Source organism: Streptomyces sp. 17_S59 (genome assembly GCF_056930295.1).
This window is the reverse complement of record NZ_JBXOWD010000001.1, coordinates 2,221,370-2,452,055: the sequence shown is the minus strand read 5'-3', so window position 1 is coordinate 2,452,055 and position 230,686 is coordinate 2,221,370. Positions and strand designations below refer to the sequence as shown.

Annotated in this window: 169 protein-coding genes, 1 tRNA gene and 1 pseudogene (2 of these 171 cut by a window edge); 89 read left to right on the top strand and 82 right to left on the bottom strand. The window is 71.8% G+C overall.

What is annotated here, in order from left to right; genetic code table 11:
- The 7 genes from glmS to AC1Z4A_RS10670 all read right to left on the bottom strand — a co-directional run.
- On the bottom strand, positions 1-718 hold the 5' portion of the coding sequence (gene glmS, locus AC1Z4A_RS10700) for a glutamine--fructose-6-phosphate transaminase (isomerizing) (protein WP_483677699.1). The gene continues 1,103 nt to the left of window position 1, outside the view; 718 of the gene's 1,821 nt are visible here — the first part of the coding sequence; the start codon lies at positions 716-718; the stop codon falls past the left edge of the window.
- 96 nt (positions 719-814) lie between these two features.
- On the bottom strand, positions 815-1,090 hold the full coding sequence (locus tag AC1Z4A_RS10695; protein ID WP_190111646.1) for a hypothetical protein: 276 nt from the start codon (positions 1,088-1,090) through the stop codon (positions 815-817).
- 86 nt (positions 1,091-1,176) lie between these two features.
- Positions 1,177-2,094, bottom strand: a complete 918-nt coding sequence (locus tag AC1Z4A_RS10690; RefSeq protein WP_483677697.1) for a DUF4429 domain-containing protein — start codon at positions 2,092-2,094, stop codon at positions 1,177-1,179.
- A gap of 75 nt (positions 2,095-2,169) precedes the next feature.
- Entirely contained in the window at positions 2,170-3,333 is a 1,164-nt protein-coding gene (locus tag AC1Z4A_RS10685) for an acyl-CoA dehydrogenase family protein (RefSeq protein ID WP_483683557.1), read from the bottom strand.
- 9 nt (positions 3,334-3,342) lie between these two features.
- Complete coding sequence (locus AC1Z4A_RS10680; protein WP_483677695.1) at positions 3,343-4,299, bottom strand: hydroxymethylglutaryl-CoA lyase; 957 nt, start codon at positions 4,297-4,299, stop codon at positions 3,343-3,345.
- Positions 4,296-6,800 carry an acetyl/propionyl/methylcrotonyl-CoA carboxylase subunit alpha gene (locus AC1Z4A_RS10675; RefSeq protein ID WP_483677693.1) on the bottom strand — a complete coding sequence of 835 codons (2,505 nt, stop codon included), beginning with the start codon at positions 6,798-6,800 and terminating at the stop codon, positions 4,296-4,298. The genes AC1Z4A_RS10680 and AC1Z4A_RS10675 overlap by 4 nt, the downstream gene beginning before the upstream one ends.
- 8 nt (positions 6,801-6,808) lie before the next feature.
- Positions 6,809-8,440 (bottom strand): carboxyl transferase domain-containing protein, encoded by a 1,632-nt coding sequence (locus tag AC1Z4A_RS10670; protein WP_483677691.1) that lies wholly within the window; start codon positions 8,438-8,440, stop codon positions 6,809-6,811.
- A 90-nt stretch (positions 8,441-8,530) separates the two neighbouring features.
- Between AC1Z4A_RS10670 and AC1Z4A_RS10665 the strand changes: the two genes are divergently transcribed.
- From AC1Z4A_RS10665 to AC1Z4A_RS10655, 3 genes are all read left to right on the top strand, one after another.
- Positions 8,531-9,190, top strand: coding sequence for an SACE_7040 family transcriptional regulator (locus AC1Z4A_RS10665; RefSeq protein WP_483677689.1), 660 nt, complete (start codon positions 8,531-8,533; stop codon positions 9,188-9,190).
- A gap of 59 nt (positions 9,191-9,249) precedes the next feature.
- Positions 9,250-10,146, top strand: a complete 897-nt coding sequence (gene tesB / locus AC1Z4A_RS10660; protein WP_483677687.1) for an acyl-CoA thioesterase II — start codon at positions 9,250-9,252, stop codon at positions 10,144-10,146.
- Between the two features lie 98 nt (positions 10,147-10,244).
- Positions 10,245-10,463, top strand: a complete 219-nt coding sequence (locus AC1Z4A_RS10655) for a hypothetical protein (RefSeq protein WP_483677685.1) — start codon at positions 10,245-10,247, stop codon at positions 10,461-10,463.
- A gap of 25 nt (positions 10,464-10,488) precedes the next feature.
- Here AC1Z4A_RS10655 and kdpB read toward each other — a convergent pair whose 3' ends face one another.
- A complete protein-coding gene (gene kdpB / locus AC1Z4A_RS10650; RefSeq protein ID WP_483677683.1) occupies positions 10,489-12,645 on the bottom strand; it encodes a potassium-transporting ATPase subunit KdpB in 2,157 nt (718 codons plus the stop codon).
- Between the two features lie 187 nt (positions 12,646-12,832).
- The gene (gene speB, locus AC1Z4A_RS10645) at positions 12,833-13,804 is read right to left on the bottom strand and encodes an agmatinase (RefSeq protein ID WP_483677682.1); all 972 of its coding nucleotides are present in this window, start codon (positions 13,802-13,804) and stop codon (positions 12,833-12,835) included.
- A 187-nt stretch (positions 13,805-13,991) separates the two neighbouring features.
- Between speB and AC1Z4A_RS10640 the strand changes: the two genes are divergently transcribed.
- The 4 genes from AC1Z4A_RS10640 (at position 13,992) to AC1Z4A_RS10625 (ending at position 21,022) form a co-directional block, all read left to right on the top strand.
- Positions 13,992-14,777, top strand: coding sequence for a phosphatase (locus AC1Z4A_RS10640; RefSeq protein ID WP_483677680.1), 786 nt, complete (start codon positions 13,992-13,994; stop codon positions 14,775-14,777).
- A 356-nt stretch (positions 14,778-15,133) separates the two neighbouring features.
- Entirely contained in the window at positions 15,134-18,856 is a 3,723-nt protein-coding gene (locus AC1Z4A_RS10635; RefSeq protein ID WP_483677679.1) for an ABC transporter ATP-binding protein, read from the top strand.
- 84 nt (positions 18,857-18,940) lie between these two features.
- Positions 18,941-19,525: a dihydrofolate reductase family protein gene (locus AC1Z4A_RS10630; protein ID WP_483677678.1), complete on the top strand. Its 585-nt coding sequence runs from the start codon at positions 18,941-18,943 to the stop codon at positions 19,523-19,525.
- Positions 19,526-19,591: 66 nt separating this feature from the next.
- Positions 19,592-21,022 carry a S28 family serine protease gene (locus AC1Z4A_RS10625; protein ID WP_483677677.1) on the top strand — a complete coding sequence of 477 codons (1,431 nt, stop codon included), beginning with the start codon at positions 19,592-19,594 and terminating at the stop codon, positions 21,020-21,022.
- A gap of 26 nt (positions 21,023-21,048) precedes the next feature.
- Here AC1Z4A_RS10625 and AC1Z4A_RS10620 read toward each other — a convergent pair whose 3' ends face one another.
- From AC1Z4A_RS10620 to AC1Z4A_RS10605, 4 genes are all read right to left on the bottom strand, one after another.
- On the bottom strand, positions 21,049-21,693 hold the full coding sequence (locus tag AC1Z4A_RS10620; RefSeq protein WP_483677675.1) for a hypothetical protein: 645 nt from the start codon (positions 21,691-21,693) through the stop codon (positions 21,049-21,051).
- Between the two features lie 327 nt (positions 21,694-22,020).
- Entirely contained in the window at positions 22,021-22,662 is a 642-nt protein-coding gene (locus AC1Z4A_RS10615) for a TetR/AcrR family transcriptional regulator (protein WP_483677673.1), read from the bottom strand.
- Between the two features lie 84 nt (positions 22,663-22,746).
- Positions 22,747-23,652, bottom strand: a complete 906-nt coding sequence (locus AC1Z4A_RS10610) for a LysR family transcriptional regulator (RefSeq protein ID WP_483677670.1) — start codon at positions 23,650-23,652, stop codon at positions 22,747-22,749.
- Between the two features lie 110 nt (positions 23,653-23,762).
- Positions 23,763-24,569, bottom strand: coding sequence for a sugar phosphate isomerase/epimerase family protein (locus tag AC1Z4A_RS10605; protein ID WP_483677668.1), 807 nt, complete (start codon positions 24,567-24,569; stop codon positions 23,763-23,765).
- Between the two features lie 164 nt (positions 24,570-24,733).
- Between AC1Z4A_RS10605 and AC1Z4A_RS10600 the strand changes: the two genes are divergently transcribed.
- The 5 genes from AC1Z4A_RS10600 (at position 24,734) to AC1Z4A_RS10580 (ending at position 31,847) form a co-directional block, all read left to right on the top strand.
- A complete protein-coding gene (locus AC1Z4A_RS10600; RefSeq protein ID WP_483683556.1) occupies positions 24,734-25,858 on the top strand; it encodes a Gfo/Idh/MocA family protein in 1,125 nt (374 codons plus the stop codon).
- A complete protein-coding gene (locus AC1Z4A_RS10595; RefSeq protein WP_483677667.1) occupies positions 25,855-27,009 on the top strand; it encodes a DUF993 family protein in 1,155 nt (384 codons plus the stop codon). Before AC1Z4A_RS10600 ends, AC1Z4A_RS10595 begins: the two co-directional genes overlap by 4 nt.
- Complete coding sequence (locus tag AC1Z4A_RS10590; protein ID WP_483677665.1) at positions 27,006-27,848, top strand: sugar phosphate isomerase/epimerase family protein; 843 nt, start codon at positions 27,006-27,008, stop codon at positions 27,846-27,848. Before AC1Z4A_RS10595 ends, AC1Z4A_RS10590 begins: the two co-directional genes overlap by 4 nt.
- Positions 27,849-28,117: 269 nt before the next feature.
- Positions 28,118-30,379, top strand: coding sequence for an SF1B family DNA helicase RecD2 (gene recD2, locus AC1Z4A_RS10585; RefSeq protein ID WP_483677664.1), 2,262 nt, complete (start codon positions 28,118-28,120; stop codon positions 30,377-30,379).
- A 178-nt stretch (positions 30,380-30,557) separates the two neighbouring features.
- On the top strand, positions 30,558-31,847 hold the full coding sequence (locus AC1Z4A_RS10580) for a citrate synthase (protein WP_483677661.1): 1,290 nt from the start codon (positions 30,558-30,560) through the stop codon (positions 31,845-31,847).
- 485 nt (positions 31,848-32,332) lie between these two features.
- Here AC1Z4A_RS10580 and AC1Z4A_RS10575 read toward each other — a convergent pair whose 3' ends face one another.
- From AC1Z4A_RS10575 to AC1Z4A_RS10555, 5 genes are all read right to left on the bottom strand, one after another.
- On the bottom strand, positions 32,333-32,545 hold the full coding sequence (locus AC1Z4A_RS10575; RefSeq protein WP_483677659.1) for a heavy-metal-associated domain-containing protein: 213 nt from the start codon (positions 32,543-32,545) through the stop codon (positions 32,333-32,335).
- 115 nt (positions 32,546-32,660) lie between these two features.
- Positions 32,661-32,861: a helix-turn-helix transcriptional regulator gene (locus AC1Z4A_RS10570; protein WP_483677657.1), complete on the bottom strand. Its 201-nt coding sequence runs from the start codon at positions 32,859-32,861 to the stop codon at positions 32,661-32,663.
- 242 nt (positions 32,862-33,103) lie between these two features.
- A complete protein-coding gene (locus tag AC1Z4A_RS10565) occupies positions 33,104-34,105 on the bottom strand; it encodes a Gfo/Idh/MocA family protein (protein ID WP_483683555.1) in 1,002 nt (333 codons plus the stop codon).
- Between the two features lie 68 nt (positions 34,106-34,173).
- Complete coding sequence (locus AC1Z4A_RS10560) at positions 34,174-35,223, bottom strand: Gfo/Idh/MocA family protein (protein ID WP_483677656.1); 1,050 nt, start codon at positions 35,221-35,223, stop codon at positions 34,174-34,176.
- 214 nt (positions 35,224-35,437) lie between these two features.
- On the bottom strand, positions 35,438-36,370 hold the full coding sequence (locus AC1Z4A_RS10555; RefSeq protein WP_483677654.1) for a sugar phosphate isomerase/epimerase family protein: 933 nt from the start codon (positions 36,368-36,370) through the stop codon (positions 35,438-35,440).
- Between the two features lie 243 nt (positions 36,371-36,613).
- On the opposite strand from AC1Z4A_RS10555, the gene iolC reads away from it, so the two are divergent.
- Genes iolC through AC1Z4A_RS10530 form a run of 5 tightly spaced genes read left to right on the top strand, consistent with a single transcriptional unit; the run spans position 36,614 to position 42,770 of the window.
- On the top strand, positions 36,614-37,576 hold the full coding sequence (iolC, locus tag AC1Z4A_RS10550) for a 5-dehydro-2-deoxygluconokinase (protein WP_483677652.1): 963 nt from the start codon (positions 36,614-36,616) through the stop codon (positions 37,574-37,576).
- The gene (locus tag AC1Z4A_RS10545) at positions 37,573-38,454 is read left to right on the top strand and encodes a Cgl0159 family (beta/alpha)8-fold protein (RefSeq protein WP_483677649.1); all 882 of its coding nucleotides are present in this window, start codon (positions 37,573-37,575) and stop codon (positions 38,452-38,454) included. The genes iolC and AC1Z4A_RS10545 overlap by 4 nt, the downstream gene beginning before the upstream one ends.
- A 52-nt stretch (positions 38,455-38,506) precedes the next feature.
- Positions 38,507-39,355 (top strand): 5-deoxy-glucuronate isomerase, encoded by an 849-nt coding sequence (iolB, locus tag AC1Z4A_RS10540; protein WP_483677647.1) that lies wholly within the window; start codon positions 38,507-38,509, stop codon positions 39,353-39,355.
- Entirely contained in the window at positions 39,352-41,280 is a 1,929-nt protein-coding gene (gene iolD / locus AC1Z4A_RS10535; RefSeq protein WP_483677646.1) for a 3D-(3,5/4)-trihydroxycyclohexane-1,2-dione acylhydrolase (decyclizing), read from the top strand. The genes iolB and iolD overlap by 4 nt, the downstream gene beginning before the upstream one ends.
- Positions 41,277-42,770, top strand: coding sequence for a CoA-acylating methylmalonate-semialdehyde dehydrogenase (locus tag AC1Z4A_RS10530; RefSeq protein WP_483677645.1), 1,494 nt, complete (start codon positions 41,277-41,279; stop codon positions 42,768-42,770). The genes iolD and AC1Z4A_RS10530 overlap by 4 nt, the downstream gene beginning before the upstream one ends.
- 39 nt (positions 42,771-42,809) lie before the next feature.
- On the opposite strand, the gene AC1Z4A_RS10525 is transcribed toward AC1Z4A_RS10530, so the two are convergent.
- Positions 42,810-43,652 carry an SGNH/GDSL hydrolase family protein gene (locus tag AC1Z4A_RS10525; protein WP_483677644.1) on the bottom strand — a complete coding sequence of 281 codons (843 nt, stop codon included), beginning with the start codon at positions 43,650-43,652 and terminating at the stop codon, positions 42,810-42,812.
- A gap of 641 nt (positions 43,653-44,293) precedes the next feature.
- Here AC1Z4A_RS10525 and AC1Z4A_RS10520 point away from each other — a divergent pair.
- A complete protein-coding gene (locus AC1Z4A_RS10520) occupies positions 44,294-46,390 on the top strand; it encodes an FUSC family protein (RefSeq protein ID WP_483677643.1) in 2,097 nt (698 codons plus the stop codon).
- A 37-nt stretch (positions 46,391-46,427) separates the two neighbouring features.
- Here the strand turns inward: AC1Z4A_RS10520 and AC1Z4A_RS10515 are convergent, their stop codons facing one another.
- Positions 46,428-47,027: a TetR/AcrR family transcriptional regulator gene (locus tag AC1Z4A_RS10515; protein ID WP_483677641.1), complete on the bottom strand. Its 600-nt coding sequence runs from the start codon at positions 47,025-47,027 to the stop codon at positions 46,428-46,430.
- Between the two features lie 127 nt (positions 47,028-47,154).
- Between AC1Z4A_RS10515 and AC1Z4A_RS10510 the strand changes: the two genes are divergently transcribed.
- From AC1Z4A_RS10510 to AC1Z4A_RS10475, 8 genes are all read left to right on the top strand, one after another.
- On the top strand, positions 47,155-47,664 hold the full coding sequence (locus AC1Z4A_RS10510) for a PH domain-containing protein (protein ID WP_483677639.1): 510 nt from the start codon (positions 47,155-47,157) through the stop codon (positions 47,662-47,664).
- On the top strand, positions 47,661-48,695 hold the full coding sequence (locus AC1Z4A_RS10505; RefSeq protein ID WP_483677637.1) for a PH domain-containing protein: 1,035 nt from the start codon (positions 47,661-47,663) through the stop codon (positions 48,693-48,695). The genes AC1Z4A_RS10510 and AC1Z4A_RS10505 overlap by 4 nt, the downstream gene beginning before the upstream one ends.
- A 110-nt stretch (positions 48,696-48,805) precedes the next feature.
- A complete protein-coding gene (locus AC1Z4A_RS10500) occupies positions 48,806-50,458 on the top strand; it encodes a sigma-70 family RNA polymerase sigma factor (RefSeq protein ID WP_483677636.1) in 1,653 nt (550 codons plus the stop codon).
- Between the two features lie 389 nt (positions 50,459-50,847).
- Entirely contained in the window at positions 50,848-50,955 is a 108-nt protein-coding gene (locus AC1Z4A_RS10495) for a keywimysin-related RiPP (protein ID WP_483677634.1), read from the top strand.
- Between the two features lie 219 nt (positions 50,956-51,174).
- A complete protein-coding gene (locus tag AC1Z4A_RS10490) occupies positions 51,175-53,019 on the top strand; it encodes a lasso peptide isopeptide bond-forming cyclase (protein ID WP_483677633.1) in 1,845 nt (614 codons plus the stop codon).
- A gap of 70 nt (positions 53,020-53,089) precedes the next feature.
- On the top strand, positions 53,090-53,356 hold the full coding sequence (locus tag AC1Z4A_RS10485) for a lasso peptide biosynthesis PqqD family chaperone (protein ID WP_483677632.1): 267 nt from the start codon (positions 53,090-53,092) through the stop codon (positions 53,354-53,356).
- On the top strand, positions 53,353-53,769 hold the full coding sequence (locus AC1Z4A_RS10480; RefSeq protein WP_483677631.1) for a lasso peptide biosynthesis B2 protein: 417 nt from the start codon (positions 53,353-53,355) through the stop codon (positions 53,767-53,769). The genes AC1Z4A_RS10485 and AC1Z4A_RS10480 overlap by 4 nt, the downstream gene beginning before the upstream one ends.
- Positions 53,770-53,774: 5 nt before the next feature.
- Entirely contained in the window at positions 53,775-55,541 is a 1,767-nt protein-coding gene (locus AC1Z4A_RS10475; protein WP_483677630.1) for an ABC transporter ATP-binding protein, read from the top strand.
- Between the two features lie 13 nt (positions 55,542-55,554).
- Here the strand turns inward: AC1Z4A_RS10475 and AC1Z4A_RS10470 are convergent, their stop codons facing one another.
- Positions 55,555-55,722, bottom strand: coding sequence for a hypothetical protein (locus AC1Z4A_RS10470; protein ID WP_483677629.1), 168 nt, complete (start codon positions 55,720-55,722; stop codon positions 55,555-55,557).
- Between the two features lie 170 nt (positions 55,723-55,892).
- Here AC1Z4A_RS10470 and AC1Z4A_RS10465 point away from each other — a divergent pair, with 170 nt between their 5' ends.
- The gene (locus AC1Z4A_RS10465; protein ID WP_483677628.1) at positions 55,893-56,153 is read left to right on the top strand and encodes a Prokaryotic metallothionein; all 261 of its coding nucleotides are present in this window, start codon (positions 55,893-55,895) and stop codon (positions 56,151-56,153) included.
- Positions 56,154-56,190: 37 nt separating this feature from the next.
- Here the strand turns inward: AC1Z4A_RS10465 and AC1Z4A_RS10460 are convergent, their stop codons facing one another.
- On the bottom strand, positions 56,191-56,808 hold the full coding sequence (locus AC1Z4A_RS10460) for a TMEM175 family protein (protein WP_483677627.1): 618 nt from the start codon (positions 56,806-56,808) through the stop codon (positions 56,191-56,193).
- A 146-nt stretch (positions 56,809-56,954) separates the two neighbouring features.
- Between AC1Z4A_RS10460 and AC1Z4A_RS10455 the strand changes: the two genes are divergently transcribed.
- The 4 genes from AC1Z4A_RS10455 (at position 56,955) to AC1Z4A_RS10440 (ending at position 58,660) form a co-directional block, all read left to right on the top strand.
- A complete protein-coding gene (locus tag AC1Z4A_RS10455) occupies positions 56,955-57,419 on the top strand; it encodes a hypothetical protein (RefSeq protein ID WP_483677626.1) in 465 nt (154 codons plus the stop codon).
- On the top strand, positions 57,416-57,724 hold the full coding sequence (locus AC1Z4A_RS10450) for a transcriptional regulator (RefSeq protein ID WP_483677624.1): 309 nt from the start codon (positions 57,416-57,418) through the stop codon (positions 57,722-57,724). The genes AC1Z4A_RS10455 and AC1Z4A_RS10450 overlap by 4 nt, the downstream gene beginning before the upstream one ends.
- Positions 57,725-57,790: 66 nt before the next feature.
- Positions 57,791-58,234: a hypothetical protein gene (locus tag AC1Z4A_RS10445; protein ID WP_483677623.1), complete on the top strand. Its 444-nt coding sequence runs from the start codon at positions 57,791-57,793 to the stop codon at positions 58,232-58,234.
- A 156-nt stretch (positions 58,235-58,390) separates the two neighbouring features.
- Positions 58,391-58,660: a hypothetical protein gene (locus AC1Z4A_RS10440; RefSeq protein ID WP_483677622.1), complete on the top strand. Its 270-nt coding sequence runs from the start codon at positions 58,391-58,393 to the stop codon at positions 58,658-58,660.
- Here AC1Z4A_RS10440 and AC1Z4A_RS10435 read toward each other — a convergent pair whose 3' ends face one another.
- The 8 genes from AC1Z4A_RS10435 to AC1Z4A_RS10400 all read right to left on the bottom strand — a co-directional run bounded on the left by AC1Z4A_RS10435 (position 58,661) and on the right by AC1Z4A_RS10400 (position 66,328).
- Positions 58,661-59,020 carry a DUF397 domain-containing protein gene (locus AC1Z4A_RS10435; RefSeq protein WP_483677621.1) on the bottom strand — a complete coding sequence of 120 codons (360 nt, stop codon included), beginning with the start codon at positions 59,018-59,020 and terminating at the stop codon, positions 58,661-58,663.
- Complete coding sequence (locus AC1Z4A_RS10430) at positions 59,017-59,841, bottom strand: helix-turn-helix domain-containing protein (protein ID WP_483683554.1); 825 nt, start codon at positions 59,839-59,841, stop codon at positions 59,017-59,019. The genes AC1Z4A_RS10435 and AC1Z4A_RS10430 overlap by 4 nt, the downstream gene beginning before the upstream one ends.
- On the bottom strand, positions 59,790-60,866 hold the full coding sequence (locus AC1Z4A_RS10425; protein WP_483677619.1) for a terpene synthase family protein: 1,077 nt from the start codon (positions 60,864-60,866) through the stop codon (positions 59,790-59,792). Before AC1Z4A_RS10425 ends, AC1Z4A_RS10430 begins: the two co-directional genes overlap by 52 nt.
- A 41-nt stretch (positions 60,867-60,907) precedes the next feature.
- Positions 60,908-61,477 (bottom strand): hypothetical protein, encoded by a 570-nt coding sequence (locus tag AC1Z4A_RS10420; RefSeq protein WP_483677617.1) that lies wholly within the window; start codon positions 61,475-61,477, stop codon positions 60,908-60,910.
- Complete coding sequence (locus AC1Z4A_RS10415; RefSeq protein ID WP_483677616.1) at positions 61,474-62,754, bottom strand: MFS transporter; 1,281 nt, start codon at positions 62,752-62,754, stop codon at positions 61,474-61,476. Before AC1Z4A_RS10415 ends, AC1Z4A_RS10420 begins: the two co-directional genes overlap by 4 nt.
- Positions 62,755-62,905: 151 nt before the next feature.
- The gene (locus tag AC1Z4A_RS10410) at positions 62,906-63,661 is read right to left on the bottom strand and encodes a succinate dehydrogenase/fumarate reductase iron-sulfur subunit (protein WP_483677614.1); all 756 of its coding nucleotides are present in this window, start codon (positions 63,659-63,661) and stop codon (positions 62,906-62,908) included.
- Positions 63,658-65,622, bottom strand: a complete 1,965-nt coding sequence (locus tag AC1Z4A_RS10405) for a fumarate reductase/succinate dehydrogenase flavoprotein subunit (RefSeq protein WP_483677613.1) — start codon at positions 65,620-65,622, stop codon at positions 63,658-63,660. Before AC1Z4A_RS10405 ends, AC1Z4A_RS10410 begins: the two co-directional genes overlap by 4 nt.
- Position 65,623: 1 nt before the next feature.
- Positions 65,624-66,328, bottom strand: a complete 705-nt coding sequence (locus AC1Z4A_RS10400; protein WP_483677612.1) for a succinate dehydrogenase cytochrome b subunit — start codon at positions 66,326-66,328, stop codon at positions 65,624-65,626.
- 107 nt (positions 66,329-66,435) lie between these two features.
- On the opposite strand from AC1Z4A_RS10400, the gene AC1Z4A_RS10395 reads away from it, so the two are divergent.
- Complete coding sequence (locus tag AC1Z4A_RS10395; protein ID WP_483677610.1) at positions 66,436-67,329, top strand: LysR family transcriptional regulator; 894 nt, start codon at positions 66,436-66,438, stop codon at positions 67,327-67,329.
- A 5-nt stretch (positions 67,330-67,334) separates the two neighbouring features.
- Here AC1Z4A_RS10395 and crcB (AC1Z4A_RS10390) read toward each other — a convergent pair whose 3' ends face one another.
- From crcB (AC1Z4A_RS10390) to AC1Z4A_RS10375, 4 genes are read right to left on the bottom strand one after another with little or no spacing between them, the layout of a single operon-like run.
- On the bottom strand, positions 67,335-67,691 hold the full coding sequence (gene crcB / locus AC1Z4A_RS10390; RefSeq protein WP_483677608.1) for a fluoride efflux transporter CrcB: 357 nt from the start codon (positions 67,689-67,691) through the stop codon (positions 67,335-67,337).
- Positions 67,688-68,038 (bottom strand): DUF190 domain-containing protein, encoded by a 351-nt coding sequence (locus AC1Z4A_RS10385; protein WP_483677606.1) that lies wholly within the window; start codon positions 68,036-68,038, stop codon positions 67,688-67,690. The genes crcB (AC1Z4A_RS10390) and AC1Z4A_RS10385 overlap by 4 nt, the downstream gene beginning before the upstream one ends.
- Entirely contained in the window at positions 68,035-68,508 is a 474-nt protein-coding gene (gene crcB / locus AC1Z4A_RS10380) for a fluoride efflux transporter CrcB (RefSeq protein ID WP_483677605.1), read from the bottom strand. The genes AC1Z4A_RS10385 and crcB (AC1Z4A_RS10380) overlap by 4 nt, the downstream gene beginning before the upstream one ends.
- A gap of 9 nt (positions 68,509-68,517) precedes the next feature.
- Entirely contained in the window at positions 68,518-69,768 is a 1,251-nt protein-coding gene (locus AC1Z4A_RS10375) for a styrene monooxygenase/indole monooxygenase family protein (RefSeq protein WP_483677604.1), read from the bottom strand.
- A gap of 371 nt (positions 69,769-70,139) precedes the next feature.
- Between AC1Z4A_RS10375 and AC1Z4A_RS10370 the strand changes: the two genes are divergently transcribed.
- From AC1Z4A_RS10370 to AC1Z4A_RS10350, 5 genes are all read left to right on the top strand, one after another.
- Positions 70,140-71,711, top strand: coding sequence for an acyl-CoA carboxylase subunit beta (locus tag AC1Z4A_RS10370; RefSeq protein ID WP_483683553.1), 1,572 nt, complete (start codon positions 70,140-70,142; stop codon positions 71,709-71,711).
- Positions 71,708-71,917 carry an acyl-CoA carboxylase epsilon subunit gene (locus tag AC1Z4A_RS10365; protein ID WP_483677602.1) on the top strand — a complete coding sequence of 70 codons (210 nt, stop codon included), beginning with the start codon at positions 71,708-71,710 and terminating at the stop codon, positions 71,915-71,917. The genes AC1Z4A_RS10370 and AC1Z4A_RS10365 overlap by 4 nt, the downstream gene beginning before the upstream one ends.
- A 165-nt stretch (positions 71,918-72,082) precedes the next feature.
- Positions 72,083-72,322: a chaplin gene (locus tag AC1Z4A_RS10360; protein WP_483677601.1), complete on the top strand. Its 240-nt coding sequence runs from the start codon at positions 72,083-72,085 to the stop codon at positions 72,320-72,322.
- Positions 72,323-72,470: 148 nt separating this feature from the next.
- Positions 72,471-72,779, top strand: coding sequence for a chaplin (locus AC1Z4A_RS10355; RefSeq protein ID WP_483677600.1), 309 nt, complete (start codon positions 72,471-72,473; stop codon positions 72,777-72,779).
- Positions 72,780-72,956: 177 nt separating this feature from the next.
- Complete coding sequence (locus AC1Z4A_RS10350; protein WP_483677599.1) at positions 72,957-75,128, top strand: NB-ARC domain-containing protein; 2,172 nt, start codon at positions 72,957-72,959, stop codon at positions 75,126-75,128.
- A 366-nt stretch (positions 75,129-75,494) separates the two neighbouring features.
- Here AC1Z4A_RS10350 and AC1Z4A_RS10345 read toward each other — a convergent pair whose 3' ends face one another.
- Positions 75,495-77,315 carry a hypothetical protein gene (locus AC1Z4A_RS10345; protein ID WP_483677598.1) on the bottom strand — a complete coding sequence of 607 codons (1,821 nt, stop codon included), beginning with the start codon at positions 77,313-77,315 and terminating at the stop codon, positions 75,495-75,497.
- Positions 77,316-77,478: 163 nt separating this feature from the next.
- On the opposite strand from AC1Z4A_RS10345, the gene AC1Z4A_RS10340 reads away from it, so the two are divergent.
- The 4 genes from AC1Z4A_RS10340 to AC1Z4A_RS10325 all read left to right on the top strand — a co-directional run bounded on the left by AC1Z4A_RS10340 (position 77,479) and on the right by AC1Z4A_RS10325 (position 83,872).
- Complete coding sequence (locus AC1Z4A_RS10340) at positions 77,479-79,569, top strand: nuclease-related domain-containing DEAD/DEAH box helicase (RefSeq protein ID WP_483677596.1); 2,091 nt, start codon at positions 77,479-77,481, stop codon at positions 79,567-79,569.
- 567 nt (positions 79,570-80,136) lie between these two features.
- On the top strand, positions 80,137-80,958 hold the full coding sequence (locus tag AC1Z4A_RS10335) for a hypothetical protein (RefSeq protein WP_483677595.1): 822 nt from the start codon (positions 80,137-80,139) through the stop codon (positions 80,956-80,958).
- A gap of 274 nt (positions 80,959-81,232) precedes the next feature.
- A complete protein-coding gene (locus tag AC1Z4A_RS10330) occupies positions 81,233-81,868 on the top strand; it encodes a LuxR family transcriptional regulator (RefSeq protein WP_483677594.1) in 636 nt (211 codons plus the stop codon).
- Between the two features lie 114 nt (positions 81,869-81,982).
- The gene (locus AC1Z4A_RS10325; RefSeq protein ID WP_483677593.1) at positions 81,983-83,872 is read left to right on the top strand and encodes an AfsR/SARP family transcriptional regulator; all 1,890 of its coding nucleotides are present in this window, start codon (positions 81,983-81,985) and stop codon (positions 83,870-83,872) included.
- Between the two features lie 17 nt (positions 83,873-83,889).
- On the opposite strand, the gene AC1Z4A_RS10320 is transcribed toward AC1Z4A_RS10325, so the two are convergent.
- Together AC1Z4A_RS10320 and AC1Z4A_RS10315 are read right to left on the bottom strand one after the other, a co-directional pair.
- Complete coding sequence (locus AC1Z4A_RS10320; RefSeq protein WP_483677592.1) at positions 83,890-84,243, bottom strand: hypothetical protein; 354 nt, start codon at positions 84,241-84,243, stop codon at positions 83,890-83,892.
- A gap of 211 nt (positions 84,244-84,454) precedes the next feature.
- Positions 84,455-86,617, bottom strand: a complete 2,163-nt coding sequence (locus AC1Z4A_RS10315) for an MMPL family transporter (RefSeq protein ID WP_483677591.1) — start codon at positions 86,615-86,617, stop codon at positions 84,455-84,457.
- A gap of 391 nt (positions 86,618-87,008) precedes the next feature.
- On the opposite strand from AC1Z4A_RS10315, the gene AC1Z4A_RS10310 reads away from it, so the two are divergent.
- The 9 genes from AC1Z4A_RS10310 (at position 87,009) to AC1Z4A_RS10270 (ending at position 95,086) form a co-directional block, all read left to right on the top strand.
- A complete protein-coding gene (locus AC1Z4A_RS10310; protein ID WP_483677590.1) occupies positions 87,009-88,037 on the top strand; it encodes a polyprenyl synthetase family protein in 1,029 nt (342 codons plus the stop codon).
- A gap of 242 nt (positions 88,038-88,279) precedes the next feature.
- On the top strand, positions 88,280-89,206 hold the full coding sequence (locus AC1Z4A_RS10305; RefSeq protein WP_483677589.1) for an ACP S-malonyltransferase: 927 nt from the start codon (positions 88,280-88,282) through the stop codon (positions 89,204-89,206).
- Positions 89,207-89,236: 30 nt separating this feature from the next.
- A complete protein-coding gene (locus AC1Z4A_RS10300; RefSeq protein ID WP_483677588.1) occupies positions 89,237-89,986 on the top strand; it encodes a thioesterase II family protein in 750 nt (249 codons plus the stop codon).
- Positions 89,983-90,744, top strand: coding sequence for an IclR family transcriptional regulator (locus tag AC1Z4A_RS10295; RefSeq protein WP_483677587.1), 762 nt, complete (start codon positions 89,983-89,985; stop codon positions 90,742-90,744). The genes AC1Z4A_RS10300 and AC1Z4A_RS10295 overlap by 4 nt, the downstream gene beginning before the upstream one ends.
- Positions 90,745-90,873: 129 nt before the next feature.
- Entirely contained in the window at positions 90,874-91,125 is a 252-nt protein-coding gene (locus AC1Z4A_RS10290; protein ID WP_483677586.1) for an acyl carrier protein, read from the top strand.
- 81 nt (positions 91,126-91,206) lie between these two features.
- The gene (gene fabG / locus AC1Z4A_RS10285; protein WP_483677585.1) at positions 91,207-91,953 is read left to right on the top strand and encodes a 3-oxoacyl-[acyl-carrier-protein] reductase; all 747 of its coding nucleotides are present in this window, start codon (positions 91,207-91,209) and stop codon (positions 91,951-91,953) included.
- A 31-nt stretch (positions 91,954-91,984) separates the two neighbouring features.
- The gene (locus tag AC1Z4A_RS10280) at positions 91,985-92,653 is read left to right on the top strand and encodes a DsbA family protein (protein WP_483677584.1); all 669 of its coding nucleotides are present in this window, start codon (positions 91,985-91,987) and stop codon (positions 92,651-92,653) included.
- 49 nt (positions 92,654-92,702) lie between these two features.
- Positions 92,703-92,909: an MbtH family protein gene (locus AC1Z4A_RS10275; RefSeq protein WP_483677583.1), complete on the top strand. Its 207-nt coding sequence runs from the start codon at positions 92,703-92,705 to the stop codon at positions 92,907-92,909.
- A 221-nt stretch (positions 92,910-93,130) separates the two neighbouring features.
- Positions 93,131-95,086, top strand: coding sequence for an ABC1 kinase family protein (locus tag AC1Z4A_RS10270; RefSeq protein WP_483677582.1), 1,956 nt, complete (start codon positions 93,131-93,133; stop codon positions 95,084-95,086).
- Between the two features lie 84 nt (positions 95,087-95,170).
- Here AC1Z4A_RS10270 and AC1Z4A_RS10265 read toward each other — a convergent pair whose 3' ends face one another.
- The 12 genes and pseudogenes from AC1Z4A_RS10265 to hppD all read right to left on the bottom strand — a co-directional run bounded on the left by AC1Z4A_RS10265 (position 95,171) and on the right by hppD (position 108,418).
- Positions 95,171-96,382 carry a cytochrome P450 family protein gene (locus tag AC1Z4A_RS10265; RefSeq protein ID WP_483677581.1) on the bottom strand — a complete coding sequence of 404 codons (1,212 nt, stop codon included), beginning with the start codon at positions 96,380-96,382 and terminating at the stop codon, positions 95,171-95,173.
- A 46-nt stretch (positions 96,383-96,428) separates the two neighbouring features.
- Entirely contained in the window at positions 96,429-97,364 is a 936-nt protein-coding gene (locus AC1Z4A_RS10260; RefSeq protein ID WP_483677580.1) for a 3-hydroxyacyl-ACP dehydratase FabZ family protein, read from the bottom strand.
- Positions 97,361-98,458 carry a beta-ketoacyl synthase N-terminal-like domain-containing protein gene (locus tag AC1Z4A_RS10255; protein WP_483677579.1) on the bottom strand — a complete coding sequence of 366 codons (1,098 nt, stop codon included), beginning with the start codon at positions 98,456-98,458 and terminating at the stop codon, positions 97,361-97,363. The genes AC1Z4A_RS10260 and AC1Z4A_RS10255 overlap by 4 nt, the downstream gene beginning before the upstream one ends.
- Complete coding sequence (locus AC1Z4A_RS10250) at positions 98,455-99,465, bottom strand: hypothetical protein (RefSeq protein ID WP_483677578.1); 1,011 nt, start codon at positions 99,463-99,465, stop codon at positions 98,455-98,457. Before AC1Z4A_RS10250 ends, AC1Z4A_RS10255 begins: the two co-directional genes overlap by 4 nt.
- Before the next feature lie 32 nt (positions 99,466-99,497).
- Positions 99,498-100,253: an alpha/beta fold hydrolase gene (locus AC1Z4A_RS10245; RefSeq protein ID WP_483677577.1), complete on the bottom strand. Its 756-nt coding sequence runs from the start codon at positions 100,251-100,253 to the stop codon at positions 99,498-99,500.
- Positions 100,250-101,161: a beta-ketoacyl synthase N-terminal-like domain-containing protein gene (locus AC1Z4A_RS10240; protein WP_483677576.1), complete on the bottom strand. Its 912-nt coding sequence runs from the start codon at positions 101,159-101,161 to the stop codon at positions 100,250-100,252. Before AC1Z4A_RS10240 ends, AC1Z4A_RS10245 begins: the two co-directional genes overlap by 4 nt.
- A complete protein-coding gene (locus AC1Z4A_RS10235; RefSeq protein ID WP_483677575.1) occupies positions 101,158-102,285 on the bottom strand; it encodes a beta-ketoacyl synthase N-terminal-like domain-containing protein in 1,128 nt (375 codons plus the stop codon). The genes AC1Z4A_RS10240 and AC1Z4A_RS10235 overlap by 4 nt, the downstream gene beginning before the upstream one ends.
- On the bottom strand, positions 102,282-103,532 hold the full coding sequence (locus AC1Z4A_RS10230) for a beta-ketoacyl-[acyl-carrier-protein] synthase family protein (RefSeq protein WP_483677574.1): 1,251 nt from the start codon (positions 103,530-103,532) through the stop codon (positions 102,282-102,284). The genes AC1Z4A_RS10235 and AC1Z4A_RS10230 overlap by 4 nt, the downstream gene beginning before the upstream one ends.
- 247 nt (positions 103,533-103,779) lie before the next feature.
- On the bottom strand, positions 103,780-104,892 hold the full coding sequence (locus AC1Z4A_RS10225; protein WP_483677573.1) for a prephenate dehydrogenase: 1,113 nt from the start codon (positions 104,890-104,892) through the stop codon (positions 103,780-103,782).
- The gene (locus tag AC1Z4A_RS10220; RefSeq protein ID WP_483683552.1) at positions 104,889-106,355 is read right to left on the bottom strand and encodes an aminotransferase-like domain-containing protein; all 1,467 of its coding nucleotides are present in this window, start codon (positions 106,353-106,355) and stop codon (positions 104,889-104,891) included. The genes AC1Z4A_RS10225 and AC1Z4A_RS10220 overlap by 4 nt, the downstream gene beginning before the upstream one ends.
- 12 nt (positions 106,356-106,367) lie before the next feature.
- Positions 106,368-107,306: pseudogene (locus AC1Z4A_RS10215) on the bottom strand (alpha-hydroxy acid oxidase); the annotation flags it as partial.
- Positions 107,307-107,380: 74 nt separating this feature from the next.
- Positions 107,381-108,418, bottom strand: a complete 1,038-nt coding sequence (gene hppD, locus AC1Z4A_RS10210) for a 4-hydroxyphenylpyruvate dioxygenase (protein ID WP_483677572.1) — start codon at positions 108,416-108,418, stop codon at positions 107,381-107,383.
- Positions 108,419-108,849: 431 nt separating this feature from the next.
- Here hppD and AC1Z4A_RS10205 point away from each other — a divergent pair, with 431 nt between their 5' ends.
- From AC1Z4A_RS10205 to AC1Z4A_RS10190, 4 genes are all read left to right on the top strand, one after another.
- A complete protein-coding gene (locus AC1Z4A_RS10205) occupies positions 108,850-109,584 on the top strand; it encodes a thioesterase II family protein (protein ID WP_483677571.1) in 735 nt (244 codons plus the stop codon).
- Between the two features lie 14 nt (positions 109,585-109,598).
- Complete coding sequence (locus AC1Z4A_RS10200) at positions 109,599-110,423, top strand: SDR family oxidoreductase (RefSeq protein ID WP_483677570.1); 825 nt, start codon at positions 109,599-109,601, stop codon at positions 110,421-110,423.
- Between the two features lie 63 nt (positions 110,424-110,486).
- Complete coding sequence (locus AC1Z4A_RS10195) at positions 110,487-113,294, top strand: amino acid adenylation domain-containing protein (RefSeq protein ID WP_483677569.1); 2,808 nt, start codon at positions 110,487-110,489, stop codon at positions 113,292-113,294.
- 89 nt (positions 113,295-113,383) lie between these two features.
- Positions 113,384-122,911, top strand: a complete 9,528-nt coding sequence (locus AC1Z4A_RS10190) for an amino acid adenylation domain-containing protein (protein WP_483677568.1) — start codon at positions 113,384-113,386, stop codon at positions 122,909-122,911.
- A gap of 149 nt (positions 122,912-123,060) precedes the next feature.
- Here AC1Z4A_RS10190 and AC1Z4A_RS10185 read toward each other — a convergent pair whose 3' ends face one another.
- From AC1Z4A_RS10185 to AC1Z4A_RS10160, 6 genes are all read right to left on the bottom strand, one after another.
- Positions 123,061-123,618 (bottom strand): hypothetical protein, encoded by a 558-nt coding sequence (locus AC1Z4A_RS10185; protein ID WP_483677567.1) that lies wholly within the window; start codon positions 123,616-123,618, stop codon positions 123,061-123,063.
- Between the two features lie 116 nt (positions 123,619-123,734).
- On the bottom strand, positions 123,735-124,865 hold the full coding sequence (locus AC1Z4A_RS10180; protein WP_483677566.1) for an acyltransferase family protein: 1,131 nt from the start codon (positions 124,863-124,865) through the stop codon (positions 123,735-123,737).
- A gap of 218 nt (positions 124,866-125,083) precedes the next feature.
- Positions 125,084-125,881, bottom strand: a complete 798-nt coding sequence (locus tag AC1Z4A_RS10175) for an ABC transporter permease (RefSeq protein WP_483677565.1) — start codon at positions 125,879-125,881, stop codon at positions 125,084-125,086.
- Positions 125,878-126,888 (bottom strand): ATP-binding cassette domain-containing protein, encoded by a 1,011-nt coding sequence (locus tag AC1Z4A_RS10170; RefSeq protein ID WP_483677564.1) that lies wholly within the window; start codon positions 126,886-126,888, stop codon positions 125,878-125,880. The genes AC1Z4A_RS10175 and AC1Z4A_RS10170 overlap by 4 nt, the downstream gene beginning before the upstream one ends.
- Before the next feature lie 177 nt (positions 126,889-127,065).
- Complete coding sequence (locus AC1Z4A_RS10165) at positions 127,066-138,738, bottom strand: amino acid adenylation domain-containing protein (RefSeq protein ID WP_483677563.1); 11,673 nt, start codon at positions 138,736-138,738, stop codon at positions 127,066-127,068.
- Between the two features lie 32 nt (positions 138,739-138,770).
- Positions 138,771-154,487 carry an amino acid adenylation domain-containing protein gene (locus AC1Z4A_RS10160; RefSeq protein ID WP_483677562.1) on the bottom strand — a complete coding sequence of 5,239 codons (15,717 nt, stop codon included), beginning with the start codon at positions 154,485-154,487 and terminating at the stop codon, positions 138,771-138,773.
- A 335-nt stretch (positions 154,488-154,822) separates the two neighbouring features.
- On the opposite strand from AC1Z4A_RS10160, the gene AC1Z4A_RS10155 reads away from it, so the two are divergent.
- The 3 genes from AC1Z4A_RS10155 to AC1Z4A_RS10145 are packed head-to-tail and all read left to right on the top strand — an operon-like array spanning position 154,823 to position 157,790.
- Positions 154,823-155,659, top strand: a complete 837-nt coding sequence (locus tag AC1Z4A_RS10155; protein WP_483677561.1) for an alpha/beta fold hydrolase — start codon at positions 154,823-154,825, stop codon at positions 155,657-155,659.
- Positions 155,659-156,225, top strand: a complete 567-nt coding sequence (locus AC1Z4A_RS10150) for a hypothetical protein (RefSeq protein WP_483677560.1) — start codon at positions 155,659-155,661, stop codon at positions 156,223-156,225. The genes AC1Z4A_RS10155 and AC1Z4A_RS10150 overlap by 1 nt, the downstream gene beginning before the upstream one ends.
- Positions 156,222-157,790, top strand: a complete 1,569-nt coding sequence (locus tag AC1Z4A_RS10145; RefSeq protein ID WP_483677559.1) for an acyl-CoA carboxylase subunit beta — start codon at positions 156,222-156,224, stop codon at positions 157,788-157,790. The genes AC1Z4A_RS10150 and AC1Z4A_RS10145 overlap by 4 nt, the downstream gene beginning before the upstream one ends.
- 214 nt (positions 157,791-158,004) lie before the next feature.
- On the opposite strand, the gene AC1Z4A_RS10140 is transcribed toward AC1Z4A_RS10145, so the two are convergent.
- Both AC1Z4A_RS10140 and AC1Z4A_RS10135 read right to left on the bottom strand, forming a co-directional pair.
- Positions 158,005-158,316, bottom strand: a complete 312-nt coding sequence (locus tag AC1Z4A_RS10140) for a hypothetical protein (RefSeq protein WP_483677558.1) — start codon at positions 158,314-158,316, stop codon at positions 158,005-158,007.
- A gap of 287 nt (positions 158,317-158,603) precedes the next feature.
- Positions 158,604-158,676 (bottom strand) — tRNA-Arg (locus AC1Z4A_RS10135).
- Positions 158,677-158,981: 305 nt separating this feature from the next.
- Here AC1Z4A_RS10135 and AC1Z4A_RS10130 point away from each other — a divergent pair.
- From AC1Z4A_RS10130 to AC1Z4A_RS10105, 6 genes are all read left to right on the top strand, one after another.
- Positions 158,982-160,610, top strand: coding sequence for a dynamin family protein (locus AC1Z4A_RS10130; RefSeq protein ID WP_483683551.1), 1,629 nt, complete (start codon positions 158,982-158,984; stop codon positions 160,608-160,610).
- Positions 160,611-160,855: 245 nt separating this feature from the next.
- On the top strand, positions 160,856-162,790 hold the full coding sequence (locus tag AC1Z4A_RS10125) for a GTPase (protein WP_483677557.1): 1,935 nt from the start codon (positions 160,856-160,858) through the stop codon (positions 162,788-162,790).
- A 200-nt stretch (positions 162,791-162,990) separates the two neighbouring features.
- On the top strand, positions 162,991-163,497 hold the full coding sequence (gene ssb, locus AC1Z4A_RS10120; protein WP_483677556.1) for a single-stranded DNA-binding protein: 507 nt from the start codon (positions 162,991-162,993) through the stop codon (positions 163,495-163,497).
- Between the two features lie 241 nt (positions 163,498-163,738).
- Positions 163,739-165,187, top strand: a complete 1,449-nt coding sequence (locus AC1Z4A_RS10115) for a Cys-Gln thioester bond-forming surface protein (protein ID WP_483677555.1) — start codon at positions 163,739-163,741, stop codon at positions 165,185-165,187.
- A 188-nt stretch (positions 165,188-165,375) separates the two neighbouring features.
- Positions 165,376-167,040, top strand: a complete 1,665-nt coding sequence (ettA, locus tag AC1Z4A_RS10110) for an energy-dependent translational throttle protein EttA (protein WP_483677554.1) — start codon at positions 165,376-165,378, stop codon at positions 167,038-167,040.
- 33 nt (positions 167,041-167,073) lie between these two features.
- Positions 167,074-167,823 carry a DUF8010 domain-containing protein gene (locus tag AC1Z4A_RS10105; protein ID WP_483677553.1) on the top strand — a complete coding sequence of 250 codons (750 nt, stop codon included), beginning with the start codon at positions 167,074-167,076 and terminating at the stop codon, positions 167,821-167,823.
- Between the two features lie 30 nt (positions 167,824-167,853).
- On the opposite strand, the gene AC1Z4A_RS10100 is transcribed toward AC1Z4A_RS10105, so the two are convergent.
- The 10 genes from AC1Z4A_RS10100 to AC1Z4A_RS10055 all read right to left on the bottom strand — a co-directional run bounded on the left by AC1Z4A_RS10100 (position 167,854) and on the right by AC1Z4A_RS10055 (position 181,098).
- Positions 167,854-168,258, bottom strand: coding sequence for a globin (locus tag AC1Z4A_RS10100; RefSeq protein ID WP_483677552.1), 405 nt, complete (start codon positions 168,256-168,258; stop codon positions 167,854-167,856).
- Positions 168,259-168,359: 101 nt separating this feature from the next.
- Positions 168,360-169,424, bottom strand: coding sequence for an FHA domain-containing protein (locus tag AC1Z4A_RS10095; RefSeq protein ID WP_483677551.1), 1,065 nt, complete (start codon positions 169,422-169,424; stop codon positions 168,360-168,362).
- An 84-nt stretch (positions 169,425-169,508) separates the two neighbouring features.
- Positions 169,509-170,864 carry a vWA domain-containing protein gene (locus tag AC1Z4A_RS10090; protein WP_483677550.1) on the bottom strand — a complete coding sequence of 452 codons (1,356 nt, stop codon included), beginning with the start codon at positions 170,862-170,864 and terminating at the stop codon, positions 169,509-169,511.
- Positions 170,865-170,977: 113 nt separating this feature from the next.
- Positions 170,978-172,123, bottom strand: a complete 1,146-nt coding sequence (locus AC1Z4A_RS10085; protein WP_483677549.1) for a protein phosphatase 2C domain-containing protein — start codon at positions 172,121-172,123, stop codon at positions 170,978-170,980.
- 3 nt (positions 172,124-172,126) lie between these two features.
- On the bottom strand, positions 172,127-174,715 hold the full coding sequence (locus tag AC1Z4A_RS10080; protein ID WP_483677548.1) for a serine/threonine-protein kinase: 2,589 nt from the start codon (positions 174,713-174,715) through the stop codon (positions 172,127-172,129).
- Complete coding sequence (locus AC1Z4A_RS10075; protein ID WP_483677547.1) at positions 174,712-176,016, bottom strand: hypothetical protein; 1,305 nt, start codon at positions 176,014-176,016, stop codon at positions 174,712-174,714. The genes AC1Z4A_RS10080 and AC1Z4A_RS10075 overlap by 4 nt, the downstream gene beginning before the upstream one ends.
- Before the next feature lie 124 nt (positions 176,017-176,140).
- Entirely contained in the window at positions 176,141-177,118 is a 978-nt protein-coding gene (locus AC1Z4A_RS10070; protein WP_483677546.1) for a glutamate ABC transporter substrate-binding protein, read from the bottom strand.
- Positions 177,119-177,135: 17 nt separating this feature from the next.
- Entirely contained in the window at positions 177,136-178,521 is a 1,386-nt protein-coding gene (locus AC1Z4A_RS10065) for a hypothetical protein (protein ID WP_483677545.1), read from the bottom strand.
- 277 nt (positions 178,522-178,798) lie between these two features.
- Positions 178,799-179,854 carry an N-acetylglucosamine kinase gene (locus tag AC1Z4A_RS10060; protein ID WP_483677544.1) on the bottom strand — a complete coding sequence of 352 codons (1,056 nt, stop codon included), beginning with the start codon at positions 179,852-179,854 and terminating at the stop codon, positions 178,799-178,801.
- Entirely contained in the window at positions 179,845-181,098 is a 1,254-nt protein-coding gene (locus tag AC1Z4A_RS10055; RefSeq protein WP_483677543.1) for a 6-phospho-beta-glucosidase, read from the bottom strand. The genes AC1Z4A_RS10060 and AC1Z4A_RS10055 overlap by 10 nt, the downstream gene beginning before the upstream one ends.
- Positions 181,099-181,275: 177 nt before the next feature.
- Between AC1Z4A_RS10055 and AC1Z4A_RS10050 the strand changes: the two genes are divergently transcribed.
- Complete coding sequence (locus AC1Z4A_RS10050; protein WP_483677542.1) at positions 181,276-181,776, top strand: FBP domain-containing protein; 501 nt, start codon at positions 181,276-181,278, stop codon at positions 181,774-181,776.
- 34 nt (positions 181,777-181,810) lie between these two features.
- On the opposite strand, the gene AC1Z4A_RS10045 is transcribed toward AC1Z4A_RS10050, so the two are convergent.
- On the bottom strand, positions 181,811-182,902 hold the full coding sequence (locus AC1Z4A_RS10045) for a mechanosensitive ion channel family protein (RefSeq protein ID WP_483677541.1): 1,092 nt from the start codon (positions 182,900-182,902) through the stop codon (positions 181,811-181,813).
- Between the two features lie 269 nt (positions 182,903-183,171).
- On the opposite strand from AC1Z4A_RS10045, the gene AC1Z4A_RS10040 reads away from it, so the two are divergent.
- On the top strand, positions 183,172-183,708 hold the full coding sequence (locus AC1Z4A_RS10040; protein ID WP_483677540.1) for an HNH endonuclease: 537 nt from the start codon (positions 183,172-183,174) through the stop codon (positions 183,706-183,708).
- An 86-nt stretch (positions 183,709-183,794) separates the two neighbouring features.
- Here the strand turns inward: AC1Z4A_RS10040 and AC1Z4A_RS10035 are convergent, their stop codons facing one another.
- Entirely contained in the window at positions 183,795-186,890 is a 3,096-nt protein-coding gene (locus AC1Z4A_RS10035; RefSeq protein ID WP_483677539.1) for a glycoside hydrolase family 84 protein, read from the bottom strand.
- A 311-nt stretch (positions 186,891-187,201) separates the two neighbouring features.
- On the opposite strand from AC1Z4A_RS10035, the gene malQ reads away from it, so the two are divergent.
- The 3 genes from malQ (at position 187,202) to AC1Z4A_RS10020 (ending at position 190,721) form a co-directional block, all read left to right on the top strand.
- Positions 187,202-189,256 (top strand): 4-alpha-glucanotransferase, encoded by a 2,055-nt coding sequence (gene malQ, locus AC1Z4A_RS10030; RefSeq protein WP_483677538.1) that lies wholly within the window; start codon positions 187,202-187,204, stop codon positions 189,254-189,256.
- Positions 189,257-189,303: 47 nt separating this feature from the next.
- Entirely contained in the window at positions 189,304-189,576 is a 273-nt protein-coding gene (locus tag AC1Z4A_RS10025; protein ID WP_483677537.1) for a hypothetical protein, read from the top strand.
- Between the two features lie 173 nt (positions 189,577-189,749).
- A complete protein-coding gene (locus AC1Z4A_RS10020; protein WP_483677536.1) occupies positions 189,750-190,721 on the top strand; it encodes an acyl-ACP desaturase in 972 nt (323 codons plus the stop codon).
- Positions 190,722-190,785: 64 nt separating this feature from the next.
- Here the strand turns inward: AC1Z4A_RS10020 and pepN (AC1Z4A_RS10015) are convergent, their stop codons facing one another.
- The 3 genes from pepN (AC1Z4A_RS10015) to AC1Z4A_RS10005 form a co-directional block, all read right to left on the bottom strand.
- Entirely contained in the window at positions 190,786-193,356 is a 2,571-nt protein-coding gene (gene pepN / locus AC1Z4A_RS10015; protein ID WP_483677535.1) for an aminopeptidase N, read from the bottom strand.
- 166 nt (positions 193,357-193,522) lie between these two features.
- Entirely contained in the window at positions 193,523-194,551 is a 1,029-nt protein-coding gene (locus AC1Z4A_RS10010; RefSeq protein ID WP_483677534.1) for an aspartate-semialdehyde dehydrogenase, read from the bottom strand.
- 169 nt (positions 194,552-194,720) lie between these two features.
- On the bottom strand, positions 194,721-198,047 hold the full coding sequence (locus AC1Z4A_RS10005) for a S8 family serine peptidase (RefSeq protein ID WP_483677533.1): 3,327 nt from the start codon (positions 198,045-198,047) through the stop codon (positions 194,721-194,723).
- 485 nt (positions 198,048-198,532) lie between these two features.
- Here AC1Z4A_RS10005 and AC1Z4A_RS10000 point away from each other — a divergent pair, with 485 nt between their 5' ends.
- Positions 198,533-200,275: a TIGR03767 family metallophosphoesterase gene (locus tag AC1Z4A_RS10000; protein WP_483677532.1), complete on the top strand. Its 1,743-nt coding sequence runs from the start codon at positions 198,533-198,535 to the stop codon at positions 200,273-200,275.
- Between the two features lie 7 nt (positions 200,276-200,282).
- Here the strand turns inward: AC1Z4A_RS10000 and AC1Z4A_RS09995 are convergent, their stop codons facing one another.
- A complete protein-coding gene (locus tag AC1Z4A_RS09995; RefSeq protein WP_483677531.1) occupies positions 200,283-201,329 on the bottom strand; it encodes a hypothetical protein in 1,047 nt (348 codons plus the stop codon).
- A gap of 193 nt (positions 201,330-201,522) precedes the next feature.
- Positions 201,523-204,135, bottom strand: coding sequence for an aminopeptidase N (gene pepN / locus AC1Z4A_RS09990; protein ID WP_483677530.1), 2,613 nt, complete (start codon positions 204,133-204,135; stop codon positions 201,523-201,525).
- 117 nt (positions 204,136-204,252) lie between these two features.
- Between pepN (AC1Z4A_RS09990) and AC1Z4A_RS09985 the strand changes: the two genes are divergently transcribed.
- Both AC1Z4A_RS09985 and AC1Z4A_RS09980 read left to right on the top strand, forming a co-directional pair.
- Positions 204,253-204,894 (top strand): mycothiol-dependent nitroreductase Rv2466c family protein, encoded by a 642-nt coding sequence (locus AC1Z4A_RS09985; protein ID WP_483677529.1) that lies wholly within the window; start codon positions 204,253-204,255, stop codon positions 204,892-204,894.
- A gap of 288 nt (positions 204,895-205,182) precedes the next feature.
- Complete coding sequence (locus AC1Z4A_RS09980; protein ID WP_483677528.1) at positions 205,183-205,815, top strand: hypothetical protein; 633 nt, start codon at positions 205,183-205,185, stop codon at positions 205,813-205,815.
- Between the two features lie 131 nt (positions 205,816-205,946).
- Here AC1Z4A_RS09980 and AC1Z4A_RS09975 read toward each other — a convergent pair whose 3' ends face one another.
- From AC1Z4A_RS09975 to AC1Z4A_RS09965, 3 genes are all read right to left on the bottom strand, one after another.
- Positions 205,947-206,588: a superoxide dismutase gene (locus AC1Z4A_RS09975; RefSeq protein ID WP_483677527.1), complete on the bottom strand. Its 642-nt coding sequence runs from the start codon at positions 206,586-206,588 to the stop codon at positions 205,947-205,949.
- A 188-nt stretch (positions 206,589-206,776) separates the two neighbouring features.
- A complete protein-coding gene (locus AC1Z4A_RS09970) occupies positions 206,777-208,201 on the bottom strand; it encodes an amino acid permease (protein ID WP_483677526.1) in 1,425 nt (474 codons plus the stop codon).
- 279 nt (positions 208,202-208,480) lie between these two features.
- Positions 208,481-209,884 carry an amino acid permease gene (locus tag AC1Z4A_RS09965; RefSeq protein WP_483677525.1) on the bottom strand — a complete coding sequence of 468 codons (1,404 nt, stop codon included), beginning with the start codon at positions 209,882-209,884 and terminating at the stop codon, positions 208,481-208,483.
- A gap of 293 nt (positions 209,885-210,177) precedes the next feature.
- Between AC1Z4A_RS09965 and AC1Z4A_RS09960 the strand changes: the two genes are divergently transcribed.
- Positions 210,178-210,786, top strand: coding sequence for a biotin transporter BioY (locus AC1Z4A_RS09960; RefSeq protein WP_483677524.1), 609 nt, complete (start codon positions 210,178-210,180; stop codon positions 210,784-210,786).
- A gap of 258 nt (positions 210,787-211,044) precedes the next feature.
- On the opposite strand, the gene AC1Z4A_RS09955 is transcribed toward AC1Z4A_RS09960, so the two are convergent.
- Positions 211,045-211,902: a hypothetical protein gene (locus AC1Z4A_RS09955; protein ID WP_483677523.1), complete on the bottom strand. Its 858-nt coding sequence runs from the start codon at positions 211,900-211,902 to the stop codon at positions 211,045-211,047.
- A 138-nt stretch (positions 211,903-212,040) separates the two neighbouring features.
- On the opposite strand from AC1Z4A_RS09955, the gene AC1Z4A_RS09950 reads away from it, so the two are divergent.
- Positions 212,041-213,696, top strand: a complete 1,656-nt coding sequence (locus AC1Z4A_RS09950) for a serine/threonine-protein kinase (protein ID WP_483677522.1) — start codon at positions 212,041-212,043, stop codon at positions 213,694-213,696.
- A 50-nt stretch (positions 213,697-213,746) separates the two neighbouring features.
- Here the strand turns inward: AC1Z4A_RS09950 and AC1Z4A_RS09945 are convergent, their stop codons facing one another.
- A complete protein-coding gene (locus AC1Z4A_RS09945; protein WP_483677521.1) occupies positions 213,747-215,189 on the bottom strand; it encodes an amino acid permease in 1,443 nt (480 codons plus the stop codon).
- Between the two features lie 166 nt (positions 215,190-215,355).
- Here AC1Z4A_RS09945 and AC1Z4A_RS09940 point away from each other — a divergent pair, with 166 nt between their 5' ends.
- The 14 genes from AC1Z4A_RS09940 (at position 215,356) to AC1Z4A_RS09875 (ending at position 227,323) form a co-directional block, all read left to right on the top strand.
- A complete protein-coding gene (locus tag AC1Z4A_RS09940) occupies positions 215,356-215,844 on the top strand; it encodes a ribose-5-phosphate isomerase (protein WP_483677520.1) in 489 nt (162 codons plus the stop codon).
- A 201-nt stretch (positions 215,845-216,045) separates the two neighbouring features.
- Entirely contained in the window at positions 216,046-216,861 is an 816-nt protein-coding gene (locus AC1Z4A_RS09935; RefSeq protein ID WP_483677519.1) for an Fpg/Nei family DNA glycosylase, read from the top strand.
- 353 nt (positions 216,862-217,214) lie between these two features.
- Positions 217,215-218,354 (top strand): PP2C family protein-serine/threonine phosphatase, encoded by a 1,140-nt coding sequence (locus AC1Z4A_RS09930; RefSeq protein ID WP_483677518.1) that lies wholly within the window; start codon positions 217,215-217,217, stop codon positions 218,352-218,354.
- Between the two features lie 174 nt (positions 218,355-218,528).
- On the top strand, positions 218,529-218,780 hold the full coding sequence (locus AC1Z4A_RS09925; RefSeq protein ID WP_483677517.1) for an antitoxin MazE7: 252 nt from the start codon (positions 218,529-218,531) through the stop codon (positions 218,778-218,780).
- A gap of 3 nt (positions 218,781-218,783) precedes the next feature.
- Positions 218,784-219,173 carry a toxin Doc gene (locus tag AC1Z4A_RS09920; protein WP_483677516.1) on the top strand — a complete coding sequence of 130 codons (390 nt, stop codon included), beginning with the start codon at positions 218,784-218,786 and terminating at the stop codon, positions 219,171-219,173.
- Between the two features lie 398 nt (positions 219,174-219,571).
- Positions 219,572-219,904 carry a hypothetical protein gene (locus tag AC1Z4A_RS09915; RefSeq protein ID WP_483677515.1) on the top strand — a complete coding sequence of 111 codons (333 nt, stop codon included), beginning with the start codon at positions 219,572-219,574 and terminating at the stop codon, positions 219,902-219,904.
- 19 nt (positions 219,905-219,923) lie between these two features.
- Complete coding sequence (locus tag AC1Z4A_RS09910; protein ID WP_483677514.1) at positions 219,924-220,235, top strand: pore-forming ESAT-6 family protein; 312 nt, start codon at positions 219,924-219,926, stop codon at positions 220,233-220,235.
- A 47-nt stretch (positions 220,236-220,282) separates the two neighbouring features.
- A complete protein-coding gene (locus AC1Z4A_RS09905) occupies positions 220,283-220,681 on the top strand; it encodes a DUF6507 family protein (protein WP_483677513.1) in 399 nt (132 codons plus the stop codon).
- Complete coding sequence (locus tag AC1Z4A_RS09900; protein WP_483677512.1) at positions 220,678-223,458, top strand: YwqJ-related putative deaminase; 2,781 nt, start codon at positions 220,678-220,680, stop codon at positions 223,456-223,458. The genes AC1Z4A_RS09905 and AC1Z4A_RS09900 overlap by 4 nt, the downstream gene beginning before the upstream one ends.
- A 25-nt stretch (positions 223,459-223,483) precedes the next feature.
- A complete protein-coding gene (locus AC1Z4A_RS09895; RefSeq protein ID WP_483677511.1) occupies positions 223,484-223,963 on the top strand; it encodes an SUKH-3 domain-containing protein in 480 nt (159 codons plus the stop codon).
- Entirely contained in the window at positions 223,956-224,345 is a 390-nt protein-coding gene (locus AC1Z4A_RS09890; protein ID WP_483677510.1) for a YwqJ-related putative deaminase, read from the top strand. The genes AC1Z4A_RS09895 and AC1Z4A_RS09890 overlap by 8 nt, the downstream gene beginning before the upstream one ends.
- Before the next feature lie 55 nt (positions 224,346-224,400).
- On the top strand, positions 224,401-225,066 hold the full coding sequence (locus tag AC1Z4A_RS09885; protein WP_483677509.1) for a pentapeptide repeat-containing protein: 666 nt from the start codon (positions 224,401-224,403) through the stop codon (positions 225,064-225,066).
- A gap of 35 nt (positions 225,067-225,101) precedes the next feature.
- Positions 225,102-225,896: a hypothetical protein gene (locus AC1Z4A_RS09880; protein WP_483677508.1), complete on the top strand. Its 795-nt coding sequence runs from the start codon at positions 225,102-225,104 to the stop codon at positions 225,894-225,896.
- A complete protein-coding gene (locus AC1Z4A_RS09875) occupies positions 225,893-227,323 on the top strand; it encodes a DUF6177 family protein (RefSeq protein ID WP_483677507.1) in 1,431 nt (476 codons plus the stop codon). The genes AC1Z4A_RS09880 and AC1Z4A_RS09875 overlap by 4 nt, the downstream gene beginning before the upstream one ends.
- Positions 227,324-227,350: 27 nt before the next feature.
- Here the strand turns inward: AC1Z4A_RS09875 and AC1Z4A_RS09870 are convergent, their stop codons facing one another.
- Complete coding sequence (locus tag AC1Z4A_RS09870; RefSeq protein WP_483677506.1) at positions 227,351-227,635, bottom strand: cupin domain-containing protein; 285 nt, start codon at positions 227,633-227,635, stop codon at positions 227,351-227,353.
- A 59-nt stretch (positions 227,636-227,694) separates the two neighbouring features.
- Between AC1Z4A_RS09870 and AC1Z4A_RS09865 the strand changes: the two genes are divergently transcribed.
- Both AC1Z4A_RS09865 and AC1Z4A_RS09860 read left to right on the top strand, forming a co-directional pair.
- Positions 227,695-228,285: an SMI1/KNR4 family protein gene (locus AC1Z4A_RS09865; RefSeq protein WP_483677505.1), complete on the top strand. Its 591-nt coding sequence runs from the start codon at positions 227,695-227,697 to the stop codon at positions 228,283-228,285.
- Positions 228,286-228,743: 458 nt separating this feature from the next.
- Positions 228,744-229,310: a hypothetical protein gene (locus tag AC1Z4A_RS09860; RefSeq protein ID WP_483677504.1), complete on the top strand. Its 567-nt coding sequence runs from the start codon at positions 228,744-228,746 to the stop codon at positions 229,308-229,310.
- 23 nt (positions 229,311-229,333) lie between these two features.
- Here the strand turns inward: AC1Z4A_RS09860 and AC1Z4A_RS09855 are convergent, their stop codons facing one another.
- Positions 229,334-229,756, bottom strand: a complete 423-nt coding sequence (locus AC1Z4A_RS09855) for a carboxymuconolactone decarboxylase family protein (protein WP_483677503.1) — start codon at positions 229,754-229,756, stop codon at positions 229,334-229,336.
- Between the two features lie 235 nt (positions 229,757-229,991).
- Positions 229,992-230,686: the 3' portion of a zinc-dependent alcohol dehydrogenase family protein gene (locus tag AC1Z4A_RS09850; RefSeq protein ID WP_483677502.1), read on the bottom strand. It continues 295 nt past the right edge of the window; the window shows 695 of its 990 coding nt (coding positions 296-990); its start codon lies beyond the right edge, outside the window; the stop codon is at positions 229,992-229,994.

Sequence of the window (230,686 nt, the reverse complement as noted above, 5' to 3'; positions counted from 1 at the left end):
ACTCCACGGTGGTCGGCTGGGCCGAGGTGCGGGAGCCCTCGGTGGTGTACGTGCGGTAGTCGTCGGCCTTGAGGGTGGCCATCTCGCCGTCGTCGAGGGTGACGACCTGGCGGGTGTGGGAGACCAGGGCCGCGACGTCGGAGGAGACGAACATCTCCTTCTCGCCTATGCCCAGGACCACGGGGGAGCCGTTGCGGGCGACGACGATGCGGTCCGGGAAGTCGGCGTGCAGGACGGCGATGCCGTAGGTGCCCTCGATGTGCTTGACGGCCTCGCGGACCTTCTCCTCCAGCGTGCTGGCCTCGGAGCGGGCGATGAGGTGGGCCAGGACCTCGGTGTCGGTGTCGGAGACGAAGACGAAGCCCTCGGCCGTCAGCTTGGTGCGCAGCTCGGAGGCGTTGTCGATGATGCCGTTGTGGACGACGGCCACCTTCTCCTCGGCGTCGAGGTGCGGGTGGGCGTTGACGTCGTTCGGCGCGCCGTGGGTGGCCCAGCGGGTGTGGGCGATGCCGGTGGAGCCGTTGAAGCGCTTGGGGAGGCGGGCCTCCAGCTCGCGGACGCGGCCCTTGGCCTTGGCGGACTTCAGGCCGCCGGCCTTGCCGCTGGCGTGCAGGGCGATGCCCGCGGAGTCGTAACCGCGGTACTCCAGGCGCTGCAGCCCCTCCAGCAGCAGCGGCGCGACATCACGCTTGCCGATGTAGCCGACGATTCCGCACATGAATGACCCTCCCAGGTGAGCGTTCGAAGATGACGGGACGACGAGGTGGCGGCGTGCGGCGGCCGTGCGGGGCCGCCGGATGCCGTCCCGGCCGGATCAGCCGTAGACGATGCGGCGCAACTGCCGCAGCGAGAGTTCGGGCGGTGCCACCGCGCGGTGCGGCAGCTCGGCCGCGATCCGCTCGAAGATCTCCGCGTTGTTCAGCCCGCCGGACTGAAGCTCGCGGTGGCGGCGGCGGACGAACTCCTCTGCCGTCTCGTCGAAGTACGCGAGCACGTCCAGCACCACCCGGGCGGCCTCGCCGCGCTGAAGCGGCGTGCTGCGCACCAGGTGGTCGACCAGGTCGTCGTGGGACATGCGGCGTTCGAGCACCCGTCGATACTGAGGGGTGCGAGACGGTTTCGCAAGAATCCTGCCCGATTTCGGGCAGGAGTGCCAGTGAATGTGGGGTGAATCGGCTAGAAACGCCGCAGGATGGCCTGTTTTGCCGCGCCGAACTCCTCGTCGGTGAGGATTCCGGCGTGATGCAGCTCACCCAGCTCGCGCAGGCGGCGCAGCAGGGTGTCGTGATCGTCGCCGCCGGAGGGCTCCTCCGGTGCGCCCTGGGGCGCGGCTGCGGGCAGGGCGGCCGGGGCGGCGTGCGGCAGGGCGAGGGCGGTGGGGGAGGCGGGGGCGGCGGAGGGGTGCGGCAGCCGGGCCGTCACGGCGGCGGCCACCAGCGCCATCAGGGGGTCCCTCTTGAAGCCGTGCAGCTCGACGGCGTGCGGATCGTGCTTGGCCTTGACCTTGGCCGGTGCGCCCGGGACCACGAAGCGGAGGTAGCCGTTCTCGAAGCCCGCCGAGGGGAGCCACTCCACGGCGGCGATCCGCCCCAGGGGCAGCTCCTGCGGACCGGCGGACCTCTTCGACTCGTCGGCCATCCAGTTCCACTCCAGCCGGACGCGCCCGCCGTCGAAGGAGGCGGTTCCCTCGCCCGAGATCACCGAAAGAGGGACGGCCGGGCCGGGCAGCAGATAGCGGTCGGCGGGGCCGTCCGGCACCTGCTCCAGCAGCAGGGCGTTGCGCACCTCGTCCACGAAGTACTCCGCGACGCCCCAGCGGTCCTGCGCGACGCCCAGCTGGTACGGGTCCGCTCCCTCCGGCAGCCGGCCGCGGACGACCTGGGACAGCGGGTCGGCGCCGTCGCGCAGCCGCAGCCGGAGCCGTCCGCTCTTGCGGCCGGGCTCGAAGGAGAGACCGGCCACCGCCGCCAGCGGCACGGCCAGCTCGCCCAGCGACTGCCGGAGGGGGTGCACCCCCCGCTCCCGGCCCGGCACGATGCGTATCGTGCCGCCGTCGAACGTCCAGGTGCCGTCCTTCTGCAAGATCTCAGCCATGATCGAATTCTCGCAGGCCGGGCCGGAGGCTGGGAGTGCGTATTCCGTGCGTATGCAGAGCGAGGGAGCGTGCATTTACGCGGCGGGCAGCCCCAGTTCGCGGGCGATCAGCATCCGCTGCACCTCGCTGGTGCCCTCGCCGATCTCCAGGATCTTGGAGTCCCGCCACATCCGGGCCACCGGGTACTCGTTCATGAAGCCGTACCCGCCGTGGATCTGGGTGGCCTCGCGGGCATTGGTGACCGCGATCTCCGAGGAGTAGAGCTTGGCCAGCGCCGCCTGCTTCTTGAACGGCTCGCCGTGCACCAGGCGGGAGGCGGCGTCGCGCCAGGCGATCCGGGCCGTGTGCGCCCGCATCTCCATGTCGGCGATCTTGAACTGGATGGCCTGGTTGGCGCCGATCGGCCTGCCGAACGCCTCGCGCGTCCCGGCGTACGAGACGGACTCGTCGACACAGCCCTGGGCCAGGCCCGTGGCCAGGGCGGAGATCGCGATGCGGCCCTCGTCCAGTATCCGCAGGAACTGGGCGTAGCCCCGCCCCTCCTCGCCCAGCAGGTTGGCCGCGGGCACCCGCACGTCGGCGAAGGACAGCTCGCGGGTGTCCGAGGCGTTCCAGCCGACCTTGGAGTAGGGGGCCGCGACCGTGAAGCCCGGAGTGCCGGAGGGCACGATGATCGAGGAGATCAGCGGCCTGCCGTCCGCCTGGTGGCCGGTGACGGCCGTGACCGTGACCAGGCCGGTGATGTCCGTGCCGGAGTTGGTGATGAAGCACTTGGTGCCGTTGATCACCCACTCGCCGGTGGCCGGGTCGATGCGGGCGGTGGTGCGGGTGGCGCCCGCGTCCGAGCCGCCGTCGGGCTCCGTCAGGCCGAAGGCGCCCAGCATCTCGCCGGAGCAGAGCTTCGGCAGCCAGGTGCGCTTCTGCTCCTCCGTGCCGAAGCGGTGGATCGGCATCGCGCCGAGGGAGACGCCCGCTTCGAGGGTGATCGCCACGGAGGAGTCGACGCGGGCCAGCTCCTCCAGGGCGAGGCAGAGCGCCAGGTAGTCGCCGCCCATACCGCCGTACTCCTCGGGGAAGGGCAGCCCGAACAGGCCCATGCGGCCCATCTCCCGCACGATCTCGTACGGGAACTCGTGGCGCTCGTAGAAGTCGCCGATCTTCGGGGCGACGACGTCGTGTGCGAACTCCTCCACGGTGCGGCGGAGTTCCTCGTGTTCCGGTGACAGGCGGTGGTCCAGCGACATGACTTACGGCTCCTGGTGGGAGGGCTCCTGGTGGGAGAGAGCGCGAACGGTGCGGGAGGGGCTGGGTCGGCCCAGGTGACCGGCCATCCACACGCTGGTGGCGGTGAGACGGCCGAGGTCGACCCCGGTGGAGATACCGAGGCCGTGGAGCATCCAGACGAGGTCCTCGGTGGCGAGGTTGCCGGTGGCGCTCTTGGCGTACGGGCAGCCGCCGAGGCCGCCCGCGGAGGCGTCGACGGTGGTCACGCCGTGCCGCAGGGCGGCGAGGGTGTTGGCGAGGGCCTGGCCGTAGGTGTCGTGGAAGTGCACGGCCAGCCGGTCGGTGGGCACGCCCGCCTCGCCGAGCGCGGTCAGCAGGGCCGTGACGTGGCCCGGGGTGGCGACGCCGATGGTGTCGCCCAGGCTCAGCTCGGTGCAGCCGAGGTCCAGGAGGCGGCGGCCGACGCGGACCGTCTGCGCGATGGGCACGGCGCCCTCCCAGGGGTCGCCGAAGCACATCGACAGATAGCCGCGCACGCCGACGCCCGCGCTCCGGGCGGCGTCGATCACCGGGGCGAACATCTCCAGCGACTCGTCGACCGTGCGGTTGAGGTTGGCCTTGGCGAACGACTCGGTGGCGCTGCCGAACACGGCGATCTCGCGCACGCCGAGCGCGAGGGCGCGGTCGAGGCCGCGCCGGTTGGGTACCAGCACGGGCAGGCGGGCCGGCACGCCCTCCAGCAGGGGCATCAGCTGCTCGGCGTCGGCCAGTTGGGGCACCCACTCGGGGCGCACGAAGCTCGTCGCCTCGACGGTGGCCAGGCCCGCGGCGGCCAGGCGGCGGATGAACTCCGCCTTGACCTCCGTCGGCACGACCGCCTTCTCGTTCTGCAGGCCGTCGCGGGGGCCGACCTCGTGGATGCGGACGCGGGCGGGGAGGGCGGGGTCGGGGACGACCATGGGGAGGGCGGAGTGGGTCATGACTCCTCCTGGGGCGCGGCGGGCGCGGCGGGCGCGGCGGGGGTGACCACGGCCAGGACCTGGTCCATGGCGACCGTGCTGCCGGGGGTCACGTCCAGCTCCGTGACGGTGCCGGCGTGGGGGGCGGCGATGACGTGCTCCATCTTCATCGCCTCGACGACGAGGAGGCTCTGGCCCGCGGCGACCTCGTCCCCCACGGCCGCCTTGACGACGGTGACCGTGCCGGGCATGGGGGCGGCGAGGGTGCCGGCGTGGGCGCCGGCGGCGCCGCCGCGGAGGCTGGCTTCGACGGGGTCGTACGGCACGAGGTGCCAGGTGTCGCCGTCGCGGGCGAGCCAGGTGCCGCCGTCGGGGGCGGGGGTGACGGTGAAGGTGTGGGTGCGGCCGTGGAGTTGGAGGGTGAGTCTTTCCCCAACCCCGCCCCTTCCCGAAACTGGGGGCAAGCCCCCAGACCCCCGGCAGGGGAAGGACACCGGGGGCAAGCCCCCGGGCCCGAGGGCGGGCAGCAGCTTCGCGCTGCGGGCTCCCTGCTCCTGGGCGGGCGGCTGCTGCGCGCCGCCGACAGGCCCCCCGGTCCCCGGGGCGGGCAGCAGCTTCGCGCTGCGGGGGGTGGACGGTCGGTCCAGGGCTCCGGGCTCTGTGGGCTGCTGCGCGCCGCCGACGGTCCCGGGAAGCAGGCCCCCGGCCCCCCGGGAAGGCAGCAGCTTCGCGCTGCGGGGGGTGGCCGCTCCCGGCTCCGCGGGCGGCTGCTGCGCGCCGCTGGGGGCGGCCGAAGTGGCTTGTTGGGGCAGGCCCTCGCGCTCGTGGGCGGACGGCGCAGTGACTGGTGGGGTCCCCGTGGGGGCGTTCAGGAGGAACTGGGCGTCCGATACCTGGCCGCGTACGCGGATCGTTGCCGGGGCGTGGCCCGGGACGCGGAAGTGGTGGGCGGTCCAGGCGGGTTCGCCGCCCAGGCGCCAGCCGTTCGGCACCGAGAACGGGTCCGTCCAACCGGCAGCGCGAAGCTGCTGCCCACCTGGGGGCCTGGGGGCTTGTCCCCAGTCTCGGGAAGGGGCGGGATTGGGGAACAGCTCCGCCTGAAGCAGCAACCCACCCGCCACGTACACCTCCTCCGGTACCTCGCCCGGCACCAGCGTCGCCGCCTCCCGGTCCACCAGCCCCGTGTCGAGCGCGCCCGACTTCACATCGGGGTGCGCCAGCAGGCGGCGCAGGAAGCCGATGTTCGTGTCGACGCCCAGCACGACCGTCTCCGCCAGCGCGGCCCTCAGCCGCCGCAGTGCGGTCTCCCGGTCCGGGCCGTGCGCGATCACCTTTGCGAGCATCGGGTCGTACGACGTCCCCACCTCGCTGCCGGGGGCGAGCCCGGAGTCCACCCGGATCCCCTCGCCCGCCGGCTCCGACAGCGCCAGCACCGTGCCCGCCGAGGGCAGGAAGTCGACCCGGTCACCGCCCGGGCTCACCCGCGCCGTCTCGGCGCAGATGCGCGCCTCCACCGCGTGCCCGGTGAGCGTCACGTCCTCCTGGGCGATGCCCAGCTCCTCGCCCGCGGCGATGCGGAGCTGCCACTCCACCAGGTCCAGGCCGGTGATCAGCTCCGTCACGGGGTGCTCGACCTGGAGGCGGGTGTTCATCTCCATGAAGTAGTACGAGGACGGATCGCCGCCCGGCACGATGAACTCCACCGTGCCCGCCCCCGCGTATCCACAGGAGCGCGCGGCCTGTGCCGCGGCCTCGCCCATGGCGGCGCGCGTGGCGGCGTCCAGCAGGGGGGAGGGGGCCTCCTCGACGATCTTCTGGTGGCGGCGCTGGAGCGAGCACTCGCGCTCGCCGAGGTGGATCACCCGGCCGTGGCCGTCCGCCAGCACCTGGATCTCGATGTGCCGGGGCCGGTCGACCCAGCGCTCGACGAGCAGCGTGTCGTCGCCGAAGGAGCCGCGGGCCTCGCGCCGGGCGGCGGCGATCTCCTCGCCGAGCCGTGCCTCCTCGCGCACGAGCCGCATGCCCTTGCCGCCTCCGCCCGCGGAGGGCTTGAGCAGCACCGGCATGCCGATCTCCCGCGCGGCCGCGGCCAGCTCCGCGTCCGAGAGGCCGCTGCCGGAGGAGCCCGGCACCACCGGCACGCCCGCCGCCCGGACCGTCTCCTTGGCGCGGATCTTGTCGCCCATCAGCTCGATGGCCGAGGGCGGCGGGCCGATGAAGACGAGCCCGGCGTCCGCGCAGGCGCGGGCGAAGGCGGCGTTCTCGGCGAGGAAGCCGTAGCCGGGGTGGACGGCCTCGGCGCCGGACCGGGCGGCGGCCTCCAGGAGGCGCGGTATCGACAGATAGCTCTCCGCGGCGGCCGCAGGGCCGATCCGCACCGCGGTGTCGGCCTCCAGGACGTGCCGGGCACCGGCGTCCGCGTCGCTGAACACGGCCACCGAGCGGATGCCGAGGGCCCGCAGGGTGCGGATGACCCGCACGGCGATCTCGCCTCGGTTGGCGACAAGGACAGTCTCGAACATGCTCCGCCTCACATCCGGAAGACGCCGTAGCCGGGCGCCGCCCCGTCCCTCGCGGGAAGCGGCGCATTGGCACACGCGGTCAGGGCCAGACCCAGCACCTGCCGGGTCTCCAGGGGGTCGATGACCCCGTCGTCCCACAGCCGGGCGGTCGCGTAGTAGGCGTTGCCCTGCGTTTCGTACTGCTCGCGGATCGGGGCCCGGAAGGCGGCCTCCTCCTCCGCGCTCCACTCCTCGCCGCGCGCCTCCAGCTGGTCGCGCTTGACGGTCGCGAGCACGGAGGCCGCCTGTTCGCCGCCCATCACCGAGATCTTGGCGTTGGGCCACATCCACAGGAAGCGGGGCGAGTAGGCGCGGCCGCACATCGAGTAGTTGCCCGCGCCGTACGAGCCGCCTATGACGACCGTCAGCTTGGGGACCCGCGTGCACGCCACGGCCGTCACCATCTTGGCGCCGTGCTTGGCGATGCCGCCCGCCTCGTACTGCCGGCCGACCATGAAGCCGGAGATGTTCTGGAGGAAGACCAGCGGGATCCCGCGCTGGTCGCACAGCTCGATGAAGTGGGCGCCCTTCTGGGCGGACTCGGAAAAGAGGATGCCGTTGTTGGCGACGATGCCCACCGGGTGGCCGTGGATGCGGGCGAAGCCCGTCACCAGCGTCTGCCCGAACTCGGCCTTGAACTCGGCGAATCGGGAGCCGTCGACGATGCGGGCGATGACCTCGCGCACGTCGTACGGCGTCCGGGAGTCCACCGGCACCGCGCCGTAGAGCCCCGCGGGGTCGGCCGCGGGCTCCTCCACCGGCTCGACTCCCCAGGGCAGGGGCCCGCGCTCGGGGAGCGTGGAGACGATGGTGCGGACGATCCGCAGGGCGTGGGCGTCGTCCTCGGCGAGGTGGTCCGTGACGCCCGAGACCTTGGAGTGGACCTCGCCGCCGCCCAGCTCCTCCGCCGTGACGACCTCGCCCGTCGCGGCCTTCACCAGCGGCGGGCCGCCCAGGAAGATCGTGCCCTGGCCGCGCACGATCACGGCCTCGTCGCTCATCGCCGGGACGTAGGCGCCGCCGGCCGTGCAGGAGCCGAGGACCGCCGCGATCTGCGGGATACCCGCGCCCGACATGCGGGCCTGGTTGTAGAAGATCCGGCCGAAGTGCTCGCGGTCGGGGAAGACCTCGTCCTGCATGGGCAGGAAGGCGCCGCCGGAGTCCACCAGGTACAGGCAGGGCAGCCTGTTCTCCAGGGCGATCTCCTGGGCGCGCAGGTGCTTCTTCACCGTCATCGGGTAGTACGTGCCGCCCTTGACCGTGGCGTCGTTGGCGACGATCACCGCCTCGCGGCCCGAGACCCGCCCGATCCCGGCGATCACGCCCGCGGCCGGGGCGGCCCCGCCGTACATCCCCTCCGCCGCCAGGGGCGCGATCTCCAGGAACGGCGATCCGGGATCCAGCAGGGCGTCCACTCGGTCGCGCGGCAGCAGCTTGCCGCGCGACGTGTGCCGCGCCCGGGCCCGCTCGCCCCCGCCCAGCCGCGCGGCGGCCAGCCTCTCGCGCAGCTGCGCCGCCAGCTCCCGGTGTGCGGCCTCGTTGGCCCGCCAGGCCTCGGCGACCGGATCCGCGGCGCTCCTGAGCACCGGTGCCTGCTGCATGTCCTCGAGCTCCCTTGCTCGGTTAATGAGCGTTAACACATCCGCCTTCAGGTTAGCGACCACTAACGCCGCTGTCTAGAATTGATTTTCGTGAAGGAAACAGCGCCCCGGACCCAGGCAGGCCCCGCCGCCCCCACCCGCCGCGAGCAGATCCTGCGGGAGGCCGCCCGGCTCTTCGCCGAGCGCGGCTTCCACGGCGTCGGCGTGGACGAGATAGGGGCGGCGGTCGGCATCAGCGGCCCCGGCCTCTACCGCCACTTCGCGGGCAAGGACGCGATGCTCGCCGAGCTGCTGGTGGGCATCAGCGGGCGGCTCTTCGCGGGCGGCCGCAAGCGGGTCGCCGAGGCCGCCGGGGCGGGCGGCGGGCCGGCCGCCGTGCTCGACTCGCTCATCGACGGCCACATCGACTTCGCCCTCGACGACCGCGCGCTGATCACCCTCCACGACCGCGAGCTGGGTCAGCTCCGGGACAGCGACCGCAAGCTGGTCCGGTCCCTCCAGCGCCAGTACGTGGAGCTGTGGGTCGACGTCGTCCGGCAGCTGCACCCCTGCGCCGCCGAGGCCGAGGCGCGCGCCGCCGTCCACGCCGTCTTCGGCCTGCTCAACTCCACCCCGCACCTCGGGCGCACCGGCACCCTGCCGGCCAGGGCCGCCACTGCCGCCCTGCTGCGGCGCCTCGCCATGGGTGCGCTGGGTGCGCTGTCGGACGGCGGCCGTTCCGGTCTGGACAGCCCGGTGACTGGCCGGTAACTTTCGCTGAGCAAGCGCTTATTAACGATGGAACGGACGTCGCGTAAGGACCGCAGGCCATGAGCGAGCCCCTCACCCCCCTGGACACCCTGCTCGGGCTGCTCGACCTGGAGCAGATCGAGCGCGACATCTTCCGGGGCACCACCGACCGCCAGATCCTGGTGCCGCGCGTCTTCGGCGGCCAGGTCGCCGCCCAGGCCCTGGTCGCCGCCGGGCGCACGGTCCCCGCCGACCGGCTCGCCCACTCGCTGCACTCCTACTTCCTGCGCCCCGGCGACCCCGCCGTGCCCATCGTCTACACCGTCGACCGCATCCGGGACGGCCTCTCCTTCACCACCCGCCGCGTCGTCGCCGTCCAGCACGGCCAGCCGATCTTCCACCTCTCGGCGTCCTTCCAGACGTACGAGGAGGGGCTGGAGCACCAGGAGCCGATGCCGTCCGCGCCGGACCCGCTCTCCCTCCCCACGGCCGCGGAGATGCTCCCCGCCCACGCCGGGCTGCTCGGCGGCGAGGACGTCGTGCAGCGGATCCTGGAGGCGCGCGAGTCGGTGGACCTGCGGTACGTCGACGGGCCGCCGTTCGCCAGCGTGGGGGAGCCCCGCGAGCCGAAGTCGCAGGTTTGGTTCCGGACGAACGGCAAACTGGCGGACGACCCGCTGCTGCACGTCTGCCTGGCCACCTACGTCTCCGACATGACGCTCCTGGACTCGGTGCTGCTCGCCCACGGCCGCGGCGGATGGGCCGTCGGGGACGTCGTCGGCGCGAGCCTCGACCACGCCATGTGGTTCCACCGGCCGTTCCGGGCGGACGAGTGGCTGCTCTACGACCAGGAGAGCCCCACGTCGCAGGGCGGCCGGGGGCTCGCCAGGGGGCGGATCTTCACCCAGGACGGTCAGCTCGCGGTCTCCGTCATCCAGGAGGGCCTGATCCGCGTCCCGCGCCGCCGCCGCGGCTGAACGGCGTGCGGCCGGCCGCCCGCCCCCGGTTTACCCTCGTGTAGTTGACGAACGGTCACTTCCGGGAGGGGAACGAAGTGCCACGTGCGGAAGCACCCATGGGGAACGCCCTGCGAGCGCTCCTGATGGCCGGCGGGCTGGCCGTCATCGGCCTCGGCATCGTGCTGCTGTTCTTCTGGCACGCCGAGGTCCTCGAACTCACCGGCGCGCCCCGCGTGGCCGCGGGCCTGGCCCTGCGGGCGGCCGAGGCGGCCGTGCTCTACGGGGGCTCGTGGCTGGCCGTCCGCGGCTGGAACGGGCGCTGGGGGAGCGCCTGAGGCTCCCCGCGTCCCCGCCGGGCGCTCACATGCCCGGCATGAACTGCAGCACCAGGTCGATGAGTTTGATGCCCACGAAGGGCGCGACGAGCCCGCCCAGCCCGTACAGGCCGAGGTTGCGGCGCAGCAGGTCGTGGGCGGAGGAGGGCACGTAGCGGACGCCGCGCAGGGCGAGCGGGATCAGGGCGACGATCACCAGCGCGTTGAAGACGATCGCGGAGGCGATGGCCGAGGTCGGGCTGTGCAGGCCCATGACGTTGAGCTTCTCCAGCCCCTCGTAGCCCGCCGCGCTGCCGAACATCGCGGGGACGATCGCGAAGTACTTGGCGACGTCGTTGCAGATGGAGAACGTGGTGAGCGCGCCGCGCGTGATCAGCAGCTGCTTGCCCACCTCGACGATCTCGATGAGCTTGGTGGGGTTGGAGTCCAGGTCCACCATGTTCCCGGCCTCCTTGGCGGCCGAGGTGCCGGTGTTCATGGCCACCCCGACGTCCGCCTGGGCCAGCGCGGGCGCGTCGTTGGTGCCGTCGCCGGTCATGGCCACGAGATTGCCGCCCGCCTGCTCCTCGCGGATGCGGGCCAGCTTGTGCTCGGGGGTGGCCTCGGCGATGTAGTCGTCGACACCGGCCTCGGCGGCGATCGCCCTGGCGGTGACCGGGTTGTCCCCGGTGACCATGACCGTCTTGATGCCCATGGCCCGCAGCTCGGCGAAGCGCTGGGCGATGCCCGGCTTGACGACGTCCTTGAGGTGGACGGCGCCCAGCACCCGGGCGCCCTCGGGGTCCTCGACCGCGACGAGCAGCGGGGTGCCGCCGCTCGCCGCGATGGAGTCGACGATCCAGGCGGCGTCGTCGGGCACGTGGCCGCCGCGCCGGGCGACCCACTGGACGACCGCGGTGCCCGCGCCCTTGCGGATGCGGCAGAAGTCGTCCTCGAAGGAGAAGTCGACGCCGCTCATCCGGGTCTGCGCGGAGAAGGGCACGAAGCGGCCGTGCGTGAAGTCCCCGCTGTTGTGCTGGATTCCGTACTGCGTGGCGAGCGCGACGATGGAGCGGCCCTCGGGCGTCTCGTCGGACAGCGAGGACAACTGGGCCGCGTCCGCGAGCAGTTCGTGCGTGATGCCCTTGACGGGCACGAAGGCGGTCGCCTGCCGGTTGCCGTGCGTGATGGTGCCGGTCTTGTCCAGGAGCAGGGTGCTGACGTCGCCCGCGGCCTCGACGGCCCGGCCCGAGAGGGCGATGACGTTGCGCTGCACGAGCCGGTCCATGCCGGCGATGCCGATGGCGGAGAGCAGGGCGCCGATGGTGGTCGGGATGAGGGTGACCAGCAGGGCGACGAGCACGGTGATGGACTGCGGGGCGCCGGCCCAGTCCGCCATGGGCTGGAGCGAGACCACGGCCAGGATGAAGATCACGGTGAGCGAGGCGAGCAGGATGTTGAGCGCCAGCTCGTTGGGGGTCTTCTGCCGGCTGGTGCCCTCGACCAGGTCGATCATGCGGTCGAGGAAGGTGTTGCCGGGCCGGGAGGTGATCCGCACGACGATTCGGTCGGAGAGCACCTTGGTGCCTCCGGTGACGCTCGAACGATCGCCTCCGGACTCCCGGATGACGGGTGCGGACTCGCCCGTGACGGCCGATTCGTCGACCGCGGCCACGCCGTCGACGACCTCGCCGTCGCCCGGGATCGTCTCGCCCGCCTCGACGACCACGAAGTCGTAAGGACGGAGATCGGCCGCCGGAACGCGCTCCTCCGCCCACTCGCGGCGGTCCATGCTCACCCGCCAGCTGCGCAGCCGCCGGGCGGTGGTGGTGCTGCGGGTGCGGCGCAGCGACTCGGCCTGGGCCCGGCCGCGGCCCTCGGCGACGGCCTCGGCGAGGTTGGCGAAGACGACCGTGAGCCAGAGCCAGACGCTGATCAGCCAGGTGAAGACGGAGGGGTCGAGGACCGCGGAGAGCGTGGTGAGGGCGGAGCCGACCTCGACCACGAACAGGACCGGGTGCCTGACCATGACCCGCGGGTGCAGCTTGCGGACGGCCTCCGGGAAGGAGGCGATCAACTGCTTGGGGTCGACGAGCCCGCCGCCGACGCGGCGGTGGCGGTGCCGCCGCCCGGAACCGCCCGGGGCCGGGGGCGGGACGGGGACGACCTTGTCGGGGTGCTGTTCGGGAGCCAGGTGCAGCATCGCGGGGGTGGCCTTCGACGGTCGGCTGAGGTGGAACGATCACCTCAGCCAACCGTCCCCGCACGTTGCGTTACGGCTTCCTGACGGTCCCTTGTCGCGGGGCGGGCCCGGTCTTACGTGGTCTTTACGCCACGGGCCGCGGTTGCCCGCCCCGATGCCCCGGTCCGAGCCCCCTAGGGGGGCGGCCTCAGCCGCGCGCGGCCGCGATCTGCCGCGACATGATCGTCGTCAGCTCGTAGGCGGTGTGCGAGGCCGCCACGCAGGTGATCTCGGCGTGGTCGTAGGCCGGGGCCACCTCGACGACGTCGGCGGAGACCAGGTTGCAGGAGGACAGCCCGCGGATGATCTCCAGCAGCTCGCGGGAGGTCAGGCCGCCCGCCTCGGGCGTGCCGGTGCCGGGTGCGTGCGCCGGGTCCAGGACGTCGATGTCGATGGAGATGTACAGCGGGCGGTCGCCGACGCGCTGGCGCAGCTGGTCGGCGATCTCGTCGACGCCGCGGCGCATGACGTCGGCCGAGGTGACGATGCCGAAGCCCATCTTCTCGTCGTCGGTCAGGTCCTTCTTGCCGTACAGCGGGCCGCGCGTGCCGACGTGGGAGAGCGCGGAGGTGTCGAGGATGCCCTCCTCGACGGCACGGCGGAACGGCGTGCCGTGGGTGTACTCGGCGCCGAAGTAGGTGTCCCAGGTGTCCAGGTGGGCGTCGAAGTGCAGCAGGGCGACGGGGCCGTGCTTCTTGGCGACCGAGCGCAGCAGCGGCAGCGCGATCGTGTGGTCGCCGCCCAGCGTCATCATGCGGGCGCCGGTGCCCAGGAGGTCGTCGGCCGCGGCCTCGATGGTCTCCACGGCCTCGTCGATGTTGAACGGGTTCGCGGCGATGTCGCCCGCGTCCGCGACCTGCGCCAGGGCGAACGGCGAGGCGTCCTGCGCCGGGTTGTACGGGCGCAGGAGGCGGGAGGCCTCGCGGATGGCGTTGCCGCCGAAGCGGGCGCCCGGACGGTAGGAGACGCCGGTGTCGAAGGGCACGCCCACGACGGCGACGTCGGCGGTGCCGACCTCGTCGAGCCGGGGCAGCCGGGCGAAGGTCGCCGGGCCGGCGTAGCGGGGGATGCGCGAGGAGTCGACGGGGCCGCGCGGTTCACGGGGGGCGGGGGTGCTCATGCTTCTCGGGCCTCTCGGATCACGGACGGGGCGCCGACGGGTCACGGTCGCGTCAACGTCGGAGCGGATGTGGCGGACGTACCCGAGGGTAGGCAGGGAGGCGGATTCCGCACATGTACGAACTGCAGGGTGCGACTGCGTCTTATGGACAGGACGTCCATCGCGCACCCCGGGGGAGAATGAGGGCATGCCGATAGCACCCAGCCGTACCGAACTGATCGATCATCTCGTCCGTACGCGCATCGCGGGGAACGTGGCCACTCCCCGGGAGAACAACCTCGACCACTACCGCAGGCTCTCCCAGGGCGACCGGCTGTACTGGCTGGGCGTGGAGCTGGGCAGCCGCTGGACCGACGAGCAGGACGTGCTGGCCGTCATGGCCGAGCGCTGCGGCGTCAGCGACGACCTGGCGCACCGGGCGGGCCAGGACACGATCGATCCGGAGCTGACGGTGGCCGCGCTGGAGCGGATGGCCGCGTTCCTGCGGAAGGCGGCGGAGGGCGGGCAGCGGGTGCTGCTCGCCACGGGGCATCCGGGCGGGCTGCTGGACGTGCACCGCTCGACGGCGGCGGCGCTGCGGGCGGCGGGCTGCGAGATCGTCTCCGTGCCGAGCGGGCTGCGGGCGGATGACGGCTCGGTCTACCAGGTGGCCGACGTGGCGGTGTACGAGCGCGGGGCCACGCTCTGGCACACCCACTCGCCGGCCCCGATGGCCGCGATCCTCGACGGCCTGGCCGCGCTGGGGCGGCCGCTCCCGGATCTCGTCGTGGCGGACCACGGCTGGGCGGGGTGTGCGGCGCAGTGGGGCATCGACACGGTGGGGTATGCGGACTCGAACGATCCGGCGCTGTTCCTGGCGGAGTCGGAGGGGACGCTCCAGGTGGCGGTGCCCCTGGACGACCACGTCCTGGACCCGCGCTTCTACGAGCCGATGACGGCGTACCTGCTGGGGGAGGCGGGGCTGCTGGGGTAGGGGCCCTGCGGGGCTTTCCCCACCCCGCCCCTTCCCGAAACTGGGGCCGCGCCCCAGACCCCGGACAGCGCTTCGCGCTGTGTCCTCAAACGCCGGACGGGCTGGAAATCCAGCCGTCCGGTGTTTTTGAGGAGCGGGGGGCAAATTCAGCCCCTCCGGCGTTTGAGGAGCGGGGGTCCGGGGGCGGAGCCCCCGAGCCTTGCTCCCGCGCGGAGCGCGAGGGGCCCCGGGGGTCCGGGGGCTTGCCCCCGGTTACGGGAAGGGGCGGGGTGGGGGAAAGCCCCCCGGGATGAAATCCGCACTCCGCGGCGTTGGGCCCTCCGTCAGCACATCAGCGCGGAGACAGCGGAGGTCTCGTGGCCGGGACGGACACAGTCGGTCAGGGGTGGGCCAGGCGGCTCGCCGTGTACTGCTGGCGGTACCGGAGCACGGTCCTGCTCGCCCTCGGGTCGTCGCTCGCCGGGATGGCCGTCATGGCCCTCGTCCCGCTCATACCCAAGCTGATCATTGACGACGTCATAGGCACCCACCGACGCCCCCTCGCCCCCTGGGCAGCGCTCCTGATCGCCGCCGCGATCGTCGTCTACGCCCTCACCTACGTCCGCCGCTACTACGGCGGACGGCTCGCGCTCGACGTCCAGCACGACATGCGGACCGAGATGTACGCCGCCATCGCCCGCCTCGACGGCAAGCGGCAGGACGAGCTGTCCACGGGCCAGGTCGTCGGGCGGGCCACCAGCGACCTCCAGCTGATCCAGAGCCTGCTGTTCATGTTGCCGATGATGATCGGCAACATCCTCCTCTTCGTCATCTCGCTCGTCGTGATGGCGGCCCTCTCCCCGCTGCTCACCGTTGTCGCCCTCGCCGTCGCACCCGCCATCTGGTTCCTCGCCAAGCGCAGCCGCACCAAGCTGTTCCCGGCCACCTGGTACGCCCAGGCCCAGGCGGCCGCCGTGGCGGGCGTCGTGGACGGCGCCGTCACGGGCGTCCGCGTCGTCAAGGGCTTCGGCCAGGAGGCGCAGGAGGCCGGGAAGCTCCGCGAGGCCGGGCGGCGGCTCTTCGCCGGTCGGCTGCGGACGGTCCGGCTCAACGCCCGCTACACGCCCGCGCTCCAGGCCGTGCCCGCCCTGGGCCAGGTCGCCATGCTGGCGCTCGGCGGCTGGATGGCCACGCGCGGACAGGTCACCCTGGGCACGTTCGTGGCCTTCTCGACCTATCTCGCGCAGCTCGTGGGCCCGGTGCGGATGCTGACGATGGTGCTGACGGTCGGTCAGCAGGCCCGGGCGGGCGTCGAGCGCGTCCTGGAACTCATCGACACCGAGCCGGTGGTGAAGGAGCGCCCGGACGCGCGCGAGCTGCCCGCGGACGCCCCCGCCGCCGTCGAGTTCGACGACGTCACCTTCGGCTACGACGCCCGCTACCCGGTCCTGGAGGGCCTCTCCCTGCGCATCGAGCCCGGGGAGACCGTGGCCGTCGTCGGCGCGTCCGGCAGCGGCAAGTCCACGCTCGCCCTGCTGCTGCCGCGCTTCTACGACGTCACCTCCGGCGCCGTCCGTGTGGGCGGCCACGACGTGCGCGAGCTGACGCTCCCCTCGCTGCGGGCGGCGATCGGGCTCGTGCCCGAGGACAGCTTCCTGTTCTCCGACAGCATCCGCGACAACATCGCCTACGGCGTGCCGGGCGCGACCGACGAGCAGATCCGGGCGGCGGCCCGGGCCGCGCAGGCGGACGGCTTCATCTCCATGCTGCCCGACGGCTACGACACCGAGGTCGGCGAGCAGGGCCTCACCCTCTCCGGCGGCCAGCGCCAGCGCATCGCCCTCGCCCGGGCGATCCTGACCGACCCCCGGCTGCTGCTCCTCGACGACGCGACCTCGGCGGTCGACGCGCGCGTGGAGCACGAGATCCACGAGGCGCTGCGCGGCGTCATGGCGGGCCGCACCACGCTGCTCATCGCCCACCGGGCCTCGACGCTGGCCCTGGCCGACCGCATCGCCGTCCTGGAAGGCGGCCGCCTGGTCGACGTCGGCACGGCGGAGGAGCTGGAGCTGCGCTGCGCGCGCTACCGCGAGCTGCTGACGGACCCGGAGGAGCTGGCGGGCGTCGCCAAGGACCCGGCGGGCCTGGCCGCCGTCGAGCCGTACGACGTCCCCCGCGGGCGCCGCGCCGTCGACGGTGTCACCCCCCGCCTCTGGGTGCGCAAGGACACCGGCGACACCCCCGAGGCGCACGGCATCCCGGCCGGGACGCCCGCCGCCCCCGGGCTGCTGGCCGAGGTGGCGGCCCTGCCGCCCGCGACCGACACCCCCGACGTCGACGAGGAGCGCGCCGCGCGCCCCGAGGAGTCCTACGGACTGCGGCAGTTGCTGCACGGCTTCACCAGGCCGCTCCTGCTCGGCCTCGCGCTCGTCGCCGCCGACGCCGTCGCCGGTCTGCTGCTGCCGGTCCTGATCCGGTACGGCATCGACCAGGGCGTCGAGCGCCTGGCCCTCAACGCCGTGTGGGCGGCCTCGGCGCTCGCGCTGCTCGTCGTGCTCGGGCAGTGGGCGGCGCAGGTCGGCGAGACCCGGCTGACCGGGCGCACGGGCGAGCGCGTGCTGTACGCGCTCCGTGTGAAGATCTTCGCCCAGCTCCAGCGGCTCGGCCTCGACCACTACGAGCGCGAGCTGACCGGGAAGATCATGACCCGGATGACCACGGACGTCGACGCCATGTCGACATTCCTCCAGACCGGCCTGGTCACCGCGGTCGTCTCCGTGCTCACCTTCTTCGGCATACTCGTCGCGCTCCTCGTCATCGACGTCCAGCTGGCCCTCGTCGTCTTCGCCACGCTGCCGCCGCTCGTCCTCGGCACGGTCGTCTTCCGGCGGCTGAGCGTCAAGGCGTACGAACTCGCCCGGGAGCGCGTGGGCGTGGTCAACGCCGACCTCCAGGAGAGCGTCGCGGGGCTGCGCATCGTGCAGGCGTTCCGCCGCGAGGCGGCCGGGGAGCGGCGGTTCGCGGAGCGGAGCAGCACCTACCGCGAGGCGCGGGTGCGCGGCCAGTTGCTGATCTCGGTGTACTTCCCCTTCGTCCAGCTGCTGTCGTCCGTCGCGGCGGCCGGCGTGCTGATCGTGGGCGCGGGCCGGGTGGACGACGGCACGCTGACGACGGGCGCGCTGGTGGCCTACCTGCTCTACATCGACCTGTTCTTCGCCCCCGTGCAGCAGCTCTCGCAGGTCTTCGACGGCTACCAGCAGGCGACGGTCTCGCTCGGCCGCGTCCAGGCGCTGCTGCGGGAGCCGACGAGCACGCCCGTGGCGGAGCGGCCGCGCGCGGTCCGGGAGCCGATCGGCGAGATCGTCTTCGACGACGTGTCGTTCCGCTACGCGGGCGCCGACGGCGAGGCGCCCGCCCTCTCCGGGATCCGGCTGACGGTCCCGGCCGGGCAGACCGTGGCGTTCGTCGGCGAGACGGGCGCGGGCAAGTCCACGCTGGTGAAGCTGGTCGCGCGGTTCTACGACCCCACCTCCGGGGCGGTCCTGGCCGACGGCCGGGACCTGCGCGAGCTGGACCCGGTCTCCTACCGGCACCGGCTGGGCGTCGTCCCCCAGGAGCCGTACCTCTTCCCCGGCACCGTGCGCGACTCCATCGCCTACGGCCGCCCCGACGCGACCGACGCCGAGGTGGAGGCCGCCGCGCGGGCGGTCGGCGCGCACGACATGATCGCCACGCTGGACGGCGGCTATCTGCACGCGGTCGCCGAGCGCGGCCGCAACCTGTCCGCGGGGCAGCGGCAGTTGATCGCCCTGGCCCGCGCGGAGCTGGTCGACCCGGACGTCCTGCTGCTGGACGAGGCCACCGCGGCGCTGGACCTGGCGACCGAGGCGCTGGTCAACCGGGCCACCGAGCAGCTGGCCGGGCGGCGCACGACCCTGGTGGTCGCACACCGCCTGACGACCGCCGCGCGCGCGGACCGTGTGGTGGTCCTCGACCACGGCCGGGTCGTCGAGGACGGCACCCACGCGGAGCTGCTGGCGCGGGACGGGCGGTACGCGGAGCTGTGGCGTACGTTCACGGGCGAGGCGGTACACGTCTGAGGGCGACAGCCGGTATTTTGGCCGCACCGGAATGATCTTGGCTGATCCTGAGCGGTCCGCCGAACGGGCAAACAGGGGGGACTCATGCGCAAACTGACCTATTTCATCGGCATGACCATCGACGGCTGCATCGCCGGGCCGGACGACGAGTTCGAGTTCATGATGTCCGACATGGACGTGGAGTACTCCGCCGCGATGCAGGCGAGCTACCCCGACACCATCCCCTCGCACGTCCGCCGCCTGGTCGGGCTGGGGCACGACAACCGGGACTTCGACACGGTCCTCATGGGCCGGGGCACCTACGACCCGGGCCTGAAGGAGGGCGTCACCAGCCCGTACGCCCACCTGAAGCAGTACGTGGTGTCGAAGTCCCTCACCACCGCGCCCGACCCCGACGTCACCGTCTTCTCCGGCGACCCGGTGGAGCTGGTGCGGGAGCTGAAGGCGCAGGAGGGCAAGGGGATCTACCTGTGCGGCGGGGGCAACCTCGCCGGGCAGCTGCGCTCGGAGATCGACGAACTGGTGGTGAAGATCTACCCGTTCGTGGCCGGGACGGGAATCCGGCTGTTCGACGCCGAGTTCTCCCCCGAGCTGTACCGGCTGATCGAGTCGCGCACCTTCAAGAACGGTGCCGTCGTGGTCCGTTACGCGAAGATCACATCGGGCTGAGTCTGGCGTTGCGGTTGTCACCCCCTGTACGTTCGCGGCGACCTTTGCGAACCCAGGGGAGGGCGTATGCGCAAGGCGCTCAGATGGCTGCTGGCGCTGACGGTGTGCATGGGCACCGTCGGTGCCGGCGGCGCGACGGCCACGGCGGCGACCACCGCCACCGAGCCGGACATCAAGGACCGCATCCTGCAGATTCCGGGGATGCACCTCGTCGAGGAGAAGCCCTACGAGGGCTACCGCTACCTCGTCATGACCTACACCCAGCCGGTCGACCACCGGCATCCGTCCCAGGGCACGTTCGAGCAGCGCTTCACGCTGCTGCACAAGTCCGCGGACCGGCCGACCGTCTTCTACACGTCCGGCTACAACGTCAACACCAACCCGTCGCGCAGCGAGCCGACCCGCATCGTCGACGGCAACCAGGTGTCGATGGAGTACCGCTTCTTCACTCCGTCCCGCCCGCAGCTGGCCGACTGGTCCAAGCTCGACATCTGGCAGGCGGCCAGCGACCAGCACCGCCTCTACGCGGCCCTCAAGCCGGTCTACGGCAAGAACTGGCTGGCCACGGGCGGCAGCAAGGGCGGTATGACGGCCACCTATTACCGCCGCTTCTACCCGAACGACATGAACGGCACCGTGGCCTACGTCGCGCCCAACGACGTGGTCGACGACGAGGACTCGGCGTACGACCGGTTCTTCGCCGGCGTGGGCGACAAGGCCTGCCGCACCCAGCTCAACTCGGTGCAGCGCGAGGCGCTCGTCCGCCGCGACGAGATCGTCGCCCGCTACCAGAAGTGGGCCGACGAGAACGGCAAGACCTTCAAGGTCGTCGGCAGCGCCGACAAGGCCTACGAGAACGTGGTGATGGACCTGGTCTGGGCGTTCTGGCAGTACCACCTGCAGAGCGACTGCAAGACCGTGCCCGCGACCAAGGCGTCGACGGACGACCTCTACAAGTTCATCGACGACATCTCCGGCTTCGACGGCTACACCGACCAGGGCCTGGAGCGGTTCACGCCGTACTACTACCAGGCCGGCACCCAGCTGGGCTCGCCGACCTTCAAGACCCCGCACCTCAAGGGGCTGCTGCGGTACCCGGGGATCTACACGCCGCGCTCGTACGTGCCGCGTGACATACCGATGACGTTCCGGCCGGGCGCGATGGCGGACGTCGACCGCTGGGTGCGCGAGGACAGCACGCGCATGCTCTTCGTCTACGGCCAGAACGACCCGTGGGGCGCCGAGCCGTTCCGCCTCGGCAGGAACGCCGCGGCCCGGCACGACTACCGCTTCTACGCGCCCGGCGGCAACCACGGCTCGAACATCTCCCAGCTCGTCGCCGACGAGCGGGCCGTGGCCACGGCCGAGGTCCTGCGCTGGGCGGGCGTGGCGCCGGCGGCCGTGCAGAAGGACGAGCACCACGCCAAGCCGCTCGCGCCGTTCAACGCGAAGCTCGACCGCCAGGACAACGACCGGCGGACGACCCTGCGGCCGTAACCGCGCGACCGGAGTCCGGCCGGAGTTCAGGACAGGCGGCGGGCGCACCCGACGGGGGCCCCGCCGCCCACCTGTACGTACAGGTCCGTGGACGGCGGGCAGTCCTCGCGGCGGCGGACCAGCTCGGTCACCCGGAACTCCGGGGCGTGCGGCTGCGAGCCGTCGCAGGCCGTCTCCTTCACCACGCCGTGCCGCTCGGTGTACACGCAGTCGCCCGCCACCGTCAGCGGGCCGCCGCCCATGCCCGGGTCGCCCGGGTGCGGCGGGCGGAGGTTGCGCATGCAGGCGTACCCCTCCGGGACGCTCCCGCGTTCCGACGTGCCGTCGTCGACGGCGGTGATGTGCAGGACGAAGTCGGTGATGTCGGGGCAGCGCGGGCCCTTGTCCTGGGGGCCGTAGTAGCGGGCCAGGACGCTCGCCACCGCCTGCTCGCTCGCGCAGTCCACCTCGGTGAAGGCGGACGCTTTCCCGGTGCCGATGCCCGCGCAGCTGCCCGGGGCCAGGAAGGCGCCCGCCGTGCTCCGGCCCGCCCCGGCCGGGGCCCTGATCGCCGTGCCCTGGGCGACGGCCTCCGCACCGCCGCGGCCCGGCGCCTGGCAGCCGGTGAGCAGGCACGATCCGTACAGCACGGCGAACGCGAACAGCGCCTCCGGCAGCGTCCGATGCCGCATGGTCTCCCCCAACTCCCCGAACGATCGCCCACAGTTACCCGATGGCGACCGGCGCACGCCAGGCGTGCGGGGGGCTTTGCGGAGGGTGATCGCACGCCCCCTGCCGATCCGGCCGCGGACCGCCACCGGTGCGCAAGGAGGGGGTGCACCGGCGGCGGCGCACTGCCGGCCGCAGGCGGCGGAGAGGGTGGTCGGCAACGCGGTCAGCGGCGGCACCGACACCGCTCTGCGGAGACCCACCGGCAGCACGGCCCTTGGACGGATCGCGCGCCGGAGCGGTTCCGCGCGGGCGTCCGGGGGCCCGCGCTCCCGGCCCGGCGGCCCGGCCTACCCGGCCGCGCGGCGCGCCCTGCCGAACCCCCGCGCCCTGCCGAAGCGGGCGGGCCCGCGCAGGGTCAGCAGCTTCGCGCGGGGCGCGAGCCGCCGCACCATCGCGAAGACCGACTCCGTGCGGGAGCGGTCGGCGTCCAGCACCGTGAAGAGGTTGACCCCGAGGTAGAAGGTGACGGCGGCGTTGGCCAGGTCGCGGGGCGGAGTGAGCCGGGCGAGCGCGGTGCCCCCGATGACCCGCTCCAGGGTCTCCTCCATGAACGCCATCCACGGCTCGACCCGCACCCGGATCTCCTCGCGCAGCTCGGGCTTGGCGACGGCCGCGGCCACCAGCTCGGAGAGCAGGGCGATGTGACCGCCCTCGAAGTCGTCGCGGTAGATGCGGGTGGCGGCCGCGGCCAGCTCCTCCAGGGTGCGCGCCTCCGCCACGGTGGCGGCGTGCATCTCCATCCGCTCGGCGGACGAGCGGTCCAGCGCGGCGAACAGCAGCCGGTCGACGCTGCCGAAGTGGTAGAAGATCAGCGCCGAGTTGACCCCGGCCTCCCTGGCGATCGTCCGCGCGCTGGCCTTGCCGTACCCCAGGGTGCGCAGCACCGAACCCGCCGCGGTGATCAGCCGTTCCTTGGTCTCCACCGACATGTGCCGCCCCCTCGAAGAGCATTCATCATACGTTTTAAGCGAACGGTCAAACGAACGGTCAGCGGCTTCGGTCTGCGGCTTCCGTCAGGGGCTTCGGTCCGCCCACTGCTCGTGCAGCAGCCGCAGGGCTTCGGTGATCGCGGGGCGGCGGGCGGCACCCGTGCGCCAGTAGGCGTACAGCCGGCGTACGGGGACGGGCTCCAGGGGGACCGCCACCACCTCGTCCGGCAGGGTGCCGCGCCCCATCCGGGGCATGAGGGCGACGCCCAGTCCCGCGGCGACGAGGGCGATCTGCGTGTCGTGCTCGGCCGCCTGGTAGGCGAGGTCCGGCTCGCTGCCGAGGGCCCGCAGCGTCCGGACGAGCCAGTCGTGGCAGGCGGTGCCCGGCGGCTGGCATATCCAGCGCCGCCCCACCAGGTCGCCGTGGGCCAGCCGGTCGCGTCCGGCCAGCGGGTGGCCCGCCGGTACGAGCATGTCGCACAGGTCGTCGCCGATCTTCACCCGCTCCAGCCGCTCCGGCGTGCTGTGCGGCACGGTGTCCCAGTCGTGCCAGACGGCGAGGTCGAGGGCGCCCTGGGCCACCAGGCCGACCGACAGGTGCGGTTCGACCTCGACCAGCCGGGTGTCCAGCGCGGGGTGCTCCCGGGCGAGGGCGGCCAGCACGCCGGGCAGCAGGCCGCGCGCGGCCGTGGGGAACGCCCCGGCGGTCAGCCGCCCGGTGGGCTGCCCGCGCCGCTCCTCCAGGTCCGTCTCCGCCCGCTCGACCATGGCCAGCAGTTCCCGTGCGGTCTCCGCCAGTCCGACGGCCGCGTCCGTGAGGACGACGCCCCGCCCCTGCCGCTCCAGCAGGGTGGTGCGCGTCTCCCGCTCCAGCTTGGCGATCGACTGCGAGACGGCCGACGGGGTGTATCCCAGGGCCAGGGCCGCGGCGCTGACCGAGCCGTGCACGGAGACCGCGTGCAGCGCACGCAGCCGCGAGAGGTCCAGCACTGGCGATCCCGCCCCCCGATGTCGACTGTTGCCGGACCCCATCATGGAGAAGCGCGTGCCGGTGCCCACGGCCGGGGGCCTGGGGGTGCCCGTCGGGATGCCGGACGGGCTCACCTCCCCGGCGGGGCGGCGGCGAGCAGTCCTCGCAGGTACTCCCGGCCCGGACCGGCCAATTGTGCGAAGTCCGCGGCCTGCGGGTGCCAGCGCTTCTCGTACTCCCAGCTCAGCCAGCCGTCCCAGCCCGCCTGCCGCAGCGTCCCCACACAGGCCCCCAGCGGCAGCACCCCCGTGCCGAGCGGCAGCGGCGCCAGGTCCTCCGCCGAGGCCACGTCCTTCACCTGCACATAGCCCAGGTGCGGGGCCAGCGGCGGGAAGCTGACGGCCGGCTCCTCGCCGCCCAGCCAGGTGTGCAGCACATCCCAGAGCGCCCCCACGCTGCCGTGCCCCACCGGGCCCAGGATCCGCACCGCGTCCCGCGCCCGGGGGTGCGAGTCGTGGGTCTCCAGCAGGACGCGCACGCCCGCGTCGGCGGCCTGCGGCGCGACCGCCCCGAGCCGCCGCGCCGCGACCGCGTCGGCCTCCTCGGCCGGCAGCTCGCCACCGCCGGGGAACACCCGCACGAACGGTGCGCCCAGGTCCCCCGCGAGCCCCACCAGTCCGGCCAGCTCCGCCAGCACCGGCTCGTCCGGCCCCGCCGCGGCCACCCGCACGTACCCGGCCACGGCCAGGACCGCCACCCCCGCCCCGGCGAACTCGACCGCCACGGCGGCCCGCTGCGCCGGAGTGAGGCCGGGGTGCACGGGCTCCTCCGGGTGCGCCCGCAGCTCGACGCCGTCGAATCCGCGGTCCGCGGCCAGGCGCACCACGTCGCGCACGGGCAGACCGGGCACTCCCAGCGTGGAAAAGGCCAGCTTCATGCTCTTCGGTTTCCCCGCCCGGCGGCGGGAAATGCCCTCTGTGCCGAAGTCGGGGAGGGGCACCGCGGATGAAGGCAGGGGAAACCAGGGGCGGGGAGGCCGCAGCCGGGCATGTCGAGCCCGGCCACGGCGAGGCCGGGCCCGTCAAAGAACTGCGCATAGCCATGAACGGCGTGACCGGCCGTATGGGGCACCGGCAGCACCTCGTGCGCTCCGTCCTGGCCCTCCGCGAGCAGGGCGGCCTGGACCTCGGCGACGGCACGGTGCTGCGGCCCGAACCCGTCCTCGTCGGGCGCGACGGGCGGAAGCTGGCGGCCCTGGCGGAGCGGTACGGGCTCGAGCACTGGTCCACCGACCTCGACGCCGTCCTCGCCGACCCGGGCATCGCCGTCTACTTCGACGCCCAGGCCACCACCGCCCGCGAGCGCGCCCTGCGCAAGGCCATCGCGGCGGGCAAGCACGTGTACTGCGAGAAGCCGACCGCCACCAGCTACGCCGCGGCCCTGGGCCTGGCCCGGCTCGCCCGGTCCGCGGGCGTCCGGCACGGGGTCGTCCAGGACAAGCTGTTCCTGCCCGGCATCCGCAAGCTGCGGCGGCTGGTCGACGGCGGCTTCTTCGGCCGGGTGCTGTCGGTCCGGGGGGAGTTCGGCTACTGGGTCTTCGAGGGCGACTGGCAGAGCGCCCAGCGGCCGTCGTGGAACTACCGCGCCCGGGACGGCGGCGGCATCACCGCCGACATGTTCCCCCACTGGGAGTACGTCCTGCGGGAGCTGTTCGGGCCCGTACGGGCCGTCCAGGCACGGCTCGTCACCCACATACCGCGCCGCTGGGACGAGCAGGACAGGCCCTACGAGGCCACCGCCGACGACGCCGTCTACGGCATCTTCGAACTGGAGGGCGGAGCCGTGGCGCAGTTCAACTCCTCCTGGGCGGTGCGGGTGCACCGCGACGAGCTGCTGGAGATCCAGGTGGACGGCACCGAGGGCTCCGCCGTCGCCGGGCTGCGGCACTGCCGCGCACAGCACCGCTCGGCCACGCCCAGGCCCGTGTGGGACCCCGACGGGGCCGGCGCGGAGGACTTCCGCGCCCAGTGGCACGAGGTGCCCGACAACGGGGAGCCGGTCAACGCGTTCAGGGCCCAGTGGGAGCTGTTCCTGCGCCATGTGGCCCTCGGCTCGCCCTGGCGGTTCGACCTGCTGTCGGGCGCGCGCGGGGTGCAGCTCGCGGAGCTGGGCCGCCGGTCCTCCGCCGAGGGCCGCCGGATCGCCGTGCCGGAGCCCGCGCCGTGATCCTGCTGCCGGACGCCTCCGGGGCGCTGCGCCGCTACGTGCCCCGGGCTGCGGCGGAGCCCGTGCCGCAGGGGCCGCCGCCCGGTTCCCGGGCGGTGCTCGCCGCCGCCCACGTCGTCGCCGACCCCTTCGGCGACACCACCCCGGGCGGCTCCGCCCGCCTCGACTGGGACGCCACGCTCGCCTTCCGCCGCCACCTGTGGGCGCACGGCCTGGGGGTGGCCGAGGCCATGGACACCGCCCAGCGCGGCGCGGGCCTGGACTGGCCGACCGCCGCCAGGCTCATCCGCCGCTCGGCCGCCGAGGCGAAGGCCGCCGGCGGCCGCATCGTGTGCGGGGCGGGCACGGACCAGCTGGAGCCGCCGTACGGCCCGCTGCCGGACGTCGTGGCCGCCTACGAGGAGCAGCTGGCCGCCGTCGAGGCGGCGGGGGCGCAGGCCGTCGTCCTGGCCTCCCGGGCCCTGGCGGCCGTCGCCGCCGGACCTGCCGACTACGAAGAGGTTTACGGGCGCCTGCTGCGGCAAACGGCCGAACCGGTCGTCCTGCACTGGCTCGGCCCCATGTTCGACCCGGCCCTTGCGGGCTACTGGGGCAGCACCGACCTCGACACCGCAGCCGACACCCTCGTGGGCATCGTGGCCACCCACGCCGCCAAGGTCGACGGGGTGAAGATCTCGCTGCTGGACGCCGGCCGGGAGCGGGCCCTGCGGCGTCGGCTGCCCGCGGGCGTGCGCTGCTACACGGGCGACGACCTGCACTACCCCGCGCTCCTGGAGGGCGACGCGCACGGCCACAGCGACGCCCTGCTGGGCGTGTTCGATCCGCTGGGCCCTCTCGCGGCCCACGCCGCGCGGCGGCTCGACGCGGGCGACCGCCGGGGCTTCCGGGCCGCGCTGGACCCGACCGTCCCGCTGGCCCGGCACCTCTTCGAGCCGCCGGCCCACTGCTACAAGACGGGCGTGGTCCTCCTCGCCTGGCTGGCCGGGCACCAGCGGCACTTCGCGATGCCCGGTGGCCTGCACGCCGCCCGCTCGCTGCCGCACCTGGCCCGGGCCTACGAACTCGCCGACGGCCTCGGCCTGTTCCCGGACCCGGAGCAGGCCCGCTCCCGGATGGCGGGCCTGCTGGCGGTGTACGGGGTGGAGCAGTGAACGGCGCGGCGGAGGGACTCGGCAGGTTCAGCCTCAACCAGGCCACCGTCCGGCAGTGGTCCCTCCCCCAGCTGGTGGCCGGCTGCGCGGCGGCCGGGGTGCGCCACGCGGGGCTGTGGCGGGAGCCCGTGCGGGAGTACGGGCTCGGTGCCGCGGCCCGGCTCGTGCGCTCCGCCGGGCTGGCGGTGAGCAGCCTGTGCCGGGGCGGCTTCCTGACCGCGGCCGACCCGGCCGGCCGGGCGGCGGCGCTCGCCGACAACCGGGCGGCGGTCGAGGAGGCCGCCGCCCTGGGCACGGACACCCTGGTGCTGGTGGCCGGCGGGCTGCCGCCCGGCAGCCGGGACCTGGCTGGCGCGCGCGAGCGCGTGGCCGACGCCCTCGCCGAACTGGCCCCGTACGCGGCCGGGCACGGGGTGCGGCTGGCCGTCGAGCCGCTGCACCCGATGTTCGCCGCCGACCGCTGTGTGGTCTCCACCCTGGGGCAGGCCCTCGACCTGGCGGAGCGCTTCCCCGCCGAGCGGGTCGGCGTGGTCGTGGACACCTATCACCTGTGGTGGGACGACACGGTGGCCGGGCAGCTGGCGAGGGCGGGGGAGGGCGGCCGGATCGCCGCCTTCCAGCTTGCCGACTGGGTGACGCCCCTGCCGGAGGGGGTGCTGCTGGGCCGGGGGCAGCTGGGGGACGGCTCGGTGGACCTGCGTCGGTTCCGCGAGCTGGTGGACGCGGCGGGCTATGCCGGGCCCGTCGAGGTCGAGATCTTCAACCCGGGGCTGTGGAGGCGGAACGGCACGGATGTGCTTGCCGAGACGCTGGAGCGCTTCCGTAAACATGTGCTGTGAACTGGGGTTCTCACTCAAGGTAACGGATGGATAACAGCTTGAATCCGGTGCAACCGCCCGGCGCCCGGATGAGTCGTATTCGGCGTCGGGCTTCCCGGGGAGGGATCCGGGGGGATTCGGAGGAGGCCTGATCGAGGGGGGAACACGAGGGGCCCGGTCGTCGGACCGGGCCCCTCGAGCGTTCCCGCTCCGGATCTTCGGCTCTTCGTGCTCCGGAGGTTTTCCACAGGCCCGAACGCCCTGTCGGACCCCGGCGGTACCGTCGGGGCATGGTGCAACTGGCTGTGGTCGAGGGAGTCCTGGAGCGGATCACCTACGCCAACGAGGAGAGCGGCTATACGGTCGCCCGCGTCGACACCGGGCGCGGCGGGGGCGATCTCCTCACGGTGGTCGGCTCGCTGCTCGGCGCGCAGCCGGGCGAGTCGCTGCGGATGGAGGGCCGCTGGGGCTCCCACCCGCAGTACGGACGCCAGTTCACCGTGGAGAACTACACCACCGTGCTGCCCGCGACGATCCAGGGCATCCGCCGCTATCTGGGCTCCGGCCTCATCAAGGGCGTCGGCCCGCGCATCGCCGACCGCATCGTCACCCACTTCGGCACCGACACCCTCGACGTCATCGAGAAGGAGCCCGGCCGCCTGATCGAGGTTCCCGGGCTGGGCCCCAAGCGCACCAAGGCGATCGGGGCCGCCTGGGAGGAGCAGAAGGCCATCAAGGAGGTGATGCTCTTCCTCCAGGGCGTCGGCGTCTCCACCTCCATCGCCGTGCGCATCTACAAGAAGTACGGCGACGCCTCGATCTCCGTCACCCGCAACCAGCCCTACCGGCTCGCCGCCGACGTCTGGGGCATCGGCTTCCTCACCGCCGACCGCATCGCCCAGTCCGTGGGAATCCCGCACGACAGCCCCGAGCGTGTCAAGGCCGGGCTCCAGTACGCCCTGTCCCAGTCCACCGACCAGGGCCACTGCTTCCTGCCGGAGGAGCAGCTGATCGCGGACGCGGTGAAGCTGCTCCAGGTGGACACCGGGCTCGTCATCGACTGCCTCGCCGAACTGGCCGCCGACGAGGAGGGCGTGGTCCGCGAGACCGTCCCCGGGCCGGACGGCGGGGAGCCCGTCACGGCCGTCTACCTCGTGCCCTTCCACCGCGCCGAGCTGTCCCTGGCCGGCCGGCTGACCCGGCTGCTGCGCGCCGGGGAGGACCGGCTGGCGGCCTTTCAGGACGTCGACTGGGACAGGGCTCTGGCCTGGCTCGCCGGGCGGACGGGCGCGGAGCTGGCGGCGGAGCAGCGGGAGGCGGTCCGGCTCGCGCTCACCAGCAGGGTCGCGGTGCTCACCGGCGGGCCGGGCTGCGGCAAGTCCTTCACCGTGCGGTCCGTGGTCGAGCTGGCCCGCGCCAGGAAGGCGAAGGTGGTGCTCGCCGCGCCCACCGGGCGCGCCGCCAAGCGGCTCTCCGAGCTGACCGGGGCCGACGCCTCCACCGTCCACCGGCTGCTGGAGCTGAAGCCGGGGGGTGACGCCGCCTACGACGCGGACCGGCCGCTGGATGCCGACCTGGTCGTGGTCGACGAGGCGTCGATGCTGGACCTGCTGCTGGCCAACAAGCTGGTCAAGGCCGTGGCTCCGGGCGCCCATCTGCTGCTCGTGGGGGACGTGGACCAGCTGCCCTCGGTCGGCGCGGGCGAGGTGCTGCGCGACCTGCTGGCCCCGGGCAGCCCCGTCCCCGCGGTCCGGCTCACCCGGATCTTCCGGCAGGCACAGCAGTCCGGCGTGGTGACGAATGCACACCGCATCAACTCCGGTGTGCAGCCCATCACCCAGGGGCTGGCGGACTTCTTCCTCTTCGTGGAGGAGGACACCGAGGAGGCCGGGCGGCTCACCGTGGACGTGGCGGCCCGGCGCATCCCCGCGAAGTTCGGGCTGGACCCGCGGCGCGACGTCCAGGTGCTGGCCCCCATGCACCGCGGCCCGGCGGGCGCCGGGACCCTCAACGGCCTGCTCCAGCAGGCGATCACGCCCGCCCGCCCCGACCTGCCCGAGCGCCGCTTCGGCGGGCGCGTCTTCCGCGTCGGCGACAAAGTCACTCAAATTCGCAACAACTATGAAAAGGGGCAGAACGGCGTCTTCAATGGCACGGTGGGAGTGGTGACCGCGCTCGACTCCGTCGAGCAGCGGCTGACCGTCCGTACCGACGAGGACGAAGAGGTCGGCTACGACTTCGACGAGCTGGACGAGCTGGCCCACGCCTATGCGGTGACCATTCACCGCTCGCAGGGCAGCGAATACCCGGCAGTGGTGATCCCGGTCACCACCGGGGCCTGGATGATGTTGCAGCGCAATCTGCTCTACACGGCGGTGACCAGGGCGAAGAAGCTGGTGGTGCTGGTCGGCTCACGGCGGGCGCTGGGGCAGGCGGTGCGCACGGTCTCGGCGGGGCGGCGCTGCACGGCGCTCGACCACCGGCTGCGCGCGGGCGCGGGGGGTGGCGCGGGGGGCGTGCAAGGAGGTGTCAAAGGTGGTGTTCGTCTCTGACGCGACCGAATGGTTTACCAATCAGGGCGAAGGGGGCAGGATGGCGAGGTTGAGCGGCACTGAGTGCCGTTTGTAGGCCCTATGGCCGACCCCGAGTGCACGTACATCGTCCAAATGGGGGAAGGTAGGGGTAGTCAGGGCACCTCGAAGAAGAGGCACAACGTCGGTGAGGGATGACGTGAGCGACAACTCTGTAGTAGTGCGGTACGGGGACGGCGAGTACAGCTACCCGTTGATCGACAGCACCGTTGGCGACAAGGGCTTCGACATCGGCAAGCTGCGTGCCCAGACCGGTCTGGTGACCCTGGACTCCGGCTATGGCAACACCGCCGCCTATAAATCCGCCATCACCTACCTCGACGGTGAGCAGGGCATCCTGCGCTACCGCGGGTACCCGATCGAGCAGCTCGCCGAGCGCAGCTCGTTCCTCGAGACCGCCTTCCTGCTGATCAACGGCGAGCTGCCGACCGTCGACGAGCTGGCCACCTTCCGTGGCGAGATCACGCAGCACACGCTGCTGCACGAGGACGTCAAGCGGTTCTTCGACGGCTTCCCGCGCGACGCCCACCCGATGGCCATGCTGTCCTCCGTGGTCAGCGCGCTGTCGACCTTCTACCAGGACAGCCACAACCCGTTCGACGAGAAGCAGCGCCACCTCTCCACGATCCGGCTGCTCGCCAAGCTGCCGACGATCGCGGCGTACGCGTACAAGAAGTCGATCGGCCACCCGATCGTCTACCCGCGCAACGACCTCGGCTACGTCGAGAACTTCCTGCGCATGACCTTCTCGGTGCCCGCCGCCGAGTTCGAGCTGGACCCGGTCGTCGTCAGCGCCCTGGACAAGCTGCTGATCCTGCACGCCGACCACGAGCAGAACTGCTCGACCTCGACCGTGCGCCTGGTGGGCTCCTCGCAGGCCAACCTGTTCGCCTCGATCTCGGCGGGCATCAACGCCCTCTGGGGCCCCCTGCACGGTGGCGCCAACCAGGCCGTGCTGGAGATGCTGGAGTCCATCGCCGCCTCCGGCGGTGACGTCGACACCTTCATCCGCAAGGTGAAGAACAAGGAGGACGGCGTCCGCCTGATGGGCTTCGGGCACCGGGTCTACAAGAGCTTCGACCCCCGCGCGAAGATCATCAAGGCCGCGGCGCACGACGTCCTCTCCGCCCTCGGCAAGTCCGACGAGCTGCTGGACATCGCCCTCAAGCTCGAGGAGCACGCGCTCAGCGACGACTACTTCGTCTCGCGCAACCTCTACCCGAACGTGGACTTCTACACCGGTCTGATCTACCGGGCCATGGGCTTCCCGAGCGAGATGTTCACCGTGCTCTTCGCGCTCGGCCGGCTCCCCGGCTGGATCGCCCAGTGGCACGAGATGATCAAGGAGCCGGGCTCCCGCATCGGCCGCCCGCGCCAGATCTACACGGGCGTCGTCGAGCGCGACTTCGTCCCGGTGGAGCAGCGCTGACCCGGCCGGACCACACGTGAGCCGGAGCCGCGCGAGCGGCACCGGCGCGCGTGAAGGCGCATGAAGGCGCCCCGCACCGAGCAGGTGCGGGGCGCCTTTGCATGTGCCGGTCTTCGCTGCCCACCGTTATAGGTGTAGACACCAAATGGAAAGCGCCCCGGCTTCCGATCCCCCCACGGGTCGGAGCGAGGCGCTTTCCCTCCCGGTCCGGATTCCCCCCACGGGATCCGGCCGGGCGCCGACGGACGCGATCTGCCGGGACGCGTACGTACGGGAGGGCCGCTCAAAGCTCCCCGGGTACGTGCCCCGGCCACGCGTGGCCGGTACCGTCCCCCAAGACGACTCCAGCACTGCCCGGTTAGACCCGCGACCCCCCGTGATGGTTACCTCCCAATCGCTGTGATCTAGGTCTCCTGCCATAAACGGACGTACGGGGCAAGGGGTACTTGTAGCGATTGTGTGAAGGTATCGGCGGGTGTCCGGATTCAGGCGCGTCCGGCCAGTTCGTAACCGGCTTCGTCCACGGCGGCGCGGACGGCCTCCTCGTCCAGCGGGGCGCTCGCCTCCACGGTGACCAGCCCGGTGGCGGCGACGGCCTGCACCGAGGTCACGCCGGCCAGGGTGGACAGCTCGGCGGTGACCGCGGACTCGCAGTGGCCGCAGGTCATGCCGGTCACCTTGTAGACGGTGGTGCTCATGGGCGTACTCCTCGGTGGACTCGTGTGGTGTGCGGGTGCGCCGCCGTCCGGCGCTCGACCGGGCCAACAGCTTACCCCCTGGGGGTATTCCCAGGGGGTAGCGCCGTACTTGGTCTCAGCCTCTCGTGCGCCGCCCGTTGCCCGGGCGCTGGGCCACCCAGGTCCGGATGGTGTCCGCGAACCAGTACGGTTTGCCGCCCTCGGTGAGATCGGGGGCGGGCAGCATCCCGTGCTTGCGGTACGAGCGCACGGTGTCGGCCTGCACGCCGATGTGCGCCGCGATCTCCCGGTAGGACCAGAGCCGACGGTCGGTCATCTCTCGCGCCTCTCCGCTGCGCCGCGGCCACGGAGGGGGATCCGTCGAGGAAGCCGCGGCGCCGCCGTTCTCGAGCAGCCAGCCTGTGCCCGCGGAACGACGGAGAGTGACCAGGCGTCAGGCGCTGTCGGGGCCCTGTGACGGAAGGCTTGCGTCGCCGTGACGCTCGTGACGGAAGGATGACTCGGTAACAGCACCCCGACAACACAGCACTCCGACAACAGCGCCCCGGCCCGGGGTGCTCAGCCCACGTGGGCCAGCCGCACCGGCCGGTTCTCCCGCCGCGAGACCTCGCACGCCTCGGCGATGTGCAGGGCCCGCAGCCCCTCCGCCCCCGGGCACGGATTGCCGCTCTCGCCCCGCACCGCCCGCACGAAGGCCGCCAGCTCGGCCCGGTAGGCGTCCTCGAACCGCTCCAGGAAGCCGCTCCAGGGCCGCGCGGGGACGCCGGGGCCGTCCGGCTCGGCCGAGGTCGCCGGCGTCCGCCCGGACAGCCCCACGACCCACTGGTCGCGCTCCCCGGACAGCTCCGTCCGCACGTCGTACCCGGCGCCGTTGTAGCGGGTGGCGGTCGCCGTCACGAGCGTCCCGTCGTCCAGGGTGAGCAGGGCGGCGGCGGTGTCCACGTCGCCCGCCTCGCGGAAGAACGGAGCGCCGCCGTTCGTCCCCCGCGCATACACCTCCACCACCTCTCGTCCCGTCAGCCACCGCACGGTGTCGAAGTCGTGGACCATGCAGTCCCGGATCAGCCCGCCCGACAGCGGCAGGAAGTCGGCCGGCGGGGGAGCGGGGTCCGAGGTGATGCAGCGGATCGTGTGCACCCGGCCCAGCGCCCCGGACCGCAGGGCCTCCCGCGCCGCCAGGAACCCGGCGTCGAAGCGCCGCTGGAACCCGATCTGGAGCAGCGTGCCCGCCGCCTCCACCTCCCGCAGGGCCCGGACGGTGCCCGCCAGGTCCATCGCGATCGGCTTCTCGCAGAAGGCGGGCAGGCCCGCGCGGGCCGCGCGGGTGATCAGGGTCGAGTGGGCGGCGGTCGCGGTGGCGATGACCACGGCGTCCACGCCCGCCGACGTGAAGACCTCGCCCACCGAACCGGCCGCCCGGGCGCCGACGGCGCGGGCGAGCGCCGCCGCCCGGCCGGTGTCGGCGTCCGCGACCACCAGCTCGCCGACGCCCGCCATGCGGGTCAGGGCGGCGGCGTGGAAGGCGCCGATGCGGCCCGCGCCGAGCAGGGCGACCCGCAGGCCGTCGCCCATCGGTCGGCTGCTCATAGGCCGGCTGCTCATCGGTCGGCTGTTCATCGGTCGGCTGTTCATCGGGCGGCCACCCGGCCGTGGCCGTCACCGCCGTAGAGGGCGGGCCGGTCGACGAGCGCGACGGCCACGCGCTCGCCCGTGGCCTGGGCCGTCACCCCCGCCTCGCAGACGGCCGCGGCCGCATAGCCGTCCCAGACGCTCGGCCCCACGGTCGTGCCGCGCCGGGCGGCGTCCACCCACGCCTGCACCTCCCGGTCGTAGGCCTCCCGGAAGCGCTCCACGAAGTCCTGTGCGATCGGGCCGCCCCACCGGCCGTCCGCGTCGACGATCAGCCCGTGGGCATCGCCGATCCGCGCGGTGCCGCGCTCGCCGACCGCCTCGCAGCGGACCTGGTAGCCGAAGCCGCAGTTGACGAAGATCTCGACGTCGACGACCGCGCCGCCGGAGGTCTCGAAGAGCACGAGCTGGGGGTCGCCCAGACCCTCGGGGGCGGCGGCCGAGGGCGCGGGCCGGAGCACGGTCACGGCCGCGATCTCCTGGCCGAGCAGCCAGCGGGTGGCGTCGATCTCGTGCACCACCGAGTCGTTGATCATCATCGGGGTGGTGTAGCCGGAGGGCGTCGAGGCGTTGCGGTGGGTGCAGTGCAGCATCAGGGGCCGCCCGAGCGAGCCCGCGTCCAGCAGGGACTTCAGCTGCCGGTACTCCGCGTCGTACCGGCGCATGAACCCGACCTGGACCCGGCGCCGGCCCAGCCGCTCCTCCGCCTCGAGCACGCGCAGGGCGGACTCGGAGTCCGGGGTGAGCGGCTTCTCGCACAGGACGGGCAGGTCGCGGGCGAGCGCTTGGAGCAGCGTGGCCTCGTGGGCGGGGCCGGGGGAGGCGATGAGCACGGCGTCGACGCCGTCGGCCGCGAGGGCGGCGGAGGGGTCGGTCCAGGCCGTGCAGCCGTCGATGCGGGCGGCGGTGGCGGCGGCGCGGTCCCGGTCGATGTCGACGACGGCGGCGACGTGGGCTCCGCTGATGACTTCGTCGATGCGGCGGGCGTGGTCGGAGCCCATGCGGCCGGTGCCGATCACGGCTACGCCGAGGGATTGTGCGGGGGGCATGGCTGTTCCTTGGGGGTTGCGGAGGGGTGCTGGGGGTTGGTGATCTTTCCCCACCCCGCCCCTTCCCGTAACCGGGGGCTCCGCCCCCGGACCCCCGCTCCTCAAACGCCGGAGGGGCTGGATTCGGGGTCCGGGCGGAGCCCCCTACGCGGCGGAGCCGCAAATCGACACAGCCGGGAAGGGGCGGGATCGGGGAAAAACCACCGCCCACCCACTACGCGCCGCAGGAGCGCAGAAACGCTCGCGTGCGGCGGGCGATGGGGAGGGGGCGGTCCGGGGGGCACGGGTACATGTCCTGCTCGACGATGGCGAAGAGGTCGACCCCCAGCCCCTGCGCCGCCGCAAGCACCGGCTCCAGCGCCGGCACCCCCCGCGGGGGCTCGCACATCACGCCCTGCCGGACCGCCGGCCCGAACGGCGTGCCCCGCTCGATCACGCCCGCCAGCACCGCCGGGTCCACCTGCTTGAGGTGGAGGTAGCCGATCCGCTCGCCGTAGGTCTCGATGAGCTTGACGCTGTCCCCGCCGCAGTAGGCGTAGTGCCCGGTGTCCAGGCAGAGACCGACCAGCCCGGGATCGGTCGCGTCCAGGAAGCGCTCGACGTGCGCCTCGGTGTCGATGTGGGTGTCGGCGTGCGGATGGACGGCGAGGGCGAGCCCGTAGGCGTCGCGCACCTCGCGGGCCAGGCGCTCCATGCCGGAGGCGAGGTGCCGCCACTGCTCGGCGGTGAGTTCGGGCGCCTCCAGGGGCTCGGCGGTCCGGTCGTCGCGCCAGAAGGCGGGGATGACGACGAGATGGCGCGCGCCCACCGCCCGGGCCAGCCCGGCGACCCGGGCGACCTGCTCCCAGGTCTCCTCCCAGACCGCGGGCCCCCGGTGCAGGGCGGTGAAGACCGTGCCGGCCGAGACCTTGAGCCCGCGCCGGTCCGTCTCCGCGCGCAGCAGTCCGGGATCGGTCGGGAGATAGCCGTACGGGCCCAGTTCGATCCACTCGTAGCCCGCCTCGGCGACCTCGTCGAGGAAGCGTCGCCAGGGGACCTGGGCCGGGTCGTCGGCGAACCAGACGCCCCACGAGTCCGGCGCGGAGCCCACGCGGATGCGGTCCAGGACGGGCGGCTGCTGGGGGGAGGAACGGGCGGCGGCGTCCATGCGGCGGCTCTCCTCTCGCCGGTCGGTGTCGACCGGGCAAGGGCTGGGGTTGCCGGTAGCTTCACGGCTGGCCGGAAAGGTGTCAAGGTTTCGTCAGGACATATGGACGTAACGTCATGGCTGACCACGGGCGGCGTGGGACGTCCGTATGTAAGGACAAATCCTTGACATGGCGCCGGGCCCCCGGCTAGACCTTGCCCCATCGGTCCACGTCCACGACCGGACCGGAGGGGAGCAACTGCCATGACCGGGGCCACCGGCCCGTACGACCTCATCACCATGGGCAGGCTCGGAGTGGACCTCTATCCGCTCCAGACCGGGGTGCCGCTGGCCCGCGTCGAGACGTTCGGGAAGTTCCTCGGCGGCTCCGCCGCCAACGTGGCGGTCGCCGCCGCCCGCCTCGGCCGCCGCACCGCGCTGATCAGTCGTACCGGCGACGACCCCTTCGGCGGCTATCTCCACGACGCGCTGCGCGACTTCGGCGTGGACGACCGCTGGGTGACGCCCGTGGCCGCCTACCCCACGCCCCTCACCTTCTGCGAGATCCACCCGCCGGACGACTTCCCGCTCTACTTCTACCGCCGCCCCAAGGCGCCCGACCTGGAGATCCACCCCGGCGAACTCGACCTGGACGCCGTCCGCGCCGCCCGGATCTTCTGGATGACCGGCACCGGCCTGAGCGAGGAGCCCAGCCGCACGGCGACGCTCGCCGCGCTCGGGGCCCGGGACCGGAGCGGGATCACCGTCTTCGACCTCGACTGGCGGCCCGTGTTCTGGTCCGGCGGCCCGGAGAGCGCCCGCCCGCACTACGCCGCCGCCCTCGCCCACGCCACCGTGGCCGTGGGCAACGCCGACGAGTGCGAGGTCGCCACGGGCGAGCGCGAACCGCACGCCGCCGCACGGGCCCTGCTGGCCGCCGGGGTCGAGCTGGCCGTCGTCAAGCAGGGCCCCGAGGGCGTCCTCGCCGTCCACCGCGACGGCACCACCGCCGCCGTGCCGCCCGTGCGGGTGGAGGTCGTCAACGGGCTCGGCGCGGGCGACGCGTTCGGCGGCGCGCTCTGCCACGGTCTGCTCGCGGGCTGGGACCTGGAGCGCGCCGTGCGCTTCGCCAACGCCGCCGGGGCCGTCGTCGCCTCCCGGCTCGCCTGCTCCTCCGCCATGCCGACCCGCGACGAGGTCGCCGAACTGCTGAAGGGCTCCGCGTGACCATCCGTATCCCCGACCTGGTGACGGTGCGGACCAGGCACCCCGAGGCCGTCGCCGAGGCCGCCGCCCGGCGCACCCGCCGCCCCCTCCTCGGCGACAGCGGCCGGCTGATGATCGTCGCCGCCGACCACACCGCGCGCGGCGCACTGGACGCCGGCGGCCGCCCGCTGGCCATGGCCAACCGGGCCGAGCTGCTGGAGCGGCTCTGCATCGCCCTCTCCCGCCCCGGCGTCGACGGGGTGCTCGCCACCGCCGACATCCTCGACGACCTGCTGCTCCTCGGCGCCCTGGAGAACAAGGTCGTCATGGGCTCCATGAACCGCGGCGGCCTCTTCGGCGCCTCGTTCGAGATGGACGACCGCTTCACCGGGCCACGCGCGGAGGACCTGGTCCGGCGGGGCTTCGACGCCGGGAAGCTGCTGCTGCGCATCGACTACGACGACCCCGGCTCCCTCACCACGATGGAGGCCGCCGCGCGGGCGGTCGACGAGATGGCCGCCCACCGGCTGCCGGTCTTCGTGGAGCCCTTCCTGTCCCGGCGGGTCATGGCGGGCACGGTCCGCAACGACCTCTCCGCGGAGGCCGTCACCACCTCCCTCGCCATCGCCTCCGGGCTGGGCGCGACCTCGGCGTACACCTGGCTGAAGGTGCCGGTCACGGACGACGTCCGGGACATGGCACAGGTACTGGGGACCACCACCCTGCCCGTGGTGCTGCTCGGGGGCGACGTCGGGGCCGACCAGGACGCGATGTACGAGCGGTGGCGGGTGGCGCTGAGCCTGCCGACGGTGCAGGGGCTGGTGGTGGGGAGGACGCTGCTCTATCCCCCGGACGGGGACGTGGCGGCGGCCGTGGACACGGCGGTGGGTCTGCTGTGACGGGCCGATGCGCCCTGCGGTGCCGAACTCACGTCACCAGGCAAGGAACCCCATGACCTGCACCCTCGACCTCGACATCACCCCCGAGTCCGCCCGCTGGTCCCACTCCTCCCTGCGCGTCCTCACCCTGCCCCCCGCCGGCACCCACACCCTCACCGCCGGCGACAGCGAATGGATCGTCCTGCCGCTCAGCGGCGGCTGTACCGTCCGCACAGAAGGCCGGACCTTTGAACTCCACGGCCGGGAGAGCGTCTTCACGGGCGTCACCGACTTCGCCTACGTCCCGCGCGACGCGCACGCCACCCTCACCTCCCCCGGCGGCGGCCGCTTCGCCCTCGCCGGAGCCCGCTGCACCCGCCGCCTCCCCGCCCGTTACGGCCCCGCCGAGACCGTACCCGTCGAGCTGCGCGGCACCGGCACCTGCTCGCGTCAGGTCAACAACTTCGCCGCCGCCGACACCTTCGCATGTGACAAGCTCATCGCCGTCGAAGTCCTCACCCCGGGCGGCAATTGGTCGTCCTACCCGCCCCACAAGCACGACGAGCACCACCCGGGCCGGGAGTCACAGCTCGAAGAGATCTACTACTTCGAGATCGCCGAAGGACCGGGCGGCACCCCCGGCCTCGGCTACCAGCGCGTGTCCCCCTCGCGCGAGCACGGCACCGACGTCCTCGCCGAAGTCCGCACCGGCGACACCGTGCTGATCCCCGACGGCTGGCACGGCCCCTCCATCGCCGCGCCCGGCCACGACATGTACTACCTCAACGTCATGGCGGGCCCCGGCGCCGAGCGGGAGTGGCTCATCCGCGACCACCCCGACCACGCCTGGATCCGCACCACCTGGCCCGATCAGCCCGTCGACGCCAGGCTGCCGTTCTACCGACCGGGAGGGGACCGATGACCCGCCGTCTCACCGTCGCCCAGGCACTGGTGGAGTTCCTCGCCCACCAGTACACCGAGCGGGACGGCCGCCGGCAGCGGCTGATCGCCGCCTGCTGGGGCATCTTCGGGCACGGCAACGTGGCGGGCGTCGGCCAGGCCCTGCTGGAGACCGGGGACGCCCTGCCCTACCTCCAGGGCCGCAACGAGCAGGCCATGGTGCACGCCGCCGTCGGCTACGCCCGCCAGTGCGACCGGCTCTCCGCGCACGCCGTCACCACCTCCATCGGCCCCGGCGCCACCAACCTCGTCACGGGCGCCGCCCTCGCCACGGTCAACCGGCTCCCGGTCCTGCTCCTCCCCGGCGACACCTTCGCCACCCGCCCCGCCGACCCCGTCCTCCAGCAGCTCGAACACCCCGGCGCGGGCGACGTCTCCGTCAACGACTGCCTCCGCCCGGTCTCCCGGTACTTCGACCGGATCGTCCGGCCCGAGGCGCTGATCCCCGCCGCCCTGCAGGCCGTACGCGTGCTGGCCGACCCCGTCGAGACGGGGGCCGTCACCCTCGCCCTGCCGCAGGACGTCCAGGCCGAGGCGTACGACTGGCCCGAGGAGTTCTTCGCCGACCGCATCTGGCACGTCCGCCGCCCGGCCCCCGACCCCGCCGAACTCGCCGCCGCAGTACGGGCGGTACGGGCCGCCCGGCGCCCGCTGCTGATCGCGGGCGGCGGCGTCCACCACAGCGAGGCCGAGGACGCGCTGCGCGAACTCGCCGACGCCACCGGCATCCCCGTGGCCTCCACCCAGGCGGGCAAGGGCTCGCTGCGCCACGATCACCCCGCCGACGTGGGCGGCATCGGCCACACCGGCACCGCCGTCGCGGACGCCCTCGCCCGCAGCGCCGACCTCGTCATCGGCGTCGGCACCCGCTACAGCGACTTCACCACCGCCTCCTCGACCCTCTTCGCCGCGCCGGACGTCCGCTTCGTCAACCTCAACATCGCCGCGTACGACGCGCACAAGATGGCCGGGCTGCCCCTGGTGGCCGACGCCCGCACGGGCCTCGCGGCGCTCACCGAGGGGCTGCGCGGGCACCGGGTGGCCGAGGAGTACGTGCGCGCGTACACCGCCGGGAAGGCCGAGTGGGAGGCGGCGGTCGACTACGCCTACTCCTGGCGGGACGACGGCGACGGGCGGCGGCCCACCCAGGCGCAGGTCATCGGCGCGCTGGACGCCGTCGTCGGCGACGAGGACGTGGTGATCAACGCGGCCGGTTCGCTCCCCGGCGACCTGCACAAGCTCTGGCGGGCCCGCTCCCGCCGCCAGTACCACCTGGAGTACGGCTACTCCTGCATGGGCTACGAGATCCCGGCCGCCATCGGCGTGCGCCTGGCCGCCCCCGACCGCCCGGTGTGGGCGCTCGTCGGCGACGGTACGTATCTGATGATGCCGACCGAGCTGGTCACCGCCGTGCAGGAGGGGATCGCCATCAAGGTGGTGCTGGTGCAGAACCACGGCTACGCCTCCATCGGCGGCCTCTCGGAGTCCGTCGGCGCCGAGCGCTTCGGCACCGCGTACCGCTTCCGGGCGCCCGACGGCACGTACACCGGCGAGCCGCTGCCCGTCGACCTGGCGGCCAACGCGGCCTCGCTGGGGATGACGGTGCTGCGCGCCCGTACGGTCCTCGAACTGCGGGACGCGCTGGCCGAGGCGCGCGCCTCCGACCGGCCCACATGTGTCTATGTGGAGACCGAAACAGCCGACACTGTGTCCGGGGCGCCCCCCGCGCAGGCGTGGTGGGATGTGCCTGTCGCCGAGGCCGCGACCCGTCCGGCGGCCGTCACGGCCCGGGAGGAGTACGAGCGCAACGCCACCGCCCGCCGCCGCCACCTGGGGGGTGTCCCGGGGGTCGGACGTAGCATCGAACCAGAGAGGCGCGACGCATGAAGACCGTCAACCACTGGATCGACGGCAAGACCGTCGAGGGCACCTCCGGGCGGTACGGCGAGGTCACCGACCCGGCCACCGGTGCCGTCACCACCCGGGTCGCCTTCGCCTCCGCCGAGGAGGTCGACGCCGCCGTCGCGGCCGCCCGCGGCGCGTACGCGACGTGGAGCCGCTCCTCGCTGGCCGCGCGCACCGCCGTGCTGTTCCGCTACCGCGCCCTGCTGGACGCCCACCGCGAGGAGCTGGCCAGGCTGATCACCGCCGAGCACGGCAAGGTCCACGCCGACGCGCTCGGCGAGGTCGCCCGCGGCCTGGAGATCGTCGAGCTGGCGTGCGGGATCACCACCCAGCTCAAGGGCGAGCTGTCGACCGAGGTGTCGAGCCGCGTGGACGTCGCGTCGATCCGCCAGCCGCTGGGCGTCGTCGCGGGCATCACACCCTTCAACTTCCCGGCCATGGTGCCGATGTGGATGTTCCCGCTGGCCGTCGCCTGCGGCAACACCTTCGTGCTCAAGCCGAGCGAGAAGGACCCCTCGCCCGCGATCCTGCTCGCCGAGCTGGCCGCGGAGGCGGGCCTGCCGGAGGGTGTGCTCAACGTCGTCAACGGCGACAAGGAGGCCGTCGACCGGCTGCTGGAGCACCCGGACGTCGCCGCGGTCTCCTTCGTCGGCTCCACCCCGATCGCCCGCCACATCCACACCACGGCCACCGCCAACGGCAAGCGCGTCCAGGCGCTCGGCGGCGCCAAGAACCACATGCTGGTCCTGCCCGACGCCGACCTCGACGCCGCCGCCGACGCCGCCGTCTCCGCCGCGTACGGCTCGGCGGGGGAGCGCTGCATGGCGATCTCGGCGGTCGTCGCGGTGGGCGGCATCGGGGACGAGCTGGTGGCGCGGATCCGCGAGCGCGCCGAGAAGATCAAGATCGGCCCGGGCGACGACCCGGCCTCGGAGATGGGCCCGCTGATCACCCGGGCCCACCGCGACAAGGTCGCCTCGTACGTGCACGGGGCCGCGGCCCAGGGCGCGGAGGTCGTGCTGGACGGCACCGGCTTCACGGTGGACGGCTACGAGAACGGCCACTGGATCGGCCTGTCCCTGCTCGACAAGGTGCCCACCACCGCGGACGCCTACCGCGACGAGATCTTCGGCCCGGTGCTGTGCGTGCTGCGCGCGGAGACGTACGAGGAGGGGGTGGCCCTCATCAACGCCTCGCCGTGGGGCAACGGGACCGCCGTCTTCACCCGCGACGGCGGTGCCGCGCGCCGCTTCCAACTGGAGGTGGAGGCCGGGATGGTGGGCGTCAACGTGCCCATCCCGGTGCCGGTCGGCTACCACTCCTTCGGTGGCTGGAAGCACTCGCTCTTCGGCGACCACCACGTGTACGGCAACGACGGCGTGCGCTTCTACACGCGCGGCAAGGTGATCACAACGCGCTGGCCGGACCCGGAGGACGGCGGAGTGGACCTGGGCTTCCCGAGCCACCGCTGACGGAGGGCGGGGCCCGGTGCGGCCCCGCCTCCCTGGCCGCTACCAGTCGAACCCGGCCTCATAGGTCACGTCGGCCAGCGTCTTCTGCCCTGCGGCGCTGGGGTGGAAGTAGTCGATGTCGCTCACGTCGGCGGTGGTGAAGCGGTGGTCGAAGACCGCGTCGTCGTCGTAGCGGCAGCCGGAGTCCTCGGCGCACACCCGGGCGAGGGCCGCGTTGTAGTCCATGATCCGCTCGCGCACCCGCTCCCGGCGCGTCTCGTCCTGCGGCGCCCGGGACTCGGGGTTGGCGAACATGGTGGGACAGGTGGTCGAGACGCTCCAGGACCGGCGCGCGTTCGGGTTGTCCTTGCCCAGCTCCCACAGCTGCTTGACGTCCGGGATGCTGGCGACGAACACGGAGGCCTCGGGGGCGCCCGCGCGCAGGGTGCGCAGGGCCGAGCGGAAGCGGGCCTCGAAGTCGGCGGCAGAGGTCATCCAGGACTCGGTGCCGGCGCAGGCGTCGTGGGTGCCGATCATGATCGTCACGTAGTCGATGCCGCCATGGGCGAGGGCGGTGCGCACCTGGGCGTCCAGGTTGCCCACCCTGGCCCCGGGCTTGGCGTCGTTGTAGGCCATGACGTCGGGGTTGAGGGCGTGGATCCTGGACCAGTGGCTGTTCACGGCCGGGTCGGACCCGGTGGACCAGGACTTCCAGCCGCAGCGAAGGCCTGCGGAGCAGGAGTTGACGCCCCGGCTGAGGGAGTCGCCGAGGGCGACCATGCGGGTGGGTATGGGCGGGGTGGGTCGGGGTGTGGGCTTCGGCGAGGCGACGGCGGTGCCGGCGGGCACGGCGAGGGCGAGCGCCACGGTGGCGGCCAGGGCGGCGAGGCGCGTCTTGGGCATGACTCCTCCAGGGGTGCGGGTGCGTGACGGTCACGCACGGCGCGCTCGGTGGGGGAGCACGGGGTGATTCTTCCCCCACCCCGCCCCTCCCCGAAACCGGGGCTCCGCCCCGGACCCCGGGTGGGGAACGGGGGCTGCGCCCCCTGCCCCCCGGGCCCTCGCGCTGCGCGCGGGGCCAGAACCCGGGGGCTCCGCCCCCGGATCCCCGCTCCTCAAACGCCGGAGGGGCTGAAATTGCCCCCGGGACGGAGGCAGGGGGCGTAGCCCCCGCTCCTTGCCCCGGGGGCCCGGGACTTGCCCCGGAACGGGGGCCTGGGGGGCGAAGCCCCGAACGTCGCCCCCGCGCGCAGCGCGAGGGGCTCTGGGGGCGAAGCCCCCGGTTACCGCCCGCGCGCAGCGCGGTCCCGGGGTCTGGGCCTGCAGCCCCGAACCTTGCCCCCGCGCGCAGCGCGAGGGGCCCGGGGGGCAGGGGGCGCAGCCCCCGTTCCCCACCCGGGGTCCGGGGCGAAGCCCCCCACGCGGCGGAGCCGCAAATCGATACAGCCGGGAAGGGGCGGGGTGGGGAAAGAAAACCGCCCCCCGCCCCACACAACCGGAACGTCAGACTCCACCCCACCCCGTCCACCCCGTACGCTCACCCCATGACCTGGGCGAGCGCGCTGAAAAAGACCGCCCGCGCCGGCCTGACCGTAGAACGCACCAGACTCGAACCCCTCCTCGCCGCCCGCGCCGCCTGCGCCGTAGCCATCGTCATCGGCGTCATCCTCACCCTCGGCACGCCCACCCTCGCCGTCTCCTCCGCCTTCGGCGCCTTCGCCTCCGGCCTCGCCACCTTCCAGCGGACCTGGCGCCCCCGCCCCACCCTCGCCCTCGCCGTGGCGGTCGGGCTCGGCTTCAGCACCTTCCTCGGCTATCTCGCCGCCTCCCACCACGTCCTCTTCATCACGCTGCTGGCCGTCTGGACCCTTCAGGCGGGCATGGCCTGGGCGGTCGGGCCCGTCTCGGGGCTGGTCGCCACCCAGACCATCGCGGTCATGCTCGTCACCGTCACCCTCCCCACCTCCGTCGCCGGCGCCGCCCAGCACGCCGCGCTCATCGTCTTCGGCGGCGTCGTGCAGGCGCTGCTCATCGTGTTCGTCCCCATCCGGCCCTGGGGCCGCCAGCGCGATGCGCTCGCCGACGCGCTGGCCGCCGAGGCCGACTACGCGCGCCGCCTGCGCCACGACCCGGTCGCCCGCTTCGACCCCGTGCCGCTGATGGAGGCCCGCAGCGCCGCCGAACTGACGCCCCGCCAGGCCCGCAACCGGCCCCGCCAGCTCGGCGGCCCCCGCGGCGTCGCCGAGCGCCTGCGCCCCGTGCTGGCCTCCCTCGCCGACCCCGTGGTCGGCGCCCCCGCCGAGGGGCCCGAGCGCGACCACGCCCGTGAGCTGCTGGGTGCCGCCGCCTCCGTGCTCGACGCCGTCGCCCGCGCGATCCGCCGGGGCGAGCCCGTGCGGCTGTCCCCCGAGACCATGGCCGCCCTGGAGGTCCCCGAGACCGGGCCCCGGCTCACCGGCCCCGCCCGCCGCGCCGCGCTCCGGCTGATCGCCCTGCTCGCCGACGCCGTGGAGGCCAGCGACGCGCCGGTGCGCGCCACCCGGCCCACCACCGAGCAGGAGCGCCGCCACCTGCTGCGCCCCACCGTGCCCCGGCTCGTGCCGGAGAGCCTGCGGGCGGTGCGCCGGGAGGCGCGCTGGTCCTCGCCCGTCGCCCGGCACGCCGTCCGTGTCTCGATCGTGTGCTGCGCGGGCTACGCCCTGGGCACCGTCCTGCCGCTCGGCCACGGCTACTGGGCGCCGATGACCTCGGTGATGGTGATGCGGCCCGACTTCGCCCAGACCTACCAGCGCGGCATCGCACGCTTCACCGGCACGCTGATCGGCGTCGGGATCGGCGGCGGGCTCACCGCGCTCCTCCATCCCGGCATCCGGGCCTCGGCCGCGCTGGCGGTGGTCTGCATCGGGCTGATGTACCTGCTGATGCGCACCGGTTACATCGTGGCGTCGGCGTGCATCGCCGCGTACGTCGTCTTCCTGCTCGGCATCGCGGGCGAGGGCTGGTCGCAGACCGTCCAGGACCGGCTGGCGCTGACCCTGCTCGGCGGGCTGCTGGCGATGGCCGCGTACGCGGTCTTCCCGGCCTGGGAGACGCCCCGGCTGCGCGACCGCCTCGCCGACTGGCTGAGCACCACCGGCGCCTACGCCCTCGCCGTCCTCGACGTGTACGCCCGCCCGGCCGAGCGCAGGCCGCGCCGGGTGCGCGAGGCGCTGCTGGACTCGCGGGCGGCGAGGGTGGCGTGGGAGGACACGGCCGCGCGCGCCCAGAAGGAGCCGGTGCGGCACCGGGGCATCTCGCGCACCTCGGAGCGGGCGGCGGAGTCGGCGCTCGCGACCACGGGGCGGGTCACCATGCTGATGGAGGCCCACCTCCCGGGCCGGGACGCCGAACCCGACGAGGGCGCCGGGGAGTTCGCGGCCGCCCTGCGGGCCGCGCTGCCGGACGCCGTGGCGGCCGTGCGCGAGCGGCGGCGGCCGGACTGGTCCGGGCCGCACCGGGCGCTGGCGGCCTGGCGGGAGCGGGCGGGGGACGAGGGCGTGCCGGTGCGGGGCACGGAGCTGCTGATGGACGCGCTGGACGAGCTGGCGGACGCGCTGTCACCGGGCCGGGGCGGCCGGAACCGCGCTGCGCGGCGGCCGTGACCTCCCCGTAGCGCTGCTTCTTCCGGGCTGTCAGGGCCTAGGGCGTGAACAGCCGGTCCAGCTGCGCGTCCAGCAGCCGCAGCGAGTCGGCGGGGGAGATCACCTCGAGGAGGACGTGCCCGGCGAGCCCGTCGGTCATGGCCAGCAGCAGCCCGGCCTCCGTCTCGGGGTCGCGGCCGGGAGCGGCCTCGCCGCGCTCGACGGCCTGCCGGATCTGGTCGGCGAGGATCCCCCGGAGCACCGGAATGCCCTCCTGGGCGCGGCGGCGCAGGCGTTCGTCGTGCACCGCCCGGATGGCATAGGCGAGCTGGACCAGCTGTCCGGTGCGGCTCTTGTCGTCCAGCGGCAGCAGCTCGGAGATGATCTCGCGCACCACCGCGCGGGGGCCGGGGGTGCCGGGCAGGGCCTCGATGCGCGCCTGGATGCGGCGGCCGGCGAGTTCGCCGATGTGGTCGAGGGCGAAGACGAGCATGTCGTCCTTGGTGCGGAAGTAGTGCTGAAGCCGCCCGAGCGAGATGTCCGCCTCGGCCGCGACCTCGCGCAGGCTCACGCCATCCAGGCCCCGGGTGCAGGCGATCCGCCACAGCGCCTCGGCGATGGTGCGGCGGCGTTCCTCGTGGTCGACGCGCTTGGGCACGGGATGGCGCCTTTCCCCGGGCCGTCGGGACCGGACCGGTGTTTACAGGTCAAACGTATTGCTATAGCTTAGCGCCCGTCGGGTTTCGCAATACGAATGACTTGCGAAGCGAGATGGGGGAGGGGAAGTGGTGGGAGTGACGGCGGTGCTGCGGGCGCCCGCCCATCGCGTCGACCCGCGCGCCCGGCGCTGGTGGACGGCCCAGGCGCTGGTCACGGTGACCGGGCCGCTGCTGCTGACCGCCGCCGCGCTGCTCGTGACGTCCTTCCTCTTCTTTTCCGGCGCCCTGCCGTGGCTGGCCCCGCTGACGGCGGTCGCCCTGGTGGCCCCGGCGCTCGGCTATCTCCTGGCGATGCCCGCGCGGCGGTGCCGGGTGCACGGCTGGGAGGTGGGGAGCGCGGCGGTCTACGCCTCCGGCGGCTGGCTCCGGCGGCAGCGCCGCATCGTGCCGCTCGCCCGCGTCACGGCCGTCGCCACCCGCCGCGGACCGCTGCAACGGCGGTACGGGCTGGCGACGGTGACCGTCGCGACGGGACCGGAGACGCCCGGTCTGCGGATCACGGGCGTGTCCGCAGACCAGGCCCGCCGCCTGGCCGAGCAACTGGCCGAGCGACTGGGGGATGGGGAAGCCGCATGACCGTCCTGGCCGAGGCCGACCCGCGCCGGCTGCGGTACGCACCGCTCACCTTCTGGGTGTGGGGCGGCGTCCTGACGGTGGCCGGCACGGCCTGGCGCATCGTCAGCGCGACGGGTACGAAGCCCTGGCGCACCGGCCCCGTCCGGCACTTGTGGGCCGGGCTCGGCGGGAACGGCCCGCTGTGGGTCTCGATCCCGTCGGCCCTGCTCGCCGCCACCGCGCTGGGGGTCGCGGGCGCGCTGGCGCACTACGCCGGGAGCTGGTGGGGCTACCGGCTGGAGCGCACCGCCGGGGGCGGCCTCGTCGTCCGGCGCGGCCTGCTGGGCGGGCAGACCGTCGCCATCGAGCCCGACCGCCTGTGCGGAGTGGCGCTGCGGGAGCCGCTGCTCCTGCGCGCGGGGGGCGGCGCCTCCGTACGGGCGGTCGCGGGCGGCCTGGGGGACCGGGACCGGAACCGCAAGCGCAGCATCGTGCTGCCGCCCGCGCGGCGGGCGGAGGCGGTGCGCGTGTGCACGGCGGTGCTGGGGGAGGCCCCGGGAGTGCGGGCGCTGCAGCCGGGGGGACTGCGCCCGCACCCCCGGGTCGCGCTGCGGCGGCGGGTGGTGGCCGCCCTGGGGTGGGGGGTGCTGCCCGCGGCCGTGGTGCTCGCGGTGCTGGGGTGGCTGCTGTCGCTGCCGGTGCTGCTGTACTGCGCGCTGGGCTGGGTGCTCGTCGCGGCACCCGTGGCGTACGGGCTCGCCCGGGACGCGTACCGGGCGCTGGGGCACGGGCTGCGCGGGCGTCATCTGCTGATGCGGTCCGGGACGTTCTGGCGGGAGACCGTGGCGCTCGACCGGAGTTCCGTACAGGGATGGACATTTACCGATACGCCCTTTGCGCACCGGGCAGGTGTGGTCACTCTCACTGCGGACGTCGCCGCCGGGGAGGGCGGATACCGCATACGGGACATGTCGGCGGAGGAGGCCGTCCAGTTTGCGGAATATGCGGCTCCGGGGATCGTTCGTGAGTTCTTGATCCAGACATCCGCCTGAGCCACCTGTCGTACATTCGCACCCAACTTTTTGTTATCTGCCGATCGGCGCCCGGTCTCCTTGGTGTCGGATCGAACGCCAATGTGGCGGGTGCGGAGAGAGGTGCGGGCGTGAATGGTGTGAGCGTGGCCGTGATCGAGGCGGCGCGGGCCGGGAACACGGCGGCACAGGACGAACTCGTCGCCACCCACCTGCCGCTGGTCTACAACATCGTCGGCCGGGCCCTGAACGGGCACGCGGACGTCGACGACGTCGTCCAGGAGACCATGCTCCGCGTGATCAACGGCCTCGACGGCCTGCGCGACCCGGCGAGCTTCCGCTCGTGGCTCGTGGCGATCACCATGAACCAGATACGCAGCCACTGCCGGGAGGAGCGCCCCGAGTCTCCCGTCAGTGGCCTGCAGGAAGTGGTCGGCGAGGTCGCCGACCCGAAGGCCGACTTCGTCGACCTGACGATCGTCCGGCTGGGGCTGGAGGGCCAGCGCAAGGAGGCCGCCGAGGCCACGCGCTGGCTGGACGAGGGGGAGCAGGAGGTCCTGTCCCTGTGGTGGCTGGAGGCCGCGGGCGAGCTGACCCGCGCCGAGGTCGCCGCCGCGCTGGAGCTGACCCCGCAGCACACGGCCGTACGAATACAGCGGACCAAGGCCCAGCTGGACATCGCCCGGGGCGTGGTCCAGGCCCTGGCCGCGCAGCCCCGCTGCCCGGGGCTGGCCGAGGTGGTCGCGCACTGGGACGGCGTCCCCTCCGCGCTGTGGCGCAAGCGCGTCGCCCGGCACGTCCGGGGCTGCGGCCGCTGCACGGGCGCCCTGTCGGCGCTCGTCCCGGCCGAGGGGCTGCTGGTCGGCCTGGGCCTGGTGCCGGTCGGCGCCGCGCTGCTCGCATGGTGGGGCAGCGGCTCGGCCGCACCGGCCACCGCACCGGTCGCGTACGCCACGCAGGCCCCGGCGGCGCACGGGCACCGGGCCGGCGGGCACCGGGCGGGCGGCGGCCGCCGCCGCGCGGGCGGCACCAAGTCCCGTACGGCCAGGCGGGCGGTGATCGGTGCGAGCGTGCTGGCCGTGCTCGCGGGGGGTGCGCTCGGCGGCGGCTTCCTCCTCCAGGACGACTCCGGCACCCCCACCAAGACCCAGGCCGCCGGCGACCCGGGCAACCTGCGGCAGCTCGCCGCCCAGGAGCCCGCCCCGCTGGCCACCCCGTCGCAGTCGGCCTCGCCCAGCGCATCCGCCTCGGCGAGCCCCTCGCCCAGCGCGACCCCCAGCGCCAAGCCCTCGACCAAGTCCCCGGAGCCCGAGGCGACGACCGACTCCCCCGAGCGCACCGCGGCCCCCGCCCCCACCGCGCAGCGCAAGACCCAGCCCAAGCCGCCCGCCAACCCCGGCGGCGGCACGATGGCCCAGCAGGTCGTGGCCCTGGTCAACGCCGAGCGCGCGAAGTCGGGTTGCTCGCCGGTCACCTCCAACAGCCTCCTGGACGCCGCCGCCCAGGGCCACTCCGACGACATGGCCGCCCGCAACTTCTTCAACCACACCAACCCCGACGGCAAGGGCCCGGGCGACCGCATCACGGCCGCCGGTTACCAGTGGAGCACGTACGGCGAGAACATCGCCTACGGGCAGCAGGACGCGGCGGCGGTCATGGACTCCTGGATGCACAGCGACGGCCACCGCAAGAACATCCTCAACTGCTCGTTCAAGGAGATCGGCATCGGCATCAACACGGCCCCGGGCGGGCCGCGCTGGACGCAGGTGTTCGGGGCGCAGTGATTCCCTTCCGCTCAATCCCCTGTTGATGGTTGAACTGTATGGGTGATTGACCGCCGATTTTCACGTCACGACATATGGTGGAGCGCGCCCGGGAATTCCCGGGCGCGCTTTTTAATGGAGCGCCCGGCCCGCGCAACTGATGCTCAGGCCATAGCGTTGTGATGATGTGTTCTTCATATTTATTCTCGACGTGCGGCCAGGGGGATCGAAAGATCCGGTAACCGGCCCTCCCCGTATGGGTAGTGGTGTGCGCATGCGTGAGGGCTGTGGAGGGACCGTCATCCGCTCGGTACATCCGACGGTTTCTTCGCGTGGACCGGTTGCCGGTTCCCGTGTCCGTAGCAGGTGACCTGCGGTTCAACGTCCCCATCGCAGAGAAGGAGAACGCCATGACGTACGAGCGTCCCACCATCGCCAAGGCCGGCAGCTTCCGCAAGGTGACGGGCCTGGCCGGCAAGACCGCGAAGGACTTCCTCGGCGCCCACCAGCTCGTCTGAGGCAGTCCGGCAGGGGCCCGCTTTTTTCACAGGTCGAGTCCTTTGACGTATGACGTGTGACGAGCGGGGAGCCCCCGGGATCGGGGGGTGATGGCCATGCGCCATTCACCCCCCGATTTCTGTCCGTTGGCAATGCGTCGCCGAGTCTTCCCGAGTCTTCCCGGACCTTTACGGGCTTTGCCGAGCCCGGCCGGCCGGGCTGCCGACCGGAGGTGCGTCATGGATCGCTCTTCGTCCCTGTCCGCCCTGTCCACCTGGTTTCTCGCCCTGCCCGACACCGCCGCCGAAGCGGTCGCGGAGCTGGCGGCCAGGGCCCGCCCCCACGCGCACCGGGCCGTGCCGCACCCCTCCGGCCGGCCGTGGCTGCTGGGCCGCTGGGCGCAGGACGCGCTCACGCTGGGCGGGGCCGGGGACGTCCGGGTGGCGGTCCTGGGCGAGCACGTGGTGACCCCGACCCAGGCGGCGCGGGCCGCCGAGGCCGTGCGGGTCGCCGGAACCCCGGATGCGGTCTGCCGGTTCGGCTCCGCCTGGCCGGGCAGCTTCCACCTGCTGGCACGCGCCGCCGACGGACGCTTCCGCATCCAGTGCGGCGCCGTCGGCATACGGCGCGTCTTCCACGCCCGCGTCGGCTCCGCGACCGTGGCCGCCGACCGGGCCGACGTGCTCGCGGACCTGCTCGGCGCCGACCTCGACGAGGACCGCCTCGCCCTCCAGCTGCTCGCCATGGGCCTGCTGTACCCGCTGTCCTCCCGCCCCGTCTGGCACGGCGTGGAGGCCCTGCCCGCGGGCGGCCGCCACCTGACCGTCGGACCCGACGGCCCCGCCCGCACGGGGCGCTGGTGGACGCCGCCCGAGCCGGACGTCCCGCTGCACGAGGGCGCCGTCCGGCTCGCGGACGCGCTCACCGCGGCCGTGGGGGTCCGTACCCGGGGCCGCTCCCTGATCACGTGCGACCTCGGCGGCCTCGACTCCACCGCGGTCTGCTGCACGGCCGCGCAGGGCGACGCGAAGGTCGTCGCCTACACCGCCTGCGCCCGCGACCCGCTCGGCGACGACGCCCACTGGGCGCGCCGGACCATCGAGGCCCTGGGCACGGTGGAGCACCACGAAATCCCCGCCGACCGCGTGCCGTTGACCTTCGACGGCCTCGACGCCTTCGACGACCTCCTCGACGCGCCCTCGCCCATGGCCGTCGACCACGACCGCCGCATGAGCGTCGTGCGCCTGGCCGCCGAGCGCGGCTCCGACCTCCACCTGACCGGCATCGGCGGCGACGAGGTGCTGAGCGGGGCCTCCGCCCGCCTCCACGGCCTCGCCCGTACGCACCCGCGCGCCGCGCTGCGCCAACTGCGCGGCTACCGGGCCAAGTACAGCTGGCCGCGGCGGCAGGTGCTGCGCCAGCTCCTCGACCGCCGGTCCTACCCGCACTGGCTGGAGCGGGTCGCCGCGCACCTCACCGCACCGCCGTCGGCCGTGAACGCGCCGCTGCTGGAGTGGACCGAGTCGCCGCGGATGCCCCCGTGGGCCACGCCCGAGGCGGTGGCCACCGTACGCCGGCAAATCCGCGCCGCCGCCCGGGACGCGGAGCCGCTGGCCCGGGACCACGGCGGCCACCGCGAGCTGGCCACCCTGGAGTACACCTCCCGCTTCGTCCGGCACATGGGCCAGCTGTCCGGGGCGCTGGGCATCGCCTGCTCGGCGCCGTTCTACGACGACCGCGTGATCGAGGCGGGCCTCGCGGTACGGCCGGAGGAGCGCATCACGCCCTGGCGGTACAAGCCGCTGATCGTCGAGGCCATGCACGGCATCGTGCCGGACGCCAGCCGCACCCGGGCCACCAAGGCCAATGCCTCGCTGGAGGAGGAGGCGGGCCTGCGCGAGCACCGGCCCCGGCTGCTGGCTCTGTGCGAGGACTCCCGCCTCGCCCGGCTGGGCCTGATCGACGTGCGCGTGCTGCGGGACTGGTGCCTGCGCCCGCTCTCGGTGGAGGAGGAGAGCGCCCTGCTGCACACCACCGTGGCCTGCGAGGTGTGGCTGCGCTCGCGCGAGACCGGTACGCGCTGAAGCGCACCGAACGGAACGCATCGAACGGAACGAACAGCCCCGAGGGGCCCCGAACCGAAAGGCGTGGAAGATGTCGCTCCGACTCCGCTCCGGAGTGGTGATGACCGAGACCGACTACGGCATCGCCCTGCTCGACCAGACCACCGGCGAGTACTGGACCCTCAATCCCACCGCCGCGCTCGTCCTGCGCACCCTGCTCGACGGCGGCTCCAAGGGGGCGGTCGCCCACGTGCTGACCGCGCAGTACGACGTGCCTTTCGACGAGGCGGCACGCGACGTCGACCGCATCTACGGCGAGCTGCGGACGGCCAGGCTCCTGTCCGGGACGCGGCCGTGAGCACACCGGAGGCGGTGCCCTACCGCCCGGACACCGTGCCCCTCGCCACCCGCTGGGCGGCCCGCTCGGCGGTCGCCCTCGCCCACCTGCTCGCCACCCAGCCGCCCGGGCGCATCCGCACCGTCTTGCGGTGGCTCCGCCGCGGGGCCCGGCCCGCGAGCCTCGCCGAGGCGACGGACGCCAGGCAGACGATCCTGGCCGTCAGCCTCTCCAGCGGAGGACAGAAGGGCTGCCTGCCCCGGTCCCTGGGGACCGTCCTGCTGTGCCGCATGCGCGGCCAGTGGGCCGTGTGGTGCGTGGGGGCCCGGACGCAGCCGCCCTTCGCGGCACACGCATGGGTCGAGGCGGAGTCCGTCCTGGTGGGCGAGGGCGCCCCGGCCGACTACTTCCAGCGCTTCTTCACAGTGGAGTGAGACCCATGAGCGTGGCACCGGAACCACCGGAGCGGCAGCGGCACGCGGGGCGCCGGGCCCTGGCCCGGTACCTCCGGCCGCAGCGCCGGGCCATCCTCGGCGGCGCGCTGCTCGGACTCCTCGGCGGCGCGCTGGGCCTGGCCCAGCCCCTGGCCGCACAGCGCCTGCTGATCGACCTCGACCAGGGCCGCTCGGTCACTCAGGAGATGCTCATCCTCGGCGGGCTCGTGCTTGCCGGGGCGGTGCTCGTCGCACTCAGCCACCTCGTCCTGGAGCGCACCGCGGAGAAGCTCGTGTGCACCGCCCGGCGGGGTCTGACCACGAGGCTGCTCCTGCTGCGCGTGCCGGTGGCCGAGCGCCACGACCCGGGCGACCTGATAGCCCGGCTCACCGCCGACACCACGCTGCTGCGCCAGGTCGCCACCCAGGCGATGGCCGCGGCCCTCACGGGCACCGTGATCACTGTCGTCACGGTGCTCATGATGGGCGTGCTGGACCCGGTGCTGCTCGCGGTCACCCTCGCGGTGATCGTGTTCATCAGCACCGTCAGCGGCGTCGTGGTTCCCCGCATCGGCCGGGCCACCCGGCAGACCCAGGAGGCCGTCGGCGGCATGGGCGCCGCCCTGGAGCGTGCCTTCGGTGCCTTCCGCACCGTCAAGGCATCCGGGGCCGAGCAGCGCGAGATCGCCCGCCTGCACGAGGCCGCCGAGCGGGCCCGCCGGTCGGGAACGCGCGCCGCGTCCTGGGAGGCCGTCTCGGACACCGTCTGCCAAGTGGCCGTGCAGGTCTCCTTCCTGGTGGTCCTCGGCGTGGGCGGAGTACGCGTGGCCTCCGGCGCACTCGCCGTCTCCACGCTCGTGGCTTTCCTCCTCTACCTCTTCTCCCTGGCGCCCCGCATCAGCCAACTTGCGAGTGCGGCCGGGCAGTTCCAGGTGGGTGCCGCGGCGGCCCTGCGGATCCGGGAGGCCGAGCAGATGGCCGTCGAGGACACCGGCGGCGCCCCGGCCCCGGCTGCGGACCCCGGCTGCGGCCCCCGCCCCGCGTCCGTCGCCTTCGACCGCGTGCGCTTCGGCTACCGGCCCGAGCTGCCGGCCGTGCACCGCCGCATCTCGTTCACCGTGCCCGCCCGGGGGCTGACGGCCTTCGTCGGCCCGTCCGGCGCGGGCAAGACCACGGTCTTCTCCCTCATCGAGCGCTTCTACGAGCCGGACGGCGGCCGCGTCCTGCTGGACGGCCGGGACATCCGGCACTGGCCCCTGGCCACGCTGCGCGCCGCCATCGGCTACGTCGAGCAGGACGCGCCCGTCCTCGCCGGAACCCTGCGGGAGAACCTCCTCCTCGGCGTCCCCCACGCCACGGACGGCCAGCTCCACGAGGTACTGCGCCGCGCCCGCCTGGAGGACCTGACCGCCCGCCTGCCGGAGGGCCTCGACACGGCCGTGGGCCACCGCGGCAGCATGCTCTCGGGCGGGGAGCGCCAACGCGTCGCGATAGCCCGCGCGTTGCTGCGCAGCCCCCGCCTGCTGCTCCTGGACGAGGCGACTTCGCAACTGGACGCGGCCAACGAGGCGGCCCTGCGCAGCACGGTCGCGGACGCGGCCCGGACGACGACGGTCCTGGTCGTCGCCCACCGCCTGTCCACGGTGACCAGCGCCGACCGCATCGTGGTCATGGAAGCCGGCCGCATCCGCGCCGTGGGCACGCACGCGAAGCTCATGGCGAGCGACGAGCTGTACGGGGAGCTGGCGGCGACGCAGCTGCTGTCGGGGTGAGGGGGCTTCCGGTTCAGGTGACGGGGCCGGTGAACTCGTGGCGTTCGTCCGCGGCCCGTACTGCCTCCAGTGCGGCTTCCCACTGGCCGGGGTTCTTGTCCTTCGCGCGTGAGACCAGCCAGTCCACGGCCCGCCGTGCCGGGTCGGTCTGCTCGGGTTCGGTGCCGTGCTCCTTCGTCATGCGGGCACCGTAGCCGGGGCATGCCGCTCGGGTGGGCCAGTGTCCGACGGACGTGCACTCAGCGGCACCCCGGCCCACCTTCGAGTGAAGGTTGTTGATGTGTTGACACTGGTCGGCGGTCCCCGCGGGGATCATGCGAGGCGTACCCTCGTATCGAGACGGAGCACGCCATGGCCAAGTGCGACACCTGCGGCAACGACTACTGGCTGGCCTTCGAGGTCAAGACCATCACCGGCGACACCTACACCTTCGACAGCTTCGAGTGTGCGATCGGCAAGCTCGCGCCCACCTGCGAGCACTGCAAGAACCGCATCATCGGCCACGGCGTCGAGGTCGCGGGCCGCTTCTTCTGCGGGGCGCACTGTGCGCGCGAGGGCGACACGGGGCTCGGCCAGGAGATCCGCGACACGGTGGGGGCGCACCCGGGGTGACCGCTGCGGTGGACGGGGGCGCCTCGACGGGGGCGCCTTACACCCTCGCCCGCAGCCACGGCCAGACGCGCGGCAGCCTGCGCACCGGCCAGATCAGCAGCCACGACCAGCTCGCCGCGATGGCGGAGCCCAGGGCGATCAGGACGGACATGAGGGCGACGGCGGCGATCGAGGCGTTGTTGAACACCTCGCGTACGACCTGCTGGTGAGTGACCTCCGGCGCGCGCAGCGTGCCGGAGGAGCGCAGCCGCAGGGCCATGACGGTCATCAGCAGGGCGGCGAGCCCGATGGTGGCGGCGTAGGTGGTCGTGGCCTCGGCCGTCCCGCCGTACTCGCTCATCAGCCGAGTGGGAAAAGGTAGTACGGCGATGACGGCCAGCAGCGCGAACTCCAGGCGCACCATGGCGCGGTCGAGCGCGCCGATCAGGCTGAACAGCCTGTGGTGGCCGAGCCATATCGCCCCGACGATCACAAAACTGAGCAGGTAGGCGTAGAGCTTCGTCAGCGCATGGGTGAGCGCGTGGCCCAGCTCCGCGTGGGTGAGCCCCTCCGGCACTTGGATCTCCAGGGCCAGCAGCGTGATCGCGATGGCGGTCACGGCGTCGGCGAAGGCCAGCAGTCGGTCCACTCCTATGACGTAGGAATCGCGTGCCACGGCGGACAGCGTATGGGGCGAGTCGGCAGGTTACGGAAAATCTGCGCTAAACCGCACGATCGGATGAAGTGCTCACCTTCGGGGTTGTTTCCATAGCGGAAAGTCTCGTGTTGCCGACCCGGAAACTCTGTGCTTCACTTTCCGTCATGGCAACTGATGAGAACTCGCGGCCGTCACGGCCGTCCATGCCGTCCCGGGAGAGCGCGGCTCAGGCCCTGGCCTTGGCGGAGCAGGCGCAGGAAGCGGTCGAATCCATCACGCCCGGGTTCGGGTACAGCGCGAAGCTCGCCGTGTGCCTGGCCGGGGTGTATCTGTCCCACCTGCTGCCCGAGCCCTGGGACTTCGTGGGGATCGTCCTCATGTACGTGGGGATCCTGACCGTCATCGTGCTGCAGTTCCGCGACAGCGGCGTGCGGCACCGGATGACCCCGACCGCGAAGCGCGACATGCTCGTCGCCGGTGTCTTCACCTTCGCGCTCTACATGGGTGCGCTGTACCTGGGCAACCACCAGGGCATGCCGTGGATATGGGTACCGGCGGGCCTGGCGGCCTCAGGGGGCATCCTGGTCCTGGACAGGAACTCCCGTAAGAAGGGCATACCCGCACAGTGACCACCCCCGAAGACGGCTTCAACGAGACGATCCACGCGCCGAACCGCCTCCGGATCTGCGCCGCGCTCGACGCCGTCGAGGAGATCGAGTTCGCGACGATGCGCGAGACGCTGGGGGTGAGCCCGTCGGTGCTCAGCAAGCATGTGACGGTGCTGTCGGACGCGGGGTACGTGGAGCAGCGCCGAGCAGTGCGGGACACGCGCCAGCGTGTGTGGTTGCGGCTGACGAAGATGGGGCGTGCGGCTTACCGGGCGCACCTGGCGGCGCTTCGGGCGATCGTCAATGCGGATTTGGGGGACGGGTGAGCCGAGGCCGGTGGGTCGGGCCCGGGGCGGGTTTGGCATGGTAAGCGGGTGTTTATCGCTTTGTTCATGCTCATGGTTGTGCTCGCGGTGCCGGTGGTCGCCTTGGGGCTGCTCGTCAAGGTTGTACAGGTGGCGAAGGCTCGGCGGCTGTTCCGGGTGGAGGGTGCCCGGGCATGGGTGCACGGTGCGGGTTGGCTGCTGGCGCTCGGGGTCATGACGTACGGGCTGGGGATCTGCGGCATGTTCCTCGCCGACGAGCCCGATTGGTGCCCGGTGATTGTCTTTTCGGGGGACCCCGACCCCTCCGCGGAGCCGCCTCACGCACGACTGGAGTCCCACTGGCTGCCGCTTTCGGCACGGTGCGTGTCGGACGTCGACAAGCCGGTGGAGCTGGTGCCGGGGTTCGTCGAACCGGCGCTGGCGACCTGCCTGGCCGGGGCGGTGGTGTGCGCTGCGGTGGCGGGCGGAGCGGCGTACACCGCCAGGCGGCGGGTGGCGGTCCACGGGTGAACGTCAGGCCGTTTTCTGCGTTGCCCGCGTTGGCGGCGGTAGCGTGACTGGATCACCCGCTCCGCGATGGAGGACTCCGTGAGTGTGCAACTCGGTGGCCCGTGCGAGCCACTGATCCCTATGCCGGAACTTACGCCCAAGGCTCTGAGGGATGCCGTGGCAGAGATCGCGCCGAGTGAGCTGCCCGAACTCGCTCAGCATCTCTTCGGGGCGGCGACGAATTCACTGCAGAGGCAGAGCCTCGCCCCGCTGCGAGCATTCGTCCACTCGTGGGCGGTGTTCGTCGCGATCCAGCGCCACCCCGAGCGGGCCGCTCGCAAGCGTGAACTCGAGCGAATCATCGACAACGGCGAGCCAGGTTCAAGGGAAGCCGTCTCGGAGATCAGGGAGATTTTGGAGACGGCACAGGCCGAAGCTGGCCTGTGATCACGGCCGGAGCTTCGCCTCGCTGACGGCGGTGACGAAGGTTTGCCAGGCGGGGGTTGGGAAGAGGAGGGCGGGGCCGTGGGGGTTCTTGCTGTCGCGGACGGGGACGGTGCCAGTGGTGGCGTGAGTGGGGGCCCATTCGAGGCATTGGCCGCCGTTGGGGCCGCTGTGGCTGGACTTGACCCACGCCCTGCCCATCGCCAGGCAATTGCCGCCGTTGCTGCTGCTATAGCTGGACCTCACCCACTCGGTGCGTATGAGGCCGTCGATCGGCTCGCCAACTTCTATGCAGTCCCCACCGTTGCAGCTGCTGTAGCTGCTCTTCCGCCACGTGACCTTCGACTGACTTGCGCGGGTCATGAGCCAAGCTCCTTCATGTGCGTGCGGATCAGGTCGGCCGACGCTTTCGGCGACAGGGCTGCGGCCCTGATCAGGTCATACGAGTACGACGCAGCGCTTGTCTCGGCCTCGTCTACTGCCATCCGGCCTTGCGGGAATCCGTCGACGTGCAGCACGTCTGCCCCCGTCTGGAATCCCATGATCGTGAATGAGCCGTTCAACCCCGGGTGCGGTGGGGCGTTGAGAGGGACCACCTGAATCACCGTACGGGGCTGCTCACCTGCCGCCAACAAATATTCGAGCTGCCGCGCCATCGCCTGCCGCTCGACGACACAACGAAGCAACGCAGACTCGTCCATGACGAACCAGGTGCGGGGCGGGTCGTCCCGCTCGAAGAGACTCTGCCGGGTCATACGGGCGGCTACCAGATCGTCGAGGCTGTCCGGCCGCCCACCGGCAAGTACTGACCGCGCGTACTCCTCCGTCTGCAGGAGTCCTGGAATCAGCTGGCTGTCAAAGACCCTGAGCCAAGCGGCATCCCGCTCCATCTCGATGTACGGCAGGAACCAGCTCGGGTAAGCGAACTTGATCACCAGCGGATACAGCCGCCCGAAGTGCCCGCCCGTGCCGAACGCCGCGTCCAGGTCCTCCGCCAGCTCCTCCGCAGGCACCCGCTTCGCGGACTCCACGTAGCTGATCAACGCCTGCGTCGAGTGGGCCAGCTTCGCGGTCTCCGTCTGTGACTTGCCCGCCTCCGTGCGGACCCGGCGCAGCTCGGACGCTTCGCCGCCTACGGCGGGCTCTGGCGGGACGTGCCGCCGAGCGACAGCCCCTCGTCCCACCACCACCGGAACGACGCGACCGGCAGCGGGCCCCGCCCGGACGCGGACGGGCGCTCGGCCAGCAGGGCAACCGCCGGCGGGCGGTCCATACCGTAGCGCGGGGCACGGGCCGACCAGTCGAAGACGCCCCGCACGAAGTGGCCGAGGCTCACAAGGAACCCGCGCAGCGCGGGACTTGCGGAGATCATGACCCCCTCGCGGAGCTGCAGGAAGCGGAGCATCACCGCGTCGTGGATCGCTGCCGCTCGGGCAAGGGCCTGGCCGAGCGTGCAGCCGTCCTGCCGCATCAGCGTGTCGACGACGTTCTGGTCGGCCTCGTCCTCCCGGCGCTCCTTGGCGTAGGAGTAGAGGTCGTTGATCAGAATGGCGCAGACGACGGCCATGTCGGTGAGGGCCTGCACCGCCGGGGAGTCCAGCTCGCGCTCGGGCAGCGGGCAGCCGCCCGCGATCTCCAGGTACGTGGTCAGGAGCCGCCCGCCGAACGTGCCCAGCCGCATGGCGAAGTAGGACTCCAGGTCGTCGGCGGCGATACCCGATTCCTCTCGCGCGATCTGCCAGGACACGCCCCAGAACCACGCCCGGTGGGCCTCCTGGCAGCGCCGCCACTGCGCGGGCGTGGCGTGGTCGCGGGCGCGTCGGGCGAGGTCGAGGAGCGGGGGCGCGCACGGGTCGTCGGTGAGGGGCGGGGAGTGCGGGTACTGGAGCTGGTGCAGCAGCGCGGCGGCCAGCCGGGCGAAGTCGCCGGGGCGGGTGCTCCACGGCTTGGTGTCGCACCGCAGGTCGTCGAAGGCCAGCATGAAGTAGCAGAAGTCCGCGTAGAGCTGGAGGCGTTCGGAGGGGCCGCGGGGCACGAGCCGGGCGACGAGTTCGGCGCAGCGGGTGTCGGCCTGCCGTCGGAGCGTCGCCTCCTCCGTAAAGAAGGGGAACGCTCGCATCCAGTCCATCGAGCGCTGCTCGATAGCCCCGGCCCCGGGGTGGAGCGCGGGGGCGATGGGGATGTAGAGGGGCGGAAGGTCGACGTCCATGGGTCCGGTTCCCTATTCCGTATCTGGCCGCGCGGCGTGGTCTACACCGCCGGGGTGATGACGACGGTGGCGACGACGCTGATGGACTTCAGCCCGGTGGGGCCCGTACAGCCCGTGAGGTCGATCTTGGACTTGGTGGGGTCGATCGCCAGGGTCCAGGTGCCGTTCTTGTAGCGGCCGTCCGAGAAGCCGCCGCTGAGCGGGTTCTGGACCTTGAGCAGGTCGCCGACGGGGTGCATGCCCCAGGTGTAGGTGCTGCTGGGCTGGGTGTCCTTGGCGTCCCAGTCGACGTGGTTGGCCGGGTCGCTGCCGCCGTAACTGCCCGCGGTGCAGGTCACCTTGGAGCCGGTGCCCGTGGTGACGAAGTCGCCCATGGTCATGGCGGGGTCCCCGGTGCACTTGCGCAGGGTGCCCTTGGGGGCGTCGATGGTGGCCTTGACGTCCTGCGGGGCGATGGTCAGGCCCGGCTCGAACTTCATGGTCCAGGTGTTCTCGCAGGTGATGGTCGCGGGTGCCTCGGCGGCGGAGACGTCGTACACGTCGTAGGCGAAGAGCCCCGCGCACAGGGCGCAGGCCGCTATGAGGGCGGTGGTGGGGGAGGCGAGCTTCATGCGAGCGCTCCTCGGGTGCGGTGGTGGGGTACGGAGAGCAGGGCGCCGCCGCTGACGGCGAGGGCGGCGAGGATGTAGACGGGGACCACGGCGGGGGTGCCGAACCATTCCGTCGCCCGCGCCGTCAGGACCGCGGCGAGCGTGCCGCCGAGGAGCCCGGCCAGCTGGTAGCCGGTCGCGGCCCCGCTGAGCCGTACGCGGCCGGGGAACAGCTCGGCGACGAGGGCGGCCTGCGGTGCGTACATGGCCGCGAAGGCCACCAGGGCGAGCAGATAGGCGCCCACCAGGACCGGCAGCGAGCCGCTGTGGAAGAGCGGAAGGAAGGCGGCCGTCCACACTGCGGTGCCCAGGGTGCCGGACAGGCAGACGCGCCGGGCGCCGTGGCGGTCGGCGAGGGCGCCGAAGAGCGGTATCAGCGCGATGAGGGCGAGCGGTGCGAGGACCGCGAGCGCCAGCAGCGCGGGGAAGGGGAGTCCGGCGACGTTGAGGAAGGCCAGGACGTAGCTGAAGGAGAACGTGAACAGCACGACGTCCGCGCCGGCCGTCATGGCCACGGCGGTGATCAGCCTGCCGCGGTGCTGCCGGAACAGTTCGGCGAGCGGGCGCGGGGAGCGGGTGCCGGTCGCGTACAGGGCATGGAAGGCGGGCGTCTCCGCGATCCGCATCCGTGCCCACAGCCCGGCCACGACCAGGGCGGCGGAGAGCAGGAAGGGCAGCCGCCAGCCCCAGTCGACGAACTGGGCGGGGGTCGTCAGGGCCGACACGGCCGTGACCACGCCGAAGGCCAGCAGGTTTCCGGCCGGGGCCCCGATCTGCGCCCAACTGCCCACCTTCGCCCGGGACCCCGGGGCCGCGCACTCCAGGGAGACGACGGCCGCGGCTCCCCAGGCGCCGCCGAGCCCGAGCCCCTGGAGCAGGCGCAGGGCGACGAGCAGGAGCGGGGCGGCGAGGCCGATCCGGTGGTAGCCGGGCAGCAGGCCGATGAGGCCGGTGGCGGCTCCGGTGAGGAGCAGGGTCGCCGCCAGGACGGGGCGCCGGCCGCAGCGGTCGCCGAGGTGGCCGAAGAGCGCTCCGCCGACCGGCCGGGCCACCAGCCCGGCCCCGTAGAGCCCCGCGGCCGTGAGCGTCTCGGCGAAGGGCGTCAGGTAGGGGAAGAACTGGTGCTTGAAGACCACCGCGGAGGCGTCGACGTACAGGAAGAAGTCGTACCAGACCAGCGTGGTGCCGATGAGGCTGATGACGATCAGCCGGCGGACGTCACCGGTACTGGCGGGCATATCGACTTCACCGACTTCACCGACTCAACTGTGGGCACACGTGGGCAATAAAGCGACTTATGCCCGAAAAACTATGTCGAGTCGGCAATGCCTGCACCGCGGACGGTGCGATGGGGTGATGAGGCGATCACGAGGGGCGCCGCCCCCGGGGCTACCGCCGCCGGGCCCCGCCCTTGATCGTGGCGCGCAGGTACTCGCGGTTCATCGTGCTGATGGCCGTGAGCGGGATGCCCTTGGGGCAGGCGGTGGCGCACTCGCCGGTGTTGGTGCAGCCGCCGAAGCCCTGCTCGTCCATCGCGCCGACCATGTCCAGCACCCGCGACTCCCGCTCCGGGGCGCCCTGCGGCAGGACGTTGAGGTGCACCACCTTCGCGGATGTGAAGAGCATGGCCGAGCCGTTGGGGCAGGCGGCCACGCACGCGCCGCAGCCGATGCACTCGGCGTGCTCGAAGGCGAGGTCCGCGACGGGCTTGGGCACGGGCGTGGCGTGGGCCTCGGGGGCGGAGCCGGTGGGTACGGAGACGTAGCCGCCGGAGCCGATGACGCGGTCGAAGGCCGAGCGGTCCACGACCAGGTCCTTCACCACCGGGAAGGCCGCGGCGCGCCACGGCTCGACGTCGATGGTGTCGCCGTCGCGGAAGTGGCGCATGTGGAGCTGGCAGGTGGTGGTCCGCTCGGGGCCGTGGGCCTGCCCGTTGATGACCATGCCGCAGGCGCCGCAGATGCCCTCGCGGCAGTCGTGGTCGAAGGCGACGGGCTCGTCCCCGGCGAGGATCAGCTCCTCGTTGAGGTGGTCCAGCATTTCGAGGAAGGACATGTCCTCGCTGATACCGGTGACCTTGTACGTGGTCATGGCCCCGGCGTCCTCGGGGGTGCGCTGGCGCCAGATGCGCAGGGTGAGGTTCACGCGTAGCTCCGCTTGGTGGGGTGGACGTACTCGAAACGCAGGTCTTCCCTGTGGAGGACGGGCGCGCTGCCGGTGCCGGTGAACTCCCAGGCGGCGGCGTAGGAGAACTCCTCGTCCTTGCGCTCCGCCTCGCCCTCGGGCGTCTGGCTCTCCTCGCGGAAGTGGCCGCCGCAGGACTCCGAGCGGTGGAGGGCGTCGAGGCACATCAGCTCGGCGAGTTCGAGGTAGTCGACGATGCGGTTGGCCTTCTCCAGCGACTGGTTCAGCTCCTCGCCCGTACCCGGCACCTTGATTCGTCGCCAGAACTCCTCGCGCAGGGCCGGGATGCGGTCCAGGGCCTTGCGCAGGCCGGTCTCGGTGCGGGCCATGCCGCACTCGTCCCAGAGCAGCTCGCCCAGCTCGCGGTGGAAGGAGTCGGGGGTGCGGTCGCCGTCGTTGGCGAGCAGGCGGCGCAGCCGCTCGGTCACGCCGTCCACGGCCTCGGTGACCGCCGGGTGGTCCGGGGGCACCTCGTCGTGGGAGTGGCGGGCCAGGTAGTCGTTGATGGTGGAGGGCAGCACGAAGTAGCCGTCGGCCAGGCCCTGCATCAGCGCGGAGGCGCCGAGGCGGTTGGCGCCGTGGTCGGAGAAGTTGGCCTCGCCGATGGCGAAGAGGCCGGGCACGGTGGTCTGGAGGTCGTAGTCCACCCACAGGCCGCCCATGGTGTAGTGGATGGCGGGGTAGATCCGCATCGGAACCTCGTACGGGTCCTCCGCGGTGATCCGCTCGTACATCTCGAAGAGGTTGCCGTACTTGGCCTCGACGGCCTTGCGGCCCATGCGCCTGATGGCGTCGGCGAAGTCGAGGTAGACGCCCTGGCCGCCGGGGCCGACGCCGCGGCCCTCGTCGCAGACGTTCTTGGCGGCGCGGGAGGCGATGTCGCGGGGGACGAGATTGCCGAAGGCGGGGTAGATGCGCTCCAGGTAGTAGTCGCGCTCGTCCTCGGGGATCCCGGCCGGGGGCCGGGTGTCGCCCTTCGCCTTGGGGACCCAGATGCGGCCGTCGTTGCGCAGCGACTCGCTCATCAGCGTGAGCTTCGACTGGTGGTCGCCGGAGCGCGGGATGCAGGTCGGGTGGATCTGGGTGAAGCAGGGGTTGGCGAAGTACGCGCCGCGGCGGTGGGCGCGCCAGGCGGCGGTGGCGTTGGAGTTCTTGGCGTTGGTGGAGAGGTAGAAGACGTTGCCGTAGCCGCCGCTGGCGAGGACCACGGCGTCGGCGAAGTGGGTGTCGATCCGGCCGGTGATCAGGTCGCGGGCGACGATGCCGCGGGCCCGGCCGTCGACGACGATCAGATCGAGCATCTCGGTGCGGGCGTGCATCTCGACGCTGCCCGCGGCGATCTGCCGGCTGAGCGCCTGGTACGCGCCGAGGAGCAGCTGCTGGCCCGTCTGGCCGCGGGCGTAGAAGGTGCGGGAGACCTGGACGCCGCCGAAGGAGCGGGTGTCGAGGAGGCCGCCGTACTCGCGGGCGAAGGGGACGCCCTGGGCCACGCACTGGTCGATGATCTCGACGGATATCTGCGCGAGGCGGTGGACGTTGGACTCGCGGGCGCGGAAGTCGCCGCCCTTGACGGTGTCGTAGAAGAGGCGGTGGATGGAGTCGCCGTCGTTGCGGTAGTTCTTGGCGGCGTTGATGCCGCCCTGCGCGGCGATGGAGTGGGCGCGGCGCGGGGAGTCCTGGTAGCAGAACTGCACCACGTGGTAGCCCTGTTCGGCGAGGGTGGCGCCCGCGGCGCCGCCCGCCAGGCCGGTGCCGACGACGATGACCGTGTGCTTGCGGCGGTTGGCGGGGTTGACCAGCTTGGCGTCGAAGCGGCGGCGGTCCCAGCGCTCGGCTACGGGCCCGTCCGGGGCCTTGGTGTCGGCGACGGGCTCGCCGGTGGTGTAGGCGCTGTATTCGGTGCACCCGGTGTTCTCGGTCATGTCAGCTCACGACTCCCGTCATGACACCGATGGGGACGGCTGTGAAGCCGCAGGTCAGAAGGGCCGCCAGGCCGTTGGCCAGCAGCTTGAGCACCCGGTCGCGGCGCGGGGAGTTGGCGCCCAGCGTGTGGGCGGCGCTCCAGAAGCCGTGCCGGATGTGCAGGCCGAGGGCGAGCATGGCGAGGATGTAGAAGACGGCGACGTACCAGCGGTCGAAGGACGCGACGACGTTCTCGTACGTCTTGCCCTGCTCGGCGTTGGGGTTCACGGTGAGCGTGGTCAGGTCCAGGATGTGCCAGACGATGAACAGGCCCAGGATCACCCCGCCCCAGCGCATGGTGCGTGTGGCGTAGCTGGTCCGCTGCCGCTTGCCGACGTACTTCGCCGGGCGGGCGGCGAGGTCGCGGCGGCTGAGTTGGTACGCGGACACGCCGTGCAGCACCACCGACACCGACAGGCCCACCCGCGCCAGCCACAGGAACCACTCGCGGTGCAGGAACGGCTCGCCGATGGTGCGGATCCAGTGCGCGTAGTGGTTGAACTCCCCGGCCCCGAAGAAGATCTTCAGGTTGCCCATCATGTGGGCCACCAGGTACGCGAGCATGATCAGGCCGGTGACGGCCATGACCGCCTTCTTGCCGACGGTCGAACGCCACACGGAGCCGATGAGGGACGGGGGTTTGGCCGTCCGGGTCGCCAGTGCCATGACACCCGACGCTAGGACGCGGCCGCACGATGCGTCCAAGACATGATGACGCTGGTTTCCATAGGCAATTCCTATGCATGTCCCTTCTCCGTGTCTAGCATGGCGGGGTGCAACTCCAGCAGCTCCGCTACTTCGCCACCGTCGCCGAACTGCGGCACTTCACCCGCGCCGCCGACGCCCTGCATGTCGCCCAGCCCTCGCTCTCCCAGCAGATCCGGGCGCTGGAGCGGGAGTTGGGGGCCGAGCTGTTCCACCGGGCGCGGGGGAACATCACCCTCACCGACGCGGGCGAGGCGCTGCTGCCGCTGGCCCGGCGGATCCTCGCCGACTCGGAGACCGCACACCGCGAAGTGCAGGAGGTGGCGCAGCTGCGCCGGGGTCGGGTGCGGCTCGGGGCGCCGCCGAGCCTGTGCGCGAGCCTCGTGCCGGACGTACTGCGCACGTACCACGCGCGGTTCCCGGGGATCGAGCTGTACGTCGACGAGGGCGGCTCGCAGGACCTCGTCCGCCGCCTCGCCGACGGCGGGCTCGACCTCGCCCTGATCGTCACCCCGCTCGGCGTCGGCACCCCGGCGCTGGCGACGACGGAACTGCTGCGCGAGGACCTGGTCGTGGTCTCGGCCCCCGGCGGCCCCGCCCCCACGCGGCGCCGGCGGATCCGGGTGGCGGAGCTGCGGGACCTCCCGATGGTGATGTTCCGGCGCGGCTACGACCTCCGCGAGATCACCACGGCGGCCTGCCGCGCGGCCGGCTTCGAGCCCTCCTTCACGGTGGAGGGCGGCGAGATGGACGCGGTCCTGGGCTTCGTCCGGGCGGGCCTGGGCCTGGCGGTCGTCCCGGGCATGGTCGCGGCCCGGTCAGGGCTGCGGGTCACGCCGTTCGAAGGGGAGCGGATGCGGCGGACGGTGGCGGTGGCCCACCGCAAGGACGCACCGCCGCCGAGGGCGGCACGGGAGCTGCGGCGGGTGCTGCTGGAGCATCTGGGGGTGGAGGAGAAGTGACGGGCTCAGAGCCCGCTGCCCACCCACACCCCGGCGAACGCCGCCCCCATCCCCGCCACCAGACTCCCCGTCACATTCGCCACCGCATACCCCCGAGCCCCGTCCTGCGCCAGCCGCAGCGTCTCGTACGAGAACGTCGAGTACGTGGTCAGCGCACCGCAGAAGCCCGTGCCCAGCAGCAGGCGCAGCCGGTCGTCCGCCGCCGCGCCCGTCAGGACGCCCAGGATCAGGCAGCCCACCACGTTCACCGTGAACGTCCCCCACGGGAACACGGAGTCGTGCCGGGACTGGACCGCGCGGTCCGTGAGATAGCGGAGCGGGGCGCCGACCATGGCACCGGCCACCACGAGCAGCCAGTTCACCCGTCCGTCCCCCCTGTGCGGCCGGCGTAGTGGACGACCTCCACCTCGTCGAGGGTGATCAGACCCTCGCCGACCAGCTCCTTCACGACGGGCAGAAAGGCCCGCACGCGCTCCTCCGTGTCCACGATCACCACCGCCACCGGCAGGTCCTCGCTCAGGGACAGCAGCCGCGACGTGTGGACGACGGAGGACGCGCCGAAGCCCTCGATGCCCCGGAAGACGCTGGCCCCGGCCAGCCCCGCAGCATGGGCGCGGTGGACGATCTCGGAGTAGAGGGGACGCCCGCCCGCCGTGTCGGACTCGCCGACGTACGCCGTCACCCGCAGCGCATTGCCGTGCAGCCTCATCGTGCCGCCCTCCGTGCGATCAGGAACCGGGTGGCCGTGGCCGCCGCCCAGACCGCGGCCAGCGCGGCGACCAGGGTCGTCGCCGTGTAGGCGAGGGCCGTCACGACGCGGCCCTTCCGCACCAGCTGCTCGGCGTCCACCGCGTAGGTCGAGAAGGTCGTGAAGCCGCCCAGCACCCCCGTGCCGAGGAAGGGGCGGGCGAGGCGGTGCGGGGTGCCCAGCTCCGTGATCGTCACCAGGAGGATGCCGATCAGCGCACAGCCCACCGCGTTCACGAGCAGGGTCGTCCAGGGGAAGGCGCCGGACGGCGTCGGCCACAGCAGGGACGAGCCGTAGCGGGCCGCCGCGCCCACGGCGCCGCCCACCGACACGGCGCAGACCACGGGCCCCTGCCCGGCGGCGGCGCGGCGCGCCGCGGGAGCCGGTCCGGGGGGATCCGTTACCGCTGCTCCCTGCTGTGTCGTGCCCATCGGCCCAGGCTAGCCCAGGCCCCCCGGCGGGCGGCCCGCCACCGCCGCCAGGCAGGCCTGGGCGCGGTCGGCGTCCATCAGCCAGTCCTGGTAGTCGGCCGGGTCGGCGTAGCCGTTGACGTAGCGGTGCGCGATCGACGGGTGCTCGGCGGCCGCCGCCAGGACCTGCTGGAAGTGCTCGGGCAGCGGGCCCAGCACCAGATTGGTGAAGGCCGTCGTGTGCCGGGCATGCTCCCACCAGGCGGCGAACGTCTCGTGCATCCACGCCCGGTCGAAGGGGCGCTCCCCGCGCTCCGTGATGGAGGCCAGGTAGCGGGCGGCGCAGCGGGCGGCGTTGTTCGACCCCTGCCCGGTGATCGGGTCGTTGAGGACGACCGCGTCGGCCATGCCCAGGACGTACGAGCCCGGGGCGACCTCCGCGACGGGGTGCCGGACCACAGGGGTGAGGCTGCCGGACAGGAGCGCGCCCGCGTCCGTCGGCCGGGCCCCGGCACACATCTCGTACTCCCAGGGGGCGTACGCGCGCAGCAGCTCCAGGGAGCGCGCCAGGGCGGCGCCGGGGTCGGCGATGCCGCCCCAGCAGTCGAGCGGGCTGCCGGGGCGCCCTTCCCAGAGCATGATGTCGCAGGGGCCCGAGGTGGTCAGCGCGGGCAGCAGGAAGTACTCGCCGGTCTGCGCGAAGGAGCACATGCGCGCCCAGCCCGGCGGCAGCTGCGGGTCCGGGGCCACGCCGTTCAGGTAGAGGCAGGCGAGGACGCGCCGGGGGCTGTCGTAGGGGCTGTGGCGCTCGTCGCGGCCGAAGACCTCGGCCAGCGGGCCGTGCCCGGAGGCGACGAGGGTGAGGTCGTGCGAGGAGGCGAGGGCGGGCAGTCCGGCGGCGTCCACCGTCCGGTACTCCACGCGGCCGCCCCAGTGCTCCAGCAGCTCGAGCCAGTGGGCCACCTTCAGGCGCTGGTCGACGGACTGGGCGGGCTGCTCCAGCGCGGCGGAGATGCCGCCCGTCGGGACGCCGGGCGGGTCGACGAAGTTCAGCCGGATGCCGCCGATCGGGGGCGTGGCCGCCTCCCAGAAGTTCAGGCCCGACTGCCGCTCCAGGGCGAGCGCCGGACCGTACATCAGCTGGGTGGACAGCACCCGGCCGGTGCGGATCTGTTCGGGCCGGCGGGCGGAGAACACCGTCACCTCGTAGCCCGCGGAGCGCAGCCCCAGGGCCAGCTGGAGCCCCGCCTGGCCCGCGCCGACGATCGCGATCCTGCGCATTGGTTGCCTCCGAAAGCTGGTTTCCGGGCCCACCCGTTGTAGCCGTCCGCGCCGCGCGCTGTACAGACGGCGCGCGCGCCCCGGGCCCGGCATCACCCTCGCCCTCGGGAACGGGAATCAATCGGCTGTTTCCGGCCAAATGTGGTCCGGTGGCGAGCGCGTATCCAACTATTCAGACTATTTGCGGCATTTTCGGACCCTGTGAGAAGACTGTCCAACTCCTGTCGCGATCCTGCGGCACGCTTGTGCGGGGTGTTCCCGCTCCGGGCCGGCGACGGACTGCCGAGGGACGCCGGAGGCGAACACCCGGAACCGCGGATGGGTGACACATGACCACGACAGAGGACACCACCAGGCTCGCCCCGCCTCCCATGCCCGCACCGCCGCCGCCCGGCGACACCCGGGCCCGGGTCGCGCTGCTCAGGCTCGTCAAGCAGACCGCCAAGGACGGCCCCGACGCCCGGGCCACCGAGGCGCAGTGGGCCAAGGGGAAGCTCACCGTCCATGAGCGGCTGGCGCTGCTCTTCGACGAGGGCTCGTTCCAGGAGACCGAGCAGCTGCGCCGGCACCGGGCCACCGGCTTCGGGCTGGAGGACCGGCGCCCGTACACCGACGGCGTCGTCACCGGCTGGGGCACGGTCCACGGCCGCACGGTCTTCGCCTACGCGCACGACTTCCGCATCTTCGGCGGCTCGCTCGGCGAGGCCCACGCCCAGAAGATCCACAAGCTGATGGACCTGGCGCGGGCGGCCGGGGCGCCGCTGGTCGGGCTCTGCGACGGGGCGGGCGCCCGGATCCAGGAGGGCGTCACGGCCCTGGCCGGCTACGGCGGCATCTTCCGCAGAAACGTTGCGGCGTCGGGGGTCATCCCGCAGCTCAGCGTGATGCTGGGACCCTGCGCGGGCGGCGCCACCTACTCGCCCGCGCTCACCGACTTCGTCTTCATGGTGCGCGGCACCGCGCAGATGTACATCACCGGCCCGGAGGTCGTGCAGGCCGTCACCGGAGAGCGGATCAGCCACGAGCGCCTCGGCGGCGCCGACGCCCACGCCGCGGTCTCCGGCGCCGCACACTTCTCCTGCGAGGACGAGGCCGAGTGCCTGGCCGAGGTGCGCTACCTGCTGTCGATGCTGCCGCAGAACAACCGCGAACTGCCGCCGTCGGCCCCCTGCCACGACCCCGCCGACCGCCGCTGCGAGGCGCTGCTGGACCTGGTCCCGGCCGACGCCAACCGCTCGTACGACGTGCGGCCGGTGATCGAGGAGATCGTCGACGACGGCGAGTGCCTGGAGGTGCACGCGGGCTGGGCGACCAACATCGTCTGCGCGCTGGCCCGGCTGGACGGCCATGTGGTGGGCGTCGTGGCCAACCAGCCCTCGTCCCTCGCGGGCGTGCTCGACATCGACGCCAGCGACAAGGCCGCCCGCTTCGTCCAGATGTGCGATGCCTTCAGTATTCCGCTCGTCACGCTCGTCGACGTCCCCGGCTTCCTGCCCGGGCGGGACCAGGAGCACGGCGGCATCATCCGGCACGGCGCCAAGCTGCTGTACGCGTACTGCAATGCGACGGTGCCCCGGATCTCCGTCGTCCTGCGCAAGGCGTACGGCGGCGCGTACATCGTCATGGACTCCCGGTCCATCGGCGCCGACCTCACCTTCGCCTGGCCGGCCAACGAGATCGCGGTCATGGGCGCGGAAGGCGCGGCCAACGTCGTCTTCCGGCGCGAGATCGCGGCCGCGGCCGACCCCGACGCCGTGCGCGCCGAGCGCATCGCGCAGTACCGGGAGGAGCTGATGCACCCCTACTACGCGGCCGAACGGGGCCTGGTGGACGACGTCATCGACCCGGCGGAGACCCGGACCGTGCTCATCCGCTCCCTGGCCGTGCTCCGGGCCAAGCGGGCCGACCTGCCGGCCCGCAAGCACGGGAACCAGCCGGTGTGAGCGCCGTGCGGGAGCGGGAGACGGAGGAAGAGGTGGTGGTCCTCCGCGTGCTGCGCGGGGACCCGGACCGGAGCCGGCTCGCGGCGGTCACGGTCGTGCTGCTCGCGCTGGCGCGGGGGCAGAGGGACGGAGGCGAGGCCGGTCCGGAGGAGGTGCCGTGGCAGCCGCCCGGCCCCTACCGGCCGCCCGGAGCGTGGTCGGTCTGAACGCTCTTCCGACTGTCATGACGGCGTGTCGGTGATTGACCTGACGGCGGGTCACCCGGACGCTTCACGGACGAAACTTTTGCACATTTCGGACGTTGATCCGGGCTCCCGGCCGTGAAAGCGGCCGGGAGTTCGTCCCGTACGACCAAGCAAAGGTGTCCTCCCATGTCACGAATCGCCAGGGCCGCAGTCGTCACCGCCGCCGTGGGCGCCACTCTTGCCGGTGTCGCCGGCGCAGCGGTCGCCGACGCCGGAGCCAAGGGTGCGGCTGTCGGCTCCCCGGGTGTTGTCTCGGGCAACGTCATCCAGATCCCGATCCACATCCCGATCAACCTCTGCGGCAACACGATCGACATCGTCGGTCTGCTGAACAACGCGACCGGCAACGTCTGCATCAACGGCTGACGCCCGTTCCGCGCAGTTGATCCACGGCTCCGGGACCTCCCCGGACCGGAGCCATAGGGGTGTTGATCCGGGCCCCGGCCGCAACCGGCCGGGGCCCGACCTGCACGACCTGAACCACCTGTACGAAAAGCAAAGGTGCTGTCTCCCCATGTCACGAATCATCAAGACCGCTGCCGTCACCGCCGTCGCGGGTGCCGCTCTCGCCGGCGTCGTCGGCGGAGCGGTCGCCGACTCCGGAGCCAAGGGCGTTGCCGCCGAGTCGCCGGGTGTCATCTCGGGCAACGTCATCCAGATCCCGATCCACGTCCCGATCAACCTCTGCGGCAACACGATCGACATCGTCGGTCTGCTGAACCCGACGTTCGGCAACACGTGCATCAACGGGGGCGTGAGCCGGGGGCACGGGCTCGCGATCCAGAACCTGACGCATGAGGGCCACCACCACGGCGAGGAATGACCCACGGCCCCGAGGCCCCCTCCGCCCCGGATCCGTAGTCGTGCGCCTGGCGCCCCCGGCCGTCGGCCGGGGGCGCCAGGCGCATTTTGCCCGCTTCGCCGCCCTGTCCCGCGCGGCATCCGAACGTAGGATCACTCCCTGACGATTGCGGCAGGCCAGGGGGCGGGGCGGGAACGCATGAACGGCGACGACATCCACAACAACGTCGAAATGGCCGTCAACTACGGCCTGGTGCTGCAGGGCAGGGACCAGCACTTCAACGGTCCGGTCCACTTCCACGGACCCGTGCACGGCGGCGCCGCGGTGAAGTCTTCGACGCCACGGCTGCTTTCACCGGAGCCGGACGTCTTCGTCGACCGGGACCCCGTGTTCGCTCGGCTGAGGAAGGCCGCGGCCGAGCGGAACGGGCGCAGCACACCGCTGATAGTGCTGCTGACCGGACTGGCCGGGATGGGGAAGACGGCCATCGCCCTGCGCTGGCTGCACCAGCTGAGACGGCACTTCCCCGACGGTCAGCTGCAGGCGCACATGAGCCCGCACGGTCATCTGGAGCCGCTGGACACCTACCCCGTGCTCCAGGGCTTCGTCCAGGAGCTGGGGACGCGCGCGGACGAGCGGCCCGCCGAGCGGGGCGCCCTGGAGGCCCACTACCGGTCGCTGACGGCGAGCCGCCCGCTCCTGGTCCTGCTCGACGACGTGGTGAACGCGGGCCAGGTGCGGCCGCTGCTGCCCGCACACCCCGGCAGCGTGGTCGTCGTCACCAGCCGCCAGCCGCTGACCGCCCTGAAGGTGCGGTACCCGAGCATGCTCAGCCTGACCCTGGGCAGCCTCGACGACGATGCAAGCGCCCGGCTGTTCCACGCCGTGGCCGGGGAGGACGCCACCCTGGCCGGGGCGGCCCTGGCGAGCGTGCTGACCGCGTGCGGCGGCTATCCGCTCGCCGTGCGCATCGCCGGGGCCCGCGCGAGCGAGCTGTACGAGCTGGGGGAGGACCCGGCCGGGCTGGTCCGCGAGCTGGGCGACCACCGAACCCGCCTGGAGGCGCTCGACATGGACGACCTCTCCGTCCCCCAGGTGCTGGGGGCCGTCTACCAGTCCCTGGCCGAGGGCCCGGCAGCGCTCTACCGGGCCCTGGGCGCGCACCCGACACCGGAGTTCTCCCGTGACCTGGCCAAGTGGCTGGCCGGGAACGACGCCGACGTGCGCACGCTCGTCCGCGAACGGGTCCTGGAACCGGCCGGGGAGGGGCGCGTGCGGATGCACCGGCTCGTCCACGACCACGCGCGGACGGTGGGGGTGCCGCTCGATGGGGCGCAGCCCGACGGGGCCGTGGTGGACCTGCTGATCGAGTGGTACCTGAGGCGTGCGGCGGTCGTGGAGCGGCTGGTCTCCGACCGCTGGCGGCACGCCCCGGTGTTCGCCGAGCCCTGGGACGCCGGCGCCGGCAGCGGCTTCGCGGATGCCGACGAGGCCCTCGACGACTTCGAGCCCGACCGCGCCAATGCGGTGGCCGTGGTGAAGCTGGCCGCCGCCCTCGGCCGGTACGCCGTGACCTGGCAACTGGCCGAGGCCCTGCGGGGGTTCTTCTTCCGGCGCAAGTACCACCGGGACTGGATCGAGGTGTGCCGGCTGGGCCTGGAGGCGGCGCTGCGGTGCGAGGGGGACCCGCTCGCGGCCGCCCGCATGCACTACGAGCTGGCCTTCGCCCTCGCCGACCGCGGCGCCGGGGCGGATGCGGATACTGATGCGGGTACGGATGCGGAGGAGGCAGGGCAGCACTACCGGCGGGCCCTGCACCTGGCGTCCCGTGCCGGGCACGCGCGCACGGAGTCCACCGCTCTGGAGGGTCTGGGCCTGCTCGCACTCCGCAAGGGCGACCCGGAGGCGGCCGCGGAGCACTTCCGGCAGGCGGTGCGGGCGCTGGACGGCGTCGACCACCCGCGCGGCCGGGCCCTTCTCACCTTCCACCTGGGGCGTGCGCGCAGCGCGCAGCGGCGCCACCAGGAGGCGGCGGAGCTGCTGCTGCGGGCCCGCCGGATGTTCGCGGACCTGCCGGGCCGCCCCGACCGCTTCAACGAGGCCAAGTCCCTCTGGCACTACGCCCGGGCCCGCCTGCGGGCCGACCGCCCGGACGAGGCCCTGCCGCGCTTGGACGAGGCCATCGCCTTGATGCCGGGCTGCGGTGCGCCGAAGGAGCACGCGGACATGCTGCTGGAGCGCGGTGATGTGCGGGTGGCGCTGGGGGAGCGCGAGGCGGGGGAGGGGGACTGGCGTGCGGCGCTGGCCCTGTACGTGAAGGCGGGGAGCGGGCTGGCGGGGAGGGCGCGGGAGCGGTTGGGGGAGGGGTGAGGGGTTCTTTCCCCGATCCCGCCCCTTCCCGGCTGTATCGATTTGCGGCTCCGCCGCGTGGGGGCTGCGCCCCAGACCCCGGACCGCGCTTCGCGCGCCACGCGGCGGAGCCGCAAATAGAGCGCAGCCTCAAACGCCGGACGGGCTGAATTTTCAGCCCGTCTGGGGGCACCTCCTGGGGGCACCCCCAGCGGTAGCTGGGGGAGGTAGCTGGGGGAGTTTGAGGACCGGGGGTCCGGGGGCAGAGCCCCCGAGCTACGCCCCCGCGCGCAGCGCGAGGGGCCCGGGGTCTGGGGCGCAGCCCCCCACGCGGCGGAGCCGCAAATCGATACAGCCGGGAAGGGACGGGATCGGGGAAAGCCCCCCTCAGACAACCCGCAGCACCCCCGCATCCTCACCCCCCACCCTCACCGAAACGCTCACCCCCGGCCCTCCCCCCTCCCCCGCCACCGCGTAAAGCACTGACGCCGCCACCGCCACCGCCAAACCCCCGTCCCAGCGCCCCCTCAACACCACCCCGTCCCGCGTGACCGCGACACAGTCGGCCTCCCCCGCCTCCCCCGGAAACGCCACCAGCCAACAGCCCCCGTACGCCGCGAACACCCGCTCCGCCGCCGCGCGGTACGACTCGCGCGCCCCCGGTGCCCTGGCCAGGACCACGTCCGCCGCCCCGGCCCACCGGCCGTCCGGCTCGCCCTCCGCCACCACCAGATGGGGATCGGTCAAGTGACCCGTCACCGTCCCCTGAAGCTCCGCGGGATACCGCCGCACCACCATGGCGCCGTCCGCCGCCGCCCCGACGCGGCAGGCGTCGACGAACGCGGGCTGCGGAGCCGGCCCGTACCCCTCGAAGGAAAGAGGCAGCGGCAGGGCGACGGGCCGCGTCACGGCGGGAGCCTCCGGCTCGTCCAGCTCCATACGCTCGTAGTAGAGGCGGCGCAGCAACCCCGCCGCCCGCATGGGCCGCGAGGTGACCAGCCCGCCGATCCCGGCCAGCCGCCCGTCCCCGGCCTGGCGGCCGGCCGCACGGCGCAGCTGGAGCCCGAGCGGCACGTCCGGCGCGACGCGGGGCAGCGCCGACCCCAGCCGGTCCATCGGCGAACCGGCCGCCACCACCTCCGCCCCGAACGCCCCGAGCAGCCCGGGCACGCCGAGCGCGGTGGCGTACAGACTGAGCGAGCCGTGGTCGCCGACGAACGCGTCGGCGGCCACGAGCGCGGCCCGCCAGGCGTCGGTGTCCGGCGCGGGCAGCAGCAGCCCCGCGCGGACGCAGGGGGCGAGCCAGGAGCGGACCTGCCAACCGCCGTGCCCGTACCAGACGTTGGGGTGCACGGCGGCGAGGACGCGGTACTCGTCGCGGGGCAGCTCGGCCAGCGCGCGGCGGACGAGGTCCATGTTCGCGCCGAGGAGGGAGTACGGGCCCCAGGTGGAGGTGAGGACGAGCAGCTTCTGGCCGGGGCGCAGGCCGAGGGCGGCGCGGTACTCGGCGCGGAAGGGGAGGGAGGCGCGGAGCCGGTCCATGCAGGGATCGCCGGCGACGACGGAGATCGGTACGGCTTCGGGGCAGCCGCGGCGGAGGCGCTCGCGCTGCTCGTCGTGGGAGAGGACGATGGCGGAGGGGATCAACTCGCCGTCATGGGTGAGCCATTCGGCATCCAGTCCAAAGGCTTCCGGCTTCCGGCTTCCGGCTCCCGGCTCCCGGCTCCCGGCTCCCGGCTCCCGGCTCCCGGCTCCCGGCTCCCGGCTCCCGGCTCCCGGCTCCCGGCTCCCGGCTCCCGGCTCCCGGCGCAAGTATTTATTGTACCCAGCGCCGTGCGGGGCGCCCACAAGAGGTGCGTTGATCTCCTGCAGCTCGCCGCCCCGGCTGCTGCTCACCGCGAGGTCGAACTTCCCCGCCTTGGCCTCCGCCCAGGATATGCAAGGCAGTTCGCGCGAGGTCACGAACTCCCGTATGCCGGCCTCGAACGCCGACGAGCCCGTGCACGTGAACACGACGTGCACCCGCCGGTCGCCCTCGAAGGGCGCGAGCAGGTCCAACAGCCGTGTGGCGGAAGTGACGTTGTGGATGACGCCCAGAACGGTGCGGGAGGCCGGGTCCGTACGGGGCACGGGCGCGGTGGACCACCGTTCGGCATCGTCCCGCAGCAGGATGTGCGACGGACACGACGACCCTGCGTGCTGCTGCACCGAACTCCCCCTCCTCTGCTCCACCGGCAGACGATACCTGCGGTGCCGGGGCGCCCCGAAGACTGGGCGGCGACTCCGCCACGCAGTACGATCATTACGCTGCGTGCAATATTGCATGTTGGTTGGGCACGAGGGGGAGCGCAGCCAAGGGGGGCGGTCAGACATGGCGGCTGGGGGTTCGGCATCCGAGAGGGCCCAGGAGGCGCGGCGGCACGAGCGCGAGTTGCGCGAGCAGCTGCGGGCCGCGCAGCGGGAGGCCCGGCGGTGGGAAGCGGCGAGCGAGGGCGAGCGCAAGGTGGCCGCGCAGCTGCTGATGTTCACGCGGCGCGGCTGGCGCCTGCTGGTGGACCGGCGCTGGCCGGGCACGCGGGCGGCCAATGTCGACATGCTGCTGGTGGGGCCGGGTGGTGTGTTCGTCATCGACGTCAAGAACTGGCGGTCGGCCCCGGCGGCGGCCGACGGCCACCTCACGGTGGGCAGGCAGCGGCGCGACGGAGAGATAGGGAAGCTGCTGGCGATGACGCGGGTGGCGGAAGGGGCCGTGGCGTCGCTCGGGATGTCGCCCGTGGCCGTCCAGCCGCTGATGGTCTTCGCGGGCCGCTCGGTCGACGAGCGCCTGGGCCGGGTGCGGCTGCTGGGGGAGCGGGAGGTGGGCCCGGCGCTGATGACCGAGCGCACCAGGCTGACGTCGGCCGCGGTCCGGGCGATCGCCGACCACTTGGAGCAGGTGTTCCCGGCGTACGAGGGCTCGTGCGTCGGCACGGCGGGTGAGGGCGGCACCCGGCGTGATCCCGTCTCCGCGACCGAGGAGGAAGCGGCCCTCCCCGACGCAGCCCTCTTCGACGTCGCCGGGCTGCGGGACGCGGCCCTGGAAGCCGCCCGCCGGGCACCGATCGAGCAGTGGATGACCTTCCTGCACCCGGACCAGGTGGCCCTGGTGCGGCGCAACTGGTCGGGCCCGGCACGGGTCAGCGGCCCGGCGGGCACCGGCAAGACCGTCGTGGCCCTGCACCGCGCGGCGCACCTGGCGCAGCGGACGCCGGGCCGGATCCTCTACGTGACCTTCGCCAGCAATCTGCCCCGGGTGCAGAGCACCTTCCTGCGGGCGATGTCCCCGGCGGTCGCGGGCCGGGTCGAGTTCAGGAGCCTGCACTCCTGGGCCCAGCGGTTCCTCGACGAACGGGGCGTCGCCCACCGCCTGCACGGCACCCGCGCGGAGGACGCCTTCAGCCGCGCCTGGGTGCGCCGCGGCCGGCAGAGCATCCTCACCGCGCTCGACCCGTCACCGCGCTACTGGCGCGAGGAGATCGACTGCGTCATCAAGGGCCGGGGCATCACCCGCTTCGAGGAATACGCGACGCTGCGCCGCCACCGCCGCCGCACCAACCTGCGGCGCCCGCAGCGGGAGGCGGTCTGGGCGCTGTACGAGGAGTACGAGCGGGTCCGCACCGAACGCGGGGTGCACGACTTCAACGACATCCTCAGCCTCGCCCTGACCGAGGCCCGCGCCCGCCCGGGCAGCAATCCGTACGCGGCGGTCATAGCGGACGAGGTCCAGGACCTCACCCTCGTGGGTGTGCGCCTGCTGCACGCCCTGGTCGGCGACGCCCCCAACGGCCTGCTGCTGGTCGGCGACGGCCAGCAGGCCGTCTACCCGGGCGGCTTCCGCCTCTCCGACGCCGGGATCGACGTGCGCGGCGACCGCGGCCAGGTGCTCCGGACCAACTACCGCAACGCCAGGCAGATCCTCGACGCGGCGCTGGCGGTGGTGGCGGAGGACGCCTTCGACGACATCGACGGCACGCGCACGGCGGGCCTGCGCGAGGTGGACCTCACCTACCACGACGGCCAGGTCACCCGCTCGGTCTCCCGCACCCCGGCCGAACACGACGCCGCCCTCCTCGCGGCGGTCCGCGCCCGCGGCCCGGCCGGCTGGCCGGACTCGGCGGTCCTGTGCCGCTCCAAGCGCGAGATCGGCCACTACCGCAGACTCCTGACCCGGGCCGGCATACCGCTGTGCTCGCTGGAGCGCTACGACGGCCGGCCGGTCGAGGCGGTCAAAGTGGGCAGCTACCGCCGCGCGAAGGGCCTGGAGTTCAAGCACGTCTACCTCCCCGACCACACCCCGCCGACCCGCCCGTCCGCCGCCGCCGAGGACATCGAGCACGAACGCGCGGAACTGGCCCGCACCCAGCTGTTCGTGGCGATGACGCGGGCGCGGGATTCGTTGTGGCTGGGGGTGGTGGGGGAGTAGGAGACGGTTTCCGGCCATATCGGTGGACAGTGAACACAGTTGATTTTCGGTCAGTGTGTGGCTGGATTTACCCCCGGTGAGACGGGGGCTCTAGGGGTTGGTGTGGCAAGAAGGGGACAGGGTGGCGTCAACCCTTGGCTCGGCGTAGTTGCGCGGATGCTCTCTGCGATCTGACGACCGGAATGTTCAAGTTGTCGCTTTTGGTTCCGGGCAGCTTCCTGACGTCACCCCGGGGTCCGTCGGCGACTTGCCGGATCCTCTTATCGGGGGTGATGCCGGAGGTGTGGTCGGGCAAGCGCTTTTAACGTCCCTTTGCCATTCAACTGACGTTGACGATCACCTCTGCTCAAACTAACCTCAGTTGGGCGTTGATCGGTGGCCCATTTAGAGGTCTTGCCGAGTTCATCGGATGGCGGGGGGCGCCGGGAGGCTGATCGGAGGGGGTCAGAAGAATCCTCCGGGCGTGCGTCATCCGCTCCGAGTGTATGGATCAATCATCTTGTGGTTGCGGCGTGGCTGGGGTGCGCCCGCTCAACCGCAACGGGGGTGTGAGTGGTTGATATGTCCATGGTGCCTGAATATACGGAACGTCGGGTTCTGGAGCGCGGGAGGATACGCCGGCCCGAGGCGGACACCATTGCCGATGCGGCAGAAGAAAATGTGGAACGCGCGCTTCTGCGTGCTCGCGAGCTGATCGAGTCCACGGTTTCCCTGCACCGCCGGACGTCGGGGCGCGACTCGTTGGTCATGATGGCCGAGGACGAGGTCGCCATCGGCAATGCCGTCGACATGCTGCTCGACCGCGCGCGGCACAGCGTGAGCCTCGCCCTGCCGAGCGGCGCCGAGAGTGCGAGGGCCGGCGCTCTGGCGCTCGACAGGCTGGGATCCGCCGGGCGGGACGGCATCGCCGTCCGCCTGCTGTGCACCGCGCAGGTGCTCGGCACGCCGACCGTCCATGCCGCCGAAGGGCGCATACCGAACCTCGAAATCCGCCTGACAGAAGGCGAGATGCAGGAAGTCCTGATCGCCGACGGCAGGGTTGTCCTGGTCCGTTCGAAGCAGGGGTCGACCGACGACTGCGTGCTGATCATCGAGGATCCCGCTGCCGCCCGCGCCCTCGACCTGCTGTTCGCGGGCGTCTGGGCCGGCGCGGTGCGCCCTGCGGAGCATGCCCGCCTCAACGGCCGGCTGCGCTCGGACATGGTGCGGCGCATACTGGAGCGCCTGCGCGACGGCTGTACCGACGATGTGGCGGCCCGGGAAATCCAGGTGTCGCTGCGCACGTACCGTCGCCATGTCGCGGAAATTATGCGGGAACTGGGAGCGAAATCCCGGTTCCAAGCCGGAGTGCGGGCCGTGGAGCTGGGCCTGCTCTCGGCCGGCGACTGATCAGCAGCCGTAGGTCGCCCTGATGCGACCGGCGTGCGCGTAACTTTCCTAATTCTTGCTATGACGTCACGGGGTGAGTTTTTTGCTGCAGTCGACATATGTTGGTGTAGGTCCCGACGGTGTCGACCCTGACAGAGGGGGAAGATCGTTCGACTATGCCATCGATGAGTTTGAGCAGGAGCTTCTCGAGGTCAGCGCACTCATCGAGTCCACGGTTGTCAAACACCGTGATCGTCTGCATGGAAACTCGCTCGTCTCATTGGTGCGGGCCGACATGGAAGCGGCCCATCTTTCCTGCCAGTTGATCTCCTCGGCGACGGAGACCCTCGATGTGGTGCTCGCCTCGGAAGCGTCTTACGCCCGTCCGGTGATCTCTGCTACGGCCGAGCTGCTGGAGGCCCGCCAAGGCGGGCTCAAGGTGCGCGTCCTGTGCACACCGTCCATGGTCGACTGGCGGTTCGTCCGGACGTACGCGATGGAGCGCCAGTGGATGGAAGTGCGCATCGCCAGGATTCCCCAGCTCGCCGGAGTCGTGGTGGACAGCCGTGAGGCATTGGTGTGTGCCGATTCCGCGGTCGGCCGCCGCGCCTCGGCCATACGGGCCTCCGGTGTCGTCAGGCCCCTGCTCACGCTCTTCGACGGCGTGTGGCGGAACTCCGTGGCGGTGACGGACCGGATCGACTTCGGGGACCATGCCCGTACGGAGACCGCCCGCCGCATCCTCGACCAGCTCCGCGCCGGGGCGACCGACGAGGTGTCTGCGCGAGAGCTTTCGATGTCCGTACGCACCTACCGCCGCTATGTCGCGGAAATCATGTCACTCGTCGGCGCAACGTCGCGTTTCCAGGCCGGAGTTCGGGCCGCCGAACTGGGCCTGTTCCCGGCGGCGCCGCGGCGGACCAAGGGCTAGGGGCCGTAGTCCGCGGGGCAGCGAAGCCCAGGTTCCGGCATGTGGCCTCCCGGTCGCTCCGTCCACCGGGTGGGTTCCCCGCGGAATGCCGGCCGGCCGAGTGAGGTTATGAATATGGAGTTCCGGATCCTGGGGCCGATGGAGGTGCTGGTCGAAGGAGCGCCGGTACCGTTGATCGGCGCCAAGACGAGGACCGTTCTCGGGGCCCTTCTGCTGTCCCGAGGACGGGTCCTCCCCGACACGCGGCTCAGTGAGTTCCTCTGGGGGTGGGACCCTCCGGTGACGATGGCCGCGCAGATCTACACCCACATCTCACGCCTGCGCAAGGGCCTCGGTCCCGGGCTGCGCATCGTGCGTCGCAGCCGCGGATACCACATGGAGCGCTCCGGAACGGTCGACTGGGACACCTTCCGGACACTGGCGGAACAGGGGCGCTGCAATCTGGCCAACGGCCTGTACGCCTCGGCTTCCAGGACCTTGGACTCGGCTCTGGCGCTGTGGCGGGGCACTCCCCTCTCGGACGTGACCACGTTCCTCGCCGATGCCGAACTCCCGCATCTGGAGGAGAGCCGGCTCAGCGCGCTGGAGAGCCGTATCGAAGCCGATCTCGCGCTGGGGCGGCACGTGCAGTCGATCCCCGAACTGACCAGGCTTGTGGCCGAGTACCCCGCCCGGGAGACACTCCGCGGCCAGCTCATGACGGCTCTCTACCGATGTGACCGCCAGGCCGATGCGCTGCGCGTGTACGAGCAGGGCCGCCATGTGCTGAAGGAAGAGCTGGGCGTCGACCCCGGCGCCGCCTTGCGCAGGATCCATCGGGCCGTGCTGACGGACAGGCTTCCGGGCCCGACCGCGCCCGAGGCCGTGAGAATGATCGTCCCGCCGGGTGCTTCTGCCGCCCCGGACGGACCCCCGCGGGGCGGCGGCGGAACCGTCAGCCCGTGGGCGCGCCTGGTACCGGCCATGCTTCCCATGGACACCCCGGACTTCACGGGCCGTGACCATCAGCTGGCCGAGACGCTGGGGGTGCTGTGCGGGCGTCGGCAGGCTCCACGGGGCGTGGTGCTCACCGGCAGTGCCGGCATGGGGAAGTCGGCGCTCGCCGTGCACGCGGCCTACGTGTGCCGTGAGCATTTTCCGGACGGTCAGTTGTACATCGACCTCAGAGCCGAGGACGGCAAGCCCAAGGATCCCCGGCACGTCCTCGCCTGTTTCCTGAGAGCCCTCCTCCCGGACCGCTACGAGCTGCCGCCGACGCTCGACGAACGCGTACAGCTCTACCGCAGCCGCCTTGCGGGGCGCAGCGTGCTCATCGTGCTCGACAACGGCGTGGACGAGCGGCAGCTGCGCCCGCTGCTGCCCGGCGGCGACACCTGCCGTGCCGTCATCACCAGTCGCCGCCCCCTCACCAGCCTTGAGGGGATGCGTGTCGTGCGGATCGGCGCGCTCGACCGGGCGGAGTCGCTGCGCCTGTTGTCGACCATGGCCGGTCCCGCGCTGGTCGATGCCGAGCCCGAGGCGGCCGCACGCGTCGTGGACCTGTGCGACGGCCTGCCACTGGCCCTCCGCATCGGTGCGGCATGGCTGATGGCACATCCGCGTCGGCGGATGCGCCACTTGGCGGACCGGCTGGCTCCCGAGCACAGGCGGCTGGACGAGCTGCGGGTGGGAAGCCTGGACGTACGGGCCGCACTGGGCGCCGCGCTGGCGGAGCTGGATCCCTCCGCACGCATGGCATTGCGGGTCCTGTCCTTCAAGAACTCCGCGACCCTCTCCGGGGCGGAGGCGGCGGAGAAGCTGCGCTGGCCGGAGGAACGGGCCGAGGGAGTCCTGGAGGCGCTCGAAGAGGCGATGCTGGTCGAGGTCGCCTACGGCGCCGACGGCACTCGTCCCCAGTACCGGCTTCCCTCGCTGGTACGGCTGTTCGCGAGCGAGCGGCCGCTCGTGCCGGCCGGCTGCGGAGGATGCGGCTGCGGAGGATGTGTTTTCGGGCTCGGCGCCTGAGCCCTCGCGGACACCCCCTAGGGGCGGCGGTCCTCGGCATCGGCCGGTGATCCGTTGAATCCGCCTGCCTTGAGGCTGCCGTCCTCGGGCACGTCGAAGGTCAGGCCGTGCACCGCATCGATGAACGCGGCCAGCAGATTTGCCCAGCGCAGGCCCGAGTCACCGGTCAGCGTGGCGCCCACCGCGCTCGCTGCCGGCGCTCCCCAGCCCGGCTCCAGCGCCAGCTCGTGGACAACGTCGGCGATCACCCTCGGGTCGGTGAGGTCACGGCCGTCCGACTGTGCCATCCGGCTGAGACCGCCCCCCTCCAGCCAGGCGATGTAGTCCTGCTCCAGCTCCGCGAGCACGTCCGCCCCAGCGTCATCGTTCATTTCCCCATCCTTTGGAAGGCGGATACCCATAGTGGGCCCGGGGGTTCAGCATGTGCCGAAGGGCTATGCATTCCCTATCGGTTCACTGGAAACGTGACCGGAATGCACGTCAAATCGTCCCCAGAACGTCGTGTTTCGACCGTAGGACGACGATCGGCCTCCGCGACCGCTGCGGGTCGCGAAGGCCGATGCCGGATACGGGGAAGCTACGTCACACCGAGGCGGACCCCGCGGTCACCTCGGGCTCGTGCGCCGTGGCCGGCGCGCCGGAGGACGGCCCCTCGGCGCTCTGGCGGCTGGGCCACCACGCCTTGCGCCCGAGCAGGGTGGTCACCGTCGGCACCAGCAGGATGGCCATGACGAAGGCGGTCAGCAGGATGCCGAACGCCACCGCGAAGCCCATCTGCTGGAGCATCGAGTTGTCCGCGAGCATCAGCACGCCGAAGGTGCCGGCGAGGATGATGGCTGCGGCGCTGATGGTCGGTGCCGACCGGGAGACGGCGAGGCGTGCGGCCTCCCGCGGAGGCGTGCCGCGCTCGACCTCCTCGCGCAGCCGGGCGACCATGAGGATGTTGTAGTCGGTGCCGATCGCCACCACGAAGAGGTACACGATGATCGGCAGCATGAACAGCATGCCGCTCTCGCCCTTGACATCCTGGAACAGCCACACCGTGGCGCCCAGCGTGGCGGCGAAGCCCAGGCCGACCGCCAGCAGCAGGTACAGCGGGGCGACGACGCTGCGCAGGAGCAGGCCGAGGATGATCAGGATGGCCAGGCCGGCGACCGGGAAGACGACCTTGTAGTCGTGGGTGACGGCGGTCTCGATGTCCGCGAGGACGGCCGTCGTGCCTCCCACGAGCGCCTTCGTGCCGCTGGGCGCGGCCTCGTGGGCCGAGTCCCGGAGCGTGCCGGAGACGAGTGAGAGTGCCTTCTCCTCCGCGGGGCGGTACTTCAGCACGACGCTGTACTGGGCGGCGTTCCCGTCGGGGTTGAGCACCGCATCGGCGACCTGCCCGACGCCCTCCGTCTTGGCCAGGCTGTCGTGGAAGGACACCAGCGCGCCCTTGTCGAGCTTGGCCCCGTCGACGGACTTCAGGTACACGATGGTCGGGTCGGTCTCGCCTGCGGCGAAGCCCTTCTGCAGGGTCTCCGAGGCCTGGACCGATTCCAGGTCCTTCGGCATCGAACTCTGCATGTCGAACTCGGCCTTGAAGCCGAAGATCCCGATCGCGAGCACCGCCAGGATCGCGGTCGACGCGCCGGCCACGATGCCCGTCCGGCCGGCGACCAGCCTTCCCACGCCGTTGGCGACGGCGTTCTTCGGCTGGCGCTTCCACGCCTTCGAGGGCCAGAACGCCTTGGTGCCCAGCAGCGAGAAGACGGCCGGTACCAGGGTGAGCGCGGAGACGAGGGTCACGGCCACGGAGATGGCCAGCGACGGACCCATGGCACGCATGCTCCCCATGGTGGACAGCAACAGCGCCAGGAAGGCGGCGATGACGGCCCCGGCGGCCGAGGCGATCGTCTCGCCCACCCGGCCGACGGCCTCGATCAGGGCCTGCTTGGGCTGCTGGCCGGTCCTGAGCTGTTCCCGGTAGCGGAACAGGAGGAACAGGATGTAGTCGGTGCCGACGCCGAAGAGCACGACGATCAGGATCGCCATGGTGCCGGGGTCGGCCTGGAGGCCGCCGAGGTCGCTGGCGATGGAGATCAGCGAGTTGGCCACCATGAAGACCAGCAGGATGATCAGCACCGGCAGGAACGCGATGAGGGGGCTCCGGAAGATGACGCCCAGCAGCACGATGATCAGAAGCAGGGTGGCCATCATGATCATGCTGTCGGTGTCGCCCGACGACTCACGGGAGTCCAGGGCGGTCGCCGCAGAACCCGTGATGCCCATCTTCACCGAGGTGCCGGAGAGCAGGGACTTGCCCTCCTGGCGCATGTCCTTGACCGCGTCGATGACCGCGTCGTCGTAGACGTTCTTGTCGTCGGCCAGGACGTTCGCCATGGCTATGCGGCCGTCGGGAGAGACCGCGGAGGGGTCCGCCGTGATCTCCTTGACCTTGTCGTACTTCTTGTCCTTCAGACCCTTCGCGACCTTGGCCACCGCGGCCTTGTCGTCGTCCGTCAGCTTCCCGTCGTCGGTTCGCTGGAAGACGATGATGGCTGCCGGCTGTTCACGCTGCGGGAAGGAGCTTTCCTGCAACTTCCCCGCTTGCACGGATTCGTAGTGCGACGGCAGGAAGTCGGCTTGGTCGTCGGTCGGCTTGAGCGAGGGAGCGATTGCCACCAAGGCCACCGCCGCGACGATCCAAGCCACGATCGTCAGCCACGGGCGGTTCACCGAGAACCGCCCGATTCGTCCGAACATGAGGCTCCTTACAACGTGACTTTCGTGCACCGCCCGGATGGTGGCGGCCAGACGATCTTGTCCGGCGCATGACATAACCCGCAGTGCCGTGTATGGTTTTCAGCCATATGCAGAGAATGGGCCGATTCCTATGAAAATTGGCTGTCTCCACCAAAATCGGCACTCCATCCTTGCATCCAGCAAGCAACTTGGCTGCCTGGGTCCCGGGAAGTTGTCCGCTTGCTGCCATTCGATGCAATGAACCGCGAGTTGCCCGCCCTGCCGTCCTTCCCCTTGGCCGCTTGCGGACATCCTTCAGTCGTCCCACTCCCACGGCAGGGAGCCGCGGATACGTTCGTCAGAACGTGAAGATGGCCGGAGCGCGGCCCTCGGGAACCGCAGGAGGGGCGCAATGTCCGTCGCCGCCGCGAAGGCACAGGGACTCGCGATGATTTCCCGGCTCGCCGCCGACGAGCCGGAGCTGGTGGAATTCCTGGGTTCCCGCCTCGACGAGGTGGAAAGGCGCCTGCGCAAGTGCGTGAGCGAGGCGCAGGACCCGTTCGTCGCAGAGGCCGTCGGGCACCTCATAGCCGCCGGCGGCAAGCGAATGCGCCCGCTGCTGGCACTGGTTGCCGCACAATACGGCGAACTGCCGGACCAGGACGGTGTCGAGGCCGCCGTCGTCACGGAACTCATCCATGTCGCCTCGCTCTACCACGACGACGTGATGGACAGCGCGCTCCTGCGGCACGGAGTGCCCAGCGCCAACGTCAAGTGGGGCAATACGACCGCTGTGCGCTGCGGCAACTGGCTGCTGAGCCGGGCCGCACACCTCGTGGCGGACCTCGGGCCCGAGGCGGTGCGGCTGCAGGCGCACGCGTCGGACCGGCTCGTCGAGGGACAGATGCGCGAACTCGTGGGCCCTGCGCCGGGAGAGGACCGGCTCGCGCACTACTTCCGGGTGATTTCCGACAAGTCGGCCTCGCTGCTGTCCCTCGCCCTGCGCATCGGAGGCATACAGGGCGGCGCGAGCGCGGAGACCATGGAGATCCTGGCCGCCTACGGGGAACACCTCGGCGTCGCCTTCCAGATTTCCGACGACCTCCTGGACATCACCTCCCCGGCGGAGAACCTCGGCAAGGAGCAAGGCAAGGACCTTGCCGTGGGCGTCGCGAGCCTGCCGATTCTCATCGCCCTGGCCGACGACAGCCCGAACGGCCGGGAGTTGCACGAACTGCTGTCTGCCGGACCGCTGGCCGACGAGGCGGAGCGCCGGCGCGTTCTGGCGATGCTGCGTTGTTCCCCGGCCATGACCGAGGCCCGGTCGATCATGGACAACCGGCTGACGCAGGCGCTGTCCCTGGTGCGAGAGCTTCCCCCGCGTAGGGTCGCCCGGGTGCTCGAGCGCTTCGGCGACTTCGTCGCTTCGCGCACGGAATGACGGCGCCGGTCGGCAACGGCCCGGAATAGCGGCATGGCAGCTTCCTGAAAGACCGATTGCTGCCCACTCGCCGGGCCACTTGTATGGGCGTCAGTCACGGCGTTTCCCCTCTCCGGAAATGCCGCTGCCCGGCGGCCGACTTCCTCTTCGCGCGCCGTCGGTACACGGGGGCCGGGGCCCTCCCGGTGCCCGGGTGCCGGTCCACCGTGCCGTCCGGTGAGCGCTGCGCAGAAGGTGGAGCAATGAATCCTTTGCCGATCGGCCTGGTATTTCCCGGGCAGGGAACCCAGCGCCAGGGAATGGGTGAGCCCTGGCGGGAGACGCCGTCCTGGGACGCCATCACGACCGAGGTCTCCCGGGCGACCGGAGAGGATCTCCCCGACCTGCTGCTGCACGCCTCGGCCGAAGCCCTGCGCCGCACCGATCTGGCGCAGCTCACCGTCTTCACGGTCGCGGTCCTGGCACACGCGGAAGCCGTGCGCAGCGGGGCCCTGAACGGTGATGTCGTGGCCTACGCGGGGCACAGCCTCGGCGAGTACGCCGCGCTCACCGCCGCCGGAGCCCTGTCCCTGCCGGACGCCGCCGCGCTGGTCGCCGCCCGCGGGCGGGCCATGCGCGACGTGGCCCTGGAGCGCGAGGGGACCATGGGCGTCCTCGTGGCCGCCCCGCTGGCAGACGTCGAGAACCTGGTCCGGACGATCCGGGAATCCGGTTCGGACGTGTGGGTCGCCAACATCAACGCACCGGGGCAGACGGTGGTCTCCGGCTCCCCCGAGGCCATCGAGCGGATCGGTGAAGAGGCGCGTTCCATCGGCGCCAGAATGATCCGTCTCCAGGTGAGCGGCGCCTTCCACAGCCCGTACATGGAGCCTGCCGCCGAGGCGCTTCGCGTCGCTTTCAAGAACACGGCCTTCGCGCCTTCGCACGCGCCGGTGGTGGCCAATGTGGACGCCGAGCCGTACACCGGCGACTGCGACTGGGCCGAGTCCGGAATCCGCCAGCTGACCTCCCCGGTGCTGTGGGAGCAGAGCGTACGCACGCTCACCGGACGACTCGGCTGCCGCCGCCTCGTCGAACTCGGCCCCGGACGCACCCTCGCCGGACTCGTCCGCCGGATCGTCCCGGACACCGAGATGGTTTCCGTGGACAGCCCCAAAGCCCTGGCCTGAGCACCACCCGATCGAGGAGACCGACGCACGATGGCAGTAGGCACCGAAAGCATCTGGCTGCGCCGATACACCACGCCCGTCCCGCCCCGGCTACGCCTGCTCTGCCTCCCGCATGCCGGCGGCTCCGCCGGCTTCTTCCACTCCTGGGGGCAGGCCTTCGGCGGAGATGTGGAAGTGATGGCCGCGCGCTATCCGGGAAGGCAGGAGCGGATCGCCGACCCGTTCATCACGGAGCTGGAGCCGCTGGCCGACGCGCTGGCCGATGAATTGCCGCCCTTCCTGGACACGCCGTTGGCGATCTTCGGACACAGCATGGGCGCCTCGCTCGCCTACGAGATCACCCTCAGGCTGTGGGAGCGGCACGGAGTCGCCCCGGCTGCCCTCCTGGTGTCCGGCCGCAAGCCCCCGCACCTGCTCACGCCGCGCCCGGTGCTCGCGGGAGACGACGACGTCGTCGCCGAGGTCCGGCGGCTGGGCGGGACCGATGCTGCCGTTCTCGACGATCCGGACCTCCGGGAACTGGTCCTGCCGGCGATTCGCAACGACTTCGCGATCGTCTCCCGGTACCCGGCCCGGCCCGGCGTCCCGCTGCCGTGTCCGGTCACCGCCTACGTCGGCGACCGGGACGCCGACGTGGCCGTCGAGTCCGTACGGGGCTGGGGCGACCTCGCGCCCGGGGGCTTCGACCTGAAGGTGCTGCCCGGCGACCACTTCTACCTGATCGACCGGAAGGCCGAGCTGCTGCACGACATCCGCACACGACTGGCGGGGCTGCGGTGAGCGTCTCCAGCCCGCCGGCACCTTCCAGCGGCGTCCGCGTGCTGGACAAGGCGTCGCTGCTGCTGAGCGCGGTCGAGCGGGGACCCGCCTCCCTGGCGGAGATGGTCAGCCGCACCGGCCTCGCCCGGCCCACGGTGCACCGCATCGCCATGGCGATGGAGCGGTTGGGGCTGCTGACCCGGGATCCCAACGGACGTTTCGTCCTGGGCGCGAGACTGGGCACCCTCGTGGTGGAGGCGCACCGCGACCGGTTGATGTGGACCGCGGGACCCGCTCTCGACGAGCTGTCCGGACTCACGGGCCTGGACGCCCGGCTCTACCGGCGGCGAAGGGGAATGCAGATCTGTGTGGCCGGTGCGGAGGGCCCGGCCGTCGGAGGCGGAGCCGTCCCCCTCGGCTCGGCGCAGCCGGCCACGGCGGGCCCGGTTGCTCAGGTGCTGCTCGCCTGGGAGGGGCCCGAGGAGATCTACGAAGGGCTGCACCGGGCCCGCTTCACCGCCCGGCACCTCTCCGAAGTCCGGCGCAGGGGCTGGGCCTACGGGCCGGATGTCATGGCGCCGGACACGTGCACGGTCGCCGCCCCCGTACGGGCCCGGGACCACCGCGTGGTGGCGGCCCTCGCGGTGTCGGGGCCGGCCTCGCAGATGCCGGTCGGTATCGGCCGGAGGCTGAGCGCCGCCGTCATCGACTCCGCGACGCAGATCGGGGACGCGCTGCTGCATTCCTATGCAGAAGCCCCGTTCCACCGGGGCGTATAGCCGTAATTGGGCATTGGCAGCTTCATGTAAGTCCCCTTGCTGGCGTGTCCGGGGGTGCCATAGAAAGTACCCCGGCAAGAGTTTGTGAATTCTGGCCCAATCGGCCGGAAAACGAAGGGACTAAATCTCGTGAGCGGCGTTTACGAAGAGCGCTTGGCGAAAATCAGCGAAATCATCTGCGACATTCTCGAGATCGAGGAGGGCGAGGTCACCGAGACCAGCCTCTTCAAGGAGGACCACGGCGCGGACTCGCTGCGGGCCATCGAGATCCTGGCGGCTCTCGAGAAGGAGTTCGGCATCGTCATCGACCAGAGCGAGCTGTCCCGCATGGTTCACCTCAAGGGTGTCTACGAGGTGGTCGCAGAGTCCGCCGGCTGGTAGTCGGAATCCTCCGCGCCCTGCACCTGGTCCGGCGCAGCAGTTCCGGCCCGTGACGGGCCGGCTGACATGCTTGGGAGAGCAATGACGAGCAAGAACACCCGGGTCGCCCTGGTCACGGGAGGTTCCCGCGGGATAGGCCGGGCCACGGTGCTGCGGCTGGCGCAGGACGGCTACGACGTCGCCTTCTGCTACCAGTCCAACGAAGAGGCCGCGCGGCAACTGGAGAAGGAAGTCACCGAGATCGGGGTGCGTGTCCTGGCCCGCAAGGCGGACGTCAGCGACATGGAGTCCGTGAAGGCTCTGGTGGCCGAGACCGAGCAACTGCTCGGTCCCGTCGATGCGGCCGTGACGGCGGCGGGGATCACGCGTGACAACCCGCTGCTCATGATGAAGGACGAAGAGTGGCATCAGGTGCTCGACGTCAACCTCGACGGCGTCTACAACCTGTGCCGCTCGGTGGTGTTCTCGATGATGAAGCGCCGGTCGGGCGCGATCGTCAACATCTCCTCGGTGGCCGGGGTGTACGGAAACCCGAGCCAGACGAACTACTCCGCTTCGAAGGCCGGGATCATCGGCTTCTCGCGCGCGCTCGCCAAGGAGGTCGGCCGGTACAACATCCGCGCCAATGCGGTTGCGCCGGGATTCATCGACACGGACATGACCTCCGTGCTCAGCGACTCCGTGAAGGAGAAGGCGCTGGAGACGATCCCCCTCAAGCGGCTGGGGCGGTCCGAGGAGGTCGCCGACCTGGTCTCGTACCTCGTCTCGGACCGCGCAGCCTATGTCACCGGATCGGTCATGCAGATCGACGGCGGCATCACCATCTAGCACCCGATCGCCCGGTTCCCAGGAGGCTCCGTTGGCCGTCAAGCCACCGCGCTGGTACTTCTCCCTGCGCAGCCCTTACTCATGGCTCGCCTTTCGCGACCTGACCGAAAACTACCCGGACGTCGCGGAAGCCATCGAGTGGCGCCCCTACTGGGAGCCCGACGACATCGGCCAGAAGATGCTCGCCGAGGAGAACATCCGGCTGCCGTACGTCCCGATGTCCAAGGAGAAGCACTTCTACATCCTCCAGGACGTACGGCGCCTCGCCAACGAGCGTGGCATCACGGTCGCCTGGCCCGTCGACAGGGACCCCAACTGGGATGTCTCCCACCTCGCCTATCTGGTCGCCGAGGACGAGGGGCGGGGACGTGACTTCATCGGTGCGGCGTACCGGGCCCGCTGGGAGCACGGTCTCGACCTCTCGGACCGGGACGTCGTCGCCGCCATCGGTACGGAACTGGGGCTCGACCCGCAGCGCCTGGCGAATGCGACGGACGATGCCGACATCCGGCAGCGCGGTCTCGCGGCGCTGCGCAACGTCTACCGGGACGGGGTGTTCGGGGCGCCCTACTTCATCCACCGGCACGACAAATTCTGGGGTTCGGACCGGCTGACCGGCTTCGTGGCCGCCGTCCGGGCCGGGATGCACGTCTCCATGGCGCCCGCGGGAGACCTGGGCCATGCCGGAGGCTGTGGCTGAGCCGGTCTCCCGACGCTTTCCCTCACCTCTGCTTGGAAGGAACCAAATCGTGAGCAACCCCTTCGAGGACGAGAACGGCACGTACTACGTCCTGGTCAACGACGAGGCACAGCACTCCCTGTGGCCGGCGTTTGCCGAGATTCCGGCGGGCTGGACCGTGGTTTTCGGCCAGGAAAGCCGTAAGGCATGCCTGGAGTACGTCGAGGAGAACTGGACCGACATGCGTCCGAAGAGCCTTGTCGAGGCCATGGGCTGATACGCCCCTTCGAACGCGGGGCCTGGAGTCTTACCCCCGGGACACCAGGCCCCGCTGCGCTTTTGTGGCAACTTGTTGCAGAGCACCTTGTACCGACCGCCGGAGCACCATAGCTTGCCGTGTTCCGCCTTCGAATGAGGAATGCTCATGATGTTCGCCAGAAATGACTGTGTTTCACGGACGGACTTCCCGGGCTGTCCCGTGACAACGGGAACCGGCGCATGACCGTAGTGGCCGTCGTTGTCACCACAGTCACGGTCGTCCTGCTCCTGGTCGCCTTTCCGGTGGTTGCGCGGCGGCTGCTCGGGGTCCGCGTGGGCATCATCCGGGCTCTGCTGACCGGCGCGGTGGCCGTCGGCGGTGTCCTGCTGTTCAGCACGCTGATGCAGACGCCGGACCAGGACGGCCTGCTCATGGGGTTGCAGATGGGGTGCGCCCTGCTGCTGGCCATGGGATTTCTGGCGGTATCGGAAATGGTGGTACCGGGGGATTCGGCCGGTTCGCCCGTCGGGTGGCCGCGCGCGCTGCGTTCCCGGATCGCACGGGCCCGGCGCTACTCCCAGATCAGCGCCATCGTCGTGCGTTACGGACTGCGCCCGTACCTGCGCGGCCGGGGCGGGGCCCGGGAGGAGTCGCAGGGCGATGCCGGGACGGGGCCCGCCCGGCTCGCCGGACCGCTGCGTCAGGCCCTCGAGGAGGCCGGCCCGACCTTCATCAAGCTGGGCCAGGTGCTTTCCACTCGCCCCGATCTGCTGCCGCCGGAATTCATCCGGGAGCTGAGCCGACTTCAGTACCAGGTGCCGCCGGAGCCGCCCGCCGGCATTGCCGAGCAGCTGCGCGAGCATTTCGGGAGGCCTCCGGAGGAGGTCTTCGCGAAATTCGATCACGAGCCGCTGGGTGCGGCGTCGATCGCGCAGGTCCACCTGGCCGAGCTGCACTCCGGCGAGAAGGTGGTGGTCAAGGTGCAACGTCCCGGTGTGGGCGTGGCCATCGCCCGGGACCTCGACATCGTGTGCCGGATCGCCACGGTCCTGGAAGCCCGTGCGCGCTGGGCCCGGAGCCTCGGCCTCGTCGACCTGGCCGAAGGGTTCGCGACCTCGGTGCGGGAAGAACTGGACTTCCGGGTCGAGGCCCGGAACCTGGCAACCGTCAGAACTGCCTGGCAGCGCCGCGAGGACGACTCCGTCGTCATCCCGGACACACATGCGGGGCTCAGCGGCGAACTCGTGCTCGTGCTGGAACAGCTGCCCGGGCAGCCCATCAGCGCCGTCGGCGGCCTTGCCTCGTCGTCGCAGCGCGAGCAGGCCGCGCGGGCCCTGCTGGGCAGCCTCCTCGCGCAAATCATGATCGACGGCACCTTCCACGCCGATCCGCATCCGGGCAACATCCTGCTGCTGGAGGACGGCCGCGCCGGACTCATCGACTTCGGCTCGGTGGGCCGGCTGGACGGCCGGGTCAGGGCCGGTCTGAGACGCTTCCTCATCGCCGTGCACCACGCCGACTCGGCGGCTCTGTGCGACGCCCTGCTGGACCTGGTGGCCAGACCGGAGGAGATCGACGAACAGGGCCTGGAGCGGTCGCTGGGCCGGTTCATGGCCCGGCACTTCACTCTCGGGGCCACTCCCGACGCCAAGGTCTTCGCCGACCTCTTCAGACTGATATCACTGCACGGTCTGGGGATACCGCCCGAGGTGGCCGCGGTGTTCCGTGCGCTGGCCACGCTCGAGGGGACCCTGACCCAGCTCTCGCCCGGCTTCGACATCATGACGGAGTCGCTGGAGTGGGCCGAGGGCCACCGCTCGGGAAAGGTCGACTACTCGTCCGCCGGCTCTTCGCTGGAGAGCGAGCTGCTCTCCGCCGTGTCCGTGCTGCGTCGGCTGCCCCGCCGCCTGGACCGGGTCACCAGTGCGCTCGAGGAGGGGCGACTCGGCGTCAACGTGCGGGTGTTCGCCGACAGCCGGGACCGTCACTACATACGCACCCTCGTCCACGAGGTGCTGCTGACGGCCCTCGCTGCGACGGCCGGCCTGATGGCGGTCATTCTGCTGCACACCGACGGCGGGCCGATGGTGACCCGCTCGCTCTCCCTGTTCAAGGCCATCGGCTACCACTTGCTGGTCTTCAGCGGTGTGCTGTGCCTGCGGATGCTCTTCGTCATCTTCCGGGCCCAGCGCTGAGCGCGTACTGCCGGGCCGTGGCCGCCGCCCCGAGCCGCCGGGCGGCGGAGGACGGCGGCCACGGCCCGGAGCGGGCACGGCCCCTCACCACAGCACGGGCAGGGACTCCAGAGGGCGTACCACCAGGCCCTGGACGTAGCGGAGTTCGGAGGGTGCGACGGCCGGCCGGACCCCGGGGAACCGCTCGAACAGCCGGCGTGCGGCGACCTCGGTCATCAGCTTGGCCAGATGCGCTCCCGAGCAGAAGTGGATGCCGTGGCCGAAGCTGAGGTGCGAGGGCTTGGGCCGGTCCAGGTCGAGCTTGTCGGGGTGATCGGGGAACTGGTCCTCGTCACGGTTGGTCGAGATCGCGGAGATGATCACGATCTCGTCGGCCGGAATGGTGACCCCGCCGATCTCCACCGGTTCCACCGTGACTCTCTGCAGGGTGCTGGTGATGGGGCTGACGTAGCGGACCATCTCATCCATCTGCGAGACCCAGCGGCCGGGGTCGGCAAGCAGTTCCGCCCGCTCCTCGGGGTGGGTGAGGAGGGTGGCCAGCGTCCCGCCGATCAGACTGGCGGTGGTGTCGTTGCCGCCCGTCATCAGGGCGAAGCTGGTGGAAAGGATCTCGGTGTCGGTCAGCCGCCGGTCCGGCTCGGCGTGGATCAGAGCCGAAACCAGGTCGTCGCCGGGCTCGGTCTTCTTCTGGTCGATGAGCTGGGCCATGTACGCGGAGAGTTCCTTGACGGTGCGCTCCGCGGCGGGGTCGGTGGGGTCGGTCTGGCGCAGCTCGCCCGACCACCGCAGGAAGTCGGGCCAGGCGGTGGTGGGCACGCCCATGAGCGCGGCGATGACGATCACCGGGAGCGGGTCGGCGTATCCGGCGATCAGGTCGGCCTGTGGCTGCCCCGCCAGCTTGTCCAGCAGCTCGTCCGCCACCTCCTCGATGCGCGGTCGCAGCGCTTCCGCCCTACGGGGGGTGAAGGCCGCGCTGATCGCCCTGCGCAGCGGCGTGTGCCGCGGGGGCTCGAGGTTCGCCAGGTGGTTGGCGTGCTCCGGCGGAGGCGTCAGAGTCGTCCCGGTGAGCTTGGAGATCAGCTCGTAGTGCACGTGGATGTCACGGCTCAGCCGCGGGTCGGAGAGCGCGGCCCTGGCCTCCTCGTACCGGGTCACCACCCAGGCACGGCCGCCTCCGGGTATCGAGAGCTCGGCGACCGGCCCCTGCGCCCGGGCACGCTCCAGAAGCGGGTAGGGGTTCTGGGTGAAATCATCGGTGAACATCCAGTATTTGGACAGTTTCGGCTGGTCCGTCATCTCTACCTTCTCAACAAAGAAATTCGCGAAGCACCCGTGCGCCCGGTCAGGCCGGACGCAGATGGCCGGCCGGCCGGAAGGCCATCACCATGCGCTCGACGGACATCACCAGTTCCGGACCGATCCGGCTCTCCCCCTCGAAGATCACCGAATCGCCGAGCGACCGGGAGACCGTGACGTGGTGCTCCAGCACCTCGCCCGGCCGCACCGCACGGTGGAAATCGGCGTGGGACACCGAGCCGAAGAGCATGACCTGGTCGCGGGATTCCGGCGTCGCCGCCGAGGCCAGCAGGCCCGCCGACTGTCCCCAGGACTCCACGAGCAGGGAGGCCGGATAGGCGGTGTCCTGCCCGGGGGCGAGACGGGCGTACCACGGCTCGTTGTGGGTGACGGTCTTGACCGTGCTGATCCGTGTGCCGGGCTCGAGGGAGGTGACCCGGTCCACCAGGAGCATCGGATAGCGGTGCGGCAGCAGGCTCAGCACCTCGGGCAGGTCCGCCTCCGCAGCCGCCGGCCCGGGCACCGGGCGGTCCGCCGTGGCGGCAGTGCCGTCGGTGCCGCCGACGGGCCCGCCGAGCGCGCGGTACCGCAGCCGCATGGAGGCGGCACCGCCGCGCGCCGTGGCGGCGGTGCCGGAGACCAGCCAGGCGCCGTCCTTCTGCCGCCACTTGAGCTCGATCTCCAGCGCGTCGCCCGGGAACGCCGGTCCGGTGAACCGGGCCGACTCCACGGCCGCCAGCTCCAGCGGTTCCGGCGCCGTGGCCAGGGCACTGCGGTGCACGCACTCCACCACGCACACGCCGGGGAAGATCGGGAAGTCCGGGTAGTGACCCGCGAACACCGGCTCGTCCGGAGAGATCGCGAGCCGGGTCGCGGACCGGCCGTCCTCGCCCAGCGGGGACACCACGTGGATGTCCCCGGAGACCGGGCTGACGAGGGAAGCCGTCATGGTGCCGCCCTTCTCGGAGATCACGTCGGTCATCGGGCAGCCAGCCGCAGAACCGCGCAGGACAGGGAACCGTCCCGGTCGACCGACGTCGCCAGGACGAGCCGGCCGGAGGCCTCGGGGTCCTCGGCGGCAGCAGCCAGGACGAGGGCGATCTGGAACGCGCCCGAGGCGGCGGAGACGTCGCCCAGCGCGCCGACGCCCGGCACGCGCTCCAGCGCCCGCTCGCCGACGATCGAGGCGAGCACCTCGCGCTCCGCCACTCCTGCGGGCCCCGGCGCCTCGCTGAGGCTGGCCGCCCACACGTCCTCGGCCGCGACGCCCGCCGCGTCGAGTGCGGAGCGGACACAGGCCTCCAGGGTCGCCCGCAGGCCCGGACCCGTGGCCACCCGGGACTTGACCGCCAGGATCTCGGCGAGGGCGGGCCGCTGCGGGCTGCAGGCGTCGGCGGGCTGGATCAGCAGCATCGCGCAGCCTTCGCCGAGCGCCGGCTCCTCCGCCCCGTGCTCCCTGCTGTGGTGCTCCAGCCAGTACCGCGCCGAGGAGAACTCCTCGGCCGCACCGCACAGCACGGACTCGGCGCGCCCGGAGGCCAGCAGCCGCGTGGCATAGCTCATCGCGGACAGGCTGGCCGTGCGGCCGCCGGCGATGGTGGTGTTCGGACCGCGGATTCCGTACCAGATCGCGCACTGGCCGGCCGCGCAGTTCATCACCGCGTTGGGCATCTGTGCGGGATCGACGTCGAACGGCCGCGCTCCCACCAGAGAGCTGCGGGTGAAGTCCATCATGCTGGCGACGCTGCCCGTGGTGGTGCCCAGGACGAGGGCCGCCCGGTCCCCGGTCTCGCGGTCACGGTCGGCGTCGGGCTGCTCCAGCAGGCCGCCGACGGTGGCGACGGCGAGGCCGGTGACCCGGTCCATGGACCGGGTCCCCTTCTTCCCCAGCACCTCGCGCACCTCGAAGCCGGGCACCAGGTGCGCTGCGCCCTCCGGCACCCGCCAGCGCTCGGTGTCCACCGGCGCCGAGGTCGTCCGGCCCGAGCGCAGGCCGTCCTTGAAGGCATCCGCGCCGATGCCGTACGGGGAGACCGCCGACCACGCCGAGATCACCGGTCGGGCCATGACACTCATGCGTCCACCTTCTTGGGGGTGCTCAGCGCGGCGATCGTCGCCTCGTCGAGGGTGGCCATGGACCACTCGTTGGGGGCGTGCTCGGTCAGGTAGCCGTGCGTGATCGTTCCGGTGGCGGTCCGCACCAGCTCGCCGTCGCGGATGACGTAGCAGTCCATGCGCGCCGTGTAGAGCAGGCTCTTGAAGATGTTCTCGATGGTGTAGACGGTGTAGAGCTCCTCCTCCATCACCGTCTCGTCGAGGAGGCGGATCTCGGACTGGGTGACGACGGGAATCCAGTTCCTCGTGTCCAGTACCTCCTTGATCGCCAGCCCGCGCTCGGCCAGGAAGAGGTCCTCGGCCTCCTCCATCACCCGCAGGAAGCCCGACATCTGCACGCGCTCGTTGAAGTGGCAGTAGAAGTAGGGCATCCGCCAGCGCCAGCCGAACGCGTTCTCCTCGCCGATGAGTTCGGCCAGCACCGGGTCCGGCCCGACGGTCCCGCGACCCTCGGAGAGGCTGCCGTACGGCCGCGGGGTCGCGGCCAGCTCCCGCCGGTCGCCGTTGCCCAGCCGGGCGACGGCGAACTGCTCCAGGCCGGCCGGGTAGGGCTCGGCGGCGGCGATGTGGCCGTCGATCCGCAGGGCGACCCGCACGGTGGAGTCGGCGCACTTGACCCGCTCGCCGTCCCGCTGCACGAACTGGGCGACCTTGAAGGTGAATTCCGCGGCCCCGTCCTTCGTGGCCGGGGTGACCTCCGCCTCCACCTCGTCGTCGACGTCCAGCAGGGCGCCGAGCCGCGAGCGCAGGCCCACGATTTCGAAGTCCAGGCCGAAGCGCTTGTACATGGATCCGGCGGAGAGGCCGGCCTCACGGAAGTGGTTCAGCACGGCGGCTTCGGCGACATAGTTGATGTGCTTGAAGCCGATCGCGTAGCTGATGTTGTTGCCCTCGAACACGGGGCGCAGCCGGGCCACGCTCGGCGCCTCCAGCAGTGCCGCCACGGCGGGATCACGCCTCGGGTCCATCGGTGTCTCCTTCATATCGGTTTCGTCCGTGTTCAGATGCCGGCCGCCGGGCTGAGCCCGGCCGGGACGCGGTCAAGGAATTCGTGCACTGTGTCGGCGAACCAGCGGGGCCGTTCGAGCATCGGGAAGTGACCGCCGTCGTCCACGATCAGCTCTTCACCCGCAGGAAGGTCGGCCGCGAGCAGCCGTGCCTCCCCGACCGGAGCGGTGGGATCCGCACCGCCGCCGATCACCAGGCAGGGAACGGTGATCAGGTCGGTGCGCAGGCGCGGCGTGTTCAGGTAGGCGTCGAAGAAGCGCAGCCAGCCGTAGGGCCCCACCCATTCGCAGAGCCTGCGGGCCATGTCGCCCCGCAGGTCGGGCGCGATCCGGCGGTTGCCGGACTGCAGCCGGATGCTCTCCGACATCGTCTCGGGGAAGCTGGTCAGCAGCGGGGCGATCATGTTCCAGTGGAAGTCGTCGGCCGACCGCCGGTAGAACGGGGTCACCAGGACGACGCCCGCCAGGTCGACCCGCTCGCCGGCCAGCGCCTTGCGGCTGAGCAGCTCCAGGAGCGGCAGCGCGCTGAAGGAGTGCGCGACCACCAGGTCCGCACCGCCCGGGACGGCGGCCAGGGCCTCCTCGAGCCGCGTGGCGGAGTCGGTCTCGAACCGCCATGTGCCGATGCCGTCGACCCGCCAGGGCAGGTCGGGGGTGTGGACCTGCACATCCTTCCGCCAGTACGGCTCCGTGGCGGCCCAGATGGCACCGTTGTTGCCGAGTCCGTGCAACAACAGGATGCGCTTCATGAAGGCTGCCCGTAAGGCGTGAGGACGAGGCCGGCGGCGGGTTCCGCCGTTGTGCCGCCGAGCAGCGCGTACAACGGCTCGGTACGGCCCGAGTCCGCCCAGCCGACGGCCGCGGCGCACTGCATGACCCCCAGGGCGCCGGAGCACTCGCCCCACCCGCGCAGGTCGAGGTGGGCCGCCTCCGCCGGCACGAGCGCGGGGTCGTCGGTCAGCCAGCCCACGGCGCCGGGCGCGGTCTGCGACAGGCGCTCGGCGCAGGTTGCGCCACCGGCCGCCCGGACCGCCGGGCCGAGCAGGACGCGCGGCCGGGCGCACTCCCCGTCCCGGCTGAGCACGAGACCCGCGCCGCCGTCCACGACGGGACCGCCCATGAGAGCGCGCGCCACCGGGTTGTCGGGCTCCACGCCCAGCACCAGCATGTGATCGGCACGGCCGGTGCGCAGGGCGAGCGAGGCCCAGCGCACCGCGTCCAGACCGGAGGTGATGCCGTTGCACACCGTCAGGTTCGGACCGCGCAGGTCGAAGCGGATCGCGGTCTCGGACGCGGCGATGTTGCTGGAGGCGTTGGGGGTGTCCATCGGGCTCAGCCCGGCGGTGCCCTCCTTGGCGATGGTCTCCACCGCACGGCAGACGGTGTCGGCGTTGCCGAGGTTGGAGCTGACGACGATGCCCACCCGGTCACCGGGCACGGTGAGCCCGGAGTCGTCGAGCAACCCGGCGTCGGTCAGCGCGGCCTTCGCCATGCACAGTCCGAGCTGGGTGGCACGGTCCTTGTAGCGCAGCCCCTTCTTGCCGATCAGGGCGGCGGGGTCGACCGGATCGGCGCCCGCTACGGCGGGGCCGAGCAGCCCTCGGGGATCGGTGAGTCCCGGCAGCAGCAGGCCGGTTCCGCTGATCACGACGCTCATGCCGCACCTGCCACGATGGCCACGGCGTTGACGCCGCCGAACCCGAAGCCGTTCACCTGGGCGATCCTCACCGGTTCCGTCAGTGGTGTGTCCCGTACCAGCCGGAGCCCCTCGGCCTCCGGCAGCGGGTCCGTCAGCCCGGCGATCGGCGGTATGCGCTCGGCCGTGATGCAGGAGAGGGCCACCAGCAGGCTCATCAGCCCGGCCGAGCCCGACGTGTGGCCGGTCTGCGACTTGATGCCGGTCAGGGCGGGCCGCGCCGCGCCGAAGACGGCCGCGGTCACCTCGGCCTCCATGAGGTCGTTCACGGGCGTCCCCGTGCCGTGCAGCAGGACCAGGTCGATGTCCTCCGGCGCCAGGCCCGCGCGGTCGTGCGCCTGGCGGACGGAGGCCGTGATCCCCTCGCGGTCGGGAGCGGTGGGATGGCGGGCGTCACAGTTGACCGCCACGGAACGCAGCCAGCCGCGGACCGGCCGGTCGGTGCCGGCCTCGCGGCGCAGCACGACGGCGGCGGCCCCCTCGCCGAGGATGGTGCCCTGCCGCTCCCGGTCGAACGGGCGCACGCCGGGCGGGGGAGAGAACTGGACCCGGTCGGCCTGGCCGAACATGCTCTCCGTCACCGCGTCGCAGCCGGCCACGATGACCGTCTCGGCTTCGCCCTGCTCCAGCAGGTCCCAGCCCAGGGCGAGCGCGTAGAGCGAGGCGGAGCAGGCGTTGGCGAAGGTGTGGGTGTCCAGGGCCCCGAAGCGGCGCTGCAGGGCGGGGCCGAAGTCCAGGTCCGCCGCGTCGAAGGGGATGCCGTCCCGCCACCACAGCTCCAGCGAGCGCAGCTCGCGGAGGCCGGTGCCGACCAGGATCGGGATGCCGCCGAGGTCCTCGCCGAGACCGGCGTCCGCGGCGGCCTGCCTGATGGCCTCGACCAGGAAGCGGGTCGCCCGGCCCGGCTCGTCGCCGTCGCCGGTCCTGTCGTCGATCTCGAAGAGCTGCTGCGCGTTGAACCGCTCCCGGTCGAATCCGCGCAGCGGGCCGAGCCCGCTGCGGCCCTCGCAGAGCCCGGTGAAGATCTCGTCGGGGGTCCCCCCGATGCTCGCCACCGCGCCGACCCCGGTGATGGGGAAGCTCATGCGACCTTCTCCTCGTACTTGCCGAGAATGACGATCGCGTTGTTGCCGCCGAACGCCAGACCGTTGTTCTGGACGATCCGCAGGTCCGCCTCGACGGCGTGGTTGGGCACGCAGTCGATCTCGCACTCGGGATCGGTCTCGGTGTGGTTGATGGTCGGCGGAATGAAGCCGTGGGCGATCGCGAGCCCGCTGGCGATCGCGCCGAGGGCGCTCGCCGCGCCCATGGTGTGGCCGAGCATGGACTTCAGGGAGATGGTGCGCGGCGGGGCGTCGTCGAAGACCTCCCGGATGGCGCGGGCCTCGGTGATGTCGTTGGCCTTGGTGCCGGTGCCGTGCGCGGAGATCAGGTCGACCTCCTCGGGCTTCACGCCGGCGTTCTCCAGGGCGATCCTCATGCAGCTGGCGACGCTGTCCCCGTTCGGTGCGACCTGGTGGTAGGCGTCGCAGTTGAGCCCGTAGCCGAGGACCTCGGCATAGATGGTGGCGCCCCGCGCCAGCGCCGACTCCAGGCTCTCCAGGACCAGTACGCCCGCACCCTCGCCGGTGAGGATGCCCTTGCGGTTGACGTCGAACGGCTGGCAGTACTCCGGCGCGATGGTGCCCAGCCGGTAGAAGCCCGTGAACGTTTTGCGGCACATCGCGTCGGCGCCGCCGCACAGTGCGAAGTCCACCTCGCCGGCGCTCACCGCGTCGAAGCCGTAGCCGATCGCGTAGTTGCCGGCCGAGCAGGCGGTCGCGATGGTCTGGGCCTCGACGTCGGTCAGGTCCAGCTCCTGGGCGATGGCGGTCGACAGCCGGACCGGCGACACCCGGCGCACCACCGCCGGGTCCATCTCCTCGGGACCGTCGGCGAGTTCCACCGACACCAGCTGGTCGAGTTCGTAGGACTCGCCGTCGGTGGTGCCCATCGAGATGAGCCCGCGGCGCTCGGCGAGCCACGCGGGGTCCAGCCCGGCATCCTGCAGCGCCATCCTGGCCGCGCCGACGGCGAAGCGGCTGGCACGGCCGAGGCTCTCGATGGGGGTGTGGGTGATCCACTGCTCCGGGTCGAACGACGAGACCTCGCAGCCGTTGCTGTGCGCGAAGCCGTCGACGTCGAAAATCGAGATCGGCTTGGCTCCGTTCCGGCCCGCCTTGAGGCTTTCCGCGAACTCGGCAGCACCGATACCGATACTGGACACCACGCCGAATCCGGTGAGCACCACGCGGTGTCTTGCCGACGCACCGCCAGGAAGCGCTGGGGACATAACTATCCTTCGGTCGGGCCGCCTCGGCGGGAGAGATTTCCGGTCAGCGGAATGGCGCTGCTGCGGATCGGTCCCGGCAAGGTGGACGTCCTTCTTCGTGAACTTGTCCGGGTCACTGCGTCCACCCTGTCCGCGGCCCACAAACCGCTCAAGTCAGCCTGCAACAAGCTGCCATGGGGCGGGTTGGGGGCACGTTCCGGCATTCCTCCTCGCCGACCCGGGGCGAGGGGTGGGGTGGATCCGCTCCTCAGCGGCAGTCCGCGGTCAGTGGCTGCCTGTCCGGCAGGATCCAGCCGCGGGCGGCCAGCAACCGCGAGAGGTCGGGGGCGGAATTCCGTTCCACGAGCAGCTCCACCAGGCCGCGCGACTGGGCCGGCGCGTGCTCGATGCGGATGTCCTCGATATTGACACCGGTATCGCCTACAGCGGCGAACAGCCGTGCCAGCTCGCCGGGTTGGTCGGAGATCGTCACGGGGACCGGCGCCAGGTCCGCCGGTGGCACACCCGGCTTGTGCGCCACGCGTGCGTGGCCTCGGTTGCCGCGTCCGAGCAGTTCGTCCAGGGCGGCTCCACCCTGCTTGCGCTCTGCAGGATCCGCACTGCCCAGAGTGCGCAGTGCGGTGATGGCGTCCTGCAGGTCGGCGGCGAAGGCGTCGAGGACGTCGGCCACGGCCTCGGCGTTGGCGTCGAGGATGTCCCTCCAGAGCCCCGGGTCCCCCGCCGCGATGCGGGTGACGTCGCGCAGCCCCTGTCCGGAGACGCGGACGCTTTCGTCCGGCGCGTGTTCCAGACGAGCCGCCATCAGCGAGGAGACCAGATGCGGAGCGTGCGAGGTGAGTGCGACGGCATGGTCGTGCGAAACCGTGTCCATGACGACCGGCACCCCCTCGCACAAGGACACCAGTTCCAGAGCGCGATTGAGCGCGGACTGCTCGGTACGGGCCGACGGGGTGAGCACCCACAGGCGGTCCGTGAAGAGGTCGGGACGGCCGGCCAGCGGGCCCGAACGCTCGCCCCCGGCGAGCGGGTGCCCGCCGATATAGCTGGACGGATCCGCTCCGGCGGCCTGGATCTCGTGGTGGGGCCGTGCCTTGACGCTGGCCACATCCGTGTAGGCGCGGGCCAGTCCGCGGCGCTGGGAGTCGGCGAGGACCCTGCCCACATGTGCGGGCGGCACGGCGAGCACGGCGAGGTCCACCGGCCCGTCCGGCGCCCGCAGCGAGCCGGCGCCCATGGCTTCGGCCGTTCTGGCGGCGGTCGGGTCCGCGTCGTCCAGGTGCACGGTCACACCGCGCCGGGTCAGGGCGAGCGCGACGGACGTACCGATCAGACCGGTCCCGATGACCGCCGCCGTCCTCATCGGTCCCGGCCCCCCGACCGGGGCGCACCGGTCGGGTCGCTGCTGCGCGACTCGGCCTCGGACCGCGTCTCCGCCTCGATGAAGCCGGCCAGCCTGGCGATGCCCTCCTCGATCTGCCGGTGGGAGAGGTAGCTGATCGAGAGCCGCAGAGTGTGCTCGCCTCCGCCATCGGGATAGAAGTAGGACATGGGCGTCCAGATGACCCCGTGCTCCTGGGCGGAGCGCAGCAGGGCGGCGTTGTCGGCGGCGAACGGAACGCGGACGGTGAGGAAGAACCCGCCGCTCGGCTCGTTCCACCCCACGCCCAGCTCGTGACGGCGGGCTTCGGGGAAGTGCCGTTCGAGCTGTTCCAGCGTCACCCGCAGGATGTCGCCGTAGTGTGCGGCGGGACCGGAGTTGAGCCGGGAGATGTGCCCGTCCGAGGCCAGCAGCATGCCGGCGACCGCGGCCTGGCTCAGCGGCGGCGTGTTGACGGTCACCATGCTCTTGATCTTCGCCAGTTCGTCCGCGAGCAGGCTGACGGCTCCCGAGGAGTCGCGGACCTCCTGGTCGGCGACGGCGAAGCCGATGCGGGCGCCCGGGAAGACGGTCTTGGAGTACGACCCGAGGTGCACGACGCGCCGCTCGCGGTCCAGCGACTTCAGCGTGGGGAGCTGCCGGCCGGGGCTGACCAGCCGGTACGGGCTGTCCTCGAGAATGATCAGGTCATGGCGCGCCGCCAGGTCCAGAAGGTCCGTGCGGGCCTGCCGGGACATGGTGTTCCCGGACGGGTTGGAGTGGTCCGGGACGACGTAGAAGGCGCGGGGGCGCCGTCCCCGTTCCCGTTCGGCCAGGATGGCGGCCTCGAGGTCGGCGCAGGAGATGCCGCCGTCCCGCTCCTCGACGGCCCGCACCGGGATGTCGAGCAGCCGCGCGGCTCCGGTGATGCCCACGTAGCAGGGGCTGGCCGCCAGCAGGACGTCCCGTGGACCGGAGAACAGGGCGCGCAGCGCGAGGAGCATGGCTTCCTGGCAGCCGACGGTGACCACGATCGACTCGGGCGGTACGTCGATGCCCTCGTCCTTGCGCAGTGAGTCCGCGATCAGTTCGCGGATGTGGCCCGCCGTGGGGCCGTACTGGTAGACCGTCGTGCGGATGGCGTCGGCGGAAGCGCCCTGCTCGGCCAAGTGGTCCAGGTAGCGGCGGATGTGCGTGAAGATCTCTTCGGTTTCGAAGAACCCCTCGTAGGGGCGGCCGGGGGCGAAGGAGATCGCTTCCGGGTAGTGCCCGGTGATCTCGTTGAGGAAGTTCATGGTGTCCAGCACCGGGTCGGACACGCTGCCGTGCAGTTCCTCCTTGCGGAGCCCGGCAGCGGCCGTCGGGGCCGGTACGGGTGCCACCGGCCGGCTGTGGCGGGCGGCCGTCGGCACCGGCTGCTCCAGCAGGCGGGAATCGGCGTCGGCCGGTGACCCCGTGCCCGTCAGCACCAATGCGTCCGCCAGCTCGTCGACCACCGTGCCGAGCACGTGGGCGACGCCCTGCTGCCCCGCGACGGCCAGGCCGTGGAGCACCGGTCGACCGAGGAGCACGGCATCGGCGCCCAGGGCGAGGGCCGCCAGGACGTCCGTACCGCGGCGTACTCCTCCGTCGAGGAGGACGGGGCACTCGCCGCCCACTGCGGCGGCGACCTCGGGCAGGGCTGCGAGAGTGCTGCGCCCCCCGTCCAGCTGCCGTCCTCCGTGGTTGGAGACGATGACGCCGTCCACGCCGGTCTCGACCGCCCGCGCGGCGTCCTCCGCGGTCATGATGCCCTTGAGCAGCAGCGGAAGCCGGCTGACGGAACGGATCCAGGACACCACGGACCAGTCGAGGGACGGGTCCAGTTCGGTGCGGCCGTGGTCCATGGGCGACGAGTAGCCGACCTCGGAGGAAGGCAGGTTGGCCGGCTCGATCCCCTCGGGCAGGCGGAAGCCGTTGCGCAGGTCGCGCAGGCGCCGGCCGAGCCGTGGTGTGTCCACGGTGAGCACCAGGGCCTCGAAGCCCGCCTTTTCCGCCCGCTCGATGAGCTGTTGTGTCGTCGAACGGTCACGGAAGCAGTAGACCTGGAGCCACAGGGGAGCGGTCGCGACCGCGGACAGCTCCTCGAAGGACTGTCCCGCGAATGTACTGACGACGACGGGGAGGCCCGCCGAGCCGGCTGCCCGCACCGTGGCGGACTCGCCCTCGGAGTGAACGAGCGTGTGATAGGCCATGGGAGCCACGGCCAGGGGGGCCGACCAGCGGCGTCCGAGAAGGGTGGTGGAGGTGTCGGCCTCGCCCACACCGGACAGCACGCGGGTGCGCAGCCGCACGTCGTCGAAGGACCGGGAGTTCGCGGCCAGCGTCCGCTCGTCGCCCGCACCGCCTTCGATGAAGTCCCAGTGAGCGGGTTCCATGCGCGCCTGCGCCAGTGCCGCGTAGTCGTCGAGGGTCAGCGCCTGCTTCGCCGTGATCCGGCTGCCGGTGGTGGTCACGAGTTGGCCGCCCGGGCACGCTCCACGGCCTCATACAGGGCGCGGATGTTGGCGCTGCCGAAGCCCTGGGCGCCGCGGCGCTGGATGAGCTCGAAGAACAGCGTACGGCGCTCGAAGGGGGACCGGGTGAACAGCTGGAGCAGGTGTCCCCACTCGTCCAGGTCCGCGAGCACGTTGGCCTTGCGCAGCTCGGCGATCTGGGAGGAAAGGCCCGGTATGCGCTGGGCGAGGGCGTCGTAGTACGTGCTGGGCGTCTGCAGGAACTCGATGCCCCGGTGCTCGAACTCCAGCACCGACGGCACGATCTCGTCGACGAGGAAGGCCAGGTGCTGCACGCCCGCGCCGCCGTTGCGCGACAGGAACTCGTCGATCTGGCCCGGCTTCTTCGTGGTGTCCGGCTCGATGATGGTGAAGGTGATCCCGTCCGAGGGGCTGCGGACGACGATCGAGTCCATCGCCTGTTCCCCCACGGCAACGTACTCGCTGTAGTACTGGTTGAAGCCGAAGCCGTCGATGTAGAAGCGGACGACGTCGTGGAGCGTGCCGGCCTCGAGGCACACCGCGATGTGGTCGAGCTTGCGGAGGGCGGGGGTGGCGTCGCCGACGCTCACGGGCGTCTCGGACACGGTCCACGAACGGTCGCCGGGGAGCTTCCGGGCGCTGCCGGCCGGGCGCTGGACGAGAGTGTGGCGGACCCCGCCGAACCCCGACACGGCCGGAGCCTCCGGGGCGCCGGAGTCCAGGAGCCGGGCCCCGGCCGCAACCGCACTGTCCCTGACCGCCGCGGCGTCGTCGCAGGCGAAGGCGATGTCCGCGACCCCCTCGCCGTGCGCGGCGAGGAAGTCCTCGGTGGCCGGCCCCGAGGTGACCATGAGCCGTACGCCGTCCTGCTGCAGAAGCACCGAGTCCTTGGCGCCGCCCTCGTCCGCCGTACGGGCCGCCTCGGCGAACCCGAACGACGACACGAAGTAGTCCACCGTGGTCTTCTTGTCGCCGGTATAAATCTCTATGTATTCGACGTCGTGCGCGGTCATGATGCTCCCTGTCCAGCGTTTTGGGTGGCCGATTGAATTCAACCCGGCCAGCAGTCCGTAATGCACCGGATCCACTGTTGTTGGCCGCTTGCTGACATCTCGTCGAGAGGCTGACGTCTGCCCAGGGGCGCATTTCTGAGGCGGTCTTGGTATGCCGAAGAATTCGTGGTGCGGTATCGGGGATCGGCGCCCGACGACCGGTGGGCGGGCAGGGCTAGCGGCATCCTCGTCACCATGGGGGAGGACGGGCATTCGCCTCAAGTCGCCCTGCAACAACCTGCCATTGAGGCGTGCGGCGAGGCGAGCGGCTGCTGGCAGCTTGCTGCAGTCCGGATTGCCGAGGAAATCCGGGCGACCGCAGGATGGTACAGGCCGGGCTCCGGCCGACCCGTAGACCACGTACTTTTCGTCGGAAAAGGATGACATTGACGATGGCGACCAATCCCTTTGATGACGACATCGAGGTCGGCGCGGAATGCGCTTTGATATGCCTGCCGTTCGCCGGCGGCGGTGCCGGGTTCTACCGGGCGTGGAAGGACCTGCCGGAGGGGAGCCCGGTCGTCGTTCCGGTCCAGCTGCCGGGGCGGGAGGAACTCTTCATCGACGAGCCGTTCCGCGACGCGGTGCAGGCCGGTGAGCAGCTCGCTGCGAAGGTCGCCGAACTGGCCCGTGGCTACCGTCGGTTCGCGCTGTTCGGGCACAGCCTCGGCGCCGTGCTCGCCTACGAGATCGCCCGGAACCTCGACGAGTCGGACGGGCCCCGTCCCGGCCATCTGTTCGTCAGCGGCTCCCCCGGCCCGTGGAGCGGCCGCGACGAGCGGGCCACCGGCCTCGACGACACCGAGTTCCTCGCCCAGGTCGAGGCGTTCGCCGGGTACAAGCACGAGGCGCTGGAAGACCCGGACATGCGCGAGCTGCTCCTTCCGCTCCTGCGCGCCGATGTCGAGATGCACGAGAACTACAAGCCCGTCTCCGACCGCCCGCTGCGGGTTCCCGTCACCTCGCTGCGCGGCAGCGACGACGAGCTGGTCTCCCGTGCGGAGGCCGAGCAGTGGCGCGCGGCGACCGCGGCGGGCTTCGAGCTGCTGGAGATCCCGGGCGAGCACATGTACCTGGCCGACGACCCGCGGCCGGTGCTGGAAGCCGTCATCCGGACGCTGGGCTGAGAGCGGGGCGTCAGATGCTGCTGAGCGGAAAGACGGCCATCATCACCGGCGCGGCACGCGGCCTCGGGCGCGCCTGCGCCACGCGCTTCGCCCGCGAGGGCGCCGACCTGGTCCTGCTGGACATCGGGCAGGACCTCGACGGCGTGCCCTATCCGCTGGGCTCGGCCGGTCAGCTCGAACACACCGCCGACCTCTGCCGCAAGCACGGCGTCAGCGTCGTCACGGCGATCGCCGACGTCCGGAGCCGCGACGAGTGCGAGGCGGCGGTCGCCCGGGCGCTCGACCGCTTCGGCTCGGTCCAGGTGCTCGTCAACGGTGCAGGGATCGCGGCCCCTTCGGGCAAGGCGGTCCACGAGGTCACCGAGGACGAGTGGGACCTGATGATCGACACCGATCTCTCGGGGGCCTGGCGCATGACCAAGGCCGTCGTCCCTTCGATGGTCGCCCGGAACGAGGGCAGCGTCATCAACGTCGCCTCGACCGCCGGGCTCGTCGGCTACCGGAACTTCGCCGGTTACGTGGCGGCCAAGCACGGCCTGATCGGCCTCACCAAGGCGGCGGCGCTGGACTACGCCCCGCACCGGGTGCGGGTCAACGCGCTGTGCCCCGGGTCCGTCCGGGACGACCTGCTGGTCGAGGGGCGCATGCTCGCCGAGATCGCCCGGTCCCTCGAGGTGTCGGTCGAGGAGCACGAGCAGATCTTCGTCCAGGCGCAGCCGACGAACGCGCTCATCGAGCCCGACGACATCGCGGGCGCGGCCGTGTGGCTGGCAGGGGACGACTCCCGCCAGGTGACCGGCACCACCCTCACGGTCGACGGCGGCTTCACCGCTCGCTGAGCGGCACCCACCCCGTCCCGTCCTTCCCGCTATCGATCACCTTCGCTCTGCAGGAGTCAGCAAATGGCGACAGCTGTCCGCTACCGCGTGGCCGTCCCAGTCGGCCCGGGCCGACTGCCGGCAGCCCAGGCCAGGTCCTGCCACAGCCTGACCGTCAGGGTCGGCGGGCCGGTCAACGAGAGGACGCCGGACGGCCTCCACCTCTGGCGCGAGCCCGTGCCGGCCGAATCCGACGCGCCGGACGCCCGTGCGCGACTGCGGACGGAGGCGGAGAGGCCGCTGTCGCCTTCCGGCCCGCCGGTCCGCGCCGTGCTGCTGGAGTACACCGACGGGCAGGCCGATCTGGTGCTGGTGGCCCGCCGCGCCGCCGTGGGCGAGCAGGGGCTGCGGGAGCTGGCCGCCTTCCTGCTGGAGGGAACCGGGCCCGAGCCGCGGTTCACCGCTGCCGCGCGCCCGGCGGTCACCGGTGCGCGCCCCGTGGCGGAGTGGGGCCTCGGTGCCCTTTCCCGGGCCGGCCGGACCGGAACGGTGCCGGTGGAACTCAAGGAGACGGAGCCGTCCGACGCAACGCTCGTCGCGGCCGTGGGACTCGTGCTCGCGCGGTACACCGCGGGGGAGGACACCGCCGTGGCGGTGTTCGGCGCGGAGAGCACCGACGACCGGGTTCTCGTCCGGTCCGTGCCCCTGGACGAGCAGCAGGCGGTCGACCCGTACCTGGCGGCCTGGGAGGGGCAGGACGGCGACGAGGCCGCGAACCCCGGGCCCGTGCCGTCCGTGGGCGTCCTCCTCGGCGACCACCGGCCGGGCACCGACTACCTGCCGTTCCTCGCGCCCGCCCTCCCCGTGGTCGTTTACTGGCGCCGGGCCGCGGACGGCTCCGTGACCGGGACGCTCGCCTACGACGAGGGCGAGGTCGCACCGGAGATCGCCCGCAACTTCGCCGCACATGTCGCCCACACCGCCGACCAGTTCACGGCCGGAGCGAGCGGCACGCTCGCGGGCGTCGACCTCATGACCCGCGCCGAGGCCCTGGCCGTCGTCGACCGCGGGGTCAGCCGATCCGTCGCCGATGCCCGCACCACGGACCGCACCATCCACGGCCTGTTCGCGGACGTTGCCCGCAGGCAGCCGGACGCCACCGCCGTCGTGGACGGCGACACCAGGCTCAGCTATGCCCGGCTCGACGAGCGCGCGGACCGGCTGGCGAGGGGGCTGCGGGCGCTCGGAGCCCGGCCCGGGGACCTGATCGGCGTGGCCCTGGACCGCACGGCGGAACTCGTCACGACCCTCCTGGGCGTACTGAAGGCCGGCTGCGTCTACGTGCCCATGGACCTCAAGTACCCCGAGGAGCGGCTGCGCTACACGGTGGACAACGCGGGGATGGGCATCGTCCTCGCCGCCGATTCCTTCCCGCGCATCGACGGCGTGCGGGTGGTGGCCCCCGCGGAGCTGGCCGGACTCGCGGAGCAGCAGCCGGACGGCCCGGTCCCGGCGCCCGAGGACGGTGCGTCCGCCGCGTACGTCATCTACACCTCGGGTTCCACCGGCCGCCCCAAGGGCGTGGTGGTCCCGCACCGCAACGTCGCCGCACTGATCGCCGGCACGCGCGAGGACTTCTCGCTGGGCAACGGCGACGTGTGGACGTTCTTCCACTCCGGCGCCTTCGACTTCTCCGTCTGGGAGATCTGGGGCTGCCTGCTCACCGGCGGCGAACTCGTGGTCGTGCCCTACTGGGTGACGCGTGACACCGACCTCTTCTACGACCTGCTCGTCGAGCGGAAGGTGACCGTCCTCAACCAGACCCCGTCGGCGTTCGCCCAGCTCATCGAGGCCGACAGCCGGATGAACGGCGAACTCTCGCTGCGGCTCGTCGTCTTCGGCGGCGAACCGCTGGACGTCGGGATGCTGACGCCGTGGTTCGCACGCCACTCCCATACCCGCTGCCGGCTGTCCAACATGTTCGGCATCACCGAGACCACCGTGCACGTCACCGAGCAGACGGTGACGCCCGCGGACGTCGTCGCCCGGACCCGCTCCGTCGGCCGCGCCATGCCGGGCTGGTCCCTGTCGGTCCGCGACCCGCAGGGCCGGATCCTGCCGCCGGGAGCGCCGGGCGAGATCTACGTCGGAGGCGCCGGAGTCGCCCTGGGCTACCTGAACCAGCCCGAGCTGACCGCTCAGCGCTTCATCGACGACCCCTACGGGCACGGCCGCGTCTACCGCAGCGGCGACCGCGGCCGGCTGCGCCCCGACGGCCGCCTCGACCACCTGGGCAGGCTGGACAGCCAGGTCAAGGTGCGGGGACACCGCATCGAGCTGGACGAGATCCGCAACGTGCTGCTGAGCCACCCGGCGGTGACCGGCGCGGCCGTCGTGCTCCGGTACGAGACGCCGGGGGATGCCGCGACGGCCCGGATCGACGCATACGTCGTGATCAACGGCACCGGAGTCCCCACCACGGACGTGCTCGCCCACGCCGGTGGCGTGCTGCCGGACTACATGATGCCGTCGACCGTCACGGCGGTGGAGTCCATCCCGCTGACCATCAACGGCAAGGTGGACACCGCGGCACTGCCGGAGCCGGCGAGCCGGGAGACGGCCTCCGCTCCCGCGCCCGCACCGGCGGGGCAGCCGGACGCGGGCCATTCCGACCCGGTCGCGGCCGAGATCCTCGCCCTGTGGAGCCAGGTGCTCAACACCGAGGTGGGCATGGGTGACAACTTCTTCGAACTCGGCGGCAACTCCCTGCTGGTGATCCGGCTCCTGCGGGAGATGCGGGACCGCGGACTGCCCCGGGTCTCCACCCAGGACTTCTACCGCAACTCCGTGGCGGCGCAGTTCATTCAGGTTGTCAGCGGCGCGAAGAGCTGAACACCGGCCCGGCACGCATCGCCGGAACGACCGCATTGGCACGCCGGGGCGACGACCCGGGACATCGACTCCGCTGGAGGTAACTAGTCGTGTCCGAACTCAAGGACAGCTCACTGCCGTTGACCGCCGCCCAGGCAGGCGTCTGGTACTCACAGCAGCTGAACCCGCAGAACACGATCTTCCATCTGGGTGAGTACCTGGACATCGAAGGTCCCGTGGACGTGGAGCTGCTCGAGCAGGCCCTGCACCGGGTGGTCGACGAAGCGGATACGCTGCGCGTCCGCTTCGACCAGGTCGACGGCGAGCCCGTCCAGCGGGTGGTGCCCGCAGCGGACTTCGACTGGTCGCCGGAGCACCTGGACTTCAGCGCCGAGGCCGATCCCCGGGCGGCCGCCCGCGCCTGGATGGCCGGGCAGCTGGAGCAGCCGGTCGACCCGCTGCGCGATCGGCTGTTCCTCTTCGCCCTGCTCAAGGTCGCCGAGGACCGCCACTTCTGGTTCTACCGCTACCACCACCTGCTGGCGGACGGCTACACCGTCGTACTGATCGCCCAGCGCGTCCCGCAGATCTACACGGCGCTGGCAGCCGGACAGCCCGTCGGCGAGAACCCCTTCGGCCCCCTGCGCGAGCTGCTCGACGAGCACGCGGCCTACCGGGAGTCCGAGCGGTGCGCGACGGACCGCCGGTACTGGACGGACCACATGGCGGGCGCCCCGGAGCCCGCCGGCCTGGCCGGGCGGCCGGACGCGGCGGTCCAGCGCCTCATCCACCGCACGACGCACACGGACGAGCAGGACACCGCCGCCCTGCGGGACCTGGGCCGTGCCGCGGGCGTCTCCTGGCCGCCGGTGCTGTTCGCGGCGGTCGCGGCCTACCTGCAGCGGCTGACCGGCGAGCGGGAGGTGGTCCTGGGCCTGCCGGTCTCCAACCGGCTGGGCCGCATCCCCCTCAGGACGCCCTCCATGGTCTCCAACGTCCTGCCCCTGCGGATCGCCTTCGGCCCCGGCACGACGGTCGCGGACCTCATGGCCCAGGTGTCGGCTGAACTGCGCGGCGCCACAAGGCACCAGCGCTACCCGTACGAGGACATCCGCCAGGACCTCGGCATGCTCGCCGACGAGCGCAGACTGGTCGGCCCGCACGTCAACCTGATGCTCTTCGACCACAAGCTCTCGTTCGGCGAGCACCCCTCCCGCCCGCACACGCTGGCCACCGGGCCGACCGACGACCTGTCCTTCCTCATCTACGACCGGACCACCGCGGCAGGTCTGCAGATCGACTGCGACGCCAACGCCGACCTCTACGACGAGGACGACCTCGCCGCCTACCAGGACGGGTTCGCGGAATTCCTCCGGGAACTCGCGGCAGCGGGCCCGGACCGGGCCGTCGAGGACCTCGCCGTCGCCCGGCCGGCGCGGGACGCCCGGGCCCGGGCCGTCGCCGCCCTCGACAGCGCCGCTGCCGCCGCGGAGACTCCGGCGGAGGAGCCGACCGCCCCGGCCGGCGAAGCCCGTGCGCGCACGGTGCAGGAGGACGTCCTCTGCGGCGTCGCGGCCGAGATCCTCGACGTCGACCGGGTCGGCGTCGACGACAACTTCTTCCTGCTGGGCGGGCGGTCCCTGCAGATCACCAAGCTGGTCAGCCGGATTCGCGCGATCTTCAAGGCCGAGCTGTCGCTGCGCCGCGTCTTCGAGAACCCGACCGTGGCCGGCCTGGCCGAGCAGCTGAGCAGCGCCCACGGCGCCAGGCAGCCGCTGAAGCCCGCCGACCGCCCGGAGCGCATCCCCCTCTCCCCGGCCCAGAACCGGCTGTGGTTCCTCAACACCCTCGGCAGCCAGGACGCGGTCTACAACGAGGCCGTCTCCATCCGCCTGCACGGCCGCCCGGACACCGCCGCCCTCCACGCGGCCCTCAACGACGTCGTGTCCCGGCACGAGAGCCTGCGCACGGTGTACCCCGAGTTCGGCGGGGAGGCGGTCCAGCTGGTCCTCAGCCCCTCGGCCGCGGCCGTCGCGCTGCCGGTGCTGACGGTCACCGCCGGCACCCTGGAGGCCGAACTCACCGGCTTCGCCCGCCGGGGCTTCGACCTGGGCACCGAGATCCCGGTGCGGGCCCGGCTGCTCACCCTGTCGGCGGACGAGCACGTCCTGCAGCTTGTGGTGCACCACATCGCATGCGACGGCTGGTCGGTCACCCCGTTCACCCGCGACCTGTCGGCCGCGTACGCCGCGCGCTGCGCGGGCGAGGCGCCCGAGTGGGAGCCGCTGCCGGTGCAGTACGCCGACTACGTGCTGTGGCAGCGCGACCTTCTGGGCGACGCCGACGCCGTGGACAGCGAGCTGGCCCGGCAGTTGCGCTACTGGCGGGAGGCGCTCGACGGCCTCCCCGAGGAGATCCCCCTGCCCACCGACCGCCAGCGGCCCGCGGTGGCGACGTACGAGGGCGGACGGGTCCCCTTCCGGCTGTCCCCCGGGGCGCACGAGAAGCTCCGGGCCCTCGCGGTCGAGAGCCGCGCCAGCATGTTCATGCTGGCGCAGGCCGGTGTGGCGGCCCTGCTCACCCGCTACGGCGCCGGCACGGACGTTCCGCTCGGCTCGCTGATCGCGGGCCGTACGGATGCGGCGCTGGACGACCTGGTCGGCTTTTTCGTCAACACCCTGGTGCTGCGCACGGACACCTCCGGCGACCCGACGTTCCGGGAGCTGCTGGGCCGGGTCCGGGAGACCGACCTGGCGGCCTACGCCCACCAGGACCTGGCCTTCGAACGCCTCGTGGAGGCCCTCAACCCCGTCCGCTCCCTGGCCCGTCACCCGCTGTTCCAGACGGCGCTCGACGTCCAGGTGGATGCCGGCGAGCAGCTCGACCTCGTGGGGATGATCGCGGAGTCGGAGCTGATGGACACCGGCAGCTCCCGGTTCGACCTGTTCTTCGGGCTGGTCGAGCACAACGCGCCGGACGGCTCCGCCGGCGGTGTCACGGGCTCCCTGCAGTTCTCCCGGGACCTGTTCGACGAGGAGTCGGCGCAGCGGCTGGCCGACGGTCTGGCGCGGCTGCTGGAGGCGGTCGCGGACGATCCGGACGCGACGATCGGCGATCTGGAGCTGTTGTCGGCCGAGGAGCGGGAGCGCGTCCTCGTCACCTGGAACGACAGGCCGTACGAGGTGCCCGCGGCGACGCTGCCGGAACTGTTCGAGGCCCGGGCCGCGGAGACGCCCGACGCCGAGGCCGTGGTCTGCGGCGACGCCCGTCTGTCGTACGCGGAGCTGAACGAGCGGGCGAACCGCCTGGCACGGCTGCTGCTCACCCGCGGCATCGGCCCGGAAAGCTATGTGGGAGTGGTCCTCTCCCGGTCCGTGGACCTGCCGGTCGCCCTGCTCGCGGTGGCCAAGACGGGTGCGGCCTACGTCCCGGTCGACCCGGGATACCCCGCCGACCGCATCGCGTACATCTTCGAGAACACCCGGCCCGTCTGCGTGCTCGCCGACGCCGGCACGGTGTCGGTGCTGCCCGGGGACGCGACGTCCGCGGTGGTCGTCGACGACCCGGCCACGCGGGAGGCGGTCGCGGCCCTGCCCGGTGCGGACCTGACGGACGCGGACCGGACGGCGCCCATCGCGCCGGCCCACCCGGTGTACGTCATCTACACCTCGGGGTCGACCGGCCGCCCCAAGGGCGTGGTGATCGAGCAGCGGTCGCTCAACCTGTACCTGGCGTGGACCCGCCACGCCTTCCCGGCCGTCTCCGGCCGTGCCCTGGTCCACTCTCCCGTCTCCTTCGACCTGACCGTCACCGGCCTGCTGGGCACCCTCACCGCGGGGGGCTGCGTCCACCTGACGGAGCTGGACGAGGACAGCGCCCGGCAGCTCGTCGAGCGGCCCGCCTTCGTCAAGGCCACCCCCGCCCACCTCGGCCTGCTCATGGCGCTGCCGGATCGGTTCTCCCCCTCCGGGCAGCTCGTGCTGGGCGGCGAGGCACTGCTGGGCGAGGTCCTGGACGAGTGGCGGCGACGCCACCCCGGCGTGACCGTCATCAACGAGTACGGCCCCACCGAGGCCACCGTCGGCTGCGCCGAGTACCGCATCGAACCCGGCGACAGCAGCCCCGCGGGCGCCGTCTCCATGGGGCGCCCCATCTGGAACACCGCGCTGTACGTCCTGGACGCCCGGCTCCGCCCCGTCCCGGTGGGCGTCCCGGGCGAGCTGTACATCGGCGGCGACCTCCTGGCCCGTGGCTATCTGGGCCGGCCCGGCCTGACCGCCGAGCGGTTCGTCGCCTGCCCCTTCGGGGGCGCGGGCGCGCGCATGTACCGCACCGGAGACATCGTCAAGCGGCGCGCCGACGGGCAGCTGGACTTCATCGGCCGCGTCGACGACCAGGTGAAGGTGCGGGGCTTCCGGATCGAGCTGGGCGAGATCGAGGCCGCCGCGGCCGCGCACCCGGCGGTGGGCCAGGTCCTGGCCGTGGTCCGCGAGGACCGGCCGGGCGACAAGCGGATCGTGGCCTATGTGATCCCCGCCGAGGACGGCGGCGGCCTGGACACCGCCGGGCTGCAGGAGCACCTCGCGGGCGCTCTGCCGGGATATATGGTGCCGTCCGCGTTCGTGGCGCTGGACTCCTTCCCGCTCACACCCAACGGCAAGGTGGACCGCAAGGCCCTGCCCGCACCCGACTACGGCGCCCGGATCACCGGCCGGGCCCCTCGCGACGCCCGCGAAGAGGCCCTGTGCGCGCTCTTCGCCGACATCCTCGGCCTCGACCGCGTCGGCATCGACGACGGCTTCTTCGACCTCGGCGGCCACTCCCTCCTGGCCACCCGCCTCGTCAGCCGCATCCGCACCGCCTTCGGAGCGGAAATCGGGGTGCGCGCGGTCTTCGAGGCCCCCACCGTCGCCGGCCTGGCCCTGCGGCTCGCCGACGCGGCGAGCGCCCGCCGGGCACTGACCGCCGTGGACCGACCGGAACACGTCCCGCTGTCACCGGCCCAGCAGCGGCTGTGGTTCATCAACCGGCTCGAGGAATCGGGCGGCAACTACAACACCGGCCTGTCGCTCCGCCTGTCCGGCAAGGTGAACGCCGAGGCGCTCGAGGCGGCGCTGGGCGATGTGGTGAGCCGCCACGAGAGCCTGCGCACCGTCTTCCCCGACATCGACGGGCAGCCCCGTCAGCGGATCCTCGCCCCCGAGCAGGCGGCTCCGGAGCTGACGGTGACCTGGGTCGCCGAGGCCGGCCTGGACGCGGCACTCTCGCGGGCCGCGTCCGCCGATTACGACCTCGCGGTCGAACCGCCCCTGCGCGCCGGGCTGTTCGTGCTGAGCCCCACCGATGCGGTGCTCCTGCTCGTGGTGCACCACATCGCCAGCGACGGCTGGTCGATGGCTCCGCTGTCCCGTGACCTGTCCACCGCCTACGCGGCCCGCTGCGCCGGTGCGGCGCCCGAGTGGGAGCCGCTGCCGGTCCAGTACGCCGACTACACCCTCTGGCAGCGCGAGGTGCTCGGCGACGAGGGCGACCCGGACAGCGCCATGACCCGGCAGCTGAACCACTGGCGCTCGGCGCTGGCCGACCTGCCCGAGGAGCTGGCTCTCCCCACCGACCGGCCGCGGCCCGCGAAGATGAGCTATCGCGGTGAGACCGTGCCGGTTCGCTTCGACTCCGGCCTGCACCGCTCCCTCGCCGCGCTGGCCCAGGAGTCGGGCGGCACGGTCTTCATGGCCGTGCAGGCCGCCGTCGCGGCCCTGCTGGGCAAGCTGGGGGCGGGTGAGGACATCCCGATCGGCAGCGCGATCGCCGGCCGCACCGACGAAGCCCTCGACGACCTCGTCGGCTTCTTCGTCAACACCCTGGTCCTGCGCACCGACGTCTCCGGGCAGCCGACCTTCCGTGAGCTTCTCGAGCGCGTCAAGGAGACCGACCTCGCGGCCTTCGCCAACCAGGACGTCCCCTTCGAACGCCTCGTGGACGACCTCAACCCCGTCCGCTCCCTGGCTCGCCACCCCCTGTTCCAGGTCATGCTGTCGATGCAGAACACCCCGGCCGCCCGGCTGGAGCTGGGGTCCGTCTCGGCCTCACCCCTGCCGGTGGACATCGACACCGCCAAGTTCGACCTGTCGTTCCAGCTCGGTGAGCAGTTCTCCGCCGAGGGGGAGCCCGCCGGCATCGAGGGCGGCATCGAATACGCCGTCGACCTCTTCGACCGGGCCACGGTCGAGCGCATGGCCGAGCGGCTGGAGCGGCTGCTGACCGCCGTGTGCGCAGATCCGGATCGCGTGGTCGGATCCGTGGACGTGCTGGCACCGGGTGAGCGCGACCGCATTCTGACGGAGTGGAACCCGGCGGAGTACCGGGCGTCGCCCGAGGGGCTGCCGGCGCTGTTCGAGGCCCGGGCGGCACGCACGCCGGACACGGTTGCGGTGGTGTCCGAGCAGGGCGAACTCACCTACGCGGAGCTGAATGCGAGGGCCAACCGACTGGCGCGGCGGCTGATCGCGCAGGGTGTGGGCCCGGAGCAGCTGGTCGCCCTGGCCCTGCCGCGCTCCGAGCACGCGATCGTCGCGCTGCTGGGCGTGCTGAAGGCCGGTGCCGGGTACCTCCCGGTGGACCCGGACTACCCGGCCGACCGGATCGCGTACATGCTCCAGGACGCCCGGCCGCGTCTGCTGCTGACCACGGCGGAGAACGTCGCCGCCCTGGAGCCGCTGCTCGCGGACGACCAGCGGATGCTGGTGTGGGGCGAGCCCCGGCTGGAGCGCGAGCTGACCGAGTCGGCGGGCGCCGACCTCTCCGACGCCGAGCGCGGCGGTGCCCTGACGCCCGACTCCGCCGCGTATGTGATGTACACCTCCGGGTCGACCGGCCGACCGAAGGGCGTGCTGGTCACCCATGGCGCCGTCGTCGCGCTGGCCGGGGACAGCCGTTACGCCACGGGACACGAGGCGGTGCTGGTGCACTCGCCGCAGGCATTCGACGCGTCCACCTACGAGGTGTGGGCGCCGCTGCTCGCGGGCGGCCGGGTCGTGGTCGCACCGCCGGGCGACCTCTCTCCGGCACGGCTGCGTGACGTCATCGGCCGCCACCGGGTCACTGCGGTGTGGCTGACCGCGGCACTGTTCCACCTGTTCGCCGAGGAGGACCCGGGCTGCCTGGGCGGCCTGAGCGAGGTGTGGACCGGCGGCGACGTGGTCCAGGCCGATGCGGTCCGCAGGGTCCGCGAGGCGTGCCCGGGACTGGTCGTGGTGGACGGCTACGGCCCCACCGAGACCACCACTTTCGCGGCCTCCTACCGCGTCGAGCGGAATGCGGAGGTGCCCAGGTCGCTGCCGATCGGCCGTCCGCTGGACTCCATGCGGGTCCGTCTCCTCGACAGCGCCCTGCGGCTGGTGCCGGCGGGCGTACCGGGCGAGCTGTACATCGCGGGCACCGGCCTGGCCCGGGGATACCTGGGCCGTTCCGGACCGACGGCCGAGCGCTTCGTCGCCGACCCCTACGGCGCACCCGGGGAGCGGATGTACCGCACCGGCGACGTGGCCCGCTGGACCGAGGACGGGCAGATCCAGTTCATCGGCCGGGCGGACAGCCAGGTCAAGATCCGCGGCTTCCGCATCGAGCCCGGCGAGATCGAGGCGGCGCTCGCCGGACACGAGGCCGTCGCGGCCGGCACGGTCGTCGTGCGTGAGGACCAGCCGGGAGTCAAGCGTCTGGTGGCCTACGTCGTGCCTCTCGGCGCCACCGTGGACACGGACGCGCTGCGTGATCACCTGGCGGGCATGCTGCCGGAGTACATGGTCCCGGCCGCTTTCGTCACCCTGGACGCGCTGCCGCTGACGGCGAACGGCAAGGTGGACCGCAAGACCCTGCCCGCTCCCGACTTCGCAGCCCTGGTCGGCGGTCGGGACGCCCGCAACGCACGTGAGGAAACCCTGTGTTCGCTCTTCGCCGAGCTGCTGGGCCTGGACCGCGTCGGCATCGACGACAACTTCTTCGAGCTGGGCGGCGACAGCATCATCTCGATCCAGCTGGTCAGCCGGGCCCACCGGGCCGGTCTCCTGCTCAGGACGAGGGACATCTTCGACCACCAGACCCCGGCCGCGCTCGCGGAGGTGGCCGGGGCGGTCGGCGGAGCGGTGGAGGAGTCGCCGGAAGCGGGCATCGGCCCCGTTCCGCTGACCCCGGTCATGCACTGGCTGCGTGAACTGGGCGGCCCGGTCGACGGCTTCAACCAGGCCATGCTGGTGCAGACACCCGCGGGATGCGTGGGCGACGCCCTGTCGGCGGCGCTGCAGAACCTGCTGGACCGGCACGACGTCCTGCGGGCGCGGCTGATCCGGCCGGGCGACGGCGACTGGGAACTCGAGGTGCAGCAGCCGGGCAGCGTCCCGGTGGCGGAGGTCTTCCGCCGGATGGATGCGGCCGGTGCCGACATCGCCCGGGAGGTCCGGGCCGCCCAGCGGCGGCTGGACCCCGGCGCGGGTGTGATGCTCCAGGCCGTGTGGTTCGACGCCGGGGCCGAGGCCCCGGGGCAACTGCTGCTGGTGGCCCATCACCTGGTCGTGGACGGCATCTCGTGGCGAATCCTGCTCCCGGAGCTTCCCGAGCTGTACCGGGCGGCGGCCGAGGGACGTGACGCGGAGCCGTACTCCGTCGGCACCTCCTTCCGGAGCTGGGCGGAGTTCCTGGTGAAGGAGGCCCGGGAGCCCCGGCGGATCGCCGAACTCCCCCTGTGGGCCGGTGCCCTGGGAACCCCCGAGCCCACGCTGGGCGCCCGTGCCCTGGATCCTGCGAGGGACCACTCCGCGGCGTCGAGCAGGCTCACGCTCACGCTCTCCGCCGAGGACACCGAGCCGCTGCTGACCCGGCTGCCGGCCATCTATCACGCGGGCATCAACGACGTTCTGCTCACGGCCTTCGCGCTCGCGGTCGTCGACTGGAAGCGCGACCGGGCCGCGGGTTCGTCCGTACTGCTCGACCTCGAAGGGCACGGGCGTGAGGAGATTGCGGACGGGGTCGACATCTCGCGCACGGTCGGCTGGTTCACCAGCATCTACCCGGTGCGGCTGGACCCGCAGATCCACGACTCCGAGTGGTCCGAGGTCCGGGCCGGCGGCCCCGCGCTGGGCCGGGCGCTGAAGGAGGTCAAGGAGCAGCTGCGGGCGATTCAGGACAACGGCCTGGGCTACGGCCTGCTCCGGTACCTGAACGAGGACACCGCCGCCACGCTCGCCGCCCTCCCGGCGCCGCAGATCAGCTTCAACTACCTGGGCCGCATCGACATGACCGACGGCACCCGCGCCGAGCCGGTCGCGGACTGGGCCGTACGCTCCGACGTCGACCTCGGGGACGGGCGCGACCCGGAGATGCCGCTCGGCCATGCGCTGGAGCTGAACGCGGTCACCCAGGACCAGCCCGACGGCCCGCGTCTGATGGCCACGTGGACCTGGCCGCAGGAGCTGTTCCGGGAGGACGAGGTCCGGACGCTCGCCGAGGGGTGGTTCACGGCGCTCCGCGCCCTGGTCGCCCATTCCGAGGCGCCCGAAGCCGGCGGTTTCACTCCGTCCGACGTCCCCCTGGTGAATCTGAGCCAGAACGACCTCGACCTGCTGCAGGAGGAGTGGGGGTTCTGAGCCGGATCCGGCCCTGAGCGGAAGCCGGGCCGGTGGCGGAGTGCCACCGGCCCGGCTCTTTCGTTGCCGCGTCACGACGGTCCGGGCAGCGAAAAGTTCCCTGCCGACGGCCTGGCACCGTCGGCAGGGAACTACGGGGGGTTCGCCGATCAGTCGTTCATGGCTTTCCTGGGCCGCAGAGCTGCGACACGGGCCACGGAGAGGGAGGTGCGCCGGTAGTAGGACCAGCAGGCCACCATCAGGCCGATGCTCCAGATCAGGAACTGCGGGATCCCGTAGTAGATGATCCATCCGTCGAAGATGTCCTCGGACGGATCGGTCTCCACGACGAAGGACGCGTAGGCCGCCCAGAGCGTGTAGAGGAACAGGAACACGGACAGGAAGCCCGCCAGCCCGATGACGGGCCATCGGGGCACGCGCTTGCCCGCCAGCAGGGGCACCCATCTCGGGAAGACGATGCCCCAGGGGCGGATCAGGCTCAGCGCGAAGATCGCGGCGAGCAGGGCCAGCCCGCTGAGGATGAGCAGATAGGTTCCGCCACCGCCGTCGTACCACTCCTGGAACTTGTCCTCACGCGTCCAGATCGTCGATCCGAGTCCCCAGGCGAGATGCATGGGGATGAACCCGATCGACGCGGAGAGGCAGGCGGCGTACCCGGCTGCCGCCTCCCGTCGCGTGGGGGGAGGGCATGCGATGACATCGGACATGGCGGGGGATTCCTTACGCTGTGTCAGCTCCGCTTCTCTTCCACTGTCCCAGCGTTCGGTCGGCGGAACGTCGATCAAGTGGATGAAAGCGGGAGTTGGGGCGTCGTTCGCTGGTATTAGAGGGCGCTAGCCCGTGCGGGGGAAGGAGCCGACGGGTCTTCGCCGGTGGCGGCCGCGCGCTGTCGCGGCCTGGCCAGCAGTCGCACCAACGGTTTTTCCACAGTGATGGTGAGCAGCCAGGCGAGGGCGATGCTGACGACCAGGTCGAGCGCACCGACGCCGATGGCGAACGGAACCGAGTAGAGGCGGGTCTCCCCGAATGTGTTCAGGAAGAAGTTCATCACCGGCCAGTGGATGAGGATGAAGGCATAGGAGATGTCCCCCAGCCATTGGACCGGCCGACTGGCGAGAGGGGTCCTCCGGCCCTCGAGGTCCGCTGCGGCGAGGGACGAGACGAACAGGGCCAACGGAATGATCATCGTGGCCACCAGTCGGTACTCCCTGGGAGCTGCCAGAGAAGCGCAATAGGCGACGACCAGCAGGCCGGTGAGCGGCAGGGGACGGATGCCGATCCAGCGGCCGGTCCGCACGATACGGGCCATCACGATGCCGAGGGTGAAGTCCAGCAGCCGTGTCGCAGGCAGCAGATCGATGATCCAGAAGGCGTCGATGGAAGAGGCGGGCGCCATGGGCGCCATGCGGGGATCGGCGGCGACCACGGCCCGCACCACGACCGGTATCGCCACCACCACTGCCACGATCGCACCGGCGCACCACCACAGATACCGCGGTGCGATGCGCGCGATGCCCCGGTTGAGCAGGGGGAACAGCAAGTAGAAGAAGACGAGGCAGGTGAGGGACCAACTCGGGGCGTTGACGCTGCCGAAGACGTCCGGGTCGGACGACCACGCCTGCACCATCAGGAAGTTCATGATCCCGGACTTGACGGTGACGGTGGAGCTTGCGAACACCACGATCGCGATGGCGTAGGTCAGCCAGTGCAGCGGGACGAGCTTGACGAGCCTGCGGCGCCAGAAGAGCACCGGGGAGTCGTTTTCGCGTGAGGCCCAACTGAGAATGAAACCACTCAGGAGAAAGAAGAAGGACAAACCGACCTTGCCGATGCCTCCTAAGTAGTCGTGGTACTTCTCGGCTGCCTCCGGGTCGGCGAAGGGGATGATGAGGGAGAGGTGCGCCAGGAAAACCATGAGCAGCGCCGGGAATCTGATCCCGGTGAGAGACGGCATCCGAGGTCTGGACTGCCGGACCGGTACTTCACTCATTCGCTGTACCACTGCAATCTCGATATGAGGGATATCGCCTCAAGGTATCCGCGCCGAACCATCCCTACCGGTTTGCTGGCAGCAAAGTGCCAGTCCCCTGCGTCGCACGGAAAACAGAAATGGGCTTCCCCTCCGTCCGGGAACGGAGGGGAAGCCCGGGTGCCGCAGCAGGCTGCGGGCGACTACTTCTGCGATGCAGCCTTCTCATAGGCGCGAAGGGCCAGCGGAACCACGACGGCCAGCAGCGCCAGCGTCAGCACCACCGCCATGGGGATCGGGTGGCGCATGGGGAAGGCGTCGCCCGCGGAGGCCGCCGGAGCGTTCCCGAAGAGTTCCCGGCACGCCTGGACCACGGCGCTCACGGGGTTCCAGCCGGCCACGGCCTGCATCCAGCCCGGCAGCCCGTTCAGCGGGATGAAGGCGTTGGAGAGGAACGCCAGGGGCATCACGGCGATCGCCACGACGGAGTTCACCGCCTCGGCCACGCGGAGCACCAGGCCCATCAGCGCGCCCAGCCAGGCAATGGCGAGGCTCAGGAGCAGCAGCAGTCCGAAGCCGCCGAGCATCGACAGGATGCCGTTGTGCACCCGCCAGCCGATGAGCAGGCCGATGACGGACATCAGCACGAAGCTCCAGGCCACCAGGATCACGTCATTGACGGTACGGCCGATGAGCACGGCCGACCGGGAGATCGGCAGTGAACGGAAGCGGTCCATCAGGCCGTTTTCGAGGTCGCCCACGACGCCGAGCGCAGTCTGTCCCAGATTGCTGAGCACGACCTGCACGAAGATGCCGGCCATGATGTATTCCTGGTAGCTCTGGTCGCCCGGGACCTTCATTGCGCTGCCGAAGAGGTAGCCGAAGACCAGGACGAAGACCACCGGAATGAGCGTGAAGCTCAGCAGCTGTTCCGGGGTGCGCTTCAGGTGCCGTATATGACGGCCTATGAGTGCGCGGCAGTGAATGATGGTGTCGGTCATGCCGCTTCCTCTCCGTGCGGCTTCTGCCGCTCGTCGTGCGTCTGGTCCGTGTCGCCGGTCTCCTCACCGGACGTCGTCTGGCCGGTGAGGGCGAGGAAGACGTCGTCCATGGAGGCGCGGCGGATGGCGAAGTCCACCGGTTCCACCCCCGCGGTCTTGAGCTGGGCCGTGACCTCGGCGATGGTGCCCACCCCGCCGATCAGCGGGATCGAGGCGCGCCTGGCCTTCTCGTCCACGGTCGGCGATTCCGCCGAGGCCCTGGTGAGGGCGCTGACGAGGGCGGGCAGCTCCTCCGCCTTGGCGACGGACGCCTCCAGGTGCTCGCCCCCGACCTTGCGCTTGAGGTCCTCCGGAGTGCCCTCGGCGATGATCCCGCCCTTGTCGATGACCACGACGCGGTCGGCCAACTGGTCGGCCTCTTCGAGGTACTGCGTGGTCAGCAGCACGCTGACCCCGCTGTCGACCTGCTGGCGGACCATGCGCCACAGCAGCTGCCGGCTGGTCACGTCCAGGCCGGTGGTCGGCTCGTCGAGGAACAGGACCGACGGGGTCGAGACCAGGCTCGCAGCGAGGTCGAGCCGGCGCCGCATGCCACCCGAGTAGGTCTTGGCCTGACGGTCCGCGGCATGGGTCAGATCGAACTGCTCCAGCAGCTCGTCGGCACGCTCGTACGCCTTGCGGCGCCCGAGGCCGAGGAGCACGCCGATCAGCCGGAGGTTCTCCCGTCCGGTGAGTATCTCGTCGACGGCCGCGTACTGCCCGGTCAGGCCGATGCGACGGCGGATCTCCTTCACGTCCCGCGACAGGTCGTAGCCCGCCACGGTCACCTTGCCGGCGTCGGGCTGCAGCAGGGTGGCGAGGATGCGCACGGTGGTCGTCTTGCCGGCGCCGTTCGGGCCGAGGAGCCCCAGCACCTCGCCCGGCGAGACGGACAGATCGATGCCGCGCAGCACCTCGTGATCACCGTAGCTCTTGCGGAGCCCCTCCGCGGAGACCGCTGTTTCCATGTCCATTCACTCCCCAAGTGGTGACTGGTCGCGGGGGATCGGGTACTCCCGCAACCTGTCCGCCCCGCACTCCACCTCATCCAAGGGCGGCCCGTCAGGCGGCCACAAGGCGTGAGGCAGCAAGCTGTCATGCCCTGAGACATGACCTCCGGTGCGGGGCGGACCTCATTCCCGCCGTCAGCCCCAGGACTTGAGCTTCTCGTAGACCAGGCGGCCGATCTCCGGGGCGGCCTCGGGGGACAGCAGCGCGTCGTGGGACGCCGCCAAGGTGTGCGTCTCGATCAGACCGGACACATGGGGGCGCCACTGGTCGACGAGGTACGGCACCGCCGCCTCACCCCGCCGGGCCGTGGAGACGAAGAGCATCAGATCGCCCTTGAGCACGTCGGGCCGGTAGGAGGTCACGATCTGGTAGTTGTTCTCCATGACCTTGGCGAACGCCGTGATGTGGTGAGGCTCGAGGTTCGCCAGCGCGCTGTCCCGGCTGCTGATCATTTCCATGACCGCACCGTGTTCGAGCACGACGTCGTCACCGATGGACTCGATGTCGAATCCGGCCACCAGCAGCAGGGCCCGGAAGACCACCTGCTCGGTGTACTCCTGGTGGATGTCGTTCCAGTACTCCTCGAACGGGCCCTGGTCGAGGTTGACCAGAAGACCGATCTCCTCTCCCTCGGCCTGCAGCTGAGTGGCGATCTCGTGGCAGACCAGTGCCCCCATCGACCAGCCGAGGAGGTGGTACGGACCGTGCGGCCGGACCTTGCGCATCTGCTCGATGTAGTCGGCCGCCATGGCCGGCACGCTGTCCGCGACCGGCTCACCCTCGTTGAATCCGCGTGCCTGCAGCCCGTAGACGGGGTACTCGGAACGGATCTGCTTGAGGAACTCGCCGTATCCCCAGGCCAGGCCGCCCGTGGCGTGCACCACGAACAGCGGCGGCTTCTCGCCTCCGGCCCGCAGCGGCAGCAGCACCTCGAAGCCGTCGCGGTTGGCGTCGGCGCCGATCAGCTCGACGAGTTGCGCGACGGTCGGCGCCTCGAAGATGGCGCGGTTGCCGACCTTGATGCCCAGGACCGAGCGGATGCGGCTGACGAGCTGGAGGGAGACGATGCTGTCACCGCCCAGTTCGAAGAAGTTGCCGTCGATGCCGACCCGCTCCAGACCCAGGACCTCGGCGAACAGGCCGCAGAGCATCTCCTCCTGCGGGTTTCGCGGACCGCGGGTACCCAGCAGCGCCCCGAAGTCGGGGGCCGGCAGGGACGCCCGGTCCAGCTTGCCGTGGGTCGTCACCGGAAGCGCGGCGAGCTGAACGAACGCGGACGGGACCATGTAGGAGGGCAGGGCGGCCGCCACGTGCCGGCGCAGTTCCGCCTGGTCGGCCTGTCCGCCGTCCTCCGGGACCACGTAGGCCACCAGTGCGGGCGCACCCGACTGGTCCTCCCGGATCACCACGGCGGCCTGGGCCAGCCGGGTGTGGGAGGCCAGTACGGACTCGATCTCACCCAGCTCGATCCGGAAGCCACGGATCTTCACCTGGTTGTCCACGCGGCCCAGGTATTCGAGCCGGCCGTCGGCGGACCAGCGCGCCAGGTCGCCGGTCCGGTACATCCGTGCGCCGTCGCCGCCGAACGGGCAGGCCACGAACCGCTCGGACGTGAGTCCCGCCCGGCCGAGGTAGCCGCGGGCCAGGCCGGGGCCGGCGATGTACAGCTCGCCCGCGACTCCGGCCGGGACCGGTCGCAGACCCGAGTCGAGCACGAACACCCGGGTGTTGTGGATCGGGCGCCCGATCGGCGGTGTGCCGCTGCCGGCCGCCAGCGGAGCGCTGGTGGTGGCCATCACGGTGGCCTCGGTGGGACCGTAGGCGTTCACCATCCGGCGGCCATCGGCCCAGCGGTCCACCAGCTCGGCCGGTGTGGCGTCGCCGCCGACGATCAGGGAGCGGAACGCGGGCAGATCGTCGGGCCGGACGGTCGCGAGGGCGGCCGGCGGGATCAGCGCGTGGGTGATCCCGCCGTCACGCAGCACCTGGGTCAGGACCTCGTCGGCCAGCGGGCCGGGAGGCGGAACCACCAGGGTGGCCCCCGCCGCGTACGTCATGCAGATCTCCAGGACCGACGCGTCGAAGCTGGGCGATGCGTACTGCAGCACCCGGCTGTCCGCCGAGACGTCGAACCGCTCCACCTCGGTGGCGGCGAAGTCGGCGATGCCGCGATGGCTGACGACGACGCCCTTGGGCCGGCCCGTGGAGCCCGAGGTGTAGATGACGTAGGCGGGGTGATCCGTGTGCAGGGCCACCGCGGGATTGTCCTGCGACTGTTCCGCCACGTCGGTCCGGTCGAGCAGCAGGTGCGGCACAGTCGCGTCCCCGGGCAGTCGCCCGGCGTGCTCGGAATCGGTGATCAGCAGGGTGGGCTGCGCGTCGCGGAGGATGTAGCCGATCCGCTCGGCCGGGTAGTCGGGGTCGACGGGGAGGTACGCAGCACCGGCCTTCAGAACTGCCAGCTGTGCGACGACGATGTCCACCGAGCGCGGCAGGGCGAGGGCCACGATCCGCTCCGGCCCGATTCCGCGCCGGACGAGCGCGTGGGCCAGCTGATTGGCACGGGCGTTCAGTTCCGCGTAGGTGAGATCCAGGTCCGCGGAGGTCACCGCCGTGGCCGAGGGCGTGCGTGCCGCCTGGTCCTCGAACAGCTGCGGGAACGTCAGCGGTGTGACGGCGTGCTCGGTGTCGTTCCAGTCGGCCAGCACCCGGTGCCGCTCGTCGGCGGTGAGGACGTCCACCGTGGCGACGGTCCGGTCCGGATCCCCCGTCAGGGCGTCCAGCAGGTGCTCGAGACGAGTCGCCAGCGTCTCGACGGTGGCCTGGTCGAAGAGTTCCGTGGCGAACTCGATGGACGCCTCGAGGCCCGCGGGCTCCCCGGCTGCGGAGAACCGCTCGCCGAACTGGAAGGTGAGGTCGAACTTCGCCACCTCCATCCCCACCGGGTGCGGGACCATCCGGGTGCCGGACATCTCCGATCGCCCGGTCGCGTTGTTCTGGAAGACCAGCATCACCTGGAAGAGCGGGTGCCGGGCCATGGACCGGGTCGGGTTGAGGTCCTCGACCAGACGCTCGAAGGGAACGTCCTGGTTCGCGTATGCCGCCAGGTCGGTCTCCTTCACGCGCTGGACGAGTTCGCGGAAGGTCGGGCTGCCGGAGAGGTCCGTACGCAGGACGAGGGTGTTGATGAAGAAGCCGACGAGGTCGTCGAGGGCTTCGTCGGTACGGCCGGCGATCACGCTGCCGATCGGGATGTCCTCGCCGGCCCCCAGCTTGCCCAGCAGAGCCGCCACCGCCGCCTGCGCGACCATGAACACGCTCGCGCCCGAGGCGTGCGCCAGGTCCACCAGCTGCCGGTGGACGCGGGCGGGGATCTCCAGCGGAATGGACCGGCCGCGGTAGTCCACGACCGCGGGGCGCGGCCGGTCCAGGGGGAGCGGCAGTTCCTCGGGTATGCCGGCCAGCGCGCTGCGCCAGTACTCCAGCTGTCCGGCCATGGCGCTACCGGGGTCGCTCTCGTCGCCCAGCACCTGCCGCTGCCACAGGGTGAAGTCGGCGTACTGGACGGGCAGGGGCTGCCAGTCGGGTGCTTTCCCCTCGAGACGCGCTGCGTAGGCGCTGGACAGGTCGTGCGAGAGCGGTGCCATGGACCAGCCGTCGCCTGCTATGTGGTGCACCACGATCAGCAGTACGTGGTCATCCTCCGACACCCGGAACAGGGACGCCTTCAGAGGGGGCTCGTGCGCGAGATCGAACCCCTGGTGTGCTGCGGCGCCGACCTCCCGGTCCAGGTCGGCTGCGGTGACGTCGACCACCTTCAGCTGCGGTGTCGCCTCCTCCACCGGGAGGACGACCTGCCGCGGCCGGCCGTCCGAGTCGGGGAACACCGTCCGCAGGCTCTCGTGCCGGGACACCACGTCACCCAGGGCCGCCTCGAGGGCCGTGGCGTTCACCTCGCCGAGCATGCGCATGCTCAGCGGGATGTTGTAGGCCGGGCTCGGCCCTTCGAAGCGGTTGAGGAACCACAGGCGGCGCTGGGCCAGTGACAGGGGCACCTCGTCCGGGCGCTCCATCACGGTCAGTGCCTGGCGTGAGCCGTCGGCCGAGTCCAGGACGACCGCCAGCTCCGCGACCGTGGGTTCCTCGAAGACCGTGCGGACCGCCAGCTCCACTCCGAGTTCGGTACGGATCCGGCTGACCAGACGGGTAGCCGTCAGCGAGTGCCCGCCCAGATCGAAGAATCCGTCGTCGATGCCGACCTGCTCCAGGCCGAGTACGTCGGCGAAGAGCCGGCACAGCAGCTCCTCGCGCTCGTTGCGCGGACGTCGGCCACCGGCGGCACTGCCGAACTCGGGAGCAGGCAGGGCCTTGCGGTCCAGCTTTCCGTTGGTGGTCACGGGCAGCGTGTCCAGGGCGACGAAGGCCGAAGGCACCATGAACTCGGGCAGCACACCGCCCACATGGGCACGCAGCTCGGCCACATTCGGATCCGCACCGGGGACGGCCGGCACCACATAGGCCACCAGGCGTTTGTCGCCCGGCCGGTGCTCGTGGGCCACCACGGCGACGTGGTTCACCGCCGGATGTGTGACGAGGACCTTCTGGATCTCCTCCAGCTCGATCCGGAAGCCGCGGATCTTGACCTGGTCGTCGACCCGGCCCACGAAGTCCAGCTCCCCGTCGGGCCGCCAGCTCACCAGGTCCCCGGTGCGGTACATCCGCTCCCCGGGGGCGCCGAACGGGCAGGCGACGAAGCGTTCGGCGGTCAGCCCCGCGCGGCCGAGGTAGCCGCGGGCCAGGCCGGCACCGGTGACGTACAGCTCGCCCGGCACACCCACCGGGACGGGCCGCAGCCGGCTGTCGAGGACGTAGACCCGGGTATTGATCACGGGTCGGCCCATGGTGGGCGATCCGCTGCCCACCGCCAGCGGCCGGCTGATGGTGGTGCCGATGGTCGACTCGGTGGGGCCGTATCCGTTGACCATCCGGCGGCCCGCGGCCCAGCGGTCCACCAGCTCGGGGGACGTGGCCTCACCGGCGACCCCCAGCGACCGGAAGGCCGGGAAGTCGCCCGGCTCCACCGTCGCCAGTGCCGCGGGCGGGATGACGGCATGCGTCACCTGCTGATCGGTGAGGACCCTGGCCAGCACGTCGTCGCCCAGAGGCCCCGGCGGCGGCACCACCAGCGTGGCACCGGCCGTGTACGTCATCAGGTACTCGACCACGGACGAGTCGAAGCTGGGGGAGGCGAACTGCAGCACCCGGCTGTCGGCGGTCACGTCGAAGCGCTCGCGCGTCGTGACGGAGAAGCTCGCCAGACCGTGGTGGGTGACGACGACGCCCTTCGGGCGGCCGGTGGAACCGGAGGTGTAGATGACGTACGCGGCATGGACGGGCTTCACCACGACGCCCGGGTTGTCCTGCGGCAGGCCGGAGAGGTCCAGGCGATCGAGCAGCACCTGCTCGACGCGGACGTCCCCGGGCAGCCGGGCCGCGTGCTCGGAGTCGGTCACCAGCAGCGCGGGCGCCGAGTCCCCGAGGATGTAGCTGATGCGGTCGGCCGGGTAGTCCGGGTCGATCGGGACGTAGGCCGCCCCGGTCTTGGTCACCGCAAGCTGCGCGATGGCGTTGTCCACCGACCGCGGCAGCGCCAGGGCCACCACCTGCTCGGGGCGTGCACCCCGCTCGATGAGAACGTGCGCCAGCTGGTTGGCACGGGAGTTCAGCTCCTCGTACGTCAGCGTGACGTCGGCGGACGCCAGGGCGGGAGCGGTGGGGGTCAGGGCCGCCTGGTTCTCGAAGAGCTGCGCGAAGGGCACCGGGGTGATGTCCCGCGCGCTGTCGTTCCAGTCCTCGAGGATCTGCCGCCGATCGGCCTCGGACAGCAGCTCCAGCTGCCCGAGCGGCGTGCTGCTCCGTTCAGCCAGCTCTCCCAGCACCCGCACCAGGGTGCCGACGATCCGCTCGGCCGTGGCCCGGTCGAAGACGTCGCCCCGGTAGTCGGCCCTGACGAGCAGTCCGTCACCTTCCGGGATCGCCGCCACGCCCATCGGGTAGTGCGTGGAGTCCTCGGGCTCACCACTGCGCACGAGGAGGTCGCCGACCTTCTCCTGGAGTTCGTCGTTGTCGAAGGGGAAGCTCTCCAGCACGACGGCCGTGTCGAACAGCTCGCGCAGACCGGCGATTTCCTGGATGTCGGCGAGTCCCAGGTGCTGGTGCGGCATGAGTTCGGTCTGCTCGTCCTGGAGCCGGGCCAGCAGACTGCTCAGCGGCTGGGAGACGTCGAGACGCACACGGACCGGCAGGGTGTTGATGAACAGGCCCACCATGGACTCGATGCCCGGGACCTCCGGCGGCCGCCCCGACACCGTGATGCCGAACACGACGTCGTCCTTGCCGGTGAGCTGGCCCAGTGTGACGGCCCAGGCGAGCCCCAGCATGTTGCTCAGGGTGACGCCCAGCTCTCGTGCCGTGGCGCGGAGCTTCGTCACCGTCGCCCCGGGAAGCATCCGGGAGATCCGCTCCGGTGCCACCGGCCTGCGGCGGGGGTCCACCGGCGCCAGCAGCGTCGGCTCGGTGATGCCGCTGAGCGCCCGGGCCCAGGCGGCCTCGGCCGCGGCGCGGTCCTGCCGGGTCAGCCAGACCAGGTAGTCGCGGTAAGGGGTCACCCGGGGAAGGCCCGAGTCGTCCCCCCGCCGGTTGTACAGCTCGAACAGCTCGCCCAGGAGGATGGGCGACGACCAACCGTCCAGCAGGATGTGGTGATTGGTGATCGCAAAGATGTGCCAGTCGGGTGCCAGCGTGATCAGTGTGAACCGGATCAGCGGGGGAGTGCCGATGGTGAAACGACGGTTGCGGTCCTCGTCGAGGATGCGGGCCCGCTCGGCATCCCGGCGCCCCTCCGGCAGGTCGCTGAGGTCGGTCTCGTACCACGGCAGCTCGACCTCGGCCGGAATCACCTGCACGGCTTCGCCGCTGTCCAGGGTGCGGAAGGCGGACCGCAGGTTGGCGTGACGGCTCAGCAGGGCGGCGGCGGCGAGCCGCAGCGCCTCACGGTCCAGCGGCCCGCGGATGTCCATCGCCGACTGGAAGGTGTAGACGTCGTGGCCCTGCTGGTCGTACACGGCGTGGAAGAGCAGGCCCTGCTGGAGCGGGGCCAGCGGCAGTACGTCGTCGAAGCGCGGCTGGTCCGCCTCCAGCCGGTCGATCTCGCTCTGGGCCAGTGTGACCAGGGCGAGATCGGACGGAGTGTGACCACCGGCGTCCGGATGCTCGGCATGGGTGACGATGGCCTCCAGCGCCCGGAACCAGGTCTCGGCCAGGTCCCGCACGTCGTCCTCGCCGAACAGCTCCAGCGGCCAGGTCCAGTTGGCGAGCAGAGAAGGCCCGTCGGCCGTCTCCTGCGCCACCGAGTTCACTTCGAGCACGTGGTGCAGCGGCATCTGCGGGTCGGCGCCGCCCCCGATGCCCGAGTCGTCGCCCTCGTCCGCCGAATCGCCCAGCCGGCCGAGGTAGTTGAAGCCGAGCTGCGGGGACGGGAAGGCCGCCAGCACCTCCGCGGTGCGCGGGTTGAGGTGGCGCAGCAGACCGTAGCCCGCCCCGTTGTCCGGCAGTGCCCGGAGCTGCTCCTTCACCGCCTTGACGGCCCGGCCGACGACCGGTCCGCCGGACCAGACCCCGGACCACTCGTCGGCCGCCACGGCCGGGTCCAGGTTCACCGGGAACAGACTGGTGAACCAGCCTACGGTGCGGGAGACGTCGGCGCCCGGCACCAGTTCCTCCCGGCCGTGTCCCTCGAGGTCGATCAGGACGCCGGGCGCGTCCAGGCCGCGGCGTCGCCGCCAGTCCGACACCGCCAGGGCGAAGCCGGTCAGAAGGACGTCGTTGACGCCCGCATGGAACGCTGCGGGGACGCGGGACAGCAGTGCGCCCGTGGTCGCCGCCGGCAGCGACAGGGAAATGCCCCCGGACGTCGCGATCACATCGCGGGCCGGGTCGAGGGGCCGGGCGCCGAGCCGGGGGTCCTCGGTGCGCAGCATGGACGTCCAGATGTCCAGCTCGGCCGTACGCGCCTCGGAGGACGCGGCCTCCGCCAGCCCCTGGGCCCAGCTGCGGAAGGACGTGCCCACGGGCTCCAGGTCGGGCGTGCGGCCGGCGGCAACGGCCTGGTAGGCCGCGTCGAGGTCCGGCAGCAGGATGCGCCAGGACACTCCGTCCACCACCAGGTGGTGCACGGTCAGCAGCAGCCGACCGGCGGTATCGGGGCCCGAGTCGAACCACACGGCCTGAAGCATCACCCCCGCGTCGGGAGCCAGGCGCTCCTGAGCCTGGCGTGCCTCGTCGGCCATGGACACGGCGGTCGCGTCGACCCGTCGGATCAGCTCCGCCGCGCGGACGGAGCCCTTGGGCGTGACTTCCAGTGCCCACTCGCCGTTCGCCGGCCGGGCCAGTCGCAGCCGCAGCGCGTCGTGGTGGTCCAGCACCGCCTGCAGCGCAGTGGTCAGGTGGCCGAGGTCGTAGTCGCCCGGAACCTGCATCACCATGGCTTGGTTGAAGCCGTCCACCGGTCCGCCGCTCTCCCGCAGATGGTGGATGATCGGCGTCAGGGGAACCGCGCCGATGCCGCTGTCCGCAGACACGTCGGTGCGCTTCGCATCGTCGACGTCCTGTGCGATTGCAGCGATCGCCTCGACGGTGCGCTTCCGGAAGACGTCACGCGGCGTGAACACCAGCCCGGCGCGGCGGGCACGGCTGACGAGCTGGATCGAGATGATGCTGTCGCCGCCGAGCTCGAAGAAGCTGTCGTCGATGCCGACCCGCTGCAGGCCCAGGACCTCCGCGAACAGTGCGCACAGGGTCTCCTCGCGCGGGTTGCGCGGACCCCGGCCGGAGGTCTCACCGCTGAAGTCGGGGGCGGGGAGGGCCCTGCGGTCGAGCTTGCCGTTGGCGGTCACGGGCAGCGTCTCGAGAACGACGAACGCGGACGGGACCATGTAGTCCGGCAGCAGGCCCGTCACATGTGCGCGCAGTGCGTCGGTGTCCGTGGCCGTGCCCGCCGCTGGGACGACGTAGGCGACCAGACGCTTGACACCGGGCTTGTCCTCGCGGACCACCACCGCACTCTGTGCGACCGACTCGTGCCCGGCGACCACTGCGTCGACCTCGCCCAGTTCGATCCGGAAGCCCCGGATCTTCACCTGGTCGTCCGCGCGCCCCAGGTACTCGAGCAGACCGTCCGCGGTGCGGCGGACCACGTCGCCCGAGCGGTACATCCGCTCGCCGGACGGGCCGAACGGGTCGGCCACGAACCGCTCGGCGGTCAGGTCGGGGCGGCCGCGGTAGCCGCGGGTCACGTTGGGTCCCGCGATGTAGAGCTCGCCCGCCACGCCCGGCGGCAGCTGCCGCAGCTGTCCGTCGAGGACGTACGCCCGGGTGTTGCTCATCGGGGAGCCGATGAGCGGCTTCGTGCTGTCCTCGAACGGGCAGCACAGCGTGACCACCGTGCACTCGGTCGGGCCGTAGTAGTTGTACGCGGCCACGTCGGGCAGATCGCGCATCTCCTGCCACAGCGCCTCATCGGTCGCCTCGGCACCGATCTCCAGCAGGCGCGGCCGGTGCGCAGCGGCATCCATCAGCCCGGCGGCGAGCAGCTGTCGCAGCAGGGTGGGGGTGGAGAAGATGAAGTCGAGACGCTGGTCCCGTACGTAGCCGACCATCTGGTCCGGGTCGCGCCGCACCTCGTCGTCGATCACGTGCAGCTCATGGCCGTCCAGCATCCAGATCAGCCCGTTCACCGACGCGTCGAAGGTGAACGCCGCGGTCAGTCCGGCCCGCACCGGCCGTCCGCCGAGGGCCTGCGATCCGGGCCGGAAGAGCTGTTCGCGCTGGCTGTGGAAGAGGCTCACGGCGTTGGCGTGGGACACCACGACGCCCTTGGGCCTGCCCGTCGACCCCGAGGTGTAGATGATGTACGCGAGGTTGCCGGCCGCCACCGGAGCAATGCGCTCGGCCTGCTCCAGGTCCGTATCGGGCAGGGCGGTCAGCCGTGCCTCGGCGTCGGGGGCGTCGAGCAGGATGCGCGGAACCCCGGACGTCGTCCCGGGAAGCCCCTCGGCAATGCCGGCGAGAGTGATCACGCTCGCCGGAGCGGCGTCCTCGAAGAGGTAGGTCATGCGCTCGGCCGGGTACTCCGGGTCCAGCGGCAGATAGGCGGCGCCGGACTTGAGCACGGCGAAGAGGGCCACGACCAGGTCGGCCGAGCGGGGCAGCGCCAGGGCGACGAGCCGCTCCGGGCCCGCGCCCTGCTCGACCAGCAGCCGGGCGATCCGGTTGGCGCGGCTGTTGAGCTGCGCGAACGTCAGCCGCTCGGCACCGCACACCAGTGCCGTCTCGTCCGGGGTGCGAGCGGCCTGCAGTTCCAGCAGGCCGTGCAGCGTCTGGCCTTCGGGCAAGGGCAGCGGGGCTCCGGTGCCCTCGGCGAGCAGCCTTGCGCTCTGCTCCGGCGACAGCAGCCGACGGCTGCCCACGGGGCGGTCGGCGTCGTGGTCGACCGTGGTCAGCAAGCGCACCAGGCTGTCGGCAAGGGACGTCACCAGCGCCGGATCCAGTACCTCCGGCTGGTAGTCCATCCGGAGTTCCATGGTCTCGCCGACGAGAACGGCGATCGTGAGCGGGTAGTGGGTGGCGTCGTCGGTCTCGCCGGCCACGATCCCGAGTGCACCCGACGACTTCTGCAGGCTCTGCTCGTCGACCGGGAAGTTCTCGAAGACAACGATCGTGTCGAAGAGTTCGCCGTGTCCGCCCAGCCGCTGGACCTCGTTCAAGCCCATGTGCTGGTGCTGCATGAGTTCGGACTGCTCGTCCTGCACCCGGCTCAGCAGGCCGTTCAGCGTCTCGGTGGGGTCGAGCCTGACGCGTACGGGCAGGGTGTTGATGAACAGGCCGACCATGGACTCGATGCCCGGGATGTCGGCGGGGCGTCCGGAGACGGTGGCGCCGAACACCACGTCGTCCCGCCCGATCAGCTGGCCCAGCACCGTTGCCCAGGCGACCTGGACCACGGTGTTGACGGTCACCCCCGTCTGACGGGCCGCCCGGGCGAGCGCGGCGGTCTGCTCCGCCGAAAGCTCCACCCGGTGCCGTGCGCGGCTGCGCGACGACTGCTGACCGGCAGCGATCAGCGAGGGCTCGTCGAGCCCGGCGAGCGACTGCCGCCAGGCGGCCTCCGCGGCCGTGCGGTCCTGACGGCCCAGCCAGGAGAGGTACTCGCGGTACGGGGTCACCCGGGGCAGGCCCGAGTCGTCGCCCTTCGTGCCGTACAGCTCGAACAGCTCGCCCAGCACCCGGGCGAAGGACCACCCGTCCAGCAGGATGTGGTGATGGGTGACCAGGAACTGGTGCCGGTTGCGGCCCGTGGCGATGAGGGTGAAGCGCACCAGCGGGGGCCGGGCCAGGTCGAAGCGCCGGGCCCGGTCCTCGGCGACCAGCCTGGCCAGCTCCTGCTCGCGCTCCTCCTCGGGCAGCGCGAGGAGGTCCACCTCGGTCCACGGCACCTCTACCTGGCGAGGGATCACCTGGACCGGCTCTCCGCTCTTGCGCGACCGGAACCCGGCTCGCAGGTTGGAGTGCCGGCGGAGCACGCCTTCGGCGGCAGTCCGGAGAGCCTCGGTGTCCAGCTCGCCCTCGATGGTGAAGTTGAGCTGGATGGCGTAGACGTCGGATCCGTCCTCGTCGTACATCGAGTGGAACAGCAGTCCCTGCTGCATCGGCGACAGCGGGAGGACGTCCTCGAGCCCTGACTTCTTCATCGCGTTTTCCTTCGTCATCGTGTGATCTCTGCTCAGAGCTCGAAGTCGTCTTCGAATTCGTCGATCTCGTCCTGCGACAGACCCGCGAGGGACAGGTCGGACGGAGTGAGGCCGCCGGCACCCGGTCCTCCGGCGTGGGTGACGATGGCTTCGAGGGCGCGGAACCAGGTCTCGGCCAGGTCCCGGACCTCGTCCTCGCCGAACAGCTCCCGCGGCCAGGACCAGTCCGCCGTCAGCGAAGGACCGTCCGGGCCGTCCACAGCCGCCGCGCTCAGCACGAAGGCGTACCTGAGCCGCATCCCCGCGTCACTGCCGCCGCTCACTCCGCTGTCCGCCTCCGGCGCAGGTGACCAAGCGGTCGCCGGGCCGTTGCCACGCTCCTGCTCCGCCCCGTCGAATCGGCCGAGGTAGTTGAAGCTGATTTGGGGGGTGGGGAGTTGGTTGAGGGTGGTGGCGGTGGTGGGGTTGAGGTGGCGGAGGAGGCCGTAGCCGGCTCCGTTGTCGGGGAGGGTGCGGAGTTGTTCCTTGATGGTTTTGATGGCGTTGCCGATGGTGGGTCCGCCGGCCCAGATGTCGCTCCAGTCGTGGTGGGTGATGTCGGGGTTGAGGTTGACGGGGAAGATGCTGGTGAACCAGCCGATGGTGCGGGAGATGTCGGTGTTGGGGACGAGTTCTTCGCGGCCGTGGCCTTCGAGGTCGATGAGGGTGGTGGTGTGGTGGTGGCCTCGGTGGTGGCGCCAGTGGGCGACGGCGAGGGAGAAGGCGGTGAGGAGGATGTCGTTGACGCCGGCGTGGAAGGCGGCGGGGATGGTGGTCAGGAGTGGTTCGGTGATGTGGGTGGGGAGTTCGAGGCTGAGGCTGCGGGAGGTGTCGGCGGTGTCGCGTGTGGGGTCGAGGGGTCGGTTGCCGAGGAGGGGGTCTTCGGTGTCGAGCATGGTGGTCCATGCGTCGAGTTCGTTGGTGCGGGCGGGGGAGGCCGCGGCCTCGGTCAGGCCCTTCGCCCACGCACGGAACGACGTGCCCGGTGCTCCGAAGTCAGCCTCCCGGCCGGCCTTCGCCGCCTCGTAGGCAGTGGCGAAGTCGGGCACGAGGATGCGCCAGGAGACGCCGTCGACGACCAGGTGATGGGCCATCAGCAGGAGCCGCCCGTTGGTCCCCTGGCCCGCGTCGAACCAGACGGCCTGGAGCATGACTCCGTTGTCCGGGTCGAGCGCCGTCTGCGCCGGCGGGGTCTCCCCGGCCATGAGGGTGCGCAGGTCGTCGCCGTGGATGCCGGCGGTGTCGACGCGGCGCAGGATGCCGGCCGCCTTGACGGATCCCTTCGGCTGGATGGTGAGTGACCAGGGCTTGCCCTCGGTCCGGGTGGTCCGCAGCCGCAGGACGTCGTGGTGGTCGAGGATGGTCTGCAGGGCCGTGGTCAGGGTCTCCAGGGTGGCGTCGGCCGGAGCCTGGACGACCATGGCCTGGTTGAACCCGTCGATCGGACCACCGGTTTCGGCGAGCCAGTGCATGATCGGCGTCGCCGGCAGGTCGCCGACGCCGGCATCCGGGTCCTGCGGAGCCGTCTCGGAACGGTCCTCGGACACCTGCGCGACGACGGCCAGTGCCTCGACCGTGCGGTGCCGGAAGACATCGCGCGGGGTGAAGAGGAGACCGGCTGCCCGAGCGCGGCTGACGAGCTGGATGGAGACGATGCTGTCGCCGCCGAGTTCGAAGAAGTTGTCGTCGATGCCGATGGTGTCGAGGCCGAGGACGTCGGCGAAGAGCTTGCAGAGGGTTTCTTCGCGCTGGTTGCGGGGTTCGCGTCCGGTGACCTGGGTGGTGAAGTCGGGTGCGGGCAGGGCCTTGCGGTCGAGCTTGCCGTTGGCGGTCAGGGGCAGCTCGCCGAGAGTGACGAAGGCTGCGGGGACCATGTAGTCCGGCAGGACGGCCGCAGCGTGCTGCCGTGCCGCTTCGGTGTCCACAGTCTTGCCGGTCGTGGGCACGAGGTAGGCGACGAGTCGCTGGTTGCCCGGCTGGTCCTCGCGCACGATGACGGTTGCCTGCGCCACCGTTTCCGCGGAGACGAGGACGTTCTCGATTTCGCCGAGTTCGATGCGGAGGCCGCGGAGTTTGATCTGGTCGTCGGCGCGGCCTTGGTATTCGAGGGTGCCGTGGGGGGTCCAGCGGGCGATGTCGCCGGTGCGGTACATGCGTTCGCCGGTGGTGCTGTAGGGGTCGGCGGTGAAGCGTTCGGCGGTCAGTGCGGGGCGGCCGGTGTAGGCGTGGGCGAGCTGGATGCCGGCGAGGTAGAGCTCGCCGGGGACGCCGATGGGTGTGGGGCGCAGGGCGTGGTCGAGGATGTAGGTGCGGGTGTTCCAGACGGGGGCACCGATGGGGATGGTGGTCTCCGTGCCGGTGGTGGTGTAGGCGGTGACGTCGACGGATGCTTCGGTGGGTCCGTAGAGGTTGTGCAGGGTGGTGGCGGGCAGGAGCTGGTGGAAGCGGTGGACGGCGTCGGCGGGCAGGGCTTCACCGGAGCAGATGACGGTGCGCAGGGTGGTGCAGGCTGCTGCGGTGGGCTCGGCGAGGAATGCCTGGAGCATCGAGGGCACGAAGTGTGCGGTGGTGATGCGCTCGTCCTGGATGAGCCGGGCGAGGTAGGCGGGGTCCTTGTGGCCCTCGGGACGTGCCAGGACCATGGTGGCGCCGGTGCGCAGCGGCCAGAAGAACTCCCAGACAGAGACATCGAACCCGGAAGGCGTCTTCTGCAGCACCCGGTCACTCGCGCCGAGCCGGTAGGTGTCCTGCATCCATTCGAGGCGGTTGTGGATGCCTTCGTGTCCGAGGACGACGCCCTTGGGGCGGCCGGTGGAGCCGGAGGTGAAGATGACGTAGGCGGGGGCGTTGGCGGGCAGGTTCCGCTCGGGTGCGGTTTCCGGCCGGTCGCCGGCCTGGCCCTCGACGGTGTCCAGCAGCAGCTGATCGATTCCGGCGTCGGGCAGACGGTCGGTGACAGTGGTGGTGGTCAGCACCAGTGCCGGCTTGGCGTCCTCGAGGATCCAGCCGATCCGCTCGGCCGGGTAGTCCGGGTCCACCGGGACGTAGGCGGCGCCTGCCTTGAGCACCGCGTAGAGGGCGGTGACCAGCTCCAGTGAGCGGGGTGCGGCCACGGCGACGAAGTCACCGGGCTTCACACCACGTGCGATCAGCTCGTGAGCGAGGCGGTTGGCACGGGCATCCAGCTGGGCGTAGGTGAGCTGCCGGCCCTCGAAGACCACCGCGACCGCGTCCGGCGTCCGGGCCACCTGCGCCTCGAACATCCCCGGCAGCGTCCCGCCGGCCACCTTACGCACCGTGTCGTTCCAACCCGCAACCAACCCACGCTCACCAGCCGGGAGAAGCTCCGCACGGCCCGCAGGCAGTTCGGTCTCCTGAGCCAAGGTGCCGAGCAGCAGGCGGAGCTGCTCCCCGATGGCGGCAACCCGCTCGGCGTCGAGGACGTCGGGACGGTAGTCCAGGCGCAGGTTGAACGCGGTGTTGTCCTGGGAGGCGATGAGGCTGAGCGGATAGTGCGTGGCGTCGCGGCTGGTGCCGGAGACGATGTTCAGCCCCTTGTTGTCCTGCTCCAGAGCATCGTTGTCGATCGGATAGTTCTCGAAGACGACCAGCGTGTCGAAGAGTTCGCTGTGCCCGGTGAGCCGCTGCACATCGTTGAGGCCGATGTGGTGGTGGGGCAGCAGATCGGTCTGGCGGGCCTGAACGCGCCGGACCAGTGCCCCCAGCGTCTCGGCGGGGTCGAGCTTGACGCGTACGGGCAGGGTGTTGATGAACAGGCCGACCATGGACTCGATGCCCGGGATGTCGGCGGGGCGTCCGGAGACCGTGGCGCCGAACACCACGTCCTCGCGTCCCGTCATATGGCCGAGCAGCAGCGCCCATGCCGCCTGCACGATGGTGTTCGTCGTGACGCCGAGTCGACGGGCCTGCGCGAGCAGCTCGGCTGTTTCGTCCGCATCGAGTTCGAGCACCAACCGCTCCGGGAGCACGGACTCCTGTCCGTCCCTGTGGCCGGCGAGCAGCGTCGGCTCCTCCAGGCCCTCGAACTCGCGGGTCCAGGCGGCCTCGGCCTCCGAACGGTCCTGCCGGGTCAGCCATGCGAGGTAGTCGCGGTACGGGGTCACCCGGGCCAGGCCCGACTCGTCGCCGTTCGTGCGGTAGAGCGCGAACAGCTCGTCCACCAGGATCGGGGTCGACCATCCGTCGAGCAGGATGTGGTGGTTGGTCACCAGGAGCCGGTGACGGTTCGATCCCACGGTGAACAGGGTGAAACGCATGAGCGGCGGCCGGCTGAGGTCGAAGCGGAGCACCCGGTCCTCCTCCGCCAACCGGATCAGCTCACCCTGACGGTCCTCCTCCGGAAGCCCGCTCAAGTCGATCTCGGTCCAGGGCAGTTCGACCCGACGCGAAACCACCTGGACCGGGTCGCCCTTTTCCCGCGAGTGGAATCCGGTGCGCAGGTTGGCATGCCGGGCGAGCAGCTTGGCGGCAGCCTGCTTCATCGCCTCGGCGTCCAGATCGCCCTCGAAGTCGAAGGCCATCTGCACGGAGTAGACGTCGGAGCCCTCGTCGTCGTACACGGCGTGGAAGAGCAGACCCTGCTGCAGCGGCGCGAGCGGCAGGATGTCCTCCAGCTGCGGCTGCTGCGCCTCCAGCGTGTCGATCTCGTCCTGTGCCAGCTCCACGAGCGTGAAGTCGGAGGGCGTGTGGCCGCCGGCACCCGGTCCTCCGGCGTGGGTGACGATGGCTTCGAGGGCGCGGAACCAGGTCTCGGCCAGGTCCCGGACCTCGTCCTCGCCGAACAGCTCCCGCGGCCAGGTCCAGCCTGCGACCAGGGTGGGGCCGCCGTCGGCAGTGTCGGCCGTCAGCGCACTCACCTCGAGCGCATGGGTCAGCCGGCCCTTCGGGTCGCGGCCGTTGCCCGCGTCCGTGTTGGCGGACAGCTCCCAGTCCGAAGCCTCCGCGCTCTCGTCGACGATGTCGAATCGGCCGAGGTAGTTGAAGCTGATTTGGGGGGTGGGGAGTTGGTTGAGGGTGGTGGCGGTGGTGGGGTTGAGGTGGCGGAGGAGGCCGTAGCCGGCTCCGTTGTCGGGGAGGGTGCGGAGTTGTTCCTTGATGGTTTTGATGGCGTTGCCGATGGTGGGTCCGCCGGCCCAGATGTCGCTCCAGTCGTGGTGGGTGATGTCGGGGTTGAGGTTGACGGGGAAGATGCTGGTGAACCAGCCGATGGTGCGGGAGATGTCGGTGTTGGGGACGAGTTCTTCGCGGCCGTGGCCTTCGAGGTCGATGAGGGTGGTGGTGTGGTGGTGGCCTCGGTGGTGGCGCCAGTGGGCGACGGCGAGGGAGAAGGCGGTGAGGAGGATGTCGTTGACGCCGGCGTGGAAGGCGGCGGGGATGGTGGTCAGGAGTGGTTCGGTGATGTGGGTGGGGAGTTCGAGGCTGAGGCTGCGGGAGGTGTCGGCGGTGTCGCGTGTGGGGTCGAGGGGTCGGTTGCCGAGGAGGGGGTCTTCGGTGTCGAGCATGGTGGTCCATGCGTCGAGTTCGTTGGTGCGGGCGGGGGAGGCCGCGGCCTCGGTCAGGCCCTTCGCCCACGCACGGAACGACGTGCCGACAGGGGGCAGCGTGACCTTCTCACCCTTGCCGACGGCCTCGTAGGCAGTGGCGAGATCGGGCAGCAGGATGCGCCAGGAGACGCCGTCGATGACCAGGTGGTGGGCCATCAGCAGGAGGCGTCCGGTGGTTCCGTGCCCCGCGTCGAACCAGACGGCCTGGAGCATGACTCCGTTGTCCGGGTCGAGCCCCTCCTGAGCGGGCCGTGCTTCCTCGGCCATGAGGGTGCGGAGGTCGTCGCCGTGGATGCCGGCGGTGTCGACGCGGCGCAGGATGCCGGCCGCCTTGACGGATCCCTTCGGCTGGATGGTGAGTGACCAGGGCTTGCCCTCGGTCCGGGTGGTCCGCAGCCGCAGGATGTCGTGGTGGTCGAGGGCGGCCTGCAGGGTGGCGGCGAGGGATTCCAGGGTGGCGTCGCCCGGAGCCTGGACGATCATCGCTTGGTTGTAACCGTCGACTGCCCCGCCCTTTTCGGCGAGCCAGTGGATGATCGGCGTCGCCGGCAGGTCGCCGATGCCGGCATCCGGGTCCTGCGGACCGGAGTCGGCCTCTTCGCCGGTGCTCTGCGCGACGACGGCCAGTGCCTCGACCGTGCGGTGCTGGAAGACATCGCGCGGGGTGAGGAGGAGACCGGCTGCCCGAGCGCGGCTGACGAGCTGGATGGAGACGATGCTGTCGCCGCCCAGTTCGAAGAAGCTGTCGTCGATGCCGACCTGCTCGAGCCCGAGGACATCGGCGAAGAGGGCACAGAGCAGCTCTTCCCGTTCACTGCGCGGTCCGCGCCCGGTCACCTGTGCATTGAAGTCGGGTGCGGGCAGGGCCTTGCGGTCGAGCTTGCCGTTGGCGGTCAGGGGCAGTTCGCCGAGGGCGACGAAGGCTGCGGGGACCATGTAGTCCGGCAGTACTTCGGCCACGTGGTCGCGGAGCAGATCCGTGTCGATCCGGTGGCCCGCGGTCGGCACCGCGTAGGCGACGAGCCGCTTGTTGCCGGGCTGGTCCTCACGGACGACGACGGTGGCCTGGGCCACCGCGTCGTAGGAGGACACGGCGGCCTCGATCTCGCCCAGCTCGATGCGGAAGCCGCGGATCTTCACCTGGTCGTCGGCGCGGCCGTGGTACTCGAGTTCGCCGTCGGCCGTCCAGCGCACGACGTCACCGGTGCGGTACATGCGCTCACCGGGGGCGCCGAAGGGGCAGGCCACGAAGCGCTCGGCGGACAGACCGGGACGGCCCAGGTAACCCCGGGCGAGACCGGCGCCCGCGACGTACAGCTCGCCGGGGACGCCCGGCGGCACCGGGCGCAGTCCCGCGTCGAGGACGTACACCCGGAGGTCCGGGATCGCCTCGCCGATGACGCTGCCGCTGAGGGTGGCGGCGCCCTGCCGGTCCAGGGACCGGTAGGTGACGTGCACGGTGGTTTCGGTGATGCCGTACATGTTGACCAGCGTGGGAGCGTCGTCCGGGTGGATCCGGTACCAGTCCTCGAGACGGCGCAGATCCAGGGCCTCGCCGCCGAAGACGACCGTGCGCAGAGCCAGCTGACCTGCCGAACCCGGGTTCTCGCTCTCTTCCTGGATGAGCCGGTAGAACGCGGACGGCGTCTGGTTGAGAACGGTCACACCGCTCTCCGCGAGCAGGGCGCGGAACTCCTGGGTGGAGCGGCTGGTCGCGTACGGGACCATGACGAGCCGGCCGCCGTACAGCAGCGGGCCCCAGATCTCCCAGACGGAGAAATCGAAGGCGTAGGAGTGGAACATGGTCCAGACGTCTTCGGAGCCGAATCCGAACCAGTGCTCGGTCGAGGCGAAGAGGCGCGTGACGTTCTGGTGCGGGATCATCACGCCCTTGGGCCGGCCGGTGGAGCCGGAGGTGTAGATGACGTACGCAGGGTGCCACGGGGACAGCGGGGTGGTGCGCTCCTCGTCGGCGACCGGATCACCGGACTGCTCGGCCAGGGCCTCGGCCTCGGCCGGGTCGTCGATGACCAGGCGTGCGCTGGTGTCGGCTTCGAGGGAGTCGAGGACGGCAGCCGTGTCGGCGCACGACAGCACGAGCACGGGCGCGGCGTCCTGGAGCATGTACGCGATCCGGTCGGCCGGGTAGTCGGGGTCCACCGGAAGGTACCCGGCACCGGCCTTCAGCACGGCCAGCAGCGCAATGATCATCTGCTCGGTGCGCGGCAGGGCCAGGGCCACCAGCTGCTCCGGGCCCACGCCCTGTGCGATCAGGCGACGGGCCAGCCGGTTGGACCGGGTGTCCAGCTCCCGGTACGAGAGCGTGGTCGCGCCGCTCGTGACCGCGATCGCCTCGGGCGTGCGCGCTGCCTGGGCCTCGAACAGGGACACCAGAGTCGCCTCGGGCACTGTCCGTGCCTCGGGGTTCCACTCCACGAGAATGCGCTCGCGCTCGTCGGCCGACAGCACGTCCACCGTGCTCACCGGTGCGTCCGGGTCGCTCAGCACGCCGTCCAGCAGCCGGCCCAGCCGGGACAGGACGGTCTCGGCCGTGGACGTGTCGAACAGGTCCGTGGCGAATTCGAGGCCACCGACGATCCCGGCCGGAGCCCCGTCGGCGTCGAAGCGCTCGACGAGCTGGAAGGAGAGATCGAACTTCGCGATGTCCAGGTCGACGCCGTAGGGCGTCGCTTCCGTACCGGCGATCGTGGCCTGTCCGGCGGCGTTGTTCTCGAACGACAGCATGACCTGGAACAGGGGGTGCCGGGCCAGGGAGCGCTCGGGGCTGAGGTCGTCCACGAGGCGTTCGAAGGGGACGTCCTGGTTGGCGAAGGCCGCGAGGTCGGTCTCCTTCACGCGCTCGAGGAGTTCGCGGAAGGTCGGGTTGCCGGAGAGGTCCGTACGCAGGACCAGGGTGTTGACGAAGAAGCCGACGAGGTCGTCGAGGGCTTCGTCGGTACGGCCGGCGATCACGCTGCCGATCGGGATGTCCTCGCCGGCGCCGAGCTTGCCCAGCAGGGCCGCGATCGCGGCCTGCATCACCATGAACACGCTCGCGCCATGGGCGTGGGCGACGTCCGCGACTCCCCGGTGGACCGTGGCGGGCAGCGCCAGGGGCAGCGTCCGGCCCTTGTTGGTGGCGACGGCGGCCCGCGGCCGGTCGGTGGGGAGCTGAAGCTCCTCGGGGATGCCGGACAGGGTGGTGCGCCAGTAGTCCAGCTGGGCGGACATGACGCTCTGCGGATCGCTCTCGTCGCCGAGCACGTGGCGCTGCCAGAGGGTGTAGTCGGCGTACTGCACCGGCAGCGGCTCCCACTCGGGCGCCGTGCCCGCGCAGCGCGCGGCGTACGCGGCCGACAGGTCGCGGGAGAGCGGGGCCATCGACCAGCCGTCGCCCGCAATGTGGTGCACGACCAGCAGAAGGACGTGATCGTCGGCTGCGACCCGGAACAGGTGGGCCCGCAGCGGCAGATCGCGCGCCAGGTCGAAACCGTGCTGGGACGCGGCTTCGACGTGTTCGGCGAGCGTGTCGTCCGTGACCTCGACGACGACGAATTCGGGCGTCGCTTCGCCACCGGACAGGACGTGCTGGCGGGGGCGGCCGTCCGTTTCGGGGAAGACGGTCCGCAGGCTCTCGTGCCGGGCGACGACGTCGACGACTGCGGCCTGCAGCGCGTCCGCGTCCAGCTTGCCCCGCAGCCGGACCGAGAGAGGAAGGTTGTAGGTGGCGTTGGGGCCTTCGAGGCGGTTGAGGAACCACAGGCGTTGCTGGGCGGCGGAGAGGGGAATCTCCTCGGGCCGCTGCTGGACGGTCAGCGCCTGGCGCGAGGTGCCGGCCGTGTCGATGCGGGTGGCCAGTCCTGCGACTGTGGGCTCTTCGAACACCGCGCGCACGGCCAGCTCCACGCCGAGTTCGGTGCGGATGCGGCTGATGACACGCGTGGCGAGCAGGGAGTGGCCGCCGAGTTCGAAGAAGTTGTCGTCGATGCCGATGGTGTCGATGCCGAGGACGTCGGCGAAGAGCTTGCAGAGGGTTTCTTCGCGCTGGTTGCGGGGTTCGCGTCCGGTGACCTGGGTGGTGAAGTCGGGTGTGGGCAGGGCCTTGCGGTCGAGCTTGCCGTTGGCGGTCAGGGGCAGCTCGCCGAGGGTGATGAACACCGTGGGGACCATGTACTCGGGCAGCACGGCTGCAACACGGGCACGCAGGGCGCCGGTGTCCACCGTCTCACCGGCCTCGGGCACGAGGTAGGCGACCAGGTGTTCGTCGCGGACCGCGACAGCGGCCTGGGCGACGTGCTCGAGGGCGGTGAGAGCGTTCTCGATTTCGCCGAGTTCGATGCGGAGGCCGCGGAGTTTGATCTGGTCGTCGGCGCGGCCTTGGTATTCGAGGGTGCCGTGGGGGGTCCAGCGGGCGATGTCGCCGGTGCGGTACATGCGTTCGCCGGTGGTGCTGTAGGGGTCGGCGGTGAAGCGTTCGGCGGTCAGTGCGGGGCGGCCGGTGTAGGCGTGGGCGAGCTGGATGCCGGCGAGGTAGAGCTCGCCGGGGACGCCGATGGGTGTGGGGCGCAGGGCGTGGTCGAGGATGTAGGTGCGGGTGTTCCAGACGGGGGCACCGATGGGGACGGTGGTCTCCGTGCCGGTGGTGGTGTAGGCGGTGACCTCGACGGACGCTTCGGTGGGTCCGTAGAGGTTGTGCAGGGCGGTGGCGGGCAGGAGCTGGTGGAAGCGGTGGACGGCGTCGGCGGGCAGGGCTTCACCGGAGCAGATGACGGTGCGCAGGGTGGTGCAGGCTGCTGCGGTGGGCTCGGCGAGGAATGCCTGGAGCATCGAGGGCACGAAGTGTGCGGTGGTGATGCGCTCGTCCTGGATGAGCCGGGCGAGGTAGGCAGGGTCCTTGTGGCCCTCGGGACGTGCCAGGACCATGGTGGCGCCGGTGCGCAGCGGCCAGAAGAACTCCCAGACAGAGACATCGAACCCGGAAGGCGTCTTCTGCAGGGTCCGGTCGGAGGAGTCCAGGGCGTACTGGGCCTGGCCCCATTCGAGGCGGTTGTGGATGCCTTCGTGTCCGAGGACGACGCCCTTGGGGCGGCCGGTGGAGCCGGAGGTGAAGATGACGTAGGCGGGGGCGTTGGCGGGCAGGTTCCGCTCGGGTGCGGTTTCCGGCCGGTCGCCGGCCTGGCCCTCGACGGTGTCCAGCAGCAGCTGATCGATTCCGGCGTCGGGCAGACGGTCGGTGACAGTGGTAGTGGTCAGCACCAGTGCCGGCTTGGCGTCCTCGAGGATCCAGCCGATCCGCTCGGCCGGGTAGTCCGGGTCCACCGGGACGTAGGCGGCGCCTGCCTTGAGCACCGCGTAGAGGGCGGTGACCAGCTCCAGTGAGCGGGGTGCGGCCACGGCGACGAAGTCACCGGGCTTCACACCACGTGCGATCAGCTCGTGAGCGAGGCGGTTGGCACGGGCATCCAGCTGGGCGTAGGTGAGCTGCCGGCCCTCGAAGACCACCGCGACCGCGTCCGGCGTCCGGGCCACCTGCGCCTCGAACATCCCCGGCAGCGTCCCGCCGGCCACCTCACGCACCGTGTCGTTCCAACCCGCAACCAACCCACGCTCACCAGCGGAGACAATCTCCACTGCACCGATGGGCGTGTCGGGGTTCACTGCGACGGCCTCCAGCAGCCGCATCAGACCGTCCGCCAGGCGCTGGGCCGAACCCTCGTCGAACAGATCCTGCGCGAACTCGAGGCGGCCCTCGATACCGGCGGCATCGCCCTTGGCGTCCAGGGTCTCGACGAGTTCGAAGGTGAGGTCGAACTTCGCCTCGCCGAGCGCCGTGGGGTACTCGGTCGCACGGATTCCCCCGATTTCGACTGCAGTCTCGGGGTTGTTGTGCAAGGACAGGAAGACCTGGAACAGCGGGTGCCGGGTCAAGGACCGGGCCGGGTTGAGGATCTCGACCAGGCGTTCGAAGGCCAGGTCCTGGTGGGCGTAGGCCGCCAGGTCGGTCTCCCGGACCCGGCCCAGCAGCTGCCGGAACGTCGGGTCGCCGGAGGTGTCCGTGCGCAGCACCAGGGTGTTGACGAAGAAGCCGACCAGGTCGTCCAGCGCCGCATCCGTACGGCCCGCGATGGGCGAGCCCAGGGGGATGTCGGTGCCGGCGCCGTGACGGGTCAGGAGCGCCGCCACACCGGCCTGGAGCACCATGAAGAGGCTGCTCCCGCTGGTCTGGGACAGGGCGAGCAGACTCCGGTGGGTGGCCGCGTCCAGCCGTACGGGAACGTCGGCGCCGCGATGGGTCGGCCGGGCCGGACGGGGACGGTCCGTCGGCAGTCCGAGTTCCTCGGGAGAGCCGGCAAGTTCGGCCCGCCAGTAGGCGATCTGCTGTGCCAGCGCGCTGCCGGGGTCGGACTCGTCGCCCAGCACTTCTCGCTGCCAGAGGGTGTAGTCGGCGTACTGCACCGGCAGCGGCTTCCACTCGGGCGCGGTGCCCGCACAGCGTGCCGCGTAGGCGACGGACAGGTCACGTGCCAGCGGGGTCATGGACCAGGCGTCGCCCGCGATGTGGTGCATCGTCACCAGCAGGACATGGGCCTCGGGCGCGAGCCGGTAGAGATGCGCACGGATCGGGATCTGCGCGGCGAGGTCGAACCGGGCGGCGGTGGCTTCCGCGATCGCCTGCCCGAGCTCTTCCTCAGTGGTGCTGCTGGTGTGCAGCTCGAGCTGCACGGCGGACTCGGGGAGGATCTCCTGGCGCGGGAGGCCGTCCGTCTCCGGGAAGACCGTGCGCAGGCTTTCGTGGCGCGCCACCACGTCGGTGAGGGCGAGCTTCAGGGCGTCGGCGTCCAGTACCCCTGCGAGGCGGAGCGCGACCGGCATGTTGTAGTTGCCGCCGACGTCCTCCAGCCGGTTGAGGAACCACAGCCGGGTCTGGGCAGGTGACAGGGGGATCTCGGCGGGGCGCTCCATGGCCACCAGGGGCTGGCGGGCATCGTCGGCGGAGCCGATCAGCTTGGCGATGCCCGCAACCGTGGGCGACTGGAACAGGCTGCGCACCGACAGTTCGACCTTGAATTCGGCACGGATGCGGCTCACGAGCCGGGTGGCGTTGAGCGAGTGGCCGCCCAGGTTGAAGAAGCTGTCGTCGATGCCGATGGCGTCGATGCCGAGGACGTCGGCGAAGAGCTTGCAGAGGGTCTCTTCGCGCTCGTTGCGCGGGCCGCGACCGGTGACCTGGTCGCTGAAGTCGGGTGCGGGCAGCGCCTTGCGGTCCAGCTTGCCGTTGGCGGTGAGCGGAAGAACGTCGACGCTCATGAAGGCGGCCGGGACCATGAATTCGGGCAGCGCGGCTGCCAGGTGCTCGCGCAGCGCGCCGGATTCGACAGCCGTGCCCTGCGCGGGGATGGTGTAGGCGACGAGAAGCTGGTTGCCCGGCTGGTCCTCGCGGACGATGACGGCGGCCTGAGCGACGGCCGGATGGGCGGTGAGCACCTTCTCGATCTCGCCCAGCTCGATGCGGAAGCCGCGGATCTTCACCTGGTCGTCGACACGCCCCACGTACTCGAGCTGTCCGTCCACCGCCCAGCGAACGACGTCGCCCGACCGGTACATCCGGTCACCGGGCGCGCCGAACGGGTCGGCCACGAACCGCTCCGACGTCAGGCCGTAGCGGTTCAGGTAGCCGCGGGCCAGGCTGGGGCCGGCGATGTAGAGTTCGCCGGTCACACCCGGAGGGAGCAGGCGGAGCTGCGTGTCCAGGACGTACACCCGGGTGCGCTGCAGGGGCCGGCCGATGACCGGCCGCTCGCTGTCGGCGATGCGGCCCTGGACGGCGTCCACGGACGTCTCGGTCGGACCGTACTGGTTGTAGGAGGTGGTGTCCGGGAGCGCCCGCAGCTCCTGCCACAGTGCTTCACCGGTTGCCTCGCCGCCGACCTGCATGGCCCGGGGCCGGTGCCCGGTGTTCTGCATCATCCCCGCAGCGAGCAGATGCTGCAGGTAGGAAGGGGTGACGTCGAGGATGTCGATGCGCTCTTCCGCGATGTAGCGAACCGTCTGCTCGGCATCGCGTCGTACGTCGTTGCTGATGATGTGCACCTGGTGGCCGGCCATCATCCACAGCAGGTCGTCGACCGAGGCGTCGAAGGAGAACGAGGCGGTCCACGCCATCTTCAGCTGTCGCCCGCCGGCCGCCAGCCGCTCCGGCTCGAAGAGGTCGTCCATGTGGGTGTCATAGAGCTGCACCGCATTGCGGTGGGGGATGACGACGCCCTTGGGACGGCCGGTGGATCCCGACGTGTAGATGACGTATGCAGGGTTCCACGGCGAGAGCGGGCTCCTGCGGTCTTCGTCCGTGACCGGCTCGGCGGACTGGCGGGACAGGTCGTCCAGGACCGCCGGCGAGTCGAGCACCAGACGGGATTCTCCCTGCGGTGCCACACCGTCGAATGCCACCGTCGTCTCGACGGTGGACAGAGCGAGTACCGGCTTCGCATCCTGAAGCAGGTAGGCAATGCGGTCGGCAGGGTACTCCGGGTCCACCGGAAGGTACCCGGCACCGGTCTTCAGGACGGCGACCTGCGCCACGACCATCTGCTCGGTGCGCGGCAGTGCCAGGGCAACCAGCTGTTCCGGGCCCGCGCCTTGTGCGATCAGATACCGGGCGAGCCGGTTCGAGTGCTGGTCCAGCTCGGCATACGTGAGAGAGGTGTCGCCGGACTTCACGGCGACGGCGTCCGGCGTCCGGGCGGCCTGGGCCTCGAAAACGTCCGCCAGCGTCGCCTCGCGGACCGGCGGCGTCACCGGGCTCCACTCGGTGAGGACTCGGTCGCGTTCCTGGGCCGACAGCAGCTCGAGCCGGCCGATCGGCGTGGTGTCGCCCTCGGCGATCTGCTCCAGAAGCAACAGAACGCGGCCGAGGAGGGATTCGGCGGTGGACTTGTCGAAAATGTCCGTCCGATATTCGAGCTGCAGGTGCATGCGCTGACCGGGTATCGCGGTGAGGACCGCCGCGTAGTGCGTGGCGTCCTTACCGTCGAAGCCGGTGATGCGAATCCCGTCGTCCGGCATCTTCAGGGCCGTCGTGTCGACGGGGTAGTTCTCCACCACTACGCAGGTGTCGAACAGGTCGCCCAGCCCGGCGAGTTGCTGAAGCTCGGTAAGGCTGACGTGGTGGTAGGGGGTGAGAGCGGCCTGCTCGGTCTGGAGCCGGTCGACGAGGGCGCCGAAGGTCTCGGCGGGGTCGACGGTGACGCGTGCGGGAAGCGTGTTGATGAAGAGGCCGACCATCGACTCGATGCCGGAGATGTGCGGAGGGCGGCCGGACACCACCGAGCCGAGCACGACGTCGTCATGGCCGGTCAGCTGGGCGATCACGATGGCCCATGCGGCCTGGAGCAGAGTGTTGAGGGTGCGCCCCCCTGAACGGGCCTGCTTGGCCAGCCCCTCGGTGAGGGCGGCCGACAGTTCGACCGACACCGTCTCCGGAAGTCCGTGGCTCTGGCCGCGCGTGGCAGGGGCGATCAGGCTCGGCTCCTGCAGACCGCTGAGCGCCTTCTCCCAGGCGGACCTGGCGGCCGCCCGGTCCTGCTTGGCGAGCCAGGAAAGGTACTCGCGGTACGGGGTGACCCGAGGCAGTGCCGACGCGTCACCCCTGGTGCCGTACAGCTCCAGCAGCTCGCGGAGCAGGACGGGCATGGACCAGCCGTCGAGAAGGATGTGGTGGTTGGAGATCACCAGCCGGTACTGGCCGGGCGCCATGGTGACGAGGGTGAACCGGATGAGCGGCGGCTTGGTGAGGTCGAAACGGCGCACGCGGTCCGCGGCCCGCCAGCGGTCCCACTCGTTCTGGCGCTCCTCCTCGGGGAGTGCGCTGAAGTCCACTTCGGACCAGGGGAGTTCCACGGCCCGGGGTATCAGCTGGACCGGCTCGTCGAACTTCTCGTGGAGGAATGCCGCGCGCAGGTTGGCGTGCCGACGCAGCAGGGCATCAGCAGCCAAGCGCAGCGAATCGGCATTCAGCGGTCCTTCGATTTCGAGAACCAGCTGAACGGCGTAGATGTCGGCCGATTCCTCGTCGTAAACCGCGTGGAACAGCAGGCCCTGCTGCAACGGCGACAGTGGAAGAACGTCCTCGATCCCACGGCTCTTCACGTGAATTACTCCCACTCCATATTCGCGCAGGGTGTCTGCGCCCAGATGGATCTCAGCGCATCTCAGCGGTCACTCAACAGTTGGCGCCAGTTGGGCTGCAACCACGGCTGCAACAACCTGCCAGATCCCGGGGACCGGGCCTCCATGCCCTGGTGGGCCCAGCAGTTGGCTGTCAGGGGCGTCGCCGGTAGGGTGCTCGTTCGTTAAGGTCCCCGGGTGTGGCTGCCCCGCGCAAGAGCCGACTGACGCCTTCCGGGGCAACGGGCGGGCCCTCCGGAAAAAACCCGTTGCAAACGCGTGTGGCTTTCCGTAATGAATAGCGAAAAGGGATAAGCATGCAGGTGCCGGTTGGTGAGCTGGTATTCGATGTCGAGGTATCGGGGCCGGACGGCGGGGACCCGGTCCTCCTGCTGCACGGATTCCCCCAGAGCCGGCATGCCTGGGACCGGGTCGTACCGGCTCTGCACGCTGCCGGCCTCCGTACCATCGCGCCCGACCAGCGTGGCTACTCGGACGGTGCCCGGCCGCTGGGCGCGGACTCGTACGCGCTCCCGCTGCTGGCCGGTGACGCCCTGGGGATCCTGGACGCCCTCGGTGTGGAGTCCGCCCATGTGGTCGGACACGACTGGGGATCCGTCGTCGCCTGGTTCCTTGCCGCGCACCACTCCGACCGGGTCCGCTCGCTGACCGCGGTCTCCTTCCCGCACCTGGAGGCGTACTGGTACGCGCTGCGCAACGACCCTCAGCAGCGCCGGCTTTCCCAGTACATAGCCTGGTTCGTGTCGCCGGAGAGCACCGCGGGACTCCTCGCCGACGATGCGGAACCCCTTCGGTCACTGTTCGGCGACGTGATCGAACCCGCCCAGGTCGATCACTACCTCGATCTGCACACCCGCCCCGGCGTCCTGGACGCGACCTTGAACTGGTACCGCTCCGGCAGCCTCCTCGCCGAGCACGAGGGCCTCGGCCCCGTTCCGGTCCCCACGACGTACATCTCGAGCGACGGCGACATGGCAGCGAGCGCGGTCGCCGTCGAGCGGACGGCGGAGCACGTGACCGGGCCGTACCGTTTCGTCCGACTGGAAGGCGTCACACACTGGCAGCCGGAGCAGGCACCGGAGAGAGTCGCCGAGGAGATCCTGCACCGGGTGAAGTCGGGCCGGGAGAGCTGATGTCCGGTCGGCGGGGCGGCGTACGGGCGGTGACCAGGGCGACCGCGCTGCCCGTACCCAGCTGGGCCGAACGGGTTGCCCAGCTGATTCCCCTGCTCGGCCTGCCCGTCTGTCTCTGGCGACTGCCCTTCGGTTTCGGGTTCCAGATGGGGATGGAACTTCCCCGCACGAAGCAGGGCTTGTGGGTGACCGTGCCCTACGTCCTGACGCTCAGCATCCTCTCGGAGGCGTTCGCCCTGCTGTGCTTCGGGCTGGTGCGCTGGTGGGGCGAGACCGTGCCCGACCGGGTGCCGGTGATCGGCGGCAGGCGCATCCCGCCGTCCGCGGTGATCGCGCCCGCGGCACTTGCCGGACTCGCCTTCACTGCGCTGCTGGTCGACTGGGTGTGCACCACGTTCGGCCTGGCCGGTCGCTCGGACGTCGAGTACGAGAACGGGTGGTGGCACGCCCTGGCCACGGCGGTCACTGGTTTGTTCGTGCTGTGGGGGCCCTTGGTGCTGGCGCTGACGTACGGCTACTACCGGCGCCGCTGCCGGCCGGGTGACCAGAACGGGAGTTGGCTATGACCCAGGAAACCGCTTCCGCGGACACGCGGGACCGGCTCGCCGAACTGTCCAGAATCCGGGACGAGGTGTTCCAAGGCTCGCCCAAGGCCACCGCCGCTCAGCACGCCAAGGGGAAGCTGACGGCTCGCGAGCGTATAGATCTGCTGCTCGACGAGGGCTCTTTTACCGAGGTGGAGCCGCTGCGGCGGCATCGTGCCACGGGGTTCGGGCTGGAGGAGAAGCGCCCGTACACCGATGGTGTGATCACCGGGTGGGGGACCGTGCACGGGCGGACGGTGTTCGTCTACGCACACGACTTCCGGATCTTCGGTGGTGCGCTGGGCGAGGCCCATGCCACGAAGATCCACAAGATCATGGACAAGGCGATCGCCGCCGGGGCGCCGCTGGTGTCCCTGAACGACGGTGCGGGCGCCCGCATCCAGGAGGGCGTCTCGGCGCTCGCCGGGTACGGCGGGATCTTCCAGCGCAACACGAAGGCCTCGGGTGTGATCCCGCAGATCAGTGTGATGCTGGGCCCGTGTGCGGGTGGTGCGGCCTACTCCCCGGCCCTGACGGACTTCGTGTTCATGGTCCGGGAGACCTCGCAGATGTTCATCACCGGTCCGGACGTGGTCCGTGCGGTGACGGGTGAGGAGATCACCCAGAACGGTCTGGGCGGTGCGGACGTGCACGCGGAGACCTCCGGCGTGGCCCACTTCGCCTACGACGACGAGGAGACCTGCCTCGAGGAGGTCCGGTACCTCCTCTCCCTCCTGCCCCAGAACAACCGGGAAATGCCGCCGCGTTCGGCCGAGTCGCCCTCTGCCGATTCCCGCCGCGAAGGGTTGCCCGGCCTCGTGCCGCCGGACGGAAACCGTCCGTACGACATGCGCAAGGTCATCGAGGAGATCGTCGACGACGGTGAGCACATGGAGGTGCACGAGCGCTGGGCCACCAGTGTCATCTGCACGCTCGCCAGAATCGACGGTGAAGTGGTCGGCATCGTCGCCAACCAGCCGCAGTCCCTGGCCGGCGTTCTCGACATCCACTCCTCGGAGAAAGCGGCACGCTTTGTGCAGCTGTGCGATGCCTTCAGCATTCCGCTCGTCACGCTCGTCGATGTGCCCGGGTTCCTCCCCGGCGTGGACCAGGAGCACGGTGGAATCATCCGGCACGGTGCAAAGCTGCTGTACGCGTACTGCAACGCCACGGTGCCCCGGATCTCGGTGATCCTGCGCAAGGCCTACGGCGGTGCCTACATCGTCATGGACTCGCAGTCCATCGGCGCCGACCTCACCTTCGCCTGGCCGACCAACGAGATCGCGGTCATGGGCGCGGAAGGTGCGGCCAATGTCGTCTTCCGGCGGCAGATCGCGGCCTCCGACACCCCCGAGGCGACGCGCGCCCAGCTGGTCAAGGAGTACAAGGCCGAGCTGATGCACCCGTACTACGCGGCCGAGCGGGGCCTCGTGGACGATGTCATCGACCCCGCGGACACCCGCTCCGTGCTGATCGGCGCCCTGGCCATGCTGCGCTCGAAGCACGCTTCGCTTCCTGCCCGCAAGCACGGCAATCCCCCGGCGTGAGCGTGTGGTGATCACCGCCGTTCCTACCGCGTCCGCCGCGGTAGGAACGGCGAGTTTTACCGGCAGACGATTTCATCGGTGGCCGGAAACTGGGTATTTCCGCGGAGCGCATCAAGAGTGCCCGGCGCCACTGGGATTCCCATGGTGTGGCGTCGGGCACTCTTGGCCAATATTTATTGGCTCACGCCTGATGTAATGCCCAAGTGGTGAGTACTCAGCAGGCGATCAGACGGTCGAAGTGCGAGGTGTTGAACGGCAGGGCGCTCGTCGCGCTCTGGCCGGGCTGGATCGAGTAGCACGTGGGGTCGGTGCGGTCCGTGTACTTGACCTGGATGTGCTGCACGGTGCTGCAGTTGTTGGTCACCTTGACGGAAACGGTGCCGAAGAGTATCTCCTGCGCCGAGACGCAGCTGGGGACGGAGCCGGCGGTGGCCGTCGTGGTGGCGGCCGACGCCATTCCCTGCGTGGCTGCCACGAGGGCCGCCCCGCCCAGCGTCACGGCTGCGGCATTCAGCAACTTGCGCATATTGTTGACTCCTTGAATCAATTCCCGCAGCCCGTCGGCTGCCGGTGTGATCCAATTAGAGTTCACTGCGGTTCGCTTCAGCGTGCGAAATTGAGAGATTGGCACCTTCCTGCATTGGGCAGGCCGGGGTGGTGCCGCGGTCCCGCCAGTGCGCGGGATCCCCTGCGGGCGGTGCGGTCGGGTGCCGTCGTCGTCCGAGTGCCGGGCCGGGCGGCCGGGCCGGCACGCTGTTCCGGGGCGGCCTCGTCGCGCCCTCCCGGTGGGAGGGGGGCGACGGCTGTGAAGGGCGCCCCCGGCAGGACTCGAACCTGCGGCCAAGCGCTTAGAAGGCGCCTGCTCTATCCACTGAGCTACGGGGGCCGGTGTGTGCGGCGGTCGCGGACGGCTGAAGCCCCGGGCTCGGTGGTGCCGTGACCTTGCCGGGGACAAGGATAGGGCTCCGCGTACCTCGTCCCGGTTGCTTCACCTCCGTGACACGATGTGGAGGTTCGGTGAAGCGGTCCTGATAATCGCAGGCAGGTGCGATTTTCGCATCGTTTTTGACGTCCCAGTCGTCGGGTGTTGTGTACTCGTTATGCCGGGGCCCCTTGCGCCACGCCTCGCGCGCCAGGGGCTATACGCTTCAAAAACACACCAGAATTGGGCATTCTGCACGTGTGGCGACCTTGGACGTACGGCCCCGACTGCTCGATGCGCTGTCCGCACTGCGTGACCGCGTGGACGCCGCACGCTTCCCGCTCCCCCTCCCGGGCGCCGACCTCGCCCGCCGAAACCGGGCCGAGCTCCTGGCGCAGCTCGACGACTACTTGGTGCCCCGGCTGTGCGCCCCCGAAGCGCCGTTGCTGGCCGTTGTCGGAGGGTCCACGGGGGCCGGGAAGTCCACCCTGGTCAACTCGCTGGTGGGGCGCAGGGTCACTGAGGCGGGGGTGCTGCGGCCGACAACTCGTACGCCAGTCCTGGTGTGTCATCCCGACGATCACCACTGGTTCGCGGGACCCCGGGTGCTGCCCGGCCTCCAGCGGGCCTGGCTGGCCCCCCAGGAGGGTGCCCCCTTCGAGCCGGAGGCGCTCGACGCGGCGGCAGGGGGCGCGGAGGCGCACGAAGAGGTGGAGAGTGAGCTGCTCACGCTGTGCATCGAGACCGATCGCGCGCTCCCACGCGGTCTCGCGCTCCTCGATGCGCCCGACATCGACTCCCTCGTCGCGCACAACCGCGAGGTCGCGGCCGCGCTGATCTGCGCTGCCGACATCTGGGTGCTCGTCACCACCGCGACCCGGTACGCCGATGCCGTGCCCTGGCACCTGCTGCGGACGGCCAAGGAGTACGACGTCACCCTCGTCACCGTCCTGGACCGGGTGCCGCACCAGGTGGCCGTCGAGGTCTCCCGGCAGTACGACGCGCTGCTCGAGCACGCGGGCCTCGGCGACGTCCCCCGGTTCACCATTCCCGAGCTGCCCGAGTCCGCCGGCGGCAGCGGGCTGCTGCCCGCCACCGCCGTGGCGGGGCTGCGGGCGTGGCTCGCCCAGCGCGCCGAGGACCCGGCGGCCCGCACGGTGGCGGTCGCCCGTACCGCGCGCGGAGTGCTCTCCTCGCTCGGATCGCGGCTGCCGGGCCTCGCCGGGGCCGCGGCCGTCCAGCACGCGGCGGCCGTCCGGCTGATGGGGCGCGTCGAGGACGCGTACGGCCGCGCCGCCCGGCGCGTCCGGCGAGAGGTCGAGGCGGGCGAGGCGCTGGCCGGCGACGCCCTGACCCACTGGCGCGGGTACCCGGGCGACAGCAACCCCGACGAGCTGCTCACCGCCCTCACCGCCTCCCTCATCGCCCTGCTCACCTGCGCCGCCGACGCCGCCGACGAGGAGATCGCCGCCTCCTGCGCCGGCGACCCGGCCGCCGGGGCCGCGCTCGCGCCCCGCGACCCGGACGGCGCGGGCGACCGCATCGGCGTGGCCGTGCGGCGCTGGCGGCGCTGCCTGGAGGAGATCGCCCAGGAGGAGGTGCGGGCCGCCGAGCGCGACCGCGGCACGGAGGCCGAGCGGACCGCCGCCCTGCTGGCGGCGGCCCTGCTCGGCGGCCGCAAGGCGGACACGGCGGGGGAGACGCTGGCCGAGACCTTCGGGGCCGCGGTCGCGCTGCGGCTGCGGGACCGCGGCGGACAGCTGCTGTCCGACTGCCTCGAGCAGACCCTCGAGGCCGAGCGGGAGCGCCGGGCCGCCCCCCTCGAGGCCCTGGAGATGACCCCCGACCACCAGGTCGAACTCATCGCGGCGCTGTCCGTATTGCAGAAGGAGAGATGACTGCCGTGCCGCCGTCAGCAGAATCAGCAGAATCAGCAGGGGGAGCAGGGGCAGCAGCCGGGGGTGCGGAGCCCGCCGCCATGGATCCGTTCGCTCCTGCGGTCGCGTCGGGTGCTCCGTCCGTTCCCTTCGCCCCGTCCGCTCCGCCCGCTTCGTCTGCTTCGGGGGAGAGGGCGGAGATCGCCGGGACGGCGGATTTCGCCGCGGATTTCGCCACGGCAGCGGAAGCGAGCGGTCCGGCGGGCATGTCGTCCCCGGTGATCCCGCCCGGCCCCGCCGCTCCCGCGCGCGAGCCCGCCGAGCGCGTCTGGAACGACGGCTTCATCGCCCGTCGCGGGCGCCCCGTACGCGACACCCGCACCATGCCGCTCCCCGAACTCGCCCTCTCCCCGCCCCCCGCTCCCCCCGCCGCGCGGCACAGCATGACCTCCCCGGCCGGGCAGGCGCTGCGGCCGCGGCTGGACGCCCTGCGCGAGCTGGTCGGGCTGTCGCGGGCCCGGCTGGACCGGCGCACGCTCGCCGAGGCCGGGCGGGTGCTGGAGGAGACGGCGGCCCGGCAGCAGCACTCGCTGGACCTGACGGTCGTGGCCATCGCCGGGGCGACGGGCAGCGGCAAGTCGACGCTGTTCAACGCCCTCGCGCGGGCCCAGCTCTCGGAGGCCGGGGTACGCCGCCCGACCACGGCCCTGCCCGTCTCCTGCGCCTGGAGCGACCAGGCCGAGGGTCTGCTGGACCGGCTCGGCATCCCGGCCCGGGCCCGTCGGCAGCCGGTGCGCCCGTACGACCCGGCGCTGAACGGGCTCGTCCTGCTCGACCTGCCCGACCACGACTCCGCGGCGGCCGGCCACCGGGAGCAGGTGGACCGGCTGCTGGGGCTGGTGGACGCGGTGATCTGGGTGGTGGACCCCGAGAAGTACGCCGACGCCGTGCTGCACGAGCGCTACCTGCGGCCCCTGGCGGGCTATGCGGAGGTGACGTTCGTCGTGCTCAACCAGGTGGACCGGCTGACGGGCGACGCCGCGGACCAGGTGCTGGACGATCTGCGGAGGCTGCTGGACGAGGACGGGCTGGCGCTGGGCGAGCACGGCGAGCCGGGTGCGGCGGTGATGGCGCTGTCCGCCCTGACCGGCGCGGGCGTCGCCGAACTGCGCGAGGCGCTGGGGCTGTTCTCGGCGCGGCGCAGCGCGGCGGAGCTGCGGCTGACGGCCGACGTGGACGGGGTGTCGGGGCGGCTGCGGTCGGCCTATGTGGCCGAGGGTCGGCCGGGGCTGACGGAGCGGGCGCGGCAGGAGTTCGAGGACCGGCTGGCGGAGGCCGTGGGCGCCCAGGCGGCCGGGCTGGCCGCCGAGCGGGCCTGGGCGCGGGCGGCGGAGCGGTCCTGCGGCTCGTCGTGGGTGCGGTTCCGGGTGTGGTGCGAGCAGCGCGGGCGCGGCCGGGGCAGGGGTGCGCTCGGCGGTGAAGCGGACGACGACCTTCTGGTGCCGCGCCGGACGGCGTCCCGGCCGCTGGTCGAACGGGCCGTACGGGCCCTCGCGTACGAGGCGTCCGCCGGGCTCCCGGGGCCGTGGGCGCAGGCGGTGCGCGAGGCGGCCGGGCGCGGTGCGGAGGGGCTGGCGGAGGCGCTGGACGAGCTGGCGGCGGTGACGGCCGCGGACACGGCGGCGGGCGCCGCGGCGGGCGCGCCGCGGCCGGGCGGCGGGGAGCCCTTCGGCGGTCCGGGGCGGTCCGGGGGCACCTGGCGCACGGGCGCCGGGCACGTGGAGCCGGCGCAGGAGAACCCGGGCCGGACGGGGCTGTGGCGGACGCGCGGGGGCGGGTCCGCCTCCTCGGTGCGGCCCCGGTGGTGGCGGGCCCTCGCGGCCGGGCAGCGGACGCTGCTGACGGTGCAACTGCTGGGCACGGCTTGGCTCGTGGGGACGTGCGCGAAGGAGCTGGGCGGGCCGTGGTGGGGTCCCGCGGTGCTGATGACGGGGGGTGCGGCGGCGGCTCCGGTGCTGGCGTGGTGCGGGCGGCTGGCGGCGCGGGGGCCCGCGCGGGGGTACGGGCTGGAGACCGAGCGGCGGCTGCGGAGCGCGGCGGCGGGCTGCGGGCGGGAGCGGGTGCTGGAGCCGGTCGCGGCCGAGCTGCTGAGGTACCGGGAGGTGCGGGCGCAGTTCGTGATCGCGGCCGGTGAGATGTAGCCGGTGAGATGTAGGTGAGATGTAGGTGAGATGTAGCGGGCGGAATACGGCCCGGGAGGGGCGGGGTGGACCCGGGTGAACTCCTGAGGGTGACCGGGATTTCCACAACCGCGGGGCTGTCCACAGCCCTCAGCGAGCCTTGACGATCACGGGCAGCATGGGCTCACGAACCGGGTCACGCAGCGGGGGAGGCGTTCCGAATGAACGAGACATTGGTGACGGTCGTGGGCAATGTGGCCACGCAGCCCGACTTCAGGGAGGCGGCCAACGGCTCGGCCGTCTCCCGGTTCCGGCTGGCGGCGACGGTGCGCCGGTGGGACCGGCAGCGGGGGGAGTGGGCCGACTCCTCCACCAGCTTCTACACGGTGTGGGCCTGGCGTGCGCTCGCGGCGAATGTCGTCGCCTCCTTGTCCATCGGCGAACCGGTCGTCGTCCAGGGGAAATTGAGAATTCAGGATCAGGAGCGCGAGGGAAAACGATGGCTTTCGGCCGACATTGACGCCGTGTCGATCGGCCATGACCTCGCGCGCGGTACGTCGGCTTTCCGCCGAGTGGTTCCGGCCAGACGGCTGCCGGTCGAGCCCGTGCGGATGGCGGGGCCGGGTCAGGCCCTGTCGGCCGGGTCCGCCGCTGGTGGCGAGGGGTCCCCGGCCGGCGCCGAGCCCGCTCCGGGGGAGCGGACCGCGGCCGCCGTGACCGCGCGGTGAATTTGGGTGGGTTTGCCCCGGCGATTTATCGATAATGCCAGGTCAGAGCCTTGTGGGCGATAACGATTCCGATTCGGATCGGCCGCTCGAAGGTATGTGCGGTCGTCGGGTTGTGGCCGCTCCTTAAGATCCCCTCCATAGCAACAACGGGGGCTACTGCGTTTTGAGTTGCCCGGTGAGGCGCGTCCGCCATGGTCGGTACCCGATCTCGCGTGATACGCGCCCGCCCGAAAGGAAATCCATGAACTCTGTGAAGAGGCGGGGCGCCGCTCGCCTCGCCGCCGCCCTTCTGGTGCCGGGCCTGGTCGCCGCCGGGGCGGTCGTCGGCACCGCGGGCAGCGCGGCGGCGGACGGCGCACCGCAGAACCAGGGCGGCGTCACCGCCGCGCTCGGCCGCATCACGGCCGGTGGCGGCGCCATGGTGCACGACAGCCGCAAGACCGGGCCCGTCCCGGCCGGCCTGTTCGAGATGAAGGTCGACGGCGGCGGCACGCTCCAGACGTACTGCATCGACATCCTCACCAACACCGTCGACGGCGCCAAGTACCGGGAAGCGGGCTGGAACGAGTCGTCCCTGCACGACAACAAGAACGCGGGCAGGATCCGCTGGATCCTCCAGCACTCGTACCCGCAGGTCAACGACCTGGCCGCGCTCGCCAAGGACTCCGGCGCGGGCACCCTCGACGCCAACACGGCCGCCGCCGGCACCCAGGTCGCCATCTGGCGCTACTCGGACAACGTCAAGGTCGACGCCAGGGACCCCGCCGCCGAGAAGCTCGCGGACTACCTCACCAAGAGCGCCGAGAACGACGAGGAGCCCAAGGCGTCCCTGTCGCTCACCCCGCCCGCCGTCTCCGGCAAGCCGGGGCAGCGCATCGGCCCGGTCACCGTGCACACCAACGCGAACAGCGTCGCCGTCGCCCCCTCCGGCGACGCTGCCGCGAAGAACGTGAAGATCGTCGACAAGGCCGGGAAGCCGGTCACCTCCACGGGCAACGGCGGCGAGCTGTACTTCGACGTGCCCGCGGACGCGCCCGACGGCTCCACCTCCCTGAAGGCCACGGCCGCCACCAAGGTCCCGGTCGGCCGCGCCTTCATCGGCGACCACACCAAGACCCAGACGCTGATCCTGGCCGGCTCCAGCGAGAGCACCGTCTCCGCCGACGCCACCGCCAACTGGGCCGCCAAGGGCGCGATACCGGCGGTGACGGCCAGGAAGGACTGCGCCAAGGGCGGCGTGGAGATCACCGCCGACAACAAGGGCGACCAGCCGTTCGCCTACGAGCTGGAGGGCGGCAAGCACACCGTCAAGCCCGGAGGCTCCGAGACCACCCTGGTGAAGGTCGGCGAGGACGAGGCGTACAGGATCACGGTGACCGGGCCCAACGGCTTCTCCCGGACCTTCACCGGCATCCTCGACTGCATGACGGCCGAGAACGGCTCCGTCGGCACCACCAGCAGCAGCGGCGCCCCCTTCGCCTCCCCGAGCCCGACCTCGGGCAATACCGCCACGGGCAGCACCGCCACCGGCGGCTCCACCACGGGCGGCTCCGGCACGGGCGGTGACCTCGCCAGCACCGGCGGCAGCACCACCACCCCGGTCATCGCCGGGCTGGCGATAGCCCTGATCGTCGCAGGGGGTGGGTCGGTGTTCCTGCTGCGCCGCAAGCAGACCGTCATGGGCGAGTGAGACCGGCCGGGTGAGAGCGGCCGAGTGAGCCCTGCTCACAGTCGGTGACCGGCGCGCCGCGCCCGGTCACCGGCCCGTCGGCCGCAATGCGTTTCCGCCGAGGGGTTCCCGTACGGCAAGATGGGGTGTATCTGCCCTCACGCGGCGGAGCCGCAAATTGGCCCTTCTCGATTGCCGGACGGTTTCTCTTGGCTGAGTACATCTACACCATGCGCAAGACGCGCAAGGCGCACGGCGACAAGGTCATCCTCGATGACGTGACGCTGAGCTTCCTGCCCGGTGCGAAGATCGGTGTGGTCGGCCCCAACGGTGCCGGTAAGTCCACCGTCCTCAAGATCATGGCCGGTCTGGAGCAGCCGTCCAACGGCGACGCCTTCCTGTCGCCGGGCTACAGCGTCGGCATCCTCATGCAGGAGCCGGAGCTGGACGAGAACAAGACGGTGCTGGAGAACGTCCAGGACGGCGTCGCCGAGACCAAGGGCAAGCTCGACCGGTTCAACGAGATCGCCGAGCTGATGGCGACCGACTACTCGGACGCGCTGCTCGAGGAGATGGGCAAGCTCCAGGAGGAGCTGGACCACGCCAACGCCTGGGACCTCGACGCCCAGCTGGAGCAGGCCATGGACGCGCTGGGCTGCCCGCCCGCCGACTGGCCGGTCGTCAACCTCTCCGGTGGTGAGAAGCGCCGCGTCGCGCTCTGCCGCCTGCTGCTCGAGGCGCCCGACCTGCTGCTCCTCGACGAGCCCACCAACCACCTCGACGCCGAGTCCGTGAACTGGCTGGAGCAGCACCTGGCCAAGTACGCGGGCACCGTCGTGGCGATCACCCACGACCGCTACTTCCTCGACAACGTCGCCGAGTGGATCCTCGAGCTGGACCGCGGCCGCGCCCACCCCTACGAGGGCAACTACTCCACCTACCTGGAGAACAAGGCCTCCCGCCTCAAGGTCGAGGGCCAGAAGGACGCCAAGCGCCAGAAGCGCCTCAAGGAAGAGCTGGAGTGGGTCCGCTCCAACGCCAAGGGCCGCCAGGCCAAGTCCAAGGCGCGTCTCGCCCGCTACGAGGAGATGGCGGCCGAGGCCGAGAAGATGCGGAAGCTGGACTTCGAGGAGATCCAGATCCCGCCGGGCCCGCGCCTGGGCAACGTCGTCATCGAGGTCAACAACCTCTCCAAGGCCTTCGGTGACAAGGTCCTCATCGACGACCTGTCCTTCACCCTGCCGCGCAACGGCATCGTCGGCGTCATCGGCCCGAACGGCGCCGGCAAGACCACCCTGTTCAAGATGCTCCAGGGCCTGGAGAAGCCGGACTCCGGCGACATCAAGGTCGGCGAGACCGTCAAGATCTCGTACGTCGACCAGAGCCGCGCCAACATCGACCCCAAGAAGACGCTGTGGGCCGTCGTCTCCGACGAGCTGGACTACATCAACGTCGGCCAGGTCGAGATGCCCTCGCGCGCCTATGTGTCCGCGTTCGGCTTCAAGGGCCCGGACCAGCAGAAGCCGGCGGGTGTGCTCTCCGGTGGTGAGCGCAACCGCCTCAACCTGGCGCTGACCCTCAAGCAGGGCGGCAACCTGCTCCTCCTCGACGAGCCGACCAACGACCTCGACGTCGAGACCCTGTCCTCCCTGGAGAACGCCCTGCTGGACTTCCCGGGCTGCGCCGTGGTCGTCTCCCACGACCGCTGGTTCCTGGACCGGGTCGCCACGCACATCCTCGCCTACGAGGGCAACTCCAAGTGGTTCTGGTTCGAGGGCAACTTCGAGTCCTACGAGAAGAACAAGATCGAGCGCCTGGGTGCGGACGCGGCCCGTCCGCACCGTGCCACCTACAAGAAGCTCACCCGGGGCTGACCGGGTGCGTCACCACGAGGAGGCCGTCGCCGCATGACGCAGCGACTGTCCTTCGCCGACGCCGGGGAGGCGGCCGATCTGGCCGCCTTCCTGGCCCGGCTCATCCACTACGACCGTGCCGCCGCGGTCCGGCTGCAGGCCGCCGGAGGGGTGCTCGGCGTCTTCGGCCGCCCGCCGTCCTTCGAGGTCCTCGCGATCCGCACGGCCCGGCTGGCCGGTGACCCGGAGACTGTCCCGGCGCTGGACGTCACCGTCTCGGCGGGCCGGTTCGCCGACGCCCTCGACGAGGGGGCGCGGCTGCCCGGCGGCGGAGTGGAGGTCACCGTCCCCGAGACCGTCACCGGTCCGCCCTGGGCCGGTGTCCTGCCGCCCCGCGGCGGCTGGCAGCGGGTGGCCGGAATGCCTGGTGCGGAGGCCGTGCGCGGCGCGGTCACCGCGGCCGTGGCGGAGTTCCGCTCCCGGGACGAGGCGCTGCCCGAGCAGCGCCGCACCCGCGCCGAGCGCGACCGTATCGGCCGGGAGATCTGGTCCCGCACCCTCGGCGACACCGGGCTGCCCCTGCGGGCGGTCCACGCCGCCCAGTCGCTGGGCTTCCTGCGGCCCGTGCCGGTGGCGAGCCGCCGGCCCGCCGCCGGGTCCGGCGCGGGCGGGGCGGTCGCCCTGGCCCCCGAGCCGCTCGTCCTCTTCGCCGCGCGCGGCTGGCTGCGCCTGCGCACGCCCTACGGCTCCATCGCCGTCAGCACCGGCGGTGGCCTGCGCGACCTGTCCGTCAGCCCCCTCTGACGGCCGCCGGGGCAGGCGCGGGGCGGCGGCTCAGCCCGCCGCGTTGACCATGGACGCGGCGGCGTAGGTGAGGTAGTTCCACAACTGCCGCTCGAGCTCCGGGGCGAGCCCCAGCTCGTCCACCGCGTCCCGCATGTGCCGCAGCCAGGCGTCGTGCGCGGCGCGGTCGACCGTGAAGGGCGCGTGGCGCATCCGCAGCCGGGGGTGGCCCCGGTTCTCGCTGTAGGTGCGGGGGCCGCCCCAGTACTGCATCAGGAAGAGGGCCAGCCGCTCCTCGGCCGGCCCCAGGTCCTCCTCCGGGTACATCGGCCGCAGCAGCGGGTCGTCGGCCACCCCCCGGTAGAAGCTGTGGACCAGGCGACGGAAGGTCTTCTCGCCGCCGACCTGCTCGTAGAAGGTCTGCTCCGGAAGCGTGCCGCGCGGAATCTCTCTCACGCCTCCATGGTCTCAGACCGCCCGGCCGAGGACCGGCGGCTTAGGACCGGCCCCCTCGCCCCCTGGTCCCGCGCACCGGCCCCCGTGCCCTCGGTCCCGCCTCAGCCGCGCCGCACCGTGATCGTCGTCCACGCCCCGACGTGGACCCGGTCGCCGTCCTGGAGCGGCACCGGCACATAGGGCTGGATCGGGTCCTCGGAACCGTTGATCGTGGTGCCGTTGGTGGAGTCCTGGTCGACGACCGCCCAGCCGCCGTCCGGCTGCTGGACGAGCATCGCGTGCTGGTGCGAGACGCCCGGGTCCTCCGGCGGGCGCGACAGGTCGATGTCGGGGGACTCGCCGGTGCTGTGCCGGCGGCGGCCGATGGTCACCTGCTGCCCGGCGAGCGGGAACTGCAGCTCGGGGGAGTAGGCGGGCAGGTTGAGCCCCGCCGCCTCCGGGCCGCTGCGGTTCATCATCGCCAGGAAGTACTCCCGGTCGGGCGCCACGACCGCCACCCAGCCCGCGGGCTGCGCGGGCACCGCGGGCGACGGCGGGACGGGTGACGGCGCCACGGGCTGCGGCACGCCCTCGCCGGCGGGCCGCTCGCCCTGGTGCTCGTACGACCCGTAGGGCTCGTACGGGTACGCCGGAGGAGCGGCGGGGGCGGCGGGCGGCGCGGACGGGGCCGGCGGTGCGGACGGGACCGAGGGGGCGGAGTGCGGCGGGGACAGCATCCAGTCGTCCTCACCGCCGCCCTCGTACGGGCCCTGCGGCTCCAGCGGCTCGGCCGGGCGGTTGATCCGGGACGGGCGGGAGCCGTGGTACTCGAAGCTCTGCGGCTGGTTGTGCTGCGGCGGGGGCGGCGGCGCCGACTCGAAGGAGTGGACGGGCGGCGGCGGGGGCGCGTAGGGCGAGGCCGACCGCGTGAGGAAGTTGTAGCGGCACTCCTCGCAGAACGGGGCCTGTGCCTCGCGGGGCGTACGGCACTGCGGACACAGCTCCGCCTGGACGGTGGCGTCGCCTCCGCCGCCGGGATAGCCGTAGCCGCCGCTGCCGGCCGCGGGCGGCGCCGGCGGGGGCGGCGGGACGGCACCCGGGGGCACGGCCGCCCCCGTCATCCGGTGGCCGCACACCTCGCACCAGTCCTCCGCCTCCGACTGGTGGCCGTTCGGGCAGGTCGGCATGTCCGTCGATTCCCCCTCTGACGCCGTGTTGAAAGCTGTCTGCTCTGTCCGTGCCGTTGTGCGCGCGCCGCCCCGGGCAGCGCGCTACTTCTTCACGCGAACGGTCTTCGTGGAGCGCGTCTCCAGCGTCATCTCCGCCTCCTCCGAGACCTTCGCCTTGAGCCGCACAGTACCGTTCGCCGCGTCGACGACGTCCACCACCTTCGCCAGCAGCCGCGCGGTGTCCGCGTGGCCGGAGCGGGTGGCCAGCTGCACGGCCCGGCCGAGCTTGGCGGTGGCCCCGCCGATGTCCCCCGACTTGCGCAGGTCCAGGCCCTGCTGGATGGCGTGGGCCAGCTCGGCCTGGCCCGTGTAGTGGGCGACCTGCGGGTTGATGGCCGTGGACGCCACCAGGTCGTCCGTCCACACCGCCCGCACCAGGCCCTGGGCGAGCACCTGCGGCGAGGAGTTGTCGGGCGCGGGTACGACGAGGGAGACCCGGGCGGCGAGCATCTCCTGCCCCAGCTGGGCGGCGGGGACCCGGACGCCCACGTGGTAGTCCCGGGACTCGTCGCCCCAGGAGCCGGTCGGGTAGTCGCCCGCCCGCGGCCCGGCCTCCCGGCGCCGGTCGCTCAGGTCCTCGACGGTGGGCGCGACCTGTTTGACGAACCGCACCTCGGCGCCCTGCGGGGTCCACAGCCGCAAGGAGACGTCGCCGACCTCCTTGCCCATCACCGCCTCCATCATCTGCGTGAAGTCCGCCGCCAGCCCGGCCGGGTCCGCGACGATGTCGGCGCTGCCCAGCAGGGCGGAGGCGATGCCGGTGACCTCCTTGACCTTCCAGTCCGTGCCCACGCCCCGCGCGTCACAGGTGAACCGGCCCGCGCAGGCGTCCAGCGCGGCCCGCAGGGCGTCCGGCTCCTCGTGCTCGTTGCGGCCGTCGGTGAGCAGGATGCCGTGGCGTATGGAGGCGTCGGACGAGGACAGCAGCCGGTCGGCCAGCCGCAGCCAGGTGCCGATGGCCGTGCCGCCGCCCGGACTCAGCTTGCGCAGCGCCTCCTTGGCCTGCCCCCGGGTCGTCCCGGAGGCCACCGCGAGCCGCCCGCCCGCCGGGTAGACCTCCCGCGCCTGGTGGGTGCCGGCGACGACGGCGAAGGCGACGCCGTCGCGCAGCGCGTCGATCGCCGCGGCCGTCGCCTCCCGCGCGCTGCGCATCTTGGCGGGCGGGTAGTCCATCGAGCCGGAGCAGTCGACCATCAGCACGACGGCCGCATCGGGGGCGGGGGCGGCGAGCGGCACGGCGGAGGGCGACGAGGCGGGCCGGGGCACCTCCGCGGCGAGGCCCCCCGAGGCGGTGACCGTGACGATCGCGTCGACGTCGCGGCCGCCTTCCGGAAGGTTGACGTTCTGGTACACCTCGACCGAGAACCGCGGCTCCGCCGGCCGGGAGAGGTTCGCCATCTGCTCCGCCTCCTTCGTGCTCCACGTGGTCACATGGGCGTGCGACGGGCGGACAGCCGTGCGGTGCCCAGGGCATGACACCGCGTTGATTCCCCCCGTGGACGCTCGGGCCGTCAGGCCGATCCTGCCCCTTCCGGCCGCGCCGGGAACGGCAGTACCGCCACTGTTACGTTGTCGTGGCCCCCTCCGTCCAGGGCATGGGCGAGCAGATGCCGTGCGCAGTCCAGCGGCCGCGCGCGGGCGTCGTCCGGCACCACCGCCGCCATGTGCTCGGCCGACTCGGCGTAGTTCCACAGCCCGTCGGTGCAGACGATCACCACGCCCGGCCGGTCCGGGTGGTACGAGGCGGTGTGCGGCTCGACCTCGTAGGCGTCCGCGCCCAGCCAGCCGGTGATCGCGTGGGCGCGCTCGTCGGCGTACGCCTCGGCCTCCGACATCAGGCCCGCCGCCACCATCTGGGCGGCCCACGAGTCGTCCTCGGTGAGCCGGGCGGGCTGGGTGCTCCGGTCGTCGGGCACCCAGTAGGCGCGGCTGTCGCCGACCCAGCCGACGGTCAGCAGGTCGCCGGTGACGACCGCGCTGACGATCGTGCAGGCGGGCGCGTTCTCATGGCGGTGCAGGTCGTGCCCGCGCGCCCCCTCCCCGGGCAGGGCCAGCGCGGCCACGGCCTCCGCGGCCCGGAGGATGGCCTGCCGGGTGGCCTCCCGCGGGGGAGCGCCCTCCGCCAGTGCCCCCGCCAGCAGCTCGTGCCCGCTCGCACAGGCGGCGGCCGAGGCCTCGTCGGGGCGGGCCGCCGACGACACGCCGTCGCTGACGACGGCGACGACGGCCTGCCCGCCGGGGAGGTCCAGGGTGGACACGGCGTACGCGTCCTCGTTCCGGTGGTGACGCAGGCCGCGGTCGCTGACTGCCGCGACGCCTGCCGACTCGTGCTCCATGTGATCCCGTTCGTGCGGCTGTGCATGCCCGCAGTGTTCGCAGTACCCGTCGTTGTCGATCATGCCCGACCGGCAGGCCGCGCAGCCCCGCCCGGCGCCCGCGCAGGGCGCCGACTGGGCCGGCACCCCGCCGCCGGGCGGGGCGGGACGGTGGTCGTCACCACCCCGCACCACCGGCGTGTCCGGCCACCGCCCCGGGCCGCCGGGCCCGGGCGGCACCGCCGAGAGGTCGGTGCCGCAGCCGCCGCAGAAGTTGTCGGCGGGCTCCAGCGGCTCGTGACAGGCGGGGCACGCCGTCAGCTGTGGGGGCAGTTGCGACATCGATCACACCCATGTCCTGGGGCGGTAACGGTTGGCCCGCTCCACCAGTTCGATCCGTTCCTCGCCGCGCTGGGCGAGCCGTGCGAGCACGCGGTACGAGCGCTCCAGCCCGAACCGCAGGCCCCGCTCGTCCAGGGCGTGGCCGAGCAGTTCCTCCCGGCCCGGCGGCGCGGCACCGCCCGGCGCCGCGCCCGCGCCGCCGGCCAGCACCCAGTCCAGCGCGGAACCGAGCACTTCCGTGGCCAGCCGTTCGCGCCGCACCGCGTCCAGCCCGAAGTCCGCGAGCCGCTCCACCTGGCCGGCGGCGGCCCCCAGATCGGGCAGCAGCGCCTCCTGCGGGGCCCGCTCCCGCAGCCGGGCCCGCACCGCCGCGACACGCGCCGCCGTGTAGTGGATGGAGGACTCCGGCACCGACTCCAGCGCCCGCACCCCGCCCGCCCGGTCGCCGCCCGCGAGCCGCACCCGGGCCAGCGCGAAGGCGGCGCTGACGAAGCCCGGGTCGGTGGCCCACACCAGCCGGTAGTACTCGGCGGCGTTGTCGAGCTGCCCGAGCAGCTCCGCACACACCCCCAGCGCCAGCTTCGGCGCGGGCTCGCCGGGGAACGCGTCGTAGACGGCGTCGAAGGCCAGCGCCGCGGTGCCGTGGTCGGCGGTGGCCAGCGCGTGGACGCCGCGGTGCCAGACGACACGCCAGTCGTCGGGCCGCACGGCCTCCAGGGCGGCGAGCGCCTGGCCCGCCGGGCCGTCCTCGCCCAGCTCCAGCCGGGCCCGCACCCGGCGCAGCCGCAGCTCCGGCGAGTCCACGGGGGCCGCGCGCAGGGCCGCGTGCAGCTCGGCGGGCCGGGAGGCCAGCAGGCCCGCGAGGAAACCGGCGTTGGGGTCGTCCGGGTCGACGCGGGGGAGCGGCAGCGCGAGCGCCGCGGCCCGCGCGTCGAGCGGGGCGAGCCGGATCGCGGCCGTCCCCGGCGCGGGCCCGGCCGCCGGGGACGCGCCCGGCAGCGACCGGGCGCGGCGGCCCGTCGTCGCCCGGGGGCCCAGCAGCGAGACGTCCCCGGCCGGCTCCGCGAAGAGCAGCGAGTCCACCACCCGGGTCTCCGGCCCGAACAGGGTGGACACCGCGGGCCGGGGCGTGTCCGTCTGGAGCGCCACGATCTCCCGCAGCACCCCGGTCAGCTGCTCCGCCATCTCGTCGGCGGATGCGAACCGGCGTGCCGGGTCGGGGTCGGTGGCCCGGACCAGCAGCCGGTAGAAGGACTCGTAGCGGCGGAAGACGTCGATGTTGTCGGGGTCGGGCAGGCTGTCCGCGAAGACGTTCGTGTAGCCCTGGAAGTCGAAGGTGAGCACGGCCAGGGTGCGCGCCACGGTGTGGAGGTCGGAGGCCACCGACGGGCCCACCTCCGCCACTTCGGGGGCCTGGTAGCCCACCGTGCCGTAGATGGGGCTGTCGTGGTCGTCCATCCGCCGGACCGCGCCCATGTCGATGAGCTTGAGCTGGTCCTGCTGCTGAATGGCGTTGTCCACCTTGAAGTCGCAGTAGAGCAGGTTCCGGCTGTGCAGGTGGGCGAGCGCCTCCAGCGCCTCGATGCCGTACGCGCACGCCTGTTCCACCGGCAGCGGGTCCCGCCTGCCGTCGGGGGTGCGCCGCTCGTTGGCGATCTCCTTGAGCGACTTGCCGCCGACGTACTCCATGACGATGTAGCCGTCGAGGCTGCCGGTGCGCTGGTCGAGGTGCTCGACGAAGTTGTAGATGCGGACGATGTTGGAGTGCTCGATCTCCGCGAGGAAGCGCCGCTCGGAGACGGCGGCCGCCAGCGCGTCCTCGTCCCCCGTGTCCAGCAGGCCCTTGAGCACCACCCAGCGGTCGGAGACGGCGCGGTCGACGGCCAGGTAGATCCAGCCCAGCCCGCCGTGCGCGAGGCAGCCCGCCACCTCGTACTGACCGTGCACCACATCGCCCGGGTGCAGCTTGGGGACGAACGAGTAGGGGTGGCCGCACTTGGTGCAGAAGCCCTCCACCCGGCCCGGCCGGTTGTCGCCGCGCGAACGCCCCACCGGGGCCCCGCAGTCGCCCTTGCTGCAGAACCGCTTCCGCTCCGGCACCTCCGGGTTGGCCAGCACGGCCGCGCGCGGCTCGGGGCGGGGCATCCCCGGCATGCTGACCAGCCCCGCGCCGAGCTTGTTGCGGCCGGGCGTACCGCCCGCGGACGGCCGGCCGCTGCGCACCGACACCGAGGGCGGGCCGGTGGCCTCCGTGTTCGCGGACAGCGACCGGGACAGCCGGCCCGGCACGGACCGTCTGGAGGTCGAGGACCGGGAGGACTTGGACGACGACCCGGACGAGGACTTGGACGACGACCCGGACCCTGCGGACCCCGAGGATCCGGAGGACGGCCGGCCCGAACCGCTGCCCGCGCCCTCCGACCCGGAACCGCTCCGTCCGCCCGCGTGCGTGACCCCGGTCGCGGGCGAGGAGACCAGCCCGCCCGGCGACACCACCGGGGCGAGCCCGCAGGTGTCGCAGTACAGCTCGCCGCCCCCGACGTCCTCGTACGTGCCCGCGCAGTCCGGCCGCTGGCAGTCGGTCCCGGTCATCCGTCCCCCCTGTGGTCGGCCGGTCCCACCGGCTCGGCCGGTGTCCCCGCCACGGCCTGCTGATAGCGCAGCACGGCGTTCTCGGCGGCGACCAGATCGCACGGCGCGCTCCACAGCATGCGGCGCGCCGTGTCGTACCGCTCGCAGACGATCGCGTCCTCCGCCAGTCCGAGCCGCGCCGCCTTCGCCTTGTACGCGTCGAGCCGGCCGCGCAGCTCGGCGCGTACGGCCAGCGGCGCCGTCACCGCGGTCAGCGACTCGCGGGCGCGCAGCAGTTCCTCCTCGGCACGCTGCTCCAGGCCCTCCAGGAGCGGGGAGAGCCGGTGCCACCGGGCGTGTCTGCGGTGCTCGGCGGCGGCCGACAACTGCTCGTACAGCGCGGTGGGCGGGCCGGAGACGGCCGGCACCTCGTACGCGGCGATCTTCGACAGGACCTCGGTGCGGGCCTGGCGGGCCTCGCCGAGCGTGCGGTCGGCGCGCGAGAGCACGTCGCGTACGCGCATCAGCCGGTGCTCGGCGTCCTGGCGGACGTCCAGGACGGCCTCCACGTCACGGCGCACGTCGTCCAGGGCGCGGGCGGCGCGGTCGTAACGGGCCGTGTCGGGGCGGCCGCCGGGGGCCTCGCTGGGCGAGGGACCGGTCCAGAAGACGAGCGGATCGGATATCACCTCGGACCGCAGCGCGGCCAGTTCCATGGTGATCCGCTCGAGGTCGTCGCCGGAGGGGTGCTCGCCCGGCCGCACGCCCACGGAGTGCGCCAGGGAGCGGGTGCGCCGCAGCTCGGCGGCGAGCAGGTCGATCCGGGCGGGCAGCGCGGACCAGACCGCGTCGGCGCTGACGACCACGTCCAGAGCCTGGGCGTACCAGCCGTTCATCCGGTCGACCAGGTCCGCGAGGCTCAGCCGCTCGCTGAGCCGCGCGGTGGTGCCCAGGGCCGCGGCCCTGGCCGCCGGGGGGCCGCCGGGCAGGGTGACGGCGGCGCCGCGCAGCAGGTCGGTCAGCTCGGACAGTTCGCCCTGGGTGGGCCAGCGGCGGCGGCCGCGCAGCTCACGCGCCGCCTCCAGGGCGTCGGTGTAGGCGTCGAAGTACACCCACAGCTGGGTGATCAGCTCTTCGGTGACCGCCCACCTGCTCCGGGTGGTCCCGCTCAGCTCCGCGCCCTCGAGCAGGCGCCGGCCGGCGTGGTCCTGGAGGGCGAGCAGCGAGGACTCGACGGCCTCGTGCTCCGCGCCGAGCCGCGCCAGCGCACGGTCCACCTCCTCGCGGCTCAAGGCCGGCCCGGTGGGCCCCGCGACCGCCATCGATCCCCTTTCCTGTCCGCGGCCCGCGCCGCGCACGAACGGTATGAACGATACGCACGGAAAGTCTTGTCAGTCCCTGTACCTCGGTCCTTGTGCCCGGTTCTGGTGTCCCGGTTCCTGTGCCTCAGTCCTTGTACTTCGGTTCCGGCGGTGCGGTGATCCCCTTGAGGTCGGCCGCCAGCCACTTGCGGTAGGCCTGCATCCAGGGGCTCTCCTCACCGCCCCGCCGGTAGTCCTCCAGTACTGCGTTGACCCGGCGTACCAGGTCTTCGTCGCCGAGGTTCATCGCCACGCCGTAGGACTCGGTGGTGAACGGTTTGCCGACGAGTCGCACGGACGGGTCCTGGGCCGCCTGTCCGGCGGCCAGGGCGCTGTCCGTGACCACCGCGTCGACCTGCCCGAGCTGGAGCCGCACCAGGCAGTCGAGCTGGTTGGGCACGGTCAGCACGGAGGCGCCGTGCGACTCGTTGCGCAGCTCGCTCTCGCCCGTGGAGCCCTTGGCCGTACAGACCTTCTTCCCCCTCAAGGTGTCGTCGAACGCCTTGACCGGCGAGCCCACCGGGGCCAGCACCTGCTGCCCGGCCTCGAAGTAGGCCGTGGAGAAGGCGACTTGCCTGATCCGGTCGCAGTTGACGGTCATGGTGCGCGCGATGATGTCCACCTTGCCCTTCTGGAGGGCGGGTATGCGCTGGTTGGTGGGGATGGCCAGGAAGACGACCTTGTCGGGGTCGCCGAGGACGGCCTTGGCGATGGCGCGCACGAGGTCGATGTCGAAGCCGCTCAGCTCGCGGGTCGCGGGGTCGCGGTAGCCCCAGCGGTAGCTGTTCTGGTCGACACCCGCGATGAGCCGGCCGCGGCTCTTGATGCGCTGCACGGCCGGTCCGTCGGCGGTGCTCGGCCGCAGACTGGCCTCCGGGTCCGTGCACTGTGCGGACGCCTGGCCGGCCTCCGCCGCGGCCCGGTCCGGGGGCCGCTCCGCGGGCCGCCCGGTGCCGTCGGCGTCCGCGGGGGACGGCCACAGCAGCCCGGCGGTCGCCGCCAGTGCGCACAGGACCGCCGCCACCGCCGCCGGAACCCTGCGTACCGCGCGCCGCCCGTCCATGCCTCCGCCTCCCCCTGTCACCGGTACTCCGACAGCCTGCGCCCGATGCCCAGCACCGCGCCCGCCGCCCCCAGCACGGCCAGCGCGGCGGCCCCGGCCGTCAGCCCGGCGAGCGCCCCGCGCCCGTCGTCGGCCGCCTGCCGGAAGACGTCCTGCTCATGGGCCAGGGCCCGGCGCAGGACGGTGTCCACGCGGTCGAACGACTCGCCGGTGCTGCCCCCGGCGCCGTCCTTCCCGCCGATCACCCCGGCCAGCGCGCGGTCGTAGTACCCGCCGACGTCGGCCGTGCGGGCGTCGGTGTGCCGCCGCTGCCACTCCCGGGCGCTCGAGACGGCCTCGGCCACCGGTTCGCGCCCCTCGGTGCCGTCCGCCAGCAACCGGGCCCGGTCCAGGAGGCTGCCCGGCTCGGGGGAGCCGTCGGCCCGTGCGCCCGTCCCGACGAGTTGGCGCATGCCCGTGAGATAGCCGGCCTCGTACGCGTCGTCGCCGCCGGAGGTGAGCACCGCGCCGCGCGCCACGAGGGTGAGGTTCTCGTCGCCCCGGGCCTGGAGCGAGGCGATCCGGGCCTCGTTGAGCACCTGGAGGGACTTCGCCCCGTGCTCGTACGAGTCGGTCAGCTCCGCGCGGGCCACGCCGTGCCCGACGGCCAGCCACAGCAGCACCGCGCCGGCTGCCCCCGTCGCGGCCAGCAGGCCGTGGTTGAAGACCCGGTTGGTGCGGCGGTAGTTGCGGCGCTGCGCCCAGCCGAGCGCGCCGAGGGCCAGCACCCCGGTGCCGAGCGCGGCCCAGGGCCACTTCTCGGCGTCGTCGTAGTCGGCGACCAGCCGGAGCGTCTCGGCCACGTACAGGGCGCGGGCGGCGGGCAGCAGCTCCTCGCGCATCCGGTCGCTGGCGTAGCGCAGATAGGCGCCGCCGAGCGGGAGGCCCTGCCGGTTGTCGGTGCGGGCGGTCTCCACGAGGCCGGTGTAGACGGGGAGTTGGGCGTTGAGCCGGGATATCTGGCGGCGGGCCTCCGCCGAGCCGCTGGTGTTGGCCGAGGCCTTGACCAGCAGCTCGGACGCGAGGGCGATGTCCTTCTCGTACCGCTGCCGGACGGCCGGCGGCTCCTGGCCGCCCGCCAGGAAGCCGGCGGCGGCCGTGGTGTCCGCGTCGGCGAGCGAGCGGTAGATGTCGGCGGCGTCGGCGCTCAGCGGCTGGCTGTGGCCGACCACGTCGTCCGCGGCGGCGGCGCGGTCGGCGACCTGCCAGGCGGTGAGCGCGCCGAAGAGGAGCAGCAGTGCGGCCAGGGCGGCGCCGATGATGCGCAGTCTGCCCGGTTCGGTCGTGGCCGCGGCTCTCAGGCGGTCCAGGCCCTCGCGCCATGCGGTGCGCGGCGGGCCGGGATCCGGCTGTGGTGGTGACACGTGACCTCCCCCTCGGTCGCCGGCGGTGCCCGGCCAGCAGTATGGCTGCAGGCACGGACAAATACACCGGTCGTGCACCGATCTTGAACGGACCGAGATTTTCGGTGGGGGCCGTGCCCGGCGTCCACCCGTGTACACGTGGGGGGCGCGTGTGCGGTTCCGATTTGGGGGGTTCTTTTCCCCACCCCGCCCCTTCCCGAAACTGGGGCTGCGCCCCAGACCCCAGGTGAAGAACTGGGGGGCTTCGCCCCCCAGGCCCCCCGTTCCGGGGGCAATTTCAGCCCCTCCGACATTTGAGGAGCGGGGGTCCGGGGGCGGAGCCCCCGGTTTCGGGAAGGGGCGGGATCGGGGAAAAACTCCCCCGCAACCGCGCGTACGCCTCCGCCCCCGCCTCCGCCTCGTCCAGCGCCAGCAGCGCCGCGCCCAGCACCGGAGGTGCCGTCACCAGGCGAGGAGTCGCCCTGGGGGCGCGCGTGGCCAGGAGAGCGACGATGCGGTCGTGGAGCAGCGCGTGGCGCGCCGTCAGCACCCCACCCCCCAGCACCACCGGAACCTCCGCCTCCAGCAGGCCCAGCCGGGTCAGCGCGGCCGTCGCCATGGCGACCACCTCGTCCGCCTGCCGGGCCACGATCGCCCGCGCGACCGCGTCCCCCGCCGCCGCCACCTCGAAGAGCACCGGAGTCAGTTCGTGGCGCCGCGCCGCGGGGACGTGCCCCAGGTGCAGGGCCTCGATCAAGGCGGCCATGCCGGTCAGCCCGAAGCGGGCGGGCAGTGCTTCCGCGAGGGCCGTGGGCCCTCCCCGGCCGTCCGCCGCCCGCGCCGCCCACCACAGCGCCTCCTCGGCCAGGTGGCCACCGCCGCCCCAGTCGCCGGAGATCCGGCCCAGGGCGGCGAAGCGGGCGATCCGCCCGTCGGGCGCCACGCCCGCGCAGTTGATGCCCGCGCCGCACACCACGGCCACCCCCGCTGCCGCGCCCCCGTCGGGCAGCCCGGCCCGCAGCAGGGCGAACGTGTCGTTGCCGACCGTCACCGAATCGGCCCACCCCCACGCGCGGATCTCCGCCGTCAGCCGCTCCTCCTCCACCGGCAGATCGGCATTGGCCAGGCACGCCCGGACGTGCGCCACCCGCAGCGGTTCCGGCAGCCCGGCCCGCCGCGCCGCCTCCGCCACCGTCCCGGCCAGCTCCGCCACGGCCCGCGCGGGCCCCGTACGGGGTGGCTGGAAGCCGCCGCCGCGCGCGGTGCCGAGCAGCGTGCCGCGGGTGTCCAGCAGCGCCACGTCGGTCTTGCTGTTGCCTGCGTCGACGGCCAGCAGCGCGGCGGTCACGCCCACGCCAGGTGCTCCCGGTTGTGGGCGATCAGATCGTCGGTCAGCTTGTCGGCGTGCTCGATCTGGCCCACCAGGGGGTGCGCCAGCAGGGCCTCGAACACCCGGTTCCGGCCGCCCTTCAGCGCGGCTTCCAGCGCCAGGTGCTCGTAGGCCGTGACATGGGCGATCAGCCCGGCGTACAGCGGCTCCAGGGGGCGCACCGGCAGGGCGTGCGCGCCGTGGGCGTCCACCTTCGCGGGGACCTCGATCACGGCGTCGTCGGGGAGGAAGGGCAGGGTGCCGCCGTTGAACGCATTGACCACCTGGACCTCGCCCGTGCCGGCCAGCAGCGCGGAGGTGAGCGCCACGGCCGCCTCGGAGTAGAACGCCCCGCCCCGCTTCGCCAGCAGCTCCGGCTTCTCGTCCAGCGCCGGGTCCGCGTACAGGGCCAGCAGCCGCCGCTCCATCTCCGCCACCTCGGCCGCCCGCGAGGGCTTGTTCCGCAGCTCCCGTACGACCGCGTCGTGCTGGTAGAAGTAGCGCAGGTAGTACGAGGGCACGGCCCCCAGCCGGTCCAGCAGCCCGCGCGGCATCCGCAGGTCGGCCGCGACGGCCTCGCCGTGCTCGGCGATCAGCCGGGGCAGGACGTCCTCGCCGCCGATGCGGACCGCGCGCTCCCACGTGAGGTGGTTGAGCCCGACGTGTTCCAGCTCCACCTCCTCCGGCGCGACGCCGAGCAGCTTCGCGAACTTGCGCTGGAAGCCGATGGCCACATTGCACAGCCCGACCGCCCGGTGCCCGGCGGTCAGCAGCGCACGGGTCACGATGCCGACCGGATTGGTGAAGTCCACGATCCAGGCCGCGGGGTTGCGGCGCCGGACGCGCTCGGCGATGTCCAGCACCACCGGCACGGTGCGCAGCGCCTTGGCGAGCCCGCCCGCGCCGGTGGTCTCCTGTCCGACGCAGCCGCACTCCAGGGGCCAGGTCTCGTCCTGCTGCCGGGCCGCCTGCCCGCCCACGCGCAGCTGGAGGAGCACGGCGTCCGCGCCGCCGACGCCCGCGTCCAGGTCCCCGGTCCAGGAGATCCGGCCGGGGTGCCCCTGCCTGGCGAAGATCCGCCGGGCCAGCCCGCCGACCAGCTCCAGCCGGTCGGCGGCCGGGTCGACGAGGACCAGCTCCCGGAGCGGCAGCGTGTCGCGCAACCGGGCGAAACCGTCGACGAGTTCGGGGGTGTAGGTCGAGCCTCCGCCGACCACTGCGAGTTTCATCCGAGCTTCACGGGGATTCGGCCCTTCACTCCGGTGACGGACGGCTGGGGGAGGGGACGCTATGCGTCCGTCCGCACGCGCGTCAATGGTCCGTACCTGCCCTGCCCGCCCCGGGCCGGAGCGGCCGCGGAAAAACGGCGCGACACCGGACAAGACCGGCTGTTAGGTTCCCGCCTCATGGAACCACTGGGCGAGAACGACATACGCGCCTCCTTCGTCAACTGCTCCAAGGGAGAGGCCCGCAGGATCAGCCTGCCCCGGGGCCTCGCCGAACTCCCCTGGGCCGACCTGGATTTCCTCGGCTGGCGTGATCCGGGCGCCCCGGACCGGGGCTACCTCGTGACGGAGCGGGCCGGTGAGCTGGTGGGCGTCACCCTGCGGGTGCCGCAGGGCGGGCCCCGCGCCCTGACCAAGACCACCATGTGCTCGCTGTGCCTGACGGGGCACGGCGGCTCGGGCGTCTCCCTGCTGGCCGCCCGCAAGGTCGGCGCCTCCGGCCGCGAGGGCAACACGGTCGGCGCCTACATGTGCGCGGACCTGGCGTGCCCGCTCTACGTACGCGGCAAGAAGGTGCCGCTGATGTCGATGCGGTACAAGGAGTCGCTCTCGGTGGAGGAGCGGCTGGAGCGGATGCAGGGCAACGTCGGCGAATTCCTGGACAAGGTCTTCCAGGACTGAGCACGCCGGGACACGGGCCGGGACCCGCTCCGGGTCACTTCCCGAGCGTCGCGCCGGGCGGCACGGGGGCCGGCGGAGGCGGTATCGGCGCCGTGGCCTGCGACTGCGGGGACGAGGGGTTGCCCAGCGCCGAGGGCGCGGCCACGGCCGCCGTGGGGTCCGCCGCCGCGGCCGGGTCGGCCGCGGCGGTCGGCGCGGCGCCCATGCGGATGCCCGCCGAGTCCAGGGCCTGCTTGATCCGCCAGCGCAGCTCGCGCGCGACGCCCGCCGCATTGCCCGGGGCCGTCTTGGCCTGTACGCGCACGATCACGGAGTCGAGCGTCACCGAGTCCAGGCCCATGACCTCGACCGGCTCCCACAGCCGCTCGTCCCACGGCGAGGACTTCGCCATCTCCGTCCCGGCCGCCGCAATGACCTCGCGGGCCCGGTCGAGGTCCTCGTCGTAGCGCAGCGCGACGTCGACCTCGGCCATCGCCCAGCCCTGGCTGAGGTTGCCGATGCGCTTGACCTCGCCGTTGCGCACGTACCAGATGGCGCCGTTCGCGCCCCGCAGCTTGGTGACGCGCAGGCCCACCTCGATGACGGTGCCCGTGGCGACACCCGCGTCGATCTCGTCGCCCACGCCGTACTGGTCCTCGAGGATCATAAAGACGCCCGAGAGGAAGTCGGTGACCAGATTCCGGGCGCCGAAACCGATGGCGACGCCCGCCACACCGGCGCTGGCCAGCAGCGGAGCCAGGTTGATCTTGAGTACGGAGAGCACCGTCAGCGCCGCCGTGCCCATGATCACGAACGAGGCGACGCTGCGCAGCACCGAGCCGATGGCCTCCGAGCGCTGCCGCCGCCGCTCGGCGTTGACCAGCAGGCTGCCGAGCGCGGTGCCGTCGACCGCCTGTGCCGTGCGGTTCATCCGCGCTATCAGCTTGGTGATGGCGCGGCGGATCAGCGAACGCATGACGACGGCGATCGCGACGATCAGGATGATGCGCAGGCCGTTGCTGAGCCAGACGGACCAGTTCTCCTCGACCCAGCCCGCGGCGTTGTTCGCCGTCCGCTGCGCGTCGTCCAGGGACGGGGGGCGGGGCGGCGGGGTCGAGTCTGCGGCCAGGGCAGCGGACCAGAACACAGCAGGAATCCTCCGGTGTGGGACAGACCCGCGCCGAGGTGCAGCGCGGGGCAGACCCACCACACTAACGGGGCAGACCCGGTCTTCCGTTGTTGTGTTCGAGAAGGGGCGGGTCTTGCGCACGGTTGGCCGTGGATGGCCCAGGTGTGCTCCAAAACACCTGAGACCCGTTACCCGGGGATGGTGGCGCTTCGGCCAGGGGCCAAGAGACACTTGCAGGAGATCGTCCCGGCGCGAGCCACGCGCCGCCGGCGTACAAGGAGGCACCCGTGCCGCATGTCCTGGTCCTCAACGCGTCGTACGAGCCGCTCGGCGTCGTACCGCTCCGCCGCGCGCTCATACTCGTCCTCAATGAGAAGGCCATCAGCCTCGAGGACACGGGCGCCTATCTGCACAGTGCGACCTGCACCATTCCCGCACCCAGCGTCGTCCGGCTGAAACGCTTCGTGCGGGTTCCCTTTCGCGGCCCCGTCCCGCTCACCCGCCGGGCGCTCTTCGCCCGCGACGGCGGGCGCTGCGCCTACTGCGGTGGCGTCGCAACCAGCGTCGACCACGTCGTCCCGCGCAGCCGGGGCGGGCAGCACGCCTGGGAGAACGTGGTGGCCGCGTGCCGCCGCTGCAACCACGTCAAGGCCGACCGGCACGTCGCCGAGCTGGGCTGGCGGCTGCGCCACCAGCCCGCGCCGCCGACGGGCCTGGCGTGGCGGATCATCGGCACGGGCCACCGGGACCCGCGCTGGCTGCCCTACCTGGAGGCGTACGGCGCGCAGGACGCGATGGCCCGGATCGACGGCATCTCCGCCTGAGCCGGCCGGTCCGCCGCCGCACCTCGGACGCAGAGGACGCCGTGCGGCGGCGGCCCGGCCCCGGCCCTGACCCACCGGACAACCCCCTAGTGGGTCTCCCGGCGCTGCTCCGGCGCGCCCTTCTGCGGCTCCTGCACGGCGTACGCCTCGACCTCCCACAGCGAGTAGCCGAATCCGGTGGCCCGCTTCTCGCCCTGGACGCGCACGAACCGCGCGTCCGGCGCGTCCATGCGCACGGACTCCGTGCCGCCCTTGCCGTCGGTGACCGAGGCCGCGTCCCGCCAGGTGCGGCCGTCCGGCGAGACCTGGATCCGGTAGCGGGCCGGGTGGGCGTCCTGCCAGTGCAGCACCAGGCGGCCCAGCCGGACCGGGCCGGGCAGCTCCAGCTGCCACCAGGCGTCGTCCCTGGGCTGCGACGACCAGCGCGTCTTCGGGTCGCCGTCGATCGCCGCCGCGGCCGGGAAGAGCTGCGCCTCGTCGCCCGAGGAGGCCGCCCGCGCCCCGCGCGCCAGGTTCGGCCCGCCCGAGGGCGGATACGCCCGCAGGGTCACCGTCCGCTCCTGTCCCGCCAGTCCGACCGTCACGGGCAGCGACCCGGCCGGTCCTCCCGCCGGGACCGCCAGCTCGATCCGGGCCGTGGTCACGCCCCCGCGTGGCACGGACAGTTCCGCCGGGGCGGCGACCACGACGCCCTGGGGGGCCTTGACGACGAGCCGCTCCCGCACCGCCTCCGGCCGCCGGTTGATCATCTTCACCTCGAACACCGCCGGGCGCCCGCCCGCCTCCACGTCCGCCGTGCCGGGCGTCAGCTCGACGTCGGCCGTGGGGGTGTCGCCGAACCAGGGGCTGAACTCGTGCACGTTCGGCGGCGCGGCCGCCGTGCCGTCACCCCACACCACGCGCAGCGCGTCGGCCTGCACCCCCCGGCCCGGCACCTGGGTCCAGCCCCCCTCCGCCAGTGGGCCCAGCGGCTGCCAGCCCCGGGCCGGGTCGTGGGCCTCGACCGTGCCGTGCGCCCCCGGCAGGGGGTCGGTGAGCAGGGTGACCATGGTCAGCGGGTGCGGCCGGGGCAGCCGCACGTCCAGGGGGACGCCCGGCCGCGGGGTCACGGCCGTGGCCGGATCGCCGTCGGTGGCCCCGCCCCCGGTGCGCAGCGGCCGGTCGACGCCGGTCCAGCCGTTGGCGGCGGCCAGCGCCCGGTCCAGGAACGGGGACAGCACGCCCTTGCCCACAGTGGCCCGGGACGTCCCGATCCCCTCGCGCAGCCGCTGCACGTCGAGCTGGGCCCGCCAGGCCGCGGTCCCGTCGCCGCGCGCCTGGGCGGTGAGCATGTCCACGGCCCGGCCGCCCGCCTCGCCGTACCGGGCCAGCTGCTCCAGCCACGGCCCCACCTCGTCGCCGAGGAGCGGGGCGAGCCGGGCCGGGGCCTCGGCCATGGTGCGGAACGCGCCGCGCAGCCGGTCCGCCGCCTCCGCGGTCCGGCCCGCGTCCGCCGAGCCCAGGGCGGCCCAGAAGTCGTCCAGCAGCGGCCGCAGGTACGCCGACTCCTCGCCGCCCAGCACCGACGAGGCGTCGTTCCCGGCCAGCGCGCGCAGCGCGTCCCGGGTGGCGGCGGCCCCGGGGTCCGCGGGGTCCCCGCCCGCCAGGTCGTCGACGGCCGCCCGCCAGGACTCGTCCGGCCGGTAGCCGCGCGGGTTCCAGGCGTAGTCGGCGGCGGTGAACAGCGGGATGCGGGACGCGGTCGGCTGGGCCGAGGCGTTGGCCAGCAGCGCGGCCGAGCCGGTGGCGACGGCCGGCTCCCGGCCGGTGTACGGGCCGAGGAAGATACGGTCCTGCGCGAAGTCGTTGACCGGGTAGTTGTCCATGGTCACCAGCGGGTGCCCGAACGCCGCGCGGGCGTCGGCCAGTTCACCGCCCGTGATGGTCCTGGGCACCACGCCCACGCCCGTCCAGGCCACCTCCACCCGCGGGTCCAGCGCATCGGCCAGCGCCCGCCGGAAGGCCGTCCGCCCGTCCTGGTAGTACTCGGTGGGCAGCAGCGACAGCGGGGCCGCCTCGGGGCCCTTCCCGGCCAGGTGCCGGGCCAGTTCGCCCGCGACCTTCGCCTGCGCCTTCGCCGCGGCCTTCGGCCCGGAGCCGAACGCGTCGGCGTCCGCGCCGCAGTGCCACTCGCTGTAGCTGACGTCCTGGAACTGGAGCTGGAAGGCCCGCACCCCCAGCGCCCACATCGCGTCGACCTTGCGCTTGAGCGCCCGGACGTCGTCGGCGGACGAGAAGCACATCGCCTGCCCCGGCGCGACGGCCCAGCCCAGGGTCACGTGGTTGCGCCGGGCCCGCTCGGCCAGCTGCCGGAAGGCGGCGCGCTGGGCTGCCGGGTAGGGGTCGCGCCAGCTCGCCTGGCGGTACGGGTCGTCGCCCGGCGCGTACAGATAGCGGTTCTGCTTGGTGCGGCCCATGAAGTCCAGCTGCGCCAGGCGCTGTTCCGGCGACCAGGGCTGCCCGTAGAAGCCCTCGGTCAGCCCGCGCACCGCCGTGCCCGGCCAGTCACGGATCACGGCCCCGGCGAAGGCCCGGCCGCCGTCCCGCGCCACCGCCAGCTGCCGCAGCGTCTGCGCCGCGTGGAACAGCCCGTCCGCGCCCGCCCCCGCCAGGGCCACCGCCGGCCGGCCGTCCAGCTGCCCGGTGGCCAGCCGGTAGCCGCCCGCCGGCAGGTCGGCGGCGGGCGGGGCGCCGAGCGCACGCAGGGCGTCCTCGGCCGGCTGCCCGCCCGCGTACACGATCAGCCCGCGCGGCGGCGGGGTGCCGCCGGGCTGGGCGTCCACGACGGTACGGGCGCCCAGGCCGCGCAGGATCTCGCGCAGCGCGTCCAGGGCGTACGGGTCGGTGCCCTGGTCGGCCATGAGCGTGACCTCGTCGCCCACCCGGGCGTACGCGCCCTGGGCGCGCGCCGACTGGGGGCGCGGCCAGACCGGCGGCAGGGCGCCCGCGCTCTCGCGGTCCGGGGTGTCGGGCGAGCCCGCGGCGGCCGCGGCGTCGCCCGGGCGGCCGTCGGCGAGGGCGTCGGTGGCGGTGCCGAGCAGTCCGCCGAGGAGGGCGGCGGCCAGGACGGTGACGCCGGCGCGGCGAGGGGCCAGGCGGCCGATGCCCCTCCCGTACGAGGGCTCGCTGCTCTCGGACCGCACGCCTTCTCCTCGCTTCCGGGGGCCCTGGCCGGGGGCTTTCCCCCACCCCGCCCCTTCCCGCTGTATCCGATATGCGGCTCCGCCGCAGGGCGGGGGCTCCGCCCGCCGGACCCCCGCTCCTCAAACTCCCCCAGCTACCGCTGGGAGGTGCCCCCGGAGGGGCTGAATTCGCCGAGCCCACCACCACGCGCCGGAGCATGTCAACGCAGGTGACCGAACTGCCGGTAATGCCCAGCGGAATGTGTCGGGCGCCGCCACCCGTGGGTAGGCAGAAGCAATCGGCACGGGCGGCGGCGAGCACGGAGGTCCCGATGAGCAGAGCGCGCCTCGCCGGACTCCACGGTGTCGCCACCTCCTACGAGACCGCCCCCGGCCGCACGGCCCGCGTGTCCGAGGACACCGTCGTCGCCGTCCTCGCCGCGCTGGGCGTCGACGCCTCCACCCCCCGGGCCGTCCGGGACGCCCTGGAGGCGTACGAACTGGCCGAGCGCGGCAGGCTCCTGCCCCCGACGGTCGTGCTCCGGCAAGGCGGCAGCGGCGGCCGGAAGGCCGACGTCCCCGAGGGCACCGTGCTGCGCGTCGACACCGAGGACGGCCGGACCCTCGACTGGTCCGCGCCCGGGCCCCTCCCGCTCGGCGCCCACCTCCTGCGCGCCCACGCCCCCGACGGCCGCACCGCGGCCGCGCCCCTGATCGTCGCCCCCGACCGGCTGCCCGCACCGCCCGGCCGCGCCCACGGCTTCCTCGTCCAGCTCTACTCCCTGCTGTCCGCCCGCTCCTGGGGCATGGGCGACCTCGCCGACCTCGCCGACCTCGCGGCCTGGTCCGGCCGCGCCTTCGGCTCCGACTTCGTGCAGATCAACCCCCTGCACGCGGCCGTCCCCGGGCCGCCCACCGATCCCTCGCCCTACCGCCCCTCCTCCCGCCGCTTTCCCGACCCCGTCCACCTGCGCATCGAGGAGATCCCCGAGTTCGGTTACCTCACCGGGCCCGCCCGCGCCGAGGCCGACCGGCTGGTGGCCGAGGCTGCCGTGCTCCGCGGGGCCGTGCTCCGCGACGGCGCGCTGATCGACCGGGACGCCGTCCGCGACCTCAAGCGCCGCGCGCTGGAGCTGGTCCGGGCCGTGCCGCTGGGCCCCGGCCGCCGCGCCGCCTACGACGCCTTCCTCGCCGAGCGCGGCCAGGCCCTCGACGACCACGCCACCTGGTGCGCCCTCGCCGAGGTGTACGGCCCCGACTGGCGGTCCTGGCCCGGCGCCCTCAAGGATCCCCGCTCGGCCCGCACCGCCCGCGCCCGCGGCGAGCTGCTCGACCGGGTGGACTTCCACTGCTGGCTCGCCTGGCTCACCGACGGTCAGCTGGCCGCCGCCCAGCGGGCCGCGCGCGACGCCGGGATGCGCATCGGCCTCGTCCACGACCTGGCCGTGGGCGTCCACCCCTCGGGCGCGGACACCTGGGCCCAGCAGGACGCCTTCGCCCCCGGCATGTCCATCGGGGCGCCCCCCGACGAGTTCGGCCCGCAGGGCCAGGACTGGGGCCTGCCGCCCTGGCGCCCCGACGCCCTGGCCGCCACCGGCCACGCCCCCTACCGCGAGCTGCTGCGCGCGCTGCTGCGGCACGCGGGGGCGCTGCGCATCGACCACGTCATGGGCCTCTTCCGGCTGTGGTGGGTGCCGCAGGGGTACGAGCCGCGGCGCGGCGCCTACGTGCGCTACGACGCCGAGGCCATGCTGGGCGTCCTCGCGCTGGAGGCGCACCGCGCGGGGGCCGTGGTCGTCGGGGAGGACCTGGGCACGGTCGAGCCCGGGGTCCGGGAGGCCCTCGCCGAGCGGGGGGTGCTGGGCACCTCGGTGCTGTGGTTCGAGCGGGACTACGCGAGCGAGGGCCGGGAGCCGCTGCCGCCCGAGCGCTGGCGCCCCGCCTGCCTGGCCACCGCCACCACCCACGACCTGCCCAGCACCGCCGCCCGGCTCACCGGCGACCACGTGGCGCTGCGGCACCGGCTCGGCCTGCTCACCCGCCCGCTGGCCGACGAGCAGCGGGAGGACGCCGCGGCCGTCGCCCAGTGGCTGGCCCTCTTCGGGCGGCTCGGGCTGCTGCCGGACGGGCCGGGTGACGAGGAGGCCGCGGTGCGGGCCGTGCACCGCTTCCTGCTGCGCACCCCGGCCCGCATGATCGGGATCTGGCTGCCGGACGCGGTCGGCGACCGCCGCCCGCAGAACCTGCCCGGCACCTGGGACCAGTTCCCGAACTGGCGGCTGCCCCTCGCCGACGCCACGGGCCGCCCGCTGCCCCTGGAGGAGCTGACCGCCTCGCCCCGGCTGCACGCCCTGATGGAGGCCGTCCTGGCGGAGGGGCGTCGCTAGGCCACCCCGGACGCGCGCGCCCCGCGGGTGTCCGATACGTTGAGGCCGTGAGCAATAAGGTCAACAAGAACGCCGTGCGCGCCGGTGCGATCTCCGCCGGCACGCTGCTGATGCTGCTGATGTCGTCCCCCGCGTTCGCGCTCACCCGCGACGACGGCGACGACCCGGGCCCCGGCCTGAGCGTGATCAACACGCTCGGCCTGTACGTGGCCGCGCCGATCGTCCTGTTCCTGGTCATTGCGGGCCTGACCATGGTCCTCGCCCGGAAGTCGGACAACACCTTCACGCACGACACGCATTACCCGCGTACGTCCCGCTGACGCGGATATCCGTTCAGACAGACGCCCGGAAGGCCCGGCATCGATCCGATGCCGGGCCTTCCTGCTGCCCGCGAACGCGAACGCGGCCGCCGCGATCATCCTTATGAGGTCTTTAACTTACGGTGACGTAACCTACGGGACCGTAAGTGGAGTCCCCCAGTCAGGAGTCGTCCGTGGCCATAGCCCCCTCCCTCAGCAATGGTCGGGAATGGAGCGACACCAAACTGCTGTACGCCCTCGAAGAGGCCGTCGCGGTCGAGCTCGACCGTCACCTGAAGGTGGCCAAGGAGTGGATGCCGCACGAGTACGTGCCGTGGAGCGACGGGCGTGACTTCGACGGCGTCATGGGCGGCGAGGCCTGGGCCCCCGAGCAGTCCAAGGTCTCCGAGATCGGCCGCACCGCCCTCGTCGTCAATCTGCTGACCGAGGACAACCTCCCCAGCTACCACCACGAGATCGCCACGCTCTTCGGCCGCGACGGCGCCTGGGGCACGTGGGTGCACCGCTGGACCGCGGAGGAGGGCCGGCACGGCATCGTGATGCGCGACTACCTGCTCACCTCGCGCGCCGTCGACCCGGTCGCGCTGGAGCGGTTCCGCATGCAGCACATGAGCGAGGGCTTCGAGTCCGACAATCGCCACAGCATGCTGCACTCGGTCGCCTACGTCGCCTTCCAGGAGCTGGCCACCCGCGTCTCGCACCGCAACACCGGCCATCACTCCGGTGACCCCGTCTGTGACCGTATGCTCGCGCGTATCGCCACCGACGAGAACCTGCACATGGTCTTCTACCGGAACCTGCTCGCCAAGGCCTTCGAGCTGGCGCCCGACCAGACGATGAGCGCCGTCCGGGACGTGGTGGTCGACTTCCGGATGCCGGGCCACGGCATCCCCGGCTTCGAGCGCGCCGCTGCGCAGATGGCGATCGGCGGCATCTACAACCTGCGCATCCACCACGACGACGTGCTCCAGCCGGTGCTGCGCTTCCTCAAGGTCCTCCAGATCAAGGGGCTCGGCCCCGAGGGCCTGCGCGCGCAGGAGGAGCTGGGCCTGTTCATGGACGGCCTCGACGGCCAGGCGACGAAGTTCGAGGACCGCCGCCAGGCGCTGCTGGACCGCCGCCGGGCGCAGGCTGCCAAGGCCTGAACGGCCCTGCCCGTACAACACGAGGGCGCCCCGGACCGGTCGGTCCGGGGCGCCCTCGCCGCCGTCAGGCGGCCGCCGCGTCGGCCGCCTGGGCCTTGAGGGCGCGCTCCACGCCCGCGCGGGCCTCCGTCACCAGGCGGCGCAGTGCCGCGTTCGGCTCGGCCGAGGCCAGCCAGGCGTCGGTGGCCTCCAGGGTCTCCTGGGAGATCTCCAGCGACGGGTAGAGGCCGATCGCGATCTGCTGGGCCATCTCGTGGCTGCGGTTCGCCCAGACGTCCTTGACCACGGCGAAGTACTTCTCGGCGTAGGGCGCGAGCAGCTCGCGCTGGTCGGCCTGCTGGAAGCCGCCGATGACCGACTCCTGCACCGCGTTGGGCAGCTTGTCGGAGTCGACGACCGCCGACCACGCCTCGGCCTTTGCCTCGGCCGTCGGGCGCGCGGCCCGCGCGTACGCGGCGTGCTGCTCGCCCGCGGAGGTCTTGTCGCGCTCCAGCTCGGCGGCGATGGCCTTCTCGTCCGCCCGGCCCGTCGCGGCGAGCCGCGTCAGCAGGTCCCAGCGCAGCTCGGTGTCCACGGCCAGGCCCTCGACGGTCTCGGTGCCGTCCAGCAGGCCCGCCAGGAGGTCCAGCTGGGCGTCCGTGCGGGCGGTCGCGGCGAACGCCCGCGCCCACGCCAGCTGGTGGTCGCTGCCCGGCGCCGCGGCGCGCAGCTGCTCCAGCGCGGCCTCGGTCCACTTGGCGAGGCCGGTCGGGCGCCAGCCGGGCGCGGCGTAGACCTCGAGGGCGGTCTTCACCTGGCGGTGCAGGGACTGCACGACGCCGATGTCCGACTCCTTGGCGACGCCCGAGAGCACCAGGTCCAGGTAGTGGCGGGTGGCCAGCTCGCCGTCGCGGGTCATGTCCCAGGCGGAGGCCCAGCACAGGGCGCGGGGGAGGGACTCGGTGAAGTCGCCGAGGTGGGCGGTGACGTTCCTCAGCGACTCCTCGTCGAGACGCACCTTGGCGTACGACAGGTCGTCGTCGTTGAGCAGCACCACGGCCGGGCGGACCCGGCCCGTCAGCTGCGGCACCTCGGTCAGCTCGCCGTCGACGTCCAGCTCGATGCGGTCCTTGCGGACGAGCTTGCCGTCCTCCAGCTCGTACAGGCCGATCGCGATGCGGTGCGGGCGGAGGATCGGCTCGCCCTTGGCACCGGCCGGGAGGGCGGGGGCCTCCTGGCGGACGGCGAAGGAGGTGATGGTGCCGTCGTCGTCGGTCGTGATCTCCGGCCGGAGGATGTTGATGCCGGCCGTCTCCAGCCACTTCTTCGACCAGGTCTTCAGGTCGCGGCCGGAGGTCTCCTCCAGCGCGCCGAGCAGGTCGGACAGGCGGGTGTTGCCGTAGGCGTGCTCCTTGAAGTACGCCTGGACGCCGGTGAAGAACTCGTCCATGCCGACGTAGGCGACGAGCTGCTTGAGCACGGACGCGCCCTTGGCGTACGTGATGCCGTCGAAGTTGACGAGCACGTCGTCCAGGTCGCGGATGTCCGCCATGATCGGGTGGGTGGAGGGCAGCTGGTCCTGCCGGTAGGCCCAGGTCTTCATGGAGTTGGCGAACGTGGTCCACGAGTGGGGCCACTTGCTGCCCGGCGCGTAGGCCTGGCAGGCGATGGAGGTGTAGGTGGCGAACGACTCGTTCAGCCACAGGTCGTTCCACCACTCCATGGTGACCAGGTCGCCGAACCACATGTGGGCCAGCTCGTGGAGGATGGTCTCCGCGCGCACCTCGTACGCGGCGTCCGTGACCTTCGAGCGGAAGACGTACTGGTCGCGGATGGTGACCGCGCCCGCGTTCTCCATTGCGCCCGCGTTGAACTCCGGCACGAACAGCTGGTCGTACTTGGCGAAGGGGTAGGTGTAGTCGAACTTCTCCTGGAACCAGTCGAAGCCCTGCCGGGTGACCTCGAAGATGGCGTCCGCGTCCAGGAACTCGGCCAGCGACGGGCGGCAGTAGATGCCCAGCGGGACGCTCTGCCCGTCCTTCTCGTAGCTGCTGTGCACCGCGTGGTACGGGCCGGCGATCAGCGCGGTGATGTACGTGGAGATGCGGGGCGTCGGCTCGAAGCGCCAGACGTTGTCCGCGGGGCGCTCCGGCGTCGGCGAGTTGGAGATGACGGTCCAGCCCTCGGGCGCCTTCACGGTGAACTGGAACGTCGCCTTCAGGTCCGGCTGCTCGAAGGAGGCGAAGACGCGCCGGGCGTCCGGCACCTCGAACTGCGTGTACAGGTAGGCCTGGTTGTCGACCGGGTCGACGAAGCGGTGCAGGCCCTCACCGGTGTTGGTGTACGCGCAGTCGGCGACGACCTTCAGCTCGTTGCGGCCCGCCACGAGGCCCGGCAGTGCGATCCGGCTGTCCGCGAACACCTCGGCGGGGTCGAGGGCGGTGCCGTTGAGCACGACCTCGTGGACGGCCGGCGCGACCAGGTCGGCGAAGGACTCCGCGCCCGCCTCGGCGCAGTCGAAGGTCACGGTGGTGACGGAGCGGTAGGTGCCGCCCTCCTGCGCTCCCGAGAGGTCGAGGTCGATCTCGTACGCGTCCACGGTGAGCAGCCGCGCCCGCTGCTGCGCCTCTTCGCGGGTCAGGTTCGTTCCGGGCACCAGGCATCTCCTCAGCTTCGGCATCGCGACTTTCCGCCATCCTTCCACGCACTCGCGGTCCGTGGCGGTCCGTACGCTGACGGCGGAGGGCGCCGGTACGCGAAGGGGCCGGGCACCCGTCCGGTGCCCGGCCCCTGCCGCCGTTGCGCCTGCGGCCGGCCTGTGGTCAGCCGCGCAGCTCGGCCGCGACCAGCTCCGCGATCTGGACGGCGTTGAGCGCGGCGCCCTTGCGGAGGTTGTCGTTGGACAGGAACAGCGCGAGGCCGTTCTCGACGGTCTCGTCGACGCGGATGCGGCCCACGTACGAGGCGTCCTTGCCGGCCGCCTGGAGCGGGGTGGGGATCTCGGACAGCTCCACGCCCGGGGCGTCCTTCAGCAGCTCGTAGGCGCGCTCGACGCTGATCGGACGCTCGAAGCGGGCGTTGACCTGGAGCGAGTGGCCGGAGAAGACCGGGACGCGGACGCAGGTGCCGGAGACCTTCAGACCCGGGATCTCCAGGATCTTGCGGGACTCGTTGCGGAGCTTCTGCTCCTCGTCGGTCTCGAAGCTGCCGTCCTCGACGATCGCACCCGCGAGCGGGAGCACATTGAAGGCGATGGGGCGCTTGTAGACGCCGGGCTCGGGGAACTCCACGGCCTCGCCGTCGTGCGTCAGCTCGGTGGCGCGGTCGGCGACCTTGCGGACCTGCCCGTCCAGCTCGGCCACGCCGGCCAGGCCGGAGCCGGAGACCGCCTGGTAGGTGGTGGCGACGAGGGCGGTCAGGCCCGCCTCCTCGTGCAGCGGCCGCAGCACCGGCATCGCGGCCATGGTGGTGCAGTTCGGGTTGGCGATGATGCCCTTGGGACGGTCGGCGATCGCGTGCGGGTTGACCTCGGAGACGACCAGCGGCACCTCGGGGTCGCGGCGCCAGGCGGAGGAGTTGTCGATCACGACGGCGCCCTGGGCGGCGACCTTCTCGGCCAGGGCCTTCGAGGTGGCGCCGCCGGCGGAGAAGAGCACGATGTCCAGGCCGGAGTAGTCGGCGGTGGCGGCGTCCTCGACGGTGATCTCCGTGCCCTCCCAGGGCAGGGTCGTACCGGCGGAGCGGGCCGAGGCGAACAGGCGCAGCTCGGTCACCGGGAATTTGCGCTCGGCAAGGATGTTGCGCATGACTGCGCCGACCTGACCGGTGGCTCCGACGATTCCGATCCTCACGAGGGCTCCCTACTCACGTTCAGCACGTATGTTCTACGACTGCTGACCTGGCTCTACGGTTCCATCATGCGGGTGGACCCGGCCCAAAAGTCCAATCCATTGTCCGAAGGACGGACGGGGCCGGCGCCCGTACGGATGCCGGCCCCGCCTTCCCGTCGTGCCGGACCTGCTAGGACACGACCTTCTCGATCTTCACGCCGCCGGTCCCCACGACCGTCCCGGCCGCGTTGACCAGCTGGACGGAGCCGAAGAAGGTGCGGCCCTCGGGGGCCGCACCGGCGGCCACGACCTGGGCCGTGAGCTGGGCGGACCCGCCCGCGCCCAGCTTGACCGCGTGGGCCTCGTCGACCTTGACCTCGCCCAGCGAGGAGGCGAGGTAGACGTCGCGGTAGTCGTAGGCGGTGGAGCCCGCGGGCACCGAGTAGCCGGTGACCTCGACCGTGTAGGTGCCGGCTGCCGGGTTGACCAGGCTCACCAGCTCGTCCGAGCCGCCGTTGGCGGAGGTGCCCACCGCCTTGCCGTCCTTGTAGACCGTGAGGTCCAGGTCGGCCTTGGGGTCGGCGGTGCCGCCGATGACGGCGTCGAAGCGGGTGACGCCCTCGCCGAGGACGACCGTGGTGGTCTGCTTCTCACCCTGCTTGATCACCGGACGGGTGATCTTGGAGGAGCCGAGCGGCCCGCCCTTGAGCGTGCCCTCCAGGGCGGCGAAGTCGTTGGTCGCCTTCCAGGTGACGGCGGCCGGGGTGCCGGCCTTGACTTCGGGCAGCGTCTGGAGCGCCGGGTCGAAGGTGGCGCCCAGGGCCGTGGCCGTCAGCGTGTAGGGGTTGTCCAGCAGCGGCGAGGTGCGGCGGGACTCGACCTCGATCTCCCAGACGCCCGGCAGCGGGTTCGCGTACGAGCGCAGGTCCGGGCGGCACTTGTTGTCCGGGTTCGGGTAGTTCGGGTAGCACATCGGCGTGGAGGTCGGGTCGACCGGGACGCCGTACGGGTTGATGGCGATGAACCGGGTCTGGCTGCCCGCCTTCAGGCCGCCCAGCGCGACCTCCAGGGCCTTCGCGCCCTTGGGGACGTTCACGAAGTACGAGGTGGTGGCGTTGCGCTGGACCGAGGCGGTCTCCTTGACCACGTAGGACGGCTGCGCCAGCGGCTGGGAGACGATCACGGTCGCCAGGATCTGCTTGTCGATGCCCTCGGTGCGGTCGTCGTCGACCGTGAGGATCGCGCTGTGGATGCCGGCGCTCTTCGCCTTGGCCTTGACCTTGACGGTCACCGGCTTGTTCAGCGGCAGCTTCACCTCGTCGTCACCGGCGAGCTTGAACGTGCCGTCGTTGTTCTGCCACTTCAGCTCGTGCCACACGGGCTTGTCCGGGCCGGAGGTGCGGGTGATCACGACGTCGTACGTCTTCGTCTCGCCCGCCTTCAGGCCGCCCTCGCGGTCGTAGATGCCGGTGCCGAAGCCGGGCGTCTTGAGGGAGCCGGACAGGGAGGTGGAGACGGGCGCCTTGACCGTGTAGTCGTGGGCGGTGGCGCCGTGGCGCAGCTCGTCCCAGGCGTCCTCGATGTTGATCAGGCCGGAGCCCTGCTCGTACGCCTGGAAGCCCTTGATCTTCTTCGCGGTGCTGGTGAGCGCGGTGCGCAGGTCGGCCGGGGTGAGCTTCATGCGCTTCTGCTTGGCGGCCGAGATCAGCAGCGCCGAGGCGCCCGCGGCCTGCGGGGAGGCCATCGAGGTGCCCTGGAGCATGCCGTAGCCGGGCGGCAGGTCGTAGCCCGACTCGGCGACGGGGGCCCCGGGCTCCCAGGTCGGGGTGGTGTTGACGGACGCGCCCGGCGCGGTGATCGTCGGGGTGAAGCCGCCGTCCTCGCGCGGGCCGCGGGAGGAGAAGGGCATCATCGCGTACTTGGTCTTCACCTCGGAGCCGTAGTTGGCGGCCCAGGTCTCCTTGGAGACCGAGGCGCCGACGCTGATGACCTTGTCGGCCAGGCCGGGGTCGCCGATGGTGTTGACGCCGGGGCCGCTGTTGCCCGCGGAGATCACCAGCTGGACGCCGTAGGTGTCGATGAGGCGGGTGTACAGCTCGGAGCGGGCGTTGTTGCCGTCGTTGAGCGCGGGCAGGCCGCCGATCGACATGTTGACGATGTCGACGCCGTGGTTGACCACGAGGTCGATCATGCCCTCGGTGAGCGCCACGTTGGTGCAGCCGCCGGACCAGGTGCAGGCCCGGGAGGAGACGATCTTCGCGCCGGGGGCCGCGCCGTTCATCCTCCCGCCGAAGAGGCCGTTGGCGGAGGTGATGCCCGCGACGTGCGTGCCGTGCTCGGACTCGATCACGCCGATGCTGACGAAGTCGGCCTTCTTGCCGACCCAGTCGCCGCCCTTGGGGTCCATCGGCACGTCCTTGCGGATCTGCACCGTGAACGGGATGCGCTCGGCGATCGGGGTGTCCGGGTTGTCCTTGCCGAAGTACCCGACCTGGAAGCCGTCCTTGTACGGCTTCATCTCCTCGTCGTTCGAGAAGTCGCCGTCGTCGTTCAGGTCGACGCGGACGGTGCCCTTGGCCTTGTCGTAGAGGACGGCCCAGGAGTCGGTGGTGGTGTTGTTGCGGTTGAGGTCGCCCTTCATGTCGCCGCCCGCGGTGACGCTCTCGCGGAAGAGCGCGACCTGGTACGTGCCCGGGCCGGGCGCCGTGTAGGTGCGGCCGTTGAAGGAGAAGCTGGGGCCGGAGACGTCGGTGGTCATCGGCAGCCAGGTGCCGTCGCCGTCCGTGAGCGGGTCGGTGGCGGTGACCCAGTCGACGATCTTGCGCTCGCCGGTGCTGGTCTTCTGGAGGGCCGGGTGCGCGATGTCGACGCCGGAGTCCAGGATGCCGATGGTCACGCCGCGGCCGTCGGCCTGGGGGTGGTCCTCGACGAAGTCGACGGCGCCGGTCTCGAAGGCCGGCTGGTACGGGTTCTTCGCCGGGGTCTGCTTGCCGGGGGCCGGGTACTTGCGGTCCTTGGCGAGCTGCGATCCGCCCTGGACGACGTCCGCACGCGGCGTCGGGTCCGGAAGCCTGATCTCCTGCTTGAGGTCGATGCCGTGCACCGAGTCGAGCTTCTTGGCCGCATCGATGGCGGCGTCGGCCTTGTCGGTGGGGACGGTGACCCGGACGTAGCCGAGCTTGTCGAAGGACTCGCCCACCGAGGCGCCCCGGATCGCGTCCAGCTTCCCCTTGACCTGGCCGGTCTGCCCGGGGGCGGTGGCGATCATCATGGTGACGGTCTTGTCGCCGTCGGCCTTGGCGTGGGCGAGGAGGTCCGCGTCGTGCGAACCGAGCTTGTCCGACGGGGACTTCACGGGGCCGGAGCCGGCCGGGGTCACGTTCCAGCGGTCGTCCGCGAACGCCTGCGCGGCGCCCGCGGCGGTGAGGGCGGCGACGAGCCCGGCCGCGACGGCTATTCGGGCCGTCCGTCTTGCGCCGTCGCGCGGCGCCTTCCGGGGTTCGGGGGTGGGGGTCATGAACATCCTGACTGAAGTGATGTGCCGTCAATGAGTGGGCAACGACGACGTGTCCGGAATCCGGAACCTGTTGACCGATCACTTTCATGGAAGTGACGGGGGTTTGGGGAGAGTTGTCAGGGCAGGAACATAAGGATGGCGTAAACCCGCCACTCGCCACGCGGGAGGAAGCAGGACGGACTCCGTGAAGCGGTCAGGGGAATTCACGCAGCTCAGCGCCTGTACGACAAACGGACTAGAGGGCTGACCCGGGTGACCGGCCCCAGGGTTCCCTCGCGGGTGAACGCTGAGTGAGCGTCAGCGCTCCAGGGGACGAGTGGTGTATGTCAGTTCGCAGTAGCCAAGATCCATGTGAGGTGATCGGCGGCGACCGTTGCGGCCCTGTTCACGCCCAGGTCATTCACGCTGCCAACGATTCCTGCTGACAGAGCCCGCCGCCCGTTCGCCAGACCGCCTGCCTTCGCGTTCGCACCGGGGAGACCGCCATGCTTCGCAGATCCCGCAGAACCGCAGCCCAGAGCCTCGACCGCCGTACGTTCCTGGCCGCCGCGGGCGCCGTCACCACGGCCACCGGGCTCGGCCTCGCCGTCGGCACGGGCGGTGGCGAGGCCGCCGCCGCCCCCGCCGACCCCGTCCCCGGGCCCGCCGCCGGAGCGGCGGCCCCGGCTACGGCGGAGACCGCCGCCCCCACGGGCGCCGGCACCACCCTCGCCTCCGTCGCCACCCCGCGCGGCTCCGGCGGCTACCGGCGGCTCGGCGACGGGCCCGGCTGGCCCAGGATCGTCCGGGCCGACCTGGCCGAGGCCCGCAGCGGCCGCGAGGACCGCCGCACCACCCTCGCCTCGTTCGTGCAGTTCACCGACCTCCACCTGACGGACGTACAGCACCCGCTGCGCTACGAGTTCTTCCGCGCCGGCGACCCCGGCGGCTGGCGGCCGCACGAGGCGCTGACGCTGCCCGGCGTGGTCTCCCTGGTCGAGCGCGTCAACAAGCTGCGCCGCGGGCCCGCCACCGGCACCCCGTTCTCCTTCGTCGTCACCACCGGGGACAACGGCGACGAGAACGCGAAGATCGAACTGGAGTGGTTCCTCACCGCCCTCAGCGGCGGCCGCATGGACCCCAACACCGGCGACCCGCACCACTACGAGGGCGTCCAGGACAGCGGCCTCAAGCTCTACTGGCACCCCGACAGCGCCCTGCGCGACCAGGACAAGCAGCTGGGCTACCCGCGCATCAACGGCTACCTCGCCGCCGCCTGCCGCCGCGTCACCAGCCCCGGCCTGAACATCCCCTGGTACTCCACCTTCGGCAACCACGACCTGCTCTCCGGCGGCTGCTACCCGGCCGTGGGCTCCTTCATCACCGACGTCTGCGTCGGCAACAAGAAGCTCCAGTACATCCCGCCCGCCGAGGCCAAGTGGCTGATGGAGGGCGAGGCCGGCGGCGTGGACCCCAAGGGCAAGCGCATAGAGGCGATGCTCAAGTCCCACCGCAAGGAGATGCGCACGGTCACCCCCGACCCGCGCCGGGTGCCGCTCACCCCGCGCCAGTACGTGGCCGCGCACCTCGACCCCAAGCACGCCGGCCGCGGGCCCGTGGGCCACGGCTACACCCGCGCCAACCTCGACTCCGGCAACCTCTACTACACCTTCCGGGTCGCCCCCAAGGTCCTCGGCATCAGCCTCGACTCCACCGACCCCGGCGGCCACTACCAGGGCTCCCTGGGCACCCCCCAGCTCGAGTGGCTGGACCGCACCCTGAAGGAGCACCGGGACGAGTACGCGCTGGTCTTCAGCCACCACCCGAGCTGGAGCATGAACAACACCACCCCCGACCCGGCCCGCCCGGACGACAAGCGGCACGGCGGCGACGAGATGCTGGCCCTCCTCCAGCGCCACGACAACGTCCTGGCCTGGATCAACGGCCACAGCCACCGCAACCGCATCCGCCCGCGCGGCACCTTCTGGGAGATCTCCACCGCCTCGCACGTGGACTACCCGCAGCTCGCCCGCATCATCGAGATCACGGACAACGGCGACGGCACGATCTCCCTGTTCACCACCCTCGTCGAGTCCGCCGCCCCCCACCGCACCGACTTCCACGACCTCTCCCAGACCGGGCTCGCCTCGCTCTACCGCGAGCTGGCCTTCAACGCCCCCGGCTCGGACACCTCGCTCACCGGCGACCCCACGGACCGCAACACCGAACTGATCCTCACCCGGCGCTGACGGGGTCTCACCTCGGCAGGACGACGACATAGGCAGTGGGCTCGTGGTCGGCCGACGCCACCAGCGCGGTGCGCACGACCGCGGCCTGCTGCTCCAGGGCCTCCGCGTCACGCAGCTTCCGCGGCGTGACGCGGACCACCATGATGCCCAGCCGCTCCAAGTACTCCAGCTTCCGCGAGCGTTCGGACCACGGCACCGCCTCCTCCTCGCCCGGACCCCGCGTGTCCAGCTCCAGCGCCACCGCGTGGTCCGGCCAGTAGGCGTCCACGCCCCCCAGGTACGGGCCGCCGGGCAGCCGCAGGTCGACGTTCCACAGCGGGGCGGGCAGCGCATGCTCGCGCACCATCTCGTACAGCCGCCCCTCCGCGACCGCCCGGCCCTCGGCCAGCAGCGCGTCGACGGCCTCCGCGACGTGCGGCCGCAGCAGCAGCCGGGCCCGGGTCAGCTCCCGCACCAGCGCGGCCGGCTCGCAGTGCCTGCCCCGCACCGCCTCCGCCAGCAGCCGGCGGGCGGCCGCCGAGTCGGTCAGCTGCGCCACGGCGTCGGCGACCGCCCGGGCCGCCGGGGCCACCGGCACCCCCGTCAGCAGCGCCGGGCGCGGCAGCTCCTGCGCCCGCACCACCCGCGCGAAGCCCGCCGAGCGCAGCCGCCGGGTGCGCGGCACCAGCACGTCGATGCGGTCGAGGGAGAGCAGTGAGGGCACGGAGGTGAAGCGGTACAGGGCCAGCGCGGCCGCCCCGGTGATCATGGCCCGGCCGTACGGCTCCGCCGCCGCGTCGCGCGCCCCGGCCGGGCCCGGCTGGGTCGGGATCCCGGTGCGCGGGAGCGTGTACATCAGGGCGGCGTGCAGCCGCTCCTCGCTCGTGGCGGGCCCGGTGTGGAGCAGGTAGACGCCGGGCAGCAGCTGCTGCCAGGGGCCGCCGGGCCGGCAGCGCTCGGTGACGGTGGCGCCCGGGACGCCGTGCTCGCGCAGCCGGCGGGTGGTCATGACGCGGTGCCGGACGTCGGAGAGGTGGTAGAGGGGGCGCGGGGAGAGGGGGGTGTCGGAGTTCATGCCCCGACCGTTCCCGCTCCGCGGCCGCCCCCTAACCGCTGTTACGCGCCCGTCGGCAAATCAGGACAACGCGCTCCCAAACCAGCGCCGTTGACACGGATTCGCATCGGAACTGCATCGGATCAGGCCGTAACCCGGGCCGCGGAACGGGGCGTTCCCCGCACCGCGGCCCGATCGTCGGCCGCGTCGGAGGTCAGGCCGTGGCCGCCTTCGTGTCGCACTCCTGGGCGCGCAGCGCCCGCGCCAGGTCGTCCCGGGCCTCCAGCACCAGCCGCCGCAGCGCCGGGGCCGCGTCCGGGTGGGTCTCCAGCCAGTCGTCCGTGGCCGCCAGCGTCCGCGGGTCGTCCTGGAGCATCGGGAACAGCCCGCGCACGACCGCCATGCCGATCTCGATGGACCGCTCGCGCCAGACCCGCTCGATCACCTCGAAGTAGCGCGCGGCGTAGGGCGCCAGCAGCTCCCGCTGGCCCGGCTGGTCGAAGCCCGCGATGGTGGCCTCGGCCAGCGCGTTGGAAAGCGCGTCCGAGTCCACGACCGCCGCCCACGCCTCGGCCTTGACCTCGGCCGAGGGCCGGGAGGCCAGGCAGCGCACCTGGTGCCGCTTGCCGGAGGCGGTGTCGTCCCGGGCCAGCTCGGCGGTGAGCACGGACTCGTCGGCCGCCCCCTGGGAGGCGAGCGCGAACAGGAACGTCCAGCGCAGCTCCTGGTCGACGTCCAGCCCGTCGATCCTGGCGGTGTCGTCCAGCAGCCCGCGCAGCAGCCGCAGGTCGCCGTCGTCGCACGCGTGGGAGGCGAAGAACCGCGCCCAGGCCAGCTGGTGGCCGCTGCCCGGCTCGGCCAGCCGCAGCTCGCGCAGCGCGCTGTACGCGAGCTCCCGGCCGGCGCCCTCGCGCCGCTCCGGGGCCGTGTAGTGGATCAGTGCCCCGGTGGCCCAGGCCTGCACCACCTGCAGCACGCCGATGTCGGTCTCGGCGCCCGCGAAGCGCTGGACCAGCTCCAGGTAGTCGCGGGCGGGCAGCAGCCCGTCGCGGGTGAGGTTCCACAGGGCCGACCAGCACAGGGCCCGCGCCAGCGGGTCGGTGAGGTCGCCCAGGTGCTCGCGCAGGGTTGCCAGCGAGCCCTCGTCGAAGCGGATCTTGCAGTAGGTGAGGTCCTCGTCGTTGACCAGGATCAGCTCGGGCCGCTCGGCCCCGGCCAGCTCGGCCACGACCGTACGGGGCCCGGTGACGTCGACCTCGGCACGGGCGTAGCGCAGCAGCGGGCCGCCCGGCTCCTCACGGCGGTAGAGGCCGACGGCCAGGCGGTGCGGGCGCAGTTCGGGGTGCTGCTCCGGCGCCTCCTGGAGGATCGCCAGCTCGGTGAGGCGGTCGGCCGCGTCGTAAACCGGCAGCGGGGTCAGCGAGTTGACGCCCGCGGTCTCCAGCCAGGAGCGGGACCAGGCGGCCATGTCCCGGCCGGAGGTCTCCTCCAGCACCCGGAGCAGGTCGGCCAGGCGGGTGTTGCCGTAGGCGTGCCGCTTGAAGTAGCGGCGGGCGCCCTCCAGGAAGGCGTCCCGGCCCGCGTAGGCGACCAGCTGCTTGAGCACCGAGGCGCCCTTGGCGTAGGTGATGCCGTCGAAGTTGAGCTTGGCGTCCTCCAGGTCGTGGATGTCCGCCGTGACGGGGTGGGTGGAGGGCAGCTGGTCGGCCCGGTAGGCCCAGGCCTTGCGCTGGTTGGCGAAGGTGACCCAGGCGCTGTCGAAGCGGGTGGCCTCCACCTGCGAGAAGGAGCCCATGAAGTCGGCGAACGACTCCTTGAGCCACAGGTCGTCCCACCACTCCATGGTCACCAGGTCGCCGAACCACATGTGCGCCATCTCGTGCAGGATGACGTTGGCCCGGCGCTCGTACGACGACTGCGTCACCTTGCCACGGAAGACGAACTCCTCCCGGAAGGTCACGCAGCCCGGGTTCTCCATCGCCCCGATGTTGTACTCCGGCACGAACGCCTGGTCGTACTTGCCGAAGGGGTACGGGTAGTCGAAGTGGTCGTGGAAGAAGTCCAGGCCCTGCTTGGTGACGGTGAAGATGTCGTCGGCGTCGAAGTACCGGGCCAGCCCCTTGCGGCAGAGCGCGGCCAGCGGGACGTCCAGGACGGTCCCGTCGGCGAAGGTGCGGCGGTAGTGGTCGCGGGCGACGTGGTACGGGCCGGCGACGACCGCCGTGATGTACGTGGAGATCGGCTGCGTGGGCACGAAGCGCCAGGTGACGGAGGCGTCGTCCACCGGCTCGGGCTCGCCGTCGCGCTCCCCGTTGCTCAGCACCGTCCAGTCCGAGGGCGCGGTCACCGAGAAGGTGAAGGGGGCCTTGAGGTCGGGCTGCTCGAAGTTGGCGAAGACCCGGCGCGCGTCGGCGGGCTCGTACTGGGTGTAGAGGTAGACCTCGCCGTCCTCGGGGTCGGCGAAGCGGTGCATGCCCTCGCCGGTCCGGCTGTACGCGCACTGGGCGTCGACGACCAGGACGTTCTCGGCGGCCAGGCCCTCCAGGGCGATCCGCGAGCCGTCGAAGACGGCCTTCGGGTCCAGCTCCCGGCCGTTCAGGGTGACGGCGGTGACCGCGGGGGCGACCAGGTCCGCGAAGCTGGTGGCCCCGGGCTCGGCGCAGCGGAACCGGATCGTGGCCACCGAGCGGAAGGTGCGCGGCTCCGGGCCGGGGCCCGTGTCCGGCGCCACGGCGGACCGCAGGTCGAGGGCCACGTCGTAGGCGTCCACGGTCAGCAGCCGGGCCCGTTCCCGGGCCTCCTCGCGGGTCAGGTTCTCACCGGGCACGACGCGGCTCCCTCGTTGTCGTCTCTTCTTCTTCGTCTCGCATTTCGAACACCAGGAATCATGGCACGGGGGTGCTTGTTGAATCGCTGACTGTCCGGTTCTGCAGAGGAGATTCGCGTGACCGCGGAGAGAGTGACCGCCGACTTCTGGTTCGACCCCATCTGCCCGTGGGCCTGGATGACCTCGCGCTGGATGCTGGAGGTGGAGAAGGTCCGCCCCGTGGACGTGCGCTGGCACGTGATGAGCCTCGGGGTGCTCAACGAGGACAAGCTCGACACCCTGCCGGAGCAGTACGCCGAGGCCATGCGCCCCGGCGGCCCGGCCTGGGGCCCGGTGCGGGTGTGCATCGCGGCCGAGCAGAAGCACGGCGGCGAGGCGCTGGGCCGCCTCTACACCGCGCTGGGCACGCGCCTGCACAACCAGGGCCTGCCGCGCACGCGCGAGACGATAGTGGCCGCGCTGGAGGAGGCCGGGCTGCCCGCGTCGCTGGCGGACGCGGCGGACTCGGACGAGTACGACAAGGCGCTGCGCGTCTCCCACGCGGAGGGCATCGACAAGGTCGGCCAGGAGGTCGGCACCCCGGTCATCGCCGTGCCGGGCCCCGACGGCGCCGAGGTCGCCTTCTTCGGCCCGGTCGTCACGCCGGCCCCGAAGGGCGAGGCGGCGGCGAAGCTGTGGGACGGCACGCTGCTGGTGGCGGGGACGCCGGGCTTCTACGAGATCAAGCGGACGCGGACGGTTGGACCGATCTTCGACTGAGGGCCGGGCCGGGGCCCTGCGGGGCTTTCCCCACCCCGCCCCTTCCCGAAAGTCCTCAAACGCCGGACGGGCTGGATTTCCAGCCCGTCTGGGGGCACCTCCTGGGGGCACCCCCAGCGGTAGCTGGGGGAGGTAGCTGGGGGAGTTTGAGGACCGGGGGTCCGGGGGCAGAGCCCCCGCCCTGCGGCGGAGCCGCATATCGGATACAGCGGGAAGGGGCGGGGTGGGGAAAGGAAAACGCCCGTCACCCGACGAGCGAGCCGGAACAAGCTCCATTAATGTCCCGGTATGGACCAGACCGACCTCTCCCGGCCACTAGGCCGCACCGGCGGCTGGGCCGAAGCCGAACCCCCCTGCCCCAACGCCGCCTACGCCGAGCTGCCCGTACGCCCGTACGACCTCCTGACACTCACCCTCTGCCGCGCCCTCCCCCCGCTCTGGTCCCGCCTGGGACTCCGCAACGCCGCCGCCACCCTGCGGCACTACCTGCGGGCCACCGGTTCCCCCTACCGGGTGGACGCCGAGGCGCTGCTGGCCCTGCCGGCCGTGCGGGCGGCGGCCGACGCCCAGCTGGAGCGCTGGCGCGCCGAGGCGCTGGAGCGGTGGCGCGCCGGCCCGGGCGGCGGCGGCCCGGCCGCCTACCCCGCCGACAGCGGCTGGCGCGACGTGCACTTCACCCGCAGCGTGAGCAAGGACTGGTGGCTCGCCCTGCGCTGCGCGGAGTTCCGGCTGACGGGCACGGTCCGGGTGGACGCCGGGGGCAGAGCCGCCGTGGACTACCGTTTCGCCGTGCAGAAGGCGTGGAACTTCGACCGCGGGGCGTCGGAACTGGGCGTGCCGTTCACCCCGTTCGCCCGGTTGCACGAGACCGGGCTGGCCCGGGAGTTCACGGTGACCGGCGAGGCCTTCGGGCACGCCTGAGAGATGCGGAGAGGCCCCCGCGCGATGCGACCGTGCGGGGGCCTCTCCGTGCCTGCCGCGTGAAGGGTGAGAAGACGATCACGAGCAGGCGGTCCGGGGCGGGTGCCGGCGGGGTGGTACCGGCGTGCGGGTCAGGGCGCCAGGATGATGGAGCTGCCCTTCTCCTTCGCCGCCAGATAACGGGCGTTGACGTCCTGCCAGTTGACGACCGCCCACATGGCCTCGATGAAGTCCACCTTCTGGTTCTTGTACTGAAGGTAGAACGCGTGCTCCCAGGCGTCGAAGACCAGGATCGGCACCGAGCCCTGGCCCACGTTGCCCTGGTGGTCGTAGACCTGCTCGACGATCAGGCGGCCGCTGACCGGCTCGTAGGCGAGCACGCCCCAGCCGGAGCCCTGGGTGGTGGCGGAGGCCTTGGTCATCTGGGCCTTGAACTTGGCGAAGGTGCCGAAGGACTCGGCGATGGCGTCCGCCAGCTCGCCCACGCCGTCCTTGCCGAGCGGCTCGCCGCCACCGTCGCCCGACATGTTCTGCCAGTAGATGCTGTGCAGGATGTGGCCGGAGAGGTGGAAGGCCAGGCTCTTCTCGAGGCCGTTGACGGCGCCCCACTGGTCCTTGTCCCGCGCCTCGGCGAGCTGCTCCAGCGTGTCGTTGGCGCCCTTGACGTATGCCGCGTGGTGCTTGTCGTGGTGCAGCTCGATGATCTTCGCGTCGATGACGGGCTGCAGAGCCGCGTAATCGTACGGGAGTTCGGGAAGTGTGTAGATGGCCATGCCGAGCCCTCCGACTGCTTACTGCAATGCTTCTTGCAATGAATATGCAAGAAGAAGCTACCAGCAAGTGCGTCAGAAACGCGGTCCCGGGGGCGGGTCTCCGACCAAAGACCGAGGCGGGGTAGGTCCTGAAGATCAGGACCTACCCCGCCTCGGGGAGCAGAGCGATATGGAGCGATGCCGGAGTGTCAGCTTCCGGTTGTGGCCGAGCCCTTTGCCGCCGCCAGGCGCTGGCGCACGAACCCGATCGCCACGAGGGCGATGGTCATGCCGCCCGTGAAGTACAGCTGGAGCCGGGTCTCGTCCTCGCGCAGCATCAGGGCCAGCACACCCAGGATGCCCAGCAGCGCCACCCAGGTCAGGTACGGGAAGAGCCACATCCGCACGATCAGCTTGTCCTGCGGGATGCGGCGCCGCATCATCAGCTGGGCCACGGCGATGAAGGCCCAGACCACCAGCACGGCCGCGCCGACCATGTTGAGCAGCCACTTGAAGACGGTGGACGGCCACCAGTAGCTGAACAGCACCGCGAGGAAGCCGAAGGCGGCCGAGGCGACGACCGCGAAGCGCGGCACGCCCCCGTTGACCTTGGCGAGCACCTTGGGGCCCTGGCCGCGGGAGACCAGCGAGTAGGCCATGCGGGAGGCACCGTAGATGTTGGCGTTGACCGCGGAGAGCAGGGCCACCAGCACGATCACCTTCATGATCTGCCCGGCCGCGGGGATGTCCAGGTGGTTCAGGACGGCGACGTAGGGGCCCTTCTCGACGACCGACTTGTCGTCCCAGGGGATCAGGGTGACGACGACGAGCATCGAGCCGATGTAGAAGAGGCCGATCCGCCACATCGCGGTGCGGACCGCGTTGGCCACGCTCTTCCGCGGCTGCTCGGACTCGGCGGCCGCGATGGTCACCGTCTCCAGGCCGCCGTAGGCGAACACGGAGGCCAGCAGGCCGACCACGAGGCCGTCGACGCCGGTGGGGAAGAAGCCGCCGTTGCCGGTGAGGTTGTCGGTGCCCGGGGCGTCCGTACCGGGCAGGACGCCCACGATGGCGAGGATGCCGAGAATCAGGAAGATGCCGATCGCGGCCACCTTCAGGGCGGCGAACCAGAACTCGAACTCGCCGAAGTTCTTCACCGCCGCGAGGTTCGAGCCGGTGAACACGGCCATGAACAGGGCGACCCACATCCAGGAGGCGGTGCCCGGGAACCAGCTGGTCATGATGGACGCCGCGCCGATGGCCTCGGCGGCGACGGCCACACACAGCAGGGTCCAGAACACCCAGCCCACGGCGAAGCCCGCCCAGGGGCCTATCGCGCGTTCGGCGTGCACGGAGAAGGAGCCGGAAGCCGGGTTGGCGGCCGACATCTCGCCCAGCATGCGCATCACGAGCATCACCAGAAGCCCGGATGCCGCATAGGCCAGCACGATGGACGGACCTGCCGCGGCGATGCCGGCGCCGGAGCCGACGAAGAGGCCGGCGCCTATGACGCCGCCGAGGGCGATCATCGACAGGTGGCGCTGCTTGAGGCCGTGCGACAGTGCGGTTCCCTCGTCGGCGATCGGTGTCGCCACGGTGGTGCCGGATGCCGGCGGGGACGGTATACCAGTCATGTTCGTGTGCGCCCCGTTGGATGAGTGCGGAAAAGTTGCCTCAGTGTGGGGGCCAGCATTGCTCAGGACAACACCCTGAACAGAGGTGTCCGATATACGGACGCTCGGACCACTGTCCGTGCCTGACATGTCGCCACATACGAGTCCGTGTCAGGGGCCGTGATGTGGTCGTGATGTGGCCACGATGTGCCGCGACGAGGCTGAATCGCGGCCATTTCGCGGCCGAACCGTGTCGAAGGACGTCCGACGGGTCGGGCGCACCGACCCGTCGGGCACCCTCTAGGAGCTGCGCCCGGCCCGCCGGTCCCGGAGTTCCCGGAGCCCCGCGACCGCGAGCACCGCGGCCGTCGCCCCCGCCGACCACATCAGCTGCGGCCGGGCGTCGCGGTCCGTCAGCATCAGCACCAGGACGCCCGCCATGCCGGCCAGCGCGGCCCAGGTCAGATAGGGGAAGCACCACATGCGCAGGGTCAGCGCCCCGGGCATCTCGCGCTCGATCCGGCGCCGCAGCCGCAGCTGCGAGGCGGCGATCAGGCCCCAGACGAAGAGGAGCACCGCGCCCACCGCGTTGAGCAGATAGCGGAAGATCGAGTCGGGCCACTCGAGGTTGAGTATCACCGAGGCGAAGCCGAACGCGACCGAGGCGAACACCGCCCGCCGCGGCGTCCCGCCGCCCGAGACCTTCAGCAGCGCGCGCGGCGCCTCGCCGCGCTCGGCCAGCGAGAAGATCATCCGGGACGAGCCGTAGAGGTTGGCGTTCAGCGCGGACAGCAGCGCCACGAACACCACGATGTTCATGATCTGCCCGGCCCCGGGCACCCCGATGTGGTCCAGGACGGCCACGTACGGGCTCTTCCCCGCCTGCATCGAGGACCAGGGCAGAAGGGTGACGATGACGAGCATCGAGCCGACGTAGAAGAAGAGGATGCGCCACACCGCGCTGCGCACCGCCCGGCCCACGGCGCGCGCCGGGTCGTCGGACTCGGCGGCGGCGATCGTGACGACCTCCAGGCCGCCGAAGGCGAAGACCACCGCGAGCACTCCGGAGATCACCCCGGACCAGCCGTTGGGCAGGAAGCCGCCCTGGCCGGTGAGGTTCGTCATGCCCACCGCGTGGGTGTCGGGCAGCAGTCCGAAGATCGCCAGCAGGCTCAGCGCCAGGAAGAGGACGATCGCGCCGACCTTGAGGGCGGCGAACCAGAACTCGAACTCGCCGAAGTTCTTCACCGCCGCGAGGTTCGCTGCCGTGAAGATGATCATGATGCCCAGTACCCAGGCCCACTGCGGGACCGAGGGCGCCCAGTCATGGGCGATCTGCGCGGCGCCCGTCGCCTCGACGGCGAGCACGACCACGAGCAGGAACCAGTACAGCCAGCCCACCGTGAACCCGGCCCAGCGGCCCAGCGCCCGCTCGGCGTGCACCGAGAAGGCGCCCGAGGCGGGCAGCGCCGCCGACAACTCGCCGAGCATCCGCATGACCAGCATCGCGAGCGCGCCCGCGATCAGGTACGACACGATGATGCCCGGGCCCGCCACGGAGATCCCGGCGCCCGAGCCGACGAACAGCCCGGCGCCGATCACGCCGCCCAGCCCCAGCATCGTCAGGTGGCGCTGCTTGAGTCCCGAGGCAAGCGGCTCTCTCTCGCCGGCGAGGGACTCGGCGGCGGGCTGTGCGTCGGGCATGGGGCTCGCTCTCTCGGGGTCGGGCGAAGCGCACAAGAGCGCAAAGGTGCAAATAGTGAAGACCAGGTTCCCCCGGCCGGGCGGTCGGGGCCAAGCCGCATCGGCTTTCTCGTGACGAGCATCACGTTTCCACCGTCAATCGCAGCTAACGGGTGCACACGCGCTCGGAACCCGCCAAGCCCGGCGGCTCTCCTTTGTCACTGCCGTCCGGTGCCGGTGGGGTGACGCTCGGCTAACGTCGGGCTGTTCTCAATCTCTTGTCCGATGTCCACCTCTCACCTCGCGGAGTACCGATGGCCACCGCCGCTGCCCCCGCCACCCGGACCGGTACGGTCCTCGCCGACCTGCTCCCCGCTTCCTCCGCCGGACGGGCCCGGGTCCGCGACGCGGCCCTGATCCTCGGCGGTGCCGCGCTCACCGGCATCACCGCGCAGATAGCGGTCCCGGTCCCCGGCTCCCCGGTCCCGGTCAGCGGCCAGACCTTCGCCGCGCTGCTGGTCGGCACCGCGCTGGGCGCCCGCCGCGGCTTCCTCTCCCTGGCCCTGTACGCGGTCGCGGGCGTCGCGGGCATGCCGTGGTTCGCCGAGGCGCGCTCCGGTGCCGCGTTCCCGTCCTTCGGCTATGTGCTGGGCATGCTGCTGGCCGCGACGGTCGTGGGCGCGCTGGCACGCCGCGGCGCCGACCGCTCGGTGCTGCGCACGGCGGGCACGATGGCGCTGGGCTCCGCGATCATCTACGCGGTGGGCGTGCCGTACCTGGCGCTGGCGACGCACATGTCGCTGTCGCAGGCGGTGGCGGTGGGGCTGACGCCGTTCCTGATCGGCGATGCGCTGAAGGCGGCGCTGGCGATGGGCGCGCTGCCGACGGCGTGGAAGCTCCTGGGCGCGGAGCGCCGCGGCTAGGAGCCCTGCGGGGCTGTTTCCCCACCCCGCCCCTTCCCGTAACCGGGGGCTCTGCCCCCGGACCCCCGGTCCTCAAACTCCCCCAGCTACCGCTGGGAGGTGCCCCCAGACGGGCTGAATTTCAGCCCGTCCGGCGTTTGAGGACACCGCGCGAAGCGCGGTCCCGGGGTCTGGGGCGCAGCCCCCCGCGCGGCGGAGCCGCAAATCGATACAGCCGGGAAGGGGCGGGATCGGGGAAAGGAACCACCCCCAACCGCCTCAGCGTTGCCGCCGCCCCGACAGCCAGATCCCCGCGCCCCCGGCAATCAGCACAAAGGCCCCCACCGCGCTCGCGAAGAGCACCGTGGACGACGCCCCCGTCCGCGCAAGCTCGTCATCGTCATCGTCGTCACGGTCGTCATCCGAATCCGAGTGCCGCTTCGGCGGCGTGCTCGCCGCCCCGCTCGGGCTCCGGCTCGGCCCGTGGCTCGGGCTGGGACTGCCCGCACTCGGCGACGCAGTCGCAGTCGCACTCGGCGAAGACGAAGCCGTCGCACTCGGCGACCCCGACGGAACATTCTTCGTCCCCAGCAGCAACGGCGTATCCGGCGCATCCGAACTCGTGTCCGTCGTCCCGAAATGCACCGGCCCCTGCTGCCACAGCAGCGTCTTGCCGTCCGCCAGCGTCACCGGCAGGCAGATCCGGCCCGTCGTCCTCAGGTCGAACGTCGCCGCCACCCGATAGCTGCGGCTCTGCCCCGCCCCCAGCTTGTCGATGTCGCACGAGAATCCGCTGTTCGAGCCTTCCGGTAGTTGCCCGGCCGGGATCGCCGTACAGCCCTCCACCGAACTGATCCGCATTCCGTCGAAGCCGACGACCTTCAGCCGGATCGGCCCCGTCTCCTTGCTCTCCCCATTGCGGACCGTGGCGGTCAGACTGGTGTTCCCCGATTTCTTGTTCACCGATATCTTCCCGGGCAGTTCCGTACTGACCCGGTAGCCGGCCGGAGCGCTCGCCGCCGGGCTGCCCCCCTGGCTGCTGCCCGGCGTCGGCTCCGCGGCGACGGCCGCCGCACCAAGCGGCAACGCCAGCAGCGCAAGCACTGCCGTCACAACCGCCGGCGCCCGGAGGTGCATTCGCCGAACCCTTCGGAACATTTTCGCTCCCCCCTATCTCCACTCCATACAGAAGCATTTGAATAGGTACCACAAGATTTCGATGTCCGAGGATGTCAGAGGGCGCGGAAGGTTAATTCCGCAATGGGGGCGGGCCTGGTGGGAAATTCGAGTGGTGAGTTGCAGGGGCGGCTCGTGGTGGGGCGCTACCGGCTGCTGGAATTGATCGGGCGCGGCGGAATGGGGCGGGTCTGGTGCGCCGTCGACGAGATGCTCGGCCGGCGCGTGGCGGCCAAGGAGATCCGCATCGGCGCCCTCCTCGGCGAGGAGAGCGCGGTCCAGCACGAGCGCAGCCGGCGCGAGGCGCGCGCGACCGCCCGTATCGACCACCCCAATGTCGTCCGCATCTACGACGTCGTCGAGGAGGACGACCGGCTGTGGATCGTCATGGAACTGGTCGACGGCCGGTCCCTGGAGCAGGTGCTGGCGCGCGGCGGGCCGGTCGAGCCCCGCGAGGCGGCGCGGATCGGACTGGGGCTGGTCCGCGCGCTGCGCGCGGTGCACGCGGTCGGTGTGCTGCACCGCGACATCAAGCCCGGCAACGTCCTGCTGACCGCCCGCGGCCGGATCGTCCTCACCGACTTCGGCATCGCGGCGATGCAGGACGCCGCCGCACTGACCATGGCCGGAACCCTGGTGGGCTCCCCGGACTACATGGCGCCCGAGCGGATCGAGGGCCGCGAGCAGGGCCCGCCCTCCGACCTCTGGTCGCTCGGCGCCACCTTGTGCGCGGCGCTCGCCGGCCAGTCGCCCTTCTCCCGGGCGACGACCCTGGCGACCCTGCACGCCGTCCTCTACGAGGAGCCCGTGATCCCGGCCGCCGCGGGCCCGCTGCGGGAACTGCTGGCCGCCCTGCTGCTCAAGGCCCCCGCCCGGCGGCCGACGCTCGACGCCGTGGAGGGCGGACTGGCAGCTCTGGCGCACCCGCGGCCCGCCGACGCCGGACACCCCCAGACCGTGCCGGCGCCCGGGCCCGCGCCCGTGCCCGTAGCCATGCCCGCGCCCGTACCGGCACCACCGCTGCCCCCGCCGCCCGGCCCCGTACCGCCCCGGCCGCCCGAGCGGGACGAGCCGCCGCCGCGCCGCTCCCGCCGGGGCCGCAGGCCCGTGCTGATCGCCGTCGGTGCCGTGGCGGCTGGCTCCGTGGCGGTGATCGCGGTCGTCCTCGCCGCACGGGGATCCGGGGGCGGGGGAGAGGCACCGGCCGCTGGAGGAACGAGCCGCCCGCCCGCCAGCTCCGCCCCGGCCCCCGAGCGCGGCGGCACGGCATCGGCTTCCAGCACGTCCCGTTCCCCTTCCTCTTCCTCCGCGTCCCCGCGGGAGAGCGCGGACGGCACGGAGGCGGCGCGCCGCACCGAGGACGGCTTCAGCTGGGTGCCGCCCTCGGACTGGAACCGCACCCAGCAGAGCCCCAGCGACATCACCTACACCTCGAAGGACGGCGCCATCGAGCTGTCCGCCGAGCAGGGGCGCACGACCGAGGACCTGCTGACGCACTGGCAGCGCTTCGAGCAGGGCTTCCACGGCACCCCCGGCTACCGCAAGATCCGGCTGGAGCGCTCGACGTTCGCCGGGAACCCGGCGGTGGTCTGGGAGTACGCGTTCCTCCAGTCGGGCAAGCCGAGGCAGGGACGGCAGCTGGCCTTCACGAAGAACGGCCGGACGTACCAGGTGAGCGTCTGGTACGCCGACGAGGCGGAGACCACCGCCCTCACCGTCTACGCAAACGCGAAGGAGTCGTTCCGCGCCGGCTGACGGGCGGAACGACTCCTTCTTATTTACTTGTGTCTGTACTGCTGTATTGCCTACTTCTCGACGGCGGCCTGGGCGCGGTGCCGCCGGTCCAGGACGAAGCCCATGGCCAGGACGATCACGCCGACCAGGGTCGACAGCAGGACCTGCTCACGGTTGTCGCCACCGTCGACGACCATGTAGCCCAGCACGAAGAGGATCATGCCGATGGTGGCGTAGGTCAGGTACGGGAAGAGCCACATGCGGACGATGAGCTTCTCCGGCATCTCGCGCTGGATGATGCCGCGCATCTTCAGCTGGGTGACGCAGATGGCCAGCCAGACGAAGAGGGCGATGGCGCCGGAGGAGTTCAGCAGGAACTTGAAGACGGTGTCCGGCCACACGTAGTTGAAGATCACCGAGATGAAGCCGAAGACGACCGACCCGAGGATCGCGGCGCGCGGCACACCGCTCTTGCTGACCTTGGCGAAGACCTTGGGCGCGTCGCCGCGCTGGCCGAGCGAGAAGGCCATGCGGGAGGCCGTGTAGAGGCCCGAGTTCAGGCAGGAGAGGACGGCGGTCAGAACGATGACGTTCATGATGTCGCCGGCGTGCGGGATGCCGATGGAGTCGAGGGCGGCGACGTAGCTGCCCTTGGCGGCGATCTCCTTGGAGTCCCACGGGAGCAGGCTGACCACGACGAGGATCGAGCCCAGGTAGAAGACACCGATGCGCCAGATGACGCTGTTGGTGGCCTGGGTCACGGCGCGCTGCGGGTCCTCGGACTCACCGGCGGCGAGGGTGACGATCTCGCTGCCCATGAAGGAGAAGACGACCATCAGGACACCGGTGAGGATCGCACCGGGGCCGTTGGGCAGGAAGCCGCCGTGGGAGGTGAGGTTGGAGAAGCTCGCGGTGTCGTTGTGCGAGCCGGGGAGCACACCGAAGACGGCGAGCAGGCCGATGCCGATGAACGCGGCGATCGCGACGACCTTGATGCCCGCGAACCAGAACTCGAACTCGCCGTACGAGCTGACCGAGGCCAGGTTGGTGGCGGTGAGCACGAGCATGACGATCAGCGCCCAGGCCCACTGCGGCACGGCGGGCACCCAGCCCTCGAGGATCTTGGCACCCGCGGTCGCCTCGACGGCGAGCACGACGACCCAGAAGAACCAGTACAGCCAGCCGATGGTGAAGCCCGCCCAGCGGCCCAGCGCGCGGTCCGCGTAGGCGGAGAACGAGCCGGAGGTGGGGTTCGCGGCGGCCATTTCGCCGAGCATCCGCATCACGAAGACGACCATCGCACCCACGAGGGCGTACGAGATCAGGATGCCGGGGCCGGCGGTGGCGATGCCGGAGGCGGAGCCCACGAAGAGGCCCGCACCGATGACGCCGCCAATGGCGATCATGGACAGGTGACGGTTCTTGAGGCCGGCCTTGAGGCCGTCTCCGCCAGACGTGTGGCCGGGATCGCCGGTCACCGACGCCTTCGTCATGGTCGGCGGTGTCGCGCTCATATGCACGTCCTTCGGGTCGTTCTCTGCTGCTCGGGTTCCGAGCCCCCGCATTAGAACTTCTTAAAGCCGCCCTTTGGAAGACCCGAATCCATTTCGTTGTATTCACTCAGCGTGGTCATCGGCCCCCTGGCGGACCTTCGCGCCGGGGCATGCCACACTCGGACGCATGCGCGTGTACCTCGGCTCCGACCATGCCGGCTACGAACTCAAGAACCACCTCGTCGAGTGGCTCAAGGCCCACGGCCATGAGCCCGTCGACTGTGGTCCCCACATCTACGACGCCCAGGACGACTACCCGCCGTTCTGCCTGCGTGCGGCCGAGCGGACCGCGGCGGACCAGGACAGCCTCGGCATCGTGATCGGTGGCTCGGGCAACGGCGAGCAGATCGCGGCGAACAAGGTCAAGGGTGTGCGGTGTGCTCTCGCCTGGAGCGAGCAGACGGCGGCGCTCGGCCGTGAGCACAACAACGCGAACGTCGTCAGCGTCGGTGCCCGGATGCACTCCGAGGAAGAGGCGACGAAGTTCGTCGAGATCTTCCTGGCGACGCCGTACTCGGGTGACGAGCGTCACACGCGCCGCATCGACATGCTGAGCCAGTACGAGACGACGGGCGAGCTGCCCGCCATCCCGGCCCACCACCCGCAGCAGGGCTGAGGGGTTCTTTCCCCACCCCGCCCCTTCCCGTAACCGGGGGCGGGGGGCAAATCCAGCCCGTCCGGCGTTTGAGGACACCGCGCGAAGCGCGGTCCGGGGTCTGGGGCGGAGCCCCAGTTTCGGGAAGGGGCGGGGTGGGGAAACGCGCCGCAGGCACCCACCCCGCAGCCGACGACGCCCCCGTCCGGAGGACCACGCACCATGCCCGAAGGGCATACGATCCACCGCCTCGCCGCGGACCACCGCGACCTCTTCGCGGGCCGTCCCGTCCGCACCACCAGCCCCCAAGGCAAGTTCGCAGCGGCCGCGGCCCTCCTCGACGGCCGGCTCCTCGAAACCGCCGAAGCCCACGGCAAGCACCTCTTCCTCGGCTTCGCCGAGCACGGCTGGATCCACATCCACCTCGGCCTCTTCGGCAAGTACACCTTCGGCACCGGCGGGCGCCAGGCCCCGCCCCCCACCGACACGGTCCGCCTCCGCCTCGCGACCCCGGAGGCGCACGCCGACCTCCGCGGCCCCACCACCTGCGCCCTGATCACCGACGCCGAGAAGCAGGCGATACACGACCGCCTCGGCCCGGACCCGCTGCGCCCGGAGCACGACGGCGAGCCCGCCTACGCCCGCATCTCGCGCAGCCGCACCACCGTCGCCGCCCTGCTCATGGACCAGAAGGTCGTCGCGGGCGTCGGCAACGTCTACCGCGCCGAGGTCCTCTTCCGGCACGGCATCGACCCCTACCGCCCCGGCCGCGACCTCACCCGCCGTGAGTGGGACGCCATCTGGTCCGACCTCGCGGAGCTGATGCGCGAGGGCGTGCGGAACAACCGGATCGACACCGTGCGGCCCGAGCACACGCCCGAGGCCATGGGCCGCCCGCCGCGCGTGGACGACCACGGCGGAGAGGTGTACGTCTACCGCCGCGCGGGCCAGTCCTGCCACATCTGCCGTGCCGAGATCCGCACCGCCGACCTCGCCGCCCGCAACCTCTTCTGGTGCCCGGACTGCCAGCAGGCGTGAAGCCCGCCCCCGCGCGCGGCCCCGGGCTCCCGTGAGCGAGCCCGCACACCATCCGTGGCGTATGAGATACCCGAGTCAATTGGTGTGCCAGGTAAGGGTGATGCGACGGGTGTGGCCAACACGGCGGCCGGAAGCGGAACATCCCGTCCGTGCCGGACGATTTCCGACGCACACAGCAGTGGCCGATCCGGCCGGTTCACCGCCATATCCCATGACCAGCAGCGCATTCCCGGTCAAGCGAACGAATGTCGCATAGGGTTGCTCTCCGGGTGCCGACCGGCGCCTTCACGGCAACCGCGTCGGCGCGGCGTGAATCGACGCACCGCCGAATGGGTGGATAAGGTCCCGATGCAATGACTGGCGCTGCGGAGACCCCGACGGCCCGGATGCGCAAAGCACTGCACCGGGTCCGCACGAGCGTGCGCAAAGCCGGAGTCGACTATTTCCGGGGCGACGGATCCGACTGGGCGGCCCTCACCGCCCTGCTGCTGTCCGTCCCCGCCCTGGCGCTGGGCACCGTCGCACAGCCCGAGTGGTGCGCGCCCGCCGCGCTCGTCCTGCCCATCGTCGCCGGCGGGCTGCTGCTGCGCCCCGCCAGCCTGCTCGGGCTGTACGCCACCGCGGCCACCGCCCTCATCGTCGAGTCGGCGGTGCTGGACGATCCGTACGAGTACGGCGCCGACCGCGTCACGCCGGGCACCATCCTCGTCGTCGCCGCCGTCGGCTTCTTCGGGCTGCTCATCGCGCAGTTCCGCAGCCGCGTCGGAGTGCCCTGGCGGCGTGGCGGAACGATGCTCTTCGACCTCCGCGAACGCATCCGCGTCCAGAGCAAGCTGCCCAAGCTGCCGCGCGGCTGGCACCGGGAGATGGCCCTGCGCCCGGCCGGCGGGCAGTCCTTCTCCGGCGACTTCGTCGTCGCCGCCCGCACCAACGGCGGCCGTTCGCTGGAGGTCGTCCTCACCGACGTCTCCGGCAAGGGCATGGACGCGGCCTCCCGTGCCCTCCTCCTCTCCGGTGCCTTCGGCGGCCTGCTGGGCTCGCTCCCGCCGCACGCCTTCCTGCCCGCCGCCAACGGCTATCTCCTGCGCCAGGACTGGGACGAGGGGTTCGCGACCTCCGTCCACCTCGTCCTCGACCTCGACAGCGGGGACTACGAACTGCTCTCCGCCGGCCACGTCCCCGGCCTCCACCTCAGCGCCGGTACGGGCCGCTGGGAGGAGAAGGCCGCCGAGGGCCCCCTCCTCGGGGTCTACGACGGCGCCCAGTTCGACTCCGTCAAGGGCACCCTGCGCCCCGGCGACGTCCTCATGCTCTTCACGGACGGCCTGGTCGAGACGGCGGAGCGGGAGCTGACGGAGGGAATGGACCGCCTCACCGGCGAGGCCGACCGCTATGTCGCCTCCGGCTTCCACGGCGCGGCCTGGCACCTCATCGAGGCGGTGGCCAAGGACGTCAACGACGACCGGGCGCTGCTGCTCATCTGCCGGGACTAGGGGGTGACGGTGCCCGGCGTGCCGGAAGCCGCGGGGGTGAACCGGCGGACGCGGACCGACTCCGGACGGCCGGGAGTTGGCCTGCAGTGATCGGGTGAAGCGGCAGCCGACGCCATCTTCGATCAGTTCCGCTCTAAGTATTCACCGAGGTATGCGTGGGCGCATACTCAAGGCATGGCTGATACGACCGTCAAGATTGACGATCAGACGAGAGACCGGTTCCAGGCGCTGGCCGCCGACGCCGGCATGAGCATGCGTGCCTACCTCGCAGAGCTGGCCATCGAAAAGGAGAACCAGAAGAAGCTCGGCGTGGCCACCGAGTCCTTCCGTGCGGCAATCGCACGTTCGGGCTTCGCCGAGGCATTTGAACGCGACTTCGGCGGCGGCCCGCTGGGGTCCACCCGGATCACTCCGCGGGCGGCCTGATCAGTGGAGCTGCTCATCGATATCCGGTGGCTGCTCGACCGGCAGCAGGACCTGCTCGGCAAGGAGATGGCTGTCCGGGACTATTCCGGCCTTGCCGCCGCGATAGCCAGGCACCGGGTGAACACTCCGAGTCTGGAGGAGGACAACCCGGACGCGTGCTGGCGGGCAGCGGCGCTGCTCGACACCATCGTCCTCCAACGACCGCTCCCCGCCCACAACGAGCTTTTCGCCTATGGGGTGGCAACCGCTTACGTAGAGGCCTCGGGGGAGAGTGTGGACGCGCCGTACGAACAGTGGCGTGACCTGATCAATGACACCCGTGCGCTGCGGCTCACCGTCTTCGATATCGCCAGTCGGCTCCGGTCCTGGCGGAGGCCGGTGGCTCAGGGGTGAGGCGTACACCCTGAGCGCGAATCAGCGGCGGCCCGCTCGACGAGGCCGCCGCCGACCGCGGGGCGGAGGCGGTCCGGGCGAGCCGCGGGGCCGCGAGCTGGCGGAGCTGCTGTTGGCAACGGCCAGAGCAGCGGGCGTCCGTGACCCGCAGGACCTGATAGTGGGCGGCGAGGCCACGTACATGGGCCCGTACCACGTCACGTTCTACGGCCTGGGGCTGCCGACCGGCTAGTGCCGGGAAGGAGGCCGACCCGGTTCTTCACGAGGTCGAAACGACTGACACTGTCTCGTAACAGATGGACCGTCAGGCCTACAAGCACTTTGTGGTCACCTTGACGAGGTTGATAGACATGTTCGAGTAGCCGTGTGACGCACGGGAAGAAGCGGGGGTGAGCTTTATGAAGTTCGACATGGGCAGTACGACCCTGTCCGGGCTGGTTTCGAAGACGCGGGGTTCCAGCGACGACCTGGGCGGCCTGATCCGCCAGCTCGTCGCGGCGGCGCAGCCGCTCGAGGGGAAGTTCAACGGCGCCGGACGGTCGGCGTTCGATCAGTTCAAGTCCCATTCGGACCAGGTGACCGCGGATCTGAACGGCGCGCTGAGCGCGATTCTCGGCGGTCAGTCCGGCATGGACTCCTCGTTCGGCCAGGGCGACCAGGAGTCGGCGGACAACGCGCAGCAGCAGATGGCGGCGGCGAACTTCGACGCGGCCCGCTTCTCGGGCCGTTAGGAAGAGGGGGAATCGGATCATGGGTGCGGGTGCAGACCGCCGTAGTTACGACACCGCTGCCTCGGGCGAGGTGCAGGGCTCGCTGCAGGGCATCATCTCGCGGCTGGAGGCCGTGCTGACGGAGCGGGACTCGGCGGTGAAGGCGGCGATGGCCGAGTTCCAGGCCGACGGGGTCTCGGAGGAGTACCACGGCAAGGAAATGCGGTGGAACAAGGCGGCCACCGAGGTCCGCCAGATCATCACGCTGCTCCGTTCGACGATGGAGAAGAACGACGGCACGGCGCAGTCGACGCTGGCCAAGGCGAAGGCCGCGGTCGACGCCATCGGCTGACGCCGGGGCAACGGGGACAGAACGTTCTGTAGGACGGGGGAGGCGTCGTGGACGGCAAGTGGGACATCCATCCGGACGGCGTACGTACGGTGCTGAGCAACACCGCTGAAGTTGCCGGCAAATTCGAGGAAGAGTTCACGGCCTACAGCGAGCACATGGTGGGCTCGGCGACATCGGCGGGCACGATGATCCTGGGCGGCTCGAAGGCGCCCGAGGGCGGCGCCTTCGGGCCCGTGGCCCAGGCGCTCCAGGAGTTCTCGCAGGGCACGGAGAACGACCTGAAGTACCTCCCCGTCCGCGCGGGGAAGTCCATCAAGGGCGCCCGGGAGGCCACCGAGGCGTACATGAAGGGCGACCTCGACATGGCCTACAACAAGCAGGAAGAGGCCGCGAAGGCGCCGACTCCGGAAGAGCTTGCCGGACCCGGAAAGGGCGCCCAGAAGTGATCGATCCCGGGAAGATACCCACCTACACGGGCAACCTGGAGAACCTGGAGACGCACGCGTCCTCGCTCAAGACGACCGCGTCCAACATCCGCACCACGGGCAAGGACGTCCACACGACGTTCCAGGGCCTGAGCCCGCACTACGACACTCCGGATCGGGACCACCTCCTCCCGACCACGGCCCAAGTGCGGGACAACGCGGACGGTTTCGCGAAGAAGTTGGAGTCCGTCAGCGGCGCGCTGTCGACCTTCGCGACGACCGCGAAGCCGCTGGTCGAGAAGATGGACCGGCTGCGGAACGAGGCCGAGACGTTCGTCAAGGACAACAAGGACGACAAGGACTGGCGGCAGGACGAGAAGAAGGTCCACCAGAACGAGCGCCTGGTCCACGAGGTCGGCACCACGTGGGCGGCGTTCCAGGAGGCCGAGCGCGACGCCGCGAACAAGATCACCGCATTGGTGAAGGACGGCACGCACTTCGTCGTCGACGACGGCTCGCACAAGGCCGGGATGTACGGCTTCAAGTCGGAGGACGTCGGGAAGGCCGACGAGACGCCCTGGGGCAAGGTCGACGAGCAGGAGTACACGGGCCTGCGGGCCGCGTGGGAATGGACGAAGGACAACGTCGGCGGTGCGCTGAAGGGCTTCTTCGTCGACGGCGTCTGGGGCACCATCAAGGGCCTCGGCAGCATGGTCAACGTCTTCGACTGGGACAACTTCAAGAAGACCTGGACGAACATCGGCAACGTCTTCGGCGGCGTCAGCGCGTACCTCATGACCCCGTACGACTGGGCCATGGACAAGATGTTCGGCCCGACCGACCACAGCGACACGGACAAGCAGAAGAAGGCCCTGCGCGACTTCGGCAAGTCGCTGGTGGCCTGGGACGAGTGGGACAAGGACCCGGCACGGGCCTTCGGCACGGTGCTCTTCAACGGCCTCACCATCGGCGCGGGCTCGGCTCTCAAGCTCGGCAAGGCCGGCCAGGCGGGCAAGCTGGGGGCGGGTGCCGATGCCCTGACCCTGGTGGGCAAGGCGGGCACGCTCGTCGACCCGATGACGTACATCAGCAAGGCGGCGGGCGTCACCAAGCTCAAGGTCGGCGACTTCTTCAACGGCCTGAAGGCGAGCAAGGACGGCTTGGACGGCCTGGGCGGCAGCCTGCCCACGGGCAAGGGCGCTCACCCGGGCGAGGTGTCGGTGCCTTCCGTGAAGGGGGGCGACGTGTCCATACCTCCCGTGCATGCGGGCGATGCGCCGTCGACTGCGCCGCACACGGGCGCGGGCGAGAAGCCGTCGGCTCCGTCGGCCCCTGCGCACCCGGGCGAGAAGTCCTCCACCCCCGCGCATTCGCCGAATTCCGACGGCCTCCACTACACCGACCACGAGGGCAACAAGCGCGTCGTCGGCCGTGACGCCGTCATCAGGGACGAACACGGCAACCCGGTCCCCGACACGAAGCCCGTCAAGGAGCCGCACAAGGCGGACCTGCCGAACGTCACGCACGAGCACGCGAACGAGCACCAGACCGCTCCTGTGAAGCAGGAGGCCAAGGTCCTTGAGGGCGCGGGCGGCCCCAGCCACGTGGAGGGGGCGGGCAGCCACCCGACTTCGTCCCACCCCACGTCCACGCAGCCGGTCAACATGCACGGCGGCGACGGCGCCCACCCGACGGGCGGCGGCACCGGCGGCCCGAACACCACGCCCCACACGGGTGGCGGCGGCCATGTGTCGGACCACCCGACGGGCGGCGGCTCGGGCTCGCACGGCTCGTCCGGTGGCGGCTCCGGTGCGCACGGCGCTTCGGGCGGCGGCACGCACACGCCGTCCGGCGGGGGACACGGCACTCCGGGTCACTCCGGCCATGACACGGCAGGTACGGGCGGCGGCCACGACGGTCATGGCGGCGAGGCCCACGGCGGCCACGGCGACTCCCACCCGGCCTCGGGCGACCACGGCCACGGCCACGACGACCCCCACCACGCCGACGACGGCAACCCGCCGCACGAGGGCCACGGCAGCGGGCACGACGCCTCCCCGGCGGACCCGCACGGCGCCGACGGCGCCCACACGCCGGAGCACGGCGGTGAGACGCCGCCGCACGGTTCGAGCGGTACCGGCCAGGGCCCGCACGGGGTGCCGCTGGACCCGCAGCCTGGGTGGCACGGATCGAGTGCCGACAAGATGCGGCACTACCGTCTGCCGGCCGAGGACGTGAAGAATCTCAGCCCCTCGGAGCAGGTGAATGCCCTGCGCGAGCGCACGAACGAACTTGCGGACAAGGCGCTCAAGCCGAAGATGACGGAAGAGGAAGCCAAGGCGTTCGCCAAGCTGAACATTCCGCCGGGTCTGAACCAGCTCAAGGACGGCTGTGCAGGTAGCCTGCTGCACGACAATGTGATTACGTCGCACACGAGCACGACCAAGATGGGGGGACAGAAGCTGCCCCATACCCATCCCGTGCTCAAGGATCTCCTGGACAAGATCAAGGCGGACTACGAGGCCGGACGGATCGACAGCATAGGCGGCGGTCACGGAAAGTGTTCCGAGACCTCGCTGATCAGCGACCGGCTCGAGATGCTGGAACGTAGTGGCGTGAAGATCACTACCCTTGAGGAAGCAAGGAAGGCGCTCGAGGGAGCAAAGGTTCACACCACGCGGATCGGGGACTTCCTCGAAAGGGAAACCGGCAAGGTCGTGCACCACCACAACGACTACTTCCCGCCCTGTGACACCTGTAAGCGGGTTCTTCCCGAGCTCGGTATCGAACCCGTTTAGAGTGCAGAGTCCTGAAAGGAACACCATGACGCTGAGCACCCACACTCCCGAGGTGGAGCGGTGGCTCACGGAGAACGGCTGGTTCCCCGGCCGGGACATCGGCTCTCGCGCGGACGAACTCATTCAGGTGAGGGTCGAGGATGCCGCCCGCCAGGGGGCGCAACTCGCAGTGCTCGACACGGCAGTTCGCTTTGTCCACACGTACGGCGACCTCGCACTCCGGTCGCCGCGCAAATCCCCGGACGTCGTTCTGACGACCAAGCCGACCGGTGGCTACGAGGGAGATGTCGAGGATTTCGCCGAACTCGCCGAGGGCCTTGGCGTGAGCCTGTTTCCCGTGGCGTACGAGACGTACGAGGCCGGGATCTGGCTCGTCGACGAGAACGGGCGGTTCTTCTACCAGCATCACACCGGGGGGTATTTCCTCGGCGAGAACGAGTACGAAGCCTTCGCTGCGGCGCTGAGCGGCCGGCTTCTTCCCGACGCGGAGGACTACTTTGTCTGAGATCTATCCCGCGGTGGCCTCTTCCCTGCTCATCCAGGGAAAGATCTTCAGCCACACCAGCCTGTTCGGTGAAGGAATTCCGCGCCTTCACCCGACAGTGCAGGCGTTCTTCGACGCCTTGCCGACCGAGCGGCGGGAACGCTTCATCGGCATGTGCGCCGAATCCGCCCTCGTCTCCGACCAGTTCTGGGGACTCGACGCCGAGCGGGCCGACGGACGGGTCACCACGATCGACGAAGCGCTCCCGCACTTCAAAGGCGCGGTCCTCCTCTCGAAGAAGATCCGCCCCGACGGCGACCCCGAGCATGGTCAACCGACCCTGCCCTGCCGGTCGTGCACCGTGCTGCTGCAGGCGCTCGGGGTCCAGATCCTCGAGGACTGAGAAGGTCTGATCGCACCGCCAAGGCCGGTCGTTGACAGCAATGGTGGGGGAGATCATGACATCTGGCACCGGCAAGACCTGGAAGCCGGCTGCGCTCCCGGCCGATCCGGAAGCCACGCGGCAACTGCGGGAGTGGCTCGACGATTCGGAGGACGGCTACAGCCTCTACGGAATCGAGCACGACTTCCGGAGCGCCGACCTCTCAGGCGGGGATTTCTCCGGTGCGTGGTTCACCGAGGCGGTCCTCGCGGGCGTGCTGTTCGTCGACGCATGCTTCTACCGGGCCGACCTGCAAGGGGCGGACCTCACCGGAGCGGATCTGACCGACGCGTGTCTCGTCCGGGCGAACCTGGACGAGACCGTGCTCCGGTCGGCGCGGCTCGACGGTGCGGACATGGTCAGGGCATCCCTGTACGAGGTCGACGCGACGGGGGCGAGCTTCCGCGGGACACGGATCCGCGGCGCTTCGCTGCTGGACGTCGACCTGCGCGGGGCGGATCTGACCGATGCCGCGGTCTTCGAGAACTCCTTCAAGGTCCAGGTGGACGACACCACTGTGGTGCGTGGTCTGACGGGTACCGTGTTCGGGCCGATCACGGTCGTCGACGGCGACTCCTCCCGGGAGTTGGCCGGTGCGGAACTCGAGGCGTGGATCGGTGAGCGGGGCGGAAACGTGAAGGTGATTCCTCCCGGTTGGCAACCAGCTGCAGGGCCGTCATGAGCCCGGTATCGGAAGTTCGGAAGGAGCCAGTCCCCGTGGCCCGCATAGACGCCCTGCTGGGCACCGGCTTCGACGGCCGCCCCGTCGACGACCCGTACGACGTCATCGACGACGGCCTCGACGAGCCCCGGCACCGGGAGCGCGTGCCCGGGCTCGTCGACCTTATGAACGATCCCGCCGAGTCGGCGCACGACCGGTTCACCGCCTGCCTCGCCTTGCTCGAGTGGGGCGAAGCAGCCGGGTACGAGGCGGTCGTGGCGGCCGCCGCCGACCCGAAGCAGGCAGCCTGGTACGACAGCTGCATCGACCGGAAGTTCTCCGTCGACAACACCTTCGGGCAGCTGGCCCGGGCCATGGCCTTCGACAGCGGTCTGCCGGAGGAGAAGGGCACGCAGGCCGCTCGTGCGGAAGCGATCCGGGCGCTTACCCGGATCGCCGACAGCGAGTATTTCGACGAGCAGTTGGAGGCTCCCCTCGCGAGCTGCGCGGCGCATCCGGGCGTGCTCGACGACGTCGAGGACGTCGTACGCCGCGGAGTCCTCCGGCTCTCCGGCGATACCCGAGCCATCCGCTTCGACCTCGCCACCCAGCTCGTCGACCTGGCCTGCGCCGTGTCGGCCGTCGACACGCGCCGGGCCATGTGCCTCGCCGCTGAGGCGCTCTTCGTCGCCCCGAGCGACCGGGCCCTGAAGCACGCGGAAGCCATCGCCCTGCGGGCCGACGGTCCGGAGAAGGAACTCTTCGCCGGTCATCTGCGGAGCGTCGGCGATGCTCTGCACTCCCTCCTCAAGATTCGCAACGCACACAGGGACAGGACGACCACCGCATGACCAAGGACGTGATCGCGCTCACCAAGCGCATGCCCGACCCCATGAGCGTCCTGGCGGGACTGCTCGCCGGTGGTCCGGACATGCAGGTGGACACCACCGGCGACGGTGCCGTCATCCAGCTGTGCGACGCCGAGGGCCGGCCGCTCGTGTCGATCGAGGCGCCGCTGATGATCCAGGTGGCCGGCGAGGCGGAGCGGCTGCTCGGCCCGGGCGGCGCGGAGCCGCCCGGCGAGGGCCCGCAGTGGTGGATGGAGGCCCGCGCCACCAGCGGTGCCCCCGAGGCCGAACGGCTGGCCGGCGCCTTCGCCGCCCGGCTGGTCATGCTGCTCGGCGGCCGCGTCTGGCCGCCGGACGCCCCCGGCACCAAGGGCGCGGCGTACCCGGTCGACATATCGGGTATCCAAGCCGTGCCCGTTCCGGCTGCCGCGCAGCCGGCTGTCGACATGCTGACCGAGCAGGCGGCCGTCGTCCTCCAGGACCGCCCTGTCATCCCCGTGACGAGCTGGCTCTCCGAGGCCCTGCGGGCCGCCGTGGACAGCGACCGTTCCCTCCAGATCGTCACGCCGCCGCACTGCCGCCTCTCCCTCCCCACCCGGCTGCTCCTCCAGTCCGTGCCCTCGCGCTGGGTGGTCCAGGACGAGCGGTGCGGCTACTACGACGGGCTGACGGGTGCGGTGCTGCGCTGGCAGGAGGACCTTTTCGTGCCGGCCCGGGACGAGAAGGGCGAGACTCCGGTGGCCGACACCTTCGCGGAGTCCGGCCCCACCGATGAGCGCCAGCTCGTCCTCTCCTTCCGTACCCTGCACCAGCCCGAAGCCGACCTCGTCCTGGGCGGCGCCCTGGAAGCCGCCTGGCAGGCGCTGACCGGCGCCCCTCCGACCGGCTGGGGCACATCCGAGCCTGCGGGGCTCACCTGGTCCCGGCGCCAGCTGACCGACCTGGCCTACCGGCGGGCTCCCGAACCCACCTGGACGGTGGTCGTCGGCAGCGAGGAGCGCCCGGCCATCGCCACCCTGCAGGTGATCCGCACCCCGGACGGCGTGGAAGAGGACATCACCCTCACCCTGGGCTACGGCGCGGGGGAGAAGCCGCCCCTGGAGGCACTGCCGGAGCTGGCCACCGAACTGGTGACGAGGCACGGCCTGAAGACGATGCTGTGCCAACTGCGCGAGGCCCGCCGCGACCTGACCGCCCCCGCCCGCTTCGAGCGCCCCCCGATGCCGTACGCCTTCGTCCTGGGCGCCGCGGAGGTCCGCGAGGCGGGCCGCGAAACCGCAAGCCGTACGCCGCTGGCGCAGTCCCCGATGCAGCTGGGCCCGGACGCGGCCCCCGGCTTCTACTACCCGCTGGGCGACGGCGAGTCGGAGGAGTGCTGGGAGTCCTTCGGCCGGCTCGTACGGCATTTGCGCGGCGCCGAACTGGGCTGACTTCGTGGACGAGTTCCGAACGCGCTTCTACGCGCCGGGTCCGTTCGGTGCGCCCCGGGCGCGACCCTCTTGCCGACTGGTTGTAGGGCGGGGCTGGCGCTGCCCCCGTCGCCACAAGCGCGGCGGACTGCTGGGTGCGGTAGCGGCCCGGGCGTGCTCGTCGTACCAGGCTCGCAGGATGTAGAGCAGGGTCGTGTCGAGGAGTTCGCTGGTGGCGGCGGCCGTGCCGGGGCGGGGGCGGGCGGTCTCGGCGCGGAGCAGGTCGAGGACGGCACCTAGGCCGTGTCCCTTGGAGCAGCCTGACTCGGCCATGGCGCTGGGGTCCGCGCGAGCGGACCGATGGTCTGCATAACGCGGGCTAGGCTCGCCCCATGACAGAGCCGCCCCTCACTGAAGCCGAGATCGTCGAGGCCGAACGTGAACTCGGTGTGTCCTTTCCCAAGGAATACCGGGCGTATCTGCGCGAGGTGAGCGCGGGCGGGGCGCTCTTCCGGCTTGAGCGGACCGGGTGTGGTTGGTGGTGGGCCGGCAATGATGAGTGGCGACGCGAGCTGCTGGCCGTTCCCTTTCCGCATCCCGACTCCTATGTCGAGAGGGACGACGAACTGATGGCACGTGAGCCACGGGCTGAGGCATTCGAGGACGACGCCGCGTATCGGACAGCTTGGCGTGCCTGGGACGACGAGGCCGGCAGGTTCGAGGACCGGAAGACGGCCGGTGCGGTCGTCATCCAGGAGCACGGCTGCGGCTTCTCCACCCTGTTGGCGCTGACCGGCTCGCTGGCTGGCACAGTGTGGTGGGACGGACGGGCTACTTGTGATCGGATCGTCCCGCTCTCTTTGGACCACGTCACTGGCGCCCGGCCCGTCCAATTCCGGGAGTGGTTGGAACACGGTTCGTGGGCTCTGTTGCCGCCGGACTGGGGGCCACGCCTTGCGCCAGACCCTGTTGTTCACCGCTAGGTTCTGTCCTTTGGTCAGCGTCGGTCGGGAGCTGGGCTCCTGCTGCGGTACGGGACGCGGCTGCCTGGGCACGATGGGCGGGGCTGCGGGGGATTCCGCGGTTGGCCGGGGTCGTTTTCATGAGGTCGCGGTGCAGCAGGCGGATCATCTGGTCCAGGCGCAGGTTGATGTGGCGGCGGCGCTTGTTGCGGATGTCTGAGAGCGTGTGGACGCTGGTGCCGAGCTGACGCGCCAGGTAGGTGGCGGGCCAGCCGCGTTGGGCGAGTTTGCTGGATACGGGCTGACGCGTCGGCAGCTGGCGTCTGGCCGGGCACGCGGGGTCCTGTCCGCGCGATGGGCACGGCTATGCCGAGCAGCGCCTGTTCCGTGGGCGGCCTGCCGCCCGAAGCGGAACGCGTCGTTGACGCGTACACACGACCCGCTGGAGACTGTGTGCCTCATCGCTCACGGGAGGCAATATGCGAGCACGCGTCCTTGCCGTCACCCTCGTCACGGCCGCTGTGGCGGCGGCCGCCACACAGGCCACCGCGCAGCCGTCGAAGCCGCTCCCGCGCACCCCGGCCGCCTGGTGCGCGTCCCAGGGCGGCGTCGCCGGCACGTACCGGCCCTTCTACGACGCCGGCGGCAGGCTCAGCCCGCTCGGCGGGCAGCGGGAGCTGTGCGAATTCACCGCCGCCGACACGTCCCGTATCACCGTGGCCGCCGACACCCTCGCCGCCGACCTGCCCACCCTCGCCGCGCTCGCGTACGTCCGCAAGCCGGCGCTGCCGCAGCACCCGCAGGGCAACCCGTCCGCCGTCTACTGCGCGGACCTGGGCGGGACGACCCAGTTCGGCAACCGCAAGAGCGACGTCGGCGGCTGGATCAAGGATGGCGAGCCCCGGGACAGCGACCATCTGCGCGACATGTGCCTCTTCGCCGACGGATCCGCGATCAGTGCCTGGGGCCTGACCTACCACACGGGTGGCGTCATCCGCGGCGCCGACCTCGCCGGCAAGTTCCGCGCCACCATCCCCGCCGCCTGACCACGCTGCCCTGCCGCCCCGGTCTACCGTCCCCCGACCGGCAGCAGACCGCGCTCGCCGAACACCTTCTTCGCCACGAACGTCGCGTTGAGCGCCTTGGGGAAACCGCAGTAGACGGCGGAGTGCAGCATCGCCTCGACGATCTCCTCGGGCGTCAGCCCCACGTTCAGCGAGGCGTTGACGTGCACTTCCAGCTGCGGCTCGCACCCGCCGAGCGCGGTCAGCATGCCGATGGTCACCAGCTGCCGGTCCCGGGGCGCCAGGCCCGGGCGGCTGTAGATGTCGCCGAAGCCCCAGGCCGCGACCTGGTGGCCGAGCTCCGGCGAGATGTCCGCGAGCGAGGAGACGATCCGCTCGCCGGCTTCGCCGTCGATGGCGGAGAGCACCCGCATCCCCCGCTCGAAACGGTCCTGGCGGGTCTCGGCGGTCGTGTTCTCGGCAGTCATGTCGTGCTCCATCCAGCTCACAGTGTCGTTCCGGCCTCCGGCGCGTCCCGCTTCCGCGAGAGGCGGCCGACGGCCACGGACAGAAAACTAAGAGTTGGAGCACACTCCAACGCAAGTCGGCCCCTCCCCCCATGTCGCCGCTGTCGCCGCTGTCGCCGCCCTCGCCCAGGACCAGCCAGGAGCACGGGCGCGACCCTCTTGCCGACAGGGGCGGCGCCCGTGAAGAAGCGGGGGGCTAGTGGCCGACAGTGACCACGATCTTCCCGACCTGACCGTTCGACTCCATATACCGATGCGCCTCCACGATCTCCCCCAGGTCGAAGGTCCGATCGACCACCGGCGCCAGCGTCCCCGCCCGCAGACCGGCATCCAGGAAGTGCCAGATCCGGCGACGCGTCTCCGGATCACCCGTCACCTGCAGATTGCCGTACCCCAGTATCCGCAGCGTCCAGTTCATCGGCAGCGGGGCCGGCCTCTGATCCAGCCACCCGTACACGATCAGCAGCCCACCCGGCGCCACCGCCTGCGCGATCTCGGCCAGCCCCGGACCCGACACCGCATCGAAGACGATCTCGGCACCCCGCCCACCGGTCACCTCCTTCACCTGCTCCAGCAGACCGCCTTCATCCAGCGCGATCACATGCGCCGCGCCCAGCTCCAGCAGACGCTCCCGCTTCGCCGCACTCCGCGTGACCGCCACCGGCACGGCCCCCAGATGCCTGGCGATCTGGATCGCCGCCACCCCCACACTGCTCGACGCCGCCGTGATCAGCACCGTGTCCCCCGGACGCATCCCGCCCTTCTCCACCAGCGCCCCGTACGCCGTGCTGTACGACAGCCACAACGCCGCCCCGGTCACCGCGTCCGCCCCGCCCGGCCGGCGCAGCAGATCACCGGCCGGGACGAGCAGCCGATCGCCGTACACGCCAT

Coding starts and splice junctions, on each gene's coding strand:
- AC1Z4A_RS10355 (WP_483677600.1), top strand. CDS start 72,471: ATGTCACGAATCATCAAGACCGCTGCCGTCACCGCCGTCGCGGGTGCC.
- AC1Z4A_RS10360 (WP_483677601.1), top strand. CDS start 72,083: ATGTCACGAATCGCCAGGGCCGCAGTCGTCACCGCCGCCGTGGGCGCC.
- iolD (WP_483677646.1), top strand. CDS start 39,352: ATGACCCGCCGTCTCACCGTCGCCCAGGCACTGGTGGAGTTCCTCGCC.
- AC1Z4A_RS09870 (WP_483677506.1), bottom strand. CDS start 227,635: ATGGCCGAGTCAGGCTGCTCCAAGGGACACGGCCTAGGTGCCGTCCTC.
- AC1Z4A_RS10125 (WP_483677557.1), top strand. CDS start 160,856: ATGTCGTCCCCGGTGATCCCGCCCGGCCCCGCCGCTCCCGCGCGCGAG.
- AC1Z4A_RS10415 (WP_483677616.1), bottom strand. CDS start 62,754: ATGCCCGCCAGTACCGGTGACGTCCGCCGGCTGATCGTCATCAGCCTC.
- AC1Z4A_RS10195 (WP_483677569.1), top strand. CDS start 110,487: ATGGCGACAGCTGTCCGCTACCGCGTGGCCGTCCCAGTCGGCCCGGGC.
- AC1Z4A_RS09925 (WP_483677517.1), top strand. CDS start 218,529: ATGGCTGATACGACCGTCAAGATTGACGATCAGACGAGAGACCGGTTC.
- AC1Z4A_RS10630 (WP_483677678.1), top strand. CDS start 18,941: ATGCGCAAACTGACCTATTTCATCGGCATGACCATCGACGGCTGCATC.
- AC1Z4A_RS09960 (WP_483677524.1), top strand. CDS start 210,178: ATGGCCACCGCCGCTGCCCCCGCCACCCGGACCGGTACGGTCCTCGCC.
- AC1Z4A_RS10300 (WP_483677588.1), top strand. CDS start 89,237: ATGGCAGTAGGCACCGAAAGCATCTGGCTGCGCCGATACACCACGCCC.
- AC1Z4A_RS10675 (WP_483677693.1), bottom strand. CDS start 6,800: ATGTTCGAGACTGTCCTTGTCGCCAACCGAGGCGAGATCGCCGTGCGG.
- kdpB (WP_483677683.1), bottom strand. CDS start 12,645: ATGCTGCACCTGGCTCCCGAACAGCACCCCGACAAGGTCGTCCCCGTC.
- AC1Z4A_RS10145 (WP_483677559.1), top strand. CDS start 156,222: ATGACCCAGGAAACCGCTTCCGCGGACACGCGGGACCGGCTCGCCGAA.
- AC1Z4A_RS10005 (WP_483677533.1), bottom strand. CDS start 198,047: ATGACCCCCACCCCCGAACCCCGGAAGGCGCCGCGCGACGGCGCAAGA.
- AC1Z4A_RS10175 (WP_483677565.1), bottom strand. CDS start 125,881: ATGACCGACACCATCATTCACTGCCGCGCACTCATAGGCCGTCATATA.
- AC1Z4A_RS10485 (WP_483677632.1), top strand. CDS start 53,090: ATGTCGCTCCGACTCCGCTCCGGAGTGGTGATGACCGAGACCGACTAC.
- AC1Z4A_RS10170 (WP_483677564.1), bottom strand. CDS start 126,888: ATGGAAACAGCGGTCTCCGCGGAGGGGCTCCGCAAGAGCTACGGTGAT.
- crcB (WP_483677605.1), bottom strand. CDS start 68,508: ATGGGCACGACACAGCAGGGAGCAGCGGTAACGGATCCCCCCGGACCG.
- AC1Z4A_RS10375 (WP_483677604.1), bottom strand. CDS start 69,768: ATGCGCAGGATCGCGATCGTCGGCGCGGGCCAGGCGGGGCTCCAGCTG.
- AC1Z4A_RS10305 (WP_483677589.1), top strand. CDS start 88,280: ATGAATCCTTTGCCGATCGGCCTGGTATTTCCCGGGCAGGGAACCCAG.
- AC1Z4A_RS10625 (WP_483677677.1), top strand. CDS start 19,592: ATGCGCAAGGCGCTCAGATGGCTGCTGGCGCTGACGGTGTGCATGGGC.
- tesB (WP_483677687.1), top strand. CDS start 9,250: ATGAGCGAGCCCCTCACCCCCCTGGACACCCTGCTCGGGCTGCTCGAC.
- AC1Z4A_RS10405 (WP_483677613.1), bottom strand. CDS start 65,622: ATGACCGAGAACACCGGGTGCACCGAATACAGCGCCTACACCACCGGC.
- AC1Z4A_RS10600 (WP_483683556.1), top strand. CDS start 24,734: ATGAACGGCGTGACCGGCCGTATGGGGCACCGGCAGCACCTCGTGCGC.
- AC1Z4A_RS10095 (WP_483677551.1), bottom strand. CDS start 169,424: ATGCCGACCTGCCCGAACGGCCACCAGTCGGAGGCGGAGGACTGGTGC.
- AC1Z4A_RS10370 (WP_483683553.1), top strand. CDS start 70,140: ATGCCCGCACCGCCGCCGCCCGGCGACACCCGGGCCCGGGTCGCGCTG.
- AC1Z4A_RS10260 (WP_483677580.1), bottom strand. CDS start 97,364: ATGACCGACGTGATCTCCGAGAAGGGCGGCACCATGACGGCTTCCCTC.
- AC1Z4A_RS10080 (WP_483677548.1), bottom strand. CDS start 174,715: ATGACCGGGACCGACTGCCAGCGGCCGGACTGCGCGGGCACGTACGAG.
- AC1Z4A_RS10050 (WP_483677542.1), top strand. CDS start 181,276: ATGGAACCACTGGGCGAGAACGACATACGCGCCTCCTTCGTCAACTGC.
- AC1Z4A_RS09940 (WP_483677520.1), top strand. CDS start 215,356: ATGCGCGTGTACCTCGGCTCCGACCATGCCGGCTACGAACTCAAGAAC.
- AC1Z4A_RS10230 (WP_483677574.1), bottom strand. CDS start 103,532: ATGTCCCCAGCGCTTCCTGGCGGTGCGTCGGCAAGACACCGCGTGGTG.
- AC1Z4A_RS09895 (WP_483677511.1), top strand. CDS start 223,484: ATGACGCTGAGCACCCACACTCCCGAGGTGGAGCGGTGGCTCACGGAG.
- AC1Z4A_RS10340 (WP_483677596.1), top strand. CDS start 77,479: ATGGCGGCTGGGGGTTCGGCATCCGAGAGGGCCCAGGAGGCGCGGCGG.
- AC1Z4A_RS09930 (WP_483677518.1), top strand. CDS start 217,215: ATGACTGGCGCTGCGGAGACCCCGACGGCCCGGATGCGCAAAGCACTG.
- AC1Z4A_RS10185 (WP_483677567.1), bottom strand. CDS start 123,618: ATGTCCGATGTCATCGCATGCCCTCCCCCCACGCGACGGGAGGCGGCA.
- AC1Z4A_RS09970 (WP_483677526.1), bottom strand. CDS start 208,201: ATGACTGGTATACCGTCCCCGCCGGCATCCGGCACCACCGTGGCGACA.
- AC1Z4A_RS10555 (WP_483677654.1), bottom strand. CDS start 36,370: ATGGACGCCGCCGCCCGTTCCTCCCCCCAGCAGCCGCCCGTCCTGGAC.
- AC1Z4A_RS10265 (WP_483677581.1), bottom strand. CDS start 96,382: ATGACGGACCAGCCGAAACTGTCCAAATACTGGATGTTCACCGATGAT.
- AC1Z4A_RS10155 (WP_483677561.1), top strand. CDS start 154,823: ATGCAGGTGCCGGTTGGTGAGCTGGTATTCGATGTCGAGGTATCGGGG.
- AC1Z4A_RS10525 (WP_483677644.1), bottom strand. CDS start 43,652: ATGCCCAAGACGCGCCTCGCCGCCCTGGCCGCCACCGTGGCGCTCGCC.
- AC1Z4A_RS10475 (WP_483677630.1), top strand. CDS start 53,775: ATGAGCGTGGCACCGGAACCACCGGAGCGGCAGCGGCACGCGGGGCGC.
- AC1Z4A_RS09885 (WP_483677509.1), top strand. CDS start 224,401: ATGACATCTGGCACCGGCAAGACCTGGAAGCCGGCTGCGCTCCCGGCC.
- AC1Z4A_RS10070 (WP_483677546.1), bottom strand. CDS start 177,118: ATGGACGGGCGGCGCGCGGTACGCAGGGTTCCGGCGGCGGTGGCGGCG.
- AC1Z4A_RS10235 (WP_483677575.1), bottom strand. CDS start 102,285: ATGAGCTTCCCCATCACCGGGGTCGGCGCGGTGGCGAGCATCGGGGGG.
- AC1Z4A_RS09860 (WP_483677504.1), top strand. CDS start 228,744: ATGCGAGCACGCGTCCTTGCCGTCACCCTCGTCACGGCCGCTGTGGCG.
- AC1Z4A_RS10205 (WP_483677571.1), top strand. CDS start 108,850: ATGGCGACCAATCCCTTTGATGACGACATCGAGGTCGGCGCGGAATGC.
- AC1Z4A_RS10310 (WP_483677590.1), top strand. CDS start 87,009: ATGTCCGTCGCCGCCGCGAAGGCACAGGGACTCGCGATGATTTCCCGG.
- AC1Z4A_RS10055 (WP_483677543.1), bottom strand. CDS start 181,098: ATGAAACTCGCAGTGGTCGGCGGAGGCTCGACCTACACCCCCGAACTC.
- AC1Z4A_RS09995 (WP_483677531.1), bottom strand. CDS start 201,329: ATGAACTCCGACACCCCCCTCTCCCCGCGCCCCCTCTACCACCTCTCC.
- AC1Z4A_RS10000 (WP_483677532.1), top strand. CDS start 198,533: ATGCTTCGCAGATCCCGCAGAACCGCAGCCCAGAGCCTCGACCGCCGT.
- AC1Z4A_RS09945 (WP_483677521.1), bottom strand. CDS start 215,189: ATGAGCGCGACACCGCCGACCATGACGAAGGCGTCGGTGACCGGCGAT.
- AC1Z4A_RS10670 (WP_483677691.1), bottom strand. CDS start 8,440: ATGCAGCAGGCACCGGTGCTCAGGAGCGCCGCGGATCCGGTCGCCGAG.
- AC1Z4A_RS10335 (WP_483677595.1), top strand. CDS start 80,137: ATGGTGCCTGAATATACGGAACGTCGGGTTCTGGAGCGCGGGAGGATA.
- AC1Z4A_RS10680 (WP_483677695.1), bottom strand. CDS start 4,299: ATGACCCACTCCGCCCTCCCCATGGTCGTCCCCGACCCCGCCCTCCCC.
- AC1Z4A_RS10180 (WP_483677566.1), bottom strand. CDS start 124,865: ATGCCGTCTCTCACCGGGATCAGATTCCCGGCGCTGCTCATGGTTTTC.
- AC1Z4A_RS10560 (WP_483677656.1), bottom strand. CDS start 35,223: ATGCCCCCCGCACAATCCCTCGGCGTAGCCGTGATCGGCACCGGCCGC.
- AC1Z4A_RS10425 (WP_483677619.1), bottom strand. CDS start 60,866: ATGGACGTCGACCTTCCGCCCCTCTACATCCCCATCGCCCCCGCGCTC.
- AC1Z4A_RS10165 (WP_483677563.1), bottom strand. CDS start 138,738: ATGAAGAAGTCAGGGCTCGAGGACGTCCTCCCGCTGTCGCCGATGCAG.
- AC1Z4A_RS10090 (WP_483677550.1), bottom strand. CDS start 170,864: ATGGCGAACCTCTCCCGGCCGGCGGAGCCGCGGTTCTCGGTCGAGGTG.
- AC1Z4A_RS10690 (WP_483677697.1), bottom strand. CDS start 2,094: ATGGCTGAGATCTTGCAGAAGGACGGCACCTGGACGTTCGACGGCGGC.
- AC1Z4A_RS10490 (WP_483677633.1), top strand. CDS start 51,175: ATGGATCGCTCTTCGTCCCTGTCCGCCCTGTCCACCTGGTTTCTCGCC.
- iolB (WP_483677647.1), top strand. CDS start 38,507: ATGACCTGCACCCTCGACCTCGACATCACCCCCGAGTCCGCCCGCTGG.
- AC1Z4A_RS10445 (WP_483677623.1), top strand. CDS start 57,791: ATGCTCATGGTTGTGCTCGCGGTGCCGGTGGTCGCCTTGGGGCTGCTC.
- ssb (WP_483677556.1), top strand. CDS start 162,991: ATGAACGAGACATTGGTGACGGTCGTGGGCAATGTGGCCACGCAGCCC.
- AC1Z4A_RS10330 (WP_483677594.1), top strand. CDS start 81,233: ATGGAAGCGGCCCATCTTTCCTGCCAGTTGATCTCCTCGGCGACGGAG.
- AC1Z4A_RS10245 (WP_483677577.1), bottom strand. CDS start 100,253: ATGAAGCGCATCCTGTTGTTGCACGGACTCGGCAACAACGGTGCCATC.
- AC1Z4A_RS10605 (WP_483677668.1), bottom strand. CDS start 24,569: ATGAAGCTGGCCTTTTCCACGCTGGGAGTGCCCGGTCTGCCCGTGCGC.
- AC1Z4A_RS10400 (WP_483677612.1), bottom strand. CDS start 66,328: ATGGCACTGGCGACCCGGACGGCCAAACCCCCGTCCCTCATCGGCTCC.
- AC1Z4A_RS10115 (WP_483677555.1), top strand. CDS start 163,739: ATGAACTCTGTGAAGAGGCGGGGCGCCGCTCGCCTCGCCGCCGCCCTT.
- AC1Z4A_RS09980 (WP_483677528.1), top strand. CDS start 205,183: ATGGACCAGACCGACCTCTCCCGGCCACTAGGCCGCACCGGCGGCTGG.
- AC1Z4A_RS10455 (WP_483677626.1), top strand. CDS start 56,955: ATGGCAACTGATGAGAACTCGCGGCCGTCACGGCCGTCCATGCCGTCC.
- AC1Z4A_RS10385 (WP_483677606.1), bottom strand. CDS start 68,038: ATGAGGCTGCACGGCAATGCGCTGCGGGTGACGGCGTACGTCGGCGAG.
- AC1Z4A_RS10315 (WP_483677591.1), bottom strand. CDS start 86,617: ATGTTCGGACGAATCGGGCGGTTCTCGGTGAACCGCCCGTGGCTGACG.
- AC1Z4A_RS10320 (WP_483677592.1), bottom strand. CDS start 84,243: ATGAACGATGACGCTGGGGCGGACGTGCTCGCGGAGCTGGAGCAGGAC.
- AC1Z4A_RS10640 (WP_483677680.1), top strand. CDS start 13,992: ATGCCGATAGCACCCAGCCGTACCGAACTGATCGATCATCTCGTCCGT.
- AC1Z4A_RS10655 (WP_483677685.1), top strand. CDS start 10,245: ATGGGGAACGCCCTGCGAGCGCTCCTGATGGCCGGCGGGCTGGCCGTC.
- AC1Z4A_RS09875 (WP_483677507.1), top strand. CDS start 225,893: ATGACCAAGGACGTGATCGCGCTCACCAAGCGCATGCCCGACCCCATG.
- AC1Z4A_RS10240 (WP_483677576.1), bottom strand. CDS start 101,161: ATGAGCGTCGTGATCAGCGGAACCGGCCTGCTGCTGCCGGGACTCACC.
- speB (WP_483677682.1), bottom strand. CDS start 13,804: ATGAGCACCCCCGCCCCCCGTGAACCGCGCGGCCCCGTCGACTCCTCG.
- AC1Z4A_RS10325 (WP_483677593.1), top strand. CDS start 81,983: ATGGAGTTCCGGATCCTGGGGCCGATGGAGGTGCTGGTCGAAGGAGCG.
- AC1Z4A_RS10615 (WP_483677673.1), bottom strand. CDS start 22,662: ATGTCGGTGGAGACCAAGGAACGGCTGATCACCGCGGCGGGTTCGGTG.
- AC1Z4A_RS09865 (WP_483677505.1), top strand. CDS start 227,695: ATGACAGAGCCGCCCCTCACTGAAGCCGAGATCGTCGAGGCCGAACGT.
- AC1Z4A_RS10200 (WP_483677570.1), top strand. CDS start 109,599: ATGCTGCTGAGCGGAAAGACGGCCATCATCACCGGCGCGGCACGCGGC.
- AC1Z4A_RS10140 (WP_483677558.1), bottom strand. CDS start 158,316: ATGCGCAAGTTGCTGAATGCCGCAGCCGTGACGCTGGGCGGGGCGGCC.
- recD2 (WP_483677664.1), top strand. CDS start 28,118: ATGGTGCAACTGGCTGTGGTCGAGGGAGTCCTGGAGCGGATCACCTAC.
- AC1Z4A_RS10255 (WP_483677579.1), bottom strand. CDS start 98,458: ATGAGTGTCATGGCCCGACCGGTGATCTCGGCGTGGTCGGCGGTCTCC.
- AC1Z4A_RS10570 (WP_483677657.1), bottom strand. CDS start 32,861: ATGACCGACCGTCGGCTCTGGTCCTACCGGGAGATCGCGGCGCACATC.
- malQ (WP_483677538.1), top strand. CDS start 187,202: ATGAGCAGAGCGCGCCTCGCCGGACTCCACGGTGTCGCCACCTCCTAC.
- AC1Z4A_RS10495 (WP_483677634.1), top strand. CDS start 50,848: ATGACGTACGAGCGTCCCACCATCGCCAAGGCCGGCAGCTTCCGCAAG.
- AC1Z4A_RS10520 (WP_483677643.1), top strand. CDS start 44,294: ATGACCTGGGCGAGCGCGCTGAAAAAGACCGCCCGCGCCGGCCTGACC.
- AC1Z4A_RS10225 (WP_483677573.1), bottom strand. CDS start 104,892: ATGAGGACGGCGGCGGTCATCGGGACCGGTCTGATCGGTACGTCCGTC.
- AC1Z4A_RS09910 (WP_483677514.1), top strand. CDS start 219,924: ATGGGTGCGGGTGCAGACCGCCGTAGTTACGACACCGCTGCCTCGGGC.
- fabG (WP_483677585.1), top strand. CDS start 91,207: ATGACGAGCAAGAACACCCGGGTCGCCCTGGTCACGGGAGGTTCCCGC.
- AC1Z4A_RS09935 (WP_483677519.1), top strand. CDS start 216,046: ATGCCCGAAGGGCATACGATCCACCGCCTCGCCGCGGACCACCGCGAC.
- AC1Z4A_RS10435 (WP_483677621.1), bottom strand. CDS start 59,020: ATGACCCGCGCAAGTCAGTCGAAGGTCACGTGGCGGAAGAGCAGCTAC.
- AC1Z4A_RS10105 (WP_483677553.1), top strand. CDS start 167,074: ATGACGCAGCGACTGTCCTTCGCCGACGCCGGGGAGGCGGCCGATCTG.
- AC1Z4A_RS10505 (WP_483677637.1), top strand. CDS start 47,661: ATGACCGTCCTGGCCGAGGCCGACCCGCGCCGGCTGCGGTACGCACCG.
- hppD (WP_483677572.1), bottom strand. CDS start 108,418: ATGACCGCGCACGACGTCGAATACATAGAGATTTATACCGGCGACAAG.
- AC1Z4A_RS10575 (WP_483677659.1), bottom strand. CDS start 32,545: ATGAGCACCACCGTCTACAAGGTGACCGGCATGACCTGCGGCCACTGC.
- AC1Z4A_RS10085 (WP_483677549.1), bottom strand. CDS start 172,123: ATGTCGCAACTGCCCCCACAGCTGACGGCGTGCCCCGCCTGTCACGAG.
- AC1Z4A_RS10270 (WP_483677582.1), top strand. CDS start 93,131: ATGACCGTAGTGGCCGTCGTTGTCACCACAGTCACGGTCGTCCTGCTC.
- AC1Z4A_RS09965 (WP_483677525.1), bottom strand. CDS start 209,884: ATGCCCGACGCACAGCCCGCCGCCGAGTCCCTCGCCGGCGAGAGAGAG.
- AC1Z4A_RS10075 (WP_483677547.1), bottom strand. CDS start 176,016: ATGGCGGTCGCGGGGCCCACCGGGCCGGCCTTGAGCCGCGAGGAGGTG.
- AC1Z4A_RS09975 (WP_483677527.1), bottom strand. CDS start 206,588: ATGGCCATCTACACACTTCCCGAACTCCCGTACGATTACGCGGCTCTG.
- AC1Z4A_RS09955 (WP_483677523.1), bottom strand. CDS start 211,902: ATGCACCTCCGGGCGCCGGCGGTTGTGACGGCAGTGCTTGCGCTGCTG.
- AC1Z4A_RS09855 (WP_483677503.1), bottom strand. CDS start 229,756: ATGACTGCCGAGAACACGACCGCCGAGACCCGCCAGGACCGTTTCGAG.
- AC1Z4A_RS10420 (WP_483677617.1), bottom strand. CDS start 61,477: ATGAAGCTCGCCTCCCCCACCACCGCCCTCATAGCGGCCTGCGCCCTG.
- AC1Z4A_RS10465 (WP_483677628.1), top strand. CDS start 55,893: ATGGCCAAGTGCGACACCTGCGGCAACGACTACTGGCTGGCCTTCGAG.
- AC1Z4A_RS10350 (WP_483677599.1), top strand. CDS start 72,957: ATGAACGGCGACGACATCCACAACAACGTCGAAATGGCCGTCAACTAC.
- iolC (WP_483677652.1), top strand. CDS start 36,614: ATGACCGGGGCCACCGGCCCGTACGACCTCATCACCATGGGCAGGCTC.
- AC1Z4A_RS10470 (WP_483677629.1), bottom strand. CDS start 55,722: ATGACGAAGGAGCACGGCACCGAACCCGAGCAGACCGACCCGGCACGG.
- AC1Z4A_RS10620 (WP_483677675.1), bottom strand. CDS start 21,693: ATGCGGCATCGGACGCTGCCGGAGGCGCTGTTCGCGTTCGCCGTGCTG.
- AC1Z4A_RS09915 (WP_483677515.1), top strand. CDS start 219,572: ATGAAGTTCGACATGGGCAGTACGACCCTGTCCGGGCTGGTTTCGAAG.
- AC1Z4A_RS10530 (WP_483677645.1), top strand. CDS start 41,277: ATGAAGACCGTCAACCACTGGATCGACGGCAAGACCGTCGAGGGCACC.
- AC1Z4A_RS10250 (WP_483677578.1), bottom strand. CDS start 99,465: ATGGACCCGAGGCGTGATCCCGCCGTGGCGGCACTGCTGGAGGCGCCG.
- AC1Z4A_RS10150 (WP_483677560.1), top strand. CDS start 155,659: ATGTCCGGTCGGCGGGGCGGCGTACGGGCGGTGACCAGGGCGACCGCG.